189 protein-coding genes, 4 tRNA genes, 1 other RNA gene and 18 pseudogenes (2 of these 212 running past the window's edge) are annotated in these 230,686 nt (G+C 71.1%); 138 read left to right on the plus strand and 74 right to left on the minus strand.

Translation table 11 applies throughout. The features are described 5' to 3' along the window. Positions 1-663 (minus strand): annotated as a pseudogene (locus A0130_14090) (hypothetical protein); it reaches 1,934 nt to the left of the window's first position. Between the two features lie 211 nt (positions 664-874). Between A0130_14090 and A0130_14095 the strand changes: the two are divergent. Together A0130_14095 and A0130_14100 are read left to right on the plus strand one after the other, a co-directional pair. Continuing rightward, complete coding sequence (locus A0130_14095; protein ID ANF32645.1) at positions 875-2,062, plus strand: hypothetical protein; 1,188 nt, start codon at positions 875-877, stop codon at positions 2,060-2,062. Positions 2,063-2,081: 19 nt separating this feature from the next. Beyond that, on the plus strand, positions 2,082-2,795 hold the full coding sequence (locus A0130_14100) for a hypothetical protein (protein ANF32646.1): 714 nt from the start codon (positions 2,082-2,084) through the stop codon (positions 2,793-2,795). Between the two features lie 3 nt (positions 2,796-2,798). On the opposite strand, the gene A0130_14105 is transcribed toward A0130_14100, so the two are convergent. Continuing rightward, positions 2,799-4,115 carry a Putrescine importer PuuP gene (locus tag A0130_14105; GenBank protein ID ANF33463.1) on the minus strand — a complete coding sequence of 439 codons (1,317 nt, stop codon included), beginning with the start codon at positions 4,113-4,115 and terminating at the stop codon, positions 2,799-2,801. 240 nt (positions 4,116-4,355) lie between these two features. Between A0130_14105 and A0130_14110 the strand changes: the two genes are divergently transcribed. Next, complete coding sequence (locus A0130_14110; protein ID ANF32647.1) at positions 4,356-5,717, plus strand: putrescine oxidase; 1,362 nt, start codon at positions 4,356-4,358, stop codon at positions 5,715-5,717. A gap of 131 nt (positions 5,718-5,848) precedes the next feature. Next, entirely contained in the window at positions 5,849-6,172 is a 324-nt protein-coding gene (locus tag A0130_14115) for a hypothetical protein (protein ID ANF32648.1), read from the plus strand. Positions 6,173-6,175: 3 nt separating this feature from the next. Here A0130_14115 and A0130_14120 read toward each other — a convergent pair. The 5 genes and pseudogenes from A0130_14120 to A0130_14140 form a co-directional block, all read right to left on the minus strand. Beyond that, a pseudogene (locus tag A0130_14120) lies at positions 6,176-8,082 on the minus strand (potassium transporter Kup). A 92-nt stretch (positions 8,083-8,174) separates the two neighbouring features. After that, positions 8,175-8,378, minus strand: coding sequence for a cold-shock protein (locus A0130_14125; GenBank protein ANF32649.1), 204 nt, complete (start codon positions 8,376-8,378; stop codon positions 8,175-8,177). A 14-nt stretch (positions 8,379-8,392) separates the two neighbouring features. Beyond that, positions 8,393-9,319, minus strand: a complete 927-nt coding sequence (locus A0130_14130; GenBank protein ID ANF32650.1) for an alpha/beta hydrolase — start codon at positions 9,317-9,319, stop codon at positions 8,393-8,395. After that, positions 9,316-10,008, minus strand: a complete 693-nt coding sequence (locus A0130_14135; GenBank protein ANF32651.1) for a TetR family transcriptional regulator — start codon at positions 10,006-10,008, stop codon at positions 9,316-9,318. Before A0130_14135 ends, A0130_14130 begins: the two co-directional genes overlap by 4 nt. Before the next feature lie 79 nt (positions 10,009-10,087). Continuing rightward, positions 10,088-10,708: a TetR family transcriptional regulator gene (locus A0130_14140; GenBank protein ID ANF32652.1), complete on the minus strand. Its 621-nt coding sequence runs from the start codon at positions 10,706-10,708 to the stop codon at positions 10,088-10,090. 150 nt (positions 10,709-10,858) lie between these two features. Here A0130_14140 and A0130_14145 point away from each other — a divergent pair, with 150 nt between their 5' ends. Together A0130_14145 and A0130_14150 are read left to right on the plus strand one after the other, a co-directional pair. Further along, the gene (locus tag A0130_14145) at positions 10,859-12,223 is read left to right on the plus strand and encodes a nitrate reductase (GenBank protein ANF32653.1); all 1,365 of its coding nucleotides are present in this window, start codon (positions 10,859-10,861) and stop codon (positions 12,221-12,223) included. Further along, a pseudogene (locus A0130_14150) lies at positions 12,220-13,841 on the plus strand (amidohydrolase). Before A0130_14145 ends, A0130_14150 begins: the two are co-directional and overlap by 4 nt. A gap of 6 nt (positions 13,842-13,847) precedes the next feature. Here A0130_14150 and A0130_14155 read toward each other — a convergent pair. The 4 genes from A0130_14155 to A0130_14170 all read right to left on the minus strand — a co-directional run bounded on the left by A0130_14155 (position 13,848) and on the right by A0130_14170 (position 16,335). Then, a complete protein-coding gene (locus A0130_14155; GenBank protein ANF32654.1) occupies positions 13,848-14,120 on the minus strand; it encodes a hypothetical protein in 273 nt (90 codons plus the stop codon). Between the two features lie 66 nt (positions 14,121-14,186). After that, a complete protein-coding gene (locus tag A0130_14160) occupies positions 14,187-14,522 on the minus strand; it encodes a hypothetical protein (GenBank protein ANF32655.1) in 336 nt (111 codons plus the stop codon). Next, positions 14,519-15,253, minus strand: coding sequence for a hypothetical protein (locus A0130_14165; protein ID ANF32656.1), 735 nt, complete (start codon positions 15,251-15,253; stop codon positions 14,519-14,521). The genes A0130_14160 and A0130_14165 overlap by 4 nt, the downstream gene beginning before the upstream one ends. A gap of 50 nt (positions 15,254-15,303) precedes the next feature. Then, on the minus strand, positions 15,304-16,335 hold the full coding sequence (locus A0130_14170) for a LacI family transcriptional regulator (protein ID ANF32657.1): 1,032 nt from the start codon (positions 16,333-16,335) through the stop codon (positions 15,304-15,306). A 314-nt stretch (positions 16,336-16,649) separates the two neighbouring features. Here A0130_14170 and A0130_14175 point away from each other — a divergent pair, with 314 nt between their 5' ends. The 12 genes and pseudogenes from A0130_14175 (at position 16,650) to A0130_14230 (ending at position 32,272) form a co-directional block, all read left to right on the plus strand. Then, entirely contained in the window at positions 16,650-17,771 is a 1,122-nt protein-coding gene (locus tag A0130_14175) for a sugar ABC transporter substrate-binding protein (protein ANF32658.1), read from the plus strand. A 67-nt stretch (positions 17,772-17,838) separates the two neighbouring features. Then, positions 17,839-19,380 carry an ABC transporter ATP-binding protein gene (locus A0130_14180; GenBank protein ID ANF32659.1) on the plus strand — a complete coding sequence of 514 codons (1,542 nt, stop codon included), beginning with the start codon at positions 17,839-17,841 and terminating at the stop codon, positions 19,378-19,380. Continuing rightward, complete coding sequence (locus A0130_14185) at positions 19,377-20,552, plus strand: sugar ABC transporter permease (GenBank protein ANF32660.1); 1,176 nt, start codon at positions 19,377-19,379, stop codon at positions 20,550-20,552. The genes A0130_14180 and A0130_14185 overlap by 4 nt, the downstream gene beginning before the upstream one ends. 87 nt (positions 20,553-20,639) lie before the next feature. Next, positions 20,640-21,656 carry a transcriptional regulator gene (locus tag A0130_14190; protein ID ANF32661.1) on the plus strand — a complete coding sequence of 339 codons (1,017 nt, stop codon included), beginning with the start codon at positions 20,640-20,642 and terminating at the stop codon, positions 21,654-21,656. A 212-nt stretch (positions 21,657-21,868) separates the two neighbouring features. After that, the gene (locus A0130_14195; GenBank protein ANF32662.1) at positions 21,869-22,876 is read left to right on the plus strand and encodes a transcriptional regulator; all 1,008 of its coding nucleotides are present in this window, start codon (positions 21,869-21,871) and stop codon (positions 22,874-22,876) included. Between the two features lie 47 nt (positions 22,877-22,923). Further along, on the plus strand, positions 22,924-24,198 hold the full coding sequence (locus A0130_14200; GenBank protein ID ANF32663.1) for an ABC transporter substrate-binding protein: 1,275 nt from the start codon (positions 22,924-22,926) through the stop codon (positions 24,196-24,198). A 28-nt stretch (positions 24,199-24,226) separates the two neighbouring features. Beyond that, positions 24,227-25,198, plus strand: a complete 972-nt coding sequence (locus tag A0130_14205; protein ID ANF32664.1) for an ABC transporter permease — start codon at positions 24,227-24,229, stop codon at positions 25,196-25,198. After that, a pseudogene (locus A0130_14210) lies at positions 25,195-26,012 on the plus strand (ABC transporter permease). The gene A0130_14205 and the pseudogene A0130_14210 overlap by 4 nt, the downstream one beginning before the upstream one ends. A 2-nt stretch (positions 26,013-26,014) precedes the next feature. Next, positions 26,015-27,703, plus strand: a complete 1,689-nt coding sequence (locus tag A0130_14215) for a glycogen debranching protein (protein ANF32665.1) — start codon at positions 26,015-26,017, stop codon at positions 27,701-27,703. After that, positions 27,700-29,625, plus strand: coding sequence for a hypothetical protein (locus tag A0130_14220; GenBank protein ID ANF32666.1), 1,926 nt, complete (start codon positions 27,700-27,702; stop codon positions 29,623-29,625). Before A0130_14215 ends, A0130_14220 begins: the two co-directional genes overlap by 4 nt. A 100-nt stretch (positions 29,626-29,725) precedes the next feature. Then, complete coding sequence (locus A0130_14225; GenBank protein ID ANF32667.1) at positions 29,726-30,502, plus strand: hypothetical protein; 777 nt, start codon at positions 29,726-29,728, stop codon at positions 30,500-30,502. Positions 30,503-30,619: 117 nt separating this feature from the next. Continuing rightward, complete coding sequence (locus A0130_14230) at positions 30,620-32,272, plus strand: thiamine pyrophosphate-binding protein (protein ANF32668.1); 1,653 nt, start codon at positions 30,620-30,622, stop codon at positions 32,270-32,272. Between the two features lie 76 nt (positions 32,273-32,348). Here the strand turns inward: A0130_14230 and A0130_14235 are convergent, their stop codons facing one another. The 5 genes and pseudogenes from A0130_14235 to A0130_14255 all read right to left on the minus strand — a co-directional run bounded on the left by A0130_14235 (position 32,349) and on the right by A0130_14255 (position 37,993). Further along, the gene (locus A0130_14235) at positions 32,349-33,866 is read right to left on the minus strand and encodes an L-arabinose isomerase (GenBank protein ID ANF32669.1); all 1,518 of its coding nucleotides are present in this window, start codon (positions 33,864-33,866) and stop codon (positions 32,349-32,351) included. Continuing rightward, positions 33,866-34,564: an L-ribulose-5-phosphate 4-epimerase gene (locus A0130_14240; protein ID ANF32670.1), complete on the minus strand. Its 699-nt coding sequence runs from the start codon at positions 34,562-34,564 to the stop codon at positions 33,866-33,868. Before A0130_14240 ends, A0130_14235 begins: the two co-directional genes overlap by 1 nt. Continuing rightward, positions 34,561-36,176, minus strand: a pseudogene (locus A0130_14245) (ATPase). Before A0130_14245 ends, A0130_14240 begins: the two are co-directional and overlap by 4 nt. Before the next feature lie 73 nt (positions 36,177-36,249). Further along, positions 36,250-37,248 carry a LacI family transcriptional regulator gene (locus A0130_14250; protein ID ANF32671.1) on the minus strand — a complete coding sequence of 333 codons (999 nt, stop codon included), beginning with the start codon at positions 37,246-37,248 and terminating at the stop codon, positions 36,250-36,252. Positions 37,249-37,294: 46 nt separating this feature from the next. Further along, the gene (locus A0130_14255; protein ANF32672.1) at positions 37,295-37,993 is read right to left on the minus strand and encodes a hypothetical protein; all 699 of its coding nucleotides are present in this window, start codon (positions 37,991-37,993) and stop codon (positions 37,295-37,297) included. 49 nt (positions 37,994-38,042) lie between these two features. On the opposite strand from A0130_14255, the pseudogene A0130_14260 reads away from it, so the two are divergent. Next, positions 38,043-39,634 (plus strand): annotated as a pseudogene (locus A0130_14260) (hypothetical protein). A gap of 141 nt (positions 39,635-39,775) precedes the next feature. On the opposite strand, the gene A0130_14265 reads toward A0130_14260, so the two are convergent. Together A0130_14265 and A0130_14270 are read right to left on the minus strand one after the other, a co-directional pair. Continuing rightward, complete coding sequence (locus tag A0130_14265; protein ID ANF32673.1) at positions 39,776-40,699, minus strand: galactose mutarotase; 924 nt, start codon at positions 40,697-40,699, stop codon at positions 39,776-39,778. 113 nt (positions 40,700-40,812) lie between these two features. Continuing rightward, positions 40,813-42,269 (minus strand): annotated as a pseudogene (locus A0130_14270) (hypothetical protein). A 90-nt stretch (positions 42,270-42,359) separates the two neighbouring features. Here A0130_14270 and A0130_14275 point away from each other — a divergent pair. Together A0130_14275 and A0130_14280 are read left to right on the plus strand one after the other, a co-directional pair. Next, the gene (locus A0130_14275) at positions 42,360-43,721 is read left to right on the plus strand and encodes a 4-aminobutyrate--2-oxoglutarate transaminase (protein ID ANF32674.1); all 1,362 of its coding nucleotides are present in this window, start codon (positions 42,360-42,362) and stop codon (positions 43,719-43,721) included. Beyond that, complete coding sequence (locus A0130_14280; protein ANF32675.1) at positions 43,718-45,202, plus strand: NAD-dependent succinate-semialdehyde dehydrogenase; 1,485 nt, start codon at positions 43,718-43,720, stop codon at positions 45,200-45,202. Before A0130_14275 ends, A0130_14280 begins: the two co-directional genes overlap by 4 nt. A 30-nt stretch (positions 45,203-45,232) precedes the next feature. On the opposite strand, the gene A0130_14285 is transcribed toward A0130_14280, so the two are convergent. Then, on the minus strand, positions 45,233-45,454 hold the full coding sequence (locus A0130_14285; GenBank protein ID ANF32676.1) for a hypothetical protein: 222 nt from the start codon (positions 45,452-45,454) through the stop codon (positions 45,233-45,235). Between the two features lie 58 nt (positions 45,455-45,512). Here A0130_14285 and A0130_14290 point away from each other — a divergent pair, with 58 nt between their 5' ends. Then, on the plus strand, positions 45,513-46,211 hold the full coding sequence (locus tag A0130_14290) for a hypothetical protein (protein ANF32677.1): 699 nt from the start codon (positions 45,513-45,515) through the stop codon (positions 46,209-46,211). Between the two features lie 27 nt (positions 46,212-46,238). Here the strand turns inward: A0130_14290 and A0130_14295 are convergent, their stop codons facing one another. From A0130_14295 to A0130_14315, 5 genes are all read right to left on the minus strand, one after another. After that, positions 46,239-47,732, minus strand: coding sequence for a catalase (locus A0130_14295; protein ID ANF32678.1), 1,494 nt, complete (start codon positions 47,730-47,732; stop codon positions 46,239-46,241). Between the two features lie 40 nt (positions 47,733-47,772). Then, positions 47,773-48,216, minus strand: coding sequence for a transcriptional repressor (locus tag A0130_14300; protein ANF32679.1), 444 nt, complete (start codon positions 48,214-48,216; stop codon positions 47,773-47,775). 30 nt (positions 48,217-48,246) lie between these two features. Continuing rightward, complete coding sequence (locus A0130_14305; protein ANF33464.1) at positions 48,247-48,444, minus strand: hypothetical protein; 198 nt, start codon at positions 48,442-48,444, stop codon at positions 48,247-48,249. An 86-nt stretch (positions 48,445-48,530) separates the two neighbouring features. Next, positions 48,531-50,258 (minus strand): sodium:proton antiporter, encoded by a 1,728-nt coding sequence (locus A0130_14310; protein ANF32680.1) that lies wholly within the window; start codon positions 50,256-50,258, stop codon positions 48,531-48,533. Between the two features lie 38 nt (positions 50,259-50,296). Beyond that, on the minus strand, positions 50,297-50,857 hold the full coding sequence (locus A0130_14315) for a TetR family transcriptional regulator (GenBank protein ANF32681.1): 561 nt from the start codon (positions 50,855-50,857) through the stop codon (positions 50,297-50,299). A 156-nt stretch (positions 50,858-51,013) separates the two neighbouring features. Here A0130_14315 and A0130_14320 point away from each other — a divergent pair, with 156 nt between their 5' ends. Further along, positions 51,014-52,573, plus strand: coding sequence for an MFS transporter (locus A0130_14320; protein ANF32682.1), 1,560 nt, complete (start codon positions 51,014-51,016; stop codon positions 52,571-52,573). A 58-nt stretch (positions 52,574-52,631) separates the two neighbouring features. On the opposite strand, the gene A0130_14325 is transcribed toward A0130_14320, so the two are convergent. Together A0130_14325 and A0130_14330 are read right to left on the minus strand one after the other, a co-directional pair. After that, the gene (locus tag A0130_14325) at positions 52,632-53,174 is read right to left on the minus strand and encodes an ATPase (GenBank protein ID ANF32683.1); all 543 of its coding nucleotides are present in this window, start codon (positions 53,172-53,174) and stop codon (positions 52,632-52,634) included. 35 nt (positions 53,175-53,209) lie between these two features. Continuing rightward, positions 53,210-54,208 (minus strand): hypothetical protein, encoded by a 999-nt coding sequence (locus A0130_14330; GenBank protein ANF33465.1) that lies wholly within the window; start codon positions 54,206-54,208, stop codon positions 53,210-53,212. 71 nt (positions 54,209-54,279) lie between these two features. On the opposite strand from A0130_14330, the gene A0130_14335 reads away from it, so the two are divergent. From A0130_14335 to A0130_14380, 10 genes and pseudogenes are all read left to right on the plus strand, one after another. Further along, positions 54,280-57,324, plus strand: coding sequence for a hypothetical protein (locus A0130_14335; protein ID ANF32684.1), 3,045 nt, complete (start codon positions 54,280-54,282; stop codon positions 57,322-57,324). After that, positions 57,321-60,011: a hypothetical protein gene (locus A0130_14340; GenBank protein ANF32685.1), complete on the plus strand. Its 2,691-nt coding sequence runs from the start codon at positions 57,321-57,323 to the stop codon at positions 60,009-60,011. Before A0130_14335 ends, A0130_14340 begins: the two co-directional genes overlap by 4 nt. A gap of 5 nt (positions 60,012-60,016) precedes the next feature. Then, positions 60,017-60,958 carry an ABC transporter gene (locus A0130_14345; GenBank protein ANF33466.1) on the plus strand — a complete coding sequence of 314 codons (942 nt, stop codon included), beginning with the start codon at positions 60,017-60,019 and terminating at the stop codon, positions 60,956-60,958. Further along, positions 60,945-61,697 carry an ABC transporter gene (locus A0130_14350; GenBank protein ANF32686.1) on the plus strand — a complete coding sequence of 251 codons (753 nt, stop codon included), beginning with the start codon at positions 60,945-60,947 and terminating at the stop codon, positions 61,695-61,697. The genes A0130_14345 and A0130_14350 overlap by 14 nt, the downstream gene beginning before the upstream one ends. A gap of 354 nt (positions 61,698-62,051) precedes the next feature. Beyond that, positions 62,052-63,082: pseudogene (locus A0130_14355) on the plus strand (hypothetical protein). Between the two features lie 150 nt (positions 63,083-63,232). Continuing rightward, positions 63,233-63,316, plus strand: a complete 84-nt coding sequence (locus A0130_14360; GenBank protein ANF32687.1) for a ribonucleotide-diphosphate reductase subunit beta — start codon at positions 63,233-63,235, stop codon at positions 63,314-63,316. Between the two features lie 101 nt (positions 63,317-63,417). Beyond that, positions 63,418-63,858 carry a hypothetical protein gene (locus A0130_14365; protein ANF32688.1) on the plus strand — a complete coding sequence of 147 codons (441 nt, stop codon included), beginning with the start codon at positions 63,418-63,420 and terminating at the stop codon, positions 63,856-63,858. Then, positions 63,858-64,310, plus strand: a complete 453-nt coding sequence (locus A0130_14370; protein ANF32689.1) for an acyl dehydratase — start codon at positions 63,858-63,860, stop codon at positions 64,308-64,310. The genes A0130_14365 and A0130_14370 overlap by 1 nt, the downstream gene beginning before the upstream one ends. Further along, positions 64,307-65,446: a UDP-N-acetylenolpyruvoylglucosamine reductase gene (locus tag A0130_14375; GenBank protein ANF32690.1), complete on the plus strand. Its 1,140-nt coding sequence runs from the start codon at positions 64,307-64,309 to the stop codon at positions 65,444-65,446. The genes A0130_14370 and A0130_14375 overlap by 4 nt, the downstream gene beginning before the upstream one ends. Positions 65,447-65,569: 123 nt before the next feature. Next, positions 65,570-66,412 carry a hypothetical protein gene (locus A0130_14380; protein ANF32691.1) on the plus strand — a complete coding sequence of 281 codons (843 nt, stop codon included), beginning with the start codon at positions 65,570-65,572 and terminating at the stop codon, positions 66,410-66,412. 53 nt (positions 66,413-66,465) lie between these two features. Here the strand turns inward: A0130_14380 and A0130_14385 are convergent, their stop codons facing one another. From A0130_14385 to A0130_14395, 3 genes are all read right to left on the minus strand, one after another. Next, complete coding sequence (locus A0130_14385) at positions 66,466-68,556, minus strand: recombinase RecQ (GenBank protein ID ANF32692.1); 2,091 nt, start codon at positions 68,554-68,556, stop codon at positions 66,466-66,468. 93 nt (positions 68,557-68,649) lie between these two features. After that, entirely contained in the window at positions 68,650-68,943 is a 294-nt protein-coding gene (locus A0130_14390; GenBank protein ID ANF32693.1) for a hypothetical protein, read from the minus strand. A 26-nt stretch (positions 68,944-68,969) separates the two neighbouring features. Further along, positions 68,970-70,199: a hypothetical protein gene (locus A0130_14395; GenBank protein ANF32694.1), complete on the minus strand. Its 1,230-nt coding sequence runs from the start codon at positions 70,197-70,199 to the stop codon at positions 68,970-68,972. A gap of 114 nt (positions 70,200-70,313) precedes the next feature. Here A0130_14395 and A0130_14400 point away from each other — a divergent pair, with 114 nt between their 5' ends. From A0130_14400 to A0130_14440, 9 genes are all read left to right on the plus strand, one after another. Further along, on the plus strand, positions 70,314-71,519 hold the full coding sequence (locus A0130_14400) for a hypothetical protein (GenBank protein ID ANF32695.1): 1,206 nt from the start codon (positions 70,314-70,316) through the stop codon (positions 71,517-71,519). Further along, positions 71,516-72,187, plus strand: a complete 672-nt coding sequence (locus A0130_14405) for a DNA-binding response regulator (protein ID ANF32696.1) — start codon at positions 71,516-71,518, stop codon at positions 72,185-72,187. The genes A0130_14400 and A0130_14405 overlap by 4 nt, the downstream gene beginning before the upstream one ends. 126 nt (positions 72,188-72,313) lie before the next feature. Further along, positions 72,314-72,389 (plus strand) — tRNA-Trp (locus tag A0130_14410). 39 nt (positions 72,390-72,428) lie between these two features. Beyond that, positions 72,429-72,701, plus strand: coding sequence for a preprotein translocase subunit SecE (locus A0130_14415; GenBank protein ID ANF32697.1), 273 nt, complete (start codon positions 72,429-72,431; stop codon positions 72,699-72,701). 54 nt (positions 72,702-72,755) lie between these two features. Next, positions 72,756-73,679 (plus strand): transcription termination/antitermination factor NusG, encoded by a 924-nt coding sequence (locus tag A0130_14420; GenBank protein ANF32698.1) that lies wholly within the window; start codon positions 72,756-72,758, stop codon positions 73,677-73,679. Between the two features lie 120 nt (positions 73,680-73,799). Beyond that, entirely contained in the window at positions 73,800-74,231 is a 432-nt protein-coding gene (locus A0130_14425) for a 50S ribosomal protein L11 (GenBank protein ID ANF32699.1), read from the plus strand. A gap of 72 nt (positions 74,232-74,303) precedes the next feature. Continuing rightward, complete coding sequence (locus tag A0130_14430; protein ID ANF32700.1) at positions 74,304-74,993, plus strand: 50S ribosomal protein L1; 690 nt, start codon at positions 74,304-74,306, stop codon at positions 74,991-74,993. Between the two features lie 320 nt (positions 74,994-75,313). Next, complete coding sequence (locus tag A0130_14435; protein ID ANF32701.1) at positions 75,314-77,224, plus strand: hypothetical protein; 1,911 nt, start codon at positions 75,314-75,316, stop codon at positions 77,222-77,224. Between the two features lie 82 nt (positions 77,225-77,306). Then, positions 77,307-77,840 carry an acetyltransferase gene (locus A0130_14440; protein ID ANF32702.1) on the plus strand — a complete coding sequence of 178 codons (534 nt, stop codon included), beginning with the start codon at positions 77,307-77,309 and terminating at the stop codon, positions 77,838-77,840. Here the strand turns inward: A0130_14440 and A0130_14445 are convergent. The 6 genes from A0130_14445 to A0130_14470 all read right to left on the minus strand — a co-directional run bounded on the left by A0130_14445 (position 77,837) and on the right by A0130_14470 (position 84,686). Then, positions 77,837-78,805 (minus strand): NADPH:quinone reductase, encoded by a 969-nt coding sequence (locus A0130_14445; GenBank protein ID ANF32703.1) that lies wholly within the window; start codon positions 78,803-78,805, stop codon positions 77,837-77,839. The two genes, A0130_14440 and A0130_14445, sit on opposite strands and share 4 nt — an antisense overlap. A gap of 864 nt (positions 78,806-79,669) precedes the next feature. Then, positions 79,670-80,515: a recombinase gene (locus A0130_14450; protein ID ANF32704.1), complete on the minus strand. Its 846-nt coding sequence runs from the start codon at positions 80,513-80,515 to the stop codon at positions 79,670-79,672. Beyond that, the gene (locus A0130_14455) at positions 80,512-81,555 is read right to left on the minus strand and encodes an oxidoreductase (protein ID ANF32705.1); all 1,044 of its coding nucleotides are present in this window, start codon (positions 81,553-81,555) and stop codon (positions 80,512-80,514) included. The genes A0130_14450 and A0130_14455 overlap by 4 nt, the downstream gene beginning before the upstream one ends. A 27-nt stretch (positions 81,556-81,582) precedes the next feature. Beyond that, entirely contained in the window at positions 81,583-82,317 is a 735-nt protein-coding gene (locus A0130_14460; GenBank protein ANF32706.1) for a glutamine amidotransferase, read from the minus strand. Next, on the minus strand, positions 82,314-83,426 hold the full coding sequence (locus A0130_14465) for an oxidoreductase (GenBank protein ANF32707.1): 1,113 nt from the start codon (positions 83,424-83,426) through the stop codon (positions 82,314-82,316). The genes A0130_14460 and A0130_14465 overlap by 4 nt, the downstream gene beginning before the upstream one ends. Positions 83,427-83,495: 69 nt before the next feature. Then, positions 83,496-84,686: a sugar kinase gene (locus tag A0130_14470; protein ID ANF32708.1), complete on the minus strand. Its 1,191-nt coding sequence runs from the start codon at positions 84,684-84,686 to the stop codon at positions 83,496-83,498. A gap of 169 nt (positions 84,687-84,855) precedes the next feature. On the opposite strand from A0130_14470, the gene A0130_14475 reads away from it, so the two are divergent. From A0130_14475 to A0130_14490, 4 genes are read left to right on the plus strand one after another with little or no spacing between them, the layout of a single operon-like run. Continuing rightward, the gene (locus A0130_14475; GenBank protein ANF33467.1) at positions 84,856-85,578 is read left to right on the plus strand and encodes a xylose isomerase; all 723 of its coding nucleotides are present in this window, start codon (positions 84,856-84,858) and stop codon (positions 85,576-85,578) included. Then, positions 85,575-86,672, plus strand: coding sequence for an oxidoreductase (locus A0130_14480; GenBank protein ANF32709.1), 1,098 nt, complete (start codon positions 85,575-85,577; stop codon positions 86,670-86,672). The genes A0130_14475 and A0130_14480 overlap by 4 nt, the downstream gene beginning before the upstream one ends. Positions 86,673-86,681: 9 nt before the next feature. Beyond that, positions 86,682-87,833 (plus strand): oxidoreductase, encoded by a 1,152-nt coding sequence (locus A0130_14485; GenBank protein ANF32710.1) that lies wholly within the window; start codon positions 86,682-86,684, stop codon positions 87,831-87,833. Further along, complete coding sequence (locus A0130_14490) at positions 87,833-88,876, plus strand: AP endonuclease (GenBank protein ID ANF32711.1); 1,044 nt, start codon at positions 87,833-87,835, stop codon at positions 88,874-88,876. The genes A0130_14485 and A0130_14490 overlap by 1 nt, the downstream gene beginning before the upstream one ends. Positions 88,877-88,948: 72 nt before the next feature. Here A0130_14490 and A0130_14495 read toward each other — a convergent pair whose 3' ends face one another. Further along, on the minus strand, positions 88,949-89,395 hold the full coding sequence (locus A0130_14495) for a bleomycin resistance protein (protein ID ANF32712.1): 447 nt from the start codon (positions 89,393-89,395) through the stop codon (positions 88,949-88,951). 92 nt (positions 89,396-89,487) lie between these two features. Here A0130_14495 and A0130_14500 point away from each other — a divergent pair, with 92 nt between their 5' ends. Further along, positions 89,488-90,477 (plus strand): transcriptional regulator, encoded by a 990-nt coding sequence (locus tag A0130_14500; GenBank protein ID ANF32713.1) that lies wholly within the window; start codon positions 89,488-89,490, stop codon positions 90,475-90,477. Here A0130_14500 and A0130_14505 read toward each other — a convergent pair. Both A0130_14505 and A0130_14510 read right to left on the minus strand, forming a co-directional pair. Continuing rightward, on the minus strand, positions 90,377-91,027 hold the full coding sequence (locus A0130_14505; GenBank protein ID ANF32714.1) for a hypothetical protein: 651 nt from the start codon (positions 91,025-91,027) through the stop codon (positions 90,377-90,379). The two genes, A0130_14500 and A0130_14505, sit on opposite strands and share 101 nt — an antisense overlap. A gap of 33 nt (positions 91,028-91,060) precedes the next feature. Beyond that, positions 91,061-91,615 carry an isochorismatase gene (locus A0130_14510; protein ID ANF32715.1) on the minus strand — a complete coding sequence of 185 codons (555 nt, stop codon included), beginning with the start codon at positions 91,613-91,615 and terminating at the stop codon, positions 91,061-91,063. Between the two features lie 146 nt (positions 91,616-91,761). Between A0130_14510 and A0130_14515 the strand changes: the two genes are divergently transcribed. After that, positions 91,762-91,980 (plus strand): hypothetical protein, encoded by a 219-nt coding sequence (locus A0130_14515; protein ID ANF33468.1) that lies wholly within the window; start codon positions 91,762-91,764, stop codon positions 91,978-91,980. Positions 91,981-91,989: 9 nt separating this feature from the next. Next, positions 91,990-92,583 carry a hypothetical protein gene (locus A0130_14520; protein ID ANF32716.1) on the plus strand — a complete coding sequence of 198 codons (594 nt, stop codon included), beginning with the start codon at positions 91,990-91,992 and terminating at the stop codon, positions 92,581-92,583. Here A0130_14520 and A0130_14525 read toward each other — a convergent pair. Continuing rightward, complete coding sequence (locus A0130_14525; protein ANF33469.1) at positions 92,580-93,251, minus strand: peptide ABC transporter ATP-binding protein; 672 nt, start codon at positions 93,249-93,251, stop codon at positions 92,580-92,582. The two genes, A0130_14520 and A0130_14525, sit on opposite strands and share 4 nt — an antisense overlap. Before the next feature lie 35 nt (positions 93,252-93,286). Next, entirely contained in the window at positions 93,287-94,831 is a 1,545-nt protein-coding gene (locus A0130_14530) for a hypothetical protein (protein ID ANF32717.1), read from the minus strand. Positions 94,832-95,006: 175 nt separating this feature from the next. Between A0130_14530 and A0130_14535 the strand changes: the two genes are divergently transcribed. The 9 genes and pseudogenes from A0130_14535 (at position 95,007) to A0130_14575 (ending at position 103,558) form a co-directional block, all read left to right on the plus strand. Further along, on the plus strand, positions 95,007-96,209 hold the full coding sequence (locus A0130_14535) for a pyridine nucleotide-disulfide oxidoreductase (GenBank protein ID ANF33470.1): 1,203 nt from the start codon (positions 95,007-95,009) through the stop codon (positions 96,207-96,209). After that, entirely contained in the window at positions 96,206-97,102 is an 897-nt protein-coding gene (locus tag A0130_14540) for an RNA polymerase subunit sigma-24 (protein ID ANF32718.1), read from the plus strand. Before A0130_14535 ends, A0130_14540 begins: the two co-directional genes overlap by 4 nt. 69 nt (positions 97,103-97,171) lie before the next feature. Next, positions 97,172-97,933, plus strand: a complete 762-nt coding sequence (locus tag A0130_14545; GenBank protein ANF33471.1) for a DNA-binding response regulator — start codon at positions 97,172-97,174, stop codon at positions 97,931-97,933. Further along, on the plus strand, positions 97,930-99,507 hold the full coding sequence (locus tag A0130_14550; GenBank protein ANF32719.1) for a two-component sensor histidine kinase: 1,578 nt from the start codon (positions 97,930-97,932) through the stop codon (positions 99,505-99,507). Before A0130_14545 ends, A0130_14550 begins: the two co-directional genes overlap by 4 nt. 211 nt (positions 99,508-99,718) lie before the next feature. Beyond that, positions 99,719-100,234, plus strand: coding sequence for a 50S ribosomal protein L10 (locus A0130_14555; GenBank protein ID ANF32720.1), 516 nt, complete (start codon positions 99,719-99,721; stop codon positions 100,232-100,234). A 68-nt stretch (positions 100,235-100,302) separates the two neighbouring features. Then, positions 100,303-100,692: a 50S ribosomal protein L7/L12 gene (locus A0130_14560; GenBank protein ANF32721.1), complete on the plus strand. Its 390-nt coding sequence runs from the start codon at positions 100,303-100,305 to the stop codon at positions 100,690-100,692. 439 nt (positions 100,693-101,131) lie between these two features. Further along, positions 101,132-101,778, plus strand: a pseudogene (locus A0130_14565) (methyltransferase). 23 nt (positions 101,779-101,801) lie between these two features. Next, complete coding sequence (locus tag A0130_14570; protein ANF32722.1) at positions 101,802-102,266, plus strand: MarR family transcriptional regulator; 465 nt, start codon at positions 101,802-101,804, stop codon at positions 102,264-102,266. 53 nt (positions 102,267-102,319) lie between these two features. Continuing rightward, positions 102,320-103,558: an MFS transporter gene (locus A0130_14575; GenBank protein ANF32723.1), complete on the plus strand. Its 1,239-nt coding sequence runs from the start codon at positions 102,320-102,322 to the stop codon at positions 103,556-103,558. A 59-nt stretch (positions 103,559-103,617) separates the two neighbouring features. Here A0130_14575 and A0130_14580 read toward each other — a convergent pair whose 3' ends face one another. The 6 genes and pseudogenes from A0130_14580 to A0130_14605 form a co-directional block, all read right to left on the minus strand. After that, on the minus strand, positions 103,618-104,112 hold the full coding sequence (locus A0130_14580; GenBank protein ID ANF32724.1) for a hypothetical protein: 495 nt from the start codon (positions 104,110-104,112) through the stop codon (positions 103,618-103,620). 322 nt (positions 104,113-104,434) lie between these two features. Beyond that, entirely contained in the window at positions 104,435-105,451 is a 1,017-nt protein-coding gene (locus A0130_14585) for a LacI family transcriptional regulator (GenBank protein ANF32725.1), read from the minus strand. 13 nt (positions 105,452-105,464) lie between these two features. After that, a complete protein-coding gene (locus tag A0130_14590; protein ANF32726.1) occupies positions 105,465-105,704 on the minus strand; it encodes a hypothetical protein in 240 nt (79 codons plus the stop codon). A gap of 2 nt (positions 105,705-105,706) precedes the next feature. Beyond that, positions 105,707-106,542: pseudogene (locus tag A0130_14595) on the minus strand (sugar ABC transporter permease). A gap of 76 nt (positions 106,543-106,618) precedes the next feature. Then, positions 106,619-107,662 carry an ABC transporter permease gene (locus A0130_14600; protein ANF32727.1) on the minus strand — a complete coding sequence of 348 codons (1,044 nt, stop codon included), beginning with the start codon at positions 107,660-107,662 and terminating at the stop codon, positions 106,619-106,621. Positions 107,663-107,747: 85 nt separating this feature from the next. Further along, complete coding sequence (locus A0130_14605) at positions 107,748-109,028, minus strand: ABC transporter substrate-binding protein (GenBank protein ANF32728.1); 1,281 nt, start codon at positions 109,026-109,028, stop codon at positions 107,748-107,750. A gap of 198 nt (positions 109,029-109,226) precedes the next feature. Between A0130_14605 and A0130_14610 the strand changes: the two are divergent. The 3 genes and pseudogenes from A0130_14610 to A0130_14620 all read left to right on the plus strand — a co-directional run bounded on the left by A0130_14610 (position 109,227) and on the right by A0130_14620 (position 112,831). Next, positions 109,227-111,109: pseudogene (locus A0130_14610) on the plus strand (ABC transporter). A 55-nt stretch (positions 111,110-111,164) separates the two neighbouring features. Beyond that, positions 111,165-111,521, plus strand: a complete 357-nt coding sequence (locus tag A0130_14615) for a hypothetical protein (protein ID ANF32729.1) — start codon at positions 111,165-111,167, stop codon at positions 111,519-111,521. A gap of 65 nt (positions 111,522-111,586) precedes the next feature. After that, on the plus strand, positions 111,587-112,831 hold the full coding sequence (locus tag A0130_14620) for a divalent metal cation transporter (protein ID ANF32730.1): 1,245 nt from the start codon (positions 111,587-111,589) through the stop codon (positions 112,829-112,831). A gap of 89 nt (positions 112,832-112,920) precedes the next feature. On the opposite strand, the gene A0130_14625 is transcribed toward A0130_14620, so the two are convergent. Further along, positions 112,921-113,592: a DtxR family transcriptional regulator gene (locus tag A0130_14625; GenBank protein ANF32731.1), complete on the minus strand. Its 672-nt coding sequence runs from the start codon at positions 113,590-113,592 to the stop codon at positions 112,921-112,923. 64 nt (positions 113,593-113,656) lie between these two features. Here A0130_14625 and A0130_14630 point away from each other — a divergent pair, with 64 nt between their 5' ends. Genes A0130_14630 through A0130_14640 form a run of 3 tightly spaced genes read left to right on the plus strand, consistent with a single transcriptional unit; the run spans position 113,657 to position 116,626 of the window. Beyond that, a complete protein-coding gene (locus A0130_14630) occupies positions 113,657-115,021 on the plus strand; it encodes a cystathionine beta-synthase (GenBank protein ANF32732.1) in 1,365 nt (454 codons plus the stop codon). 19 nt (positions 115,022-115,040) lie between these two features. Continuing rightward, complete coding sequence (locus A0130_14635) at positions 115,041-116,186, plus strand: cystathionine gamma-synthase (protein ID ANF32733.1); 1,146 nt, start codon at positions 115,041-115,043, stop codon at positions 116,184-116,186. Positions 116,187-116,206: 20 nt separating this feature from the next. Beyond that, positions 116,207-116,626, plus strand: coding sequence for a glyoxalase (locus A0130_14640; GenBank protein ANF32734.1), 420 nt, complete (start codon positions 116,207-116,209; stop codon positions 116,624-116,626). Positions 116,627-116,642: 16 nt separating this feature from the next. On the opposite strand, the gene A0130_14645 is transcribed toward A0130_14640, so the two are convergent. Continuing rightward, positions 116,643-116,906 carry a hypothetical protein gene (locus A0130_14645; protein ID ANF32735.1) on the minus strand — a complete coding sequence of 88 codons (264 nt, stop codon included), beginning with the start codon at positions 116,904-116,906 and terminating at the stop codon, positions 116,643-116,645. Between the two features lie 235 nt (positions 116,907-117,141). Here A0130_14645 and A0130_14650 point away from each other — a divergent pair, with 235 nt between their 5' ends. Beyond that, positions 117,142-118,239, plus strand: a complete 1,098-nt coding sequence (locus A0130_14650) for a hypothetical protein (protein ID ANF32736.1) — start codon at positions 117,142-117,144, stop codon at positions 118,237-118,239. A gap of 61 nt (positions 118,240-118,300) precedes the next feature. After that, positions 118,301-118,570 carry a hypothetical protein gene (locus tag A0130_14655; GenBank protein ANF32737.1) on the plus strand — a complete coding sequence of 90 codons (270 nt, stop codon included), beginning with the start codon at positions 118,301-118,303 and terminating at the stop codon, positions 118,568-118,570. A 43-nt stretch (positions 118,571-118,613) separates the two neighbouring features. Here the strand turns inward: A0130_14655 and A0130_14660 are convergent, their stop codons facing one another. Together A0130_14660 and A0130_14665 are read right to left on the minus strand one after the other, a co-directional pair. After that, positions 118,614-118,820 carry a hypothetical protein gene (locus A0130_14660; protein ID ANF32738.1) on the minus strand — a complete coding sequence of 69 codons (207 nt, stop codon included), beginning with the start codon at positions 118,818-118,820 and terminating at the stop codon, positions 118,614-118,616. Positions 118,821-119,129: 309 nt separating this feature from the next. Continuing rightward, positions 119,130-120,716 (minus strand): Na+/H+ antiporter, encoded by a 1,587-nt coding sequence (locus A0130_14665; protein ID ANF32739.1) that lies wholly within the window; start codon positions 120,714-120,716, stop codon positions 119,130-119,132. A 154-nt stretch (positions 120,717-120,870) separates the two neighbouring features. Between A0130_14665 and A0130_14670 the strand changes: the two genes are divergently transcribed. Genes A0130_14670 through A0130_14690 form a run of 5 tightly spaced genes read left to right on the plus strand, consistent with a single transcriptional unit; the run spans position 120,871 to position 128,107 of the window. Continuing rightward, the gene (locus A0130_14670) at positions 120,871-122,142 is read left to right on the plus strand and encodes a sugar translocase (GenBank protein ANF32740.1); all 1,272 of its coding nucleotides are present in this window, start codon (positions 120,871-120,873) and stop codon (positions 122,140-122,142) included. A gap of 4 nt (positions 122,143-122,146) precedes the next feature. After that, positions 122,147-124,231, plus strand: coding sequence for a glycosyl transferase (locus A0130_14675; GenBank protein ID ANF32741.1), 2,085 nt, complete (start codon positions 122,147-122,149; stop codon positions 124,229-124,231). Between the two features lie 43 nt (positions 124,232-124,274). Beyond that, entirely contained in the window at positions 124,275-125,618 is a 1,344-nt protein-coding gene (locus tag A0130_14680; protein ID ANF32742.1) for an amino acid permease-associated protein, read from the plus strand. A gap of 45 nt (positions 125,619-125,663) precedes the next feature. Then, positions 125,664-126,674, plus strand: coding sequence for a LacI family transcriptional regulator (locus tag A0130_14685; protein ANF32743.1), 1,011 nt, complete (start codon positions 125,664-125,666; stop codon positions 126,672-126,674). A gap of 38 nt (positions 126,675-126,712) precedes the next feature. Continuing rightward, complete coding sequence (locus A0130_14690) at positions 126,713-128,107, plus strand: MFS transporter (GenBank protein ID ANF32744.1); 1,395 nt, start codon at positions 126,713-126,715, stop codon at positions 128,105-128,107. 15 nt (positions 128,108-128,122) lie between these two features. Here the strand turns inward: A0130_14690 and A0130_14695 are convergent, their stop codons facing one another. Then, entirely contained in the window at positions 128,123-128,815 is a 693-nt protein-coding gene (locus tag A0130_14695; protein ID ANF32745.1) for a GntR family transcriptional regulator, read from the minus strand. 115 nt (positions 128,816-128,930) lie between these two features. On the opposite strand from A0130_14695, the gene A0130_14700 reads away from it, so the two are divergent. Both A0130_14700 and A0130_14705 read left to right on the plus strand, forming a co-directional pair. Continuing rightward, positions 128,931-130,361: a gluconate transporter gene (locus A0130_14700; GenBank protein ID ANF32746.1), complete on the plus strand. Its 1,431-nt coding sequence runs from the start codon at positions 128,931-128,933 to the stop codon at positions 130,359-130,361. Next, on the plus strand, positions 130,358-130,843 hold the full coding sequence (locus A0130_14705) for a gluconokinase (protein ANF32747.1): 486 nt from the start codon (positions 130,358-130,360) through the stop codon (positions 130,841-130,843). The genes A0130_14700 and A0130_14705 overlap by 4 nt, the downstream gene beginning before the upstream one ends. Positions 130,844-130,936: 93 nt before the next feature. Here A0130_14705 and A0130_14710 read toward each other — a convergent pair. The 6 genes and pseudogenes from A0130_14710 to A0130_14735 all read right to left on the minus strand — a co-directional run bounded on the left by A0130_14710 (position 130,937) and on the right by A0130_14735 (position 139,311). After that, positions 130,937-132,366 (minus strand): annotated as a pseudogene (locus A0130_14710) (xylulose kinase). A gap of 105 nt (positions 132,367-132,471) precedes the next feature. Next, positions 132,472-133,662: a xylose isomerase gene (locus A0130_14715; protein ID ANF32748.1), complete on the minus strand. Its 1,191-nt coding sequence runs from the start codon at positions 133,660-133,662 to the stop codon at positions 132,472-132,474. Positions 133,663-133,744: 82 nt separating this feature from the next. Then, positions 133,745-136,051, minus strand: coding sequence for a glycosyl hydrolase (locus tag A0130_14720; protein ANF32749.1), 2,307 nt, complete (start codon positions 136,049-136,051; stop codon positions 133,745-133,747). A 32-nt stretch (positions 136,052-136,083) separates the two neighbouring features. Next, positions 136,084-136,965 carry a thiamine ABC transporter ATP-binding protein gene (locus A0130_14725; protein ANF32750.1) on the minus strand — a complete coding sequence of 294 codons (882 nt, stop codon included), beginning with the start codon at positions 136,963-136,965 and terminating at the stop codon, positions 136,084-136,086. Then, positions 136,962-138,008, minus strand: a pseudogene (locus A0130_14730) (sugar ABC transporter permease). Before A0130_14730 ends, A0130_14725 begins: the two are co-directional and overlap by 4 nt. Positions 138,009-138,021: 13 nt before the next feature. Next, complete coding sequence (locus tag A0130_14735) at positions 138,022-139,311, minus strand: sugar ABC transporter substrate-binding protein (protein ID ANF32751.1); 1,290 nt, start codon at positions 139,309-139,311, stop codon at positions 138,022-138,024. A 110-nt stretch (positions 139,312-139,421) separates the two neighbouring features. Here A0130_14735 and A0130_14740 point away from each other — a divergent pair, with 110 nt between their 5' ends. Continuing rightward, a complete protein-coding gene (locus A0130_14740) occupies positions 139,422-140,420 on the plus strand; it encodes a LacI family transcriptional regulator (protein ID ANF32752.1) in 999 nt (332 codons plus the stop codon). 110 nt (positions 140,421-140,530) lie between these two features. On the opposite strand, the gene A0130_14745 is transcribed toward A0130_14740, so the two are convergent. Then, positions 140,531-141,505, minus strand: a complete 975-nt coding sequence (locus A0130_14745; GenBank protein ID ANF32753.1) for an acetylxylan esterase — start codon at positions 141,503-141,505, stop codon at positions 140,531-140,533. A gap of 192 nt (positions 141,506-141,697) precedes the next feature. Here A0130_14745 and A0130_14750 point away from each other — a divergent pair, with 192 nt between their 5' ends. The 8 genes from A0130_14750 to A0130_14785 all read left to right on the plus strand — a co-directional run bounded on the left by A0130_14750 (position 141,698) and on the right by A0130_14785 (position 151,015). Then, a complete protein-coding gene (locus tag A0130_14750) occupies positions 141,698-142,657 on the plus strand; it encodes a LacI family transcriptional regulator (protein ANF33472.1) in 960 nt (319 codons plus the stop codon). A 90-nt stretch (positions 142,658-142,747) separates the two neighbouring features. Further along, a complete protein-coding gene (locus tag A0130_14755) occupies positions 142,748-143,935 on the plus strand; it encodes a dehydrogenase (GenBank protein ANF32754.1) in 1,188 nt (395 codons plus the stop codon). A 28-nt stretch (positions 143,936-143,963) separates the two neighbouring features. Further along, entirely contained in the window at positions 143,964-144,656 is a 693-nt protein-coding gene (locus tag A0130_14760; GenBank protein ANF32755.1) for a hypothetical protein, read from the plus strand. Then, entirely contained in the window at positions 144,641-145,738 is a 1,098-nt protein-coding gene (locus tag A0130_14765) for an oxidoreductase (GenBank protein ANF32756.1), read from the plus strand. Before A0130_14760 ends, A0130_14765 begins: the two co-directional genes overlap by 16 nt. Positions 145,739-145,780: 42 nt before the next feature. Next, entirely contained in the window at positions 145,781-146,962 is a 1,182-nt protein-coding gene (locus A0130_14770; GenBank protein ID ANF32757.1) for a transcriptional regulator, read from the plus strand. Positions 146,963-147,170: 208 nt separating this feature from the next. Continuing rightward, on the plus strand, positions 147,171-148,400 hold the full coding sequence (locus tag A0130_14775; protein ID ANF32758.1) for a Bcr/CflA family drug resistance efflux transporter: 1,230 nt from the start codon (positions 147,171-147,173) through the stop codon (positions 148,398-148,400). Between the two features lie 135 nt (positions 148,401-148,535). Then, positions 148,536-149,165, plus strand: a complete 630-nt coding sequence (locus tag A0130_14780) for a phosphoesterase PA-phosphatase (GenBank protein ID ANF33474.1) — start codon at positions 148,536-148,538, stop codon at positions 149,163-149,165. A gap of 5 nt (positions 149,166-149,170) precedes the next feature. Next, positions 149,171-151,015 (plus strand): ATPase, encoded by a 1,845-nt coding sequence (locus A0130_14785; protein ANF33473.1) that lies wholly within the window; start codon positions 149,171-149,173, stop codon positions 151,013-151,015. On the opposite strand, the gene A0130_14790 is transcribed toward A0130_14785, so the two are convergent. The 4 genes from A0130_14790 to A0130_14805 all read right to left on the minus strand — a co-directional run bounded on the left by A0130_14790 (position 151,012) and on the right by A0130_14805 (position 153,446). Then, on the minus strand, positions 151,012-151,836 hold the full coding sequence (locus A0130_14790; protein ID ANF32759.1) for a hypothetical protein: 825 nt from the start codon (positions 151,834-151,836) through the stop codon (positions 151,012-151,014). The two genes, A0130_14785 and A0130_14790, sit on opposite strands and share 4 nt — an antisense overlap. A 10-nt stretch (positions 151,837-151,846) precedes the next feature. Beyond that, on the minus strand, positions 151,847-152,368 hold the full coding sequence (locus tag A0130_14795) for a hypothetical protein (GenBank protein ANF33475.1): 522 nt from the start codon (positions 152,366-152,368) through the stop codon (positions 151,847-151,849). Positions 152,369-152,506: 138 nt separating this feature from the next. Then, the gene (locus A0130_14800; protein ID ANF32760.1) at positions 152,507-152,950 is read right to left on the minus strand and encodes a hypothetical protein; all 444 of its coding nucleotides are present in this window, start codon (positions 152,948-152,950) and stop codon (positions 152,507-152,509) included. 73 nt (positions 152,951-153,023) lie between these two features. After that, complete coding sequence (locus A0130_14805; protein ID ANF32761.1) at positions 153,024-153,446, minus strand: hypothetical protein; 423 nt, start codon at positions 153,444-153,446, stop codon at positions 153,024-153,026. Between the two features lie 46 nt (positions 153,447-153,492). Between A0130_14805 and A0130_14810 the strand changes: the two genes are divergently transcribed. Continuing rightward, the gene (locus A0130_14810; protein ANF32762.1) at positions 153,493-153,816 is read left to right on the plus strand and encodes a hypothetical protein; all 324 of its coding nucleotides are present in this window, start codon (positions 153,493-153,495) and stop codon (positions 153,814-153,816) included. Continuing rightward, a complete protein-coding gene (locus A0130_14815; GenBank protein ANF32763.1) occupies positions 153,813-154,229 on the plus strand; it encodes a hypothetical protein in 417 nt (138 codons plus the stop codon). The genes A0130_14810 and A0130_14815 overlap by 4 nt, the downstream gene beginning before the upstream one ends. 71 nt (positions 154,230-154,300) lie before the next feature. Here A0130_14815 and A0130_14820 read toward each other — a convergent pair whose 3' ends face one another. Continuing rightward, the gene (locus A0130_14820; protein ID ANF32764.1) at positions 154,301-154,498 is read right to left on the minus strand and encodes a hypothetical protein; all 198 of its coding nucleotides are present in this window, start codon (positions 154,496-154,498) and stop codon (positions 154,301-154,303) included. Between the two features lie 39 nt (positions 154,499-154,537). Between A0130_14820 and A0130_14825 the strand changes: the two genes are divergently transcribed. The 5 genes from A0130_14825 (at position 154,538) to A0130_14845 (ending at position 161,437) form a co-directional block, all read left to right on the plus strand. Further along, positions 154,538-157,000, plus strand: coding sequence for a hypothetical protein (locus A0130_14825; protein ANF32765.1), 2,463 nt, complete (start codon positions 154,538-154,540; stop codon positions 156,998-157,000). Between the two features lie 82 nt (positions 157,001-157,082). After that, the gene (locus A0130_14830) at positions 157,083-158,420 is read left to right on the plus strand and encodes a hypothetical protein (protein ID ANF32766.1); all 1,338 of its coding nucleotides are present in this window, start codon (positions 157,083-157,085) and stop codon (positions 158,418-158,420) included. 63 nt (positions 158,421-158,483) lie between these two features. Then, positions 158,484-159,077 (plus strand): hypothetical protein, encoded by a 594-nt coding sequence (locus tag A0130_14835; protein ID ANF32767.1) that lies wholly within the window; start codon positions 158,484-158,486, stop codon positions 159,075-159,077. Next, a complete protein-coding gene (locus A0130_14840; GenBank protein ID ANF32768.1) occupies positions 159,074-160,684 on the plus strand; it encodes a hypothetical protein in 1,611 nt (536 codons plus the stop codon). Before A0130_14835 ends, A0130_14840 begins: the two co-directional genes overlap by 4 nt. Before the next feature lie 528 nt (positions 160,685-161,212). Next, the gene (locus A0130_14845; protein ANF32769.1) at positions 161,213-161,437 is read left to right on the plus strand and encodes a hypothetical protein; all 225 of its coding nucleotides are present in this window, start codon (positions 161,213-161,215) and stop codon (positions 161,435-161,437) included. Between the two features lie 28 nt (positions 161,438-161,465). Here the strand turns inward: A0130_14845 and A0130_14850 are convergent. Beyond that, positions 161,466-161,553, minus strand: a tRNA-Ser gene (locus A0130_14850). 102 nt (positions 161,554-161,655) lie between these two features. On the opposite strand from A0130_14850, the gene ffs reads away from it, so the two are divergent. From ffs to A0130_14965, 23 genes and pseudogenes are all read left to right on the plus strand, one after another. Continuing rightward, an RNA gene (ffs, locus tag A0130_14855) (signal recognition particle sRNA small type) lies at positions 161,656-161,752 on the plus strand. A 115-nt stretch (positions 161,753-161,867) separates the two neighbouring features. After that, positions 161,868-163,193, plus strand: a complete 1,326-nt coding sequence (locus A0130_14860) for an ATP synthase subunit alpha (GenBank protein ID ANF32770.1) — start codon at positions 161,868-161,870, stop codon at positions 163,191-163,193. Between the two features lies 1 nt (position 163,194). Then, complete coding sequence (locus A0130_14865) at positions 163,195-165,330, plus strand: phosphate acetyltransferase (protein ID ANF32771.1); 2,136 nt, start codon at positions 163,195-163,197, stop codon at positions 165,328-165,330. After that, a complete protein-coding gene (locus A0130_14870) occupies positions 165,327-166,529 on the plus strand; it encodes an acetate kinase (protein ID ANF32772.1) in 1,203 nt (400 codons plus the stop codon). Before A0130_14865 ends, A0130_14870 begins: the two co-directional genes overlap by 4 nt. A gap of 14 nt (positions 166,530-166,543) precedes the next feature. Then, positions 166,544-167,892: pseudogene (locus tag A0130_14875) on the plus strand (hypothetical protein). Next, the gene (locus tag A0130_14880; GenBank protein ANF32773.1) at positions 167,889-169,187 is read left to right on the plus strand and encodes a hypothetical protein; all 1,299 of its coding nucleotides are present in this window, start codon (positions 167,889-167,891) and stop codon (positions 169,185-169,187) included. The pseudogene A0130_14875 and the gene A0130_14880 overlap by 4 nt, the downstream one beginning before the upstream one ends. Before the next feature lie 35 nt (positions 169,188-169,222). Then, entirely contained in the window at positions 169,223-170,431 is a 1,209-nt protein-coding gene (locus A0130_14885) for a hypothetical protein (GenBank protein ID ANF33476.1), read from the plus strand. Between the two features lie 48 nt (positions 170,432-170,479). After that, positions 170,480-172,939: a DNA polymerase III subunit gamma/tau gene (locus tag A0130_14890; protein ID ANF32774.1), complete on the plus strand. Its 2,460-nt coding sequence runs from the start codon at positions 170,480-170,482 to the stop codon at positions 172,937-172,939. A 3-nt stretch (positions 172,940-172,942) separates the two neighbouring features. Beyond that, positions 172,943-173,539, plus strand: coding sequence for a recombination protein RecR (locus tag A0130_14895; protein ID ANF32775.1), 597 nt, complete (start codon positions 172,943-172,945; stop codon positions 173,537-173,539). A 73-nt stretch (positions 173,540-173,612) separates the two neighbouring features. After that, positions 173,613-174,899: an aspartate kinase gene (locus A0130_14900; GenBank protein ANF32776.1), complete on the plus strand. Its 1,287-nt coding sequence runs from the start codon at positions 173,613-173,615 to the stop codon at positions 174,897-174,899. Positions 174,900-174,965: 66 nt separating this feature from the next. Continuing rightward, entirely contained in the window at positions 174,966-176,051 is a 1,086-nt protein-coding gene (locus tag A0130_14905) for an aspartate-semialdehyde dehydrogenase (GenBank protein ANF32777.1), read from the plus strand. Positions 176,052-176,121: 70 nt separating this feature from the next. Next, a complete protein-coding gene (locus A0130_14910) occupies positions 176,122-177,597 on the plus strand; it encodes a malate:quinone oxidoreductase (protein ANF32778.1) in 1,476 nt (491 codons plus the stop codon). A gap of 228 nt (positions 177,598-177,825) precedes the next feature. Then, the gene (locus A0130_14915; protein ANF32779.1) at positions 177,826-179,439 is read left to right on the plus strand and encodes an antibiotic ABC transporter ATP-binding protein; all 1,614 of its coding nucleotides are present in this window, start codon (positions 177,826-177,828) and stop codon (positions 179,437-179,439) included. 27 nt (positions 179,440-179,466) lie between these two features. Next, positions 179,467-180,600, plus strand: a complete 1,134-nt coding sequence (locus tag A0130_14920) for a DNA repair photolyase (GenBank protein ANF32780.1) — start codon at positions 179,467-179,469, stop codon at positions 180,598-180,600. Positions 180,601-180,735: 135 nt separating this feature from the next. Continuing rightward, positions 180,736-182,013: a hypothetical protein gene (locus tag A0130_14925; protein ID ANF33477.1), complete on the plus strand. Its 1,278-nt coding sequence runs from the start codon at positions 180,736-180,738 to the stop codon at positions 182,011-182,013. Further along, a complete protein-coding gene (locus tag A0130_14930) occupies positions 182,010-183,254 on the plus strand; it encodes a hypothetical protein (GenBank protein ID ANF32781.1) in 1,245 nt (414 codons plus the stop codon). Before A0130_14925 ends, A0130_14930 begins: the two co-directional genes overlap by 4 nt. Next, a complete protein-coding gene (locus A0130_14935) occupies positions 183,251-183,949 on the plus strand; it encodes a two-component system response regulator (protein ANF32782.1) in 699 nt (232 codons plus the stop codon). The genes A0130_14930 and A0130_14935 overlap by 4 nt, the downstream gene beginning before the upstream one ends. Positions 183,950-183,995: 46 nt before the next feature. Next, on the plus strand, positions 183,996-184,670 hold the full coding sequence (locus tag A0130_14940; GenBank protein ID ANF32783.1) for a thymidine kinase: 675 nt from the start codon (positions 183,996-183,998) through the stop codon (positions 184,668-184,670). Between the two features lie 30 nt (positions 184,671-184,700). Then, positions 184,701-186,008: a UDP-glucose 6-dehydrogenase gene (locus A0130_14945; GenBank protein ID ANF32784.1), complete on the plus strand. Its 1,308-nt coding sequence runs from the start codon at positions 184,701-184,703 to the stop codon at positions 186,006-186,008. A 60-nt stretch (positions 186,009-186,068) separates the two neighbouring features. Next, positions 186,069-187,945 (plus strand): annotated as a pseudogene (locus A0130_14950) (hypothetical protein). Positions 187,946-188,000: 55 nt separating this feature from the next. After that, positions 188,001-188,570, plus strand: coding sequence for a hypothetical protein (locus tag A0130_14955; protein ID ANF32785.1), 570 nt, complete (start codon positions 188,001-188,003; stop codon positions 188,568-188,570). Between the two features lie 89 nt (positions 188,571-188,659). Continuing rightward, a complete protein-coding gene (locus tag A0130_14960) occupies positions 188,660-189,673 on the plus strand; it encodes an alkanal monooxygenase (GenBank protein ANF32786.1) in 1,014 nt (337 codons plus the stop codon). 85 nt (positions 189,674-189,758) lie between these two features. Beyond that, positions 189,759-190,352, plus strand: coding sequence for an FMN reductase (locus tag A0130_14965; protein ANF32787.1), 594 nt, complete (start codon positions 189,759-189,761; stop codon positions 190,350-190,352). A gap of 49 nt (positions 190,353-190,401) precedes the next feature. Here the strand turns inward: A0130_14965 and A0130_14970 are convergent. The 3 genes and pseudogenes from A0130_14970 to A0130_14980 form a co-directional block, all read right to left on the minus strand. Then, a tRNA-Pro gene (locus A0130_14970) sits at positions 190,402-190,478 on the minus strand. 54 nt (positions 190,479-190,532) lie between these two features. Further along, the gene (locus tag A0130_14975) at positions 190,533-191,513 is read right to left on the minus strand and encodes a metallophosphatase (GenBank protein ID ANF32788.1); all 981 of its coding nucleotides are present in this window, start codon (positions 191,511-191,513) and stop codon (positions 190,533-190,535) included. Beyond that, a pseudogene (locus tag A0130_14980) lies at positions 191,513-194,034 on the minus strand (penicillin-binding protein). Before A0130_14980 ends, A0130_14975 begins: the two are co-directional and overlap by 1 nt. A 248-nt stretch (positions 194,035-194,282) precedes the next feature. Here A0130_14980 and A0130_14985 point away from each other — a divergent pair. Beyond that, positions 194,283-194,753, plus strand: a complete 471-nt coding sequence (locus A0130_14985; protein ID ANF32789.1) for a LysR family transcriptional regulator — start codon at positions 194,283-194,285, stop codon at positions 194,751-194,753. 63 nt (positions 194,754-194,816) lie between these two features. Here the strand turns inward: A0130_14985 and A0130_14990 are convergent, their stop codons facing one another. Continuing rightward, complete coding sequence (locus tag A0130_14990) at positions 194,817-196,766, minus strand: acetyl-coenzyme A synthetase (GenBank protein ID ANF32790.1); 1,950 nt, start codon at positions 196,764-196,766, stop codon at positions 194,817-194,819. A gap of 337 nt (positions 196,767-197,103) precedes the next feature. Here A0130_14990 and A0130_14995 point away from each other — a divergent pair. The 5 genes and pseudogenes from A0130_14995 (at position 197,104) to A0130_15015 (ending at position 199,942) form a co-directional block, all read left to right on the plus strand. Beyond that, positions 197,104-198,089: pseudogene (locus A0130_14995) on the plus strand (type II/type IV pathway secretion protein). A 59-nt stretch (positions 198,090-198,148) separates the two neighbouring features. Then, entirely contained in the window at positions 198,149-198,991 is an 843-nt protein-coding gene (locus A0130_15000) for a hypothetical protein (GenBank protein ID ANF33478.1), read from the plus strand. A 57-nt stretch (positions 198,992-199,048) separates the two neighbouring features. Next, on the plus strand, positions 199,049-199,279 hold the full coding sequence (locus A0130_15005; protein ID ANF32791.1) for a hypothetical protein: 231 nt from the start codon (positions 199,049-199,051) through the stop codon (positions 199,277-199,279). Beyond that, entirely contained in the window at positions 199,251-199,595 is a 345-nt protein-coding gene (locus tag A0130_15010) for a hypothetical protein (GenBank protein ID ANF32792.1), read from the plus strand. Before A0130_15005 ends, A0130_15010 begins: the two co-directional genes overlap by 29 nt. A 35-nt stretch (positions 199,596-199,630) precedes the next feature. Then, positions 199,631-199,942, plus strand: a complete 312-nt coding sequence (locus tag A0130_15015) for a hypothetical protein (GenBank protein ID ANF33479.1) — start codon at positions 199,631-199,633, stop codon at positions 199,940-199,942. A 14-nt stretch (positions 199,943-199,956) separates the two neighbouring features. On the opposite strand, the gene A0130_15020 is transcribed toward A0130_15015, so the two are convergent. Then, entirely contained in the window at positions 199,957-200,202 is a 246-nt protein-coding gene (locus A0130_15020) for a hypothetical protein (GenBank protein ANF32793.1), read from the minus strand. 272 nt (positions 200,203-200,474) lie between these two features. Between A0130_15020 and A0130_15025 the strand changes: the two genes are divergently transcribed. From A0130_15025 to A0130_15055, 7 genes are all read left to right on the plus strand, one after another. Next, positions 200,475-203,294 (plus strand): DNA topoisomerase I, encoded by a 2,820-nt coding sequence (locus A0130_15025; GenBank protein ID ANF32794.1) that lies wholly within the window; start codon positions 200,475-200,477, stop codon positions 203,292-203,294. Further along, positions 203,291-203,911, plus strand: coding sequence for a thymidylate kinase (locus A0130_15030; GenBank protein ID ANF32795.1), 621 nt, complete (start codon positions 203,291-203,293; stop codon positions 203,909-203,911). The genes A0130_15025 and A0130_15030 overlap by 4 nt, the downstream gene beginning before the upstream one ends. Before the next feature lie 61 nt (positions 203,912-203,972). After that, complete coding sequence (locus A0130_15035; protein ANF32796.1) at positions 203,973-205,163, plus strand: DNA polymerase III subunit delta'; 1,191 nt, start codon at positions 203,973-203,975, stop codon at positions 205,161-205,163. Further along, positions 205,160-206,695, plus strand: a complete 1,536-nt coding sequence (locus A0130_15040) for a peptidase (GenBank protein ID ANF32797.1) — start codon at positions 205,160-205,162, stop codon at positions 206,693-206,695. The genes A0130_15035 and A0130_15040 overlap by 4 nt, the downstream gene beginning before the upstream one ends. A 40-nt stretch (positions 206,696-206,735) precedes the next feature. Then, entirely contained in the window at positions 206,736-207,446 is a 711-nt protein-coding gene (locus tag A0130_15045) for a TetR family transcriptional regulator (protein ID ANF32798.1), read from the plus strand. Between the two features lie 81 nt (positions 207,447-207,527). After that, positions 207,528-207,603 (plus strand) — tRNA-Thr (locus A0130_15050). A gap of 103 nt (positions 207,604-207,706) precedes the next feature. Beyond that, positions 207,707-210,265 carry a PKD domain-containing protein gene (locus tag A0130_15055; GenBank protein ANF32799.1) on the plus strand — a complete coding sequence of 853 codons (2,559 nt, stop codon included), beginning with the start codon at positions 207,707-207,709 and terminating at the stop codon, positions 210,263-210,265. On the opposite strand, the gene A0130_15060 is transcribed toward A0130_15055, so the two are convergent. Next, positions 210,241-210,870 carry a hypothetical protein gene (locus A0130_15060; protein ANF32800.1) on the minus strand — a complete coding sequence of 210 codons (630 nt, stop codon included), beginning with the start codon at positions 210,868-210,870 and terminating at the stop codon, positions 210,241-210,243. The genes A0130_15055 and A0130_15060 overlap by 25 nt on opposite strands. Before the next feature lie 62 nt (positions 210,871-210,932). Here A0130_15060 and A0130_15065 point away from each other — a divergent pair, with 62 nt between their 5' ends. Beyond that, the gene (locus A0130_15065) at positions 210,933-211,148 is read left to right on the plus strand and encodes a hypothetical protein (GenBank protein ID ANF32801.1); all 216 of its coding nucleotides are present in this window, start codon (positions 210,933-210,935) and stop codon (positions 211,146-211,148) included. A 76-nt stretch (positions 211,149-211,224) separates the two neighbouring features. Here A0130_15065 and A0130_15070 read toward each other — a convergent pair whose 3' ends face one another. Both A0130_15070 and A0130_15075 read right to left on the minus strand, forming a co-directional pair. Next, complete coding sequence (locus A0130_15070) at positions 211,225-212,856, minus strand: hypothetical protein (protein ID ANF32802.1); 1,632 nt, start codon at positions 212,854-212,856, stop codon at positions 211,225-211,227. Next, positions 212,853-213,457: pseudogene (locus tag A0130_15075) on the minus strand (hypothetical protein). Before A0130_15075 ends, A0130_15070 begins: the two are co-directional and overlap by 4 nt. Positions 213,458-213,669: 212 nt before the next feature. Between A0130_15075 and A0130_15080 the strand changes: the two are divergent. The 8 genes from A0130_15080 to A0130_15115 all read left to right on the plus strand — a co-directional run bounded on the left by A0130_15080 (position 213,670) and on the right by A0130_15115 (position 222,742). Then, positions 213,670-215,067, plus strand: a complete 1,398-nt coding sequence (locus tag A0130_15080; GenBank protein ID ANF33480.1) for a D-alanyl-D-alanine carboxypeptidase — start codon at positions 213,670-213,672, stop codon at positions 215,065-215,067. A gap of 36 nt (positions 215,068-215,103) precedes the next feature. Further along, positions 215,104-215,679, plus strand: a complete 576-nt coding sequence (locus A0130_15085) for a nicotinamidase (GenBank protein ID ANF32803.1) — start codon at positions 215,104-215,106, stop codon at positions 215,677-215,679. 74 nt (positions 215,680-215,753) lie between these two features. Further along, entirely contained in the window at positions 215,754-218,000 is a 2,247-nt protein-coding gene (locus A0130_15090; protein ANF32804.1) for a hypothetical protein, read from the plus strand. Beyond that, the gene (locus tag A0130_15095) at positions 217,997-218,728 is read left to right on the plus strand and encodes a hypothetical protein (GenBank protein ID ANF32805.1); all 732 of its coding nucleotides are present in this window, start codon (positions 217,997-217,999) and stop codon (positions 218,726-218,728) included. The genes A0130_15090 and A0130_15095 overlap by 4 nt, the downstream gene beginning before the upstream one ends. A gap of 47 nt (positions 218,729-218,775) precedes the next feature. Next, positions 218,776-219,291, plus strand: coding sequence for an AsnC family transcriptional regulator (locus A0130_15100; protein ID ANF32806.1), 516 nt, complete (start codon positions 218,776-218,778; stop codon positions 219,289-219,291). After that, positions 219,284-220,747 (plus strand): NAD-dependent succinate-semialdehyde dehydrogenase, encoded by a 1,464-nt coding sequence (locus A0130_15105; protein ANF32807.1) that lies wholly within the window; start codon positions 219,284-219,286, stop codon positions 220,745-220,747. Before A0130_15100 ends, A0130_15105 begins: the two co-directional genes overlap by 8 nt. Before the next feature lies 1 nt (position 220,748). Then, positions 220,749-221,939, plus strand: coding sequence for an acetyl-CoA acetyltransferase (locus A0130_15110; protein ID ANF32808.1), 1,191 nt, complete (start codon positions 220,749-220,751; stop codon positions 221,937-221,939). 41 nt (positions 221,940-221,980) lie between these two features. Further along, positions 221,981-222,742: a 3-hydroxy-2-methylbutyryl-CoA dehydrogenase gene (locus A0130_15115; protein ID ANF32809.1), complete on the plus strand. Its 762-nt coding sequence runs from the start codon at positions 221,981-221,983 to the stop codon at positions 222,740-222,742. Between the two features lie 69 nt (positions 222,743-222,811). On the opposite strand, the gene A0130_15120 is transcribed toward A0130_15115, so the two are convergent. Next, positions 222,812-224,266 carry an XRE family transcriptional regulator gene (locus A0130_15120; protein ID ANF32810.1) on the minus strand — a complete coding sequence of 485 codons (1,455 nt, stop codon included), beginning with the start codon at positions 224,264-224,266 and terminating at the stop codon, positions 222,812-222,814. Between the two features lie 115 nt (positions 224,267-224,381). On the opposite strand from A0130_15120, the gene A0130_15125 reads away from it, so the two are divergent. Then, positions 224,382-226,214, plus strand: a complete 1,833-nt coding sequence (locus A0130_15125) for a phosphoenolpyruvate carboxykinase (protein ANF32811.1) — start codon at positions 224,382-224,384, stop codon at positions 226,212-226,214. Positions 226,215-226,305: 91 nt separating this feature from the next. On the opposite strand, the gene A0130_15130 is transcribed toward A0130_15125, so the two are convergent. Beyond that, the gene (locus A0130_15130; GenBank protein ANF32812.1) at positions 226,306-228,291 is read right to left on the minus strand and encodes an ABC transporter; all 1,986 of its coding nucleotides are present in this window, start codon (positions 228,289-228,291) and stop codon (positions 226,306-226,308) included. Positions 228,292-228,418: 127 nt separating this feature from the next. On the opposite strand from A0130_15130, the gene A0130_15135 reads away from it, so the two are divergent. The 3 genes in view from A0130_15135 to A0130_15145 are tightly spaced (each overlapping or abutting the next) and all read left to right on the plus strand, a layout consistent with a single transcriptional unit that may run on beyond the window. Beyond that, positions 228,419-229,345 carry an ABC transporter gene (locus tag A0130_15135; protein ID ANF32813.1) on the plus strand — a complete coding sequence of 309 codons (927 nt, stop codon included), beginning with the start codon at positions 228,419-228,421 and terminating at the stop codon, positions 229,343-229,345. Further along, a complete protein-coding gene (locus A0130_15140) occupies positions 229,342-230,187 on the plus strand; it encodes an ABC transporter (protein ANF32814.1) in 846 nt (281 codons plus the stop codon). Before A0130_15135 ends, A0130_15140 begins: the two co-directional genes overlap by 4 nt. After that, a protein-coding gene (locus tag A0130_15145; GenBank protein ANF32815.1) for an ABC transporter crosses the window boundary here: on the plus strand, positions 230,184-230,686 show its 5' portion. Its footprint extends 328 nt past the window's final position; only the first 503 of its 831 coding nucleotides appear in the window; it begins with the start codon at positions 230,184-230,186; the stop codon falls past the right edge of the window. The genes A0130_15140 and A0130_15145 overlap by 4 nt, the downstream gene beginning before the upstream one ends.

Here is a 230,686-nt window from a genome sequence, read left to right on the forward strand (position 1 = left end):
GGTGTTGTCGGACGACACCTCGTTGATGTGGATGCTCTTCCACGCGGGAGCCGGAGCGAACCGGCTGGTCCCGGGCGACCCGATGTCGCCGGAGACGGACGTCCACGACTGCTCGGCGTCACCCGCGGCGGACAGCTGCCACTGTGACGCGTCGTTCGCCCCGAGGGCGGTCGCGGTGATCGGGATGCCCGACTTCCTCTGGGTGCGTGGCCCCTTGGCGGCGCCGGTGCCCTGGTCGTTGTAGGTGAGCCGGTCGACGAGGTTCGCGACCGCGTCCGGTCCGTCGAACAGGTTGATCTCGTCCGCGCGCCCCAGTCCCGTCGTGTTGCCGGGGAGGATCTTCACCTGCGACCCGAGCCTCCACTCGGCCCGGAACGCGGCATCCGTCGACTCGGTGATGATCGCCGACTCGCCGGGCGCCAGCGTCCCGAGGCTGTCGAGCGGCACCGTCCCCGGCGTCTCGCTGTCGTCGTCGAACGACCAGCCGGTGAGGTCGACCGGGGTCGATCCGAGGTTGGTGAACTCGACGAACTCGCCGCCGGTGGTGCCGGGTCCGTACATCCACTCGGTGATGCGCACGTCGGGGGTCCCGGCGGCCTGGGCGGCCGTCGGGAGGGCGAACGCCAGGGTGCCGGCGGTCGCGGTGGCGGCGAGGACCGCCACGGCTCGGGTTCTGAGAAGTCGCATAGAAATCGAACGTAATGACGTGTGCGGTACGGCCGGCGACACGGAGGTGAACGGCCGGCGAACGCCGGACCTGAGAGGGCTCGCAGGAGCCGTTCACCGTGACGTCGTGCGCGGTTCACCGGGCCGTCGCCGTGCGCTTCCAGCCTGTCGCGGGGTGGTCGTTCCACCCCCGAACGAGGAGGATCGGATGCGCACTCGAACCCGCAGGCTCTCGCTGATCGCCGCCGCCGTCGTCGCGGCCTCGATCCTGGGAACGGCGGCCGCCGTGGCCGCGCCCGGCATCGGAGGCGACTGGCCGTACCAGAGCAAGGCCCACGGGCCCGACGCCAAGGACTTCACCCTGGCGGCGGTCGGCGACATCGCGTGCGAGCCGGACGACCCGGACAACGCCGCCACCCCGTCCTCGTTGAAGTGCGGCAGCCCGAGCCTCGGCGGCTACGACGCCGAGTTCGCGACGGCGAAGCAGGCGGACGCCATGAAGCCGGATGCGGTGGCCCTCCTCGGCGACGAGCAGTACGAGGTCGGGAAGCTAAGCGACTTCGAGGGCTCGTTCGAGCAGGCGTGGGGCGGACTGAAGTTCCTGGAGCACCCGGCGCCGGGCAACCACGAGTACTACGCCTACACGAAGAAGGGCGACAATGAGGCCGGCCAGAACGGTGCCGGCTACTTCGCCTACTTCAACGGCCACGACCAGTCCGGCACGCCGAACACCGCGGGCCAGGCCGGCGACGACACGGCGGCGAACCAGGGCTGGTACTCCTACGACCTCGGCAACTGGCACATCATCTCGTTGAACGTCGAGTGCAACTCCCCGGCCTTCGGCAACGACTGCTCCACCACCGACCAGGGCCTGCTCGCGCAGGAGACCCGCTGGCTGGCCCAGGACCTGAAGAGCAACCAGCAGCAGTGCACGCTCGCCTACTGGCACCAGCCGACGTTCAGCGCGACCACCGCGTCCACCGCCACGCTCCCGGCGTCCGCGCCCGGAGCCGGCGGCCAGGAGGGACAGGTCGCCGACGCCTGGTGGAAGCTGCTGTACGCGAACCACGCCACCCTCGTCCTCAACGGCCACGAGCACGCGTACGCGCGACTCAAGCCGCTCGACCCGAACGGCGTCCCGGACGCGAAGAACGGCATCCCGGAGTTCATCATCGGCACCGGGGGCGAGGCGCTCGACACCCTCGCGAAGAACGCCGACGGCACCTTCGCGAACCCGAACGTGGTCACCGGCTACGACCAGGGCTACGGCACGATGAAGTTCACGCTGAAGCCGAACGGGTATGCGTACTCGTACGCTCCCGCGCTGCAGGGCGCCGGGTTCCCGGCCTCGGCGCTGAACTACTCGGACGCGGGATCGGGCACCTGCCGGCGCTGACGCGTGCGAACCTGGAGGCATGACCTCCACCGCCACCGCCCGCCAGCAGGACCTCACCCTCGTCCTGATGCTCGCCCTCACCTTCTCGACCGGGATCGTCGACGCGGTCGGCTACCTCGGCCTCGACAAGGTGTTCGCGGGCAACATGACGGGCAACGTGGTCATCCTCGGCATGGCGCTGGTCGGCGCCGAGGGGCTGCCGTGGGTGGGGCCGCTGATCGCGCTGTTCGCGTTCATGGCCGGCGCCGTGATCGGCGGGCGGACGCTGCGCCGGGAGTCGACGGGGTGGAACACGCGGACGAGCTGGTCGTTCACCGCGACGGCCGTGGCGCTCGCCGTGCTGACGGCGACCCTCCTCCTCACCGGTGGCGTGCCGCCCAAGCCGTGGGAGCTCGCCATCACGACGCTGCTCGCGGCGACCATGGGTTTCCAGGCGGCGGTGGCGCGCCACCTCGCCGTGAAGGATGTGACGACGGTCGTCGTGACGTCGACCATCACCGGCCTGGCCGCCGACTCCCGGCTGGCCGGCGGGACGGGCCAGCCGTGGCGGCGGCGTGCGGCCGCGGTCGCGCTGATCGCCCTGGGCGCGCTGGTCGGAGCAGCGCTGCTGCGCGTCCACATCGCGGTGCCGCTCGGCCTCGCCGCCGTGATCAGCGGTGCGGCCGCCGTCTTGGGGCATCTCGCCGCGCACGAGGGCCGCGGCGAGCCCGCGCCCGCCGCGGCGAACGGCTGATCGTCAGCGCACCTCTGACGGCGCCCCCTCGCGCGTGATGATCGCGGCGTCCCCGTCCTCGTCCAGCTTCACCCGCAGCGGCTTGCGGAACGCCCGCGTCACGACCAGCAGCGTGATGATGCCGATCGTCAGCCACACCAGGCCGTAGGTGAGGGCGTCGAGGTGCAGGTTCGCCCACAGAACGCCGGTGAGCAGCATGCCGATCCCCGGCAGCACGATGTTGCGGACGATGTTCCTTCCGCCGCGGAACTCCTTCCGGCGCAGCGCGAAGTGGATGATGACCGTCGCGTTGACGACGGTGAAGGCGATGAGCGCTCCGAAGTTGATCATCGACGAGACGAACTCGAGCGTGAACGCTGCCGCAAGCAGCGACACCGCTCCGACCAGCAGCACGGCGGTCGCCGGCGTGCGGAAGCGCGGGTGGATGTACGAGAGGGTCCGCGAGACACGGCCGCTGCCGTTGCGCGCCATGACATAGATCATGCGCGAGACGCTCGCGTGCGAGGCCAGGCTGGACGCGACCGCTGCGGCGACGGCGGCCGAGACGAAGAGGATCTGGAACAGCATCCCGCCGGTCTTCATGGCGATCTCGGGCAGGGTGTCGTCAGTGAAGTGGAAGCCCGCCATCGTGGGGAAGCGCGACTGGGCGAACCAGGCGGCGACGACGAAGATGGCGCCGCCGATCATCAGCGCGAGAACGATCGCCCGTGGGACCGTCTTGGTGTCCTTCGCCTCCTCGGTGTACATCGTGATGGCGTCGAAGCCGATGAACGAGAAGCACACCACCGTCGCCCCGCCGATCACCGCGGCCAGGTGCACCCCGGAGTGGAACAGCGGCGCGAGACTGAAGGCGGTGCCGTTGCCCGCGCCCCCGCTCAGCGCCGTCCAGGTCAGAGCCACGAACACGGCGATCAGCACGATCTGGAACACGACCAGGATGCCGTTCACCCGCGACGTCGACGACATGCTGAACAGGTTCATCGCCGTGATCACCGCGACGTAGCCGACCACCCAGATCCACCCCGGAACCTGCGGGAAGAACGACTCCAGGTACAGCCGCACGATGAGCGCGTTCACCAGCGGCAGCAGCAGGTAGTCGAGCAGTGACGACCAGCCGACGAGGAAGCCGACGTTCGGGTGGATGGTCTCCGACGCGTACGTGTACGCCGACCCCGCAGAGGGGAAGACCCGCGTCATCCGTCCGTAGCTGATCGCGGTGAACACCATCGCCACGAGCGCGAAGAGGTAGGCGGACGGCACGACGCCGTTCGTCTCGCCGGTGACGATGCCGAAGGTGTCGAACACGGTCATGGGCGTCATGTAGCCGAGGCCGAGTCCGACGATCGCCCAGAGGCCGAGGGATCGCCGCAGTTTCGCGGGTGCGGATGCAGTGGTGGACACGCGAGCTCCTTCGCTCTTGTTCGGGGTCGGGCCATCGTAAACCCGTCCGCTACGAAATCCGAATCGAGAGCGGAGGATAACAGGGGTAAAAGCGACAAATCGCTATCGATTCAGTCGCCAAAATGGATTTTCACTGCCGATTCCGCTAATGTGCCCGGCATGACCACCATCGAACGGGACGTCGTCATCATCGGCGCCGGAGCCTCCGGCCTCACCGCCGCCACCGAACTCGTCAAGGCAGGACTCACGGTCGCCGTGCTCGAGGCGCGCGACCGCGTAGGCGGCCGGCTGTGGACCGACGACATCGACGGCGCGACCCTCGAGATCGGCGGCCAGTGGGTGTCGCCCGACCAGGACGCGCTGATCGGCACGCTCGAAGAGCTCGGGCTCGAGACGTACTCGCGCTACCGCGAGGGCATCAACATCTATCTGGGCGAGAACGGCGAGCGCCGCACCTTCGAGGGCGAGATCTTCCCGGTCGCCCCGGCCACCGAGAAGGAGATCGTCGGACTGATCGACCGGCTGGACGCCCTCGTCGCCGAGATCGACCCGGACCGTCCGTGGGCGCATCCCCGCGCCAAGGAGCTCGACGAGATCTCGTTCCGCCGCTGGTTGGAGACGCAGACGGACGACGAGGAGGCGCGGCGCAACATCGGCATGTTCATCGCCGGCGCCATGCTCACCAAGCCGGCCCACGCGTTCTCCGCGCTGCAGGCGCTGCTCATGGCGGCCAGCGCCGGGAGCTTCTCGAACCTGGTGGATGCGGACTTCATCCTCGACAAGCGCGTCAAGGGCGGCCTCCAGCAGGTCCCGCTGCTCCTCGCCGAGCGCCTCGGCGACGACGTGCACCTGAACGCGCCGGTGCGGACCCTTCGCTGGGACGAGACCGGCGTCACCGCCATCGCCGACGGCGTGGAGGTGCGCGCACGATTCGCGATCCTGGCCGTTCCGCCGGTCCTCATCAGCCGCATCTCGTACGACCCGCCGCTGCCGCGCCGCCAGCAGCAGCTGCACCAGCACCTGTCGATGGGCTTCGTCATCAAGGTGCACGCGGTCTACGAGACGCCGTTCTGGCGCGACCTCGGCTACAGCGGCACCGCGTTCAGCCCGTACGAGCTCGTCCACGAGGCGTACGACAACAGCTACGACGGCGACCCGCGCGGCACACTGGTCGGCTTCGTCTCCGATGAGGCGGCCGACGACGTGTTCCGGCTGACCCCGGAGGAGCGCAAGGCCCGCATCCTCGAGTCGCTGTCGCACTACTACGGCGAGCACGCGCTGAACCCGGTCGTCTACTACGAGAGCGACTGGGGCAGCGAGGAGTGGACGCGCGGCGCCTACGCCGCGAGCTTCGACATGGGCGGCCTGGCGCGCTACGGCGCCGACCTGCGCACGCCGGTCGGCCCCATCCACTTCTCCTGCAGCGACATGGCGGGCAAGGGCTACCAGCACGTCGATGGCGCGATCCGTGTCGGCCGCGAGACCGCCGCCGCGATCATCGGGGCGCTGCTGCCCGCGTAGCGGGCCGTCCGTCGTCGCATAATGCAGGAGATTCGGCGCGATCGCGTCCGAATCTCCTGCCCCACCGCTTCCCGTCGGAGATCCGAAGCGCTTTCTCCTGCGTTATCACGGGCGTAGCGGAGAATCGGGGCATGGAGCCTCGCTACTGTCCCAGCCGCCGCGGCGGGCGCCCGTGCACCAGGCCGCCGGGCCATCCCGGCCTGCACCGCTACCAGGGCGCGATGTGGTCGGACGCGGGAGCCGATCCCGCCCGCTGCCCCGGCTCGGGCGAGCCTGCCGAACCGGCCGTCGCCCTCGACGACGGCTGGCCCGACGGGCGCGCGGCGTGCCCGCACTGTCAGCACTTCATCCCGCTGGCCGACGGGCGCCTGGTGGAGCACGACACGACCGACCCCGACGAGGCCGACGACGAGATCGCCCACCGCCGCGCCTGGTTCAACGCGCACGGCTGGTAGCAATCAGATCTCGACGTCGCTGCCCATCGTCACCGTGCGCAGCGGAGGCAGGTTGAACCGCGCAGCGGGGTCCGCCGCGTTGTGCGCCAGGCCGACGAACAGCGATCGGCGCCAGCGCACCATCCCGTGCGCCCGGGTGGTGCGGATCGCGCCGCGGGAGATGAAGTACGACGCCGACATGAAGTCGCCCGCGTCGAGCGGGAGCACGCCCAGCCGGCAGGCCTGGCGGAGGGCCCGCGGGATGTCGGGCTCGTCCGAGAAGCCGAAGCGGATGCTGAGGTGCTCGATCCCGTCGTCCACGTAGCCGAGGTCGTCGTAGTCGAAGGCGTCGGCCGGCGGCACGTGCGGCACCTGCGCCGTCGCGATCGAGACGATGATGACGTGCTCGTGGAGGATGTGGTTGTGCTTGACGTTGGCCCGCAGCGCCAGGGGGGTAGTGTCCTTGTTCGGGTGCGGGAAGATGGCGATCCCGGGCACGCGCGGCAGGTTCTGGTCGCGGATCTCCTCGATGAACTCGACCAGCGACCCCTCCTTGCGCTTACGGTCCTCCTGCACCAGCTGCCGGCCGCGACGCCAGGTCGTCATGATGAGGATGACCGTGGCCGCGATGAGGAGGGGCACCCAGCCGCCGTTGACGATCTTCGAGAGGTTGCCCGCGAGGAAGGCCAGCTCGAGGCCGCCGAACGCGACCGCGGCCAGGATGATCTTCCACGGCGCCCAGTGCCACAGCGGCCGGGCGACGATGAGCAGCAGGACCGTGTCCACGACCAGCGCGCCGGTCACCGAGATGCCGTAGGCGGTCGACAGCCGATCGGATGACCCGAAGGCGAGCATCACGGCCATGACGCCGATGAACAGCAGGAGGTTGACCGCCGGCAGGTAGATCTGCCCGCCCTCGTGCTTCGAGGTCTGCCGGATGGTGAGCGGCGGCAGCAGCCCGAGCTGCACCGCCTGCCGTGACAGCGAGAACGCCCCCGAGATCACGGCCTGGCTGGCGATCACGGTCGCCGCGGTCGCCAGGATCACGACGGGGAGGCGGCCCCACTCCGGGATCAGCAGGAAGAACGGATTCGCCCTCGCCGCCGGGTCGTGCAGGATGAGCGACGCCTGCCCGAGGTAGTTGAGCGTCAGCGCCGGGAACACCAGGAAGAACCAGGCCCGGCGGATCGGCGAGCGCCCGAAGTGGCCCATGTCGGCGTAGAGCGCCTCGGCGCCGGTGATGACCAGCACGACCGCGCCGAGCGCGATGAACGAGATGGCCGGATGCGCGACGATGAACACGATCGCGTAGGTCGGCGACAGCCCGACGAGGACCGACGGATGCGGGATGACCTGCGCGAGCCCGGCGACGGCCAGCACGGTGAACCACAGCACCATGACGGGGCCGAAGAGCACGCCCACCTTCGCCGTCCCGAACCGCTGCACCGCGAACAGCACCACGAGGATGACCGCGGCGATCGGGATGACCATGGTCGAGATCGCCGGGAGGGTGACGTGCAGACCTTCGACGGCGGAGAGGACGCTGATGGCGGGGGTGATGATCGAGTCGCCGTAGAACAGCGAGACGCCGACGATGCCGACGACCAGGAGCATCCCGGCCTTCGACGCCTTGCCGGCGTAGAGGCGCTTCGCGAGCGCGGCCAGCGCCATGACGCCGCCCTCGCCGTCGTTGTCCGCGCGCATCAGGATCGTGACGTACTTGATTGACACGATGATCGTGATGCTCCAGAACATCAGCGATATCACGCCGTACACGTCGTCCTGATTGGGACGCACCGCCCGCCGTCGAGCAGGAAGACGGTCTTGAGCGCGTAGAGCGGACTCGTGCCGATGTCGCCGAAGACGACACCCAGCGCCGCCAGAGCGGCGCCGAGCATCAGCTTCCGGCCGGGACCACCGGCGCGGTTCATCCCGCTGCCGGCTCCCGTCGGGGCTTTCGCCCCGTGTATACGCAGATCACCCACGAGCGACACCGTACGCCGGTGTCGCCGTGGGCGGGCTGTCAGAGGGGGCGGATGTTCGCAGCCTGCGGACCCTTGGGGCCCTGGGCCAGGTCGTACTCGACCTTCTGGTTCTCTTCGAGGTTACGGAAACCCTGCGAAGCGATCTCGCTGTAGTGGGCGAAGACGTCGGCGCTGCCGTCATCCGGGGCGATGAAGCCGTAGCCCTTCTCCGAGTTGAACCACTTGACGGTACCTTGTGCCATCGTTTTTCTTCCTTTCACGCCCGATGCGAAACTTTTTCAGGCGCCGGACGGTCCCATCGTACACGCGCACGCGCCGAGAGCGCCCGGATGAACTGCGCGACGTCATCGGGCGTCTCCTCCGCCATGTAGTGCCCGGCGGTCGTCGGCTGGTAGGTGAGGTCGTCGGACCAGGCGCCCCAGATGGCCGTGGGGTCGAAGCCGAGCTGGGCTCCCCAGTCCTGCGAGAGGACGCCGAGCGGCATCTCCAGCTTGCGTCCGGCGTCCCGGTCGGCCCGGTCGAGCTCGAGGTCGACGCCGGAGCTGGCGCGGAAGTCGGCGACGATCGACGGGACGGCGGCGACCGAGCTCTCGATGTAGTGGCGGCGCAGTTCGGGCGTGAAGGTGTTGCCGTCCGAGTCCCACGCGTCGAGGAACGAGGCGAAGAAGTCCTCGGCGACCGCCGCGATCATCCGTTCGGGCAGGCCCTTCGGCTGGGCCATGAGGTAGAGATGCCAGGCGACCTTCGCGTCGGCACCGTGGAGCACGCCCCAGGTGTCGAGCGTCGGGAGCACGTCGAGGATGCCGAGGTACTGCACGGCGTCGGGGTGGTCGAGGGCGGCGCGCACGCCGACGAGGGCGCCGCGGTCGTGGCCGACGAGCCCGAAGCGGTCGTGGCCGAGCGCGGCCGTGACCGCCACGACGTCGTCGCCCATGGTGCGCTTGGAGTAGGTGTCGGGGCCGTCCTCCTCGGGCTTCCCGCTCTCGCCGTAGCCGCGGAGGTCGGGCACGATCACGGTGTGCTCGTCGGCGAGCCGCCGGGCCACCTCGCGCCACATCACGTGGGTCTGCGGGAAGCCGTGCAGCAGCACGACCGCGGGGCCGTGGCCGCCGAAGGCGACGTTGAGGGGCACGCCGCCGCTGCCGGGGATGATGCGGTAGTCGAAGTCGTCGATTGTGGTCATCGGGGGAGTCCTTCCGGTGCGGGGTCGGGGTCGGTGGGGTCGGCGGGGGCGGGATGCCCCGAGAAGATGCCGAGGGGGAGAGCGCCCGCACGACCGGCAGTGGCCCGGAGGGCGGGGATCAGGAGGGTGTCGACCAGCGCCTGCAGGTACCCGCGGCTGATCTCCAGGCCGTTGAGCCGGCGGAGCAGCAGGACGCTGCCGGTGATCTCCTCGAAGGGGAACGGGTCGGCGCCCTCCGGCAGCTCGCCGCGTGCGACTGCGGCGGCGATCACGGAGGCGGGGAGCCGTCCGCCGGTCGGCCCGATGCTGCGCTCGATGGCGTCGCCCAGCTCCGGATCCTCGAAGCCCGCCTGCAGCAGAGCGAGGGCGGTGTGCCCGTCGGTCGACTGCATGGTCGTCACGAGCCGGGTGCAGAGGGCGAGCAGGTCGCCGCGCAGCGAGCCGGTGTCGATCTCGTCCGGACCTTCGCGCCGGGCCGGGCCGGCCTTGAGCGCCGCGACCACCATGTCCCGCTTGGTCTTCCAGCGGCGGTACAGCGTCGGCTTGGAGGCGCCGGCACGCCGGGCCACCTCCTCGAACGTCACGCCGTCGTAGCCGCGCTCGGTGAGCAGAGCGTTGACGACCTCCAGGATCGCCGCCTCGCGCTCCGCGTCCCGAGGCCGCCCGGCGTTCCTCTGTGAATACGACACGTTCCGTATCGTAACACCATTCCGTCCATAGGTCGCAACACGCTGTTACGGGGTGGGCCGTAACGGCGTGTTGCGACCACTAGATCTGGGCGAGGGCCCCGGGCGCGAGGCCGAGCGTCCACTCGGCGACGTCGGAGACGAAGCGCACGTGCGCGGGGTGGGTGAGGTCGCCCGTGCTGTTGACGTACGAGCCGCCGCCGTCGACGGCCATCAGGATGCGGATGCTCGCGGCCTCCGCATCCACGTCGGCGAAGTCGCCGGAGCGGATGCCGTCCTCGATGATGGCGCGCAGGCGCGCGCGGTCGAGCTGGTCCTGCTCGGTGAGGGTCGCGTCCAGCGATGGGGTGAAGCGGGAGAGGTGGCGCGCGTTCAGCCACAGGCGGGCGAGCGGCAGCGAGGCGCCGGTCTCGATGTGGCCGATGAAGTGCGACAGCCGCTCGACCGGGGTGCCCTCGGTCGGGAAGAACCGCTCGCGCTCGATGGTCGCTGCACGCGCGAAGGCCTCGTCGACGAGGTCTTCCGCGGCGGGGAAGTAGTGCGAGATCAGGCCGGGCCGCACGCCGAGCCGGGTCGCCACCGCTCGCAGCGTGATCCGCTCGAGGCCCTCGTCGAGCGCGATGGATGCGGCGGCCGAGAGGATCTCCTCCCGGCGCTCCTCCGGCTGCTTGCGGATCCGGGGTGAAGGCGCTCTTGACTCCATGGGACCCCATGCTATTGAATAAGCGACCAACAACCTATTGGGCATATGACCAACAGCGATGGAGCTGCTGGCAGGAGAGGAACCCATGTCCGAAACCCGGACCGGCACTGAACGCTTCGTGGATGCCTCCACTCAGCCCGAGACCCGGGGATCGAGGTCATCGGCGACAGCGAGCGTCACGGCCGCGCGCGCGATCTGTTCTTCGTCTGGGCGGCACCCGGCGTGAGCATCCTGAACTTCACCATCGGCGCCACGCTGATCCTGCTCGGGCTCGAGATCTGGCAGGCGTTGCTGGTGATCCTCGCCGCGTCGCTGCTGTGGATCTTCCCCGGCCTGATCGCGGGAAGCGGGCCCGCCGCGGGCACCTCCGGGTCGGTCGTGACGCGGGCGATGTACGGGATCGTCGGCAACAAGCTCTTCGTGGCCTTCGTCGGCTGGTTCATCGGCGCGGTGTTCCTGTCGCTGACCTGGCTGGCGTCGAGCTTCATGGGCGCCGACCTGCTGCGGCGCATCGGCCTCGACGACCCGGTGTGGGTGCCGATCGGCGTCACCGTGGTCGTCTCGGCGGTCACCATCGCGGTCGCGATCTTCGGGCACGGCCTCATCCTGCGCATCTACCCGGTCATGGCGATCGTGCTGTTCGCGATCTTCCTTCTCGTGTCGGCGTTCATCCTGCCCACTGTCGACTGGGGCTACCGTGCGCCGGAGCCCCTGGGCGGCGTGCCGCTGTGGTCGGCGATCACGGTCGGCTTCACCATCCTCGCCTCGACGCCGCTGTCGTTCATCAACAGCCCGGACATCGCCCGGTACCTGCCACGATCGGCCAAGCCGTCGCACATCACGGCCGCCACGGCTCTCGGCGGAGCCGTGCCGTTCATCGTCTTCACGGCCATGGGCGTGCTGCTCGCCACCGGGCTGAAGGCGAGCGCGTTCGACGCCGGGATCGACGTGGCGCTGTTCGACCTGCTGCCCGGGTGGGTCGGACCCCTGCTGGTGATCGGCGTGATCGTCAACACGATCGCGCTGAACGCGATGACGGCGTACTCGTCGAGCATGTCGCTGCAGGCGATCGGCCTGCGGCTGAAGCGCATCCCGGCCGCGATCATCGTCGGACTGGTGGGCACCGCGCTCACGATCTACCTCGTGCTGTCGTCGAGCCTGCTGGAGGCGGCGAACCTGCTCCTGCAGTTCCTCGTCATCGTCTCGGGGCCGGCCATGGCGATCTACGTCGTCGACGTGCTGCGCCGCAAGTACGTCTACGACGGCGCCGACCTGTTCGACGACCGCCGCGGCGGCCGGTTCTGGTACACCGGCGGGTGGAGCATCCCGGGCATCTCGGCCCTGGTGGTCGGCGGCCTGGCGACCGCGCTCTGCCTGTCGACCGACGTCTGGACCGGCGCCATCGGCCAGGCGCTCGGTCACGTCGACCTCTCGGTGCCGGTCGGGATGATCGTCGCCGCCCTCGTCTACGCACTGCTGAGCCGCACCCGGCTCGGGAAGGAGGGACGGCTGTGACCGACCCCATCACCCTGTATCGCGGCGGCCGCGTCTTCACCGCCGACGCCGATCCCGAGCGCGCGTGGGCCACCGCGTTCGCCGTCTCGGGCGACCGGATCGTCTGGGTCGGCCGTGAGGGCGACCCGTCGCCCGCCGCCGATCACGTCGTCGACCTCGAGGGCCGGCTCGTGCTGCCCGGGTTCACGGACGCCCACACGCACCTGCTGATGATGGGCGCGGCTCTCGGGCAGGTGTACCTGACGGACGCGCGCAGCCTCCCCGACATCCAGCGGATGCTGCGGGAGGCGCGCGCGGACGATCCGTCGGCGACGGTGCTGCGGGGTCGCGGGTGGCTGTTCGACGCGGTTCCGGGAGGAGCGCCGACCGCAGCCATGATCGACGACGCGGTCGCGGACATCCCGGTGTATCTGGATGCGAACGACTACCACTCCTGCTGGGTCAACACGGCGGCGCTGGCCGAGCTCGGCATCACCCGCGACACCCCGGACCCGATCGGCGGCGAGATCGTGAAGGACGCCGACGGCGAGCCGACCGGGCTCCTGCTGGAGACCGCCGCGACCCAATACGCGTGGGCGCAGCGCGACGAGGCGACGACCGACGCGGACCGGGATGCGGACATCGAGCGCACGCTCGCGGCCTATGCGGCGACCGGCGTCACCGGTGCGGTCGACATGGCGTTCGACGAGTACGGGCTGGCGGCCCTCGAGCGGGCGCAGGAGCGCCGCGGGGAGAGCTGCCGATCCGCGTGGCCGCGCACTGGCTGATCACGAACACGGGCGACGACGAGGCGAACCTCGCCCAGGTGGCCGAGGCCGTGCGCCGCGCTGCGCAGCCGTCGAGCCGGTGGCTGCGGGTGGTCGGCGTCAAGCTCATCCTGGACGGCGTGATCGACGCCTGCACCGCGGCGATGCGCCAGCCGTACGCGAACGGCACGAACGCCGATCCGATCTGGCCGCTCGAGCGGCTCCGCCCCGTGGTCGCCGCGGCCGATGCCGCGGGCCTGCAGGTCGCCATGCACGCGATCGGCGACTACGCCAGCCAGCTCGCGCTCGACGCGATCGAGCACGCCGTCGCCGAGAACGGCGACCGCCCCCGCCGCCACCGCATCGAGCACCTGGAGTACGCCGCGCCGGGCACGGCCGAGCGGATGGCGCGCCTGGGCGTCACCGCGTCCATGCAGCCGGTCCATTCCGATCCCGCGATCTTCGACAACTGGGTCGCGATGCTCGGCGACGACCGGGTGGAGCGCGCGTTCCCGTGGCCCGAATACGAGGACGCGGGAGCGCTGCTCGCCTTCTCCACCGACTCGCCGACGGCGCCGCACCACGCCCTCGCGAACATGTACGTCGCGTCCACCCGCGCCTCCGCGCTCGACCCCTCGGTGCCCGCGGTGCAGCCCTGGTTCGCCCTGCCGCTCGACCGCGCCATCGGGCATGCGACCCGGGATGCGGCGGCCTCGGTGGGCGACGGGGACTGGCGGGGACGGATCGCGCCGGGCTTCGCAGCCGACGTGGCGGTGCTCGACGCGGACGTGTTCGCAGGGCAGCCGTCGCAGCTGCTGCGGGCGAAGGTCGTCGAGACGATCGTCGCGGGCCGGACGACCTACCGCGGCTGAGACAGATCAGCGCATGGCGAAGAACCAGCTGCCGCCGTATTCGCGGTCGACGGTCTGCTGGGACTCCACCACGACCCCGCTACTGGCCACGTCGATCGGGGAGAAGCCGACCTCCCTCAACACGTCACGGACGGCCTCAGGGAGGGCGGCGTCAGCTCGCAGGTCATCGCGTTCCGCGTCCGTGGTCGTGCACAGCCACACTCCCACACCGGGGAGGTCAGGAAACGCACCGACGAAACGGACGGCGGCCACGCCGCGCGATGCGAACCGGGCACTCACTGCCGGCTCGGCGTGATCGACGAGCTTCCATCGCGGGTCGCCTGCTACTGACAAGGACCGTCTCTCCTAGGCGGACGCCGGCCGGGCGGTCGCGGCGCCGGGCTGCGCGCCGGCCGGCGTGACGGTGCTCTGCGCGGCCGCCGCATCCATGTCGAGGGAGTACTCGGGCGGGATGTGGTCGCGCAGGTCGCCGACGATCGTCTGCGTGTAGGTGAACGTCGACGCGGCAGGCCACGGTTCGGAGTCGCTCAGCAGGTAGACGTCGAAGGCCGGCATGCCGGCCAGCGAGCTCGGCCGCCGGATGCTGGCCGGCGGGAACTCGCGCGGGTCGAAGTCGTGCTCGAAGTCGCGCCACGGGTGCTGGGGGTGTACGAACGCGGCGCGCCAGGGTGTGTCGCTCATCGGGTTCCTCGGGATAGGGCAGAGCGTTTCGGGTAGGCGATGACGGTTGTACCACGTGGCGCCGACGCCGTCCGGGAGGCGAGTGGCCTGTGGGTCTCGCGCCGTTCGCTCGGCGAAACGCGGACACGGCTAGACTGTCGATGTAACCACCCGGATGCTTCGGCTACCGGGCGCGGCCCCCGAGAGATCGGGGGCCTGCTTTTTTCAGCGCCATGTAGGCGGCTTCCTGCAGAGACGAGCGCCAGAGACCGCTTGCGCGCCGAGAGCAACTGCATCGGCGGAACCAGGTCCGAGTCGGTGACGACGGCGTACGAATCGGCTCGGTCCTCCATCGCGTCGACGATGAGATGCGAGGCGAGAGCGACGTCGCTGCCCTTCTCCTCCGGCCGCTTGACGCGCACCGTCACGACCCGGCCGGACGCGTCCAGCTGCTCCGGATGAACCGGTAGGTACTGCTTGTTGAACGAAAACGTCCCTTGCACGATCTCCACGCCGGTCGTCCGGAGAGCTCGCCAGTAGATCTGCTGCCGCTGGCCGATCCCGGGGTTGTTCGTCAGTGGCTTCAGGGCCGCCGTGAAGAACTTGACGCCGATGACATCCCGATGCGGGAAGAGCCGAGAACCGAGCGCCATCAGGTCGAGCCACTTGTATTCGGGATAGGTGCGCTGCAGCATCCCCTTGTAGAGCGCGAAGCCGTCAACGTAGAGGATGACGGATCGGCGCGAGCGCATCCGCCGATGCTAGCCGCGGCGAACTGCCCGCTCTGAATAGCGGCCACCGCTCACCCAGCTACCCGCGGCGGCCCCGTGCTCTTCCGCACCACGAGCTGCGGCACCGGGAACTCCGGCGGTGGCCCGTCCGCATCCCCTTCGATCTGCGCAAGCAGCACGTCGATCGCGCGCGCGCCGAGCCAGCTGAAGTCCTGGCGGATGGTGGTGAGCGGGGGGTCGTAGTGCTTGGCCTCCGGGATGTCGTCGAAGCCGACGATGCTGACGTCCTCCGGCACCGAGAGGCCCAGGTCGGCCGCCGCGTGGAGGAGGCCGAGCGCCATTTGGTCGTTGGAGGCGAAGACCGCCGTGAAGTCCGGGTGGTCGAGGATCTTGAGGCCGATCTCGTAGCCCAGGTCGGCCGTCCAGTCGCCCAGCATCGGCGCCGTCACCGGCAGGTCGTGCTCGTCGAGGGACGCCAGGAAGCCGCGCATGCGGTCCTCCGCCTCGCTCCAGTCCTGCGGGCCCGCAAGGTGCACGATCCGGGTGTGCCCGAGCCCGATCAGGTGCTGCATCGCCAGCCGCGCGCCCGCCTCCTGATCCAGGGCCGCCACCCGCCCGTCGCCGGGGTCCCTCCAGTGCAGGCTGACGAACGGGATGCGCACCGCCACACGCTGCAGCGCCTCGTGCGCGCGCTGTTGGGGGGCGATCACGACGACGCCTTCCACGCCCTGGGCGGCGAAGGAGTCCAGGGCCTCGGACATCGTCGCGTCGTCCTCGTGGGCCAGCGTCGCGGACAGGATGGCGTACCCGCGCGCCCGCGCCGCCTCGTCGATCGCCGCTGCGGCGCTGAACGGCCCGTAGTGAGAGCGGCCGGAGACGAGCACGCCGATGGTCTTCGACCGCGACGTCGCCAGAGCCCGTGCCGCGCTGTTCGGCCGCCACCCGTGCTCCTCGATGACCTTGCGGACCTGCGCCTCGGTGGACGGCTTGATGTAGCGCTCGCCGTTGAGCACGCGCGACACCGTCTGCCGGGACACCCCGGCCAGCCGGGCGATGTCCCGGATCGAGAGCGCGCGCTCTGCCTCGGGTCCGTGCTCGTCCATGGATCCTGTCTCGTCGGGCGGGAGCGGCTCCTCTGCCGCTCGCGAACGTGCTCATCATATTTTTTCGCGAATGACTTGACTGGCCACCGCTTCGGGTCATAGCGTCTAACCCGTTCTGGGACCGGTCACATATATCGCGTACGGACCAGCATACGACGAGGGAGTCGCCACATGACAACAGCCGGATCGCACGGTCGCGACGGCTGCTGCACTGTCCCGTCGCACGCTGATCGCGCAGCGCGTGCCAGTTCCGAGCCCGGCGAGTCCGTGCGCATCGGGCGCACCGGTCGCCTCACCGCTCGAAGGGAATCACAGTGAAGATCAGGAAAGTCGGACTCGCCGCCGTCGCACTCGGCGTCGCAGTCGCACTGGCCGCATGCTCGGGAGGCCGCGGAGGCGGTTCGGACTCGAGCTCCGACAACAAGGGCGCGCTCGTCGGCGTCGCCATGCCGACCAAGGTGTCCGAGCGCTGGATCGCGGACGGCAACGCCGTGAAGTCGGACCTGCAGAAGAACGGCTACAAGGTCGACCTGGAGTACGCGAACAACGACATCCCGACCCAGGTGCAGCAGGTCAACACGATGATCACCAAGGGCGCCAAGGTCCTGATCATCGCGTCGATCGACGGCGGGTCGCTCACCGACCAGCTCGACGCCGCGGCGAAGGCCGGCATCAAGGTCATCTCGTACGACCGCCTCCTCACCGGCGACAAGAACGTCGACTACTACGTCTCGTTCGACAACTACAAGGTCGGCGTCTACCAGGCGAACTCGCTGCTCACCGGCCTCGGCGTCCTCGACAAGGACGGCAAGAAGACAGGCAAGAAGGGTCCGTTCAACATCGAGGTGTTCGCCGGAAGCCCCGACGACAACAACGCGACGTTCTTCTACAACGGCGCGATGGACACGCTGAAGCCGTACATCTCCGACGGGACGCTGGTCGTCAAGAGCGGCCAGACCAACTTCAACCAGGTCGCCATCCTGCGCTGGGATCCCGCGACCGCGAAGGCCCGCATGCAGGACCTCGTCGCCAAGTCGTACTCGACTGGCGCGACCGTGCAGGGAGTCCTCTCGCCCTATGACGGCCTCTCCGACGGCATCCTGAGCGCGCTCGAGGGCGCCGGTTACGGCCAGGGCGGCAAGCAGCTCCCGATCATCACCGGTCAGGACGCCGAGGTCGCCAGCGTGAAGCAGATCATCGCGGGCACGCAGTACTCGACCATCTACAAGGACACCCGCAAGCTCGCGAACGAGGCCGCCAAGATGGCCAACGACGTGCTCTCCGGCAAGAAGCCCGAGGTGAACGACACCAAGAGCTACGACAACAAGGTCAAGGTCGTCCCGAGCTACCTGTTCCAGCCGGTGGTCGTGACCAAGGACAACTACAAAGAGGTCCTGGTCGACAGCGGCTACTACAAGGAATCCGACCTGCAGTAACGGCCGGGTGGAGGTCCGGGCGCGCGCCAGGCGTGCGCCCGGACCTCCCTTTCGAGCAAGGGAGACCATGTCCAACACGATTCTCGAGATGCGCAACATCTCGAAGTCCTTCCCCGGAGTCAAAGCGCTCCAAGATGTGTCGATCAGTGTCGAGGAGGGCTCCGTCCACGCGATCTGCGGGGAGAACGGCGCCGGCAAGTCCACGCTGATGAAGGTGCTGTCGGGGGTCTACCCGCACGGTACCTTCGAAGGCGAGATCGTCATGAACGGCGAGCCCGTCGAGTTCCGTTCGATCAACGACTCGGAAGCCGCCGGCATCGGCATCATCCACCAGGAGCTGGCGCTGTCGCCGTACCTGTCGATCGCCGAGAACATCTACCTCGGCAACGAGCGGCAGAAGCGCGGGTTCATCGACTGGAACGAGACCAACCTCGATGCGGCGAAGCTGCTCGCCCGCGTCGGTCTGAACGAGAACCCGATCACCAAGATCAAGGACATCGGAGTCGGCAAGCAGCAGCTCGTGGAGATCGCGAAGGCGCTGTCGAAGTCGGTGAAGATCCTCATCCTCGACGAGCCGACGGCGGCGCTCAACGACGACGACTCGGCGCACCTGCTGGAGCTGATCCGTCAGCTGCAGTCGCACGGCATGACGGCGATCATCATCAGCCACAAGCTCAACGAGATCAAGGCGATCGCCGACCGGGTGACCATCATCCGCGACGGCCGCACGATCGAGACACTCGAGATGGGGAAGGACGCCAGCGAGGAGCGCATCATCAAGGGGATGGTCGGCCGGGATGTGGCGAGCCGCTTCCCGGACCACGTGCCGCACATCGGCGAGGAGCTGCTCCGCGTCGAGAACTGGACGGTGCACCATCCCCTCGACCGCACCCGCAAGGTCGTCGACGACGTGAGCTTCACCGTGCGCGCGGGCGAGATCGTCGGCATCGCGGGCCTCATGGGCGCCGGCCGTACCGAGCTCGCGATGAGCATCTTCGGGCGCAGCTACGGCGTCGGGATCAGCGGCCAGGTCTACAAGCGCGGCAAGCCGATCTCGGTGAGCACGGTGTCGAAGGCGATCGAGAACGGCATCGCCTACTCGACCGAGGACCGCAAGCGCTTCGGCCTCAACCTGATCGACAACATCCAGCGCAACATCTCGATCGCGGCGCTCGACAAGCTCGTCAACTGGTTCAAGTTCGTCAACGAGCAGCGCGAGTCGCTGGTCGCGGAGGAGTACCGCCGCTCGATGAACATCAAGACGCCGAACGTGCTGGCGCTGACGGGGAAGCTCTCCGGCGGCAACCAGCAGAAGGTCGTGCTGTCGAAGTGGATGTACTCCGACCCCGAGGTGCTGATCCTCGACGAGCCCACCCGCGGCATCGATGTGGGGGCGAAGTACGAGATCTACACGATCATCGACCGGCTCGCCGACCAGGGGAAGGGCATCGTCGTCATCTCCTCCGAGCTGCCGGAGCTCCTCGGCATCTGCGATCGCATCTACACGCTCAGCGAGGGACGGATCACCGCCGACGTGCCGCGCGAGAAGGCGACGGCCGAATACCTCATGCAATTCATGACCAAGGAACGCGAGAAGAACAACGCATGAAACCGCTCACCAAAGCACTCAACTACCTGGCCGGGCAGCTGCGTCAGATCGGGCTGTTCATCACGCTGATCGCGATCGTGGTCTTCTTCCAGATCGCGACGAGCGGGATCACGCTGGCGCCGATCAACGTGTCGAACCTGATCGTGCAGAACAGCTACATCCTGATCCTGGCGATCGGCATGGTCATGGTGATCATCGCGGGCCACATCGACCTGTCGGTCGGCAGCGTGGTCGCGTTCATCGGCGCGATGGCCGGCGTGTTCATCTCGAACTGGCACTTGCCGTGGCCCCTGGCGGTGTTCTTCTGCCTGGTGCTCGGCGCCCTGGTCGGCGCCTGGCAGGGGTTCTGGATCGCGTACTTCGGCATCCCCGCGTTCATCGTGACGCTGGCCGGCATGCTGGCGTTCCGCGGCGCGGCGCAGATCGCGCTCGGCAACCAGCAGATCTCGTTCTTCCCGAAGGAGTTCCGGGCCATCGGCTCGGGCTTCCTGCCCGCCTTCGGGACGACCGGCTACGAACCGCTGACGATGGTCCTCGGCCTGTTGGCCAGCGCCGCGATCCTGTACACGTCGATCCGCCAGCGCGCTGTTCGCCGCAAGTACGACCTCGAGGACGAGCCGCTGTGGTGGTTCATCGTGAAGCTCGTCTTCCTGGTGGCGCTGGTGCTCGTGATGACGCTGCTGCTCGCGAGCTACAACGGCACCCCGATCGTGCTGATCATCCTCGCCGTGCTGGTGGTGGCCTACTCGGCGGTGATGAACAGGTCGGTGTTCGGCCGTCATATCTACGCCATCGGCGGCAACCTGCAGGCCGCAGCGCTGTCGGGCGTCAAGACCAAGCGCGTGACGTTCCTGCTGTTCGTCAACATGGGCGTGCTCTCGGCGGTCGCGGGTCTCGTCTTCACCGCCGGCCTCAACCTCGCCAGCCCCAGTGCGGGCAACGGGTTCGAGCTGGATGCGATCTCCGCGGTGTTCATCGGAGGCGCGGCGGTGACGGGCGGTATCGGCACGGTGACCGGCGCGATCATCGGTGGTCTGATCATCGGCGTGCTCAACAACGGCATGTCGATCCTCGGCATCGACAGCGACTACCAGCTGCTCATCAAGGGCCTGGTGCTGCTGGCGGCCGTGGCGTTCGACGTCTACAACAAGCGGCGGTCGGTGGGTCAGTAGCCCTCGAATCGCTTCGACGGAGGCGGGGTCGTGCGCGAGCGCGGCCCCGCCTGCGTGTGACAATGGTCACGGCTGAACGGAGGGGCGATGGCGGCGACGATCCGGGACGTGGCGCGCATCGCGGGCGTCACCCCGAGCACCGTCTCGTACGCGCTGTCCGGGAAGCGCGCGATCTCCGAGGAGACGCGGGAGCGCATCCAGAAGGCCATCGTCGAGCTCGACTTCACGCCCAACGCCGGGGCGCGAGCGCTGGCCCTCTCGCAGACGAACGTCTTGGGCCTCTTCCTGCAGTTCCAGGAGGACGAGTTCGCGCCGGCGATGCTGCAGTACGTGCTCCCCGTCTCCACCACGGCGCGCACCCACGGCTTCGATCTGCTGATGGTGACCGATCCGGATGTGGAGGCGGCCATCCGGCGCACGACATCGTCGGCCATGGTGGACGGCGTCGTGCTCCTCGACGTGACCTACGACGACCCGCGGCTCGAACCGCTGCGGCAGACGCGGCAGCCGGTCGCCTTGATCGGCTACGCCCGCGACGCCGAGGGCTTCGATGCGGTCGACCTCGATTTCGGCGAGGCCGCGCGGATCGCGCTGGACCACCTCGCCGAGCTGGGCCACCGCGAGATCCTGCTCGTCACCCCGCCGCGCCACGTCTCGGAGCGCGGCGGCTCGTACGCCTGGCGGTTCCGCGATTCCGCGGCCGAGCGCGCGGCGCGGCACGGCATCCAGCTCCACATCGTCGAGGGCGACTCGCGGCAGCCGGCGCTCGGCGAGGCGTTGACCTCGGCGCTCGACCGGTTCCCGCGCGCGACCGCGATCGTGGTGCACAACGACGCCACGATCGCCGCGCTGCCCTCGCTGTTGCGGGAGCGCGGGATCTCCGTGCCGGACGACCTCTCGGTGGTCGGCATGTTCTCGGCGGAGTTCGGCAACTCCTTCTCCCTGCCGTACACGGCGGTGGACACGCGGCCCGAGGTGCTGGGGGAGTGGGCGGTCTCGCGGCTGGTCGAGCGCATCGCCGACCCCGACGGCGCGGACGCGCCGCAGGTGCGCCTCATCGAGCCGGGCTTCGTCGACCGAGGCAGCACGCGCGCAGTCTCCTGACGCCGCCCTAGGGGTGTCGAAGCGGTTCGTCACGGCGTGTACCCGTGTGGAATCCGGAGCGTCGGACGCCCTGATGTCACCCCTTTCGCGGGCAGAATGCAACGATTCGGCATGAATCGAAGCGGTTCGACTTGTGCGACGCTTCTCGGTGCGCTACTTTCATCGAAGCGGTTCGACACGAACCGACTTTCCGACGATGTGGAGGAGGGACGATGGCCGTCACCATCACCGATGTGGCCCGCGCTGCCGGCGTCTCCACGAGCACCGTCTCCTACGCGCTCTCGGGCAAGCGGTCCATCTCCGACGACACCCGGCGCCGCATCGACGAGGCCATCACCTCCCTCGGCTTCATCGTCAACGCCGGCGCCCGCGCCCTGGCGACCTCGCAGACCATGGTGGTCGGCCTGTTCACGCAGTTCCACGCCGACGAGTTCGCCCCGGCGATGTTCGAGTACATCCTCCCGGTGTCCGACACGGCCCGCGAGCTCGGCTACGACATCCTGCTGGTCACCGAGCTCGACAGCGTCTCGGCGCTGCGCCGCGTGACCAGCTCCGGGATGGTGGACGGGGTCGTGCTCCTCGACGTCGTGCATGAGGACCCACGCCTGACGGCCCTCCGCGAGGCGCCGCAGCCCGGGGCCCTGGTCGGGCTGCCGAAGCACACCGAAGGCCTCGACGTGTTCGACCTCGATTTCGGGGAGTCGGCGCGCATGCTCGTCGACCACCTGCACGCTCGCGGCCACCGCGAGATCATCGTCGTGTCCCCGCCGCTGCACGTGTTCGAGCGCGGCGGCGCCTATGGCTGGCGCTTCCGCGACGCTGCGCTTGAGCGCGGCGCCCGCTACGGCCTCCAGATGCATGCCTATTACGGCGAGTCCCGCCAGCCGGAGATCGGCCGCAGCATCAACGCGATGCTCGACGCCCGGCCGAGCGCCACCGCGCTCATCGTCCACAACGACGCCACGATCGCGGCGCTCCCGTCGGTGCTGACCGCCCGCGGCGTCCGCGTCCCCGACGACCTCTCCGTCGTCAGCCTGTATGCCACCAACTTCGGCCGGGCCTTCTCGCTGCCCTACACGGCGGTCGAGAGCTCACCCGACGAGCTGGGCCGCTCCGCGGTCCGGCAGCTCGTCCGGCGGATCACCTCCCCCGATCTCGCCGGCCCGGCGGTGACGAGATTCGTCGCCCCGGAACTCACCGACCGCGGGAGCACCCGATGAACCGCTCCACGCAGCCCGCTCAGCGCCCAGCGACCGGTACCACCCGAATGCACGATTCAAGGAGGAATACTGTGATCACCAAGAAGACCTCGCGCCTCGTCGGCGCGGCGGTCGTCGCCGTCGCGGTCGTCGCCGGCGTCGCCGCCTGCTCCGGCTCCGGGTCCGGATCCGGCAGCAGTGCCGGCGGGACCTACACGTTCTGGGACCCGTACCCGCAGTTCGACGCGTCCGCCGACTGGACGAAGCTCGTCGAGCAGTGCGGCACGGACGCCGGCGTCACCATCAAGCGCACCGGCTACGACACCAGCGACCTGACCAACAAGGCGCTCCTCGCCGGTCAGCAGGGCAACTCGCCCGACCTGCTCCTGGTCGACAACCCCGTGGTGTCGACGCTCGCGGACGCGGGGATCCTGACCAGCACGGCCGAGAACAAGCTCGACACGTCCGAGATCCAGAAGAACATCCTGGCCGCCGGACAGTTGGACGGGAAGACCTACGGCGTCCCGATCGGCGCGAACACCCTGGCGCTGTACTACAACAAGGCCGTGCTGAACGCCGCCGGCGTCGACATCGCGACGGTGAAGGACTGGAGCTCGCTCACCGACGCCCTCGCGAAGGTCACGGCGGCGGGCAAGAAGGGCATCACCTTCTCGGCCATCGGCACCGAGGAGGGCAGCTTCCAGTTCCTCCCCTGGTTCTGGGGCTCCGGCGCGGACCTCAAGAAGCTCGACTCGGACGACGCCGTGAAGTCGCTCACGCTGTGGACCGACTGGCTGAAGAAGGGCTACGCGCCCAACTCGGTCATCAACAACACGCAGACGACCTCGTGGCAGGAGTTCGCCACCGGTGACTACGCCTTCGGCGAGAACGGCACCTGGCAGCTCGGGAACGTGAAGAAGGCCGGCATCGACTACGGCATCCTCACGATCCCCGGCGCGGACGGCAGCGCCGCCCCGGCCCCGACCGGCGGCGAGTTCATGACCATCCCGGTGCAGAAGGACACGGCGCGCTACGCCACCTCCAAGAAGATCGCCGAGTGCCTGACCAGCACCAAGAGCTTCGTGAAGACCGACACCACGCTCTCCTACATCGCCCCGACCGAGGCGGCGCAGAAGGAGCAGGTCGCGGCCAACCCGGAGCTGCAGCCCTGGGTGGACGCGGTGGCCGCAGCCAAGGGACGCACCAGCGACAACCTGGGCACGAACTACCCGAAGATCTCGAAGGAGCTGTGGACCGCCGTGCAGAACGCGCTCAGCGGGTCGCAGTCTCCGGAGGACGCGCTGAAGGCCGCGCAGACGGCCGCTGCAACCGCCACCAAGTAATCCCCGCTCACGCACTGAGGACCCCCCGATGACAACTACTCAGACAGCGTCGCGCAGCACCGCCGGGCGCGCGGGCGGGACGGCTCGGGCAGCCGTCTCGTCCGTGCCCCGGCGGCCCCGCCGCCGCGGCCAGTGGGCCGCCTGGGCGTTCCTGGCGCCCGTGGTGATCTACCTGGTCGTCTTCTACGCCTACCCGCTCTACCGCAACGTCGAGCTCAGCGTCCGCGACTACACCGTCCGCTCCTTCGTCATGGGGGATGCGCCCTTCGTCGGGCTCGACAACTACGTGAAGGTGCTGCAGGACCCGACCTTCGGGCCGGCGTTCTGGCACACCGCCGTCTTCACCCTCGTCTCGATCGCGTTCCAGTTCACGATCGGGCTGGCGCTGGCGGTCTTCTTCCACCAGAACTTCCGGCTATCGGGCACCCTTCGCGCGCTGTTCCTGGTGCCGTGGCTACTGCCGCTCATCGTGTCCGCGTCCACCTGGTCGTGGATGCTGAACAGCGACTCCGGCGTCGTCAACGCGGCGCTCGAGGCCTTCGGCCTGCCCGGCATCAACTGGCTGACCTCGCCGGACTGGGCGCTCACGAGCGTCATCATCGCCAACATCTGGATCGGCATCCCGTTCAACCTGGTGATCCTCTACTCGGGGCTCCAGAACATCCCGTCGGAGCTGTACGAAGCGGCCGCCATCGACGGCGCGAACGGGTGGCAGCGCTTCTGGCGGGTCACGTTCCCGCTGCTGCGGCCGGTGTCGGCGATCACCCTCCTGCTCGGGCTCGTCTACACGCTCAAGGTGTTCGACATCATCTGGATCATGACCCGCGGAGGGCCCGGAACCGCCTCGACGACCTTCGCCACCTGGTCGTACCAGCTGGGCTTCGCGTCCACGCTCCCGGACTTCAGCCCGGCGGCCGCGGTGGGCAACCTGCTCATCATCCTGGCGCTCGTCTTCGGCTTCGTCTACATCTACACACAGAGGAAGCAGGACATCGCATGAACGGCCGCCGGCCCTGGTGGAAGACCGTCGTGGGCGTCGCGCTCACGCTGATCATGCTCTTCCCCGTCTACTGGATGATCAACGTCTCGCTCACGCCGACCAGCCTGATGCGCAAGAGCCCGCCGGACCTGTTCCCGATCCACGCGACGTTCGAGGGCTACCAGGCGGTGCTCGACCAGCAGCTGCCCTATCTCGCCACCAGCCTGCTCGTCGGGCTGGGGACCGTCGTGCTGACCGTCGCGATCTCGGCGCCCGCCGCCTACTCGCTGGCGAAGCTGCGCCCGCGCGGGCGAGGCGCGCTCAACTTCGTGCTGCTGATCGCACAGATGATCCCCGGGATCATCATGGCGATGGGTTCTACGCGATCTATCTGAACCTCGGCATCCTGAACACGGTCTGGGGCCTGATCATCGCGGACTCCACGATCGCGGTGCCGTTCGGCGTGCTGATCTTCAGCGCGTTCATGGCCGGCATCCCCGACGAGCTGATGAACGCCGCGAAGATCGACGGCGCGAGCACCTGGCGCACTTTCCGCTCGATCGTGCTGCCGGTCAGCCGCAACTCGATCGTCACCGTCTCGCTCTTCGCGTTCCTGTGGGCGTGGTCGGACTTCGTCTTCGCGTCGACGCTCAACAGCGGCGGCTCGATGCAGACCATCACCCTCGGCATCTACCGGTACATCGGCAACAACAACCAGGAGTGGAACGCGATCATGGCGACGGCGGTCGTGGCGTCCATCCCCGCCGCTGTGCTGCTCGTACTCGCCCAGCGCTACGTCGCCGCCGGTGTCACGGCCGGCGCGGTGAAGGACTGACGATGGCGGCGACCGATATCGCCCTCGACCTGCGCGAACTGCCGTTCTCGCTGCGCGGATCGTGGCTCGACCTCTCGCCGGTGATCGGGACGCATCAGACGGCTGCCGACGTGCACCTCGTGTCGCACGTGACGGGGATGCACCCGGTGCTGCGGCTGGTGCCGGAGGCCGGTGACGACGTGCGCGTCACCGCGTCGGCATCCCGCGTCGCCTGGACCGGGGGAAACGGCCGGGTGGAGGCGGTCTTCGAGAGCACGAGCGCGTTGCGCTTCCGCGGCAGCGGGCTCGGGATGCGGTTCGCCGCCTCCGACGAACTGACACCGTTCACGGGCGGCTACCTCTTCACGGACCCTGTCGACGGCGCGATCGTGCTGACCAGCTACGAGACGGGACGCCGCTACCGGTTCACCGTGCTGAGCGGGCGGGCGGAGGTCGTCGGCGACGGGGAGCTCGGAGCGGCGGACCGTGAGGTGGTCTTCACGGCGTCCGACTGGGAGGTGCGGGTCTCCGAGACGGAGACCGCGCAGGCGACCCCGGTGCCCGCGCTGGGGTTCGACGACCTCGTCGAGCTCCGCCGCGGCGAGTTCGCCCGCTACGCCGAGGCCGTCGCCGGACCCGGTGCGGCGCCCACGGCGGTCAAGGCCGCCTATGTGCTGTGGTCGGCGACCGTCGAGCCTGCGGGCTTCGTCGGCCGCGAGGCGGTGCTGATGTCGAAGCACTGGATGGACAAGGTGTGGTCGTGGGACCACTGCTTCAACGCCCTCGCGCTCGCCCCGCTGGACACGGGGGCCGCGCTCGACCAGTTCCTGCTGCCGTTCGACCACCAGGACGCGTCGGGCGCGCTCCCGGATTCGATGACGCATTCGGAAGTGCTCTACAACTTCGTCAAGCCGCCGATCCACGGGTGGGCGTTCGCCCGGCTGCGGGAGCGGCTTGCATCCCCGCTCGATCCGGACGCCCTGCGAACGGTCTACGCACGGCTGGCCGTGTGGACGCGGTTCTGGCTGGACAGCCGCCGCGCTCCCGGTCACGCGCTCCCGTACTACCAGCACGGCAACGACAGCGGGTGGGACAACGCCACGCTGTTCGACCGCGCGCGGGTCGTCGAGTCGCCGGATCTCGCGGCGTTCCTCATCCTTCAGCTGGACGCGCTCGCCGCTCTCGCCCGGGAACTCGGCGAGTCGCCGGACGAGTGGGACGACGACCGGATCGTGGTCGAGCGGGCTCTGTACGACCAGCTCTGGACCGTCGACGGCTTCGTCGCCCGCGGGGTCTCGGACGGCGAGCCGTCGACCGCCACGAGCCTGCTCGCCTCCCTCCCGATCGTGCTCGGGGAATGGCTGCCCGCCGACATCGCAGACCGCCTCGCCACGTCGATCGAGCACCGGCTGACGGAGTGGGGTCCCGCCACCGAGCCCCCGGACTCCCCGCTGTACGAGCCCGACGGCTACTGGCGCGGACCGGTGTGGGCGCCCTCCACCTACCTGATCGTGGACGGGCTGCGCCGGGCGGGACGCTCGGCACTGGCCGATCGCGTCGCGCGGGCGTTCCTCGCGGCCTGCGAGCGCTCCGGCTTCGCCGAGAACTTCGACGCGCTCACCGGAGAGGGCCTGCGCGACCGCGCGTACACCTGGACGGCGGCCGTCTACCTGCTCCTCGCCTCCGGCGACCGACCCTCGGGAGAGAGATGACCGACACCATCCGAAGCACAGCCGCCGGTGGACCGGTCGTGCCGTCCCGTTCGCTGCTGCGCCCGCTCGGCGCGCAGGAGCTGCGCGTCGTCGGCGGCTTCTGGGGCCGCATCCAGGCGCTGAACGCGTCCACGATCATCGCGCACTGCGAGCGCTGGATGGAGCGGATCGGGTGGATCGGCAACTTCGACCGCGCCGCCGACGGCACGATCGCCGACCACCACGACGGCATCGAGTTCGTCGATTCTGAGGTCTACAAGCTGCTCGAGGCGATGGCGTGGGAGCTCGGCCGCAGCGCCGATCCCGCGCTCGAGGGCCGGTATCGCTCCCTTGTGGATCGGGTGGCGGCCGCTCAGGAGCCCGACGGCTACCTCCACACCGCCTTCGGGCGGCCCGGCCAGCGCCCGCGTTACAGCGATCTGGAGTGGGGGCACGAGCTGTACTGCTTCGGGCATCTCTTTCAGGCGGCCGTCGCGCGAGCCCGGAGCGGGCATCAGGACGACATGCTTGTCACGGTCGCGCGCCGCCTGGCGGACCACGTCGTCCGGGAGTTCGGCTCGGACGGCCGGGACGCGATCTGCGGCCATCCGGAGATCGAGACCGCGCTCGTGGAGCTCGGCCGAACGCTGGGAGATGCGCGATACGTCGAGCAGGCGCGGCTGTTCGTCGAGCGCCGCGGACGACGGACGCTCGCGACGACCCTGTTCCAGGGCAGCGATTACTTCCTCGACGACGTGCCGGTGCGCGAGGCGAGGGTTCTCCGCGGCCACGCGGTTCGCGCAGCGTACTTCGCGTCCGGCGCGCTGGATGTGGCGGTCGAGACCGGGGACGACGCCCTGCTCGCCGCAGTGGCGGAGCAGTGGCGCGCCACGGTCGCCCACCGGACCTACCTCACCGGAGGCATCGGCGCACACCACCAGAACGAGGAGTTCGGGGCGGACGACGAGCTCCCGCCCGACCGCGCGTACGCCGAGACGTGCGCGGCCATCGGCTCCGTGATGGTGGGGTGGAGGCTGCTGCTGCAGACCGGCCGCGCCCACCACGCGGATCTGATCGAGCGGACGCTGCTCAACGCCGTGCTCGTCTCGCCGCGGGAGGACGGCGAGGCCTTCTTCTACGCCAACACGTTGCACCAGCGGCAGCTCGCCTCCGAGACGGACGACGACGAGCTGAGCGAGCGCGCCGAGGCGAGCCTCCGCGCGGCCTGGTTCGAGGTCTCGTGCTGCCCCACGAACGTGGCGCGGACGCTGGCCGGGGTGGCCTCGTACTTCGCGACCGCGGACGACGACGGGGTGCAGCTCCACCAGTACGGCGACGTCGACCTCGACACCGGGCTGCCGGACGGACGGTCGATTTCCCTCCGTGTCCGCTCCGGATATCCGTACGACGGCCGCGTCGTGGTGACCGTCGACCGTGACGCCGAGTTCACCCTGTCGCTGCGCATCCCGGCCTGGTCCACAGGTCGCGCGCGTCTCACGGTGGCGGGCGCGGAGGTGCCCGTCGTCGGCGACACGGCCCGCGTGCACCGCGCCTTCACGAGCGGCGACGAGATCGTGCTCGAGCTCGACGTCGCGCCCCGCTTCACGGTGGCGGCGGCAGGGATCGACGCGGTGCGCGGGACGGTCGCGGTCGAGCGCGGTCCGCTCGTGCTGTGCCTGGAGTCGCCCGATCTCCCTGAGGACGTCCGCTTCGAGGACGTCCGTCTCGATCCGTCCCGTGCGCCCGCGCCGACCGAGCGGGGTGCGCGCGTCGACCTGGTCGTCGCGGACCCGGTCCCGGATGCGGACTGGCCGTATCGGCGGCTGGACGCGGACGCTCCGGCATCCGCCCGACGGAGCGTGAGCGCAGAGTTGGTCCCGTACGCCTCCTGGGCGAACCGCGGACCCGGCCTGATGCGGGTGTGGATCCCCGCCGCGGGCTGACGACGCTCGGCTGCCGGCGAGTCATCGGGGCCGGCAGCCGAGTCCTCGGGGTGGCCCCGGCGCTCCCGCCGGGGCTACCCTCCCCTCGGAAGGGAGCGCCATGACGTTCCGTGAGCTGCACGACGCCGACGAGCCGCTGCTGCTGCCCAACGCCTGGGACGTCGGGTCGGCGCTCGCCTTCGACGCCGCCGGCTTCCCCGCGATCGGGACGACGAGCTTCGGCGTGAACGCGTCCGCTGGGCGCCCGGACGCCGAAGGCTCGAGCCGGGACGCGACGGTCGCTCTGGTCCGGGCGATCATCGCGCTGCCGGCGTACATCACCGCCGACATCGAGGACGGCTTCAGCGACGACCCGGCCGAGGTCGCCGATCTCGTCGCGGGGCTGGGGGCCGACGGCGTCAACCTCGAGGACTCGGCGGACGGGCGGCTGGTCGACCCCGCCATCCCCGCGGCCAAGATCGCCGCCATCCGGGAGGCCGCGCCGGACGTCTTCGTCAACGCGCGCGTCGACTCCTACTGGTTCCACGAGGACGACACCGTGGAGGCGGTGGTCGAGCGTGCGAAACGCTACGCCGATGCAGGCGCCGACGGTGTCTTCGTGCCCGGAGTCACCGATCCCGCTGCGATCGCCGAGCTCGCGGCCGCCATCCCGCTGCCCCTGAACGTGCTCGTCGTGCCGGGTCTGACCCTCGACGACCTCCAGAGCCTGGGCGTGCGCCGGGTGAGCACGGGGTCGCTGCCGTATCGCGTCGCGATCGACGCGGCGGTGGATGTGGCCGAAGCACTGCGTGAGCGGCGCGAGGTGCCGTCGGCGACATCCTATGCGGTGGCCCAGCAGCGGCTCGTGGACTTCGCCCGGTCGACCCAGCGCGGATAATATGGTCGCGTCCGGCGCCTGACCGCCGGTGCTCGGAAAAGGGGCACGAAGCGCCGCAGGGATGCGGTGGCGAGACACATACGGAATCGTCCCTCCGTCGTCTCGAAAGGCTTTGCCATGCCCTCCGTCTCCTCCCACGTCGCCGCCACCCTCGCCCGCCACGTCGATCACGTCTTCGGGGTGATGGGCAACGGCAACGCCCACTTCCTGGATGCGCTCGAGCGGCAGCGCGGCGGCGAGTACTGCGCCATGCGCCACGAGGCCGGCGCGGTCGTCGCAGCGGACGCGTACTTCCGCGCCTCCGGCCGCCTCGCCGCGGCCACCGCGACCTACGGCGCCGGCTTCACCAACACGCTGACGGCGCTCGCCGAGGCGGTGCAGGCGCACATCCCGCTCATCCTCGTCGTCGGCGACGAGCCCACCTCCGGGCCGCGGCCGTGGGACGTCGACCAGATCGCCCTCGCGGCCGCGGTCGGCGCGCGCACGTACACCGTCGGGCGTGCGGACGCCGCGGCGACGACCGCCATCGCCGTCGAGCACGCGCTGACCTACCGGGTGCCGACCGTGCTGGCGATCCCGTACGATGTCGCGACCCGGGATGCCGGACCTATCCCCGAGGCGCCGGAGCCCGTGCTGCCCGCGCCGAGCGCGCCCGGCGACGCCTTCGCCCAGGCCGCCGTCGCGGACGCCGCGGCCGCGCTCGCCCGGGCGTCCCGTCCGCTGCTCCTCGCGGGTCGCGGGGCGTGGCTCGCGGGCGCCGGCCCCGCGCTCGGCGCGCTCGCCGATGCGACCGGCGCGCTCACCGCGTCCACCGCACTCGGACGCGGCGTGTTCCCCGACGAGCGGTACGACCTGGGCGTGACCGGAGGCTTCGGGGCCGAGGGCGCGATGGAGCTGATCCGGTCCGCCGACGTGGCGGTCGTCTTCGGGGCGTCGCTCAACCAGTTCACGATGCGGTTCGGCGAGCTGTTCGCGCCGGGCACACGCATCATCCAGGTCGACACCCGTCCGGCGGCGACCCACCCGCACGTCGGCTCCTACCTGCGCGGGGATGCGCGGCTCATCGCCGAGGCGCTGGTCTCCTCACTCGCCGAGGCCGGAGCGGCGCCATCGGGATGGCGGGAGTCGGTGGATGCGGCACGTGCGCGACAGCATCCCGTCGGCGACGGCCTCGCCGCGGACGGCCGCCTCGACCCCCGCACGGCGGCGGCCCGGATCGGCGAGCTGCTGCCCGCGGACCGCGTCGTCGTCTCCGACGGCGGCCACTTCATCGGCTGGGCGAACATGTACTGGCCGGTCACGACTCCGGACCGCATGATCATGGTCGGCACGGCCTATCAGTCGATCGGGCTCGGCTGGCCGAGCGTCCCGGGCGCCGCGCTCGCGCATCCCGAGTCGACCATCGTGCTGACGACCGGCGACGGCGGCGGCCTCATGGCGCTCGCCGACCTGGAGTCGGCGGTGCGGGTCGCGGGCGGACGCGGACTCGCGGTCGTCTGGAACGACGCGGCCTACGGCGCGGAGGTCAACCTGTACGGGCTGAAGGGGCTCGCGCAGGGCCCGATGCGGATCCCCGAGGTCGACTTCGCGGCGCTCGGGCGGGCGGTCGGCGCGGAGGGCGTCGTCGTCCGCACCCCCGAGGACCTCGAAGCGCTGGCCGACTGGGCCGCGCGCCCGGCGAGCGAGCGCCCCTTCCTCGTCCTCGACCTCCGCATCTCCGGCGACGTGATCGCCCCGTACCAGCACGAGATCATCCGCGTGAACTCCTGACCCGCAGCCGCCGAGCACAGGAAAAACGTCGCCGATTCGCCCGAAGCGGAGCGTTTTTCCTGTGCTCGCGGGCTGGTCAGAGGCCGCGGGCGAGGCGGTAGTAGGCGGCGTTCCAGTCGAGCTCGCGGCCGAAGTCGCGGAGCGTGGTGGAGTCGTCGATGACCAACAGCTCAGTGCGGGCGAGGCGGGCGAAGTCCGCGAACGCCGCTACGCCGACCGCCGTGCTCATCACCGTGTGGTGCGCCGCGCCGGCCTCCAGCCACGCGGTCGCGGACGTCGTGAAGTCGGGCGCCGGCTTCCAGACCGCGCGACCGACGGGCAGCTTCGGCAGCGGAGCGGTCGGCTCGACCACCTCCACGACGTTGGCCACCAGCCGGAACCGGTCGCGCATGTCCGACAGCGCGACGACGACCGCCGGACCCGGGTCCGCGGTGAACACCAGGCGCACGGGGTCGTCCTTGCCGCCGATCCCGAGCGGGTGCACCTCCAGCGTCGGCCGGGCGCTCGTGAGCGACGGCGACACCTCCAGCATGTGGGCGCCCAGGATGCGCTCGTCGCCGGGCGTGAGGTCGTAGGTGTAGTCCTCCATCAGCGAGGCGCCGCCCGGCAGTCCCGCACCCATGACGTTGGCGGCGCGCACCAGGATCGCGGTCTTCCAGTCGCCCTCGGCGCCGAAGCCGTAGCCCTCCGCCATGAGGCGCTGCACCGCGAGGCCCGGCAGCTGCTTCAGCGCGCCGAGGTCCTCGAAGCTGGTCGTGAAGGCGCCGAAGCCGCCCTCCTCGAGGAACGACCGCAGGCCCAGCTCGATCGCGGCGCCATCGCGGAGCGACTGGTGGCGGTCCCCGTCGCGGCGCAGCTCCGGCGTCACGTCGTACAGCTCCTCGTACTCGGCGACCAGCGCGTCCACCTCCGCCTCGGAGGCGGCGGCCACGGCGTCGGCGAGGTCGTTGACGCCCCAGGTGTTCACCTGCACGCCGAAGACATGCTCCGCCTCGGTCTTGTCGCCCTCGGTCACCGCGACGAAGCGCATGTTGTCGCCGAAGCGCGCCAGCTTCAGGGACCGGGTGGCCGCCCATCCTGCCGCTGCGCGCATCCACGTGCCGATGCGGGCGGTGACGGCCGGGTTCGACACGTGGCCGACGACGGTCGTGCGCGGGACGGCGAGCCGGGTCTGGATGTAGCCGAACTCGCGGTCGCCGTGCGCCGCCTGGTTCAGGTTCATGAAGTCGAAGTCGATCTCGCCCCACGGCAGCTCGACGTTCGCCTGGGTGTGGAGGTGCAGCAGCGGCTTCTGCAGCGCGTCGAGGCCGGCGATCCACATCTTCGCGGGGCTGAAGGTGTGCATCCACGCGATCAGGCCGATCACGGCGTCGTTGGCGTTGGCGTCCAGCATCGTGCGGCGGATCGCGTCGGAGTCGGTCAGCACCGGCTTCCAGACCACGCGCACGGGGACGTCGGCGGCGGCGCCGAGCTGGTCGGCGATGGCACGCGACTGGTCGGCGACCTGGGCGAGCGTCTCGGGCCCGTACAGGTGCTGGCTGCCGGTGAGGAACCAGACCTCGTAACCGTCGAGGGAGGTGGTGAGCTTCGGCATCAGGAGAGGGATCCTTCCGGGGACTGTCCGTAGACGTTCTGGTAGCGGTCGAAGAGTCGGTCGATCGACTCCTGCGGGATGGGGACGAGGGGACCGCCCTGACGGGCGAGGTGGACGGTGCGGGCGACGTCCTCGGCCATGACGGCGGCCTTGACGGCGTCGCGCGCATCCCGGCCGATGGTGAAGACGCCGTGGTTCTGCATCAGCACCGCGCGGCTGCGGTGGCCGGTCAGCGTCTGCACGATGCCGCGGCCGATGGAGTCGTCGCCGATGATCGCGAAGGGTCCGACAGGGATGTCTCCGCCGAACTCGTCCGCCATCGCGGTGATCACGCACGGGATGGGCTCCGCCCGCGCCGCCCAGGCCGTCGCGTAGGTGGAGTGCGTGTGGACGACGCCGCCGACCTCCGGCATGTTGCGGTAGACGTAGGCGTGCGCCGCCGTGTCCGACGAGGGCGACCGATCGCTGCCGAGCGAGCCGGGGACCACCTCGCCGTCGAGGGTGCAGAGGATCATGTTCTCGGGCGTCAGGTCGTCGTAGTCGACCCCGCTCGGCTTGATGACGAACAGGTCCTCACCGGGGACGCGTCCGGACACGTTGCCGCCCGTCCACACGACGAGGCCGTAGCGGACGAGTTCGGCGTGCAGCGCGGCCACCTGCTCGCGAGTGGTGCGGACGGCGGTGTCGAAGGCGGTCATGCGGAGGCTCCTTCCACGGGCAGAGCGTCGATCGCGGTGCGCTCGACGGCGAGGCCCGCCTGGTAGCGGTCGAGGTACCGGGCGAACCCGGAGACGTCGTCGGGATGCGGGTTGGTCGTCTCGAAGGCGAAGCCGCCGAAGACGCGGTGCTGGAGGTACGCGTCCAGCGCGGTCCCGTCGGCGGCGGCGGGAGGTAGGCGGCGAGCACCGCGATGCCCCAGGCGCCGCCCTCCGAGGCGGTGTCGGCGACGGACACGGGCGCGTCGAGCGCGCCGGCGAGGAACCGCTGCGCGACACCGGCGGTGCGGAACATGCCGCCGTGGGCGAACATCCGGTCGAGCGCCACGCCCTCGTCGTGGAGGACGCGCATCCCGAGCGCCAGCGTGCCGAACACGCTGTAGAGCTGGACGCGCACGAAGTTCGCGAGGGTGAGGCGGCTGTCCGGGGTGCGGACGACCAGCGGACGCCCCTCCGCGAGTCCGGCGATCGGCTCGCCCGCGAGGTGGTTGTAGGCGAGCAGGCCGCCGCCGTCGGCGTCACCGCCCAGCGCCTCCCGGAACAGCGTCTCGTAGACGGCGTCCGTCGAGACCGGGGCGCCGGAGGCCTCGGCGAAGCGGCCGAAGAGCCCCGCCCATCCCGCCAGCTCGCTCGCGCCGTTGTTGCAGTGCACCATCGCGACGAGGTCGCCGGCGGGCGTGGTGACGAGGTCGAGCTCGTGGTGCACGGCGGCGAGCGGCTGCTCGAGCACAACCATCGCGAAGATGCTGGTACCGGCCGAGACGTTGCCGGTGCGCTTCGCGACCGACGCGGTCGCGACCATCCCCGTGCCCGCGTCGCCCTCGGGCGGGCAGAAGGGGATGCCGGGCTGCAACGCGCCGGACGGGTCGAGTAGGGAGGCGCCCTCTGCCGTGAGCTCGCCCGCCGGCTGCCCGGCGACGAGCACCTCGGGAAGCAGTGCGGGCAGGTCGAGGCCGGTGCCGAGGTCGGCGTAGCGGCGCAGCAGCTCGGTGTCGTACGTGTGCGTGGCCGGGTCGATCGGGAACATCCCCGATGCGTCGCCGACGCCGAGCACACGACGCCCGGTCAGCCTCCAGTGCACGTAACCGGCGAGGGTGGTGAACGATGCGAGCTGCGGGATGTGCGGCTCGGCATCCCGCACGGCCTGGTGCAGGTGGGCGATCGACCAGCGCAGCGGGATGTTGACCCCGAACGCCTCGGTCAGCTCCGCCGCCGCCGGCCCGGTGTTCGTGTTGCGCCAGGTGCGGAACGGGACGAGCAGGTCGCCCGCCTCATCGAAGGCGAGGTAGCCGTGCATCATCGCCGAGACGCCGATGGCGCCGATGGTCGCGGGGCGCACACCGTGGCGGCGCTCGGCGTCGGCGACAAGGTCGGCGTACGCGGTCTGGAGGCCGGACCAGACCTCGTCGAGGTCGTAGGTCCAGAGGCGGTCGCGGTAGGTGTTCTCCCACTCGTGGGAGCCGACGGCGAGCACGGACGCGGGGTCGTCGGCGTCGACCAGGCAGGCCTTGATGCGGGTCGAGCCGAACTCGATGCCGAGGGCGGTGCGCCCGGCGGCGATGGCGTCGCGCTGGCGCGGATCCGGCGTGGTCATGGTGCTCCTCACGTCATTGTGACCGGTCACATTGGATCATACGCGACCGCGGCGGCAGGCTGTCAAGCCGGGATCAGGCGGAGGCCCGGCGCACGAGCGAGGGCGCGACGGGCGCGTCGAAGTCGAGCGTCCGGCCTTCGATCTCGGCGACCAGCCGGGCGACGGCGCGGCGGCCGAGCTCCGCGAAGTCCTGCCGCACGGTCGTCAGCGGCGGCGCGAGGAACGCCGCCTCCGGGATGTCGTCGAAGCCGACCACCGCGAGGTCGTCGGGAATCGACCGCCCGGCCACCCGCGCGGCGTGCATCGCGCCGATCGCCATCTGGTCGTTGGAGGAGAACACCGCCGTGATCGCCGCATCCGCGAGCAGCTCCGCGCCGATCTCGGCCCCGGAGGCCGCCGTCCAGTCGCCCTCGCGCGAGACGACCGGATCCGCGCCCGCCGCCTCCATCTCGAGCAGGAAGCCCTCGCGCCGCGCCCGGGCCTCCGACCAGTCGCCTGGCCCGCTCAGGTGCGCGATGCGCGTGTGCCCGAGGTCGAGCAGGTGGCGGGTCGCCAACCTCGCGCCCTCCAGCTGGTCGACGAAGACGCCGTGGTCGCCGGCCGTCCCCGCGCCGTGCAGGGTGATCGACGGGACGCGCAGGGCCACCGCATCCATCGCGTCCTGGATGCGCTGTTGGGGCGCGACGACGACCACGCCCTCCACCGCCTGCGCGCTCAGCTGCTCCAGCGCCGCCTCCACGGCCGCGGCGTCGAGCGAAACGGCGTGCGCCACCGTGACGAAGTAGCCGGCGTCGCGAGCGGCCCTCTCGATCGCGTCGATGCTGGACGCCGGGCCGAACAGCGACGACGGCGACGCGACCAGCACGCCGAGCGCCTGCGACCGGGCCGTGGTCAGCATCCGCGCCGCGCGGTTCGGCCGGAAGCTGAGCTGCTCCATGGCGGCGAGCACCCGCTCCCGGGTCTCCGGGCGGATGCTCGGGTGGTCGTTGAGGACGCGCGACACGGTCTGCCGTGAGACACCCGCAGCGGCGGCCACCTCGCGCACCCCCGGCGCCCGACCCTGCTCGTCCACATCCACACCCTAGGGGATGCGCCCAGGTGGCCTCAGCACAGCCGGCCTACCGAGCGCGGCCCTCCACCTGGGCGCGGAACCGCTGGTACTTCGGCGCCCCGACCCAGCGCCACATCAGCTGCACCGGTCCGGGGAGGTTCTTCTTCATCCACGCGCCGCCGCCGTCGGGCTGCGAGGCCAGGATGGCGCCCAGCATGTACCAGGTCTGGCCCTTCGGGGTCGACTTCCGGCCGTGCTCGGCGAACCACTCGACCTCCCGCTCCGTGATGGTGTGCTCCATCAGCGGGACGATGTTCGCCTCCTCGTCGGGCAGGTGCTCGGTGAGCGCGGCGCGGATGCCGACGAGCGCCGACTGCACCGGCGCGGCCGTCACCGCGGACGGATGCTCCCGCCACTCGGGCAGGGCGGCGTCGAGCGCGTTCAGCTGCACGAGCATCGCGGCGTGCTGCTGCCGCATCCGCTCGACGTGGAGCGCGCACGAGGGCGCCCGCTCGTCGAGCACCGGCCAGAGCCGCGCGTCCTCGCCCTCGTGGTGGCCGTGCAGCGCCGTGGACAGCATGGTGAGCTGGGAGGCGACGGCCGCGGCGTGCGCGGCGTCACCTTCGGCCACGCCGTCGACCAGCCCGGGAGCCTCGTCGAAGGAGTGGCGGAACAGGCGGTGGATCTCGATCATGCCGCTGGCGTCGCAGATCTTCGGTCCGTCGAGCGGCGACCGGCCGGAGGAGGGGAGAGGGGTCGCAGACATGGCGGCACCCTACTGCCGTGGGGCCTGCCGCGGGGAGTACAAGTGGAGCGTGACGGAAACGACGACCACCCGTGACGCCTGGGAGAACGGCTGGGCCGGGGACCCCGGCGAGCTCGTGTACGGACTGGACCTGTCGCGCTTCGCGGACGGCGACGGTGACGGATTCGGCGACTTCGCCGGTGCGCTGCGGCACCTCGACTACGTCGCCTCGCTCGGGGTGACGTGGATCTGGCTGCTCCCGTTCTACCCGAGCGAGCGGCGCGACAACGGCTACGACGTGGACGACCACCTCGCCATCGACCCGCGCTTCGGCGATCTGGATGGGTTCCGCGGCTTCCTCGACCGTGCGCACGAACTCGGGATGCGCGTCCTCGTCGACGCCGTGCTGCACCACACCTCCGACCGCCACCCCTGGTTCCTCGCGGCGCGTGAGGACCCGGACGGCGAGGCCGGGCGGTTCTTCGTCTGGAGCGAGGACGACTCCATCGAGCCGGGCGACCATCCCATGTTCCCCGGCGAGGACGACGAGGTCTGGCGGTACGACGAGCGCGCCGGCCGCTACTACCACCACCAGTTCTACGCGTTCCAGCCCGACCTCAACGCCACCGATCCCGGCGTCTTCGAGGAGATCGTCCGGGTGCTCTCCTACTGGCTCGGCGTGGGCGTCGACGGGTTCCGAATCGACGCGGCGCTCCTGATCGTGCAGGGCAAGGGGAGGCCCGACACCGATGTGGATGACGGCACCTTCTTCGACGAGCTCCGGTCGCGGCTGCGGGAGGTGAGGCACGACGTCGCGCTGATCGCCGAGGCCGACGAGTCGCCGGAGCTGATGGCCTCCCTCGTCGAGCGCGGCCGCTTCGAGGCCGTCATCGACTTCTCGCTCAACAACTCGGTGATCCTGGCCCTGACCCGCGGAGACGCGGCGCCGATCCTGGATGCGCTCCGCCGGCTCGACGCGACCATCCCGCCCACGGCGCGGCTGAACTTCCTGCACAACGCCGACGAGATCGACCTCCAGCAGCTGACCGACGAGGAGCGGCGGGAGGCGTTCGAGCATTTCGCGCCCGAGGAGTCGATGCTCATCTACGGGAGGGGATCCGACGCGGATGGGCGCCGATGATGCACCCCGCGGAACGCGTCCGCATGACGCTCAGCCTGCTCTACGCGCTGCCCGGCGTCCCCTTGCTGCTAGCGGGGCAGGAGCTCGGCGTCGGCGACGACCTCACCGTGGAGGGCCGCGGAGCCGCCCGCACCACCATGCAATGGGACGCCTCGGCATGGGGCGGCTTCACGACGGCGGAGTCGTCACCCCTCACGCTCCCCGCCCAGTGCGACGGTCCGTACGACTTCGGCGCGGTCAACGTCCGTGCTCAGGAGGACGACCCCGCCTCGAATCTGGCGCTGGTGCGACGCATCTCGGACATCCGGCGCGAGAAGAACGCGGACGCGGGCGGCTGGACGCCCGTGGACGTCGGCAGCTCCGCCGTGCTCGCTCTGCGGCGGGATGGGCTGATCACCCTCCACAACCTGTCCGGCGAGCCCGTGGAGGTGCGCCTCGACGACTCGTTCGAGTGGGCGCTGGCCGAGGGCTGGGACGGCCGAACGCTCGCGCCGTACGGCTTCGCCTGGCTGCACGCCTGAGCGCAACGACGGCGCGTCGACCGCGAGGTCGGTTCTTCGACAGGCTGTACAGGATGCGCGGTGCAGACGTCCCCGTAGCATCGGCATGCGCGCGGCCCGTCGTGGAAGGCCGCGCGCATCTTCTTTTCTGCGGCGGACTCGCTAGACGGCCCGGATGGTCCAGGATGCCGACGCCGACTCCCCGGGCTCGAGCACGATGAGGTCGGTGCCCGAGTTGTAGGCGTCGGGCGGGCAGGTCATCGGCTCGACGGCGAGGCCGAGGCGGTCGAGCTCCGCGACCGGCTGGTCGGCCGTGTGGACCTGCACCCACGGGCACTCCTCGCCCCAGACCAGCTCGACGCCGGTGCCCTCCGGGGCGGTGACGCGCACGGTCGCGAGGCCGTCGGCGGTGCGCGACAGGCCGGTGAAGGCGTGGTCGATGAAGGTGTCGCCGATGCGGCGCGCGGTGCGGAAGTCCCAGCTGCCGTCCTCGGCTGTCGCGACATCCGCCAGACCGGTGGGGATGAGGCGGTCCTCGGTCACTTCGAGCACCTCGTCCGCCGGGAGGGTCAGCGTCCAGTCGTCGACGCGGCCCTCGCCGGCGACGAGGTACGGGTGCGGGCCGGTGCCCCACGGCGCACGGCTCGTGCCGGTGTTGGTGCCGGTCACGGTCGTGTGGAGGCCCTCCTCGTCGAGCGAGAACGTGACGCTCACCTCGACGCGGTGCGGGTAGCCGGCCTGCGCCTGGATGGTCGCGGCGAAGGTGACGCTGTCGGCGGCGCGGTCCACGGGCTCGAAGTCGAGCCAGGCCGCGAGGCCGTGGAGCGCGTGGCCGCGCTTCGGCTCGGTCAGCGCCAGCTGCTGCTCCTCGCCGTCGAAGGTGTAGCGGCCGTCGACGACGCGGTTCGGCCAGGGGGCGAGCGTCGCGCCGCGGAAGGCGGGCCGCACCTCGTCGGCGTCGAACGGGACGATCAGCGGGCGCCCGTCGAACTCCAGCGTGCGCAGCGACGCCCCGACCGACGCGATGGTCGCGTGGTAGTCGCCCGCGCTCAGCCCGAAATGTGTCCCCGAAATCGGTGTGCTCATCCGCCCATTCTTCCCAACTGACCCCTCACCGTCGACCGCCCCCGTCGAGTCCGCGAAGAGTGCACGCGACACGCCGTGCGAGCGTGCACTCTTCGCGGACTCGATGGAGGGGGTCAGGTGGTGGCGCGGAGGGCGGCGTAGAGGTCGGCCCGGGCGGCGAAGGAGTTCAGGTCGCGGCCGAGGAGGCGCTCGGCGTCGGCGACGCGGGCACGCAGGGTGTGGCGGTGCATCCCGAGCCGGCGCGCGGCCACGTCGTAGACGCCGTCCGCGTCGAGCCAGGTGCGCAGCACGCGGGGAGGGACGGGTCGGCCGCGGCCAGCGGACGCAGTGCGGTCTCGGCAACGGCGCGCGCGTCGGGCGTGTGCAGCAGGGCGAGCATCCCCGCCGCTGCCACGTCGTCGAACGACGCCACAGGGTCGTCCGCGGTGGACCGGGCGCCCGCCGTCTGCGCCTGGGTGACGGCTGCGGGCAGCGCATCCAGCCCCGTCGCCGACGACAGGCCGCCGCGCAGATCGAACCGGGCGGCGAGGGTCGCGGCCGTCTCGTCGTCTGCGTCGCCCACGAGCACGAGCTCCTGCCCGTCCCGGGCGAAGAAGCCCTCGGCGTTCGTCTCCAGCCAGTCCGCCGCGCCCGCGATCCCGGACCCGTGCAGCACGGCCACCCGGACGGGAGGCTCCGGCAGCGGCCCGAGCACCGGTTCCGCGATGGAGGCGGCCACCGCGGATTCGCCGGCCAGCAGCGCCCGCCACACCGCGGTCCGCAGTCGGGCGCGGGCCGCATCGGCCGCCCGCGACTGCTCGAGCGCGAGCCCGGCGAGGGCGACCACGCCCGTGACGACCTGCTGGGCCGGCGCGTCGAGGCCCTCCGAGCCGACGGCGAGCACGCCGCGGAGGCGCCCGGCGGCGCCCAGGGTCTGCAACGCGAACGCTCCGGCCTCCGTGTCGACCGTCCCGGCCGCACGGCGCCCGCTGCGCAGCAACGGCTCGGCCGCGTCGGCGAGGCCCCGCCGGGCCTGCGCGTCGAGCGCGCCTGACGGGTGGCTGCGGGCCACCGCGCCGTCTGCGCCGACCAGGGCGACCGGCCGCTCGATCTGGCGCGACAGCTCGGAGAGCACCGCGCCGAGCGCATCGGGGCGCAGTGCCGCGAGCGAGATCGCCCGCGAGGCGCGCAGCGCCCAGGTGCTGCGGGCATAAGCGTCGGCCGCGACGCGGTCGGCGACGAAGCGCGCGACGGCGATGAACGGCGTCCGGTACGGCACCTCGAACAGCGGCAGCCCGTGCGCGGCGCACGCCTCGATGAGCGCCGCAGGCGTCCCATCCCGCACCACCTCGGTGCCGAATCCCACCGCCGCGATGCCGCGCTCGACGAGGCGCGTCACGTACGGGTCGGCGTCCTCGGGAGGCTGGGTGACGAGCAGCACCTGGCCTGCGGCGAGGAACGGGGTGGGGTCGGCCAGGTCGGAGCTGTGCGCCCAGGCGAGGGGCGCGTCAAGATCGCCGACCGTCGGCGGGGTCAGCAGGTGCAGCCCCAGCTCGGGACGGGCCAGGAGCTGGGTCAGGGTGGCGGGCATGTCACTCCATCCGCCAGGGTGTCGATCCCCGGCGGAGCGATTGTACGTGCTGTCTACTCCCGCTGTCTCATCCCGACCTACGCTACGAGCATGACCATCCTCGACACCGCCATCGACACGCCCGTCGGCGGACCCTCGCTCCCGCAGGAGCGCCGGCTCGTCACCCCGATCCCCGGCCCCGAGTCGCGCAAGCGCCAGGAGCGCAAGTCCCAGGCCGTCGCCGCCGGCGTCGGCACCACCATCCCCGTGTACACGGTCGCGGCGGGCGGCGGTGTCCTGGTGGATGTGGACGGCAACTCCCTCATCGACTTCGGCTCCGGCATCGCCGTCACCGGCGTCGGCAACGCGGCGCCGCGCGTCGTGGACGCCGTGACCGCGCAGGTCGCCGCCTTCACCCACACCTGCTTCACCGTCGCGCCGTACGACTCCTACGTCGACGTCGCCGAGGCGCTGAACCGCCTCACCCCCGGCGACTTCGCCAAGCGCAGCGCCCTGTTCAACTCCGGCGCCGAGGCCGTGGAGAACGCGGTCAAGATCGCCCGTCACTACACCGGCAAGCAGGCCGTCGTCGCGTTCGACCACGCCTACCACGGCCGCACGAACCTCACGATGGGCCTCACCGCCAAGAACCAGCCGTACAAGAACGGCTTCGGCCCGTTCGCCCCCGAGATCTACCGCGCGCCGCTCAGCTACCCGCTGCGCGACGGCGGCCTCTCCGGAGCCGAGGCGGCCAAGCGCGCGATCACCATGATCGAGAAGCAGATCGGCGCGGCCAACCTCGCGGCCCTCATCATCGAGCCCATCCAGGGCGAGGGCGGCTTCATCGTCCCCGCCGACGGCTTCCTCCCCGCCCTGCAGGCCTGGGCGAACGCCAACGGCGTCGTCTTCATCGCCGACGAGGTGCAGACCGGCTTCGCCCGCACCGGCACCATGTTCGCCTCCGAGCAGTTCGGCATCACGCCGGACCTCATCGTCACCGCCAAGGGCATCGCCGGCGGCCTCCCGCTCTCCGCGGTCACGGGCCGCGCCGAGATCATGGACGCCCCGCAGGTCGGCGGCCTCGGCGGAACCTACGGCGGCAACCCGCTCGCCTGCGTCGCCGCACTCGCCGCGATCGAGACCTACGAGACCGAGGACCTCGCCGCGCGCGCCCGCCAGATCGGCGACATCCTGTTCGAGAAGCTCGGCGCCCTGCGTGACGCCGACCCGCGCGTTGCCGAGGTGCGCGGACGCGGCGCGATGGTCGCGATCGAGCTCGTCGACCCGGAGACCGGGGAGCCGGACGCCGCGCTGACCGCGAAGGTCGCCGCCGCGTCGCACGCCGCCGGCGTCGTTCTGCTCACCTGCGGCACCTACGGGAACGTGATCCGCTTCCTCCCGCCGCTCAGCATCCCGGACCACCTGCTCATCGAGGGGCTGGACGTCGTCGTGGAGGCGGTGGCAGGCGCATGACGATCGTCGACACCACCACCGAGCTCGCCCCGAATGAGGCGGACCTGCTCGCCCGCGTCCCCGACGGGCTGTTCATCGGCGGACGCTGGGAGGCCGGCACCCGCGAGCAGATCGAGGTGCAGGACCCGGCCACCGGCCGCGTGATCAAGCGCATCGCCAACGCGACGCCGGAGGACGGCATCCGGGCCCTGGATGCGGCGGTCGCCGCCGCGGACGCCTGGGCGGCCACCGCTCCTCGCGTCCGCGCCGAGATCCTCCGCCGCGCGTTCGACCTGCTGCAGGAGCGCCGCGCGGACTTCGCGCTGCTCATGACGCTCGAGATGGGCAAGCCGCTCGCCGAGGCTAACGGCGAGGTCACCTACGGCGGCGAGTTCCTCCGCTGGTTCTCGGAGGAGGCGGTCCGCATCTCCGGCCGCTTCGGCCAGAACCCGGAGGGGACCGGCACCATGGTCGTCTCCCAGCGTCCGGTCGGCCCGTGCTACCTCATCACGCCGTGGAACTTCCCGCTCGCGATGGCCACCCGCAAGATCGCCCCGGCGCTCGCCGCGGGCTGCACGGTCGTCGTGAAGCCGGCCGAGCTCACGCCGCTCACGACGCTGTTCTTCGCACAGCTTCTCGCGGACGCCGGCGTGCCGGACGGCGTGGTCAACATCATCCCGACCAGCACCGCTCGCACCGTGTCGGAGCCGATCATCGCCGACCCGCGCCTCCGCAAGCTGTCGTTCACCGGGTCGACCCCGGTCGGCCGCTCGCTGCTCGCCCAGGCCGGCCAGAACGTGCTGCGCACCTCCATGGAGCTTGGCGGCAACGCCCCCTTCGTCGTGTTCGACGACGCCGACCTCGACAAGGCGGTGGAGGGCGCCATGCTCGCCAAGTTCCGCAACATCGGGCAGGCGTGCACCGCGGCCAACCGGTTCATCGTGCACGAGTCGGTGGCCGAGGAGTTCGCTCGCCGCGTCACCGAGAAGGTCGAGGCGTTCCGCGTCGGCCGCGGCACCGACGACGGCGTGACCATCGGCCCGCTGATCGACGATCGCGCCGTCGCATCCATGAAGCAGCTCGTCGAGGACGCCGTGACGCGCGGCGCCCGCGTGCTCACCGGCGGCAGCGCCCCCGACGGGGACGGCTTCTTCTTCGAGCCGACCGTGATCGTGGATGTGCAGCCCGGCAGCGAGCTGCTCCGCGAGGAGATCTTCGGCCCGATCCTGGCCATCACCACGTTCTCGACCGAGGACGAGGCGGTCGCGGCCGCGAACTCGACCGAGTACGGGCTGGTCGGCTACGTCTTCACGCAGGACCTCGCCCGCGGTCAGCGGATGATCGACCGCGTCGACACCGGCATGATGGGCCTCAACACCGGCCTCGTGTCCAACGCGGCCGCGCCGTTCGGTGGAGTCAAGCAGTCGGGCCTCGGCCGCGAGGGAGGCCTCGAGGGCATCCACGAGTACCTGAGCACGAAGTACACGCTCATCCCGGCCTGACCGGGAGGGACGAGAAGAGCGCGCCGACGGTCAGTCGGCGCGCCCTTCCGCGTTCAGCTCCTGCTTCACGTCGTGCTCGATCAGCACCGGCACGAAGTCGCGAACCGGAGCGCCCTCGAACTCCTCGTGGTGCTTCTCGACGAGCTCGTCGATGCGCTCGCGCGGGACCTGCGGGTACCGGTCGGCCAGCCTCTCGGCGGCGTGCTCCACGGCGATGTCCTCGTCGGTGGCGTTCTTGGTGTCGTCCGTCATGGCGCGATTATGCACCCCGAGGGTTAACGGCGGCGATGCCGTCTGCCAGGCTGAGGGCATGGACGAGACCATCGAAGTAGTCGTCGTGCGCGTGTTCACGAACGAGAGCGGCCGGAACGGGAACGAGCTCGGCATCGTGCGGAGCTCCGACGTCACCACCCACCGCGAGCAGGACATCGCCGCGGCGCTCGGGTTCAGCGAGACCGTGTTCGTGGATGCGATCGACGAGGCGGCACGCACCGCGAACATTCGGATCTTCACCCCGGCGAAGGAGCTGCCGTTCGCGGGGCACCCGAGCGTCGGGACCGCGTGGTGGCTGGCCGACCGCCGCACGCCGGTCGACGTGCTCCGGGAGCCGGCGGGCGACGTGGAGGTGTCGGTGGACCTGGACGACGACAGCTCCTGGATCACCGCTCGTCCGGAGTGGGCCCCCGAGTTCGAGTGGCTGCAGCTCCAGTCGCCGGAGGACGTGGAGGCGCTCGACCCGTTCGCCTTCCCCTCGGGCCAGCACTACGCGTACGCGTGGATCGACGAGGAGGCCGGCAGCATCCGCGCACGGATGTTCGCCCCCGAGATGGGCATCATCGAGGACGAGGCGACCGGCGCCGCCGCGGTGGCCCTCACCGCGCGTCTCGGCCGCCCGCTCGCCATCCTCCAGGGCGAAGGCTCGGACCTGCTGACCGAGCCGCTCGGCGACGGCCGCATCCGCGTCGGCGGCACCACGGTCTACGACCGCACGATCGAGGCGACGCTGTAGGAGCGCCGCCTCGATCGAACGCCGGGGCTACTCCGCGACGCCGACGTACTCGGCGGACTCGTTCGGGGTCTCGCCGCCCGAGGATAGGCGGTCGCGCAGCAGGCGGCCGAGCGTCGCGTCGACGTTCGTCCAGTACTGGATGGCGCGCTCGCGGATGTCCTCCCGCTTCACGCCGCTGATCGCGCCCGAGATCGTGTCGAGGAAGCGCTCCTTGGCGGCGTCGTCGTACACCTCGCGGTAGAGGGTGCCCGCCTGGCCGAAGTCGTCGTCCTCGGCGTGCAGGGTCGCGGCCGAGCGCACGAGCGCGCCGTCCGACTCCCACGAGCCCTCGCCCGCGCGCTCCGGCTGGGCCGCCGGGCCGCCGAACGAGTTCGGGGCGTAGACCGGGGCGTCGGCCGGCTTGAAGCCGTGACGCAGGGAGCCGTCCTGCGAGTAGTTGTGCACCGGCGCGACCGGGCGGTTGACCGGCAGCTCGTTGTAGTTGGTGCCGACGCGGTAGCGCTGGGCGTCCGGGTACGAGAACACGCGCGCCATGAGCATCTTGTCGGGGCTGATGTCGATGCCCGGGACCGTGTTCGCGGGCGAGAACGCGGCCTGCTCGATCTCGGCGAAGAAGTTCTGCGGGTTCTCGTTCAGCGTGTGAATGCCGACCTCGATCAGCGGGTAATCGCTGTGCGGCCACACCTTGGTCAGGTCGAACGGGTTGAAGCGGTAGGTCTTGGCGTCCTCGTACGGCATGATCTGCACCGAGACGCGCCAGGCCGGGAAGTCGCCGCGCTCGATCGCCTCGTAGAGGTCGCGGCGGTAGTAGTCGGCGTCGGCCCCGGCGAGCTGCTCGGCCTCGACGCCCGTGATCTCCTCGTTGCCCTGCAGCGAGTGGAAGTGATACTTGACCCAGAAGCGCTCGCCGGCGGCGTTGATCCACTGGTAGGTGTGCGAGCCGTAGCCCGGCATCGTGCGCCACGATCGCGGCAGGCCGCGGTCGCCCATGAGGTAGGTGACCTGGTGGGCGGACTCGGGGGAGAGGGTCCAGAAGTCCCACTGCATGTCGGCGTCGCGCAGTCCCGACCCCGGGAGGCGCTTCTGCGAGTGGATGAAGTCGGGGAACTTGATCCCGTCGCGGATGAAGAAGACGGGGGTGTTGTTGCCGACGATGTCGTAGTTGCCCTCGGACGTGTAGAACTTCACCGAGAAGCCGCGCACGTCGCGCCACGTGTCGGGGGAGCCCTGCTCGCCGGCGACGGACGAGAAGCGGTGCAGGGTGCGCGTGCTCGTGCCGGGCTGGAAGACGGCGGCCTTCGTGTACGCCGTGACGTCGCCGGTGACGACGAACTCGCCGAACGCCCCTCCGCCCTTCGCGTGGACGATCCGCTCCGGGATGCGCTCGCGGTTGAACTGCGCGAGCTTCTCGACGAGGTAGCGGTCGTGCAGCGCGGTGACGCCGTCGCGCCCCGCCGTCAGCGAGTGCGCGTCGCTGGCGACCGGCGAGCCGGTCTGGGTGGTGGTGTAGTCGTCCGACATGGTTCTCCCTCTGTGGTGACGTACGCTCGCGGACGAGCGCCTAGTGGTGCGGAGCGGGCGCTGCGGCACGCTCCTGGCAGGACGGGCACACTCCCCAGAACGTGACCTCGGCCATGTCGATCGCATAGCCGCCCGCTTCGGACGGGTGGAGGCACGGCGCGTGCCCCACGACGCAGTCGACGTCGGCGACGGCTCCGCACGAGGTGCAGACCACGTGATGGTGGTTGTCGCCGATCCGTCGCTCGTACCTCGCGGCCGAGCCGGCCGGTTCGATCCGCCGGAGCAGTCCGGCCTTGGTCAGGTCGCCGAGCACGTTGTGCACGTTCTGGATGGACGTGCCGGGCAGGCTGGGCAGCACCGCACCGAAGACGGTCTCGGCGTCGGCATGTGGCCGCTGGGCCAGTGCTTCGAGCACCGCCAGCCGACCACGCGTCACCTTGAGACCGGCCCCGCGCAACGCCTGCTCGAGCCCCGCCGTGTCCATGGTTCGACCCTAGCGGGATGTTTTGAACAACTAAAAATAGGGCGAATGCCGGGCGTGGCGCTCTGCCGCGAGGACGCTCCGCTTGCCGCGGGTCACCAGCTGTTCCCGCGCCAGCGACACCGGGCCGATCGCGTTCTGGATGGTTCGCAGCGCGTCGCCCTCGCTGCTGGCCTCGACGGCCACGACCATCCGTCGCTGGTCGCCCTCGCGGATCACTGTGAGCTCCATGGTTGCCTCGTCTCCGGCACTCCCTAGCGTGCCTTCACTCTTCAAGACGATGAAGGGGCTGCGTCCATGACGGTAGAACGCGAAGTTCACCGCGCGCGGGAGCGCAGGCGCGTCTCCTCGATGTCGAGCAGCGACTGCGCCTCCGTCAGCACCCGCGACGGGTACGACCCGCGGGCCCGCTCCAGCAGCAGGCGCGTGCGCTCCGCATCCACGACCGCCAGCCGCAGCGTCCGGTACACATGGTGCGGCCGGTTCTCCGGCGTCGGGTCGCTGACCAGCGTGCGCTCCCACGCCGACTCGGCGCGCAGGTACGAGGACTGCCGCACCCGCTCCACCACCTCCGGATCGATGGGCGCGGTCGCCCCGGCGGCGGTCTCCGGGTCGTCGAGCACCGCCAGCCCGGCCTCGCTCAGGTCGTCGAGCAGCTGGGCGAGCAGCCGACGGTCCTCGCCGACGTCGGCACCCTGCAGACCGAGCGCGCGGATCAGCCAGGGGAGCGTCCCGCCCTGCAGCACGAGGCTGACGAAGGCCACCGTGAACGCGATCAGGATGAGCTGCGGACGGTAGGGGATGCTGCTCGGCAGCGACTGCGCCGCGGCGAGCGTCACGACGCCGCGCATCCCGGCCCAGCCGAGCACGACGCCGCCGCGCCAGTCGATCGCCTCCTGCCGGTACTCCTCCAGGTCGCTGCGGTGCCGCTCGTAGCGCTGCTCGGCCCGCTGCTTGCGCAGCGCCTGCCACCGGTAGCGCACCGGATGGTCGCGGAAGTAGCTGATCATCAGCCATTCCCTGAGCACGGAGCGCTCGGCGCGCTCCGCCCGTCTTCGGAGGCTGAGGATGAGCGGGACGATCAGGATGAAGCGGATCACGATCAGCGACAGCAGGGCGATGAGTCCGAGCCCGACGGCATCCCAGACGCTCAGCACCTCGGGGTTCTCGACGTCGGCGATGAGGGTCCGGAGCTCGAGGCCGATCAGGAGGAAGACGCCGTTCTCGAGCAGGAACTGGATGGTCCGCCAGTTGATCGCGTCGCTGATCCGCGCCTGCGCGCTGAACTGCTGCGGCGCCGCGTGACCGGTGTAGAGCCCGGTGATGACCACCGCCAGCACACCGGAACCGTGAAGCGCCTCGGTCGGCGCGAAGGCGGCGAACGGCACGACGACCGACAGGGCCGTGTCGAGCACCGGGTCGCTGAGCTTCGATCGCACCCAGACCGAGACGAATCCGACGACGAGGCCGATGACCGCCGCGATGACGACCGCGGAGAGGAAATCGGCCACCCCGGCCCACGGCGTCGTCAGGCCGCCGAGCGCCGCGGCCAGCGCCGTCCGCAGCAGCACCAGGGCGGTCGCGTCGTTGACGAGCCCCTCGCCTTCGAGGACGGTCAGGAGGCGCGGCGGGAGGCCGAGCTTGCGTCCGATGGAGGTCGCGGCCACCGCGTCCGGCGGGCTGATGATCGCGCCCAGGGCGACGGCGGCCGCGAGGCTGAGGTCCGGCAGCATCGTGAAGAGGACGAAGCCGGACGCGAACGCCGTGATGATGACCAGCACGATCGACAGACCCGCGATCGGCGCCAGGTTGCGCCGGAAGTCGGTGAGCGGGACGCTGATCGCCGCCGCGTAGAGGATCGGCGGGAGGAGCCCGTCCAGGATGATCTCCGGCGGCACCTCGATCTCGGGAACGCCCGGGAGGAACGACAGCACGACGCCGACGACGACGAGGATGATGGGCGCCGCGACGCCCAGCTTGCGGGCGAAGGCGGCCACGCCGACGATGACCGCGACGGCGATCACCGCATAGACGCCCAGCTCCATCTACTCAGCGTACGGGAGCGGGGTACTGCGCGGCGGGGTCAGCGGGCGCGGAGCCCGTCGACCGCCATGGCGATCACGCGGTCGCGCTGCGCGTCGTCCTCGAAGGCGACGCCGGCGATCCCGGACACCATGCGGATGACGTCGCCGATCGTGGCGTCGTCGCGCAGCTCGCCGGACTCCTGCGCCCGGCGGACCAGCGGCTCCCCCGCGTCGTAGAGGGAGGTGCGGCAGCTCATCAGCACTTCGCTGTCCTTGTTGAGGCCCTCGATGAGCGCGCGCTTGGTGCCGACGTACGTGACGAAGCGGCGCAGCCACGCCTCGACCGCCTCCCACGGCTCCAGCGAGCCGGCCTCCTCGGCCGCGCGGACGACCGCGGCGACCTCGTCGATGTAGACCGCCTCCACGAGCGCGTCGCGCGTCGGGAAGTTGCGGTACAGCGTGCCGATGCCGACGCCCGCGCGCCGGGCGATGTCCTCCAGCGGGGCACCCGGTCCCTGCGCCGCGAACGCCTCGCGCGCCGCCGTGAGCAGCGCGTCGAAGTTGCGCCGGGCGTCGGCCCGCTGCGGGCGGGCGACGGTGGGGGTCTCGGTGCCGGTCACGGCGGGGTCCTCTCGGGTCGACGAAAACGGGGGCTTGCAAACCGGAGGCCGCCTCCGGTACTGTGGAACCCGTAACCGGAGGAACCCTCCGAACGGAGCCTCCCTCCAATTGTACGCCTCCTCGGCATCTCCTCGAGAAACGGAAACCACCGGATAATGTCTCGATCCCACCCGGGCCTGACCTTCGCCATCCTGGCGCTCAGCGTCGGCTCCTTCGCGACGCTCCAGTCGCTCGTCGTCCCCGTCCTCCCCGTCATCCAGTCCGACCTGCACACCACCACCGCGGGCGTCACCTGGACCATGACCGCGTGGCTCATCGCCGCCGCGGTCGCCACCCCGCTGCTCGGCCGGGTCGGCGACCTGGTCGGCAAGCGCCGCATCCTCGTCCTCGCGCTCCTCGCCGTCGCCCTCGGCAGCGTGGTCGCCGCCGTCGCGCCCACCATCGGCGTCGTGATCGCGGGCCGCGTCATCCAGGGCCTCGGCGGCGCCATGTTCCCGCTCGCCTTCGGAATCATCCGCGACGAGTTCCCCGCCCGGCGCCTGCCCTCGGCCATCGGCGCGATCGCCTCCATCATCGCCATCGGCAGCGGTCTCGGAACGGTGCTCGCGGGTCCGCTCGCCGCCGCGCTCAGCTGGCGCGGGCTTTTCCTGCTCCCGGTCGCTCTGACGGTGACCGCGGCCGTGCTCGCCCTCATCTTCATCCCCGAGTCGCCGACCCGCGCAACCGGAGGCGTGAACCCGTGGGCGGCCGTGCTGCTCTCCGGCTGGCTCGTCGCGCTGCTGCTTCCGCTCAGCACGGGCGCGCAGTGGGGATGGTCCTCGCCGGGCGTCATCGCCCTGTTCGCCAGCGCGGCCGTACTCCTCGCGGCCTGGATCGTGGTCGAGCTGCGCTCGCGCCACCCGCTGGTCGACATGCGGCTCATGCGGGAGCCGGGCGTCTGGTCAATGAACGCCGCCGCGATCTTCATCGGAGCCTCGATGTTCGCCGTGTTCGCCTTCTTCCCGCGTTTCGTGCAGACCCCGGTCTCGACCGGCTACGGCCTCGGAGCGTCGGTCGCGGAGTCCGGGATGCTGATGCTCCCGATGCTCGTGACCATGGCCGTGACCGGCTTCCTCAGCGGACCGCTCGCCCGCTTCGTCGGCTTCCGCTCGCAGATCGTGCTGTCGGCCGTCGTCATGGGCGCTGCGAGCCTGTCGCTGGCGTTCCTGCACGGATCGCTCCTCGCGGTCGCCGCCGCCTCCGGCCTGTTCGGCGTCGGTCTCGGACTCATCTACGCGGCCATCACGAGCGTCGTGGTGCAGAGCGTCCCGCCGACGCAGACCGGCATCGCCAGCGGGATGAACGCCAATCTCCGCACGGTCGGCTCGGCCGTTGGCGCCGCCGTGATGACCGCGCTGGTCACCGGCGCGATCGCCCCGGACGGGCTGCCCGCCGAGAGCGGCTACACGGAGGGCTTCGCGACGGCCGGCGTGCTGGCGCTCGCCGCGGGCGCGGTGACCGTCGTCGCCGCGTTCATCATGCGGGCCCGCAGCGCCGCCGCCGCGACGACCGTGTCCGTCGATCCGGCGACCGCGGACGTCGAGGCCGCCGGGGAGCTGGCGCTGCTCGCCGACCCGTCGCTCGCCGAGGCGGCCGACATGGCCCGCCTCGCCGCCAAGGTCGAGGCCGACTCCGGCCGCGCCGACACCCGCCGGGAGACTCTCGAGCTCGCCTGACGCCGATCGTTCGAGAGGGCCGCGGATCCGCTCCGCGGCCCTCTCGCGCGTCCGTGGGTCAGCCGTGGAGCGCGGCCGCCTCGCTGCGCCAGCGCACCAGAAGCGCCCACGGGTCGGGCGCTCCCTCCCTCAGTCGCGCCACGTGGGCCAGCAGCGCCGCATCCGTCTCGAACCACTCGGTGCCCGGGATGCGCAGCGGCGCGAACTCCGCGTGCCTGCGCTGTTCGAGCATCCGGTCGCCGCGCTCGAACGCCAGCACCTCGTCGTGGGGGAGGGCGGAGAACCGCTGGGCGGGGTTGGCGGTGGTGCCGATCTTGATCCGGTCGCGGTAGCGGAGGTAGTAGACGACGTCGATCCGGGATGCGACGGCCGAGTCGGGCGGCGGCTCGCCCACCCGCCACTCGCACACGGCGCACAGCCAGCCGGACGGGTAGCGGACGCCGAGCCGCGACCCGCAGAACGCGCAGGGCGACGGGAGGACGTCCGTCACGCCGAGGTCGGCATCCACCCAGTCGTGCGCTTCGAGCAGGTGCGTGAGGCACAGCGCCAGCGGCGCGCCGGGATGCGCGGGCCGGCCGCAGAGCGCGCAGGGCGTGTCCATGCCGCGAGGCTAGCCCCGGCCGCCGACAGCGCCGGTCAGCGCGGCGGCAGGCAGCGGATGAGGTCGAGCTCGCCGCTGAGCGACACCGGCCCGTCGCCGTGCGCGGTGAGCACGGTCGCCCCGCGTCGCAGCGGGATAGAGACCTCTGCCGTCTCGAGTGTTCCGGCGCCGTCGAGCACGACCAGTACGGAGAAGGACGCGTCGAGCTCGCGGTGCCCGGCGACGCGGACGCGCTCCGCAGCGAAGAACGGGTCGGCGTCGGCGGGGAAGAGCGTCTCGGCGCCCCGCCCCTGCCGGAGGTCGTGGATGCGTTCGGCCGGCGTGATGTCGCGGACCAGGCCGTCGATCGCGGTATCCAGGTCGAGTCCGAGCAGGGCCTCCCTCTCGGACAGCGTGCGCCGTTCGAGCAGCACCGAGAGATCGGTCGGCTGCTGCAGCTCCACGAGGGTGACGCCCGGGCCGATCGCGTGGGCGAGACCGGCGGGCACCAGCAGCGTGTCACCGGCGGCCAGGGGGACGCGGTTCATCGCATCCACCATGGCGTCCGCATCCTGTCCATGCCACCAGCCGCGTACCTCGGCGTCGCTCACCGCGCGCCGGAAGCCGAGGGCGGCGTAGGCGTCGTCGGCCGCCTCGATGACGGCCCACGCCTCGGTCTTGCCCAGCGGGCTGTCGAGGTGCGCGGCGGCGAACGCGTCGTCCGGGTGGTAGTGCACGAACAGGCGCTCGGCGGTGTCCAGCAGCTTCACGAGCAGCATCGTCCGCGGTCCGTGGCGGTGCACGTGCTCCTCGCCGAGGAAGCGCACCGGATCGGCGGCGACGGCGTCCCGAAGCGTGGTTCCGTCCGGAAGCACGGTCAGTCCGACTCCGCCGCCGGCGAAGACCTCCGTGGTCGAGCCGACGAAGTCCTCCGGCGTGAACGGGCTCGGTTGCTCGGTGCCGCGGAACCGCGCTATGCCGGCTCCGCCGCGGTAGGGACGATCGAGCGGCTGGTTCGGGCCGAGGAGGAGGGGGGTCGCGGTGCTCACCGTCAGCAATCTAGTCCTCCGCCGGACACGGGGCCCGCACACGCATCCCGGGCGCGGAGGCACGCTACGTTGAGGGAATGCGTGCGGGGGACGGTCGATCGGGTCGCGCCCGGTCCTTCTGGCCCCAGCGCAGCCGAGCACAGTCGGGTGCGCTCGCCGCCACGGGCCTCGTGGTGGTCGTCGTCGCCTTCCTCGCCTCGGTCATGACCGGCCTGGCGCTGCGCTCGCCCGACGCCGCTGTGCGCGCCACGATCGCCGAGGAGCCCGCCGCGGTCACCTCCCTCGCGGTGCAGGCGTCGCGGTCGACGGATGCGGCGACGCAGGATGAGGCCGTGCGGCGGGTGCTCCGCGAGCAGTTCCGCGGCGCGTCCGTGCGCGTCGCGTCGAGCTCCTTCGTCCCGTCCGCCGCGGTGACCGGGGGAGGGTCGGCGTTGCTGCTGGTCACGTCCGACGACCTGCGGAAACGGGTGCAGCCGACCGAGGGCCGGTGGCCGTCCACGGAGGCGGAGGTCGCCGTCGACACCGCCTTCGCCCGCGCCCACCGCGTCTCCGTGGGCGACACGCTGGTGTTCGCGGGCCAGGATGCGGCGGTCCCGGTCACCGTGACCGCGCTGTGGCGCCCCGCCGACCCCGGCGCGCCGGCGTGGCTGGGGTTGACCGACGGCGCGGGAGGGACGGACGGCCGCGTGATCGTGCCGGACGCGGTCGCTCACGCCGCCGGCGACGGTATCGCCGCCCAGTGGGTGCTCACCCCGGACGCGACGGACGCCACCGCCGCACAGCTGCTACGCCTGCGCTCCGGCTTCGACGGCATCGCCGACGCGCTGAGCGAGGAGCCGTCGGCCGCGGCCAGCCCGTTCTCGTCGACCGGACAGGGCGCGGCGACCGTCGCCGCAATGCAGCGGTCGGTGGTCGCGCTGCAGGCCGTCATCCCGGTGCCGCTGACGGTGCTCGCCGTGTGCTCGGTCATCGCGCTCGTGCTGCTCGGACAGCTCCTCGCAGGTGCGCGCCGGGTCGAGACGCGCCTGCTGCGCTCGCGGGGAATGACGGTCCGCGCGCTCGCCGTCGCGTCCGCGCTGGAAGCCGCGGTCGTCGCCGTGGCCGGGGTCGCGGTGGGCGCCGTCGCTGCCCAGCTCGTCCTGCTGCGGCTGGTCGGCGGCCCGGGGGCAGGCGCATCCGGAGTCCTGGATGTGGCCCTGCCGGCCGTCGCCGCTCTGCTGGCCGCCGTGCTCGCAGCGGTCGTCACCATGGTCGTCTCGGTGCGGTCTCTGACGGACGCACCAGGCGCGGTGGAGGCGGGCCGCTCGCGCACCGCGGTCTCCGCCGGCCTCGCCGTGCTCGCGGTGATCGCCGCCGCGGTGACCCTCTGGCGGTTCCTCGTGTTCAGCTCGTCCGGGTCGCTCGCCGACGGCACAGCGGGGGTCGACCCCGCGGGCGTCGTGGCCCCGGCGGCGGTGCTGTGCGCGATCGCCCTGGTCGGTCTCTCGCTGTTCGGGCCCGCCGCCGCAGCCGTCGAGCGGCTCGCCGGACGGGGACGCGGCGTCGCCCGCGTGCTCCCGGCTCGGCAGGTGGGGCGCGGCATCGCGCTGTTCGCCGGACCTGTGGCGCTCATCGTGCTGGCGGTGGGCTCGCTGAGCTTCGCCGCCGGGTACGCGGGGACCTTCGCAGGCTTCCTCCGCGACTCGACGGTGCTGGTCCAGGGCGCACCCGTCCGCGCCGATCTGGGAGCGAGCGGGACGCCGCGATCCGCCTCCGACCTCTCGCCGGCGGCCGCGTTGCACCGACCGGGCGTCACGGTCTCGCCGGCCATCGTGGACGACGCCACCGTGGGCGACACTGACGCTGCGCTCGTCGTGGCAGACACGCGTCTGCTCCCCGCGCTCACCCCGGTCGGGTCGTACCTGTTCGACGGGAGCGCGGCGGCCGCGGATCTGCATGCCGCGAACGGCATACCGGGCGCCGACCTGTCGTCGAGCGGCCGCACCCTCCGGTTGCGCGCGGTCGCAGCGGCGGGATCCGGGTCGGCGACGGCGACCGCGGTCACGGGGTGGTTCGCTACGGACGCCGGAGAGGCGGTCCCCGTCACGGCGTCGGTCGCCGCCGACGGGACGGCCTCCCTCGCGGTGCCGTCGAACGGCGCGGCCCGCCTTGTCGCCGTGGACTTCGCCGTGGCGCCGGTCGGCGCGGTGGACGTGAAGGTCGCCGTGACCGGGCTGCCGCGGGCCGCCGACGCGTGGACCCTCGCCGCAGGCGCCTTCGGGTCGTCGACGCCGTTCCGCGCGGCGGGCGCAGCGGCCGCCTCCGCCGCCGCGCTCGACGCGCCCGCCTCCGTCCGGTTCGTGCCGGGCGATCCGCCGCCCCTCCGCTTCGCGGTGACCTCGGCGCTGGCGGCCGACGACGACCTGGCCGTTGGCCGTCGGATCGAGGTCCGCTCGCCGACCGGGGACCTCACCGGCACCGTGGCCCGCGTCGTCGCCGCCGTCCCCGGCACGCCTTCCGAACGGGCCGTCCTGGCCGACTACGCAGCCGTGGCGGCGCAGCTCCTGCGCACCACCCCGTCCGTCGCTCGCGCCTCCTCGGTGTGGGCGTCGGGCGGCGACACGGCGGCGACGGCGGCCGCCCTGTCCGGTGCGGCGGATGGCCAGGCGGTCGTCACCACCGCAGACGGCGGGTTCGTGTCGCGCTTCCTCGGCGGCGCCGTCCTCAGCACGTGGCTGGGAGCAGCGGGATGCGCGGCGCTCGCTCTCGCCGCCGTGGCCGCGGCCGTCTCCTCGGCTCTCCGGCGCCGCCGCGGAGAGGTGGTGGTGCTGCGCGCTGTCGGGCTCTCCGGTCGCCAGCAGGCGTGGACGCGGCGCCTCGAGGTCATCGGGGTGACCGTCGCCGCCGGCGTGTTCGGCCTGCTCGGCGGCGTCGCCGTCGTGCTCCTGGTGGGCAACACCCTCGCCCGGCTCTCGGTGGTGACCGCGCCATCCACCCTCTCCGTGCAGGGACGTGTGGATCCGCTCGGGCTCGGCCTGGGGCTCCTGGTCCTGGCGGCCGCTCTCGCCGCCGCGGTCTGGGCGTACGGATCCGCGGTGCGGCGCCAGGCCGCCGACACCGGATACCGGGAGGAGACCCGATGAGCCGGCCGGTGACCGACGCGCGGCTGTTCCTGCGCTCGCTGCGCGCCTACGCCGGCGGACTGGCACTTCTGGCGGTCGTCGCCCTCGTCGCCGCAGCGGCGCTGGCCGCGTGGCCGCGCGCGGTGAGCGGCATTCTCGGCGGCGAACTGCGCCACGACCTGCAGCAGGCGGGAGCGGGTGGCCGGGACCTCAGCGCACCCGTCCGCACCGGCTTCCTGTCGGCGGGGCCGATGGTCGACCCGGCGCGCCTCTGGGATCAGCTCCCGGCGATCGGCGCGTCCGTGCACAGCGCGATGAGCCCGGCGCTCCGCGCGGTCACCGCGGCCGGCGACTCGTCGGCTCGCAGCGACGACCTGGCGACCACGTCGCCCGCCGGCGCACGACCCCTCGACCACTACGGCGTCTCCCTCGAGGCCTACCGGGGCCTGCGGCAGCAGGCGCGGCTCGCGCAGGGGGAGTGGCCGACGGCGGCCGCAGGCGGCTCCGTCCCCGTCGTGGTCACCACCGCGACCGCGAAGCTGCTCGGCTGGAAGGTCGGCGAGACCCGGGAGTCCGGGGCCGGTCAGGGCGGATCGCTGATCCTGCGCCTCGCCGGCACCATCGCGCCGAAGGACACCGCCGCCTCCTTCTGGGACCTCGACCCCGTCCGCGACCTCGGCCACGTCTCCGGAGGCGGCGACAGCCCCAAGAGCTTCGTCGGCATCGCCTGGGTCGACCCCGCATCCTGGCCGGACCTCGCCCCGCGCTTGGACGCCACCTCTGCCGAGATCTGGTACCCCGTCGAGCCCGACCGCTTCACGGCCGAGACCCTTCCCGCCGTGCGGAGCGCGCTGGGCGGCTTCCTGGCCGCGCCTCCCGTCGTCTCCGCCGGCGGAGCGAGCGTGCGGCTGCCGTTCGCGACGGCGGTGCAGCAGACCCTCGACGACTTCATGGCGCGCGCACAGCCGGCGCAGACGCTCTTCGCCATCCTCCTCAGCGGGCCGCTCGTGGTCGCACTGGCCGTGCTCGCGCAGGGCGCACGTCTCGTCGCCGAGCGCCGCAGACCCGCCCTGGCTCTCGCTGCCGCGCGCGGCGCGTCGCCGGGTCGGCTGCGCACGGAACTCGCCGCTCAGGGCGCGCTCGTCTCCATCCCGGCGGCGGCGCTCGGCTTCGCGATCGCGCTGCTCGTCACGCCCGGCGCGCAACCGCTCGCGACGCCGCTGGCGCTCGCCGCCGTCTGCGCACTCCTTCCTCCGCTCGCCCTGGTCGTCGCGGCCGGCTCGCTCGACCCGGCCGCGCGGGCCTCGCGGCGCCGTTCCCGCTGGGCGTGGGTCGCCGAGGTCGTCGCCGTCGGCCTCGCGGTCCTCAGCGTCGTGCTCGTGTCGCGCCGCGGACTGTCCTCGACCGGGGCCGGCCTGGCCGTCGACCCGCTCGCCGCACTGACCCCGGTGCTGGTGGCGATCGCCGCTTGCGTGCTCGTCGTGCGGCTCACCCGCCTCCCGCTCGATGGGCTGGCGCGCGGCCTGCACCGCGGCCGTGGCCCGGTCGCCTTCGTCGGAGCCTCCGGGACGCGCGGAGCGGGCTCCGGCGTGCTCTGGCCCGTGTTCACCCTGGTCGCGGGCGTCAGCATCGCGCTGTTCTCGGTGAGCATGCTGGCGACCTCGACCGCCGGGCTCGCCGAGGGCGCGCGCATCCGGGTCGGCTCCGACCTGTCGCTCACCGCCGCGACGACGCTCAGCGACGCCCAAGTGGATGCGGTGAAGCGCCTCGACGGCGTCGAACGGACGGCGACGGTCGACTGGGCGGGAGGCGTCCGACTCTTCGCCGGCGGGGTGACGTCGGACGTCTCCGGCTACCTCGTCGACCCCCGGGAGCTCGACGCGGTGCAGTCCGGCCTGCCCGCCGACGCACGGCTCTCGGACGCGCTCACCGGCGGCATCCGGGGCCGGACGGGCGCCGCGCTCGGGGGCTGGTCAAGCCAGCTCCCGATCACCAGCGCCCTCATCGTCACCGGCGGCACCAACGTCCACCTCGGTGTGACGGAGCTCGACCACCTGCCGGGCGTGTACGTGCGCGACGGCGAGTGGGTGTTCCTCGATCGCACGACCCTGCCTGCGACGAGCGGTGTCACCGGCGAACCGCAGACCGTCCTCGTCAAGCTCGGCGCGGGAGCCGATGCCGCTCGCGTGCACGCCGAGCTGCAGCGGATCGGCGGGTCCGGCGCGCTGGTGGGGGATGCGATCGCGGAACGCGACGGGCTCCGGAGCGCGCCGCTCGTCTCCGGCACCGAGCAGGTCGCGCTGCTGTCGATCGCGCTCACGGTGCTGCTGTGCATCGCGGCTCTGCTGCTGACCCTCGTGCTGAACACCTCCGCGCGCATCCGGCTGGTCGCCACGCTGAGGACCATCGGCTACAGCTCGCGGCAGACCGCCGGGGTGCTCGCCTGGGAGTTGGGCCCCGTGCTGGTGATCGGCCTCGCAGCCGGGGCGGTCGTCGGGCTTCTGCTGCCCGCCGTCGTGCTCGACCCGCTCGACCTGCGCGGTTTCACCGGGAGCCCGGTCCAGCCGCCGGTCGTGCAGGACCCGCTGCTCGTCGCCGCTGCGCTCGCCGGCTTCGCCGTCGTGGCAGCCGTGGCGACCGTCGTCGTCCTCGCCGGAGCGCGCCGCCGCTCGCCGGCGACCGTGCTGAGGAACGCAGGAGGAGAATGACCACCGTGACCCCCGACCGGGCCGACTCGGCCACCCGCGCCGATGCGGCCGTCCGCGTCGACGCGTCGATCCGCTGCGCCGACCTGGTCCGCATCTTCACCGCCGACGGCGTCGAGGTGCAGGCGTTGCAGGGCCTCACCCTGCGCGTCGACAGCGGCGAACTCGTCGCCATCGTCGGCGCCTCCGGCTCGGGCAAGTCGACGCTGCTCGGCATCCTGTCCGGACTCGACAAGCCGACGGCCGGCTCGGTCAGCGTCGCCGGGCGCGACCTGCTGGCGCTCAGTAATAAGGAGCGCGTCGATTACCGGCGCCGGACCGTCGGCTTCGTCTGGCAGCAGACCTCGCGCAACCTGCTCGGTTATCTCACCGCCCGCGAGAACCTGGCACTGGCGATGTCCGTCGCGCGCACCCCGGACCGCGAGCGCCGCGCGACCGCGCTGCTCGATCTGCTGGAGGTGTCGCACTGCGCCGACCGCCGCCCCACCGAGATGTCCGGCGGCGAGCAGCAGCGCGTGGCCATCGCGGTGGGCCTCGCAAACGAGCCCGCCGTCCTGCTCGCCGACGAGCCGACGGGCGAGCTCGACGAGGCCACGAGCGTCGAGGTGCTGGAGGCGATGCGCGGCGCGAACCGCGAGCTCGGCGTCACGACCCTGATCGTCACCCACGATCCGACCGTCTCCGACCACGTCGCGCGGACCGTCCAGATCCGCGACGGCCGCACGGCGACCGAGGTGCTGCGCCGCACCGGCGTCAACGAGCACGGCGACGAGCACACCGTGGCGGAGGAGTTCGCGGTGCTCGACCGCGTCGGCCGCCTGCAGCTGCCGCAAGAATATCTGACGACGCTCGGGATGCGCGACCGCGTCCGTCTCGCGTTGGAACAGGACCACGTGGGCGTCTGGCCACACGCCGACGGGTCCGGAGAGGACGACGATGACCGACACTGACGACCGCGAACCGCTCCTCGTCGCCGAGGGCGTCTCCCGCAGCTTCGAGACGGCGGCCGGCACCGTCACCGCTCTCGTGGATGCGAGCGTGGTCGTGCGTCCGGGCGAGCTCGTCGTCGTGAAGGGGCCGTCCGGCTCGGGCAAGACCACGCTGCTCAACGTGCTCAGCGGACTCGACCGGCCGACCGGCGGCACCGTCCGCCTGGACGGCGTGGAGCTCACCACCGCGTCCGAGGCGCAGCTGGTGGAGCTGCGGCGCCGGAGCACGGGCTTCGTGTTCCAGTCGTTCGGCCTCGTGCCGGTGCTGTCTGCGGCGGAGAACGTCGAGCTGCCGCTCCGGCTGCTGGGGGTGGCCGCCGAGGAGCGGGACGCCCGGGTCGCCGCGCTCCTCGACAGCGTCGGCCTCGCACAGCACGCGCGACAGCGCCCGACCGAGCTCTCCGGCGGCCAGCAGCAGCGCGTCGGCATCGCGCGGGCTCTTGCGGCGGACCCGCGCATCATCTTCGCCGACGAGCCGACCGGCCAGCTCGACAGCATGACCGGCAGCGCCGTGATGGACCTCCTGGTCGACCTCGTCCACGGCCAGGGGATCGCCGCGGTGGTGACCACGCACGACCCGTTGCTGATGGCCCGCGCCGACCGCGTGCTCGAGCTGCACGACGGACGGCTCGGCGGGGAGGCCCGGCGCCGCGGCCGGCATGCGCTGGAGGCGGATGACGTGGCGGTCGTCAGCGGTTAACATCGCGGCAGGGCTACACGTGAGGGGACACGACATGCGTCACGAACGACGGGAACGCGAGGCGGCCGCAGCGGCCGAGGCCGAGGCCGAGCAGGCGATCGCCGCCACCGAGAGCGACGACTCCTTCGTGGATGCGGACGAGTCGCTCGAGGAGGACGAGGAGCGCCCCTGAGCGCTGACCGCGGTCCCCGACCGCATTCTGGCGGACCCCTGTCCCCATCAGTGGGGTACAAACCTGTCCGCAAAAAGGAGGACAAACCCAGATCCCCGACGTACTCTGCGAATAGATGAGCATTGCTCATTCAGTCGCTCAGACGAGGCGTCCCCGGCCGGACGCGGAAGGGGGCGGGGAACATGGTCTCCTTCGCCGATCATCACCGAGGCGCCCCGCATGCCTCCCACCACCGCCACCCCGGTGGTTCGTCGCGCTGACCGTCTTCGTCATCCTGCTCGCGGCCGTCGTGGTCACCGCCGTGGGTGGCGGGACCCTCTACGCGGGCTCGGTGGCGTCGACCTTCGACTCCCACGTGTCGCATCTCCAGAAGGCGTTCCCCGCCGAGACGACCCGGCCCGCCGCGTCGCCCACGGGCGCGGTGAACATCCTGTTGCTCGGCTCGGACTCGCGCGGCGCGCCGACCGGCATCGGGGCGGAGGGTGTGACGAACCAGCGGGCGGACACGATGATGCTCGTCCACATCGACGCCGACCGGCGGAACGTCTACATCATGTCGATCATGCGCGACCTCTGGGTCCCCATCCCGGGGAACGGCACCGCGAAGATCAACGCCGCGCTCGCGTGGGGCGGCACCCCGCTCGTGGTTCAGACCGTCGAGCAACTGCTCGGCGCACGCATCGACCACGTCGCCATCGTCGACTTCGGTGGCTTGAAGGCGATGACGAACGCTCTCGGGGGAGTCGACGTGGACAGTCCCGTCGGCTTCACCACCGTTCGGGCGCCCCACTACACGTTCGTGAAGGGGATGAATCACCTCGACGGCGCCCAAGCCCTCGCCTTCGCGCGCGAGCGCTACGCCTTCGCGACCGCCGACTACCAGCGCGTGGCCGACCAGCAGGCGCTGATGCGCGCCTTCGGGACCAAGGTGCTGAGCCTCTCGGTGCTCGCCGATCCCGGCAAGCTCACCTCGTTCGCCGCCGCCGTGGGCTCGTGCGTCAAGGTGGACCAGGGCTTCACCCTGCAGGCCATGATCGCCCTGGCGGCCAGCATGAAGATCTCCGGCATGTCGAGCATCCACACCTTCACCATCCCGACCGCCGGCACCGGCACGTCGGCCGACGGACAGTCCATCGTGAACGTCGACCCGGCAGCGATGGCGCGGCTGCGGACGGCGCTCGCGCAGGACGCACTGGCGGGGTTCGTGGGGTAGCGATGTCGGTGGTTGACCCTAGTCTTGGGGACACGGAGAAAAAATCTCGAAAACACTACATGTAGTGGAATGACAATCGTGTCATTCGGGTTATATAGTGGGTAAACACCGCGGGAACCGCGGATCACCGACTTCTCAGGGGAGGCCATCATGGACTACGAAAACGACAGCGTTGGCGGCTACTCGGTTCCCGTCGACCCCATGGACCTGCTGCAGTGCGACAGCTGCCAGTAAGGCGCTAGCACCGAGCACGAAGACCCCGGAGGCCACTGGCCTCCGGGGTCTTCCGTTTTCCGCGGCGGTTGCCGGGCGGTCGGTAGAATCGTCCGGTGCCAGTGAATCCAGAGCTGCAGGGGCGGGAGTTCCCGCCGACCCGGCCGTACCTCGTGGGGCGCGAGAAGGTGCGCGAGTTCGCACGCGCGGTCTTCGCCACCGACCCGATCAGCTACGACCTCGACGCCGCACAGGCCGCCGGACACCGCGACCTCGTCGCGCCGCCGACCTTCCCGGTGGTGGTGCAGGAGTCGACGCTCGCCCAGCTGCTCGCGGAGCCGGACGCCGGCATCGACTTCAGCCGCGTCGTCCACGGCGACCAGCGGTTCTCCTTCACCCGCCCCGTGTTCGCGGGCGACGAGCTGACCGCCACGCTGCGCGTCACGTCGGTCAAGTCGCTCGGCGCGCACTCGATGGTGACCGCCGAGTCCACCATCGTCGACGCGGACGGCGCGCACGTCGTGACCGCGATCTCGACCCTGGTCGTGCGAGGAGACGAGTGATGGCGTACTTCGAGGCCCCTGGTGCTCCCGAGACCCCCGACTTCGACGCGCTGAGCGTCGGCGACATCGTCGCCGAGCGCACGTTCGAGGTGACCCGCGACTCCCTCGTCCGCTATGCGGGGGCGTCCGGAGACTTCAACCCGATCCACTACCGCGACGACATCGCGACTTCTGTCGGCCTTCCCGGTGTGATTGCCCACGGGATGCTCACCATGGGTCTCGCGGTGCAGCCGGTCGTCGAATGGGCGGGCGACCCGGCGCTCATCGTCGACTACCAGGTGCGCTTCACGCGTCCCGTCGTCGTCGACCCGTCCGAGGGCGCGACCGTCACGGTCTCGGCGAAGGTCGGACAGCTGGATGCGGAGGCCCGCATCGCGCGCGTCGACCTGACCACCACGTTCGGCGGCGAGACCGTGCTGGGCAAGGCGCAGGTCCGCGTCCGTTTCGCATGACCGACGCCATCCCCGCTCTCGCCGACCTGACGACCATCCGCGTCGGAGGCGTGCCGGACGACTACGTCGCCGCCGACGATCGCGACGCGCTGATCTCGGCGGTCCTCGATGCGCGCGCTTCGGGTGAGGACTGGCTCCTGCTCGGCGGCGGCTCCAACACCGTGGCCAGCGACGACGGCTTCGAGGGGACGGTCATCCACATCCGCACCCGCGGCGTCGAGCGTCTCCCTGCGCCCGAGGGACGCGTCCGGATCCGCGTCCAGGCGGGGGAGCCGTGGGACGAGCTCGTCGCGCTGACCGTCGGCAACGGCTGGTCGGGCATCGAGGCGCTCTCCGGCATCCCGGGGTCGACGGGCGCCGCGCCCGTGCAGAACATCGGCGCGTACGGGCAGGAGATCGAGTCCTCGCTGGTGGGCGTCGAGTTCCTCGACGACGAGAGCGGCGAGGTCGTCTCGCTGACCCGCGCAGAACTCGGCCTCGGCTACCGTACGTCCGTGTTGAAGCGGGGACGGCGCGGGGTCGTGCTGTCGGTGGATCTCGAGCTTGCGAACAACAGCGTGGCCGAGGGGGCCGGCGCTCCTTTGAGCGCTCCTGTGGCGTACGCGCAGCTGGCCGACGCACTCGGCGTCCCGCTCGGGTCGCGGGTGCCCGTCGCCGAGCTGCGACGGGCGGTGCTGGGCCTGCGGTCGTCGAAGGGCATGGTCCTCGACCCGGGCGACCCGGATTCGGTGAGCTGCGGTTCCTTCTTCACCAACCCGATCGTCTCGGAGGGCTTCGCGCGGTCGCTCCCCGCGGACGCGCCGCGCTGGCCTCAGCAGCCGGCCGAACCGGACGCCGTGATCGCGCTCCCGCCGGGCGGCGTGCACCCGCTCGACGTCCCCGGCCTGGCCGGCGGCGAGTACACGGTCAAGCTCAGCGCCGCGTGGCTCATCGAGCACGCCGGGATCCGCCGCGGGTTCGCCCTGCCCGGATCGGGCGCCGGCATCTCGTCCAAGCACACGCTCGCCATCGTCAACCGCGGAGGCGGCACGGCGGCGGACGTGGTGCAGCTGGCCGATTTCATCCAGGCGCGGGTGCAGGCGGAGTTCGGCGTCGTGCTGCAGCCGGAGCCGGTCCTGGTCGGTCTTTCGCTCTGACGGCATCCTCGCGGCAGCTACAGGGCCGATGCCCGTCGAACTCTGAGAGTATTCTCACGCCGGACTCCCTAGGCTGGGTCCACCGCGGCGCGCTTCGCGCCGGACCGGATCGAAGGGGAAGACATGGGATTCCTGGACCGCCTGCTCGGACGCGAGGAACCGCGCCCGAAGGGATCGCAGCAGCAGTACGCCGGCTATCCGGCACCGGGCGGTCAGCCCCAGGCCGGCGGTGGGTCGCGGCCGGCGGCGGGAGCTCCCACCGGGCAGCCCCGCAGCGAGGACGAGATCGCGGTGGAGCGCTACCGCTACCTCCTCCGGACCGCGCCTCCGGAGACGATCGAGCAGGTCCACGAGGAGGCGTTCGCCAAGCTGACGCCCGAGCAGCGCCGCCTGCTGTTCCAGCAGCTCAGCGAGAACGCGCCCGCCGGCGAGCAGCCGCGCGGCGACGACCCCCGCTCGCTGGCCCAGTCGGCGACCCGCTCCGAGCTGCGCCAGCCGGGCACGCTCGAGCGGGCGCTCGGCGGCGGTCCCCGGGGCGGTGGGTACGGCGGCGGGATGGGCTTCGGCGGCATGTTCGCCAGCTCGCTCCTCGGAAGCGTGGCGGGCTACGTCATCGGCTCCGCGCTCGTCAGCGCCTTCCTGCCCTCCCCCTTCGACAACCAGGCCGACCAGGGAGCCGACGGCCAGAACGGCGATAACCAGAACGGCGACAACCAGAACGCCGGCGACAACAACAACGACGGTCAAGGCGGCGACACTTCGGGCGGCGACGGCTCCGGCGGCGATGGTTCGGGGGGCGATGGCGGCTCGGCCGACGCCGGCTCGACCGAGGCGGCCGGCTGGGACGGCGGTGGCGGCGACGCCGGCGGCTGGGGTGGTGACTCCGGCGGCTGGGGAGGCGACTCCGGTGGTGGGGACTGGGGCGGCTTCGGCGGCGGCGATTTCGGCGGCGGCGACTTCATCTGATTCGGCGGCGCCCCCGACTCGGCCCCTCTGACTTACCCGGCGGCCGCCCCTCCTCAGCTGCGCATTGCCGCCGCGAACGGGAGCACGGCTGACGCGCCCGCGCGCAGCAGCTCCTGGCCGGCGACCGTGATCGTCCAGCGGCTGTCGACCAGGTCGTCCACCAGCAGCACGGGAGCGCCGGGCGGCAGTTGCAGTCCGTCGGCCGAGAAGTGGTCCCAGACCGCGGCCAGGCGGAAGGCGCTGTTGCCGCCCGGGGCGCCGGAGGGCGGCCCTCCGCGCCAGGTGAGCGTTCCGGCGAACGGGAGGCGACCCACGGTCGCCAGGCCGCGCGCCAGGGACTCGACGAACTGCGGCCGGCGGCGCGACGGCATCGCGGCGATCGCGGCGGGCCGCGCTTCCCAGTCCCAGTCGGCCAGCACTCGGACGCAGGCATCGAGGAGGGGCTGCGGGACGGGCTGATCGGGGGCGTCGTCGGCGAGGAGTTCGCGGAGGCGGCCGCCCCAGCCGAGGTCGGTGAGACGCGCGAGCGCCCGGCCGGGCTGGAGCTGCTGCTCGGGGCCGAGCTTGCCCTTGACCGGTACGCCGAGGCGGTCGGCGCCGGTCGGCCAGAGCTTGCGGGGTTCGATCTCGACCCCCACCTTGTCGAGCAGGGAGCCCACCTGACTGGCGGCGCCGGCGTCGACGTCGGCAGGGAACCAGACACCGGCGCAGTTGTCGCATCGGCCGCAGGGACCGGCCGCCGGGTCGTCGAGCGCGCGCTGCAGGAACTCCATCCGGCAGGCCGAGGTCGCCTCGTACTCGAGCATCGATCGCTGCTCGGCCTCGCGTGCGGCGGCGATGCGTTCATAGCGCTCCTCGTCGTACTCCCACGGCGCACCCGTGGCGACCCAGCCGCCGCTCACCCTGCGGACCGCACCATCCACGTCGAGCACCTTCAGCAGCAGTTCGAGCGTGGACGCGCGCAGGTCGACCCTGCTCTCGAGCACGCGTGTGGACTGCGGCTGGGCGCCGAGCGCGTCGAGCACCGCTGCCGCCTTCTCGCGCGACGGCATGGACGCCGTGGCGAAGTACTGCCAGATCGCGCGATCCTCCGGGCCGGGCAGCAGCAGCACGTCGGCGTTGTCGGTCGCGCGGCCGGCGCGCCCGACCTGCTGGTAATACGCCACGGGCGAGGACGGCGCGCCAAGGTGCACGACGAACCCGAGGTCGGGCTTGTCGAACCCCATGCCGAGCGCGCTGGTGGCGACGAGGGCCTTCACCTCGTTGCGCTTCAGCCGGCCCTCGAGCTCCTCCCGCTCGGCGGTGTCCGTCTGCCCGGTGTAGGCGTGCGCCTCGTGCCCGGCACGACGGAGCACCCGCGCGGTGTCCTCCGCGGCCGAGACCGTGAGCGTGTAGACGATGCCGCTGCCGGGCAGGTCGGCCAGATGAGACGCGAGCCACGCCAGCCGCTCCGTCGCATCCGGCAGCGGGAGGACGCCGAGGCGCAGCGAGCGCCGTGCGAGCGGGCCGCGGATGGTCAGCACCTCGGACTCCCGCCCCGCGCCCAACTGCTCGACCACGTCGGCCACGACGCGCTCGTTGGCGGTCGCCGTCGTCGCGAGCACCGGCACGCCATCGGGGAGGAGCGCGATCAGATCGCGCAGCCGTCGGTAATCCGGCCGGAAGTCATGGCCCCAGTCGGAGATGCAGTGCGCCTCGTCGACGACCAGCAGCCCGCAGCGTTCCACGAGGGCAGGAAGCTGGGTGTCGCGGAACTCGGGGTTGTTGAGCCGCTCCGGAGACACGAGCAGCACGTCGACCGTGTCGTCTCGCAGGCGGGCGGCCACATCGTCCCACTCATGCCGGTTGGCAGAGTTGATGGTGACGGCGCGGACGCCGGCCCGCTCGGCCGCCGCCACTTGATCGCGCATGAGAGCGAGAAGCGGCGAGACCAGGATGGTCGGCCCGGCTCCGCGCGCCCGCAGGAGCATCGTGGCGACGAAGTAGACCGCCGACTTGCCCCAGCCCGTGCGCTGCACGACCAGCGTGCGCCGATGATCGTCGACGAGCGCGGAGGTCGCCTCGTACTGCCCGTCGTGGAACTCGGCCTCCGGTCGTCCGACGAGGGTGCGGAGACGGAGGAGGGCATCGGTCGCTGTGGTCATGAAGCCATCGTCGCAGGCACGCCCGACGCCGACGCCCGGCGGCCGGGAATCTGTGGAGAACGATTCCCGGCCGCGGTTGTGGACAGCTTCGGCCTACGGACGCACCCGCCGTCGCTGCGCCGCCCGGATGCCGCCCAGCAGCGCCGAGACGACGATGACGAGGCCCAGAAGGGCGGCGGCCAGCGCCCAGGCGGACCCCGGGGTCAGCGATCCCACCCAGAAGCCCACGCGGTCGGCGCGCTCGGCGGACGACACGACGTACAGCGTCGCGACCCCGAAGGCGGTGAGCAGGATCCCCCACACCACCCCGCCCCAGCGGATCGGGGCGGGGGCCGCCGCGGCCGACGGAGGAGTGGGAACGGGTGCAGTGATGTTCGTCTCGGTCATGTCCGTTGCTCCTTCTGGATGGGCGTTCACTGCTGGAGGAGGACGGGGAGGCCCTCGGTGGTGAGGCGGAGGCCGGCGAGGCCGTCCCCCGCGAGGAACAGCGCGGCGCCGGTCAGCACCGCGAGCAGGATCCCGAGGAAGATGAGGAAGCCGCTGCGTCGTCGGGCGAGACCGGCGATCAGCACGACGACGCCGACGACCAGGGTCGCGGCGGCGAGCCCGGCCGCGGTGGTGTAGCGCGCGACATCGGCGAGCTGCGGCCACACGATGGCCACGAGCGAGCCGGCGACGAGCGCGAGTCCGACCGTCAGCCAGCCGATCGCGGCGCCGACACGCGGGTTCGCGGCGCGGAACGCCTCGCGCCGGGCTGCGGCCTCGGCGGTCGCGACCGCGACCTGGGCCCGGAGCTCGGCCGAGCGCTGGGTCTTCACGGCACGCATGTCGGCGGCGAGGCGCGCCTTCCACGCCGCGTGATCGGCCCGCCACTGCGCCTGCCGCTGCTGCCAGTCGGCGACCTCCTCGGTCGTCGCGCCCTGCTGCAGAGCGGGCGGTGGGGTCGGCTCCGTGGCGATGTCGAGCTGCACGGCATCCGGCTCGACCGCGGTGGACGGCGGCGCCGCCGCGGGCGCGCTGGTGGCGGCCGGCGCGGCCGGCGCGGCGGATGCGGTGGCCGCGTCCGCCGGAGCCGCCGGCGACGCCGTCGCAGGCGACGCATACGACGAGTAGGCCCCCGCCGACCGCGCATCCGCCCGCCGCACCCCCACGACGATCAACGCGATCACCGCACCGACCACCACCAGCGTCCAGACGACGCGCCCGACCACGTCGCCCCAGGCCGAGACGTCCCAGAAGGCGCCGTGCGTCCACCACAGCCCGCTCGTCCACGGCAGGAGCGACAGCAGCACCATGACGCCGATGGCCACGATCGGCGGCTCGAAGTCGCCCTCGAAGAGGCTCTGCAGATGGATGCGGCCGTCGCGGTCGGGCAGGAGCGCCCACGCCGCCGCGTAGAGCAGCAGCACCGGCGCGCCGAGGATGCCCGCGACCACCACGATGCCGCGCACGATGAGCGGGTCGATGCCGAGCCGGTAGGCGATCCCGGCGCACACGCCGCCCAGCCAGCCGTCGGCGCGCACGACACCGAGCCCGCGCATCCAGTCGAAGAAGCGCGTGCCGCGGCCGGCGAACCCGGATTGCGGGCCGCCGTACGGGTTGCCGGGCGTCCCCACCGGCCGGGTCTGATCGTTCTCTGACATGCTCCTCATCCTGGCGGCGCGCCGGTCGCGCCGGTATCGGGGGAAGCCCTGACCGCACCCTGATCCCCGCCGGTCGCCCGTGCGGGGCGGGGAAGGGTCTGCTTGGATACCGGCATGTCCACCAGCGCATCCGCCGACCCCCAGGCGCCCCTCCGGCGTCCGGCGCTGGAGCGTCCGCGCTCGTGCGTGATCGGCGGCGTCTCGGTCGCACTGGCGGACCACCTGGGCTGGCCCGTGGCGGCCGTACGCTGGGTGTTCGTCGGGCTGACCCTGCTCGGCGGGGGCGGCGTGCTCCTCTACCTCTGGTTCTGGGCGCTGACGCCGCTGCGCGCGCCGTCCGGCGACGACCCGGCCGAGGGCGTGCGCCGTCGCGTCAACGTGCCGTGGGTGCTGGCGGGAGCGGGCGCCGTCTCGGGGATCGCGGCGGTCGTGCTCGCGGGCGGCGGAGCGCTCGGTCCGGGATTCGGGGCGCTCGTGGCATCGGCCGCCCTCCTGGTCGTCGCGGTGGCCTGGGAGCAGCTGACCGATGAGGAGCCGGCCGCCTTCTCGCCGCTGACGCCGACCGTCTTCCGCATCGCGTGCGGCGCGTTCCTCGTCGTGGTCGCCCTCGCGCTCGCCCTGACGCAGGACGCGGGCGGTCCGGGCGTGCTGTGGCTGGGCATCCTGATCACCACGCTCGCCGGCGTGGCCGTGCTCGTCGCGCCGTGGGGGCTGCGGCTCTGGCGCGAGCTGATCGCGGAGCGCACCGCGCGCATCAAGGAGGAGCAGCGCGCGGAGATGGCCGCCCACCTGCACGACTCGGTGCTGCAGACGCTGGCCCTCATCCAGAACCGGGCGGGTGCCTCCAGCGAGGTCGGGCGCATCGCGCGGGCGCAGGAGCGCGAGCTGCGCGACTGGCTGTACGCCGACGCGGCGGCGGCCGAGGGCGAGGAGCGCGACCTGGCCGGCGAGCTCCGGGATGTCGCGGCGGCCCTGGAGGTCGACCACGCCGTGCACTTCGACGTGGTCTCGGTGGGCGAGCCCGTGCGCCGCGCGCCGTCCGAGCTGGGAGCGGCGGCCCGCGAGGCGATGCTCAACGCGGCGCGGCACGCGGGCGGCGACGTCTCGGTCTACATCGAGCACACCGCCGACCGCGCCGATGTGTTCGTCCGCGACCGCGGGCCCGGATTCGACGTGAGCGCCCTTCCCGAGGGGCGCCTCGGCGTCCGAGAATCGATCATCGGCCGGATGCGTCGTGCCGGCGGCCACGCCACGGTCACCGCCCGCGAGACCGGCACCGAGATCCATCTGAGCATCGACATCCCCAGCGAGACCCCATGAGCGAGACCGACACTCCGAACCCCGTGACCGTGGTGGTCGTCGACGACCACTCCATCTTCCGCTCCGGCCTGCGCGCCGACCTCGACGAACGGCTGGAGGTGGTGGGGGAGGCGGCCGATGTGGATGCGGCGGTCGCCACCATCCTCGAGACCCGGCCCGTCGTGGTGCTGCTCGACGTGCACCTGCCAGGAGGGGCGGGTGGCGGGGGAGCCGAGGTCATCCGCCGGGTGGCTCACGAGGCGCCGTCGGTCCGCTTCCTGGCCTTGAGCGTGTCCGACGCCGCCGAGGACGTGGTGGGCGTCATCCGCGCCGGCGCCCGCGGCTACCTGACCAAGGGCAGCTCCGGACGTCAGGTGAGCGACGCCGTACTCGCTGTCGCGGGCGGGGATGCGGTGTTCTCGCCGAAACTGGCCGGATTCGTCCTCGACGCGTTCGGCGCCGCTGCGGGCGAGCAGGCGGAGTCGACGGACGAGCTCGACCGGCTGTCCGCCCGCGAGCGGGAGGTGATGCGGCTCATCGCACGCGGGTACGCTTACAAGGAGGTGGCCGCCGAGCTGTTCATCTCGATCAAGACGGTCGAGAGCCACGTCTCGGCGGTGCTGCGCAAGCTCCAGCTCTCGTCCCGGCATGAGCTGACGGCGTGGGCGCTGGAGCGCAAGCTCCTTTAGGCCGACCGCTTTGCGGGCGGGCATCGGCGTCACGTACACTTGACGCGGTGGTTGAATCTGCCAAGCTTTTCTGCGCCCTTTTTTGTGACGAATGAGTGCGACGTGAGGTTCGGCGATTCGCTTCTTAGGGCGGTAGCTCAATTGGCAGAGCAGCGGTCTCCAAAACCGCAGGTTGCAGGTTCGATTCCTGTCCGCCCTGCAAGTCGGCACTCTGGTGCCGATCCACGAAAGGTGTAACGAGGTGGCCCGAAAGGTAATCGACGAGCCGAGCGAGGAGATCGTCGCCAACGCGAAGAAGGATCGCGCTGCGCGGCGCAACCCCTTCGCCCGGATCGCCCTGTTCATCCGGCAGGTCATCGGCGAGCTCAGGAAGGTCGTCACCCCGACCCGCAAGGAGCTCTTCAGCTACACCGGCGTGGTGCTGGTGTTCGTGGTGATCATGATGGCTCTCGTGTCACTCCTTGACTGGGTGTTCGGCATGGGTGTCGTCTGGGTCTTCGGAAACCCGAAGTAGACGACGTCGAACGGAGCGCATCCGCTCCCCCCGACAAGAAATGGAATGAATTCAGTGTCTGAGACGAATCGCGACGACGTGGACTGGGCCCCTGCTGCGGAGCAGTCCTCCGAAGACGACGAGGCGCAGACCGGCAACGTCCTCGCGAGCGAGGACGAGGCGTCCGACGCGGCCGAGCACGAGGCGCTGCACGTCGTCGCCGACGACGGCACCGAGATCGACCTCGACGCGGTGCTGGACGCGATGGCGGAGGCTGTCGACCCCGAGGCCGACCGTGCCGTCGACGAGGCCCTCGAGGTCGACGACGAGGAGGAGGCCGCGGCCGCCCAGCTCGCCGTCGAGGACGAGGAGGAGGAGGCCGTCGCCGACCCCTACGAAGCCTTCCGCACCGAGCTGCGCTCCAAGATCGGCAAGTGGTACGTCATCCACTCGTACGCGGGCTTCGAGCGCCGCGTGAAGTCCAACATCGAGAACCGCATGGTCTCGATGAACATGGAGGACTACATCTTCGAGGTGCAGGTCCCCATGGAGGACGTGGTCGAGATCAAGAACGGCCAGCGCAAGATGGTCAACCGCGTGCGCATCCCGGGCTACGTGCTCGTGCGCATGGACCTCAACGAGGACAGCTGGTCGGTCGTCCGTCACACCCCGGGTGTGACCGGCTTCGTGGGCAACGCCCACAACCCGACGCCGCTGCGCTTCGAGGAGGCCTTCTCGATGCTGAAGAGCCTGGTGCAGGTCGAGGCCGCTCCGGCCAAGGGCGCTGCAAAGGGCCAGAAGGCCGCCGCGCGCGTCATCCCCGCCGAGGTCGACTTCGAGATCGGCGAGACCATCACCATCAAGGAGGGCTCGTTCGCGGGCCTGCCGGGCTCGATCAGCGAGATCAAGCCGGAGAGCGGCAAGCTCACCGTGCTCGTGTCGCTCTTCGAGCGCGAGACGCCGGTCGAGCTCAGCTTCGACCAGGTCACGAAGCTCTAGGGAACATCCGGAGCCTCCCCACTGTTTTAGAGAACACCGGGTCTCGGAAGGGCCGAGAAACCGGGAGAGCGTGCAGGGCTGCGGCCTGAAGGCGCTCGAATACACAAAGAAGGAAGAGACATGGCACCGAAGAAGAAGGTCACCGGTCTGATCAAGCTTCAGATCAACGCCGGCGCCGCCAACCCGGCCCCGCCGATCGGCCCGGCCCTGGGTCAGCACGGCGTGAACATCATGGAGTTCTGCAAGGCGTACAACGCGGCCACCGAGTCGCAGCGCGGCAACGTCATCCCGGTCGAGATCACCGTGTACGAGGACCGCTCGTTCACGTTCGTCCTGAAGACGCCGCCCGCGGCCGAGCTGATCAAGAAGGCGGCCGGCGTCGCCAAGGGCTCCGGCGTCCCGCACACCACCAAGGTCGGCAAGCTGACCCAGGAGCAGGTGCGCCAGATCGCCGAGCAGAAGATGGTCGACCTCAACGCCAACGACATCGACGCGGCGTCGAAGATCATCGCCGGAACCGCCCGTTCGATGGGCATCACGGTCGAGGCGTAAGCCCGACCCCCTCAAGACATCTCGTGGAAGAGCCGGCCAGGCTCGCACCACATTCTCGTTAGGAGAAATCACATGGCACAGAAGTCCAAGGCCTACCGGGCCGCGGCCGAGAAGATCGAGGCCGGAAAGTTCTACACCCCCAGCGAGGCCGTCGCCCTCGCGAAGGAGACCGGCTCCGCGAAGTTCAACTCGACCGTCGAGGTCGCGCTGAAGCTCGGCGTCGACCCCCGCAAGGCGGACCAGATGGTCCGCGGTACCGTCATTCTTCCTCACGGTACGGGCAAGACCGCCCGCGTCATCGTGTTCGCCACCGGCCCCGCGGCCGAGGCGGCCATCGCGGCGGGTGCGGACGAGGTCGGCGGCGCCGACCTGATCGAGAAGGTCGCCGGCGGTTACACCGACTTCGACTCGGCCGTCTCCACCCCGGAGCTCATGGGCCAGGTCGGCCGTCTCGGCAAGGTGCTCGGCCCGCGTGGCCTGATGCCGAACCCGAAGACCGGCACCGTCACCCCTGATGTGGCCAAGGCCGTCTCCGACATCAAGGGCGGAAAGATCGAGTTCCGCGTCGACAAGCACGCCAACGTGCACTTCGTCGTGGGCAAGGCCGGCTTCACCGCCGAGCAGCTGAACGACAACATCAAGACCGCTCTCGAGGAGGTCGTGCGTCTCAAGCCGTCCGCCGCGAAGGGCCGCTACATCCAGAAGGGCGCCGTGTCGACCACGTTCGGCCCGGGCATCCCGCTGGACGTCAACGCCATCTGAGTTCGCTCCGCGAACTTCACCGACAGGGTCGGGACCGCGTGCCGGTCCCGGCCCTTTCGGCGTTTTCCGGCTCCCGTCAGGATATTTGCCGAAGGTTGAAGGTTTACTCAGCTCAACCATCGCAACAGAACTGTCTACCCCCTCTTGTGGCGGCAGAACGAGCGGGTTTAGGGTCGCTCCTGTCGCGCGTCGCGCGGCGGCTCACAGCAGAGCCGGTCCCGATACGAAGGATGACATTCATGGCACTTCGCACGACCCGATCCCTCCACAAGAGGGCTCTTGGGATCATCGCCACCACGTCCGCCGTGGTGGCTTTGTCATTGGCGGGGGCATCCGCGGCCGGCGCAGCCGACCGGGTTCCCTATGCCGGCTCCGTCCCGTCCTGGGCTACCGCCGCGAACGACACGGGCGCGGCCCCGGCGGACACCACAGTGCAGGGTGAGATCTACCTGCCGCTGCGCGACCAGAAGGGCGCCGAAGCGCTCGCCAAGGCCGTCTCCAACCCGCTCGACCACGGCTACCGCAAGGCGCTGTCGCCGCAGCAGTGGATCAACCGCTTCTCGCCGACCAAGCCCGACTTCGACGCGGTCGTCAACTTCATCAAGGCGGCGGGCCTGACCATCCAGGGCGTCCCGGACAGCCGGCAGTACGTCGTCTTCCGCGGCACCCCCGAGCAGCTCGGCTCCGTCTTCGGCACTTCGCTGCACACGTTCAAGCACCAGGGCAAGCAGCTGATCGCTCCGGCGTCGGCCCCGTCGGTCCCGGCGGCCCTCGCGAACAAGGTGTCGGCGATCAGCGTCGAGCAGTCGCGCACGACGACGCGCCCCGACTCGATCAAGCAGGGCGACCTCGGCACCACGGCCACGCCCTTCGCGCAGCGCAAGGCCGCGGCCGCTCCGGTCGTCAACGCACCCTGCTCGCACTACATCGGCGAGCACACCGCGACGATGCCGGCCGCGTACGGGCAGACGCAGTTCAACACGAACATCTGCGGCTACACGCCCAAGCAGCTGCGCAGCGCCTACGGCCTCGACGCCCTCGGCGCCAAGGGTGTCAACGGCACCGGCCAGACCGTCGCGATCATCGACGCGTACGCCAGCCCGAGCATCCTGAAGGACGTCAACACCTACTCGCAGCAGAACGGCGAGCCGGGGCTGACGAACTCCAGCTATCAGCAGCTCGTCCCCAGCCCCAGCCAGTTCACCGACCAGGACCTGTGCCAGCAGCCGAGCGGATGGCAGGGTGAGCAGACGCTCGACGTCGAGTCGGTCCACGCCATCGCACCGGGTGCGCGCATCCTGTACGTCGGCGGCACGGACTGCTCCGGCGGCCTCGACATCGCCATGTCGAAGATCCTCGACAACAAGCTCGCGAACATCGTCAGCAACAGCTACGGCAACGTGGGCGAGGCCGTCCCGGCCGACGTGATCCAGGGCGAAGTGAACCTGCAGCTCCAGGCGGCGGGCGAAGGCATCGGCCTGTACTTCTCCAGCGGTGACAACGGCGACGAGACCATCAATCTGGGCTACGCCTCGCCCGACTTCCCGGCGTCCTCGCCGTGGGTGACGTCGGTCGGCGGCACCAGCACCGCGATCGGCAAGAACGGCAAGATCGCGTGGGAGACCGGTTGGGGCAACATCCTCGACAAGGTGCAGAAGGCGTCGGACGGCACGCTGAGCTACACGGCTCCGCTGCCCGGCAGCTACTACGGCGGCGGCGCCGGCGGCGGCGTCAGCGCGATCTTCGCGCAGCCCGACTACCAGCGCGGGATCGTCCCTGCGGGCCTCGCGAACGGCAAGCGCGTCTCGCCGGATGTGGCGGCCCTGGCCGACCCGTACACCGGGTTCCTGATCGGGATCAGCCCGATCGTGGACGACTCCACGCTCACGACCGGCGACTACGAGAACGAGACCTACGGCGGAACGTCGCTGGCCTCGCCGATCGTGGCCGCGCAGATCGCGATCGTGCAGCAGGCCACCCGCACCACCATCGGGTTCGCGAACCCGACGCTGTACGGCGTGAAGCGCATCCTGCCGAACGCGTACCGCGACGTGGTGCCGCAGCCGACGCAGCAGGCGCTCGCCTACACCAGCGCCACCAGCGGGAACAGCTACCTCGTGTCGCTCGACCTCGACAGCTCGCTGAAGACGGCGAAGGGCTACGACGACGTCACCGGCCTCGGCGGCGTCTCCTTCGACCTGCTGAGCTGGGTCGCGCAGGGTCGGCACTAGCCGCATCCCGTCCCATCGCGGGCCGGCCGTCTCCCTCGCGGAGGCGGCCGGTCCGCTGTGTGGGGCTGGTTAGGCTGGGGAGGTGACCGTCACCATCCGCCCCGCCGCCGCGGGCGACGAAGCGGCCCTCGCGGCCGTCGCCGCCGCGACCTTCCCGCTCGCCTGCCCGCCGCACACGACGGAGGAGGCGAAGGCGGCCTTCATCCGGGGGGTGTTGTCGGAGGAGCGGTTCGCCGAGTACCTCGCCGACCGCACCCGGCGACTGCTGATCGCCGAGAATGCGGACGGCGCGGCCGTCGGTTACACGATGGTCAACCTGGGGGAGCCTTCGGACGAGGATGTGCGCGCCGCCATCCACGTGCGTCCGACCGCCGAGCTCAGCAAGTGCTACGTGCTGCCCGGCCATCACGGCGAGGGCGTCGCCGCGCGCCTCATGGCGGGGAGTATGGATGCAGCCGTGACGGCCGGAGCCGACGGGATGTGGCTCGGCGTCAACCAGGAGAACGCGCGGGCCCAGCGCTTCTACGGCAAGCACGGCTTCGAACGCGTCGGGACGAAGCGGTTCCTCGTCGGCGACCGCTACGAGGACGACTTCGTGATGGAGCGGGCGCTCTAGCCCTCGGCGATCTTCACGGCGATCTTGCCGCGGGTGTGGCCGCCCTCGATCGCCGCGTGTGCGTCGGCGATCCGGTCGAGCGGGAAGATCTCGTCGACGTGGACGCGGACGTTCCCGGCCTCGAGCAGGCGTGCGATGACCGCGAGGGTGTTGCCGTCGGGCGCCACCTTGTAGTCGGTGCCCCGCACCCCCGCATTCGCCGCGTCCTCGGCGAAGCCGGGCCAGCTGCCGGTCGGCGCGTTGACGATGAGGCCGCCCGGCCGCAGCGCGGCGAGCGAGCGCGTCCCGGTGTCGTCGTGCACGTTGCCGACCAGGTCGATGACGACGTCGGCGTCGTGCACCACGTCCTCGAAGCGAGTGGTGCGGTAGTCGATGACCTCCGCGGCGCCGAGCGACCGCAGCCATGACGCCTTGGAGCCGGAGGCCGTCGCGATCACGTGCGCGCCGAAGTACGACGCGAACTGCACCGCGAAGTGGCCGACCCCGCCGCTGCCCGCGTGGATCAGCATCCGCTGGCCCTCGTGCGCCTTGGCGACCTCGACGACCATGCCCCAGGCGGTGAGCGCGGCGAGCGGCACCGCGGCCGCCTCGATGTGAGACAGCGTCGCGGGCTTCTTCACCACGCTGAGCGCGGGCACCGACACGTACTCGGCGTAGCTGCCTCCCGAGCGCGGCACGGCCACCATCCCGAACACCTCGTCGCCCGGACGGATGGGATGGGCGCTGTACGGCGACTCCACCACGACCCCGCTGAAGTCGTGCCCGAGCACCGCGGGGAAGGAGTGGATGGCGCCGAACACCCCGCGCCCGGCCCGCGTCTTCGCGTCGATCGGGTTGACGCTCGCCGCGACGACCTTGACCAGGAACTCTGCGTTCACCCTGTCCGGGTAGGCCGTCTCGCCGAGCCGGAGGGCGTCCGGCCCGCCCGCGTCGTCCAGGAGCGCGGCCCGCATCGTCTTCGGCATCAGTCATCCCCTCGTCGAGATCCGTTCCCCGGTCGGTTCCGCCAGTCAATCCTGCTCGTGGGTCGGGGGTGTTACGTTCGGGTCACCACATGTGAACAATCTGTTTCGGATACCCCCAGGACGTTCCCAGGGGCGCGGCCGTTAGGATGCTGCGACCCGGTTCCGCCTGTCCGAAGGCCCGGGGACAACGCCGGCTCGACCCGAGGAGCAACCCGTGCGACGACTGCTGCGGATCGCCCGCGAGCCCTTCGCCGTCCCCGTGCTCGCGCGCGGCTGGCAGCGCGCCGTCCCCATCCTCCTGGGGATCGGGACGCTGTGCGTGCTGGGCGGTCTGGCCATCATCTGGGCCGCCCGGCTCACTGTGCCGTACCCCGTCTACGTGAGCGAGCTGGGCGCGCAGGGCGCACCGACCGCCGCGCCGTTCGCGGTAGCCCTGCTGCTCATCGCCGTCGGCGGGTTCGCGATCGCGGTCGCGAGCGGTCACATCCGTTCATCGGCGCGCTGGCTCGACCGGTGGGCGCCGGCGGTCACGCTCGGCTTCGCGGCGCTGTGCTTCGTGCTCGCCTCGCAGATCACCTGCTCGGCGAACTGCCCGGTGCCGCTCGTCGACCCGCGGTCGACGCCGCAGGACCTCATCCACACGGTTTCCGCGGTGATCGGGTTCGCGGCGGCGTGCTTCGCGATGCTGCAGGTCGGCTTCAGCCGCCGGCTGCCGCGGGTGTCGTGGATGTCGCGGATGAGCTGCGCCGCGGTCGCGGTCATAACGATCGTCGGCGGCCTGCTCGCGATCGTGCGCGTCGGCGCGGACGTGGGCGCGTGGCTCGAGCTGATCGGGACGACGGTCGCAGTGGGCTGGATCGCGGTCTACGCGCTGGCGCTGACACGCATCCCGGTCGGGGTCACCGAGAAGAGCGTGGGCTCGGGCTCCGGTGCGGTCTCCGCCGGTGCCGGCGTCGTGCTCGCGCGTGAGGCGGGCGTCGGCGCGGACGTCGCCTGACGCAGCAGCTCGATCAGGTCGGCCGCGAGGGCGACCAGCTTCTCGATCTCCGCTTCGTCCCGGTCGACCCAGCGGCACTCCGGCTCGTCGCGCAGCGGCACGAAGCCGTCGTGCTGCTCCCAGACGAAGAGGGTGCGCTCGGCGCCCAGCACGTACTGCTGCCACCAGATCTGACGCAGGTAGTGGCGCGGGATGCTGCGCAGCGGCTTGTTCGTGGTCTTGATCTCGCAGAGCTCGATCCGGTCGTCCGTGCGGACGGCCAGGCCGTCGGGGGTCGCGAGGTGGCGGCGGTCGCGCTCGGCGTGGAACAGCAGCTCCGACGGCTGGATGCCGTGCGTGGCGGCGACCCAGGCCGCGATCTCGGGCTCGCGCGAGCGGCCGTGCTGCGTGAAGACGTTGCCGCTGAAGCCGTTGCCGTGGAGCTTGTCGTACATCGCGGCGCGCACGGCACGCGGTGACGACAGCTTCGCCACGTCCGTCGCCGTAATCCCGCGGCTGCGGGCGCGCAGCCAGCCCACGCGATCCGACGACCGGGCGACGACGCGAGCCAGGTGGCCGGTGGCGCCGGGCACCGCGGGGACGACCGGGACGGGGGCCGGGCGGGCCGGGCTCAGATCCGCGAGGACGCCCGGCCGGTAGAGGTCGGCCGAACGGTACGGAGCGGAGTCGAGCACCTGTCCATTGTGCCTCGTCCGGCCGACGCTTGCCGTCACTTCACGCGCGTCGCGCCGACCTGCCTGCGTGCTTCGTCGATGGTCGCCAGCGTCTCGACCGCCTCGGCCAGGGGATGCAGCGGCGACTCCGTGCGCCCCTCGGCCACATAGCGGGCGAGCGCTGCCGCCTCGTACGACATCCCGTCGCGGTGCGGGCGACCATACGGGTCGCGCCAGTGGGCTGCCAGCGTGCCGTCCGGACGGAAGACCTTCAGGCCGCTCGGCCCCCAGAACGGGCTGTCGGTCTCGATACGGCCGTCGCTGCCGTTGATGGTGCCGAGCGAGGGCGTCCCCGCCAGCAGGCTCGTGCTGAGCAGCGCCTGGGCGCCGTGCGCGGACGACAGCACCAGGGCGACCTGCTCGTCCACGCCGCTCTCGGCGAGCGTGCCGGTCGCGATGATCCCCGCCGGGGCCCCGAGGGCGAACGAGGCCCAGGACACCGTGTATACACCCAGGTCGAGCAGGGCGCCGCCGGCGAGGGCCGGGTCCCAGAGCCGGCTGCTGGGGTCGTACCGTACGCGGCCGCCGAAGTCAGCGGTCACGACGCGCACGTCGCCCAGCGCGCCCTGCTCGAGGAGCTGGCGGACGATGTCGGTCTGCGGCAGATACCGCGTCCACATCGCCTCCATGGCGAAGACGCCCGCCTCTCTCGCCGCGGCCACGATCTCCCGCGCCTGCCCGGCGGTCACGGCCATCGGCTTTTCGATGAGGACGTGCTTGCCCGCCGCGATCGCGAGCAGTGCGTGCGCGCGGTGCTCGCTGTGCGGGGTCGCGACGTAGACCACATCCACGTCGGGGTCGCCGACCAGGGCCTCGTACGAGCCGTAGGACCGCTCGACGCCGTGCGCCGCGGCGAAGGCGGCCGAGCGCTCCGCGGAGCGCGAACCGGCGGCGACGACGCGCTGCCGGGTGTGCCGGTGCAGGGCGTCGGTGAAGTCGGCCGCGATCCCGCCGGGCCCGAGGACGCCCCAGCGCAAGGCGGGGGCGTCGTGCGGGTCCGGATGGCGTGGTTCGGGCAGTGCGGCAAGCAGGTCGGTCACGGGTTCCTCCAGGTCCTGGGGTCGGTGTCAGACGGGCTGGGGGTTGGAGACCTCGGGCGCCTGGCGCGCGCCCTCCACCGGAGCCGCCCAGCGCACGCCGTTGGCGAGCACGCGGCGCACCTGCGGGTGGAAGTACACGGGGTATTCCTGGTCGCCGGGGCTGAAGTAGAAGATCTTGCCGCGTCCGCGCGTGAACGTCACGCCGGAGCGGAACACCTCCCCGCCGGTGAACGAGCTGATGAACACGAGGTCGTCCGGCGTCGGGATGTCGAAGAACTCGCCGTACATCTCCTGCGCGTCGATCACGATCGGCTGGTCGACGCCCGCGGCGATGGGATGGGTCGGGTTCACGTTCCACACGAGCTCGCGCTCGCCGCCCTCCGGGTTGCGCCAGCGCAGCGAGCATGTGGTGCCGAGCATCCGGATGAAGATCTTCGAGAAGTGGCCCGAGTGCAGGACGATGAGCCCCATGCCGCCGAGCACATGTCGGCGCACCCGCTCGACCACCTCGTCGGAGACCCGGTCGTGCGCGATGTGCCCCCACCAGAGCAGCACGTCGGTGCCCGCGAGGGCCTCCTCGCTCAGGCCGTGCTCGGGGTCGTCGAGGGTCGCCGTGCGCACGGCGACCTCGTCGCCGAGCAGGTCGCTCAGCCCCTCGGCGATCGCGCCGTGGATGCCGTGCGGATAGATCGCAGCGATCTCGGGCTGGGTCGCCTCGTGGACGCCCTCGTTCCAGACGGTGACGCGCAGGGTCATGGTCATGCTCCTTCGGTGACGGGCGCGAGGCGGACCTCGGCGCCGATGCGTGCGGATTCGTAGGCCGCGTCGATGATGCGGGCGCGTTCGAGTGCGAGGCGGCCGTCCCAGGCGGACCACGCGCTCTCGTCGGCGACGTGCTCGAGGAAGGTCTCCACCACCGCCAGGTGGCCGCGGCCGGGGTCGGCGGTGACCGAGATGTCCTCGCTCTGCTCGCCCTCGCCCGTGAAGATGGTCAGCTCGCCGGAGGGCGCGTAGTCGACCACGCGCAGATCGGCGCCGCCCTCGGTGCCGTAGAGCGTGATGCCGAACTCGTCGCCGGCCGGGCGGTACGCCGCCCAGCTCGTCTCGATCACGATCGACCCGCCGCCTTCGAGGCGCAGCAGGAGGCTGGCGAGGTCTTCCACCTCGTAGGCCGACCCCACCTGCTGCTTGCCCGCGGTCGCGCCGCCGCGCCCGCGGACGCCCAGCTCGGAGTGCGTCACGGCCGACACGGCCGCCACCTGCGGCTCGCCGAAGAGGTGGAGCGCGTAGTCGAGCACGTGCACGCCGATGTCGATCAGCGGGCCGCCGCCCGCCATCTCGCGGTTGGTGAACCAGCTGCCGAGGGCCGGGATGCCCGCCCGGCGCAGCCAGATGGCGCGCGCATGGTACGGGCGGCCGATCTGGCCGGCGTCCACCGCGGCCTTGAGCGCCTCGATGTCGCCACGGCGGCGGTGGTTGAAGGCGACCTCCAGCACGCGGCCGGAGCGGTGGGCCGCATCCACCATCGTCTGCGCCTCGGCGGCCGTGCGCGCGATCGGCTTCTCGCTGAGCACGTGCAGGCCGGCGTCGAGGGCGCCGACGGCGATGGGCGCGTGCAGGAAGGTCGGGACGGCGACGCTGACGACGTCGAGGTCGCCCTCGGCGACGAGGTCCTTCCAGTCGCGGTGCAACCGGGTGAGGCCGTACTTCTCGCCGAGCTCGGCGCGCGGGACGTCCTCCATGCCGGCGATGGCGACCAGCTCGACGCCGGGCAGAGCGTCGTACGCCGCCATGTGCTGCTGGCCGGCCCAGCCGAGGCCGACGACGCCGGCGCGCAGGGGGCGGCCGGAGGAGGTGCTGTTCGTGGTCATGTGCCTTCTTTCGGATTTCGAATCGATTCGATCGTGGTCACGGAGGGGTTGATGGGCAAGGGGCGAACCTCAGCGGAAGAGCGAGCGCGGCGTCCCGGCATCGGGATCCAGGGCCCGCTGCACGACCATGACGGCCGCGCCGATGACGCCCCCGGTCTCGCCGGAGCGGGATTGGGTGATGGTGAGGTGCTGCGTCGCCAGGGGCGTCGAGCGCTGGTAGACGACCTCCCGCATCCCGGCGAGGAGCTGCTCGCCGACGCGGGAGAGGCTGCCGCCGACGACGATCACCGACGGATTGAGGAGGTTGACGCAGGTGGCGACCACCGCGCCGAGGTCGCGGCCCGCCTGGCGGATCGCCTCGAGCACGCGCGGATTGCCTGTGCGCGCCAGCTCCACCACATCGTCGCTGGTGGAGGCGGGGAAGCCCAGCGCGGTCAGCGTGCGCGCGATCGCCGGACCGCTCACCAGCGCCTCCAGGTCGGCATCCTGCTCGCCGTGCCTGGGTGTGTCGGTGCCGAACGGGACGCGCACGTGCCCGAGGTCGCCGGCCGAGCCGAGTGCCCCGCGCTGCAGCCGGCCGCCGCTGATGATCCCCGCGCCGACGCCTGTCGCCACCTTGACGAACAGCAGGTCGGTCTCCTCGGGCCACATCAGCGTCTGCTCGCCCAGTGCGAGGAGGTTCACGTCGTTGTCGACCAGGACCGGCACGTCGAACACCCGCCGGATGTAGCGCGGGATGTCGAACCGGTCCCACCCCGGCATGATCGGCGGATTGACCGGCAGGCCGGTCGAGTGCTCCACGGGACCCGGGACGCCGACGCCCACGCCGATCAGGTCCTCTGGGCGGCGACCGGAGTCGGAGTAGAGCTCGCAGGCGATCTCGAGCGCCCAATCCAGGATGTCCGCGGGCCCGTCGGCGATCGCGAGGCGCTCCGACCGGCTCGCCATGATGTTCCCGGACAGGTCGGCGAGGGCGACCACGCCGTGCGTCGCGCCGAGGTCGATCGCGAGGACGACCCGCGACTCCGAGTTGAAGCGGATCCGCGCCGGAGGCCGGCCGCCGGAAGAGGGGTCGTCCCCGGCAGGGATCACGAGGCCAGCGGCGGTGAGCAGGTCGATGCGGGACGCGATGGTCGAGCGGGCCATGCCCGTCAACTCGGCTAGTTGCGCGCGCGTCCGAGGGATGCCGTCGCGCAGGATCGTCAGCAACTCGGCGGCGTCTGCGGCGACGAGCGCAGAATCGCGCGCGCTGTCGGTCATGACGGTATTGAACCACAGTGTCGTCCCACAGCCCAAAGATATGCATGCATCAGTCGACTTTTGATTGACACCCGGCAGAAGTCCGGCTTGAATGGATCTCGCGCCCTTTCGAGCGCATCCACACCGCAACGAACTCGACGAGGAGAACATGTCGACGTCCCCAGTCTCCGTGCAGCTCTACACGGTCCGTGAACTCCTGACCGAGGACACGGTCGGAACCCTCAGGCGGATCGCCGACATCGGGTTCACCCAGGTCGAGCCGTTCGCCTTCCTCAGCTTCGGCGACGCGCTGCGCCAGGGTCTCGGCGAGGCCGGCCTCAGCGCCCCCACCACCCACCAGGGCTTCCTCGGCGGCGACCTCGACGAGGTCTTCGGCGCCGCGAAGGAGCTCGGCATCCAGACGGTGATCGACCCGTTCGTCGCGCCCGAGAAGTGGCAGACCGCGGAGGACGTCGCGCAGACCGCCGACCAGCTCAACGCCGCGGCCGAGGTGGCCGCCCGCCACGGCATCCGCGTCGGCTACCACAACCACGACCACGAGATCTCCAGCACGATCGAGGGCGTCACGGCGCTCGAGTTCTTCGCCGGCCGGCTCGCGCCCGAGGTCGTCCTCGAGGTCGACACCTACTGGGTGGCCGTCGGCGGCGTCGACCCCGTCGCCTACCTGCCCAAGCTCGGCGACCGCGTCGTCGCGCTCCACATCAAGGACGGCCCCGGCACCCACGACAACAAGGATCAGGTCGCGGTCGGCCAGGGCTCGCTCCCCATCGAGCAGATCATCGCCGCGGCGCCGAACGCGCTGCGCGTCATCGAGCTCGACGACTCGCGCGGCGACCGCTTCCAGGCCGTGGCCGACAGCTTCGCCTTCCTCTCCGCCAAGGGCCTCGCATGAGCCGCGGCGTCGTCGGCGTCGGCGTCATCGGTGCGGGCGTCATCAGCAACGAGTACCTCGGCAACCTCACCAGCTTCCCCGACCTCGACGTCCGGTTCGTCGCCGACATCGACGTCGAGCGGGCGCGGGCGCAGGCGGAGAAGTTCGGCGTTCCCGGCTCGGGCACCGTCGAGGAGCTCCTCGCCGACGACGCCATCGAGATCGTCGTCAACCTGACCATCCCCAAGGTTCACGTCGAGGTGGCGCTCCAGGCGCTCGCCGCAGGCAAGAACGTGTGGAGCGAGAAGCCGTTCGCGCTCGATCGTGCCAGCGGCCGAGAGCTGCTCGAGGCGGGGCACGCCGCGGGGCTCCGCGTCGCGACCGCTCCGGACACGTTCCTCGGGTCGGGCATCCAGTCGGCCCGCCGCCTGGTCGAGAACGGCGACATCGGAGCGCCGCTCACCGCCCTCACCCTGCTGCAGAGCCCGGGTCCGGAGTCATGGCATCCCAACCCCGACTTCCTGTTCCAGGAGGGCGCCGGCCCGCTGTTCGACATCGGCCCGTACTACCTCACCGCTCTGGTGCAGCTGTTCGGTCCCGTGGCCCGGGTGAGTGCGACGGCCTCGAAGGCCCGCGAGACCCGCGTCATCGGCTCCGGCCCCCGCGCCGGCGAGTCGTTCGCCGTCACCGTCCCGACGCACGTGAGCGCGCTCTACGAGTTCGAGAGCGGCCAGACCGCGCAGTCGGTCTTCAGCTTCGACTCCAAGCTCGGCCGGACGCAGTTCGAGGTGGCCGGACTCGACGGCACTCTCGTCGTGCCTGACCCGAACACCTTCGAAGGCGAGCTCATCGTGCACGGGGCGAAGGGCATCGAGACGTTCCCGTCGACCGGCACCACCGCCACACGCGGCATCGGGGTGGTCGAACTGGCCCGCGCCATCCGCGCCGGTGTGCCGGAGCGCGCTTCGGGGGAGCAGGCGTACCACGTGCTCGACATCATGGTCTCGACGATCGAGGCGGGGGAGTCCCGCACGCCCGTCGAGGTCCAGAGCACGGTCGAGGTCGCGCCGGCGCTGCCGGAGGACTGGGACCCGCGCGCGGCGACCCTGGCCTAGGGCGGCGAGATGACGGACGGAACGCATCCGAACATCGCCGCGACGAGCGGCGGACTGACGCGGCGCGAAGAGAGCGCAGCCGGGGCGCGGCTCCGGGTGGCGATCGTGGGTGGCGGCTTCATGGCCGAGGTGCACTCGCGCGCGGCGCGGGCCGCGCGCGCCGAGCTCGCCGGCATCGCGTCGTCGTCGCCGGAGCGCTCGGCGGCCGCGGCGGAGCGCCTCGGCATCGCGCGCGCCTACGGCTCGCTCGACGAGCTGCTCGCCGATGACGCGATCGACGTCGTGCACGTGACCACGCCGAACGCGCTCCATGCCGAGCAGGCGTCGGCGGTGTTGGCGTCCGGCAAGGACGTCATCTGCGAGAAGCCGCTGGCGACCACCGTCGCCGATGCCGAGGCGCTGGTCGCGGCGGCGGAAGGCCGGACGGCGACCGTTCCGTTCGTCTACCGCTTTCACCCGCTGGTCCGGGAGGCCCGCTTCAGGTTCGCCTCGGGGCAGGCCGGCCGGGTGCTCAGCATCAACGCGTCGTACCTGCAGGACTGGCTGCTCGGCGCGGGCGACGACAACTGGCGGGTCGACTCCGAGAAGGGCGGCCGGTCCCGCGCCTTCGCCGACATCGGCTCTCACCTGGTCGACCTCGTGGAGTTCGTCAGCGGCGACCGGGTCAGCCGGGTCTCCGCCACCAAGCGCACGGTGTTCACCGAGCGCGCCTCGCACGCGAACATCACCACCGAGGACGCCGTGGCGGTCGTCGTCGAGACGCACTCGGGCGCGCTCGGCACCCTTCTGGTCTCGCAGGTCGCTCCCGGCCGCAAGAACCGGCTGTGGCTCGAGATCGCCGGCAGCGAGGAGAGCGTCGCGTTCGACCAGGAGCAGCCGGAGACGCTGTGGGTGGGCCGCCGCAAGGGCAGCCTGATCATCCCGCGCGACGCCGACCAGCTCAGCGACGATGCGGCACGGCTGTCAATCGTGCCTTCCGGGCACCCGCAGGGCTACCAGGACGCGTTCAACGCGTTCGTCGCCGACAGCTACGCGGCGGTCGCCGGCGAAAGCCCGGACGGCCTGCCGCGCTTCACCGACGGCCTTCGGGCCGTGCGGATCACGGACGCAGTGATCGACTCGGCCGAGTCGGGCACCTGGATCGAGATGGGAACGGATTGATGACGGACGCCCTCGCAACGGACAACACCTCGGGTCGGACGCACCCGGTCACCCTGTTCACCGGCCAGTGGGCCGACCTCACCCTCGAGGAGGTCGCGAAGCACGCCTCCGAGTGGGGCTATGACGGACTCGAGATCGCCTGCTCGGGCGAGCACCTGGATGTCTGGCGCGCGGCGGAGGACGACGACTACCTGCAGGGCCGCCTCGATCTCCTCGACCGCTACGGGCTGAAGGTCTGGGCCGTCTCCAACCACCTCAAGGGTCAGGCGGTCTGCGACGACCCGATCGACTTCCGCCACCAGGCGATCGTCGGCTCGAAGGTCTGGGGCGACGGCGACCCCGAGGGTGTCCGCCAGCGCGCAGCCGAGGAGCTCAAGCTCACCGCGAAGGTCGCCCGCAAGCTCGGCGTGGACACCGTGGTCGGCTTCACCGGTTCGAGCATCTGGCCGTACGTGGCGCAGTTCCCGCCGGTGCCCGCGTCCGTCATCGACGCCGGCTACCAGGACTTCGCCGACCGCTGGAACCCGATCCTCGACGTGTTCGACGGCGAAGGTGTGCGGTTCGCGCACGAGGTGCACCCGTCCGAGATCGCGTACGACTACTGGACCAGCGTCCGCACCCTCGAGGCGATCGACCACCGCGAGGCCTTCGGCTTCAACTGGGATCCGTCGCACATGATGTGGCAGGACATCGACCCGGTCGGCTTCATCGTCGACTTCCAGGACCGCATCTACCACGTCGACTGCAAGGACACGCGCCTGCGCCCGAAGAACGGCCGTGCCGGCGTGCTCGGCTCCCACCTGCCGTGGGGCGAGCCCCGCCGCGGCTGGGACTTCGTGTCCACCGGTCACGGCGACGTGCCGTGGGAGGACGCCTTCCGGGCGCTCGAGTCCATCGGCTACGCCGGCCCCATCTCGATCGAGTGGGAGGACGCCGGCATGGACCGCCTGCACGGTGCGAAGGAGGCGGTCGGCTACATCCGCTCTCTGCTGTGGAAGCAGCCGACGGCGTCGTTCGACGCCGCGTTCAGCAACCAGGACTGACGCTCAGCCGCCGACCCGGAACTCCGAGAGCACCGGGTCGGCGGAGTGGCGCGCCCTGCCCGCCCGCGCGTCTCATGCGACGTCGAGCACCCACGTCACCCCGAAGCGGTCGGTCAGCATCCCGAAACCCGCCGACCAGGCGGATGCCGCCAACGGCTCGACGACGGTAGCGCCGTCGGCCAGGCGGTCCCAGTAGTCGCGGACCTCATCCAGACTGGACCCGCGGACGGAGACGAAGAACGACTGACCCGTGAGCGTCAGGCCGTTCTCGCGGCGGGTGGCCTCGCTCGCGGCCGGGCCGTTCGCTCCCGGAACGTCGTAGGCCATGAGCCGCAGTCCCGCGGGCGAGTCGACACGGCCGAAGATGACACGGGTCGCATCCGGAGCGTCGGCGGGCATCCCGAGCTCGCCATAGGTGGTCGTGGTGGCGGTGCCGCCGAACGCAGCGGCGTAGAAGTCGAGAGCCTCGCGGGCGCGGCCGTCGCGGAAGTTGAGGTGGGTGGTGGTCTCGATGGTCATGATGTCCTCTCGGTGCCGGGTCCGTCCCGGCTCCGCCAGCCTCACAGCAGAAGAGGACGCGATCGGTCCTCTTCTGGGGTGAGAATCGGATCATGACCGCCACTTCGTCCCGCATGCTCGAGATGCTGTCGCTCCTGCAGGCGCGCCGAGACTGGCCCGGCGCGGAGCTCGCCGAGCGGCTGGCGGTGACCACCCGCACGGTGCGTCGCGACGTCGAACGGCTCCGCGGGCTCGGTTACCGGATCGAGACGCTGAAAGGGCCGGCCGGCGGCTACCGGCTCGGCGCGGGCTCCGAACTTCCGCCCCTGCTCTTCGACGAGGAGCAGGCGGTGGCGGTCGCGGTCGCGCTGCAGAACGCCGGCGCGTCGGGCGCGGCCATCGAGGAGGCGGCGGCGCGCGCCCTCGCCACCGTACGGCAGGTCATGCCCTCGCGCTTACGCCACCGCATCGACGGCCTCCGCTTCGACCGGCCCGCGGGCCCCCAGGAGTCCGTAGCGCCGGACGTGCTCACGGCCGTCAGCGACGCCGTCCGCGCGCGGAGGGTGCTGCGGTTCGACTACGCCGACGCCGACGGTCCCGCCCGGCGCACGGAGCCGCGCGGCCTGGTCGCCCGTGATGGGCGCTGGTACCTCGTCGCGTGGGACCTCGACCGCGACGACTGGCGGATCTTCCGCCTCGACCGTCTCCGCCCGCGCGTCCCTGCCGGCGGCCCGTTCCGCGAGCGCCCCCTCCCGAACGGAGACGCGGTCCGCTTCGTGGATGCGCGGTTCCGCGGCTCGGACGGCGACGGCTGGCCCTGCACCGGCGAGGCGATCCTGCACGTGCCTGCGGCCGAAGCGGCGCTCTGGCTGCCGGACGCGGTCGTGGAACCCCGAGGCGACGCCGCCTGCCGCGTGATCGCCGGATCCTGGTCGTGGATGGGCTTGGTGGCGTCGCTCGCACGCTTCGACGCCGCGTTCGACATCGTCGGACCTCCGGAGTTCAGGGAAGCCGCTGCGGTTCTTGCTCGTCGCTCGGCTGCCGCCGCGACCGTCGGTCCAGCACCCACGCCCGCGCACCCGCGACGATCGACGCCAGGATGACGACCCCGGCGACGATGTAGGCGACCGGCCGCACGCTCGGGTTCACCGCGGCGAAGTAGCCGATCACGGTGATGAGAACGCTCCAGCTGAGCGCCCCGACGACGTTCGCCGTGAAGAACCGCCAGTACTTCATGGCGCTGATCCCGGCGATCGGCGGGATGAACACGCGGCCCCACGGGATGTACCGGCTGATGACCACCGACCACCAGCCGAACAGCTCGTAGAACCGCTCCGCCCGGCGCACCCCGGCCTGCACCCACCGTCCGCCACGGGCGGCGAGGTACGGGCGACCCAGCCGCCGCCCCAGCCAGAAGCCGACCTGGTCGCCGAGCACCGCGGCGATGCCGACGCCGATGGCGAGCACCCAGATCGACAGCTCGGGGTGCGTCCCGGTCAGAATGCCGGCGCCGAACAGCAGCGAGTCTCCGGTGATGAACGGGATGAAGACGCCGACGAACAGCGCGGTACCGGCGAAGACCAGTCCCCAGACCGCGAGGTAGAACACGATCGGGCCCACGTCGCCGAGGAAGTTCGCGAGGTCGTGGGCCATGATCCGAGCGTATCGGGCGGCCGCGGCGGCGCGTCAGCCGAAGTCGACGTCCGCCGCGTCCACGACCTCGGCCGTGCGTCCCGGTGCCCGGTGGTTCGCCCAGTAGAGGTTGGTGTGGGCGATCACGAGGTCGGGCGTCGGCGCGCCCCACTCCGACAGGTCTTCGGTCGTGTGCGAGTCCCCGACCAGGGTCACGTCGTACCCGCGCACGAGCCCGCCGTGGATGGTGGACCGGATGCACTCGTCGGTCTGCGCGCCCGCCACCACGAGCCGCCCGACGCGGGCCTCGGCGAGCACCGACTCCAGGTCGGTGTCCTCGAACGAGTCCGCGTACGTCTTGTGGACGACGGCCTCGGCCTCCTCCTGCGTCAGCTCGGGCACGAACTGCCAGCCGTCACTGCCGATCGGCATGTTCTCGGCGTCGGAGTGCTGGATCCACACCACCGGCACGTCCTGTTCGCGCGCCCTATCGACCAGGCCCGAGATGTTGGCCACCACCTCGTCACGGCGGTGGGCGCCGCCCACCACCCCGTTCTGCACGTCGATCACCAGCAGCGCCGTCGCGGGCCGTTCTTCGAGAGTCGTCATCGCATCCCCCTTCGTCGAGTGGAACGCTACCCCTCGCCTCCGACATCGTGCGCCCGCCTGTCTTTTCCCGCGGGCGGGGCGGTCGTAGGGTGTCCCGCATGGGCAGGAGCGCGACCACCGCGCACGGGCTCGGCTTCCGCGCGGTCCTGGTGAGACCGGGCGAGCCGGACACCGTCGTCTCGGCGAGCGCCGACCACGGCACCGCTCCCGCCGCCCTCCGTGCCCGCGCGCTGTTCGACGGTCGTGAGGTCTGGGAGATCTTCGTGCTCGACGACGACACCGAGTGGCCCCGCGGAGCGACCTACCGGCTGATCGACCTCATGGACGACGCCGGCAACCCGATCGGTCCGTGGCTGGGCGACTAGGCTCGCCTCGTGACGAGCGGCACCGACAGGATCGCGGGTGAGGACTGGTACGGGCGCGACCTCGACGGCGTCGAGTACGAGGGCGTGGTCTTCGACGACGTGGACATGACCGAGCTGCGCAGTTCGGGCGCGACGTTCACCGACTGCGTGTTCCGCAAGGTGCGCTTCAACGTCAGCGAGCACAGCGACTCCGCGTTCGTCAACTGCCGGTTCGAGTCGTGCAACTTCTTCGACGCGACGTTCCGCCGCTGCAAGCTGACCGGCAGCACCTTCCGGACCTGCGAGTTCGCCCTGCTGAAGGTCGAGGGCGGCAACTGGTCGTTCGCGGGGCTGCTCCGTGCCGAGCTGCGTGGCGCCTCCTTCGACGGCGTGCGCCTGCGCGAGGCCGACCTCACCCAGGCGCACGCCCAGGAGGCCCGGTTCGAGGCATGCGACCTGAGCGCCGCGCTGCTCACCGGCGCCGATCTCACCGCGGCGACCCTCGCGGGCAGCGACCTGACCGGCGTCGATCTGGAGGGCGTCATCCTTCGCGGCACGATCATCGACGCCCGCCAGGCCGTCGTCCTCGCCGAGGCCCAGGGCATGGTCGTCGTCCCCGGTTAGGCGACCTCGGTCACCTGGCCGTGCTTGATGTGCAGGCGGCGCTGGGCGCGCTTGGCGACGGCGGTGTCGTGGGTGACGATCACCACCGTGAGGCCGCGGTCGCGCCAGAGGCCCTCCAGCAGGTCCATGATCTCGTCGCGGGTCTCCTCGTCGAGGTTGCCGGTCGGCTCATCCGCGAGCAGCACCTCCGGATTCTTCACCAGCGCACGGGCGATCGCGACGCGCTGCTGCTGACCGCCGGAGAGCTCCGACGGCAGGTGGTTGCCGCGGTCGGCGAGCCCGACCGACGCGAGGGCCTCGGCCGCCCTGCGCTTGCGATCGGCCGCGCTCACGCCGAGCGGCGCCAGTGCGGTCTCCACGTTCTCCTGGGCGGTCAGCGTCGGGATGAGATTGAAGCCCTGGAAGACGAAGCCGATCTCCTTGGCGCGGATCTTCGCGAGCTTGCTGTCGCGCTGCTTCGAGAGGCTGTCCGCGCCGAGCTCGACCGACCCGGTGGTGGGGCGGTCCAGCGCGCCGAGCATCTGCAGCAGGGTGGACTTGCCGCCGCCGGTCGGACCCTGGATGGCGACCAGCTGGCCGTCGGGGATGGTCAGGCTGACGTCGTTCAGGGCGACGACCTGGCGCTTGGACTGGCTGTACTTCTTGGTGACGTCCGTGAGGGTGTACATCGTGACTCCAATGAGGTCGAAGGGATCGGGCCGGTTCAGGCGACCGAGCGGAGGGCCGCGGCCGGACGCAGCCGGGAGGCGCGCCATCCGCCGATCGCGCCGGCGATGAGGCCGCCGAGCACCGCGAGCGCGACCGCGCCGACGACGATCCACAGCGTGACCGGGGCGTGCAGCGCGATGTTCGCGGAGGTGGTCGCGGCTTCGCGGGCGGCCCCGAAGGCTCCGCCGCCGCCGAACCCGCTGCCGGCGAAGCGGTTCGCCCCGCCGGTGGCGGCGCCCGCAGCACCCGTTCCGGTACGACCGGCAGCGTCAGCGAAGCCATGACTGACGCTGCCGGTCAGGGTGGGCGAGATCATGTTCACGACGAGCACCCCCAGGAGCCCGACCGCGACACCGATCACGCCGCCGATGACACCCTGGACCACGGACTCGCCCGCGACCTGACCGACGATGCGGCGGTTCGACCAGCCGATCGCCTTCAGGGTGCCGAACTCGCGGGTGCGGCGGGTGACACCGGAGATGGTGAAGAGGATGGCGATGAGGAACGCCGCCGCCAGCACGATGACCGACAGCCAGGTGCCGAGGTTGGCGATCAGCTCCCCGGCGCTGCCGAGCGAGCCGGAGACCGTGGAGGCGAGATCCGCCTGCGTGCTGACCGTTGCGCCCGAGACGGCCTTGGTCAGGTCGGTCTTGATCTGGCCGATGTCGTCCGACGACGCCGCCTTGACGTACACCGACGAGATCTTGCCGGTCTGGCCGGACAAGGTCTGTGCCACATCCAGCGGGATGTAGGCGTTCGCGGCCGTGGTCGAGTCCGACCCGGTCGCCGCGACGATGCCGATCACCGAGAAGTCGGTGCCGCCGATCGTGATGGTGTCGCCGACCGCCTTGCTCGCGGTCTTGGCATAGCTGGCGTCGAGGACCACGACGTCCTTGCCCTGGTCGGCCGAGGTGAAGCTGCGGCCGCCGGTGAGGGTGACCGAGGCGAGCGGTCCGACCGACGTGCCGGCCGGGTCCAGACCCAGCACCGAGAACGAGTCGACCGTGAACGAGCTGCCCCCCGCGCCGTCGGCGCCGCCGGTCGGGGGAGCGGTGGGCGCGGCCGCCTGGCCGCTCTGACGCTCCTGCCGGAGCTGCTGGAAGTTCGGGAGGGTGCCGCTGAAGTGGGTGTTGGTGAGCGACAGCACGGCGGCGGCCGAGGCGACGTTGTCCACCTTCTTCACGGTGGTCAGGGTGGATGCGTCCATCACCGTGGCCCCGCGCGTCGGCTCGAGGCGGGAGGTGTTGACCGTGCGACCCGTGCCGGTGTCGGTCCCGGCGTTCGCGCCGAAGTCGAACCGCGGCCCGCCGCCCTGGCCCTGCTGCGTGGTCGCGTTCTGCGCGGTCGCCGGCTGGCTGACGGTGATATCGGTGCCGACGCCGTAGACGGACTGCAGGACGCTCTCCTGCGCCTGGCGGACGCCGGCGGAGACGGCGTTGACGATGATGACGAGGGCGATCGCGAGGGCCATGCCGATCGCGATGATGATCGTCTGCTTGCGGCGGCCGCTCAATTCGCGCCGCAGATAGGTCCCGAACATCGGCTTCCAAACTCTCGGGGACGGATGACTACTTGCGGGAGGTTAAGGACCGGCGTTTTCGGGCCGCTATGGCGAACCTATGGATCTGCCGTGGGCGTCGACGGGGAGCAGATGTCACACTCAGGCAGCCTGTGGTGTCTCCATGTTCGGAAGGCCCATCGACAAGGAGGACATCATGCAGGAGCGGACACGGGTGCTGGTCGTCGGCGGAGGCTACGCCGGGATCACGGCGGCCAACCGGGTGGCGGGCGGAGACGCCGTCGACGTCACGCTGGTCAACGCACGGCCCGTCTTCGTGGAGCGCATCCGGCTGCACCAGCTGGCCGCCGGATCCGACGACGCCGTGGTCGAGTACGAGGACGTTCTCGGGCCGTCGGTGCGCCTCGTCGTCGACACCGTCACCCGCATCGACGCGGCAGGACGCCAGGTGAGGCTGGCATCCGGCGGCGCGCTGGGCTACGACTACCTCGTCTACGCGGTGGGCAGCGGCAGCCCGCTCTCCGTCGTTCCGGGAGCGGCGGAGCACGCGCTGCCGGTCGCCGAGCTGACCGACGCCGAGCGCCTGCGGACGGCGCTCGCCGCTGCCGGCCCGGACGCGGCGGTGACGGTGGTCGGCGGGGGCCCGGCAGGCATCGAGACCGCCGCAGAGCTGGCCGAGAGCGGGCATGCGGTCACCCTGCTGTGCGGCGGAGACCTCGGGCCGTCGCTGCATCCCCGTGCCCGCCGGTCGGTCGCCCGCAGCCTGGATTCGCTGGGCGTGCACGTCGAGGACGGCCCGGGCTCGCGCGTGGTCGCGGTCGCGGAGGATGCGGTGACGCTCGCCGACAGCCGCGTCGTCCCGAGCGCGATCACCGTCTGGACGACCGGCTTCTCCCTCCCCGCTCTCGCGCGCGACAGCGGGCTCAGCACCGACGCCGACGGCCGGCTCCTCACCGACGAGACCCTCACCAGCGTCGACGACGAGCGCATCGTCGCCGCGGGCGACGCAGCGGCGCCGTCCGGCGTCCCGCTCCGGATGAGCTGCCAGGCGGCCGGGCCGCTCGGCGGAGGAGCGGCGGACACCATCCTGGCCCGGCTCCGCGGCGAGCAGCCGAAGCCGTTCACGATGGGGTTCGTGGGGCTCTGCCTCAGCCTCGGTCGCCGGCAGGGCGTCGTACAGTTCGAGCACCGCGACGACACGGCGACCCGCGTGTCGGTCGCCGGGCGGTCCGGCGCGCGGATCAAGGAGCTGATCTGCCGTGGCACGGTCTTCTCGCTGCGTCTGGAGGCACGGCGCCCCGGGGCGACCCGGCTGCCTGCTGCAATCGGCGACCCGCAGCGGCGTCGTAGTCTGTCATCCGCGGCCGCACAGCCGGTCGCGGGCGGGGGACGAGGATGACCGAGCGGCCGGCCGATGAGGCGACGGAGGCGTTCGTCGCCGTCCGCAACCTCCTGTTCACCGTCGCCTACGAGCTGCTGGGGTCCGCCGCGGATGCCGAGGACGTTCTCCAGGAGACCTGGCTGCGCTGGTCGGCCGTCGACCTGGCGGAGGTGCGGGATGCACGTCCCTACCTGGTGCGGATCACCACGCGGCTCGCGCTCAACCGGCTCCGGAGCGCCCAGCGCCGGCGCGAGACCTACGTCGGGCCGTGGTTGCCGGAGCCGTTGCTCACGGCCCCGGACGTGTCCGAGGATGCGGAGCTCGCCGAGAGCGTCTCGATGGCGCTCATGGTGGTGCTCGAAACGCTGGGGCCGACCGAGCGCGCCGTCTTCGTGCTGCACGAGGTGTTCGGTTTCGAGTTCGACGAGATCGCCCGTGCCGTGGACAAGTCCCCGGCGGCTGTCCGCCAGATCGCGCACCGAGCACGTGCCCACGTCGAGGCGCGGCGACCGCGCGTGACCGTCTCACCCGGCGAGATGCGCGCCGCCCTCGACACGTTCCGGATCGCCGTCATGACCGGCGATCCGCAGGCCATGCTCGATGTGCTGGCACCCGACGTCGTCCTCCTCAGCGATGGTGGCGGGGTCAAGCAGGCGGCCCTGCGCCCGATCGTCGGCGCCGAGAAGGTGACCCGGTTCGCCGGGGGCGCCATGGGCAAGGCGCCCGGGGTGGTCACGGCGGAGACCGTCGTCGTCAACGGCGCACCGGCGCTCGCGCTGTCGGTCGACGGCGAGCTCGACGCGGTGGTGTCGGTGCAGGTGAAGGACGGGCTCATCACCGGCATCTACATCGTCCGCAACCCAGCCAAGCTGACCCGCATCGCGGAGGAGACCGAGCTGGCTCTGCGCTGACCCCGATCGCTCAGACAGTTCATAGGTTCCGCAAAGTCAGCATCCAATCGCCTCCTCATAATGGGAAAGGTGACCATCAACACGCGCGCCGCCTCCGGCCCCTCCAGCCAGCCTCGCTCCGTCCTGCGCCGCGCGGATGGCAGCTCCATCCGGGTGCTCGTCGTGGACGACGAGTCGACCCTGACCGATCTGCTCGCGATGGCCCTCCACTACGAGGACTGGGACGTCAAGACGGCGTCGACCGGGCAGCAGGCGCTGCAGCTCTCGCGCGAGTTCAAGCCCGACGTCGTGGTGCTCGACATCATGCTCCCCGACATCGATGGACTGCAGGTGCTGTCCCGGATGCGCGCCGACGGCAACGAGGCGCCGGTCCTCTTCCTCACCGCGAAGGACTCGCTGGACGACCGGATCGCGGGCCTCACCGCCGGCGGCGACGACTACGTCACCAAGCCGTTCAGCCTGGAGGAGCTGGTCGCGCGCCTGCGCGGGCTGCTCCGTCGGTCGCGCGCAGCGGTCGCCGACCAGGACGACCCGGTGCTCATCGTCGGCGACCTCGTGCTCGACGAGGACAGCTACGAGGTGCACCGCGACGGCGAGCCCATCCAGCTCACCGCGACGGAGTTCGAGCTCCTGCGCTTCCTGATGCGCAACCCGCGCCGCGTGCTCAGCAAGGCGCAGATCCTCGACCGCGTGTGGAGCTACGACTTCGGCGGCTCCTCCAGCGTGGTCGAGCTGTACATCTCTTATCTGCGCAAGAAGATCGACGCCGGGCGCGCGCCCATGATCCACACGGTCCGCGGCGCCGGGTACATGGTGAAGGCCGCCCAATGACCTCGGCCCGCGAGGCGGGCGCCCCGACCGATCGTGCGGGCCGACGGCTCCCGCGACTTCGTCCGTTCCGCTCCTGGACGCTGCGCAGCCGCGTCGTGCTCGTCGTCGTGGCGATGCTCGCCGTGCTCGGCGCCGTGATCGGGACGGTCAGCGTGTTCGCTCTGCAGAACTACCTGATGCAGCGGCTCGACGGGCAGCTGACCTCGGCGCTCGAGCGCGGCCAGCACGCGGCCGACCGCATCTACGGCGACCAGCCGACCGGGCCTGACGTCATCGGCATCGTGCAGACGCCCGGCCAGCAGACGGGCACGTTCGGTGTGATCCGCAGCGGGGAGATGCTGCTGTACCCGGTCATCCTCTCGCAGCGCCCGCAGACCTCGTCGCCGGACCAGCCGGTCGCACCGCAGCGCGTGCCGATCGCGACGACCGCCCTGCTCTCCCTGCCGTCCGACGGCCACCCGCGCACCATCGACCTGGGCCCGACGCTCGGCGAGTACCGGGTCGCCGCCGTCGACCTGACCAACGGCGACAGCGTCATCATCGGCCTGCCCCTGAGCGATGTGAACGCCACCGTCGGCCGACTCACCCTCGTCATCGTCCTGGTGACCCTGGCGGGACTCGTCTTCGCCTTCCTCCTCGCGAGCGTCGTGGTCCGCCTGGCGATGCGACCGCTGGAGCGCGTCGCCGGCACCGCCGAGCAGGTCTCGAAGCTGCCGCTCGACCGCGGCGACGTCGCGCTCGCGGTGCGGGTTCCCGAGGCCGACACGGACGAGCACACCGAGGTCGGCCGAGTGGGGTCGGCGTTCAACCGGATGCTCGGACACGTCGCGTCAGCGCTGACCGCCCGCCAGGCGAGTGAGCAGAAAGTGCGCCAGTTCGTCGCGGATGCCAGCCACGAGCTGCGCACGCCGCTGGCCTCCATCCGCGGCTACGCCGAGCTGACCCGACGCGCGCCGCACGAGCTCCCGCCCGACGTCACGCGCTCGCTCGGGCGCATCGAGTCCGAGGCGACACGCATGACCTCACTAGTCGAGGACCTCCTGCTCCTCGCCCGCCTCGACGAAGGCCGTGAGCTCGATCGCGACCCCGTCGATCTCACGCTGCTCCTGGTGGATGCGGTCAGCGACGCGCACGCGGCGGGCCCGGGCCACGAGTGGGTGCTCGACCTGCCGGAGGAGCCGGTGGAGGTGCTCGGGGACGCTCCGCGCCTGCACCAGGTGCTGATGAACCTGCTCGCGAACGCCCGCGTCCACACGCCGGAGGGGACGAAGGTGACCGCCGGGCTGCGGGCCGAGGGTGACCGTGCGGTGGTGACGGTCGCCGACGACGGTCCCGGCATCCCCGAGGGGCTGCAGGCGACCCTGTTCGAGCGGTTCGCCCGCGGCGACAGCTCGCGCAATCGGGCCACCGGATCCACCGGGCTCGGCCTCGCCATCGTGCAGGCCGTCGCGCAGGCTCACGGGGGAGAGGTGACCGTTGTGAGCCAGCCCGGCAGTACCGTGTTCACCGTCACGCTGCCCCTCGCGCCGGCCGACAAGCCCGCCGATTTGCCAACGGCGGCGCCCATCCCGTAGCCTGTACGGAGCCAAAGACCGCTGGTCGTCGTGCATGCACGACCGAAGATCCACTCAAGTGGGCGCCCGCGCAGGTGTGTGAAGCAAACTCCGCAAGTCTCTTGCGTGTCCAGCTCCGTGCGTCTGCGCCGGAGCTTTTTTCTTTGCCCAGGGGCCTCTGGTCGGCACACCGCTCCCGCGGTGTGCGACGAAGAAGATTGAGGAGTAGGCCATGGCGAACAAGGAAGCCACGGTTGCCGAGCTCGAAGGACTGTTCGAGAGCTCGACCGCCGTTCTGCTGACCGAGTACCGCGGTCTCACTGTTGCTCAGCTCAAGACGCTGCGCAAGTCCATCAGTGAGCACGCGACGTACGCCGTGGTGAAGAACACGCTGACCAAGATCGCGGCCAACAACAAGGGCATCTCGTCGTTCGACGAGGAGCTCGCTGGTCCGTCCGCGATCGCCTTCGTGCACGGTGACCCTGTCGCCGTCGCGAAGTCGCTGCGTGACTTCGCCAAGGCAAACCCTCTGCTGGTGGTCAAGGGCGGTTACTTCGACGGTAACCCGCTGACCGCAGAAGAGGTAGGCAAGCTCGCCGACCTCGAGTCCCGTGAGGTTCTGCTGGCCAAGCTGGCCGGCGCCTTCAAGGCCTCGCTGTTCGGAGCCGCATATCTGTTCAACGCACCGCTGTCGAAGGCCGTTCGCACGGTCGACGCGCTGCGTGAGAAGCAGGAGTCCGCTGCGTAATGTTCTCGGGGGTTTTGGCCCTCGGGATCCGCAAGCGGTGAGTAACCACACACACTAAGGAGAAAATCATGGCAAAGCTGTCGACTGACGAGCTGCTCGACGCGTTCAAGGAGCTCACGCTCATTGAGCTGAGCGAGTTCGTGAAGAAGTTCGAGGAGACCTTCGAGGTCACCGCCGCCGCCCCCGTCGCCGTGGCCGCCCCGGCCGCCGGTGGTGCGGGCGCCGCTGCCGAAGAGGTCGAGGAGAAGGACTCCTTCGACGTCGTCCTCGAGGCCGCCGGTGACAAGAAGATCCAGGTCATCAAGGAGGTGCGCGCCCTCACCAGCCTCGGCCTCGGTGAGGCGAAGGCCCTCGTCGATGGCGCGCCGAGCACCGTGCTCGAGGGCGCCAACAAGGAGACCGCCGACAAGGCGAAGGCCCAGCTCGAAGAGGCTGGCGCCACCGTCACCCTCAAGTAATTCGCGCCCCTCGGGGCTCTTCTTACTGGGCTGACAGGCTCGCTACGCGACGCGGACTCCTCCTCATAGAGAGTGTCCGCGTTGTGGAGGGCGTCGCCCCCGACAACGGGGCGCCGCCCTCCGTGCGTTAACCGACGTGCGGACGCGGATGCTCATCCATCCATCGCGTCCGATCGCGCCTGCCAGCGTGCATCGGTGTGCAAGGACGCACAACCGGAAGAAGAACCACCGAATGAATACGAGTTCCTGGCGTACCTACGCCGTCCATCTGCGCGACTTCGGTCACGCGCTGCTCCACGGGGACCACCGCGACAGCGGCTGCCACCCGCCGGATCTTTACCGCAGGACCCTCCTCTGGGATCGGTACCTGCGGTGACACCCTGAAGCGCCCTCGGCTCACGGCCGGGGGCGCTTCGTCACGTCTGGCTAGGATGAGCCCGTGACCGACCCCGACGATGTGACCGAGACCCGTACCGCATACGACATCGTCGCGGAGGACTACGCCGAGCTGCTGCGCGACGACCTCGCGCGCAGCGAGTACGACCGGGCGATGCTCGGAGTGTTCGCCGAGCGGGTCGCGGGCAGCGGTGGCGGACTCGTCGGCGACCTGGGGTGCGGCCCCGGGCGGATCGCCGGGTACCTGGCGCGCCTCGGGCTCGACATCGTCGGGATCGACCTGTCGCCGCGGATGGTGGAAGTGGCGCGGCGCGACCATCCGGAGCTGCGATTCGAGGTCGGATCCATGGCCGCGCTGCCCTTCCCGGACGGCGCTCTGGCAGGCGCGCTCGCCTGGTACTCGATCATCCACACGCCCGAGGAGCGACAGGATGCGCTGTTCGCGGAGTTCGCGCGGGTGACACGGCCGGGCGGGGCGCTGCTGCTCGCGTTCCAGGCGGGGAGGACGTGGTGCACCTGACTCACGCGTACGGCCACGACATCGACCTGCGCACGCGACGCCAGGATCCTGAGCGCGTGAGGCAGCGGCTCGCCGACGCCGGCTTCGCCGAGGCCGCCGAACTCATCACGCAGCCCGTCCCGCCGCAGAAATCGCCGCAGGCGTACATCCTCGCCATTCGACAAACATAGGCAAGCTATATATAATTGTCTCCATGCCCGAGACACCCGAACTCCACCAGATCCTCGGCGACCTCGTCGTCGCCGCCCACCGTCTCACCCGGCTCGCCGCCCGCGTCACCGGCAGCACCGAGTCTCCCGCCACCTGGCGCACCATCAGCGTCCTGCAGACGACCGGGCCCATGCGGCTCGGCGAGCTCGCCACGCAGAGCCGGGTCTCGCAGCCCACGATGACCAAGATCGTTCGCAACCTCGTCGAGGCCGAGTGGGTGAAGCGCATCGCCGACACCGACGACGCGCGCGCCTGGCAGATCGCCGTCACCGAGAAGGGCGCAGCGGCGTTCCAGGCGTGGCGCGACGAGCTGTCCGCCGCGCTCGTCCCGATGTTCGCCGACCTCAGCGAGGACGAGCTGGCCGCCATGCGCTCCACCGTCGAGATCATCGCGTCGCGCGTCGACCTCTCCAACGCCACCAGCGCCGCGCTCGCGGGCACGCGCTGAGCGCGCCCGCCGCACCGAAACCTCACCAGTCAGCTAGGAGCCGATACCCCTCCATGTCCCATGAACGCCCCACCAGCATCCTGAAGCAGCCGACCGCCGTCTGGGCCGTCGCCTTCGCCTCCGTCATCGCCTTCATGGGCATCGGGCTCGTCGACCCGATCCTCCCGGCCATCGCGAAGAGCCTCCAGGCCACGCCCACTCAGACCGAGATGCTCTTCACGAGCTACCTGCTCATCACCGGCGCCGCCATGTTCTTCACGAGCTGGATCTCCAGCCGCATCGGCGCCAAGAAGACGCTGCTCATCGGCCTCGCGCTGATCGTGGTGTTCGCGCTGGCCGCCGGCCTGTCGCAGAACGTGGAGTCGATCATCGGGTTCCGTGCCGGGTGGGGACTCGGCAACGCGCTGTTCATCTCCACCGCGCTCGCGACCATCGTCGGCGCGGCGTCGGGCGGCACGTCGTCCGCGATCATCCTGTACGAGGCGGCGCTCGGGCTCGGCATCGCCATCGGCCCGCTGCTCGGCGGACTGCTGGGTAGCTGGAGCTGGCGCGGACCGTTCTTCGGCACCGCGACCCTCATGGCGATCGGCTTCATCGCGATCGTGTCGCTGCTCAAGAACAACGGCGAGAAGCCGCAGCCGACGAAGCTCTCCGCGCCGTTCCGCGCGCTCGGCCGACCGGCGCTCGGCTTCCTCGCCGGCGCCGCCCTGTTCTACAACATCGGCTTCTTCGTGCTCCTGGCCTATACGCCGTTCGCGCTCGTGCCGCTGGGCGTCGAGGACGCGATCAGCCTCGGCCTGATCTTCTTCGGGTGGGGCGTGGCGCTGGCCGTCACCTCCGTCTGGGTCGCTCCGCTCCTCACCGCGCGGATGCCGCGGACGCGCGTCCTCTGGCTGGTCATGCCGCTCCTCGCGCTCGACCTGCTCGCCGCCGGGCTGCTCGTCGGCTCGCTCGTCGCGCTCATCGTCTGCGTGATCGTCGGCGGCCTGCTGCTCGGCATCCTGAACACGGTGCTCACGGAGTGCGTGATGGAGGCCACGGACCTGCCCCGCGCGGTCGCGTCGAGCGCCTACTCCGGCGTGCGCTTCCTCGGCGGCGCGGTGGCCCCGCCCGCGGCGACGCTGCTCGCCGACACGGTCAGCCGCTCGATGCCGTTCTACGCGGGCGCCATCTCGGTGCTCATCGCGGCCGCGCTCATCGTGATCGGCCACAAGCACCTGAAGCGCGTGGATGCTCCGCACGAGACGGCGCAGCAGGAGGCCGAGGTGCTGTCGCTCGCCGACGCCGACTGACGCGCGTAGAACGGAGGAGGTCACCCGCGCGCGGCCTTGCGTAGCGCGAATAGGAGGAATCACGGCCCGTCAGGGGGCGGTGGCTCCTCCTTTTTGCGCGCCGGGCCGCGGTCGAGGAAACGGGACTCGCGCGAGCCACTCCGACGCGGGCTGTCATGGGAGGGGGAGGACCCGGAAGTGCTCAGCACGATGGTGGTGTCGTCGGTGATGTCGGGCCATTCCCTGTGGTGGCTCACCCGCCACTGCGCCGCGGTCGTGTCCCCTTCGCCCTTGTCCCGAGCATGCTGATCGTCCACCTGGTCGAAGCGGGAGGTCGCGACGCCGATGATCTCGAGGATCGCGATCGTGTCGCCTTCGGAATCGACGAGCTGGTACATGCTGCCGATCCGGGGAAGTGGCTCGGCTTCACTGATCCACTCCGAGAGCAGGGAACTGGTGGCCGTCTTGGTGCCCGCCAGAACGAGCTTGGTGAGTCTGTCGCGCTGGGGGCCAGCGGTCCCGATCAGTGCGACCGGGAGAAGCGTGTGGCTGGCGGGTTCGAGGTTCGTGCTCATGTCGTGATTCCTGGTTTCGAAGGTAGAGCTCATGTGCCCCAGGGGCCCACCGGCTCGCCGTCGTCGTTCATCCGGTCGATGGGCCGATAGCTCGCGCTGCGAGGGTTGACGCGAATCGCGAATGCACGCGGGATCGTTCCCACCTGCGCGAAGAGCCGCCCTGTTCGAAGCAGAGCGGCTCTTCCCGTCATACGGGCCCCGAAAGCCCGACGGGCGACCCCATCAGCACACCGTGCCTACCCGAAAGGCGCGCTGTGTCGGATGATCGCGCATATATTCTCTCAGACGCTGGGAGCGTTTCCGGCCAGAGCGGGGATTCCGCTCATTCGAGCGCATTGGGCGGGGCGGTGGAGGCGCGCACGACGAGGCTGACGGGGGAACGGACCGACGACGTCCGGGGCTCCGCCCCGGCGAGCTCGTCGAGCAGGATGCGCGCCGCGGTAGCGCCCTGCTCGAACGGATCCTGCGCCATGGTGGTCAGCCCGAAGCCGGCCGCGTAATCGTGGTCGTCGATGCCGATCACCGACAGATCCTCCGGCACGCGGAGCCCGTGGTCGCCGGCGGCGAGGATGGCGCCGAACGCCATCTCGTCCGACCCCGCGAACACCGCGGTCGGCCGGGGGCCCGGCCGGTCCAGCAGGCTGTTCATGGCCGCCCGGCTCTCCGGCAGCGAGAAGCCTCCCGGGATGATCCACTCCGGTCGCACCGGCAGGCCTGCGTCCTGCATCGCGCTCCGGAACCCCTGGAGGCGGCCGATCGGCACCTGGCTGTTGAGGCCCTCCTCGTCCTCGCCGCCCAGGTGGGCGATGGCGGTGTGGCCGAGCGAGATGAGGTGCGAGGTCGCCGTGTAGGCGGTCGACGGCTCGTCGATGCCCACGCTGCGCAGGCCCTTCACCGGGCCGCCGACCACGATGGTCGGGTGCCCGAGCGTCGCCAGCTGCTCGCGTTCCTCCGTGGTGAAGTCGAGGCAGAGCGCCAGCAGCGCGTCCGTGCGCTTGCGCAGGATGCTCCGGTGGAACACCCGCTCGCGGTCGCCGCGGTGCCCGCCCAGGTTGAACAGGATCATGTCGTAGCTCGCCGACCGGAGCTCCGCATCCACGCCCTCGAGCACCTGCGTGTAGAACCAGCGGCTCACGGACGGCACGACGACGCCCATGGCCAGCGTGCGTCCGCTCGCGAGGCCGGATGCGCTCGACGACGCGACGTAGCCGAGCTCGTCCGCGGCGCGTCGCACGGCGGCCCGCGTCTTGTCCGAGACGTTGGGGAGGCCGCGCAGCGCCCGCGAGACGGTGGCCGTCGAGACGCCGGTCGCGCGCGCGACCTCCTCGATCCCCGCCATCGTGGACATCCGATCAGGAGTTCTGGTGCGCGCGCTGCCGTTCCTCGGCCTCCTGCCGCCGCGCGATGATGCGACGGCGCAGCTGCAGGAGGCCGATGAAGGCGAGCACGAGCACCAGCAGGGTGATCGCCCAGCCCAGCGCGGGCTGACCGGTCAGCTCGCACCAGACGGTGATCCCGAGGAAGACGACCCCGAAGAACCCGACGAAGCCGAGTCCGACGTCGACCGTCTCACGGGAGTCGTTCCAGCGCATGATCAGCCCTTCACGCCGCCGGCCGTCAGACCCGCGACGATGCGGCGCTGGAAGATCAGCACCAGGATGATCAGCGGCACGACCACGATGGTGCCCGCCGCCATGATGGCGGTGTAGGGCTCCTGGTGCGGCTGCGTGCCGGTGAAGGAGGCGATGGCCACCGTGACGGGCTGCGTGCGGTCGCTCGACAGCTGGCTGGAGATCAGGAACTCGTTCCACGACGAGATGAACGCCAGGATCGCGGTCGTGAACACGGCCGGGGCGGCCAGCGGCAGGATGACCTTGCGGAACGCCTGCGCCTGCGTGCAGCCGTCGATGCGGGCCGCCTCCTCGAGGTCCCACGGCATCTCGCGGAAGAACGACGTCAGCGTGTACACCGTCAGCGGCAGCGCGAACGAGATCTCCGGGATGATCAGCGCCTGGTAGGTGCCCATCCACCCGATGTTCGTGAACAGCTGGAACAGCGGGTGATGAGCGCGACGCCCGGGAACATCGACGCCGCCAGGATCACGCCGAGCACGATGCCCTTGAACTTGAAGTCCAGGCGGGCGAGCGCGTACGAGGCGAAGATGCCGACGATCAGCGAGATGACGGTGACGCAGATGCCGATGAACAGCGAGTTCAGCAGCGCACCCGGCAGGTTGTTGCCGAGCTGCGTCGACAAGGCGGTCGCGTAGTTGTCCCAGGTGAAGTGGGTGAACCACGGGGTGTTGTCGAAGGTATAGCCCACGTCGCGGAACGACGTGACGACCATCCAGTAGAACGGCAGCAGACACCAGAGGACGATGACGATCGCCTGGATCCCGGTGCGGGCGCTCTGGTTGCGGCGGCGGCGCACCGCGGTGCGGCGCTTCGTCCCGGTGCGGGGAGGCTGTTCGCCTCGGTCGTGGCCGCGGCGGGCCCGGCGACGGCGGTCATCCCTTCGCTCCCTTCTGCTGGTCCTCCTGCGTTCGGACGACGTTCGTGCCCAATATCCGCACGAAGATGAACGCGATCAGGAAGATGATGATGAACGTGATGGTCGACAGGGCCGCTGCGCTGTTGAACCCTTGTCTGATCTGGTCGACCACGAGGATCGACAGCGTGGTCGTCGCATGGCCCGTGCCGCCGCCGCCGCCCGTCAGGATCTGCGGCAGGTCGTAGATGCGGAGCGCGTCGAGCACGCGGAACAGGATGGCGACCATCAGCGCCGGCTTCAGCAGCGGCATGGTCACGCGCCAGAAGCGCTGCCAAGTGCTCGCGCCGTCCATCTTTGCCGCCTCGTAGACGTCCTCCGGGATGAGCTGGAGGCCCGCCAGGATGAGCAGCGCCATGAACGGCGTCGTCTTCCAGGTGTCGGCGATGATGACCGCCCAGCGGGAGGCCCACTCGTCACTGGTCCACAGGATGCGGGCGCCGATCAGGGCGTTGGCGACGCCGGCGACTGAGAAGATGAAGAACCACAGCTTCGCGGTGACGGCGGTCGGGATGGCCCACGGGATGAGGATCGCGGCACGGACGAAGCCGCGGCCCCGGAAGGCGCGGTTCATGATGAGCGCGAACCAGAGGCCGAGCAGGGTCTCGAGGATCACCGTGGTCACCGTGAAGAAAAAGGTGACGAAGACCGAGCTCCAGAAGGCGGAGCCGAGGTTGCCGGGCGGGCAGGAGATGGTGGTCCCGTTCGGGCCGGCGCACTGCTGGAACAGCCAGTGGGCGTAGTTGTCGAAGCCCGCGAAGCCGCCCTGCACGAAGAGGCCGGTCGCCGGGTCGAGGCCGGCGTCCTTCTGGAAGGACATGACGATCGCCTGGACGACCGGGTAGCCGATGACGACGGCCAGGAGGATCAAAGTCGGGAGGATCAGATAAAGGGCCCAGCGGCTCTGCTGACGGCGGTTGTGCTTCACGCCGGCGCGGACGGGCTTCTTACCGCCGGTGCCGGTCTGGGTGGATGAGGGGGCGACGACGTTCGACGTTGACATGTGTGCCTCCGGAGGGAGTCTCTAGTGGGTGTGGAGCCGGGCGGCGGGAGAGTTCCCGCCGCCCGGCGACCGATTCAGTCCGGGATCAACCGGCGCTGGCGGTCTGGATGGCGGCCTCCATGTCCTTCAGCGCCTGGTCGACCGTCTTGTCGCCCTTCAGTGCCGCGTACGCGTTGTCCTGAACGGCCTTGGTGATGGCCGGGTAGAACGGCGAGACGGGACGCGGGACCGCGTTCTCGATCGACGTCTTCAGGGTCGACAGGTACGGCAGCTGGCTGTTCAGCGCCGCGTCGTCGTACAGCGACGATACGACCGGAGCGAGCGAGCCCTGGGTCACGAAGAACTTCTGGGTCTCTTCGCTCTGCAGGAACTTCAGGAACTCGAAGGCGGTGGCCTTGTGCTTGGAGTACACGCTGATCGCCGCGTTGTGACCGCCCAGGCTGGAGACGCCCGGCTTGCCCGACTCGACGCCCGGCAGCGGTGCGATCCCGAAGGTGTCCTTCACGGTCGACGAGCCGTCGGTCTTGGCCAGGTTGTACACGTACGGCCAGTTGCGCAGGAACATGAGCTTGCCGGCCTCGAACGCCTGGCGGCCCTGCTCCTCCTGGTAGGTGATGGCCTCGGCCGGGATCTGCCCGTTCTTGAAGCCGTCCACCAGCCGGGTCAGGCCGGCCTTGGCCTCGGGGCTGTTGACCGTGACCTTCTTGCCGTCCTCGCCGACGATGGTGCCGCCGTTGGTGTTGATCGCCTCGGCGACGTTCACCGTGAGGCCCTCGTACTGGGCGAACTGACCGGCGTAGCAGCCGATGCCCTTCGCCTTGGCGATGTCGCAGTCCTTGAGCATCTCATCCCACGTCTTCGGCGGGGTGGGGACCAGGTCCTTGCGGTAGTACAGGATGCCGCCGTCCGAGGTCTGCGGCGCCGCGTACTGCGTGCCGTTGTAGGTGCCCGACTTGACGGTCGGCTCCAGGAGGGACGAGTTGTCCATCTTGAACTTGCCGGTCAGCGGCTGGAGCCAGCCCTTCGCGGCGAACTCGCCGGTCCACACCACGTCGACGTCGACGACGTCGTAGTTGGCGTCCTTGGCCTGGAAGTGCTGCACGAGGTCGTCGTGCTGCTGGTCGGCCTGGTCGGTCTGCTCCTTGAAGGTGACCTTCTCGTCCGGGTGGGCCTTGTTCCACTTCTCGATCAGCGGGCGGACGACGTTCGAGTTGTCCTTGCCCTGCACGTAGGTGATCGGGCCCTTGCTGTCAGTACCGGAGTTGGCGTCGCCGCCCCCGCTTCCCGAACCGCCACCGGTGCATCCGGCCAGTGTCAGACCCACCAGGGCCACACCGGCGATCACGGAGAGACGTGCTGCTTTCATTTCACTCCTCGTTGAGCTCTTGGTGCGAGCGCGGGTGCGCCCGGCCCAGAGCGTACCCCGCCGCTCGCTCGTCATGCAAGCGTTTACGTCAAGCGCTTGCATCACGGTTCCGTCACGGGCCGCTCGGCCCTCCCTACGCCCTCGGCGTAAGAGCCGGGCCGACAGCCGCCCCGACGTTACGCTGATCCCATGAGCGTGATGGGCCAGATTGCTGCCGGGGGCGGCGGCGGTGGCGGCCGTCGGCGGGTGAGCGGCGGGGATGCGGATGCGCAGCGCGCGCTGAACGCGGAGGCGCCCAAGATCCCGCACCTGTTCCGCCGGATCGTCGAGCTGTTCTCGTCGCACAAGGCGGCGATCATCCTCACCATGGTGCTGGTGCTTGCGGGTGCCGCGCTGACGGTGATCCCGCCGCTGCTGACCGAGCGTGCGTTCGACGAGGGGCTGTTCCCGAAGTCCGGTCAGCCGAACATCCCGGTGCTGGTCGAGATCGTCGTGCTGATGCTCGTCGTCTACGTGGTCTCCGCGCTGCTCGGCGTGTGGCAGACGTACCTGACCTCCTCGGTCGGCAACAAGGTGATGGGCGCGCTGCGGGTGCGGCTGTTCTCGCACCTGCAGTCGATGGAGCTCAGCTTCTTCACCCACACCAAGACCGGCATCATCCAGTCGCGGCTCCAGAACGACGTCGGCGGGGTCGCCAACGTCCTCACCAACACGATGTCGAGCATCCTGGGCAACACGGTCACGGTCATCGCGGCGCTGGTCGCGATGCTGCTGCTGAACTGGCAGCTGACCATCGTCGCGGTGGTGCTCATGCCCATCCTCGTCATCGCGCAGCGGCGGGTCGGCCAGGTGCGGGCCCGGATCGCGACGAAGACGCAGGAGTCGCTGTCGGACATGACCGCGATCACGCAGGAGACGCTCAGCGTGTCCGGCATCCTCCTCTCGAAGAGCTTCAACCGTCAGCAGACGGAGGAGGAGCGCTACGCGGACGAGAACCGCAACCAGATCCGCCTGCAGGTGTCGCAGGCGATGAGCGGCCAGTGGTTCTTCGCGATGGTGAACATCTTCCTGTCCTCGATCCCGGCGATCGTCTACCTCGTCTCGGGGTGGCTGATCGCGGGAGGGACGGCCGACATCACGGCCGGAACGATCGTCGCCTTCACGACGGTGCAGGCTCGACTGCTCTTCCCGCTGCTCGCGCTGATGCGGGTCGCGCTCGACCTGCAGACCTCCGGCGCGCTGTTCGCCCGCATCTTCGAGTACCTCGACCTGAAGCCCGCGATCGCCGACCGCCCGGACGCGGCGCCGGTCGACCCCGCGCGCGACCTGGGACGGATCGAGTTCGACCACGTCGTCTTCCGCTACCCGGATTCCCGCGAGGGCGAGCGCAACACCCTCGACGACGTGTCGTTCGTCATCCGGCCGGGGAGTTCGCCGCGTTCGTCGGGCCGAGCGGCGCCGGCAAGACGACGGTGTCGTACCTGATCCCGCGGTTCTACGACGCGACCAGCGGCCGCGTCTGCTTCGGCGACACGGACGTGCGCGACCTGCAGCAGGAGTCGCTCGTCTCCCACATCGGCGTGGTGAGCCAGGAGACGTACCTGTTCCACGCGACCATCGCGGACAACCTCCGCTACGCACGGCCCGGCGCGAGCCAGGAGGAGATCGAGGATGCGGCCAAGCGGGCGAACATCCACGAGACGATCGTGGGCTTCCCGGACGGCTACGCCACGGTGGTTGGCGAACGCGGCTACCGGCTGTCCGGCGGCGAGAAGCAGCGGATCGCGATCGCACGCGTGCTGCTCAAGGACCCGGAGGTCCTCATCCTGGATGAGGCCACTAGTGCGCTCGACACCATCTCGGAGCGCGTGGTGCAGCAGGCGTTGGACACCGCATCCAGCGGCCGCACGACCATCGCGATCGCGCACCGGCTGTCGACCATCGTGTCGGCCGACGTGATCTTCGTGATCGACCACGGCCGGGTCGTCGAGCAGGGCACGCACCGCGAGCTGCTCGAGCTCGGCGGCGTGTACTCCCGGCTGTACCGCGAGCAGACCGAGGGCGCGCTGCTCGAGGAGTAGTTCACTGCACCATTCGCACCACCCGCGCCACCCGACATCGACGAGAGGACGGCCCGTGCCGACGATCACCGAACTGCTCACCGCCCAGCTCCGCGACGTCTTCGACAACCGGGATGCCGCGTCCCGCCGTGAGGCGATCGAGCGCATCTACGCCGAGGACGTTGTGTTCACCGACCCGGAGGAGCAGGTGCGCGGGTGGGATGCGCTGGAGGCGAAGGCCGCCGGCCTCCTCGACGGCGCGCCCGCCGAGTTCGCGTTCGCCGAGGTCGGGCCGGTGTACGTCGGCACCGGCTCCGGCGCGCTGGCATGGACGTTCGGCCCCGCGGGTGCGCCCGTCGCACGGGGAGTGGATGTGATCGAGGTGCGCGACGGCCGGATCGTCTCGCTTCTGACCCTCCTCGCGCAGGGCTGACAGGCTCCTTCCGCCCGTCCCGCCGCAGAGTTAGACTGGGCTAACTTTTCGCGGAAGGAGCCGGGATGAGCGTCGACGTCGCCGAGCGGCCCTCCCGTGCCGCTCCCGCGCGTCTGCTCCTCCTACTCGGTCCGGCCTTCGTCGCTGCGATCGCGTACGTCGACCCCGGCAACGTGGCCGCGAACCTGACCGCCGGTGCGCGCTACGGCTACCTGCTGGTCTGGGTGCTGGTCGCGGCGAACGCGATCGCCGTGTTCGTGCAGTACCAGTCGGCGAAGCTCGGCATCGTCACCGGCCGCAGCCTCCCCGAGTTGCTGGGCGCGCGGCTCGGCACCACCGGCCGTCGGGCCTACTGGGTCCAGGCGGAGCTCGTCGCCGCCGCGACCGACATCGCCGAGGTGATCGGCGGCGCGATCGCGCTGAACCTGCTGTTCGGGCTGCCGCTGCCGCTGGGCGGCCTCATCGTCGGCGTGGTGGCGCTCGGCATCCTCTCCATCCAATCCCGCCGAGGGCAGCGTCCGTTCGAGGCCGTCATCATGGGGCTGCTGGCCGTGATCGCGGTCGGTTTCCTGGCCGGGCTCTTCGTCAGCCCGGTCGACTGGGGTGCGGCCGCAGCGGGGCTCGTGCCCCGGTTCGACGGCGCCGAGACGGTGCTGCTGGCGGCGAGCATGCTCGGGGCGACCGTCATGCCGCACGCGATCTACCTCCACTCGGCGCTCGCGCGGGACCGGCACGGGGCGCCCGGCGACGCGCGACGCATCCGGACCCTCCTGCGGGCGACCCGGGTGGATGTGGTGCTCGCGCTGGTCATCGCAGGCGCGGTCAACATCGCGATGCTGCTCGTGGCCGCGTCGTCGCTGCGCGGGGTGGCCGGGACGGACACCATCCAGGGCGCCTACTCAGCCATCTCCTCGGCGCTGGGGCCGGCGATCGGCGTGATCTTCGCGGTCGGCCTGCTCGCCTCCGGCCTCGCCTCCGCGTCGGTGGGCAGCTACGCGGGTGCGACGATCATGGGCGGCCTGCTGCGGCTGCGCGTGCCGCTGCTCACGCGACGGGTGGTGACGCTGGTGCCGGCGCTGATCATCCTCGCGGCGGGCGTCGACCCGACCTGGGCGCTGGTGCTGTCGCAGGTCTTCCTGAGCCTCGGCATCCCGTTCGCGATGATCCCGCTGCTGCGGCTGACGGGATCGCGGGCGGTCATGGGGGACGCGGTGGACCGGGTCTGGGTGCGGATGCTCGGGGGCGCCGTCGCAGGGGCGGTGGTGGTGCTGAACCTGGTGCTGGTGGTGCTGACGGTCACCCGGGCGTAGCCGGAGACCGGCCGGCGCGACGCCTGCGGTGGTTCGTCACGACTGCTGCGGGGCGCGCAGCCGCAGATGTGACGAGCCGCCGCAGTCGCTCAGGGGAGGGAAGCGACCCAGAGGGCGGACGCTGCGGCCACGTCGAGTACCAGGGACCCCTCCGTCGTACGGACGGCGAGGTCGCCGTCCGACCCGGCGGCCGTCTCGACCGTCAGCACCGTGTCCAACCCGATGCCCGCCTCCGCCAGGTAGCGCAGGACCGCGGGGTCGGCATCCGAGATCCGCACCACCGCAACGGGCACCCCGGCCGGGGCCGAGAGCAGCGGCACCGCGTCGGGGCGGCGCGGTGTCCCGTCCGCGGTCGGGATGGGGTCGCCGTGCGGGTCGCGGGCCGGAAAGCCGAGGCGGCGGTCCAGGCGCTCGATCAGCTCGTCGGAGACCGCGTGCTCCAGCACCTCCGCCTCGTCGTGCACCTCGTCCCAGCCGTAGCCGAGCTCCTCGACCAGGAACGTCTCGATCAGGCGGTGGCGGCGGACCATCGCGACCGCGTGGCGGCGGCCCGTGTCGGTCAGCTCCACGCCGCCGTAGCGTTCGTGCGCCACCAGGCCCTGCTCGCTCAGGCGGCGGACGCCGTCCGACACCGTCGCCGCGCGCACGCCCATCCGCTCCGAGAGCTGCTTCACCGTGACCGGCTGGTCCGACCACTCCGTCGCCGACCAGATGATCTTCAGGTAGTCCTGGGCGACGGACGACAGGTCGGACACGGGCATGCACCGATGATAGGGCGGCGTCACGCGCTCGTCCCGCACGCGGCCCGCTGTTAAGGTGGGTCGGGTGAAGTACGCAGAGACCATTACAGACTTGGTCGGCGACACCCCGCTCGTGAAGCTCAACCGGCTGACCGACGGGATCGCGGCGACGGTGCTCGTCAAACTCGAGTACCTGAACCCCGGAGGTTCGTCGAAGGACCGCATCGCCTCCCGCATCATCGACGCTGCGGAGAAGGACGGGCTCTTGAAGCCCGGCGGGACCATCGTGGAGCCGACGAGCGGCAACACCGGCGTCGGACTCGCCCTCGTCGCGCAGCAGCGCGGCTACCGGTGCGTGTTCGTCTGCCCCGACAAGGTCGGCGAGGACAAGATCAACGTCCTCACCGCCTACGGCGCGGAGGTGGTGGTGACGCCGACGTCGGTGCCGCCGGACCATCCCGATTCCTATTACTCGGTGTCCGACCGCCTCGCCGCCGAGATCCCGGGCGCGTTCAAGCCCAACCAGTACTTCAACCCCAACGGGCCGCGCAGCCACTACGAGACCACTGGTCCGGAGATCTGGCGCGACACCGACGGACGCATCACGCACCTGGTGGCGGGCGTCGGCACCGGCGGCACGATCACGGGCACCGGACGCTTCCTCAAGGAGGTCTCCGAGGGTCGCGTCCGCATCATCGGCGCCGACCCCGAGGGCTCCGTCTACTCGGGCGGGACGGGCCGTCCGTATCTCGTCGAGGGTGTCGGCGAGGACTTCTGGCCGGGCGCCTACGACCCCAGCGTCGTCGACGAGGTGATCGCCGTGAGCGACGCCGAGGCGTTCCGGATGACCCGGCGGCTCGCCCGCGAGGAGGGCATGCTCGTCGGCGGCTCCAGCGGAATGGCCGTCGTCGCCGCGCTGGAGGCCGCGAAGAAGCTCGGCCCGGACGACGTGGTCGTCGTGATCCTGCCCGACGGTGGCCGCGGCTACCTGGCGAAGATCTTCAACGACCGGTGGATGCAGTCCTACGGCTTCAGCGAGGTGCCCGACGAGTCCACGGTGCACGACATCGTCAAGACGAAGCGCGGCGACCTGCCCGACCTGGTGCACACGCACCCGTCCGAGACGGTGCGCGACGCCATCCAGACGATGAACACCTACGGCGTCTCGCAGCTCGTCGTCCTCACCGCCGAGCCGCCCGTCGTGATGGGCGAGGTCGCCGGCGCGCTCGACGAGCGCTCGTTGGTGGACGCGGTGTTCAGCGGGCACGCCGAGATGAGCGATTCGGTCGGCACGCACCTCGGTGAGCCGCTGCCGCTGATCGGCGTCAACGAGTCCGTCACGGCCGCCCGCGCGGCCCTGGCGCAGTCGAGCGCGCTGCTGGTGACCGACGGCGGCAAGCCGGTCGCGGTGCTCACGCGCCAGGACCTCCTCAACTACTTCAGCGACTGAACCACGAGAGATGCGAGACATGACTGACGGCTTCGCCACGCGCGCCATCCACGAGGGTCAGGAGTTCGACCCGACCACCGGCGCGATCATCCCGCCCATCTACCAGACGTCGACCTACGTGCAGGACGGCATCGGCGGCCTCCGCAACGGCTACGAGTACAGCCGCGGCGGCAACCCGACGCGCACCTCGCTCGAGACGCTGCTCGCCTCGCTCGAGGGCGGTGTCCGCGCGCTGTCCTTCGCGTCCGGCCTCGCCGCCGAGGACGCGCTGATCCGCGCCGCGCTTCGCCCGGGCGACCACATCGTCCTGGGCAACGACGCGTACGGCGGCACCCACCGTCTGATCGACCGCATCCACAGCGCCTGGGGCATCCGCAACACCACGGTCGACCTCACCGACCTCGACGCGGTGCGCACGGCCCTCGGAACCGACGGCACCCGGATGCTGTGGATCGAGACCCCGAGCAACCCGCTGATGAAGATCAGCGACATCGCCGCCCTGGCCGAGCTCGGTCACGCGGTCGGCGCGGTCGTCGTCGTGGACAACACGTTCGCCTCCCCGGCGCTGCAGCAGCCGCTGTCGTTCGGCTCGGACGTCGTGGTGCACTCGACCACCAAGTACCTCGGCGGCCACTCGGACGTGGTCGGCGGCGCGCTGGTCTTCGCCGACGAGGAGCTGGCGGAGAAGACCCAGTTCATCCAGTTCGCGGCGGGTGCCGTCTCCGGCCCGATGGACGCGTGGCTCACCACCCGCGGCATCAAGACGCTGGACGTTCGCGTCCGTCAGCACAGCACGAACGCGCAGGCGATCGCGGAGGCGCTGGTCGGCCACGCGGGCGTCGAGGCGGTCTACTACCCGGGTCTGCCGGACCACCCCGGCCACGACCTGGCGCAGCGCCAGATGAGCGGCTTCGGCGGAATGCTGTCGGTGGCGCTGAGCGGGGGAGCGGCGGCGGCGCGGCGGTTCGCGGAGTCGACGCGGATCTTCCAGCTGGCGGAATCCCTCGGCGGCGTCGAGTCGCTGATCGGCTACCCCTCGGAGATGACGCACGCGTCGGTCCGCGGCACGGCTCTCGAGGTTCCCGACAACATCGTCCGCCTGTCGGTCGGCATCGAGGACGTCGACGACCTGCTCGCGGACGTGGAGCAAGCGCTCAGTCGGTAGTCGGCGCTAGCCTCGGGCGCATGGACCAGCGCATCAGCCTCATCACGCTCGGCGTCGCCGACCTGGATCGTTCCCGCGCCTTCTACGAGGACGGCCTGGGCTGGCGGCCGGCCGATGCGCCCGAGGGCGTCGTCTTCTACCAGCTGCCGGGCATGGCCGTCGCGCTGTTCGGCCGCGACGACCTGGCCGAGGACGCGCGCCTGGCGGTCGACGGCACGTTCAGCGGCATCACGCTCGCGTGCAACCAGCGCACCGAGGCGGAGGTGGATGCGGTGCTCGCGCAGGCCGCCGCGGCCGGGGCGCGCATCCTGAAACCCGCCGAGCGCGTCTTCTGGGGCGGGTACTCCGGGTACTTCGCCGACCCGGACGGCCACGTCTGGGAGGTCGCGTTCAACCCGGGATGGACGCTGGCCGAGGACGGCACGCTCACGATCGGGTGAGCGGGAGGCGCAACGATCAGCCCGCGTCGACCGCCGTCGCCCAGACGCGCGTTGCGCGCTCGAAGAAGCGCGGCGGCTCGGTGCTCGCCGAGATCAGCCCCTCGCGGTAGAGAGCGCGCAAGTTCGCGAAGAGGCCGGGCAGGCCGAGGGCGTGCAGTTCGTCGACCGTGATGCCGGGCACGTCGGCGATCAGGGTGCGCAGACGGTCCCGTGCCGAGGCGTCGCCGCGGCCGTCCAGCAGGGAGGCGTCGAAGGGGATCCTGACGGCGGTGTCCCACATGGCGGCTCCTCGTGGTCGGTGCGAGCGGTGACGCCATTTTGTTGCGGCGCCGGATCAGTTATAGACGAGCATCCGCCGTGGTCCAAATGGTATACGAGGCGATTCTGCGCTTCGGGCGTAGAAACCGCAGAATGCGTGCGCGGCCACGACGCCGTCCACACGGCTGCCTCACAGCGTTAAGGGTATTGTCCGTGCGCAGCCCGGCACCGATAGTGGGAGGGTGAGGACTTTCGGGGTGGAGGAGGAGCTCCTCCTGGTCGACGCGCGCGGGGTGGCCTCTCCGGTGGCGCCCATGCTGCTCGCCGAGGCCCCTGCGGTCCTCGATGGGCCCTCGGTCAGCGCCGAGATCCAGCAGGAGATGATCGAGACGCAGACGCGTCCGCAGCTCCTCACGAGCGAGCTGCTGCTCGACATCGTTGCCGGTCGCGAGCTCGCGGACGGCCTCGCGCAGCGTCACGGCGCGCGTGCGGTGGCCGTGGCGATGTCGCCGATGCGGCTGCGTCCCCACGTCACCGACGACCCGCGGTACGCGACGATGATCGAGCGCTATGGGCTGACCGCGCGCGGCACGCTGGTGTGCGGCTTCCATGTGCACGTCGGCATCGACTCCCGCGAGGAGGGCGTGGCGGTGCTCGACCGCATCCGCACCTGGCTGCCGACGCTCCTCGCCCTCAGCGCCAACTCGCCGTTCTTCGGCGGCGCGGACACGGGCCACGCCAGTTACCGCTTCGTCGCGTGGCACCAGTGGCAGAGCGCCGGCCCGACGGACGTCTTCGGGTCCGTCGAGGCGTACGACCGGTTCGAGCGGTTCTTGGTCGACACGGGCGTCATCCTCGACACGGGGATGCTGTACCTCGACGCGCGCGTCTCACGGAAGCACCCGACCGTCGAGGTCCGGGTCGCGGATGTCTGCCTCGACGCACGGGACGCGACCGTGATCGCGGCCATCGTCCGCGCGCTCGTCGACACCGCGATCGCCGAGTGGCGCGCGGGCATCCCACCAGCCGCGGTGCCATCGGCGGCCCTGCGGCTGGCCGAGTGGCAGGCGGCGCTCACCGGCGTGACCGGCTCGCTGCCGCATCCCGTGACGTGGCGTGAGGTGTCGGCCGTGGAGGCGGTGGAGGCGCTGCTCGCTCACACCTCCGAAGCCCTGGAGGCGAACGGCGATTTGGCACTGGTCCGGCGAGGCGTGGCCCGCATCCACGCGACCGGAGGAGGGGCCGGGCGGCAGCGCGCCGCCTTCGCCCGGAGAGGCCGGATGCGCGACGTCGTCGGGCTCGCCGTCGCGGCCACGCACGAGCAGGCGGAGGATGACGACCAGGACGTCGCGTGACCCCTGTAACGGGGCGTGGCCGTCCCTTCCGTGCGCGGGGGATCGCGCATAGTCTGCGGTCATGACGGAGAGGGACCTCGCCCACCAGCACGCCGTCTACACCTACGGCTCGCTGCCGCTCACCCTCATGTACAGCCCGACCGCCACCGCCGCGTGGGAGGTCTACTACGGCGGCGAGTACCTCGGGCTGATCGAGGAGGTGCACAGCACCGGCGAGCTCTGGCCGGGGTTCGTGGCGCGGCTCCCCGGCGAGGAGGAGGCAGGCGAAGGCATCCCGGCGCGGGACTGGCGCGTGGCCGTCGATATCCTCGCCGGACGCGCCGGGCTCTGAGCGCTGGCAGCCGACGGCCTGCGGAGTCGTTGCCCCTCCGGGATCAGAACGCGAACTGGGACCATTCGTCCCGCGCGAGCGCCATGCGCTGGCCACGCGAGTCGACGATCCACGCGTCGGGCGTGCACGCCACGTAGGTGCACAGCACCGTCTCGCTCGTCCAGCCGTCCGCCGAGCGGATCCAGCGGACGAGGTGCACGTCCTGACCCGGTTTCGGAACGTTCCCGATCGGTGTGTCGAATGTGGTCACGCTGCACCCCTCCCCTTGTGCGGCCTGTCTACGACAGACCCTAGCGGGGTACAGGACCGGGGGACAAGAGGTGCGGGTCAGTTGCCGCTGTCGTCCTCCAGCGGGTCGAACTCGTCGTGCTCCGGTTCGAAGACGCCGTCGGCGTCGTACGGTCCCTCGTCCCCGGTGCCCTCCGCGATGGCGTCCACGTCGATCGGTTCGCCCGATGGCGTCTCCGGCCAGTTCTCCTTGGCGTCGGTCATGGCGCACACCCCTTCCTGGATGCTCTGACCGCGATGGTAGACGGGCTTCGTCGGGAGCAGAAGGCCGTCATTCGCCCGGCTCCCGTCCGGTCAGCCGCACCTCCTCGACGTCCAGGCGGCGCTGCACGTCGCGGAGCACGATGTCGTCGATCTCGCCCTCGTCGCGGAGGCGGACGACCTCCTCGCGCTTGCAGTGCAGGAGGGCGAGGCGCAGGTCGGTGTCCTGGCGGCTGCGCTCGATCGCCTCCTCGCCGTCGCGGGACTCGTCCTCGGCCTCCAGCAGGTGGAGGTGCTCCTCGAACTCGTTCTGGACGCGCTCCGCGATCTCCTGGTCGACGCCGAGCCGGCGGACCAGTTCCGGCAGCTCGTCGAGCGCCGCCCGGGTCGCGTTGGTCTCGGCGAGCCGCAGCTCGTGGCCGACGGACTCGTCCTCGGGGAGTTGCGCCCAGCGGACCACCGCCGGGAGGACGAGGCCCTGCACGACCAGGGTCACGATGATGACGCCGGTGGTCACGAACACGATGAAGTCGCGGTGCGGGAACGGAGTGCCCGACCCGATGGTCGCCGGGATGGCCAGCGCGGCGGCGAGGGAGACGGCGCCGCGGAACCCGGACAGCCCGCTGACGATCCGCCAGCCGTTGCTGAGCCGCCGAGCCCGCTGCTGCGGCCGCCGGTCGATCGCGCGGATCGTGTACGCGCTGACGAACTGGAAGGCGATGCGCACCCCGACGATCACTACCGTGACCAAGGCGATGGCGGCCAGTCCGATCCCGAGGTCGCTGGTCGCGAGCTCGCCGATCGAGCGCGGCAGCTCGATCCCGACCAGGACGAACAGGCTCGCGTTGAGCAGGAACGTCGAGAACGACCAGAACGCGTCGGACTGACGGCGTCCCTCCGCCACTCCGACGCGCGGGCCGGCCTGGCTGAGGATGAGGCCGGCGACGACGACCGCGAGCACCCCGGAGGCGTGCACCAGCTCGGCCAGCAGATAGGCGATGAACGGCGTGAGGAGCATCGCGATGTTCTGGGTGATCGCATCCTGGAGGCGACGGCGCACCAGGATGGCGAGCCACGCGACGAGCGCGCCGATGGCCGCCGCGGCGAGGTAGGCGAAGAGGAACGTGACGGTCACGGCGCCGAAGCTGACGTCGGCGTCGCCCACGGTGAAGCCGACGGCGAGCGACCACAGGACGAGGGCGGTCCCGTCGTTGACCAGGCTCTCCGCGCGCAGGATGGTGACGTTGCGTCGGGGGAGCGCGTGCGTGAACGAGGTCATCGCCGTCGCGTCGGTCGGGGCGACGGCCGCGCCCAGCACCCACGCCGGTCCCCAGCCGAGACCCATGGAGTGCGCGAGAACGGCGACAGCGCCCGCGGTGGCGACCACCAGCAGGGTGCTCATCAGCGCGATGCTGCGCAGGTTCGACCGGATCTCGCGCAGCGAGGTGGTCAGGCTCTCCCAGTACAGGATCGCCGGGAGGAAGAGGAACAGCACGACCTCCGGCGCCAGCTCGATGTCGCGGAACAGCGGCACCAGGCCGATCAGCACGCCGAAGGCGACGAGCAGCAGGGGCTGGGCGACGCCGATGCGGCGCGAGAGCACCTTGCTCACGAGCGTGATCACTCCGATCACGACGAGCAGTTCCAGTCCGAGCACGCGGCCTCCTCCGTCCCACATGCTCCCGCGAGTCGGGGCCGGGCGGAACCTGCGGCGGCCTGAGAGTGCGCCCATAGGGAGTCCGCAGAAGACGCATGAACCGGTCATAGGGTCGCGAAAGGTCACGGGAATGTAACGACGCGAGGGTGTCGGCATGACGCTCGAAACCTCCACCCCCGCAACGCCCGTCCTGGCGCTCGATGTCGTCGTGCCCGTCTTCAACGAGCAGGCGACGCTCGAGTCCTCCGTCCAGCGCCTTCACGACTACCTGACCCGGTCGGTGGGCTGGAGCTGGCGCATCACCATCGCCGACAACGCCAGCACCGACGCGACGCCCGAGCTGGCGGACGCGCTCGCCGAAGCGCTGCCCGGCGTCGTCGCCGTCCACCTCCCGCTCAAGGGGCGGGGACGCGCGCTCAAGCACGTCTGGCTGACCTCGCCCGCGCAGGTGCTCGTCTACCTCGACGAGGACCTGTCGACCGACCTGGCCGCGCTGCCGCCACTGGTGGCGCCGCTGCTCTCCGGTCACTCCGATCTCGCGATCGGCACCCGGCTGGGGAGGAGCGCGCGCGTGACCCGCGGCGGCAAGCGCGAGTTCATCTCCCGCAGCTACAACCTGCTGCTGCGGCGGACGATGTCCGTCGGGTTCAGCGACGCGCAGTGCGGGTTCAAGGCGATCCGCCGCGAGGTCGCACAACGGCTCGTCCCGCTGGTCGAGGACGACGGCTGGTTCTTCGACACCGAGCTGCTCATCCTCGCCGAGCGGGCCGGCCTGCGCATCCACGAGATCCCGGTGGACTGGGTGGACGACCCGGACAGCTCGGTCGACGTGGTGCGTACCGCGCGCGACGACCTCAGGGGGATGCTGCGGGTCGGCACCAACCTGGCGCGGGGGCGCATCCCGCTCGAGGCCGTGTACGCGGAGCTCGGGAGGCGGCCGTTCGCGCCGCCGTCGCCGCCGGGCTTCTTCGGGCAGGTGCTCCGCTTCGGGGCGGTCGGCGTGCTGTCGACCGCCGCCTACGCGGTGCTCTACCTGCTGCTGCAATCGGTGCTCACCGCGCAGGTCGCCAACTTCGCGGCGCTGCTCCTCACCGCCATCGCGAACACGTGGGCGAACCGGCGCTTCACCTTCGGCGTGAACGGCCCCGGGATGGTGAAGCACCAGTTCCAGGGGCTCATCGTGTTCGGGATCGCGTGGGGCCTCACCAGCGGCTCGCTCGTGCTGCTGCACGCGGCGGCGCCGGCCGCGTCCGCCCAGCTGCAGCTCGTCGTGCTGACGGTCGCGAACCTCGTGGCGACCCTCCTGCGTTTCGTGCTGCTGCGGCTGTGGGTGTTCCGGCCGGCGCGTCCGCGACCGGCCGTGGAGCCCGCCTCGATGCCCGCTCCCGTCCCCGCCCCCGTTCCCGTTTCCGCTGAAAGCGAGTGAAGCCATGACCATCACCACGAACCCCACGACCGCCGCCTCTCCGCACGCTGCGGCGCCTCCCGGCCGGGTCTCCCGCGCCGCGCGATGGCTCGTCCGCGGGCGCGCCGACGCGGCCGCCTGGGAGCGTCCCGCACTGCTCGGGCTGCTCGCCGTGACGGCGCTCCTCTACCTCTGGGACCTCGCGGCCAGCGGCTGGGCCAACTCCTTCTATTCGGCCGCCGTGCAGGCGGGCAGCGTGAACTGGGAGGCCTTCTTCTACGGCTCCAGCGACGCCGCCAACTCGATCACCGTCGACAAGCCGCCCGCGAGCCTGTGGATCATGGCGCTCTCGGTGCGGCTGTTCGGCCTGAGCTCGTGGAGCATCCTCATGCCGGAGGCGCTGATGGGCGTCGCTACCGTCGGGATCGTCTACGCGATCGTCCGCCGCCGGTTCTCGGCGCAGACCGCGCTGCTCGCCGGCGGCGTGCTCGCGATCACGCCGGTGGCTGCGTTGATGTTCCGGTTCGACAACCCGGACGCGCTGCTCGTGCTGCTGCTGACCCTGTCGGCGTACCTCACGCTGCGCGGGATCGAGAGCGGTCGGATCCGCTGGGTGATCTGGGCGGGCGTCGCGGTCGGCTTCGGGTTCCTCACCAAGCAGCTGCAGGCCTTCCTCATCCTCCCGGTGCTCGCCGGGGTGTATCTGGCGGCGGCGCCGCTGTCGTGGCGCAAGCGGTTCGGGCACCTCTTCGCCGCGCTCGGCGCCGTCGTCGTGTCCGCCGGATGGTGGGTCGCGATCGTCGAGCTGGTCCCGACCTCGTGGCGCCCGTACATCGGCGGGTCGCAGACGAACAGCTTCCTCGAGCTGACCTTCGGCTACAACGGGCTCGGGCGCCTCACCGGAGCCGAGACGGGGTCGGTGACCGGCGGCGGTGGCGGGAACACGGGTGGTGCGATGTGGGGCCAGACCGGCATCCTGCGCCTGTTCGAGAACGAGATCGGCGGTCAGATCGCGTGGCTGCTGCCCGCGGCGCTGGCGCTGTTCGCGCTCGCGCTGGTGCTCGGCCGCAGGATGGTGCGGACGGACGCGCGTCGCGCGACGCTGCTCGTCTTCGGCGGCTGGCTGGTGGTGACGGCCCTCGCGTTCAGCTTCATGGCGGGCATCTTCCACGCGTATTACACGGTCGCCCTCGCTCCTGCACTCGCGGGGACGGTCGCGATCGGAGCATCGGCAGCCTGGCAGGCGAGGGACCGGCTGTGGGTGCGCATCCTGTCGGCGGTCGTCGTGCTGGGCACGGGCGTCTGGGCGTGGGTGCTGCTCGACCGGGCGTCGGACTGGCTGCCGTGGCTGAAGGTCGTGGTGCTGGTCGCCTCGATCGCGGCCGCCGTGCTGCTGCTCCTGCCGCCGCGGCGGGTGCTCGCCGCAGCGACCATCGCGGTGACGCTGGGCGCCGGGCTGCTCGCGCCGCTCGCGTACACGATCGAGACAGTCACGACGGCCCACACCGGGTCGATCGTGACCGCGGGCCCGACGGTCGCCGGAGGGATGGGCGGCCCGGGGGGCGGACGCGGGTTCGGCGGCGCGCCAGGTGGCGCGGGCGCCGGGCAGGCCGGCGGCGCACCGGGCGGGTTCGGTGGCGGGACGCCTCCCGGCGGCACGGCTCAGGGCGGGACGGCTCAGGGCGGGACGGCTCCGGGCGGGACGACCGGCGGCACCGGCACTGCGCCGGGCGGCGCGGGCGGCGGGATGGGCTCCCTCCTCGGCTCCGGCACCGTCGGCTCGAAGCTCGCGGCCCTCCTGAAGGCGGACGCGTCCCAGTACACCTGGGTCGCCGCGGCCGTCGGCTCCAACTCCGCCGCGGGCTACCAGCTGGCGATGCAGCAGGCGGTGATGCCGATCGGCGGCTTCAACGGCTCCGACCCGTCGCCCACCCTCGCCCAGTTCAAGGCCTACGTCGCCGAAGGACGCATCCACTACTTCATCGCCGGGGGCGTCGGCGGGCAGTCGAACGGTGGGAGCAGCGCCTCGAGCGAGATCGCATCGTGGGTGTCGGAGAACTTCACCGCGCAGACCGTGGACGGCGTGACCGTGTACGACCTCACGCAGTAGCTCCGGTTCGCCCGGTGTCGGGGGTCCGCGCCATCATGGGGACATGACGGAACGCGGGCCCTCGACCACGCGCGCCCGCGGTCCGGAGCTTCCCGACCCGCGGGTGCCCGGCGCAGGTGTGCCCGATGCGCCGCACGGCAGGCTCGGCGTCGCGGGCGGCACGGCCCTCTACATCGCGGCGGTGCTGGGCACCGGCATCCTGGTGCTCCCGGCGCTCGCCGCGGCGGCGGCCGGGCCCGGAGCGATCCTCGCCGTCGCGGCCCTGGCGCTCATCTCCGTCCCGCTCGCCGCCACGTTCGCCGCGCTGGCGCGCCGCCATCCGGACGCCGGCGGTGTCGCGACGTTCGCGCGCCGCGCCTTCGGCCCGGACGCGGCCCGGATCATCGGCTACTGGTTCTTCTTCGGCACGCCGATCGGCGCCCCGATCGCGGCGCTGATGACGGCGCGCTACGTGGTCGCGGTGATCGGCGGCGATGCCGTGGCGACGACGCTGATCGCGGTCGGCCTCATGGTGATCCCGGTCGCCGTCACCGCCTTCGGCGTCCGGTTCGCCGCGTCCGTGCAGCTCGTCCTGTCCGGCGCGCTGGTCGCCGTGCTGGTGTTCGTGCTGGCGGCCGCGGCCCCGCACGGCCAGGCCGCGCACCTGCAGCCGCTGCTGCCGCACGGCTGGGCCGGGGTCGGGCTCGCCATGTCCCTCTACATCTGGGCGTTCGCCGGGTGGGAGGCCGTGGCCGGCATCGGCGGCGAGTTCCGGAACCCGCGGCGCGACATCCCGCGGGCGACCGCGCTGGCGCTGATCATCGTGTCCGTCGCGTACCTGGCCATCCAGACCGTGACCGTCACGGTCCTGGGGTCGCGGGCGGCGACGAGTGCCGTCCCGCTGCTCGACCTGGTCGAGGTGTCGACCGGATCGGGCGGCGCGATCGTGGTCGCCGTCATCGCCGCGATCGTCGTCACCGGGGTGTTCAACGCCTACCTCGCGGCGTTCAGCAAGCTCGGCGCGGCGATGGGCCGCGACGGCGACCTGCCCGCGTGGTTCGGGCGCGGCGCCGAGAACGGCGCGGTCGCCCGCCGCGGGCTGCTGCTCTCGGCCGTCGTCATGGCGCTGTACTCCGTCGTCGTGCTGTCGAGCGGCGACCTGCAGCCGTTCATCCTCGTGCACACGAGCATCGCGGCGGCGGTCTACGGTCTCGGCGTCGCCTCGGCGCTCCGGCTGCTTCCCGCGCGCTCGCTCGGCTGGTGGATGGCGCTGCTCTCGTGCGTGCTCGCCGCCGGGCTGCTGATCCTCGCGGGCTGGCATCTGGTGTTCCCGGCGGGCGTCGCCGTCGTCGCGCTCGCGGTCGGTCTCGTCGCTCGGCGGACGCGCCGGAGCGCCGATCGCGCATAATAGGGGCACCCGCGGACCCGACCGCGGCCGGCGGAGGGGGACGGTGTGACCGAGCACCAGCGCGCCGCGAGCATGCGCGACGTCGCCGCGCTCGCCGGGGTGTCCCACCAGACCGTGTCCCGCGTGATCAACGGCCACCCCAGCATCCGCGAGTCCACACGGCAGCGTGTGCAGGACGCGATGCTCCAGCTGCACTACCGGCCCAACCGGGCGGCGCGGGCGCTCGTCACGGCCCGATCCCGCACCATCGGCGTGCTCTCGACCTCTGCCGCCGCGCTCTACGGTCCGGTGTCGAGCATCAACGCGATCCAGGATGCGGGACGCGCCGCCGGGTACTCGGTGGCCGTCGCACAGCTCCCCGACCTGACCGGCGAGTCCATCGCCGCCGGCCTCGACCATCTGCTCGCACAGTCCGTCGAGGGCATCGTCGTGATCGCCCCGCAGGAGGTGGTGATCGAACAGCTCCAGTCGGCCCGCCTCAACGTCCCGTACGTGACCCTGCAGGGCGGTCCGTCGTCGCTGCAGCGCGAACTCACCGTGGACCAGGTGGCGGGCGCCCGCGCGGCCACGCGGCATCTGGTGTCGCTCGGGCACCGGCGGATCGTGCACCTCTCCGGTCCTCTCGCCTGGTTCGAGGCGCAGGCGCGCGTCCACGGCTACCGCCAGGAGCTCGCCGATGCCGGGCTGTATCCCGAGCCGGCGCCGGAGGGTGACTGGACCGCCGAATCGGGCTACCGGCTGGGGCTCGAGGTGCTGCGCGATCCCGGGGTCACGGCCGTGTTCGCATCCAACGACCAGATGGCGCTCGGGGTCTACCACGCGGCGTACCAGCTCGGTCGGCGCCTCCCGGAGGACCTCAGCGTCGTCGGCTTCGACGACATCCCGGAGGCCGCCCACTTCTGGCCGCCGCTCACGACCGTCCTGCAGGACTTCACCGACCTCGGCCGCCGCAGCGTCGAGAGCCTGGTGGCCGAGATCGAGGGCGGGGAGGAGCTGACCGCGGTCAGCCTGCTGCCCGACCTGATCGTCCGATCGTCCACGGCCGTGGCCCGCTGACCCTCGCCGCGTCGGAGGCCCGGCCTAGGCTGGAGTCCATGAGCTCGCGCGACCTGGACTCCGTGTCGACCGGCTCCGCAGCCTCCCGACCCGCGGTGCCCGGCGGCGTGTTGAGCCCGCCGTTCCGCTGGACCAGCATCGGGATGTGCCTGCTCATCATGTTGGCCGCGTTCGAGGCGCTGGCGGTCACGACGATCATGCCCGCGGTCAGCCGGGAGCTCGACGGAGCGGCGCTCTACGCCTTCGCGTTCGCCGGTCCGCTCGCGGTGAGCGTGGTCGGGATGGTCGCAGCGGGTGCGTGGGCCGACCGCGGCAATCCGCGCAGCGCGCTCATCGCGTCGGTGGTGCTGTTCGCCACGGGCCTCCTGCTGGCGGGCACGGCGCCGACGATGGGACAGTTCGTGGCGGGCCGGCTCGTCCACGGGCTCGGCGGAGGGGCGCTCACCGTCGTGCTGTACGTGATCGTGGCGCGCGTGTACCCGGCGCGGCTGCATCCCCGCATCTTCGCGGGGTTCGCGGCGGCCTGGGTGATCCCGTCGCTGATCGGGCCGTTCATCGCCGGCCTGCTCGCCGAGACGGTCGGCTGGCGCTGGGTGTTCCTCGGGGTCGTGGCGCTGACCGCGCTCGCCATGCTGATGGTCGTGCCGGTGATGCACGGCGTGCTCGAGCCTCCGGCCGATCCGGCGCCGTTCCGTCCGGCGCGGCTGCTCTGGGCGGTCCTGCTGGCGGTCGCGGTGCTCGCGCTGACCCTCGCCGCGGAGGCGACGGGGCCGGTGCAATGGATCGTGCCGGTGGTCGCCGCTGTGCTGGCCGGATTCGCGCTGCGGCCGTTGGTTCCGCGGGGAGTGCTGCTCGGCCGGCGCGGGCTGCCGAGCGTCATCCTGATGCGCGCGATCGTGGCCGGGACGTTCTTCGCGTCCGAGGTCTACGTGCCGCTCCTGCTCGTCACCGACTACGGCCAGTCGGCGGCGGTCGCCGGTCTCGCGCTGACCGCGGCCGGGCTGACCTGGTCGGGTGCGTCGTGGGTGCAGGGGCACTTCCCGCGCATCGGCCACCGGCTGGCCGCGCGCCTCGGCGCGCTCGGGCTGACGATCGCGCTCGCGGCGCTGATCGCCACGGCGGTGTGGCACCTGAGTCCGGTGGTGGCCGTGATCGCATGGGCGTTCGCGGGCGCCGGGATGGGCATCCTCTACCCACGACTCGGCGTGCTGACCCTCGAATACTCGACCGGCGACGACCAGGGCTTCAACAGCTCGGCGCTGTCGATCTCCGACGCGACCGGGTCCGCCGTGGCACTGGCCGCGACGGCGATCGTCTTCGCGGCGCTCCGGGATGCCGGGGGCGCCTGGCCGTTCGTGGGGGCGTTCGCCGTGTCCGCGGTGCTGTGCCTGCTCGCCTGGCTGGTCGGCCCGCGCATCCTCCGTCGCTCCTGACGCGCCTCGGCTGGGCTAGCGCGTGAGGCGCTGGACGGCGCCGTCCGCCTCCTCGACGATCGCGCGGGTGGCCGTCTCGGCCGCTGTGCCGTCGCCCCGGCGGACCGCGGCCGCGACCTCCTCGTGCAGGCGGATCGCCTCCGGGTTCGCCGTGCCCGGCATGAGAGCGTGCTCCGTCCGCCCGATGAGCGCCTCGGCGACGGCGTCGCTCAGCGCCGCGAACACCGGGTTGCCGGATGCCTCCAGCAGCACGCGGTGGAAGTCCCGGTCGTGCGCCAGGTACTCCTCACGGTTCGCGGATCGCTGCGTCGCCGCCATCCCGACGATGGCCGCGGTGAGGTCCCCGCACTGCGCGGGCGTGGCGCGTTCCGCGGCGAGCCGTGCCGCGACCGGTTCGACCGCGCGCCGCAGCTCGCTGAGGTCGCCCAGCGCGCGCATCCGGTCCGGCCCGGCGAGGCGCCAGCTCAGGATGCGCGGGTCGAGCGCCTGCCACGCCCCCTCCGGCAGGACGACCGTGCCGCGGCGCCGACGCGCCTGCACGAGGCCGAGCGACTCGAGCACCCGCAGGCATTCGCGCAGCACGGTGCGGGAGATCCCGAGACCCTCGGGCGTCAGCACTGTCCCGACCGGGATCTCGCCGGCGACGATCCGCGCACCGAGCGAGGCGATGGCCTGCTCGTGCAGGGAACCGGGTGGCGGCTGCGTCACCCCTCCATTATCGGGCGTGAGTAATTCGTACGCAATTATGAGCGCGGATTCGACACAAATCTGATTTATTTCTAGAGTGATCCCTGCACCATCGGATCCACGACCAAGGACGTTCATGACCACAGCATTTCTCGGGCGCCTCGCTGCCGCCGCGCCCGCCCCCACCCCGGCCCCTGAGCCGTCCGGCCCCGAGGGCCAGCTGATCTTCGCGGCCCTCGTCGGCATCGCGGTGATCGTCATCCTGATCACCTGGCTCAAGCTCCACCCGTTCCTCTCGCTGCTGCTCGGCTCGCTCGTCGCAGGCCTCGCGGCGGGCATGGCGGCCGACAAGGCCATCGCCAGCTTCATCACCGGCTTCGGCAGCACCATGGGCAGCGTCGGCGTACTCATCGGCCTCGGCGCGATGTACGGCAAGCTGCTCGCCGACTCCGGCGGCGCCGACCGGATCGTCGACACCCTCGTGTCCCGCACCAGCGCCCGCCTGCTCCCGTGGACCATGGGCGCGGTCGGCGCGATCATCGGCCTGCCGATGTTCTTCGAGGTCGGCCTCGTGCTGCTGATGCCCGTCATCATCCTGGTGACCCGCCGCTCCGGCCTGCCGCTCATGCGCATCGCACTGCCGACGCTGGCGGGTCTCTCGGCGATGCACGGCCTCGTCCCGCCGCACCCGGGTCCGCTGGTCGCCATCGGCGCGCTCGGCGCCAACCTCGGACTGACCCTGGCGTTCGGCGTGATCGTCGCCATCCCGGCCATCGCGATCGCCGGCCCGCTGTTCAGTCGTGTCGCGGCGAAGTGGGTGCCGGCCGGCGTTCCCGCGCTGTTCGTCGCCGACGAGGCGGGGACGGCGGGCGCTCGCCGCCGGCCGTCGTTCGCCGCCGCGCTCATCAGCATCCTGCTGCCGGTCGTCCTCATGCTGGGCAAGGCGGTCGCCGACATCGTGACACCGGCGGACGCCGCACCCGTGTGGAAGGTCGTGCTCGACTTCCTCGGCACCCCCGTCATCGCGCTGACCGTCGCCGTGCTGGCCGGTCTGCTCCTGCTCGGCGTGGGCGGCGGGATGGACCGCAAGGCGATGCAGACCAGCCTGAGCGCGTCCCTCCCTCCCATCGCCGGCATCCTGCTCATCGTCGGCGCGGGCGGCGGCTTCAAGCAGGTGCTGGTCGACACCGGCATCGGTCAGGTCATCGCCGGATGGGCGACGGGCGCGAGCGGGATCGTGGTGCTGCTCCTCGCCTGGACGGTCGCGGCCCTCATCCGCGTCGCCACCGGCTCGGCGACCGTCGCGACGGTGACCGCGGCCGGCATCCTCCTGCCGCTCACCGCGCACCTGTCGACTCCGATGGTCTCGCTCATGGTGCTGGCGATCGGCGCGGGCTCGGTCTTCCTCTCGCACGTCAACGACGCCGGCTTCTGGCTGGTGAAGGAGTACCTGGGCCTCAGCATCCCGCAGACGCTGAAGAGCTGGACGGTGCTGGAGTGTCTGATCTCGGTCGTCGGCCTGGCCGGCGTCCTCATCGTGAGCCTGTTCGTCGGCGGACTCGGATGACCCCGGTGCGCGCGGTCGTCGTAATGGGCGTCGCGGGGTGCGGCAAGTCGACGGTCGCCGCCCTGCTCGCCGCACGTCTGGGATGGGAGTTGCTGGAGGGCGACGCCCTGCACCCGGCGGCGAACATCGAGCGGATGGGCGCGGGGATCCCGCTCACCGACGAGGACCGCGCGCCCTGGCTCGCCGCCATCGCCTCCTGGATGGGCGAGCGGCGGCCGGTCGTCGTCGCCTGCTCGGCGCTCACCCGCCGCTACCGCGACGTGCTCCGGGCGGACGACGTGCTGTTCGTGCACCTCACCGGCTCGCCGGAGCTGCTCGGGGATCGGCTGGCCGCGCGCGAGCACCACTTCATGAAGGCGGGCATGCTGCAGAGCCAGCTGGCCCTGCTGGAGCCGCCGGCGCACGACGAACGCCACCTGACGCTCGACATCGACGCGCCGCCGGCTGAGCTGGCCGACCGGGTGGCGGCGGCGCTGGCCTGATCCGCGCCGACCGCGCCGCCCGCCGTCGAGTACACGAAGAGTGCACGCGACGGCGGCGTGTCGCGTGCACTCTTCGTGTACTCGGCAGGGGAATCAGGGGCGGGCTGCGGCGTACTGCTCGCGGATGACCGGGCGCGTGTCGACAGGCAGCGTCGCGGCGGTATCGACCGTCCAGGACGGGCGGGTGCCGGTCAGCGCCCAGGCGGCCTGCACCGCTCCGCCGTCGGCGACGTACTCGCCGGGGGACGGCACCTCGACCGGCGCATCGAAGACCTGCGCGGCGACCTGGGCGACAGCCGGGTTCTGCGCGGCGCCGCCGATCAGCAGGATGCGGCGCTCGCGCACCCCGACGGACCGCACGGCGTCGAGGCCATCGGCGAGGCCGCACAGCATCCCCTCGATCGCGGCGCGGGCCAGGTTCGCGGGGTGGTCGACGCCAGGGTGAGGCCGTGGACGCTCGCTTTCGCGTCCGGCAGGTTCGGCGTGCGCTCGCCCTCGAAATACGGCACGAGCACGACGCCGCCGGAGCCGGGCTCCGCGGTCAGCGCCAGCTCGGCGAGCCGGTCGAAGTCGACGGACAGGAGGCCGGCGATCGAGCCGAGCACGCGCGCGGCGTTGAGGGTCGCGATCAGCGGGAGGGACACTCCGGAGGCGTCGGCGAAGCCGGCGACGGTGCCAGAGGGGTCGGCGACCGGCTGCTCGGTCACGGCGAAGACGGTGCCGGAGGTGCCGATCGAGACGACCACGTCGCCTTCCGCCGCGCCGAGTCCGAGGGCGGCGCCCGCGTTGTCACCGGCGCCGGGGCCGACGAGCGCACCCGACGGCGTACGGCCGGCGGACTCCGACGGTCCCAGCACGCGGGGGAGCACCACGGCGTCTCCGTCACCCGACCCGGCCTCGCGGCCCGGCCGCCCGAGCGCCCGCTCGAACAGGTCGAGGTCGTACGTCCCGGTCGCCGCGCCCCAGTACGCCGTGCCGCTCGCGTCCGAGCGGTCGGTGGTCAGCGCCTCCAGGTCCGGACCGAGCTCGCTCTCGCCCGCCGGACCGTAGCCGCGCAGGCGCCAGGTCAGCCAGTCGTGCGGGAGCGCGACCGCGGCGACCCGCGCCGCGTTCTCGGGCTCCGCATCCCGCAGCCAGCGCAGCTTGGTCGCGGTGAAGGAGGCGACCGGCACGACGCCGACCCGGCGCGCGTACTCGTCCGCGCCGACCTCGTCGATCAGGTCGCGGGCGGCCTGCGCCGAGCGGGTGTCGTTCCAGAGCAGGGCGTCGCGGATGACGCGGCCCTCCGCATCCAGGGCGACCATGCCGTGCTGCTGGCCGGCGATCGAGATCGCGTCCACGTCGTCCATGCCGGCCGCCGCGGCGAGGGCCTCCTGGAGCGCCGACCACCACGCGGCCGGGTCGACCTCGGTGCCGTCGGGATGCGCCGCGCGCCCCGAGCGCACGAGCGCGCCCGTCTCGAGGTCGCGCACGACCACCTTGCAGCTCTGGGTCGACGAGTCGACTCCCGCAACCAGCGTCATTCGCTGTCTCTTCCTTCCACGGGTCGAACAAGTGAAGTGCACGTCGTTGCGGCCGACACGCCGGTCGGATGCGCAACGACGTGCACTTCGAGGGGGTTCAGCGGGTCAGCGCGCGCCGAGGAGGTGCTCGAGGGCCAGCTGCTGCAGGCGGACGAAGCCGAAGCCCTTGCCGCCGAAGTAGGCGCTCGGGTCGAAGTCCTCGTAGGCGCTGCGGTCGGAGAGCAGGTCGTCGTACGACTCGCCGTCGCCGAGGGTCGGACGCGACAACTCGATCACGCGCGACGCCTCCAGCTGCTCCTGCACCTCGGGGTCGGCGCGGAACGCCTGCGCGCGCTCCTTGAGCAGCAGGTAGGTGCGCATGTTCGCGGCCGCCGAGTCCCAGACGCCGGTGATGTCCTCGGTGCGGGACGGCTTGTAGTCGAAGTGGCGCGGGCCGTCGTAGGCCGGGCCGCCATCCGGGCCGCCGTTCTCGAGCAGGTCGACCAGGGCGAAGGCGTTCTGCAGGTCGCCGTGACCGAAGACGAGGTCCTGGTCGTACTTGATGCCGCGCTGCCCGTTGAGGTCGATGTGGTAGAGCTTGCCGTGGTACAGGGCCTGGGCGATGCCGGCGGCGAAGTTGAGGCCCGCCATCTGCTCGTGGCCGACCTCGGGGTTGAGGCCGACGAGCTCGGGGCGCTCCAGCGAGTTGATGAACGCCAGCGCGTGGCCCACGGTCGGGAGCAGGATGTCGCCGCGCGGCTCGTTCGGCTTCGGCTCGATGGCGAAGCGGATGTCATAGCCCTTGTCGGTGACGTAGTCGCCGAGCAGGTTGACGGCCTCGCGGTAGCGCTCGAGCGCGGCGCGGATGTCCTTCGCCGCGTCGTACTCGGCGCCCTCGCGGCCGCCCCACATGACGAACGTCTTGGCGCCGAGCTCGGCCGCCAGGTCGAGGTTGCGCAGCACCTTGCGGAGCGCGAAGCGGCGCACGGCGCGGTCGTTGGAGGTGAAGCCGCCGTCCTTGAAGACCGGGGCCGAGAACAGGTTGGTGGTCACCATCGGCACGATGATGCCGGTGTCGGCGAGGGCCTGCTTGAGGCGGTCGATCTGCTTCTGGCGCTCGGCGTCGGTCGAGCCGAAGGCGAAGAGGTCGTCGTCGTGGAAGGTGAGGCCGTAGGCGCCGAGCTCGTCGAGCTTGTGCACCGCCTCGACCACGTCGAGCTGGGGGCGGGTGGGCCCGCCGAACGGGTCGGTGCCGTTGTAGCCGATGGTCCACAGACCGAACGAGAACTTGTCGGCGCGGGTGGGGGTGAGGCTCATGGATGTTCCTTCAGCGTCGTCGGTGATTTGTTGTTTCAATAAACTTATACCGCACCGAGGCGCTCGGCGCGAGGGGAAACGCTCAGACGGCACCCACGGTAGCCGTCTCGGCCTCCGACGTCACCAGGCGGGCGTCCGCGGCGGTGACCTCGTGCACCGGGCCGGCGATCGTCAGTGCGGCCGCGGTCTCGCGGACGTCGCACGACGGTCCGACCCACAGTTCCACAGCGCCCGGCTCGACGATGCGGCGGAACGACGGGTCCGAGAACGCGAGACGTCTCGTCGGCACGGCGAACCGCACCACCGCCTCCTCGCCCGGCTGGAGCTCGATGCGGTGGTAGCCGAGCAGCTGCGCCACCGGACGCGTCACGCTCGCGTGCACATCGCGGGCGTACAGCTGGACGAGGTCGGTCGCGGCGCGGTCTCCGGTGTTCCGGACGCGCACGCTCGCGGTGAACGTGCCGCCGGCGGCGACCTCCGCGTCCACGGTCAGCTCGGACCGCTCGAACGTCGTGTACGACAGCCCGTGCCCGAACGGCAGCACCGGGGTGCTGTCGGCGCTCGTGATCTCGTTCGGTCCGCCCAGGATCGGGTGGAGGTACGAGTACGGCTGCGCGCCCGCCGAGCGGGGGAGCGAGACCGGCAGGTGTCCGGAGGGTGCGACCCGGCCGGAGAGCACCGCGGCGATCGCCCGCCCGCCCTCCTCGCCCGGGAAAAATGCCTGCATTACGGCTGCAGGGGCCGTCACGCCCTCGATCGCCCAGCCGATCGCGTACGGACGGCCGGAGAGCACGACCAGCACGACCGGGGTGCCGGTCGCGACGACCCGCTCCACGAGCTCGCGCTGGATGCCCGGGAGCTCCAGGCTCTCGACGTCATTGCCCTCGCCGACCGTCCCGCGACCGAAGAGTCCCGCACGGTCGCCGACGACCACGACGGCGACCTCCGCTGCGCTCGCCGCGGCCACGGCGGCCGGGATGCCCGAGCGATCGTCCCCCTCCACGTCGCAGCCGCGCTCGTGCACGACGTCAGCTCCGTCGAACTCGCCGCGCAGCGCCTCCAGCACCGACGGCAGCTCGAAGCCGAGCGGCACCTCCGGGTGGTGCGCGAGCACGTGGTTCGCGAACGAGTAGCACCCCATCAGGGCCTCGGGTGCGTCGGCGTTCGGGCCGAGCACCGCGATCCGGCGGGGAGACGACGCCGGTGGCAACGTGCCGTCGTTGGTGAGCAGCACCAGCGACTCCTCGGCCAGGCGGAGCGCCACCTCGCGGTGCGCGGGCGTGTCCAGGTCGATCGCGGTCGGCGGCGTGTCGAAGGTCTCGTCGAGCAGCCCGAGCTCCTCCTTCTGGGCCAGCACGCGCAGCACGGCGCGGTCGACGAGCGCCTCGTCGGTCTTCCCCGAGCGGATGCGCTCCAGCAGCGGCCCGAGGAACGCGTCGCCGGTCGGCAGCTCAACGTCGATCCCGGCGGCGAGGGCCAGCGCGGCCGCCTCGCCGAGGTCGGCGGCGACGCCGTGCATGGTGTGCAAGAAGGCGACCGAGAAGTAGTCGGAGACCACCGTCCCGTCGAAGCCCCACTCATCGCGGAGGATCCGCGTGAGGTACTCGGGCGAGGCGCCGACGGGGACCCCGTCGATCTCGGCGTACGAGTTCATGACCGATCGCACCCCGCCATCCCGCACCGCCATCTCGAACGGCTGCAGGAGCGTGTCGCGCACCTCGCGGGGACCGGCGTGCACCGGCGCGTGGTTGCGCCCGGCCTGCGACGCCGAGTAGCCGACGAAGTGCTTCAGCGTCGCGTGGACGCCCGCGCCCTGCAGGCCGCGCACATAGGCGGTGCCGAGCGTTCCGACGACGTACGGATCCTCGGCGATGCACTCGTCCACCCGGCCCCAGCGCGGGTCGCGGATGACATCGAGCACGGGCGCGAGGCCCTGGTGGATGCCGAGCTCGCGCATCGACAGGCCGATCAGCCCGGCCATCTCCTCCACCAGCTCGGGGTCGAAGGACGCACCCCACGCCAGCGGCGTCGGGAACGTCGCCGCCTTCCATGCCGCGAGCCCGGTGAGGCACTCCTCGTGCACCAGCGCGGGGATGCCCAGCCGGGTCTCCTCCTTCAGCCGGCGCTGCTCCGACCACAGCCAGGCGGCGCGCTCGGCAGGGTCGACCGGTCGGGTGCCGTAGACGCGGGTGAGCTGGCCGAGGCCGTGCTCGGTGGCGTCCGCGTAGGCGCCGGGGTTGCCCATCTCGCCGGCCATCGGCGCGACCAGCTCGTCGCCCTTGTCGACCCAGTACCCGACGAGCTGCGCGAGCTTCTCCTCGAGGGTCATCTCGGCGAGCAGCGCGCGCACCCGCTCGGAGGGCGCAGAGGGATGGAGGGATTCGGTCATGTCGGATCTCACTTCTTGAGCAGAGCGGGCGATCAGCCCTTGACGGCGCCGGTCAGACCGCCGACGATGCGGCGTTCGAACAGGCTGAAGAACACCAGCGCCGGAATCATGGACAGCGACGTGAAGGCGAGGACCTTCGCCGTGTCCTGCGAGTACTGCGACGAGAACGCCTGCACTCCCAGCGGCAGGGTGAACGTCGCTTCGTTGTTGAGGAGGAAGAGCGGCAGCAGGTAGCTGTTCCAGCTCGCGATGAACGCCAGGATGCCGACGGTGATCACGCCCGGCAGGGAGAGCCGGAGCACCATCCGCCAGAAGAAGCCGAGCCTGCTGCAGCCGTCGATGAACGCGGCCTCCTCGATCTCGTCCGGGATGGCCCGCAGGAACGGCACCAGGATGATGATCGTCGTCGGCAGGGCGAACGCGATCTGCGGCAGGATGACGCCGCCGAGCGAGTTCATCAGGCCGATGTTGCGCACCACGATGTAGAGCGGGGTGATCGCGACCGTGATGGGGAACATCAGGCCCGCGGCGAACAGGGCGTAGAGGAACCCGCGCCCGCGGAACTTGTAGCGCGCCAGCACGTAGCTCGCCGCCAGGCCGAGCACGATCACGCCGAAGGTGGTCGCCAGCGCGACGATCGTCGAGTTGCCGACCTCCTGCCAGAACGTGCTGCCGCTGAGGACGCTCAGGTAGTTCTGGACGTTCCAGGGGTTCGGGAACCCGGCGGGGTCGACCGTGATCTGCGAGTTGGTGCGGAAGCCGCCGAGCACGATGTACGCGATCGGCACGAGCATCAGGGCGATGACGACGAGCGCCACGAAGTAGATGATCGGCGAGCCCCAGGGGAGGCCCTTCTCCTTGCGCCGGGTCGTGCCCGGGAGCGTGGGCTCGGGAGTGGCGGTGAGGGTCGTCATCGTCCCTTCCTTTCTGCGCGCTGCGCCTTCCGGCTGTCGCCGGTGAGGGCGCCCGCGGTGTCGCGCCGGAGCACGAACCGCTGGTAGACGAGTGCGACGATGAGCGAGATCAGGAAGATCACGACGGCGACGGCGTTGCCGTAGCCGAAGTTGCCCGCATTGCGGCCGTTCGCGACCATGTACGTCGCCATAGTGGAGGTGCCGGCCGTCGATGCGACGTACTGGCCCCAGATGATTTAGACGAGGTCGAACAGCTGCAGCGCCCCGATGATCGACAGGAACGCCCAGATGCGGAGCGTCGGGCCGAGCAGCGGCAGCGTGATGCGCCGCTGGATCTGCCAGTACGACGCGCCGTCCAGCGCAGCCGCCTCGTACAGCTCCTCCGGGATGCCCTGGAGGCCGGCGAGGAAGAGGATGACGGCGAAGCCGACGTACTTCCAGGTCAGGATGCCCATCAGGGTCCAGATCGCGAGGCTCGGGTCGGAGAGCCAGTCGTGGACGAGGGCGTCGAGGCCGAGGTTCTTGAGCATGCCGTTGAGCGCGCCGTTGGTGGCGAGCATCAGGCTCCAGCCCGTGCCGACCACGACCTCGGCGATCACGTAGGGCACGAAGATCAGGACGCGGATGATCGACTGGCCGCGCATCTTGCGGTTGAGCAGCAGCGCCAGCAGGATCGCGATCGGACCCTGCAGCACGATCGACATCACGACGATGAATGCGTTGTGCGCCAGCGCCTGCTGGAACGCCGAGTCGGTGAGGATCGTGATGTAGTTCTGAAGGCCGACGAAGTCGGTCGGGGTCCCGTAGCCCGCCCAGCGGAAGAAGCCGTAGTAGGCCGCCATCACGACCGGGGCGATCACGAAGCCCAGGAAGACGATGACCGCGGGTCCGGCCAGGAGAGCGATCTCCAGGCGTCCGGACCAGCGGCCCTTGCGGGGGCGGCGCCGGCGCGACGGGGGCGACGCGATCGCGTCGCCCCCGCCGTGCTGCGCGAGACCCGCGGCCGGCTCGAGGCCGGTGGTGTTCTCGCGGATGTCAGTCACGAGCTAACCTGCCTCAGCCCTTCTTCGCCGCGTCGTTGGCCGCCTGGATGAGCTGCTTCGGGTCGCTCTTACCGGCGAGCATGTCCACGACCGCGACGTTCAGCGCGTTGCCGACGTTCTGGCCGAGGACGGTGTCGAGCCACTGCGAGACGTAGGGCGCCTTGTTGTAGGCGGCCAGCACATCCTTCAGGTAGGGCTCGGTGACGACCTTCTGGGCCTCCGAGTTCACCGGCGGGGCGTTGAAGGCCTTGTAGTAGGCCTCCTGCTGGTCCGTGGTGGCAACGAAGTTGAGGAAGTCGGCGCACTCCTTGGGGGCCTTGACCGAGCACGAGTACCCGTCGACGCCGCCCATGATCGAGCCCGGCTCGCCCTTGCCGCCCGGAACCTCCGGGAACGGGTAGAAGCCGAGGTCCGGAAGAGGCTTCTGGTCGGGGGTGAGGGACGCGATCACGCCCGGGTCCCAGGCGCCCATGAGCTCCATGGCCGCCTTGTGGTTGGCGACGAGGCCGGCCGAGCTGCCCGCGCCCTGCTGGGCGGAGGTGGTGAGGAAGCCGTCGTTGAAGGGCTTGGTGTCGGAGAACTTCTGCAGGTCCTCCGCGGCCTTCAGCCAGCAGCCGTCCGAGAAGGACTTCGAGTCGGCGGTCTTCTCCATGGTGGAGCCGGCGCACTCGCGCAGCGCGAACCAGTAGAACCAGTGTGCGGCGGGCCAGGCGTCCTTCGCGCCGAGCGCGATGGGGGCGACGCCGGTGCTCTTGAGCTTGGTCACGTCGTCGTTGAGGTCGCTGATCGTCTTCGGCGCGTCGGTGATGCCCGCGGCCTTGAACAGATCCTGGCTGTAGAACAGGCCGCCCGGGAGCACGGCGATGGGCATGGCCCACACCTTGTCCTGGTAGGTCTCGGCCTTGAACGAGCCCTCGGAGATGTTCTTCTTCGTGTCGGACGACACCTTGTCGGTGATGTCCATGAGCTGACCGGCGTTGACCATCGCCGCCATCTTGCCGCCGCCTCGCTGCAGGAAGATGTCGGGGGCGTCGCCGGAGTTCAGCGCGGTCTGGAGCTTGCCGTCGAGGTCTTCGTTCTGGATCGACTGGACCTTGATGGTGACGTTCGGGTTCTTCTTCTCGAAGGCCGCGACGGCGTTCTTCCAGAACTCCTGGCCGGGGCCGGTGGTGGAGTTCTGCCAGAGGGTCATGTTGACCTTGCCGTTGCTGCTCGAGCTGTCGGAGCCTCCGCTGCACCCGGTGAGGGCGAGCGCGCCGGCCATCACGACGGCCGCTCCGGTGAGGAGCTTGGTGCCTTTCATGTGATTCCAACCTGTTCTCTTCGTTGAGGTGGGGACGACAGGAGTGTCGCAAGCGCTGAGCACGGTGTCAAACGTTTTCGAAAACCTTTTCTACGCTATGCTCAACGGCCATGGGACGACGTCCGACCATCAATGACGTGGCGGAGGCAGCCGGTGTTTCGGTTGCCACCGTCTCGAAGGCTGTGAACGGCCGCTACGGTGTGGCGGTCGAGACGGTCGAGCGTGTGCTCCAGGTCGTGCAGGAGCTAGGGTACGAATCCAGCCTGGTCGCGAGCAGTATGCGGTCACGCCGCACGGGGGTCATCGGCGTGCTGGTCGCAGACTTCGAGCCGTTCTCGGCGGAGATCCTCAAGGGCGTCGGCGCCGCCCTCCACGACTCCCGCTACGACCTGCTGGCGTACAGCGGCTCGCGGCAGCCGTCGAGCGAGGGATGGGAGCGCCGCTCGTTGAGCCGGCTGAGCGGAACGCTCATCGACGGCGTGATCATGGTGACGCCGACCGTGGTGAGCGCCAACGCGGACGTGCCCATGGTCGCCATCGACCCGCACACCGGCCGGGCGGACGTGCCGACGGTGGAGTCGGACAGCTTCGGCGGCGCGCGCAACGCGATCGCCTTCCTGATCGGGCTGGGCCACCGGCGGATCGCCTTCGTCGCCGGACGTCCGGACCTGCGCTCGTCGAGCCTCCGCGACGCGGGCTACCGTCGCGCGCTGGGTGAGGCGGGCATCCCGTTCGACCCTTCGCTCGTGGCGGTGGGCCGTTACGAGCACGACACCGTGAAGGAGGTCGCGCTGCCGCTGCTGGCGCGCCCCGACCGGCCGACAGCGGTCTTCGCGGCCAACGACATCTCGGCGATCGCGGTGATAGAGGTGGCGGCGGAGCTCGGCCTGGATGTGCCGCGCGACCTCTCCGTCGTCGGCTTCGACGACATCCCGGAGGCGTCGCAGTACAGCCCGCCGCTGACCACCGTGCGTCAGCCGATGCAGAGCCTGGGCGCCGCGGCGGCCGACCTGCTGATCGCCCTCATGAACGGCGAGACGCCCGAGCGCACGCACCTGCGTCTCCCGACGCGCCTCGTCCGCCGCGCCACCACCGCCCCGCCCGCCTGACGCACCCACTCGCGCCGCCGGCTCCGCGATTCGTGACGAATGGTCGCGATTCGTGACGAATGGCGACCATTCGTGACGAATCGATGCGGGGTGCGGCGCCGTGGCGAGGGTCAGACGGTGAAGCGGGCGGCCAGCCACGCGGCTTGCGTGCGCCACTGGAGGTGGCCGCCGCCCTCGTGGTCGTTGAACGGGTAGACCTCGATCGCGCGGTCCTCCGCGGCGAGGTGGTTGTACGCGGCGAACGTCGTCGACGGCGGCACCACCGTGTCCATCAGCGCAACCGAGAACAGCGACGGCACGTGGATGCGGCGGGCGAAGTTCACTCCGTCGAAGTACGAGACCGTCCGGAACACGTCCTCGATCTCGTCGCGGTGCACGGACAGGTAGGTCGCGATCTCCTGGTACGGACCGCCGACCGCGACCTCGACGCCGCGGCGGAAGGCGCAGAGGAACGCGACGTCCGGCATCGCCGCGGCCACGTCGTTTGAGAGCGCCGCCGCCGCGAGCGCGATGCCGCCGCCCTGGCTGCCGCCGGTCACGGCGATCCGCGACGCGTCGACGAACGGCAGCTCCCGCACGGCGTCGACCGCGCGCACCGCGTCGGTGAACACCCGGCGGTAGTAGTACGTCTCGGGCGAGTGGATGCCGCGGGTCATCACGCCGGGGGTGGCCGGCCCCGAGCCGTGCGGGTCGGGGGTGTCGCCGCCGCTGCCCCATCCACTGCCCTGGCCGCGGGTGTCCACGAACACGTGCACGTAGCCGGCGAGCGCCCACGACACGTTCTCGCCGGCGAGGCCGCGGCCGCCGCCGTAGCCCTGGAACTGCACCACCGCGGGCAGCGGGCCGTCCGCCTCCAGGGGCCGCGACACCCACGCGCGCACCGGCTCGCCGCCGAAACCCGGGAACACCAGGTCGTCGACGAGGAGCTGGGTCACCGGCGTCTCGGCCGGCGTCAGCTCGGGCACTCCGCCCGCCGCGCGCGCCTCGGAGAGGGTGCGCGCCCAGAACGCGTCGAAGTCGGCCGGCTCCTGCACGTCCGGGCGGAAGGTCAGCAGGTCGGCGTGGGACAGGTCGGTGAGCGGCATCGGTCTCGCTTTCGGCGCGGTTTTCCGGGGAGTGCCGACGGCGGCGGGGTACACCCGGCGCAGGTCGGCGTGGCCGACATTGTGGCACACCGCGACGACCGCGCCGCGAAGGGGCCCGAGTGGATGTGCGACAGTGGCACCATGCCCGAGCCCACCCGACCGACGTTGGAGGCGATCGCCCGCGAGGCGTCCGTGTCGCTGTCCACCGTGTCCAAGGTGCTCAACGGGCGGCCCGGCGTCGCGGCCGCGACGAGGCGGCTGGTCGAGGACCTGCTGCACGACTCCGGCTACGCCCGCCGCGGTGTGGATGCGGAGCGCGGCGAGACGGTCGAGCTCGTGCTCGAGAACCTGGCGAGCGAGTGGTCGGTGGAGGTGATCCGCGGCGTGGAACGGGTGGCCCGGGAGGCCGGGCTCGCCATGACCCTGTCGACGATCGGCGACTATCACGCGGCCGGCGACGACCTCATCACCGGGGTGCTGCGGCGCAAGCCGGTCGCGGTCGTGCTGCAGTTCTCGAATCTCACGGCTGACCACCGGCGGCAGTTGCGGGCGCGCAACATCCCCTTCGTCGTCGTGGACCCGGCGGGCGACCCGCCGCCGGACGTCCCCGCGATCGGCGCCACGAACTGGGCGGGCGGGCTGGCCGCGACGCGTCACCTCGCCGCGCTCGGGCACGAGCGCATCGCGGCGATCGGCGGCCCGGCCGACCTGCTGTGCTCGCGGGCCCGAGTCGCCGGGTACCAGGCGGCGCTGCAGGAAGCCGGCCTCCCGGCCGCTGCGCCGGTCGAGTCTGCGGGCTTCTCGCGCGCGGACGGCGAGCGGGAGGGGCGCCGCCTGCTCGGCGCCGCGCCGGCGGAACGCCCGACCGCGATCGTCTGCGCCAACGACATGCAGGCGCTCGGGGTGTACGACGCGGCGTTCGCGCTCGGCCTCGACGTGCCGGGCGACGTCTCCGTCGTCGGCTTCGACGACGCCCCGTCCGCGTCCTGGGCCCGCCCGCCGCTCACGACCGTCCGGCAGCCGCTCCAGGAGATGGCGGAGGAGGCCGCGCGGCTGGCGCTGCGCCTGCGCGCCGGGGCGGCTGAGAGCACCCGCCTGGAGCTCGCCACCAGCCTGATCGAGCGCGGGTCGACGGCGCCGCCGCGCTCCTGAACGAAAGTTTTCCAACCTCGCGCCGAAACTTGCTCCCGCTCCCGAGGCCGTCCTAGCGTCGCTGAGGGATCCACGGGAGGAAGGCCGACGATGACCGACGACACACCCAGGCTCCGCGTCGCCATGATCGGCTACGGCTTCATGGGCGCCGCGCACTCGCAGGGCTGGCGGACCGCTCCGCGTTTCTTCGACCTCCCCGCCGAGCCGGTGATGGATGTGATCGTCGGGCGCGACGCCGCCCGCGTCGAGGACGCCCGCCGCCGCTTCGGCTGGCAGCGCGCCGCGACCGACTGGCGCGAGGTCGTCGCCGACCCGGACATCGACATCGTCGACATCTGCACGCCGGGCGACAGTCACGCCGAGATCGCGATCGCGGCGCTCGCGGCGGGCAAGCACGTGCTGTGCGAGAAGCCGCTCGCCAACACGGTCGCGGAGGCCGAGGCGATGACGGAGGCGGCCGAGGCCGCCGCCGCGCGCGGCATCCGGTCGATGGTCGGCTTCAGCTACCGCCGCGTGCCCGCGATCGGCGTGGCCCGTCGGCTGGTGCAGGACGGACGGCTCGGCGAGATCCGCCAGGTGCGGGCGCTCTACCTCCAGGACTGGCTGCGCGACGAGGACGGTCCGATGACCTGGCGCCTCGACAAGGCGGCGGCCGGGTCGGGCTCGCTCGGCGACATCGGCGCGCATGCCGTCGACCTGGTCGAACACCTCACCGGCTCGCGGCTGAGCGGTGTGTCCGGCACCCTCGCGACCTTCGTCGAGGAGCGCCCCCTGCTCGGCGAGACCGTCGGGCTGTCCGGCACCGCCTCCGAGGAGCGCGGCCGGGTGACCGTGGACGACGCCGCATGGTTCACTGCGCGCCTGACCGGCGGAGCGGCGGCGGGCGCGATCGGCGCCTTCGAGGCCACCCGCTACGCGACCGGGCGCAAGAACGCGCTGCGGATCGAGCTGAGCGGCTCGCGCGGGGCCATCGCCTTCGACCTGGAGTCGATGAACGAGCTGGAGTTCTACGACGCGACCGCGCCGGCCGGCGAGCAGGGGTTCGTGCGGATCATCGCGACCGAGCCCGAGCATCCCTACATGGCGAACTGGTGGCCGACCGGACACGCGATCGGCTACGAGCACGCCTTCAGTCACGAGGTGGTCGACTTCGTCACCGCCATCGCGGCCGGAGAGGACCCCGAGCCCTCATTCGCCGACGGCCTCCATATCCAGCGCGTCCTCGACGCCGTCGAACGCAGCGCTGCCGCCGGCAGCGCCTGGACCCCGATCCCCTGATCCACGAACCCCGACCCACGAAGGAAGCATGAGCAAGCACGCACTGATCGTCCGCGGGGGCTGGGACGGACACATGCCCGTCGAGACCACCGACCTCTTCATCCCCTTCCTCCGCGACAACGGCTTCGACGTCCGGGTCGAGGAGGGCACGGCCGTCTACGCCGACGAGGAGTACCTGACCGATGTCGACCTGATCGTCCAGGTCAACACCATGAACACCATCGAGGACGTGGAGTTCCGCGGCCTGCAGAACGCGGTCCTCAACGGGACGGGCATGGCGGGCTGGCACGGCGGCATCGCCGACTCGTACCGGAACAACGCCGACTACCTGCACATGATCGGCGGGCAGTTCGCCCACCACGCGGGCAAGGACCCGGCCGAGCGCGTGGGCGAGCAGAGCGACAACTACATCCCGTACACCGTGCACATCACCGACTATGGGAAGACGCATCCGATCACCGAGGGGATCGAGGACTTCGACCTTGTCACCGAGCAGTACTGGGTGCTGAGCGACGAGTACGACGACGTACTCGCCACGACCACGCAGGAGGTCCGGCCCTGGGACGCCTGGAACCGCCCGGTGACCTCGCCCGCGATCTGGACCCGCCAGTGGGGGAAGGGGCGCATCTTCGTCTCCGCCCCCGGCCACCGGCTCGAGATCGTGGAGAGCCGTCCCGTCCGCACCATCATCGAGAGGGGGCTGCTGTGGGCCGCCCGTTGAACGTCGGCGTCATCGGCGTCGGAGTGATCAGCAAGCAGTACTTCGAGCACTTCCCGCAGCTGCCGAACCTGCGTCTGACGGCCGTCGCCGACCTCGACCTCGACCGCGCCTCCGTCGTCGCCGCCGAGCAGGGCGTCGAGGCGCTCTCGGTCGATGCCCTGCTCGCCGACCCGCGGGTGGATGCGGTGCTCAACCTGACCATCCCGGCCGCGCACGCCGACGTCGCCCTCCGTGCGCTCGACGCGGGGAAGCACGTGTACGGCGAGAAACCGCTCGCGCTGTCCACCGCCGAGGCCGCGCCCATCCTGGCGCGCGCGGCGGCGAAGGGGCTGCGCGTCGGCAGCGCCCCGGACACCGTGCTCGGCACCGGCATCCAGACGTCGCGGGCGCTGCTCGACGAGGGCGCGATCGGCGACCCGGTCGCCGCCGCGGTCTCCTGGACCGCTCCCGGGCACGAGCTCTGGCATCCCGCGCCCGCGTTCTACTACCAGCCGGGCGGCGGTCCGCTGTTCGACATGGGCCCGTACTACCTGACCAGTCTGGTCACCTTCTTCGGCCCGGTCGTCCGGGTCTCGGGGGCCACCGGACGGTCGACGCGGGAGCGCCGGGTCGCGACGGGTCCGCTCGCCGGTTCCGTCGTCCCGGTGGAGGTGGACACCCACGTCACCGCGATCCTGGAGCACGCGTCCGGCGTCATCTCGACGGTGACCGTCTCGTTCGAGGTCTGGGCGTCGCGCTCGCCGAAGTTCGAGGTCTACGGAACGGCCGGCACCCTGGCCGTGCCGGATCCCAACATGTTCTCGGACACCGTGCAGCTCGCCACGGCCCAGGACCGCGAGTTCCGCGACGTGGAGCCCGTCGCCGGGTACGCCGACGCCGGACGCGGGTACGGCCTGGCCGACCTGGCGCGGGCGATCGAGACGGATCGTCCCGCACGGGCATCCGGCGAGCTCGCCTTCCACGTGCTCGAGATCATGGAGTCGGTGCTCCGCGCCGGCGCGACGCACGAGGTCGTGGAGCTGTCGTCGACCGTCGAGCGGCCGGCGCCCGTTCCGCACGGCGCCCGCCCCGAGACGTGGTGAGGGACCTGCGCCTCGCGCCACGCCGGTAGGGTTGCCTGCGACATGGACGGCAGGACGAGCCCGGGGACGAACCTCGACACGGTGCGGCGGCACAACCTCGCCGCCGTGCTCGGGCTGGTCCACCGGGAGGGCCCGCTCGCCCGGTCGGCGCTGACCCAGGCGACGGGGCTCAACCGGTCGACGGTCGGCGCGCTGGTCGGCGAGCTGACCGCGCTCGGGCTGGTCCGCGAGCGCGAGCCCGCCTCCAGCAACCGCGTGGGACGGCCGTCGCCGGTCGTCGAGGCCGATGGTCGCGTGGTCGCCCTCGCGATCAATCCCGAGATCGACGCGGTGACGGTCGGCGTCGTCGGACTGGATGCGACGGTGCGCCGCCGCCTCCGGTGCCCGACCGGACGCATCCCGACCGCCGCGGAGGCCGTCGAGGTCGTCGTCGCGGCGATCGCACAGCTGCGCCCGGAGCTGACCGCCGCCGGCCGGCTGGTCGGCATCGGCGTGGCCGTCCCCGGTCTCGTCCGCGAGGACGACGGGATGGTGCGGCTCGCCCCGCACCTGGGCTGGGTGGACGAGCCGTTCGCCGCGGAGCTGTCCGCCGCGACCGGCCTGCCGGTCCATGCCGCCAACGACGCCAACCTCGGCGCGGACGCCGAGCGGCTGTTCGGCGCGGGCCGCGGCGCGAGCGACCTGGTCTACCTCAACGGCGGCGCGTCCGGCATCGGCGCCGGTGTCATCGCGGGCGGCCGTCCGCTGACCGGCATCAGCGGTTACGCCGGTGAGCTCGGGCACACGCTGGTCAACTCCGCAGGCGTCCGCTGCCACTGCGGGGCGACGGGCTGCCTGGAGACCGAGGTGAGCCAGCGCGCCCTGCTGCGCGTGCTCGGCCTGGAGGCGGCCGACGCCGACGAACTCGAGCGAGCGCTGGATGCCGCGCTCGCCGCGGGCGATCCGGCTGTGCGGGCCGAGGTCGACCGTCAGATCGGGTTCCTCGCCGTCGCGCTGCGGAACGCCACCAACATCTTCGCGCCGCAGCTGATCGTGCTGGGCGGGTTCCTCGGCGCCCTCCACGCGCTCGACCCCGAGCGTCTGCCGCGGCTGGTGGGGGAGCAGGCGCTCGCCGCGAGCGCCGAACGGCTGTCGATCGTGCGAGCCGCCCTGGGCTCCGACATCCTCATGATCGGCGCCGCGGAGCGCGCGTTCGGCCCGCTGCTCGCGTCGCCCGCCTCCTGAGCTGTTCGCCGCGACGAACGTGAGCGAGTGCACTGCATGCGCACGTTCACATTCCGTGGCCGCCTCGGTATAACATAGAACCTATCCGATGGCTCGAATCGATTCGACGCTCGGCTCCCGCACCGCGTCCCCGACGCGGTGTTCTCTTCTCCTGCGTCCGATGGCGGGCGCGCGCCTTTCCGCCCCCAGACTCGCCAAGGACTTTCTCGTGACCACCGTCGTGCATCCCGGAGACTCGCTCTCCGGCCGCCAGCGCCTCGCCTACATCCTGATCCTGGGCGCCCTGACCGCACTCGGACCGTTCACCATCGACACCTACCTGCCGGCGCTGCCGACGCTCCAGAACGACTTCCAGGTGTCGACCGCGGCGATCCAGCTCACGCTGACGGCCACGACGATCGGCTTCGGCGTCGGGCAGCTGCTCGTCGGTCCGTGGTCGGACAAGATCGGCCGCCGCACGCCGCTCATGGTCGCGACCGCCGTGCACATCATCGCGTGTCTCGCGGCGGCGATCGCCCCGAACGTCGAGCTGCTCGGTGTTGCCCGCGCCCTGCAGGGGATCGGCGCGGCGGCCGGCGGCGTCGTGGCCATGGCGATGGTCCGAGACCTGTTCGGCGGCCGTCCACTGGTCCGGATGCTCAGCCGCCTTGCGCTGGTGAACGGCCTGGCTCCGGTGCTCGCCCCGGTGATCGGGTCGTGGCTGCTGCTCGTCATGCCGTGGCGCGGCATCTTCGTCGTGCTCGCCGTCTACGGCGCGTTCGTCGTGACCTGCGTCGCCCTGTGGATCGTCGAGACCCTCCCGAAGGCGCGCCGACACGACGCCGGCCACTCGACCGTCGGCCAGCGCTACAAGAACGTGCTGAGCGACCGCCTCTTCGTCGGCATCGCCATCGTCGGCGCCGCCAACTTCACCGGTCTGTTCTCGTACCTGTCGTCGAGCTCGTTCATCTTCCAGGAGATCTACAAGTTCAACGCGCAGGAGTACGGCCTGCTGTTCGCGGTCAACTCGATCGGCATCATCATCGGCGTGCAGTCCGCGTCGCGCCTCACCAAGTACGTCGGTCCGCAGTGGATCCTCGCCTGCTCGACGATCGTCATGTTCGTGGCCTCCGTCACCATCGTGGTGCTCGACCAGGCGCACGTCGGCCTGTGGGGCATCGCGATCCCGCTGTGGTTCTTCATCGCGGCATGCGGATTCGGCTTCCCCTGCGTCCAGGTGCTGGCGCTGAACGGCCACGGCGCGGAGGCCGGGACGGCGGCGAGCCTGCTCGGTGCGCTCAACTTCGGGACCGCCGGCATCATCTCGCCGATCGTCGGCATCCTCGGTGTCGGCAGCGCCGTGCCGATGGCCACGGTCATGGCGATCTGCGCCCTGATCTCGATCGCCTCCCTGTGGCTCGTGGTCCGGCCGCGTACGGTCCCCGAACTCGCGCACTGAGCCGTCCCTAGGCCGCGCATGCCGCGGCGGGTACGTTGTGGTGGCATGAGCGCTGCCGAACCCTCACCCGCGAAACCGGACGCAGAAGGCCACGATGTCGCCGGAGCGCGGCGGGTCACCAACCGGTGGCCGGTCATCGCGGCGTCCGTGGCCGTTGCGCTGGTGGTCGGGCTCGGCATCATCATCGCGCTGCGGCCCAAGCTGCCGTTCGGCATCGACACCGAGTGGATGGGCGAGATCGTCGAGCACCGCTCCCCGCTCTGGCTCGGCCCGGCGTTGTTCTTCAACTACGCGGGAGGCGGGATCGTCGGCTCGTTCGTCGTCCCGCTGGTGATCTTCCTGCTGCTGCTCGCCTTCCGAAGGCCGTGGGGCGCCGCGTTCTTCGCCATCGCGAGCATCGTGTCGGTCGTCTGCGTGCAGCTCCTCAAGCACACCGTCGGGCGCGCGCGGCCGACAGAGATCCTGGTCCACGCCGACACCGGTTCATTCCCGTCCGGGCATACGGCCAACGCCGCGACGATGGTGGTCGTGCTCGGCATCCTCTTCCCGCGCGTGTGGGTGTGGATCCTCGGCGTCGTGTGGGCCGTGCTGATGGCGATCAGCCGCACCTACCTCGGTGCGCATTGGATCAGCGACACGATCGGCGGCCTGCTGCTCGGCGCCGGTGTCGCCGTCATCGTGTGGACGCCGCTGGCGCACCGACTCGCGTTGGAGGCGACGCAGCCGCATCCCTTCTTCCTCTCGCGACGGCGCCCAGTAGAGTGACCGGCATGAGCGACGGGGACGCGCTGGCGAAGGCGCAGGCCGAGGCCCAGGCGGCCGCGGAGGAGGCGGAGCGGCTGCAGGCCGAGGCGGCGGAGGCCGTGCGCAAGGCGCAGGAAGCGTCCGCGGCGGCGGAGGCGCGGGCGACGTCGCTGCGGGAGGCAGCGGCTGCGGCCGCAGCTGCAGCGCCGTCCGCAGAACCGCCCGCGGAGGCACCCGCCGGTCCGCTCGACGCCGCGGAGGTGGAGGCGGTCCGCGCCGGCTACGCCTTCGACACGGCCGTCCTCGAACTCGGCGCCCTCGTGAACGGCGCCCCGCAGCCCGCGGTGCCGGTCCGCATCCCGATCGCGATGACGAACCGGCACGGCCTGGTCGCCGGCGCGACCGGCACCGGCAAGACCAAGACCCTGCAGGTGCTCGCCGAGCAGCTGTCCGCGGCGGGCGTCCCCGTGTTCGCGGCCGACATCAAGGGCGACCTCTCGGGCATCGCGACGCCGGGCGAACCGAACGACAAGCTCCTGGAGCGCACCCGCGGCATCGGCCAGGACTGGACACCCCGGGCCGCGACCACCGAGTTCTTCTCTCTCGGCGGCATCGGCGCGGGCGTCCCGATCCGCGCGACCGTCGCGGGTTTCGGCCCGCTGCTGCTGTCCAAGGTGCTCGGCCTCAATGCCACGCAGGAGTCGAGCCTGGGCCTGGTCTTCCATTACGCCGAGCAGGCCGGGCTCCCGCTGCTCGACCTCGCCGATCTGCGCGCCGTGCTCACCTACCTGACGAGCGACGACGGCAAGGAGGAGCTGACCGGGCTCGGCGGCCTCTCCGCGGCGACCGTGGGCGTCATCCTGCGCGAGCTGATCGTGTTCGCCGACCAGGGCGCTGACGCGTTCTTCGGCGAGCCTGAGATCGACACGGCGGAGTTCCTCCGCCTCGCTCCCGACGGCACCGGTGTCGTCAGCCTGCTCGAGGTGCCGGGAGTGCAGGACAAGCCCGCGCTGTTCTCGACCTTCCTGATGTGGCTGCTCGCCGACCTCTTCAACGACCTGCCCGAGGTCGGAGACCTCGACAAGCCCAAGCTGGTGTTCTTCTTCGACGAGGCGCACCTGCTGTTCCGGGACGCGTCGAAGGACTTCCTGGCCTCGATCACCCAGACCGTGCGGCTCATCCGGTCGAAGGGCGTCGGCATCTTCTTCGTAACGCAGACGCCGAAGGATGTGCCGTCGGAGGTGCTCGCTCAGCTCGGCTCGCGCGTACAGCACCAGCTCCGGGCCTTCACCCCGGACGACGCCAAGGCGCTCAAGCAGACCGTGTCGACGTATCCGACGTCGGGCTACGACCTCGCCCAGGTGCTGCAGTCGCTCGGCACCGGCGAGGCCGTCGTGACGGTCATGAACGAGAAGGGCGCGCCGACGCCGGTCGCCTGGACGCGCCTCCGCGCCCCGCAGGGGTCGATGTCGCCCGCACCCGCCGCGCAGGTCCAGGCGACGATCGCCGCGTCGCCGCTTCAGGCGAAGTACGGAACCCCTCTCGACCGCGACTCGGCGCGCGAGATGCTCGGCCGCAAGCTGGATGCGGCGGCCGCCGCCGCGACCCGGGCCCAGGCCCAGGCCGACGCGGCGAAGGCCGCCGCCGAGGCGCAGAAGCAGGCCGACGCGCAGACGAAGGCCGACGCCAAGGCGCAGGCGGCGGCGCAGAAGGAGTACGAGCGCATCCTGCGCCAGACCGCGCCGCGGTCGACCTCGCGGCGCAGCTCATCTCAGAAGACCGTGCTGGAGCAGGTGCTCGGCTCGAAGGCCACCCGTGACATCCTGGGCAGCGTCGTCGAGGGGATCTTCGGCACCCGGCGGCGACGCTAGGGCGCCAGCAGCGCGCGGGCCCGGAGCGCGATCTCGCGCGCGATCGTGCCGTCGCCGCCGTCTTGCGCGGACCACATGCCGGACAGCGCGCCCCACGCGAGCGCCCAGGAGAGCACGCGCCGCGGCGGCATACCCGTCTCCGCCGCGATGATCCCGACCGCACGCTCCAGGCGTCCCGGCGCGAGGGCGACCGCCGCATCCGGGTTGCAGAGGATGTTCGCCACGTCGAACCCCGGGTCGCCGTGCAGCGGCTTCGGGTCGATCGCCAGCCAGCCGCGCTCGCCGAAGCGCAGCACGTTCCCGTGGTGCAGGTCGCCGTGCAGCACGACGTCGGCGACGGGATGGGCGAGCAGCGACTCCGTGGTGTCTGCGGCGGTGTCGAGCACTCCGTCGGGGTCCGCGCCGTCGCGGTTCAAAAGGTCCCGGAACCAGCGCCGGAGGTCGAACAGCCCCTCGGGCCGCGGCTCGCGCCCGGCCGCATGGAGCCGCAACCCGGTCCGGCAGAGGATGCGCGTCGCCTCGTCGTCGCCGTCAGGACCCGTCCGCGCCAGGCCCGCGAGCCCGTCGTTGTCGTCCGCACGCTCGAGGAGAACCGCATCCCCGTCCGCCGCGAGCACCCGAGCGGCGCCGTCGCCGTCCCACCAGCGGAGGACGGCGTTCCCGGCCCGCTCCTCGCCCGAGGTCGCCAGCTTGAGGAACGCGCGCTCGCCGCCGCGGCGCACCGGCTGCAGCACGCTCGACGCGGTCGCGAACGCCGGGCCGTCCGGTCTCACGCCAAGCGCCTTCCGGACCGCGGCCAGCGCGTCCTCCGGCACCCTCATCCGGCGGCCGTCAGGGACGCAGGCGCAGGCGCTCGAACCAGTACAGGAGGCGTGGCCACGTGCGCCGCAGCTGGTTGAGCGTCATCGGCTCGGCGGGACGCGTGACCGGCACATCGAGCTCTTCCGCCACCCGCTCCATGTCGCCCTGCGACCAGAACTGGCCCCGCATCCGGATCAGCAGGCGCCCCTGCGAGGACGCGACGAAGAGCTGGGGGAGGACGTCGAGCGTGCTGCCCTCGTACACCTGCACGAGGATCACCGCTCCCGCTTCGCCCGGCCCCACGTGGACCGTGCGCCCGAAGAACCCGCGTTCCCGCACGCCGTCCCGGCTGATGCTGATGGTCGTGTTCAGGAACGAGGCCACACCCACCACCGTCGCCCCGATGACGACGAGGTGCGCGAGCAGCACGTACGGCCAGCCCGGTCCCGGGATCGTGAGCCAGTAGACCACCGCGAACACCGGCGTCGTCAGCGCGAGCACCGCGATGATGCCGCGCAGGAACAGGTGCCGGTGCGGGCGCAGGACGGTCATGCGGGTCGACCCCGCATCCCGGTCCACGTCGGTCTGCTCACTCACCCGATGAGCTTGACTGATTCGCCCGAAGCCCGGTAGCGGCATTTTGGGGGACACCCGTTCAGGGGTACGTCCCCCCGTGGCCTCGGATCGCGGTCATCCCACGGCGCGGATCACGAGCTCCCGGATGCGCTCCTCGTCGGCCGGGGTGAGGTCCAGGACGGCGAACGCCGTGGGCCACATCGTCCCGTCGTCGAGGTGCGCGGGGTCGTTGAAACCGAGCGTGGAGTAACGGTATTTGAACTTGGAGGCCGGCTGGAAGAAGCAGAACGTCTTCCCGTCGAGGGCGTACGCGGGCATCCCGTACCAGAGCTTCGGCCACACGTCCGGCACGGCGTCGGTCACGATCTCGTGGACGCGCTCCGCCAGCCGGCGGTCGTGCTCCGGCAGCTCGGCGATCTTCTCCAGCAGGTCCCGGGTGTCATCCTCCCTGCTGGCCTTACCGCGGCGCTGGCGCTTCACCTCCGTCGAGCGCTCTTTCATGGCGGCGCGCTCCTCGTCGGTGAACGCGGGGGCTGTGGTCTCTGTCGTCTTCGTCATGCCCCGACGATAAGGCGGAAGGGCGGTGTACGGCTTCTCCGAAACTGCTCGGTCGGCGGATCGCCCGTCGCCGCTACGACGCTTCGGTCCTGACCCGCTCGCGGATCATCCGGATCGACGTGTTGAGCACGGACGCGACGAGCAGCACCAGGTAGATCGCCCAGAACGCGGCGTCACCGGCGTGCAGGTACCGAGTGAGCTCCCACGTCTCCTGCGTCGCCAGCAGCGCGCCGCCAGCCGAGACCGCGAACCACCCGGTTCCCGAGGCGCGGAACAGACGCGCCCGCGCCCCGACCGACGGATCGGCCGCGATGAGGCGGCGCGTCAGGAAGTACATCACCGGCGGGAGCAGCCACCAGTACCGCGAGGGCAGCGCCGTGTCCTCCTTCGCGATCGACGACTCGATGCGGTGCAGCTCCACCGAGCCCTGGAACAGGGGACCGGCGACGAGGAACCACGCCCCGATGAAACTCGCCCAGACGACCAACGCCTCCACGGACTCAGTCTAGACAGGTGACCCTAGAGTCACCTATCATGTCCGCATGAGCACCGACGACGTCATCCAGGCGATCGCGGATCCCACGCGCCGCCGGCTGCTCGACGCCCTCCGCGAGCAGGACGGGCAGCCCATCGCGGCCCTCACCGAGAAGGTCGCGCCACTCGGGCGCCACGTCGTGCTCAAGCACATCCACGTGCTCGAAGCAGCCGACCTCGTCCTCACCCGCAAGGTGGGGCGGCAGCGGCTGTGCTATCTCAACGCGGTGCCCATCGTGCAGCTCGCCGAACGCTGGATCGACGACTTCGGCGCCCGCACGGCGTCCGGGCTCACCGCACTGAAGAGGGATCTGGAAGGACAGAGACCATGACCGAGGACCGCGTCTACCGCGTCCGCATCGACGCCACGCCCGAGGCGGCGTGGGCGGCGATCACCGACCCCGCCCGCACCGTCGCCTGGTACTACGGTTCGGAGGTGCGCACGACCTGGACGGTCGGCGAGCCCCTGGAGTACTACGCCGGCGACGAGCTGCAGATCACGGGCACCTTGCTCGCCTACGACCCGCCCCGGTCGTACAGCCACGAGTTCATCGCCGCCTGGTCGGGCGAACGCGAGGAGCAGGGCACACTCACCTGGACCGTCGAGCCCGACGGTGACGGATGCGTCGTGACGCTCGTTCATGCGGGAGGCCATGGGCAGGAGACCGTGGACGGCTCCCGCTACATCGTCGACGCGCTGAAGGCCTACCTGGAGGGGGCGGTGATGCCACGGCCCGCGGGGTGAGCGTCGCGGCCCGCGGTCCGCCGGGTCTGGCGCGCCCCGGGGTGCACGGACGATACTGCCCGCATGCTGGGTCACACCGTCCGCCGGGGTCTCGCCGGGCTCGCCGCGCTGACGACCGCCGTGCTCCTGGCCGTGGGGGCGACCGCCGCCCCCGCTTCCGCGACGTTCGCCACCCAATGCAGCGCGCCCACGCGCACGCTGGACGCCTCCGCCTCCTCGGTCAGCATCGCGCCGGGGGAGACGGTGCTGCTCGCGTCCGGGACGTTCACCGGCGGCGTGGATGCGCTGCCCCGGGCGCGACGCTCTGCGTGGCCTCGGGTGCGAACCTCCAGCCGGCGTACCTCAACAACGGCGCGGGCGCAGTGGTGGTCGCGGAGGGCGGGACGGCGACGTTCCCCTTCATCTCCGTCGGCACCGGGTTCTCGCTCGGGGCGGAGGGCGCCGTGACCTTCGCGGGGCTGAACGTGAACGGAGCGGGCCGCTTCGACGTCCCGACCGGCGGCTCGCTGACCGTGTCCAACACGTTCTCGCCGTCGGCGGGCGTCTTCAATGTCGACGGCAGCATGACCGTCGCCGGCAGCCTCAACCTGAACACCGGCGCGTCCATCGAGAACGCCGGCCGGTTGACCGTGAACGGTGACGCCATCCTGAACGGCCGCTTCGACAACACCGGCCAGGTGCAGATCGCCGGCATCCTCGCCCTGAACGGCAGTGCCGTCTTCGCGAACGCCTGCCGTGTGGAGGCCACGGGCGCGCTCACGAACGACGCGGCGGGATCCACGAACGCGGGCATCGTGGTGGCGGGCGGAACGTTCCGGAACAACGGCACCTGGCGGCAGTCGGTGGAGGGGCTGCTTGCGTCGACGGGGCTGACCGACGACGGCACCGTCAGCGGGTTCGGCGGCTACCAGTTCGCCGGGCCCACCAGTGTGCAGGGCCGATTCACGGGCGACTCGGCCGGCAACCCCATCCAGGTGCAGACGCAGGCTCCGGCCGGCAGCATCTTCGACGTCCAGACGGGCACGATCACGAACGTGATCCGTGTGCTCGCCTCCCGGTCCACGGCGCCGGATGCCCCGCTCTCGGGATGCAGCTCCAACGTCCTGCCGTTCGCCGACCTGGCCGTGTCGAAGGTCGGCCCGGCGACGGTTCTCCCGAACGGCGATGTCGGCTACACCATCACCGTGACGAATCACGGACCGGACGACGCGACCGGCGTGGTGGTGCGGGACGTCCTCCCGCCCGAGGCGACGGGGGTCGTGGATGCCGCCGGCGGCACGGTCGCGGGCGGCGCCATCACCTGGACGGTCGGCACCCTCGCGGTCGGAGCGTCCGTATCCTTCGACATCACCATCTCGCAGGCCTCTCCTGTGGGCACCGTGTTGCGGGACGCTGCGGACGCCGTCACGGACACCGCCGACCCGAACCCCTCGAACAACGACGGCACGAGCGCGGACAGCCAGGCGGACACGGAGGTCGTCAACACGACCCCGGCCGCCAACAACCCGCCCGTCGCCGACCCCCTCGTGCGGCCGGGCTTCACCGACGAGCTGCTGTTCGGACGCGTGACCGCGACAGACCCGGACGCGGGGCAGGAGCTGACGTTCACGATCACCACGCCGCCCGCCCACGGCCGGGCCGTGATGGTCGCCGGCGGCGGATTCGCCTACCGCTCCGACGCCGACTTCACCGGAGACGACGCGTTCACCTACACGGTGTGCGACGATGGCGACCCGGTGCTGTGCGACTCGGCGGTCGTGTCCCTCCCGATCAGCCCGACGGCGGTGGACGACAGCGCGGTGACGGGCGAGGGGACGCCCGTGAGCATCCCGGTGACCGCCAACGACTCGCTCGGGTCGACTCTGCAGGCCGCGCTGGCGTCCGCGCCGTCGAACGGGACCGCCGTGGTGGATGCCGCGACCGGCTCGATCACGTACACGCCCGCGGCCGGTTTCCTCGGGCAGGACACCTTCCGCTACGTGACCTGCTCGCCGACGAACGCGACGCTCTGCGCGACCGCCACGGTCACCGTCGACGTGCGTCCGCTCAACCACCCGCCGGTCGTCGCCGCGCTGCACCTCGTCACGACCGTGGGCGTCCCCGTGACCGGCCCGATCGGCGCGAGCGACCCCGACCCCGGCCAGACGCTGACCTTCGCCCGGGGCATCCCGCCGCGCACGGGGACCGCATCCGTCGCCGGTGCCCGGACCACCTACTCGCCGCGGCAGAGCTTCGCGGGCACCGACGCCTACTCCATCATCGCCTGCGACGACGGGGACCCGGTGCTGTGCGACACCGGCGACGTCACGGTCGACGTCTATCCGGTCGCGAACCCGGACACCGCCTCCACCACCGAGGGGACGCCGGTGAGCGTCCCCGTCACCGGCAACGACCTGGGTGCGGTCGCCGCGCCCACCGTCACGGCGGGCCCGACCCACGGCACCGTGCGCGTGGACGGGACGTCGGTCGTCTACACCCCGGACGCGGGATTCGTCGGCACGGACACCTTCGAGTACACCGTCTGCGCGGCCGCAGCTCCGACGCTCTGCGCGACGACGACGGTCACCGTCGATGTCGCCGCGTCGGCGGTCGTGCCGCCGGTCACTCCGGGCGGAGGGGGAGGGACGGACGCGACCGACGTCACCGGCGAAGCGGGCGACCTGCCCGACACGGGAACCTCGACTCCCGTCGGCGGGACGGCCGGGGCCGCGCTGCTGGCGGTGGCGCTAGGGTCGGGGCTGCTGCTGCGACGGCGGCGGACCGCGTCGTGACGCGCGTCGCTTCGTAGGTCAGCGAGAACCGGTCCGCTCTGCGCCCGGGCAGCCCCATCGGCGGCGATGGTAGGTTCCGCCTATGGAAGCTGGCCCGTCCGAGCAGGCGTCGTCCCTCCTCTTGGCCGCGCGTGCGTGGCTGGGCGAGCGCGTGCCGGGCGGTTGGTCCCGCCAGGACGGCGTCCATGTCGCCTCGGTGACGGGGATGGCGGCGGCGACGATGAACGGCGTGTGGTCTGCTCGTCCCGACGCGAATCGGTTCCCGCAGTGGCTGTCGTCGGTCCGGGATGCGGGTGTGCCGCACTGCGCGCAGTTCCCCTCCGGCTCGACGACCGGACGGAACGCCGTGGAAGCCGCTGGGCTGACCCGAGGAGAGGAAGCGCCCCTCATGTACGCCGGCGCGGGTACGGCGGCGGCCGTGGTCCCGGGCCTCGTCGTGCGGCGGCTTGCCACCGACGAGCTCGCGGTGCATGCCGAGGTCGCCGCGGCGGGCTTCGGCGCGCCGGCCGAACTGTTCGCCCCGCTGGTCGCGCTCGGCCTCGCGGAGCGCTCGGCCCTTCACTTCTACGTCGCCGAGGTCGGGGGAGAGCAGGTCGCGACCGGCCTCCGCCTGCACCTCGCGGATCACGTCGGCGTCTTCAACATCGCGACACCGCCCGAGCACCGGCGGAGAGGGTACGGAGCGGCGATCACGTCGCGGATCGTCGGCGACGCCCTGGCCGCAGGGGCGCGCGGGGCCTGGCTGCAGTCGAGCGCGGAGGGCCACTCCGTGTACGCGCGACTGGGATTCGTCGATGTCGGCGCGTCTGGGAGTGCTGGCTCAGTGAATGAAGGGGAGAGCGAGGTCGACCGGCGCGTGCCGGTGGGAACTCCGCTTCGTGCGTGGGAGTGGATCGTTCCCCCGTTCCTGCTCGTCGCGTACGCCGCCCTGGAAGCGGTCCTGGCGACCACAGCCGGGTCGCGGGTGCCCGAGGCGTTCGCGGTCGCCGCCATGTCGCTCCTGGTCGCGGCCGCCGTGGCGCTCTGGGTCGGCGGCTACCTCGCGTACCGCGATGTCGATGACCGGTCTGCAGAGCGCTACCTCGCCATCGAGGCGGGTGCCTTGTTCGTGACGGGTGTGCTCTTGTCGTTCGGTCGATTCGCGCTCGAGCTGCCGTTGCTCTTGGTGGCTGGGCACGTGCTCGCCAACCGGAGAAACCGTCCTGTGAGGCTCCTGCGGAGCGTGATGTCCATTCGCCGGTGGCGGCGCGTCGCGATCCTCGCTGCGATCGCCGGTGTCGTCTGTCTTCTGCTCGAACCGCTCGCGTTCGACCTCGCACTGACGCCCGTGATCGTCCTCGTCATGGTGGGCCGAATCCTGGCGCCCGTCGTGTTCGGCCTCGCTCTGGGCTTCCGCCGGGGCGCAGCCGGTCTCTTCTGATGAGCTGTGCGCGGGGGACCGGTTGACGATGGAACCTTCCCGCCCGATCGGACACTAGGGGATATGAACAACGTTGGATCGGACGAGGCGGACGCCTGGTCCCGGGCGCGAGACGGGGATCCTGACGCGTTCACGTCGCTGTTCGACAAGCATCGCGACCGCGTCTTCGGTCACGCGCTGCGACTGGTCCGTCAGCCGCACGACGCAGAGGACGTCACTGCCGTGGTCTTCCTGGAGGCCTGGCGGCGCCGCGACGCCGTCCGCGTCGTCGACGGCTCGATCATCGCGTGGCTGCTGGTCACCACGAACAACACCGTGCACAACCTCGAACGCGGTCGCCGCCGTCACCGCGCGGCCCTCGCCCGCATGTCCGAACCCGGCCATGAGCCCGACCACGCCGACGGCGTCGCCGACGACCTCGACAACAAGGAACGGGACCGACGCGTCCGGGATGCGTTCGCCAGCCTGTCGACCGCCGATCAGAACGTGATCACGCTCTGCGTGCTGGAGGAGCTTCCGCTCGCCGAAGCGGCACGTACCCTCGGCGTCCCCGTCGGGACGATCAAGTCCCGGCTCTCCCGCGCCAAGCGCCGCCTCGGCGATCTCACGCTCGCCTCCGAACCTGTCCAGCCCGCCTTCGAAGGAGGTGCAGAATGACCGCCACCGGGCCTGTCTTCGATCCGGCGCGCAGCGCCATCCTCCGCGACATCCTCCACGAGACCGTCGCCACAGCGCCGGCGCGACCGTCGCGCACCCGATTCGCTCTCCTCGGCGGTCTCGTCGCGGCGGCCGTCCTCCTCGCTGGGGGAACCGCCGCGCTGGCGCTCAGCGGCGCTCTGCACTTCGGGCCGTCGGAGCCCGCGCCCGCGCCGGCCCCGACACCGAGCATCACCCCCACGCCCGCCCCGACGTCAACGCCCACGTCCACACCGTCCAGTCGGCCGATCGCCGTCCAGACCACACCGATCCACCGGCATGACGTCAACGAACTGGGAGCGGCGCCGTGGTCGCTGGATCTCCCGGGTACGGGACGGTCCTGCGAGCAGCGCCACGTCTACGACATCGCCGACGGCCTCGCTCTTGTTCAGCTCGGGGCCCATGTCGTCGGCGACGGCAGCCCGGATTGCGACGATGACCTGCAGCACGTCTCCGTGTCTCTCGTCGACACTCGACACGGCACGGCCATCTGGACCCGCGAATGGAGCTGGCACGCTGCGCCGCTGTACGACGTCGGCGTCTTGGTCCTCGGCACGTCAGGACGGATCCTCGTCGTCGATCAAGCGCTGGGAGGCGGGCCGCATGACGTCATCGACCTCGCCACCGGTCGGACTCTGGCGGACTTCGCCGGCGAGAAAGCCGACATCCTGCTCAACGCGCAGGCCGTCCCGGGTGATTCGGGCGACATCGTCATGAGCACTCCCACGTCGATCGTCCGGGTCGACCCCCGCGATGCGCACAGTCCTCGGTGGTCGACGGACATCCCCGGCAAGTCCGCCTCGGTCTTCCCGATGGTGGGCGACACCGACTTCCTCCCTGTCAGCATCCTGTTGAACGGGCCCGGTCCCGACGGGGGTCCCTACGAGTCCGCGCGCATCGACCTGCAGACCGGACGGCTGGACCCTGCGCCGAGCGCCATTGCGCTCATCCAGACCGACTCCCATCCAGCGGCGATCTCCCAGTGGGCCGCGGGACAGCCCACCGAGCTTACCGGTCTCGATCGGTCGGGTCAGGCGACCTGGACTCGGCGGCTCCCACCGGGTTCCGATGTCCGGGCCGTCAGCACATCGACCGGTGTCCCCGGTACCGAGGTGAACCGTTCGGGCGCGTCCGACCTCATCGCCGTCGTATCCACATCCGACATGACCATTGTGGACTCCGCCTCCGGAGGGGAACTCTGGTCCGCATCCGTGGCACGATGCGGGATGACGAACCGTGTCGCCGGGTCCTCTCCTCTCGTCAGCGTCTTCCTCGATCCCGAGCACGACACCCTGACGGTCGTCCACGACGGCACCGGCACCTGTACCTTCACAGCGTCGACGGGAGAACCTCGGCCGCTGCCGGATCTGCCGAGCGGGTCATCGGTTTTCTTCGGCCCCGACAATGCCTATGTGTTCCCGAACGAACCGAGTGGCGACCTCACGGCAGCCGACCGACAGACGGGGACCACACTGTGGACCTCGACGGCCAGAGATTCGAGCTCATGGTTCTTCGCAGGCGGCTATCTCGTGCGCTTGAACGGCGACCGATTGACAGCGGTAGGTTGACATGCTGGCGGAGAATGGGGGATTCGAACCCCCATCGGCCCATGCCACCTTGGAGACGGCCGGAAAAGCCCGAGATTCCGCGGTCTCTGGCTCGTTTGCAATCACAGAGATTTCGTGGCATACGGCTCCTTCGGGCGGCCTCGACGGACCCGCCATCAGTGACACTGATGCAGAGAAGATTCTTGGATCCTCACCGGCGAAGCAAGCAGAAGGACCCCGCGATTGCGGGGCGAGGCGGACGCTCCAACCCGCATATCCTGAGTGCTCAGACGTTTGGGGGGGAACGTGCAAGGACTCCGTAGGACTGCCGGGTTCTTCATCGGCTGCGCGTTCGCATCTATTCTTGCCGGGTGCTCCATCGGATCACAGATCGAGCACGAACGGCGGGCCAATCTCGATCATGCGGTTGCCCAGTTCGACCCTCGATCCATTGCGCCCCTGTCATGCGAAGTCCGCGGCGGCTCTATCGCCAATCAGCGCGGCTTCACGCGCCTGATCGTTTTCGACGGTGCAGGAGCATGGGACGCGGTGGCTGAGCGGTTCCAGTCGCTGGGGTACAGCGGCACGTCCACGCCGCCCTACCTCTCGATGGCCCGCAAGGACGGCATCCTCGCCTTTGGCCGGCTCATCACCGATCCCCAGAACCAACCGGACCTGGTCCCGACGCTCCAAAAACGCGGGTGCGCGATTCCTGCAGACGGTGCCGTGATGGTGCAATTCGAAGAACGCGCCGTGCCCGCCGAGGGCAACTGATCTCGGCGGCCTGGCGAAGGGACGGGACTGGCGGAGAATGGGGGATTCGAACCCCCGAGGGCTTGCACCCAACACGCTTTCCAAGCGTGCGCCATAGGCCACTAGGCGAATTCTCCTGGGGCTGCCTTCCGCTGTCGCGGCCGGCGGCTCACAATATCGTAGCCGATCGGCGGCGGGCCCGACGCACACGGCTCCCAGCCGCACCCGCTACACTGGTCTCCGGCTCCCCACGTGGCGCCATCCAGGCCAACTCCCCCAGGGCGGAAACGCAGCAAGGGTAACCGGGCTCTGGCGGGTGCGTGGGGGGTCTTTTTTCTTGTCCAGCCCGTGGTCACGGCCGCCGCGTATATTGAGCGCAGCAGGGCCGATCTTCTACGCTCTGTAGAATGATCGTGTCTTCCGTTGACCAGTGGATGGACGGGGTGCCGCAGTGACCGAGCAGCTGACCGAGCTGGCGACAGAGGCGTACGTCGTGGGGTTCCCGCTCGTGTTCGATCTGGAGCAGGTCGTGCGGTTCACCGAGGAGGGGGTCGGCGGCGTTCCGGCCACCCCGTTCAACGCGTTCGGGCACGCACGGAGGCTGGCGGGCCCGGAGGACACCTTCGTGTCCATCAACAACGACACCCTGTACTCCATCGCCCAGATCGACCTCTCGGTGGGTCCCCTCCGGCTGACCGTGCCGGAGGCGGGTGACCGCTATTACGTCCTCCAATTCGTCGACGCGTGGACGAACAACTTCGCGTACGTCGGCACGCGCGCGACCGGGGGAGGGGCGGGCGAGTTCCTGCTGCTCCCGCCGGACGAAGAAGTGCCGGATGGCAGCATCCCGGCCATCCGCTTCCCGACCCGCGTCGGCACCATCGTGGGCCGCTGGGCCGTGGCGGGCGAGGAGGACGTGCCGACCGTGCACGTCCTCCAAGACGGGCTGGCGCTCACCCAGGTGCGCGAGTCGCTCGCGCCGGCGCAGGGCGTCCCGGAGGTCGCGACCGGCAACGGCGAGGCGCTCGACTTCTTCGAGAAACTGCGGGTGTGGTCGCAGGCGTTCCCGCCCGCCGAGCGCGACCGTCCCGCCCTCGACTCCTACGCTCCCCTCGGACTGGTCAGCCCGTACACGGTTGCCGAGCAGCCGGACGGTGTGCGCGAGGCCCTGGAGAAGGGATACGCGCTGGGCAAGGAGGCGCTGGAGTCCGCGCTGCACACCTCCGTCGCGCTGATCGACCACTGGTCGGTCAACCTCCACGTCTTCGACTACAACCTCGACTTCTTCGAGCTCGGCGCGATCGACGCCCCGGAGTGGAAGCTGCTCGACCCGCGCACCCGCTACGCCCACCGCGCCGCCGCGGCCCTCGGCGGCCTGTGGGGGAACCATGCCTACGAGGCGGCCTACCTGATGACCTACGAGGATGCGGACGGCGAGCCCCTCTCGGGCGAGCACGTCTACCGCTTCCGGCTCGACCCGACCCCGCCGGTGGGCGCGTTCTGGTCGATCACCATGTACGACCTGCCGCACTACTACCTGGTCCGCAACCCCGTCGAGCGCTACTCGGTGGGGGACCGGACGCCGGGGCTCGTGTACGACGACGACGGAGGACTGACCATCACGATGAGCGCCGCCCGCCCGACCGATCCGACGGCCGCCGCCAATTGGCTGCCGACGCCCGCCGGAGGCTTCCGGCCGATCCTGCGGTTGTACCAACCGGGAGAGGACGTCCTCGACGGCACGTGGACGCCGCCCGCGATCGAGCGGATCGGCTGACGTGGCGCGCTCCATCTACATCACCTCCGCGGAGGGGCACACGGGAAAGTCGACCGTCGCCCTCGGAGTGCTCGAAGCGCTGCGGCACTCGGTCGGGCGCGTCGGCGTCTTCCGGCCGATCGCGCGGTCGACCGAGGAGCGGGACTACGTGCTCGAGCTCCTGCTGCAGCGAACCACCGCCGAGCTGACGTACGACGAGGCGCTGGGCGTCTCCTACGAGGACGTCCACACCGACGCGGACGAGGCGCTCGCCGTCATCGTCCAGCGCTTCCGGGCGGTGGAGGCGCGGTGCGACACGGTCGTCATCCTCGGCTCCGACTACACCGACGTCGGCAGCCCCACCGAGCTCGCCTACAACGCCCGCATCGCCGCGAACCTCGGCGCCCCCGTCCTGCTCGTGCTGGGCGGACGCATCGGCCAGGGCTTCGGCGAGCGCCTCGGCCAGGCCGACCCGCGCTCGCCCGAGGAGCTGCGCCAGCTGGCGGAGCTGGCCGTCGCCGAGCTGCGCGCCGAGCACGCCGGCCTGCTCGCCGTCGTCGCCAACCGGGCGGACGCCGAGAAGCTGGATGCGATCATCGCCGCCGTCGGCTCGGCCGTCGGCGCCGCTGCTGTGGCGGCGGGCACCAGCGACCGTCCGCCGGTGTGGGCGATCCCGGAGGACCCGTTCCTGGTCGCCCCGAGCATCCGCTCGATCATGGAGCAGACCGGTGCAACCCTGCTGGCGGGCGAGGAGGCTCTGCTCGCCCGGGAGGCGCTCGGCGTCGTGGTCGCGGGCATGTCGATGAACAACGTCCTCCCGCGGCTGGTCGATGGCGCCGTCGTGGTTGTGCCGGGCGATCGCACCGAGGTGCTGCTGGCGGTGCTGATGGCCAACGCGTCCGGCACATTCCCGTCGATCGCCGGCATCGTCCTGAACGGCGGCTTCGACCTCCCGGAGCCGATCGAGCGCCTGCTCGCCGGCCTCCGGTCGCCGCTGCCCATCGTGCGCACCGGCCTCGACACGTACGAGACGGTCGTCCGCATCACGCACGCCCGCGGCCGGCTCGCCGCCGACTCGCAGCGCAAGTACGACACCGCCCTCGCCCTGTTCGAGCGGCACGTGGATGCGGGGGCCCTCCTCGCCCGTCTGGACGTCACCCGCCACGACGTCGTCACGCCGCTCATGTTCGAGTACGACCTCATCGAGCGGGCCCGGGCGGCGAAGAAGCACATCGTGCTGCCGGAGGGGGAGGACGACCGCATCCTGCGCGCCGCCCACACTCTGCTGGCGCGGGGTGTCGCCCGGCTGACGATCCTGGGTGAGCCGTTCGAGGTGCGCTCGCGGGCGATCGAGCTCGGCCTCGACCTGTCGCAGGCCGAGGTGCTCAGCCCGTTCGACGACGTGCTCCGTCTCCGGTTCGCGGACGAGTACGCGCGCCTGCGGGCGCACAAGGGCATCACGGTCGACCAGGCCGCCGACACGGTCACCGACGCCTCTTACTTCGGCACGATGATGGTGCACCTCGGGCTCGCCGACGGGATGGTGTCGGGTGCCGCGCACACGACGGCGCACACCATCCGGCCGGCCTTCGAGATCATCAAGACCACCCCGGGCGTCTCGGTCGTCTCCAGCGTGTTCCTGATGGCGCTCGCCGACCGCGTGCTGGTCTACGGGGACTGCGCCGTCATCCCGGACCCGACCTCCGAGCAGCTGGCCGACATCGCGATCTCGTCGGCGACGACGGCCGAGCAGTTCGGCATCCAGCCGCGGGTGGCGATGCTCTCGTACTCGACCGGCGACTCCGGTGCGGGGGAGGACGTGGAGAAGGTGCGCACCGCGACCGAGCTGGTCCGGGAGCGCGCGCCGCAACTCGCCGTGGCCGGCCCCATCCAGTACGACGCAGCGGCGGATGCGGCGGTCGGCGCGGCCAAGATGCCCGGGTCGGAGGTGGCCGGACGGGCGACGGTGTTCATCTTCCCCGACCTCAACACCGGCAACAACACGTACAAGGCGGTCCAGCGCAGCGCCGGCGCCGTCGCGATCGGACCGGTGCTGCAGGGCCTGCGCAAGCCGATCAACGACCTCTCGCGAGGCGCGACGGTCGACGACATCGTGAACACGGTGGCCATCACGGCGATCCAGGCGGCGCTGACATGAGCGCGGTCCTCGTCGTCAACAGCGGCTCGTCGTCGTTCAAGTACCAGCTGATCGACAGCGAGACGGAGCAGTCGCTCGCCTCGGGCCTCGTCGAGCGTATCGGCGAGCCGAATGGACGCATGACGCACCGCGGCCCGGACGGCACCACCGAGCGCGAGCTCGAGATCCCGGATCATACGGCCGGCTTCCGCGCGATGCTCGACGCCTTCGCGTCCGAGGGGCCGAGCCTCGACGACAACCCGCTCGACGCGGTCGGCCACCGGGTCGTGCACGGTGGGAAGCGGTTCTTCGAGCCGACGATCGTGACCCCGTTGGTCGAGATCAACATCGAGGACCTCTCCGACCTCGCGCCGCTGCACAACCCGGCCAACCTGCAGGGCATCCGCGCGGCGAAGAAGGCGTTCCCCGATGTGCCGCACGTCGCAGTCTTCGACACCGCCTTCCACCAGACGCTGCAGCCGTCGGCGTACACCTACGCGATCGACGCCGACCTCGCCGAACGGCACCGCGTGCGCCGCTACGGGTTCCACGGCACCTCGCACAAGTACGTGTCGGAGACGGCGGCGGCCTTCCTCGGCCGACCGCTCGGCGAGCTGAAGCAGATCGTGCTGCATCTCGGCAACGGCGCGTCCGCGTGCGCGATCGACGGCGGCCGGTCCGTCGAGACGTCGATGGGGATGACGCCCCTGGAGGGCCTGGTGATGGGAACCCGGTCGGGCGACCTCGACCCGGCGGTCCTCATCCATCTCTCCCGGCGCGCGAACCTGTCGACCGACGACCTCGACGAGCTGCTCAACCGGCGCAGCGGCCTGCTCGGGCTCTCCGGCCGCGGGGACATGCGGGACGTGCGCCAGGCCGCGAACGGCGGCGACGAGCAGGCGCGGCTCGCCCTCGACGTGACGGTGCACCGGCTGAAGCACTACCTCGGTGCGTACACCGCCCTCCTCGGCGGGCTCGACGTGCTCACCTTCACCGCGGGGGTCGGCGAGAACGACGCGGCGCTGCGGGCGGAGGTGCTCGCCGGTCTGGAAGTGCTCGGCATCCGCCTCGACCCGGAGCGCAACGCGGCGCCGTCGCGCGAGGCCCGGGTGATCTCGGCCGACGACTCCGCCGTGACGGTGCTCGTCGTCCCGACCGACGAGGAGCTGGAGATCTCGCGGCAGTCGCTGCAGGCTGTCCGGGAGACCACCGGGGGCTGACGGGAGAGACGGCCATGCGGCGACGACGCGGCGAGGGCGGACGGCACGGGATGCCGCTCCTGCGCGTGCGCGGAGTCCGTCGCCGGGCGATCGCCGCCGCCGTCGCCCTGCTGGTCGGATCCACGGTGCTCGCCGGCTGCGCACCGGTCGAAGGCGGTGCCGGACCGCGTTTCGTGACGCCGCCGCTGGTCCGCTACAGCGCGGTGCTCTGGCCGGTCCCGCTGGAGCTGGTCGGGGCCGAGCCCGGGGCCCGACTGCGGTTGACCGCGCAGCTGACGACGTCCCACGGCTCCTGGACGTCGTCCGCCACCTACACCGTGCCCGCCTCCGGGACGCTCGACCTCGCGAGCGCCCGCCCGCAGTTCGCCCCGTTCACCGACCCGGACTCCGCCGGGCTGTTCTGGTCGCTCCGCGGACCGCACCTCGGGGACGACGCGGCCGTCCGGCAGTGGATGCGCGACACGACCCACGTGACCGTGCGCGCCGCGAACGGCGACCGGGTGGTCGCCTCGCGGCAGTTCGAGCTGTCCGGCCTCGCCGCGGGCCTCCCCAAGCGGACCCTGTACACCCGTGACCTGCGCGCGGCGATCGACGCGAGGGTGCCCCGCGAGACCCACGAGGATGTGCCGCTCGGCACCTTCTTCAGCGCAGCCACCCTGGAGCACCCGCGCGCTCCGGCCGTGGTGATGTTCGACGACCCCACCCCGGGGCCTCGGCAGAGTACACCGCGCCGCTGATCGCGCAGTTCGGGGCGTCGGTGCTGAGCATCCCGGTCTCGGGCGCGTCGGACGGCATCCGGTCGACCGGCATCGTCTCGGACACCACGGTCCAGGCCGTGCTCGACTGGTTGGCGCAGCGTCCCGACATCGTTCACGATCAGGTGTTCGTCTACGGCACGGGCGCGTCGGAGCAACTCGCCGTCTGGGCCGCCACGCGTTTCCCCGGCCGGGTGCGCGGGCTGTTCGTCGCGGGCGGCACTCCCGCGCTGCTGTGCCTGTCCCCGGCGCAGGTCGCTCCGGCATTCGACGACTCCACCGGGCTTCCGTGCCTGGACTCGGCGGCGACCGTCGTGGCCACGGCGATCCCGCCCATCGGCAACATCAACGGCCCGATCGTGGTCGGGTGCGGGACGCAGGATCCCGTCCTCCCCAATGCCTGCGACTGGCAGCGAGCGCTCGTGGCGACCCGGCTCTCCACGTTCGGCGTGCAGACCGTGTACGCGGACGGCGCGGAGCACTCCGTCTCCGTGCCGCCGGGCCTGCCGATCGGCCTCCCCGCGGCGGGAGGCCAGCCGACCGAGAAGGCCCGCGTCGCCTTTTGGAACGCGGTCGGCCGCGCCCTGCTCCGGGCGGTGCTCGGATGACCCGCTCACGCCTCCTGCGCCGGCTGGCCGCCGCGATCGTGGTCAGCGCCATCGCCGTCGTCGCCTCGGCGTGCAGCGCCGGAACCCAGGGCGGCCCGCGGATCGTGTTCAGCAGCTTCGGCGACGCGGTCACCCAGCCGGTCGGGGTGCAGCTCGCGGGCCTCGAGCCCGGGCATCCGGCCGTCGTCGACGTGCGGGCGAGCACGAGCGGCGGCGCGTTCACGTCGCGGGCGGTGTACTCGGTCCCACCAGACGGTCGCGTGCGGCTGTGGTCGCAGGAGCCGCTGACCGCGGCGTACCCGCGGGCGGACGGCTCCGGGCTGCTCTGGAGCCTGACCGGACCGTCGTTCAGCCAGCAGCAGTTGGAGGCCCAGTGGGTCTACCACGGGCTGGACGCGCGGTACACGGTCGAGCAGGACGGCCGTCCCGTCGCCTCCCGGGTGCTCCACCGCGCTGCGCTCGCCGCGGGGACCAGCGACCGCGACGTCCTCGGCAGTGACCTCATCGGCACCGGGGACCCGGACGCGTCGGGCTTCGCGCCGACCGCCCGCGTGGGCGCCCTGGTCGAAGCGGTCCCGACGCCGGTCGACCTGCGGCCGGGCGTCATCCTGGTGGACGGCGACGACGGCGGCGCATCCGGCGCCTTCGCCGCGCGGCTGATGGCGGCGTCCGGTTTCGCGGTCTTCGTGCTTCCCGCGTTCGTGCCGGAGGGCCGGATCGCCGGCTCCGCCGCACTGTCGGTCGAGACGTTCGGCGCCGCGCTCAGCTGGTTCTCCGAGCTGCCGATCGTGGACGAGGACCGCATCTTCGTCTACGGCACGGGACGAGCGTCCTCGCTGGCGCTGTGGTTCGCCTCCCATGAGCCGGGCCGTATCCACGGGGCGTTCGCCGCGAGTGGGGCGACGGCGCTGCAGTGCACCTCCGAGGCCGGCAGCCCGCTCCTCATCGAGCACGGGCTCCCGCTCCCGTGCGCCAACCCCGAGCGGACCATCGCCGGCACCGACATCCTGCCGCTGCAGCGCATCCCCGGTCCGCTCGTGCTGGCCTGCGGCACGGCCGACCGGCTGCTGCCCACCGCGTGCGACTGGCAGCGGGCCGGGGAGCAGGCGCGCGGGCAGAAGGACGGCGACGCCTTCCTCTATCTGGACGGGGCCGGGCACGACATCACGACCCCGCCCGTGCTGCCCATCGGCCTGAGCGACCTGCCACCGGCGACCGCGCAGGCGACCGAGGACGCTCGCACGTCGTTCTGGGCCCTCGTGCTCGCCAAGCTGGCCGGGTCGGTGCGGCCGTGAGCACATCCAGGGCGCGTGCCCGGGTCGCCGCCGCCCTGACCGTACTGGCGCTGGCCCTCGCAGGGCTGACCGGCTGCGCGCCGACGCCCGGAGACGTCGGTCCCCGATTCGAGGTGAGCGAGGATCCCAGCGGCGTCTGGGAGCCGATCCACCTGCGCGTGACGGCACTCCAACCGGGGGTCCGTGTGACGGTGAGCGCCACCGTGGAGGCGGGCGCTCGCTGGACGTCCCGCGCGGTCTACGTCGTGCCCTCCTCCGGAGTGGTCGACCTGGACCGGGACGCGCCCGTCGAGGCGCCGTTCGCCGGACCGGACGGGATGGGGCTGCTGTGGTCGCTGGGCACGGCCTCCGGCGCCGCGGCGACGTCGACCGAGCAGTGGGGCGCCGCGAGCCGGCTGGTCGACCTGGAGGCGGTGGTCGACGGCCGGCGGGTGGCGGCGCGGCGCCTCTACCGGGTGGGCCTGCAGTCGGTGGCGCCGTCGCGCGCCGTCTTCGACGACGGGATCGAGGGCGACTTCTTCGCGCCGACCAACTCGTCGCAGGCGGCACGGCCGGCGGTGCTCGTCCTCGACGGAACCGATCCCGGCGCCCCGAGCGGCGTGCTGACCGCCTCGACGCTCTCGGCCATGGGATACCCGGCGCTGGCCTTCTCCACGTACGGTTCGGCCGGCGAGGTGAACATGATCCGCACCCTGGCGGCCGAGCGGGTCGTCGCCGCGCTCAACTGGCTGCGGTCGCAGCCCGGAGTGGATGCGCGCCGCGTCTTCGTGATGGGCACCTCCCGGGGTGCGCAGCTCGCACTGTGGACCGCCGTGGCGCATCCCGAGCTCGTCTACGGCGCGATCGCGCCGGCGGGCACCACCGGACTGGTCTGCCCGTCCCCGGTGCCCGGACCGGCGGTGACCGTCGGCGGTTCGTGGGTGCCGTGCCTGAGCGGGACGCACCAGGTGACGCGCGCCGCCGTCCTGAGCCTCGACCGCATCCCGGGCCCGGTCGTCCTCGGCTGCGCCGGGCAGGACGAACAGCTCGACAACGCATGCCGGTGGATGGACGTGGCCGCTCAGGTGCGACCCGCGCGCGGAGGCGACGCGTACGTCCGCGCGCCCGAGGCGACGCACCTCTTCTACGTGCCGCCGTACACCCCGCTGTACCTGCCTCCTCCGCCGGCCGCGCAGGCGACGGAGGACGCCAGGGTCGCTCTCTGGTCGGCGATCGCGCGCGCTCTGAATGTCCGCGGGCAGTGAAGACCCGGTTCCCACCGGAATGTCGGCGGCGGTGAGTACCATGTTCAAGTGGTAACCGCCCTGTATCGCCGCTATCGGCCCGACACCTTCGCCGAGATGATCGGCCAGTCCCAGGTGACCGATCCGCTGATGACGGCGCTGCGCACCAACCGGGTGAACCACGCCTACCTCTTCTCCGGTCCTCGTGGCTGCGGCAAGACCACGTCGGCCCGCATCCTGGCGCGCTGCCTCAACTGCGCCGAGGGCCCCACCGACACCCCGTGCGGAAAGTGCGCGAGCTGCGTCGAGCTGAGCCGCGACGGCGGAGGCTCGCTCGACGTCGTCGAGATCGACGCGGCCAGCCACAACGGCGTCGACGACGCGCGCGACATCCGCGAGCGCGCCATCTTCGCCCCGGCCCGCGACCGCTACAAGATCTTCATCCTCGACGAGGCGCACATGGTGACGCCGCAGGGCTTCAACGCGCTGCTCAAGATCGTGGAGGAGCCGCCGGAGCACGTGAAGTTCATCTTCGCGACGACCGAGCCCGAGAAGGTCATCGGCACCATCCGGTCCCGTACCCACCATTACCCGTTCCGGCTCGTCCCGCCGGCGCAGATGCTCGAGTACGTGCAGAGCCTGTGCGACAGCGAGGGCATGACGGTCGCGCCGGGCGTGCTTCCTCTCGTCGTCCGTGCGGGCGGGGGCTCGCCGCGAGACACCCTGTCCCTGCTCGACCAGCTGATGGCCGGATCGGAGGGCAGCACGATCGAGTACGAGCGCGCAGTCGCCCTGCTCGGCTACACGCACGCGGCGCTCCTCGACGACGTCATCGACGCGATCGCTGCGCGGGACGCGGCGGGCGCCTTCGCCGCGGTCGACCGTGTCGTCCAGACGGGTCAGGATCCGCGCCGGTTCGTCGAAGACCTGCTGGAACGCCTGCGCGACCTCATCGTCGTCGCGGCGACCAGCGTCGAAGGCGCGGCCGCCGTGCTGCGCGGTGTGCCGCAGGACGAGCTCGACCGCATGGGCGTGCAGGCGATGAAGTTCGGCGCCGCGGAGCTCAGCCGCTCGGCCGACATCGTCAACGCCGCGCTCACCGAGATGACGGGTGCGACCTCGCCGCGCCTCCACCTCGAACTGATGATCGCCCGCGTGCTCGTGCCGTCGAGCGACGAGAGCGAGCGCGGGGCGCTGGCGCGCGTCGAGCGGCTGGAGCGCCGGGTCGGCGTGAGTGACGCCGTGTCGGCGGATGCGGCGGGGCGGGCTGCGGAGCCCGCCGGCGCGGTGACCGCGCGTGGTGCTGCCCCTGCGTCCGCGCCTGCTGCTGCCCCTGCCGCTGCGCCCGTTTCGCGTGCGGCTGCGCCCGTCACCGAGGCGCCCGCCGCTCCCGCGACGCCGGCCGCTTCGGCGCCTGCGGAGGCCGCAGCGCCCGAGCCCGCGCCCACCGACGTCGCCGCCGCTCCCGCCGCGGCCGAGCCGCAGCCGGCCACCGTCGGCCCGGTCACCACGCAGCAGGTCAAGGACTCCTGGCCGCAGATCCTCGACGCGGTCCAGCGCGCCAAGCGCAGCGCGTGGATGGTCGTCTTCACCGCGCAGGTCCGAGCCCTCAGCGGGGATGTCCTGACGCTGTCCTTCCCGAGCGACAACGACGTGCAGAGCTTCCGCCAGCCCGACGCCGCCGGCGGTACGGGTGTCAGCGAGTACCTGCGCCAGGCGATCGTCGAGGTGCTCGGCATCCGCGTCAAGTTCATCGCCCGCGCCGACTCGGCGTCCGGTTCGGGAGGCTCGCCGCGCCCATCATCGGGTGCGCCGTCCGCTCCTGCGGCCGAGACGTGGCCCGGATCCGATCCGGTCGACGCGCCGGCGGCTCCCGCAGCCGGCGCTCCTCGCGCGGCCGAAGCGGCTCCCGCACGCCCGGCTTCCCGGTCCGAGGCCGCCCCCTCGTCAGCGTCCGCCCCCGGCGCCGCCGCTTCCGGGGCGCGCACCGACGTGCCCGCCGCCACGTCGACCGCTCCGGCCGGGCAGGCGCAGGCCGCCATGGTCACCGAGTGGGCGACGGTCGCGATCCCGTCCGCCTCCCCGGCCGCCGACGGCGCAACGGCGACCGTCGCGACGACCGCCGCCGTGGTGACCCTCGAGCGCCCCGCCGCCGCGCCGGCCGCTCCCGTCGCGCGCCCGGTGGCCGAGCCCGCGCCGGACGAACCGCCGTACGACGACGTGCCCCCGCCCGAGACCGAGCCTCCGTTCGAGCCCCCGGTCCCCGAGGAGCCCACCGGCGACTGGTCGGCCGCACCCTCCGCCACCGCGACGCCGGGCGCCGCGCCCGCCGTCCCGCCCACCGCTTCTCCGGCGGCCGCGGCTCCCGAGCCCGCCCGCAGCGCCCGGCCGTCCGCCGCCCCCGCGACCGGAGCCCGCACGCCGACCTTCCAGCAGCCGCAGCGCTACGGGGAGGCCGTGGTCCGCGAGATCCTCGGCGCCACGTTCATCGAGGAGCAGCCCGCGCCTCCGACCCCGGGGATGAGGTAACCGGTGTACGAAGGCATCGTCCAGGAGCTGATCGACGAGCTCGGGCGGCTGCCGGGCATCGGCCCGAAGTCCGCGCAGCGTATCGCGTTCCACATCCTGCAGACCGAGACGTTCGACGTGACCCGGCTGGCCGAGGTGCTGCTCGAGGTCCGTGACAAGGTCCGCTTCTGCGAGATCTGCGGCAACGTGTCCGAACAGGCCACCTGTTCCATCTGCCGCGACCCGCGCCGCACCCCGACGCTGATCTGCGTCGTCGAGGAGGCGAAGGACGTCGTGGCGATCGAGCGCACGCGCGAGTTCCGCGGCCTGTACCACGTGCTCGGCGGCGCGATCAGCCCGATCGACGGCGTCGGCCCTGACGACCTGCGCATCCGGCAGCTCATGCAGCGCCTCGCCGACGGCACGGTCCAGGAGGTCATCATCGCGACCGACCCCAACCTCGAGGGCGAGGCGACCGCGACCTACCTGAGCCGCCTGCTCACGACGCTCGACATCCGGGTCACCCGGCTCGCCTCCGGCCTGCCCGTCGGCGGCGACCTGGAATACGCCGATGAGGTCACCCTCGGCCGCGCGTTCGAGGGCCGCCGCCAGGTCTCCTGACCGGTCCGTCACATGAAGGAACGGCCATATCCCGGCCGGTAGGATGGGAAGCCCGTGAAGTTCAGGAGAGTCCGTGGCCCTCATCGTCCAGAAGTTCGGCGGTTCGTCCGTCGCGACAGCTGAGAGCATCAAGCGCGTCGCGAAGCGCATCGTCGAGACGCGCAAGGCGGGCAACGAGGTCGTCGTCGCCGTCTCCGCCATGGGCGACACCACCGACGAGCTGATCGACCTGGCGCACGAGGTCACCCCCATCCCCGAGCCCCGCGAGCTCGACATGCTGCTCACCGCGGGCGAGCGCATCTCGATGGCGCTGCTCGCGATGGCGATCAAGAGCATGGGCTACGACGCCCGCTCCTTCACCGGCAGCCAGGCGGGCATGATCACCGACGCCCAGCACGGCTCGGCCCGCATCGTGGATGTGACCCCCGGCCGCATCCAGGACGCCCTCAACGAGGGCGCCATCGCCATCGTCGCCGGGTTCCAGGGCTTCAGCCGCGAGTCGCGCGACATCACGACCCTCGGCCGCGGCGGCTCCGACACCACCGCCGTCGCCCTCGCCGCCGCGCTCGGCGCCGAGGTCTGCGAGATCTACACCGACGTGGACGGCGTCTTCACGTCCGACCCGCGCCAGGTACCGCTCGCCCGCAAGATCGACCGCATCACGAGCGAGGAGATGCTGGAGCTCGCCGCCGCCGGCGCGAAGGTCCTGCACATCCGCGCCGTCGAGTACGCCCGCCGTCACAACGTGACGCTGCACGTGCGCTCGTCGTTCTCGAACAAGGAGGGCACCTACGTCCTCAACGAAGCAGCGGCGGCCGAGGCCGCCAAGAAGGATGGAACCGTGGAAGAGCCCATCATCTCCGGCGTCGCCACCGACCTGAGCGAGGCCAAGATCACCGTCGTCGGCGTGCCGGACGTGCCGGGCAAGGCCGCGCAGATCTTCAAGATCGTCGCGAAGGCCAACGCCAACGTCGACATGATCGTGCAGAACGTGTCGGCCGCGGCCACGAGCCTCACCGACATCTCCTTCACGCTGCCGAAGTCCGAGGGCCAGCGCGTGCTCACCGCCCTGACCGCCGAGAAGGACGAGGTCGGCTACCAGTCGCTGCAGTACGACGACCAGATCGGCAAGCTCGCCCTCGTCGGCGCCGGCATGCGCACCAACTCGGGCGTCTCCGCCAAGCTCTTCGAGGCGCTGTTCGACGCAGGCATCAACATCGAGATGATCTCCACCAGCGAGATCCGCATCTCGGTCGTCACCCGCGCCGACACCGTCGCCGAGGCCGCCCGCGTCGTCCACTCGGCCTTCGGCCTCGACGGCGACGAGAAGGCGATCGTCTACGCCGGCACCGGCCGCTAGTCCTCACTCCGGGAATGCGGCGGCGATGACCGCGGTTCCCCTCCACAACGACCCGAAGGGGCTGACATGAGCGAGACCACCGATTTCGACAGCAACGGATTCGACGTCGCCGTCGTCGGCGCGACCGGCCAGGTGGGTGCCGTCATGCGCCGCCTGCTGGAGGAGCGCGACTTCCCGGTGAAAAGCATCCGCTTCTTCGCGTCCTCGCGGTCCGCCGGCACGACGCTGCCGTTCAAGGGCCGGGAGATCACCGTGGAGGACGTCGCGACCGCCGACGTCTCCGGCATCGACATCGCCCTGTTCTCGGCCGGGGCCACCGGCTCGAAGGCGCACGCTCCGCGATTCGCGGAGGCCGGTGCGATCGTGATCGACAACTCGAGCGGCTGGCGCATGGACCCGGACGTCCCGCTGGTCGTCTCCGAGGTCAATCCCGACGCCATCGCCGAGGCACGCAAGGGCATCATCGCCAACCCGAACTGCACCACGATGGCCGCTATGCCGGTCCTCAAGCCGCTGGACGCGGAGGCGGGGCTGACCCGACTCGTCGTCAGCACCTACCAGGCGGTGTCCGGCTCCGGCCTCGCCGGCGCGGAGGAGCTCGCCGAGCAGGCCCGCGCCGCGGTCGCCGACGAGCACCTGCTCGACCTCGTGCACGACGGCTCGGCCGTGACGCTTCCCGAGCCGGTCAAGTACGTCCGCCCGATCGCGTTCGACGTCATCCCGCTGGCCGGGTCGATCGTCAACGACGGCTTCAACGAGACCGACGAGGAGAAGAAGCTCCGCAACGAGTCCCGCAAGATCCTCGGTCTTCCGGAGCTGCTCGTGAGCGGCACCTGCGTGCGCGTCCCCGTCTTCACCGGCCACTCGCTCTCGATCAACGCCGAGTTCGCGAACCCGATCAGCCCCGAGCGCGTCGCCGAGCTCCTCGCGGACGCCCCCGGCGTGCAGCTGACCGACGTCCCGACGCCGCTCCAGGCCGCCGGCGCCGACCCGAGCTTCGTCGGTCGCATCCGCGCCGACGAGGGCGCCCCGCAGGGCCGGGGCATCGCACTGTTCGTCAGCAACGACAACCTGCGCAAGGGCGCCGCCCTCAACGCGGTGCAGATCGCCGAGCTGGTCGCCGAGCGTCTGGCGCATCCCGTCACCGCCTGATATCTCGATATCGAGAGATCCACCGGTCGTCACGGCGGGGTCCCCGGCGCGCCCGGCATAGGATTGTCGGGTGAGCAATTCTCCCATCGACGTCGTCCTGATCGGCGGCGGCATCATGAGTGCCACGCTGGGGGCCATGATCCAGCGCGTGCAGCCCGACTGGAGCATCCGGATCTACGAGCGCCTGGGCGAAGTGGCCCAGGAGTCGTCGAACCCGTGGAACAACGCCGGCACCGGCCACGCGGCCCTCTGCGAGCTGAACTACATGCCCGAGGCGTCCGACGGCACCGTCGACCCGGCCAAGGCCATCAGCATCAACGAGCAGTTCCAGCTCAGCCGCCAGTTCTGGGCGAGCCTGGTCGCGGCGGGTGACCTCCCCGAGCCGAACACGTTCATCAACTCCACCCCGCACATGACGTTCGTGAAGGGTCGCGACAACGTCCGCTACCTCCGCAAGCGCTATGAGGCGCTGAAGGACGAGCCGCTGTTCGCCGGCATGGAGTACTCCGAAGACCCCGCCGTCATCGGCGAATGGACGCCGCTGCTCACGAAGAAGCGCAACGCGAAGCAGCGCATCGCCGCCACGCGGCAGACCTCGGGCACCGACGTCGACTTCGGTGCCCTCACCCGCGCCCTCATCGACAATCTGGTCGAGAACGGCGCCACCCTCGCCCTCAACCACAGCGTCCGCAGCATCAAGCGCACGAAGGACGGGCTCTGGCGGCTGAAGGTCCGCCACGAGGTGGGACACACGACCCACGTCACCGACGCGCGCTTCGTCTTCGTCGGCGCGGGCGGCGGCGCCCTGCACCTGCTGCAGAAGTCCGGCATCCCCGAGATCAAGGGCTTCGGCGGCTTCCCGATCTCCGGCCAGTTCCTCCGCACCACCGACCCGAAGATCGTCGCCCAGCACCAGGCGAAGGTGTACGGCAAGGCGGCCGTCGGCGCCCCGCCGATGTCGGTCCCGCACCTCGACACGCGCGTCGTCGACGGGCAGGCGTCGCTGCTGTTCGGCCCGTACGCGGGCTTCAGCCCCAAGTTCCTCAAGACCGGCTCGTGGTTCGACCTGCCCGGCTCCGTCCGCGCGGGCAACCTCGGCCCCATGCTCGCCGTCGCGCGCGACAACTTCGACCTCATCAAGTACCTGGTCGGCGAGGTGCTCGCCAGCCGTGCCAAGAAGGTCAAGGCGCTCCAGGAGTTCATGCCGACCGCGAAGTCGGAGGACTGGGAGCTCATCACCGCCGGCCAGCGCGTCCAGGTGATGAAGAAGGACCCGAAGAAGGGCGGCGTGCTGCAGTTCGGCACCGAGGTCGTGGCGGCGGAGGACGGCTCGATCGCCGGCCTGCTCGGCGCGTCCCCGGGCGCCTCCACCGCCGTCCCGATCATGGTCGACCTGCTGAAGCACTGCTTCCCGGACCACTTCGCCCAGTGGCTGCCGACGATCAAGGAGCTCATCCCGACGGTCGGCACGACGCTGAACGACAAGCCGGAGGAGGCGCAGCGCGTGCTGGCCGCCACCGCCGAGACGCTGCACCTCCAGCAGTAGGTGTTGGTCAGGGGCAGGGCTGGACAGCGGCGTGGACGACCTGTTATGGTCGTCCACGCTATGAAGTGAGAACCTCCTGACGTCCCGCGCCTGAGGCGCCGTCGATGTGAGTGAGGACCCTTTCGGTCGCTGCGCTGCCCCAGGCACCTGGGCGCTCCGGCGCCGCTCACGACGGAGATCGCCCGGCGGGAACCCGCTCCCTGTGGAGCGCCCGGAAGGACGGTTCCCATGCCAACACTCACCCTCGCACCCCTCCGCGCCGACGGCGTCTCGGTCGTCTACGGCGATCGCCGCGTCCTCACCGACGTCTCTCTCACGGTCGCGCCCGGCCAGCGGCTCGGCCTCATCGGGGAGAACGGCGCAGGCAAGTCAACGCTCCTGCGTGTCCTGTCCGGGCACGAGGCGCCGGACTCCGGAGTCGTCTCCCGGCCTCCGCGCACCGCCCTGCTCTGGCAGGAGGTGCGGTTCCGGCCCGGCGAGACGCTTGCGGCGCTGATCGAGCACGCCCTCGCCGACGTGCGGGCCATCGAGCGGGAGCTGGAGGCGGCCGCCGAGGCGCTCGGGTCCGACGATCCGGCGGCCGCCGCGCGGTACGACGACGCGTTGGCGGCGGCCGAGCGCGCCGAGCTCTGGAGCGTCGACGCGCGCCGTGACGAGCTCCTCGCCGGACTCGGTGTCGGCGACATCCCGCTGGGCCGGCGCGTGAGCGAGGTCTCGGGAGGGCAACGGTCGCGGTTCGCCCTGGCGGCGCTCCTGCTCGGACGGCCCGACGTGCTGCTGCTCGACGAGCCCACCAACCACCTGGACGACGAGGCGGCGGCGTTCCTCGAGCGGCAACTCGGCGGATGGCACGGCCCTGTCGTGTTCGCGAGCCACGATCGCGCCTTCCTGGACGCGGTGGCGACCAGTCTGCTCGACCTCGACCCGTCCCGCTCCGGCACGACGGTGTTCGGCGGCGGCTATAGCGCGTACCTGACGGAGAAGGCGGCCGAGCGTGCCCGGTGGGAGAAGCAGTTCTCCGACGAGCAGCACGAGCTGAAGGAGCTGAAGCACGCGGTCGATGTGACGGCGCGCTCCATCGCCTGGTCGGGCAAGGTCCGCGACAACGACAAGTTCGTGAAGTCGGTGAAGGGGAACGCGCTCGACCGCCAGATCAGCCGCCGTATCCGGAATGCGGAGGGGCGGCTCGAAACGCTGCAGGAGTCCCAGGTGCGCAAGCCGCCGGCCCCGCTCAGCTTCGCCGGGATCCCGACCGGGTTCCAGGCGCTGGGCGAGGACGCGGGCGTGCTCGTGCGGGTCCGCGACGTGCGGGTCGCCGGCCGGTTGCATCTCGACGAGTTCGTGGTCCCCGGGAATGCGCGCATCCTGGTGACCGGGCCGAACGGCGCGGGCAAGTCGACGCTGCTCTCCCTGTTGGCCGGGCGGCTCGAGCCGTCGGCGGGCGACGTCAGCCGGCGTCGCGGGCTCCGCGTCGGGCTCCTGGAGCAGGATGTGCGGTTCGCCGATCCGACGACCTCGCCGCGGCGGCTCTACGACGCGGTGGTGGGGGAGCGTCGGGCGGAGTCGGTGCCGCTGAGCTCGCTCGGGCTGATCGCTCCGCGCGACCTCGACCGGCCGGTCGGCGCGCTGTCCGTCGGGCAGCAGCGACGGCTCGCGCTGGCGCTGATCGTCGCGCGACCGCCTCACCTGTTCCTGCTGGACGAGCCGACGAACCACCTCTCGCTGGCGCTCGCGACCGAGCTGGAGGAGGCGCTGGGCGCCTACCCTGGAGCGGTCGTGGTGGCCAGCCACGACCGGTGGCTGCGCTCCGGCTGGACCGGGAGGACGGTGAACCTTGCTTAACCTTCGAGCGTATGTTCGAATAGAGCCATGCGTTGGAGTGGTCAGGAGCTGTCGGTCGACGAGCCGTCGGCGCTGCCCGGGCTCGCCCGGTTGAACAATCTCGTGCGCTCCGTGTCCACTCCCGACTTCGCCGGCATCACGTTCCACGAGGTGCTGGCGAAGTCGGCGCTCAACCGCATCCCTGGCGGGGGAGGGCCGATGCCGTTCGGCTGGACCATCAACCCGTACCGGGGCTGCTCGCACGCCTGCGTCTACTGCTTCGCGCGGCCGACGCACACCTACCTCGACCTCGACTCGGGCAAGGACTTCGACAACGAGATCATCGTCAAGGTCAACGTCGCCGAGGTGCTGCGCAAAGAGCTCGCGAAGCCGAGCTGGGGGCACCACCCGGTGGCTCTCGGCACGAACACCGATCCGTACCAGCGCGCAGAGGGGCGCTATTCGCTCATGCCGGGCATCATCGACGCGCTGGCCGATTCGGGCACGCCGTTCAGCATCCTGACCAAGGGTTCGCTGCTGCGCCGCGACCTCGACCGGCTGGCCGACGCCGCCAAACATGTTCCCGTCGACCTCGCGATGTCGATCGCGGTCTACGACGACGAGCTGCAGCAGTCGATCGAGCCGGGCACGCCGACGACCAAGGCGCGGCTGGCGACCGTGACCGCGGTGCGCGAGCACGGACTCGACTGCTCGGTGTTCCTCATGCCGATCATCCCGTACCTGACCGACACCCGCGCGCACCTCGACGATGCCCTGCGGCAGGCGAAAGAGGCGGGGGCGACGTCCGTGCTCTACTCGGCGCTGCACCTGAAGCCGGGCGTCAAGGAGTGGTTCTACCTCTGGCTCGGCGAGCAGCATCCCGAACTCCTGCCGCGCTACCGGCAGATGTATGGCCGAGGCACGTATGCGCCCCAGGAGTACCGGCGCTGGCTGGCGGCCCGTATCAAGCCGCTCATCCGGTCCCACGGGCTGCAGCGCGGCGAGGAAGACCCGGTGACCGGCGGGGTGCGGTCGACGGCGCTCGGGATGCTGCGTGACGACGAGGGGGAGCGCCGCACGGTGGGGTCGGCCGTGCGGGCGGCAGCGGGGGAGGCGCCGGATGCGGCCGCGGTCGTGAGCGCGTCGCTGACAGGATTGGGGGTGCAGCCGACGCTGTTCTGACGCACGAGAGGGGTGGGCGAGCGCTGAGCGAGCGGATCCGACCGTTGCGGGGTTCGTGTGGGGTACATCGCCCCCGTATCGGGGGACGTGCCGGGGTACACACTCGTCGGAGGTGATGCCATAATCCGGGAGGGACTGAGAACGGCTCGGCCCGGAAGGGACGGGACGAAGGTGTCGCTCGGTCTGCCCAGCCATCTGGCGCGGCCCGCGAACTCCCGTGCCCTCGCAACCGGCGCCCGCTGGGCCGGCCTGGTGTGCCTGGCCGCAGCGGGAGTCAACGTCGCGATGTCGACGGCGGGCGGGGACTCGGCGATCTCGTGGATCAGCGTGACCGTGCTCGTGCCGATGGTGGCCCTGCTCATCGTTCTCGCACGAGGCAGGACGGTCGCGCTCACGGTCGCCTACCTTCTGGTCGGCGCGGTGTGCACCTACTTCTACGTGGTCGCCCTCTTCACCGGCACCCCCTCCTACCGCGACACCAATCTCTTCGTCATCGCCCTGCCCGTCGTCGCCATGACCCTTGTCGGCGGCACCGGCACCGGCGCGCTCGCGGGCATCCTCTGGGCGACGCTCGGATTCGCGCTCGCCGAGGCGGCGGTCATCCTCGGCGCGGCGACCACCGGGCGCACCTACGTGCCCGACGCCATCTCCCTGGGCGCCTACCTGCTGCTGGTCGGCGTCCTCGCGTACGACGGCCTCACCCGCGGAACGCGCTCGGGCGCGCAATCGGCGCTGCACAGGGCGGTACGCGACGCGAGACTCGTCGACCACCGCCGCGACCTCATGGTGGCTGCCACCGCCGAGGTGCACGACACCGTGCTGAGCGAGCTGGTGGCCGTGGCCGCATCCACTCCCGGTCCGCTGGACCCGCGGCTCGCTCGCCGGATCGAGGACGATCTCCATGGACTCGGCGACCACGTGCCGGGCGGTCAGCAGCCCGGCACCGCCCGGGCGCACCACCCGGCGGGGGAGGCGACGGACCTGCCCGACCCCTGGTACGACAGCGAACTGCACCGCGCCATCGAGGCCGCCCGCGACGAGGGCCTCACGGTCGACATCTCCGGCGAGCGTTCCCCGTTCATCGCCCTCGACGAGCACGTCCGGCGCGCGGTCGGCCTCGCGGTGCGCCAGTGCCTGGTCAACGTCATCCGCCACTCCGGGAGCCCGAGCGCCGAGGTCGCGCTGAGTGCCGGCGCGGACTCCCTCTCGGTGATGGTGGTGGACGCCGGGAGCGGCTTCCCCGCCAGCGGCCCAGCGGCCGACCGGCTCGGCCTGCGGCAGTCCGTGGAGGAGCGCATCGCCCGGATCGGGGGCAGCGTCGACATCTATTCGACCCCGGATGTCGGCACGACCGTCATCCTGACCGTGCCGACCGGCGCGGGCTCCGTCTCGAGCAGAGACCGCACCGCATGACCGCTCTCAGCACGCGCAGCATCGTCGGCGCGCGATCGGTCGCCGTCGAGCGCACGCCCCAGCGCCTCGATCCCCTCGGCGCGCAGTCGGCTTGGCTGCTGGTCCCCCTGCTCGGGACGGTCGCGGTCGGGTACGCGGTGTTCTCGTCGATCCGGCACGCGGGGCAGTTCCGCGACGTCGGCCTGGACATCCTCGCCATCGGCGTCCTGCTGATCGCCGTGGTCGTCGCCTCCATCCGGTCCCACCCCGGATTCGCTCCGTTCGGCCGCTGGTCGCACTTCTCGATCATCGCGGTCGCCGTGACCGCCGCGTGCCTGTCCACTGCGTCGATGTGGGGCCGCAACGAGCGCATCCAGGACGACTGGGGCCAGATCGCCGTCGCGCTGCTGCTCATTGTGATGCCGCTCTACCGACCGATCGGCGAGGTCGCGGGCTCGGCGGTCGTCTCGGCGGTGGTCCTCGGCGGGCTGGCGGCCGCGCAGCATTCGCTCGTGATCGCCAACTCGCCGGTCGTCTACGCCATGGTGGCGGCGACGCCCATCCTGGCGCTGGCAGCGGGCGGCGCCGGTTACGCGTGGACGATGACCGGCGAGACCCTGCGCTGGCGCGAGCTGGCGCGCGAAGGGCAGGCCCGGCTCGACGGCGAGCTCCGTCAGGCCGCGGAGCGGATGATCGCCCAGGAGCGCATGACGGCGCTGAACGCCGAGGCCGTCCCCTTCCTCACCGACCTGCTCCGCCGCCAGGAGATCGCGCCGGGCGACGTCGAGCGAGCCCGCGTCCTCGCCGACCGCCTGCGCGGGATGTCCGTACGCGCGGTCGGCCGCACCTGGCTGGCCGACACGCTCAGCCTCGCGCTCGGTCCGCGGCTCGCCGCGACCGGCCGCGCACGCGACGAGCACCCGACCGCGTCCGACCGCGTCGACGACCCGGACCGCCTCGAGCGCGTCCTCACCACCGACCAGCGCGCCATCGTCGGTGCCCTGATCGCTACGGTCTCGGCCCTGCCCGGTCTCGACCCGGACAGCGTGCGCGTCTCGGCGCGCACGCCCGATCGGCCGTCCTTCCTGCTCCACGCGCAGATCGACGCGCCGCGCGGGGAGCTGCGCCGCGAACTCCTCCCGTTCGTCAGCGCACTCAACGCCACCGCCATGGATGCGACGATGAGGATCCGCGGAACCGAACTGAGGGTGCGCTTCGCCTCGCCCGCTCCGTTCGCCTACTCTGGAGGGAGACGACGATGACACATCTCCATCCCGATTCCCGCGCTACCGGCGCCGCGCGCGACGTGGAGCCGCCCATCCGGCTCGCCATCCTCGACGATCACGAGCTCCTGCTCGACAGCCTGGCCACGTGGATCGAGAAGAACGCGCCCGAATTCGACCTCGTCGTCCGTGCGAGCAGCTGGCTGGAGCTCGTGCACAGCGACGCGTTCCCCACCGACCTGGTCATCATGGACCTGCAGCTGAAGGAGTCCGTCTCGATCGGGGCCCGCGTCCGCACGTGCCGCGCCGCCGGGGCGAAGGTCATCGTGCTCAGCGCGGTCGACACACCGGAGGACCGGGACGCTGCGCTCGCCGCGGGCGCGGTCGCGTACGTCACCAAGTCGCAGCCGATGACGGAACTGCTGGCCGTTGCGCTCTCGGCGGCCGGCCGGGGCGTCGGCAGAGCGGCCTCGACGCAGCAGCCGGCGTGGCGGCCCAAGCCGCTCATCCCGGAGTCCGCGCGCCCGCGGCTCAGCGACGGCGAGCGGCAGGCGCTCGTGCTCTACGCGGACGGCCGCACCACCTCCGAAGTCGCTCGCGCCATGAACGTGCAATACGAGACGGCGAAGACCTACCTGCGCCGGGTGCGGGAGAAGTACGGCAAGGCGGGCCGGCCGACGAGTTCGCGGGCCGACCTCATCCGACGCGCGGCGGAGGACGGCTACCTCACCTGATCGGTCTGTGACCGGTTCTCCAGCCGGTCACGCATAGGATCGGTGCGTGGCAAAACTGTATTTCCGCTATGGCGCGATGAACAGCGGCAAGAGCACGGCCATGCTTCAGGCCGCTTACAACTACGAGGAGCGCGGCCACCGCGTGCTGCTCGCCAAGCCGTCCATCGACACCAAAGGAGACCTCGGCATCCTGTCTCGCCTCGGCGTGACGCGCGAGGTGGACTTCCTCATCACCCCCGACACCGACGCGTACGGCGCCTTCCAGCGGCACCGCGAGCGCACGATCAAGCGCTTCGACACCGATGTCAGCGCGCTGCTCGTGGACGAGGCGCAGTTCCTGACCGAGGCGCAGGTCGACGACCTCCTGCGCATCGCGCTTCTCGACGGGATCCCGGTGCTGGCCTACGGCATCCGCACCGACTTCCAGACGGTCGCGTTCCCCGGCAGCCGCCGCCTGCTCGAGGTCGCGCACAGCCTCGAGGAGCTGAAGACGATCTGCCGCTGCGGACGGAAGGCGATCTTCAACGCGCGCAAGATCGACGGCGTCTTCGTCTTCGACGGGGACCAGGTCGCGATCGACGGCGCGTCCGTCTCCTACGAGTCGTTGTGCGGGAACTGTTACCTTCAGGAGAGCCGCGGCGTGCTCAACAACGGCCGCCGGCACTGGCCCGTGGATGCGGTGCCTGCGTACGTCGACGAGCCGGACCCGGACTTCACCTGAGCCGGTCCTCCACCCGAAGGAACTTGCACGATGAGAATCTCCGTGATCGGCTGCGGCTACCTGGGCGCTGTGCACGCCGCATCGATGGCGCACCTGGGCCACGACGTGGTCGGCATCGACGTGGATGAGGCGAAGATCGCCTCCCTGTCGGCCGGTCGCGCGCCGTTCTTCGAGCCCGGGCTTCCCGAGGTGCTGGAGTCGGCCGGCGCGTCCGGCCGGTTGCGGTTCACCACCGACTTCGCCGCCGCGGCGGACGCCGACGTGCACTTCGTGGCCGTCGGCACCCCGCAGGTCGCCGACGGCGACGCCGCGGACATGCGCTTCGTCGACGCCGCCTTCGCCTCGATTCTCGACCATGTGAAGGACGGCGACCTGATCGTCGGCAAGAGCACGGTCCCGGTCGGCACGGCCGCCCGGCTGGCCGCCCTCGTGGCCGAGCGGCAGCCCGGCGCGACCCTCGCGTGGAACCCCGAGTTCCTCCGGGAGGGCTTCGCCGTGAAGGACACGGTGAGCCCCGACCGCCTGGTCTACGGCGTCCCTGACGGCGAGGCCGGCGAGCGGGCCGCGGGCCTGCTGGACGAGGTCTACGCGTCCGCCGTCGCCGCGGGCACGCCGGTCATCGTCACCGACTATGCGACCGCCGAGCTGGTCAAGGTCTCCGCCAACGCCTTCCTCGCGACCAAGATCTCCTTCATCAACGCCATGGCCGAGATCGCGGAGGTGACCGGCGCGGACGTGACCAAGCTCGCGGATGCGATCGGTCACGACGCCCGCATCGGCCGCCGCTTCCTCAACGCCGGCGTCGGCTTCGGCGGCGGCTGCCTCCCGAAGGACATCCGCGCCTTCAGTGCGCGGGCTCGCGAGCTCGGCCGCGGCGAGGCCGTGCAGTTCCTGGACGAGGTCGACAAGATCAATCTGCGGCGCCGCACCCGCGTCGTCGAGATGGTCCGTGAGGAGGCGGGCGGCCTGGCCGGTGTGCGGGTCGGCGTCCTCGGGCTGGCCTTCAAGCCCCACTCCGACGACATCCGCGACTCGCCGGCGCTCGAGATCGCCATGCGGCTCGCCGACGCCGGTGCGATCGTCACCGCGACCGACCCGCAGGCCGTCGGGAACGCGAAGCGCCGGGCGCCGCAGCTGCGGTTCGCCGACTCCGCCGAGGAGGCGGTCCGGGATGCGGACGTCGTGCTGCTCATCACCGAGTGGCCCGAGTTCACCGGGCTCGACCCGGCGGCGCTCGGCGAGCTCGTCGCCCACCGGACGGTCATCGACGGCCGCAACGCGCTCGACCCGGCGTCGTGGCGCGCCGCAGGCTGGGCATATCGGGGGCTGGGCCGCTGATCCGGCGGCTCGTCCGATTTGGGGGCCGCGAAAAAAGTGAGGATTTGTTAGATTTGTCGTATGGCGACAGGTCTGACCGAGCCGGACGCGCCCCGCGTCCCACCGCTGAAGCGCCCACGAGCGCGAGGCGACCCCGCCGACTGCGCCATCCCGTCATCGTCTGGACCCTCGTGGGCATCGCGGCGCTGCTCCTCTTCGCAGTCGTGTGGATCGCCGTCCGCGGGTTCCTCGCGCAGCAGGCCCTCAATGCAGCGGTTCCCGCAGCCGACCGGGTCAAGGCGGCGGTCAGCGCCGGAGACCTCCCCGGCGCGGGTCGCGCGGCCGACGAGCTGCGGCGGAAGACCGGCGAGGCGGCCGCGCTCACCTCCGACCCGATCTGGGCGGCGGCGGAGGGCATCCCGTGGATCGGTCCCAACCTCGCGGCCGTTCAGACGGCAGCGACCGCATCCGACACCGTGGCGGCTCACGTCGTGAAGCCGCTCGTCAGCGCCGGCTCCTCCATCGACCTGCGCGCGCTCGCCATGCGGAACGGCCGGATGGACCTCGGCCCGATCATGGCGGCGCAGCCCGCGGTCGCCGAAGCCCAGGCCGCCTGGGCCTCCGCCCGCACCAGCGTCGCGAGCATCGACACCGGCGGCCTCGCCAACCCGGTCGCCGACGGCATCAACCGGCTCCACGGCGTGCTGGACCGCGCGACGCCGGACGTCGACGCCCTCGGGAACGCGGTGCAGCTCCTGCCCGGGATGCTCGGGGCGAGCGGCCCCCGCAACTACCTCCTCGTGGCGCAGAACCCCGCGGAACTCCGCTCGACCGGGGGCTTGATCGGCGCCGTCGCGCTCGTGCACGCCGACAACGGCGCGGTCACTCTCGAGCAACAGGTCGCCGGCACCTCCATCGGCCCCTGGGATCAGGACGTCGCGAACATCCCTCTCAACACGACCGGCCTGTTCGGGCCGCTCGTCGGCCGCTTCCTGCAGGACGCCAACCTCACGCCCGACTTCCCCCAGGCCGCGGGGACCGTCTCCAAGATGTGGACCACCTCGCACGGCGGGACCGTGGACGGCGTCCTCGCGGTCGATCCGGTGGTCCTCAGCGGCATCCTGAAGGCGACCGGACCGGTGAAGCTCCCGACGGGCGACACGCTCACATCGTCGAACGCGGTGAAGCTGCTGCTCAGCGACGTGTACGCGCGGTACGAGCAGCCCAGCGAGCAGGATCAGTTCTTCGCGACCGCCGCCAGCGCCGTGTTCAACCGCCTGTCGGCGGGCAGCGTCGACGGCAAGAAGCTGCTGAGCGCTCTCGCCGCCGCGGGTGACGCGCACCGCATCCTGATCTGGAGCGCCCACAGCTCCGACCAGCGGGTGCTGCTCACCACCACTCTCGCGGGCGCACTGCCTACGTCCGACCTCGCCACAGCAGGTATCGGCGTCTACTTCAACGACGCCACCGGATCGAAGATGGACTACTACCTCGGGACCAAGATCGCCGCCGGCTCCGCGGTCTGCCGGGCCGACGGCAAGCCGTCGACCGTCGTGGACGTCACACTGACCAACCGGGCGCCGAAGGATGCCGGGTCGTCGCTCCCCAAGTTCGTGACCGGGGGAGGGACGTACGGCGTCACCCCGGGGCACATCAAGACGCGGGTGGCCGTCTACGGTCCCCTCCAGGGGTTCCTCGCCGCGACCCAGAGCGACGGCGGCAACTATCCGACCGTCGCAGGTGTGGACGGCGGAAGGCCGGTGAGTCTGTTCACGGTCGAGTTGGCCCCAGGGGAGTCGAAGACCGTGCAGGTGCAGTTCCTCGCCGCCGGCCAGACGGCGGCACAGCTGAGCGTCGTGAGCACTCCGACGCTTCCGGGAGACGGGACGACCCCCGATGTGGGGGCACAAAACGCCGTCTCGACCATTGATGTGCAGTGCTCCCGGGTCGTAAAGTGAGAATAACTCAACTAAACCCGACGTGAGCCGGGCCCCGAAACTGAAAGGCGGGCCGATGTTCAAGAAGATCGTGGCGGCTATCGCTGTGACCGCGGGGCTGCTGCTTGCGGCGCCTGCGGCGGCGAATGCCGTCCCCTACACCAAAGGCGCGGAATGCGCGTTCGATGCGAGCGTCGCGACCGCCGGTGGCACAGCCACCCTCATCTGCGTCCCGGGCACGTGGACGCCCGGCGAGGCCATCACCTGGACGGTGACCGGAGAGTCCGGCTCGGCGTTCAAGCTGGCCTCGTTCAGCACGGCGAAGAGCAGCCTCGCCTTCGTCAAGCACTCCAACGCGGACGGCAGCGACGTGCTGACGGTGAGCGTCCCGGCCTCGGCCACGGGCACCTACAGCTTCGTCGGCGTCGGCCAGACCAGCGGACACGAGTGCCCCGCGACCCTGACCATCCTGCCGGCCGACAGCGCCAGCACGGTCGTCGACCCGGGCAGCAGCAGCGGAGGACTCGCCCACACCGGGTCCGTCGTCGCCTCCTGGGCGGCTTGGATGGGCGGCTCGCTCGTCATCCTCGGCCTGATCGCCCTGGCGATCGTGGCCTGGGTGCGCAAGGTCAAGACCACGTCCTGACACCCCCAAGCACCACCCGAGACGATTCCCGGCCGGACCATCGAGGTCCGGCCGGGAATCGCCGTCTACGGACCTGCGTTGGGGATGGGGTGAGTACCAGCATCCCCCTCAACGTCCTCGACCTCGCCAGCCGTCCCGCCGGAGGCACCAACGCCGACGCCGTCGCCGGCACCGTCCGGCTCGCGCAGGAGGCGGAGCGCCTCGGCTACGGCCGGTTCTGGGTCGCCGAGCACCACGGGATGCCGGCCATCGCATCCAGCGCCCCCGCCGTCCTCATCGCCGGCGTCGCCGCCGCCACGGAGCGCATCCGCGTCGGCAGCGGCGGCGTCATGCTGCCCAACCACGCTCCGCTCGTGGTCGCCGAGCAGTTCGGCACCCTCCACGCCCTCTACGGCGACCGCATCGACCTCGGGATCGGCCGCGCGCCGGGCACCGACGGCGCCACGGCCATGGCCCTCCGCCGCAGCACCGAGGGCCTCGGCGTCGAGGACTTTCCGCAGCAGCTGCTCGACCTGTTCGGCTTCTTCTACGGCGGGATGAGCGACGCCAACCCCCTGCACGGCATCACCGCCGTCCCCGGACTCGGCGACGCGCCCCAGGTGTGGCTGCTCGGCTCCAGCGGCTACAGCGCTCAGGTCGCGGCCGCCCTCGGGCTGCCGTTCGCCTTCGCCCACCATTTCGCGGGCGAGAACACCGAGGCGGCCCTCGACCTGTACCGTTCGAAGTTCGAGCCCAGCGACATCCTCAGCGAGCCGCACACGATGATCGCCGTGAACGTCGTCTCCGACGAGGACCCGGAGATCGTGCGGGCGCAGTCGCTGCCCGGACAGCTGTCGTTCCTGCGCATGCGCCGCGGCCTCAAGCCCGAGCCGGTCAGCATCGAGGAGGCCCTGGCGTACGAGTTCACCCCGCTCGAGGAGGAGTTCATCGCGTCCCGCAACGCCCGCCAGGCGATCGGCACGCCGGACGAGGTGAAGGCCCGTCTGGACGCGCTGCTCGCGTCGACGCAGGCCGACGAGCTGATGATCTCGTCCGGCGCCGCGAGCGTGGAGGGCCGCATCCGCTCGCTCGAGATCGTCCGGGAGCTGTACCCCGCCGCATGACGGACCGTGACGGCGACCAGTGCGGTCGCCGTTACGCCCGGGTACCGTGGGCGCACATCCCGGAACCAACGCGAAGGCGGTACCCATGTCGCATCCACTGACCGTGGTCGGAGTGAGCGGAAGCCCCACCCACCCGTCCCGAACCACCGTGCTGGTGGACGAGGTCGCCCGCGCGTACGCGGAGGCGGCGGGCGGCGTCCACCGCACCATCCAGCTCGCGCCGCTCCTGCCGGAGCTCGGCGCCGGCCCGTTCCGCAACAGCCTCAGCCCCATCGTCACGGAGGCGCTGGAGGCCGTCGAGAACGCGGACATCCTCGTCGTCGGCTCCCCGGCCTACCGCGCCACGTACACGGGACTGTTCAAGCTGTTCTTCGACCACATCGGCCAGTACGCGCTCATCGACAAGCCGGTGGTGCTGACGGCGACCGGCGGCAGCGACCGGCACGCGCTGCTCGTGGAGCACCAGATGCGCCCGCTGTTCGGGTTCTTCCAGTCGCTCACGGTGCCGCTCGGCATCTACGCCAGCGAGAGCGACTTCGCCGACTATGCGATCCGCTCGGAGGACCTGCGCGAGCGCATCGACACCGCGGTGTCGCGGACCCTGCCGCTCATCCGGGCGAACATCGACCCGCAGGCGACCATCGCGCAGCGGGAGTTCGCGCGGCCGGACGCGTTCTGAGCGAAGCAAACAAGAAGGGCCGGAGCACGAGTGCTCCGGCCCTTCTCAGTGGTCGGGGTGACAGGATTTGAACCTGCGGCCTCTTCGTCCCGAACGAAGCGCGCTACCAAGCTGCGCCACACCCCGAAGGCCTCATCCAGGATACACGAGCGCGGGAGTGCTCATGACCACGGGCCGGGCTCAGACGGCGGCGGTCAGCGTGACCAAGGTCGCCTCCGGGCGGCACGCGAAGCGCACCGGCGCGTAGATCGACGTGCCGAGACCGGCGGACACGTTCAGGTAGGCCGAGCGGAACGCGTGCCGCCAGACGCTCAGGCCCTTCGCCTGGGCGCGCGGGATGTCGCAGTTCGTGACCAGCGCGCCGAAGCCCGGGACGCAGACCTGGCCGCCGTGCGTGTGCCCGGCGAAGATCATCGAGGCGCCATACGTGACGAACGCGTCCAGGACCCGGCGGTACGGGGCGTGCACGACGCCGATGGTGACCGCCTGGCGTTCCTTCCGCGGCCCGCCGTCCGGCCAGGTGTCGTCGTCGGAGAACGGGTCGTCCTCGCGCAGCTCGTCCAGCGCGCCCGGGATCGACTCGACCCGGTCGAACCGGATGTGCGGGTCGTCCACACCGAAGAACTCCAGGTGCGTCCCCCGGACCTCGAGCCCGGCCGCCCGGTTGTCGAGGTCGGTCCAGCCGAGGTCGGTGAAGAACGCGGTCAGCGCGGCCGTGTCGAGGCGCGGGGCGCTCGAGCCCTTCTTCTTCGACGGGCCGACCAGATACTTCAAGGGGTTCTTGAGCTGCGGGCCGAAGTAGTCGTTCGAGCCGTGGACGAAGACGCCCGGGATGCCGCGGAAGTCCTGGTACGCCGCACGCACGCCGTCGATCCCGCGCGCGTGGCCCAGCACATCCCCGGTCTCGACGATCAGGTCGGGCCGGAAGCGCGCCAGCGAGCGCACCCACTCCTGCTTGTCCCGCTGCCACGGCGCCATGTGCATGTCGGACAGGTGCAGGACGCGGATCGGTTCGGCGCCGGCCGGAAGCACCGGGACGCTGACCTCGCGCAGCGTAAAGGCCTTGCGCTCCACCAGCGAACCGTAGGCGAACGCCGCGGCGCCCGCGCCGGCCAGGAGGCCGAGCGCGGACGCCGCCGAACGCAGAGCTCTGCGCGCCACTAGCCGTTGGAGCCCGGTGTCGGCGGGGCGGAGGCCGCCGCGAGCGCGACGGTCACCTGCGTCCCCGGCTTGGCGGGAGCTCCACCGGCGGGATCCTGAGCCTGCACGATCGCGTCCGGGTTGTTGCCGCCCTGGGCTTTCACCTTGAAGCCCGCCGCGGTCAGCGCCGCCTGCGCCTCGGAGAACTTCTTCCCGACCACGTTCGGCACGGCGACGAGCGCGCCGTTGCTCGTGAAGATCGTGATCGCCGTCCCCTTGGGCACCTGGGTGCCGGCGGGCGGATCCGTCGAGGCGACCGTGCCGGCCGGTGCGACCGAGTCCTGCGGACCGCCGTCAGCCGAGTCGAGGCCGAGACCCGTGAGGATCGACTTCGCCTCATCCGGAGTCTTGCCGGTCAGGTCCGGCACGGCGACCTGGACACCGCGCGTCAGCTTGCTCGGCGGCTCCGGGAAGTCGTCGCCGCCGTACTTGCCGACCGCGGCGCTCATCATGGTGCGCATGACGGCGACACGGGCGCTGGCGGGGGAGGTGCCGTGCGTCGGGTAGACCTTGCGGAAGTCGACGTGGCCCTGCACGTTGCCCACCCAGTACGCGCCGGCGACCTTGGTCGTGGCAGCGACGAGCCAGAGCTGGTCGTTGTACTCGGTGGTGCCCGTCTTGCCGAGCATGTCCTTGCCGGTCCGGTTCATGCCGGCGGCGGTGCCGCCCTGCAGCGGTCCCATCAGCGCCTTGGCCATGGTGTTCGCCACTGCCGGGTCGACCGACTGGGTGCAGGCGCTCGCGGGCGGCTTCACGTCCTTGCCGTTGGCGTCCACGATCTTGTCGATCGCGATCGGGGTGCAGGTGAGGCCGTTGTTGGCGATGCCGGCGAACGCGGTCGCCATCGTCAGCGGCGCGATGTAGTTGGTGCCGAGGACGGCCGACGGGTTGGTCGACAGGTCCTCGCCCTTGGCGGTGTGCACACCGAACGCCTCGGCGTCCTTCTTGATCTCGCACAGGTCGAGCTGGCTCGCCATGCTGATGAACGCGGTGTTGATGGACAGCGTGGTCGCGCTCTGCGCGTTACGGATGCCCGTCTCACCGGAGGAGTCGTTCTGCGGCGTGTAGGTGCCGCCCCAGCCTCCCGTGCAGGAGTCCTTGAACGACCGGTAGGTGCGGATGTTCGCGTTCACCGGCTCGCTGAGGGAGTGTCCCTGCTTGAGCCACTCGGCGAGGGTGAACACCTTGTAGGTCGAACCCACCTGGAAGCCGCCGGACCCGCCGTACTTCTGATCGGTGGAGTAGTTGATCGAGGTGTACCGCGGGTCCGCGTTGAGGACGTCCGGATCCTGGCTGTACAGCTTGTTCTGCGCCATGTACAGCACGCGGCCCGTGCCGGGCTGCACACCGGTCAGCACGCCGCCGATGTCGGCGCGATCGTAGGTCGCCGGCACGTACGACTGGATGGTCTCCTCGGCCACCTGCTGCAGCTGCAGGTCGAGGGTGGTGTAGATCTTGTAGCCGCCGCGGTTCAGGTTGGACGCGCGGGTGTCCTCGTCGGCGCCGAAGGCGGGGTCGTTGAGGATGGTCTTCTGGACGTAGTCGCAGAAGTACGCCGAGCCGCCCGCGGTCTGGCAGCCGCGCTCCGACCGGGTGATCACCGGCTGGATCGGCGTCTTCACCGCCTCCTCGTACTGCGCCTTGGTGAGCTTCTTGTACTGGTACATCTTCTGCAGGATGTAGTCGCGGCGCTCTTTGTTCTTCGCGTAACCGTTGGCCGCGCCGTTGGTCTTCGACTCGGGGTCGTCGATCTTCAGGCTGGTCGGCTCGTTCACGATCGCGATCAGGCTGGCCGCCTGCGCCGGCGTCAGCGCGGCCGCGCTCGTGTTGTAGTAGTACTTCGCCGCCGCCTCGATGCCGTACACCGACCCGCCGAACCCGGCGATGTTGAGGTACCCGACCAGGATCTGGTCCTTGGTGTACTTCTTCTCCACACCGATCGCGTACTTCATCTCCTTGACCTTGCGGTCGGGGGAGACGCCGGTGGAGTCGGTGACGCACTGCTCGTACTTGGTCTTCTGCTCCTTGGTCTTCACCGGGAGCGCTTCGCACTTCTGCAGCAGCACGTTCTTCACGTACTGCTGGGTGATCGAGGAACCGCCCTGCACCCCGCCGCCGGCGACCGTCGAGAGCACACCGCGGACGGTGCCCTGGATGTCGACACCGCCGTGGCTGTAGAAGCGCGGATCCTCACCCGCGATCGCCGCATCCTTCGCGGCCTGGGAGATCTGGGCGAACGACACCGGGAGGCGGTTCTGGGAGTAGAACGTCGCCAGGGGCACATCCTGGTCGCCGTTCTTCGCGTAGATGGTGGTCGGCTGGGCAAGCTGGTCGACGTTCAGGTACTCCGGGAGGCCCTCGAACACGCCGATCGAGTTGTTGGCGGCCAAGCCGGTGACCGCGATCGCGGGGTGACGGCGGCGGTGACCAGAAGACCGGCCACGACGCTCATGCCGATGAAGGCACCGGCGGCACCGAGCACACCTCTAGCCTGTGGTTTTTGCGCAGACATAGGATCAGAGTAGGTGATCAACCTGTTAAAGACCCTCTACCTAGGAGCACGATGACGCGCTGGGAGTACCTGACCACGCCCCTGATGATCCACAACACCGCCGCCATCCTGAACAACTGGGGGTCGGAGGGATGGGAGCTCGTGCAGGTCGTGACCGGCCCGGAGGGTGGCCTCGTCGCCTACCTCAAGCGCCCGCTGACCGCTGAGGAGCAGGACTGATGGCCGACGTCGAAGCCCGCCTCGCCCAGCTCGGCATCACGCTGCCCGAGGTCGTCCCGCCGGTCGCGGCGTACACGCCCGCCGTGCTCGACGGCCACCACGTCTACACCTCCGGCCAGCTGCCGATGGTGTCCGGCGCACTGCCCGCGACCGGGAAGGTCGGCGAGGGCGACGGGCTCGTGTCCGCCTCGGACGCCAAGGAGTACGCCCGCATCTGCGCGCTCAACGCGCTGGCCGCGGCGAAGAGCGTCCTGGGCTCCCTGGACCGCGTCCGCCGGATCGTGAAGGTCGTCGGCTTCGTCGCGTCGGACCCTGCGTTCACCGGCCAGCCGGGCGTGATCAACGGCGCCTCCGAGGTGCTCGGCGAGATCTTCGGCGACGCCGGCGTGCACGCCCGTTCGGCTGTCGGGGTCGCGGTGCTGCCGCTGGACTCGCCGGTCGAGGTGGAGCTCATCCTCGCCGTCGACTGACGGCGGATGCGCGGAGGGGCGGTGCCGACCGGCACCGCCCCTCCGTCGTCTCAGGAGAGCCCCTCAGGAGAGCTTCGCCTGGATCGAGCTCATCACCGCCGTGTCCGCGAGCGTCGTCGTGTCGCCGACCTCGCGTCCCTCGGCCACATCCCGCAGCAGGCGCCGCATGATCTTGCCGGAGCGCGTCTTCGGCAGCTCGGTCACGATGAAGATGTCGCGCGGACGGGCGATCGCGCCGATCTGCTGGGCGACGTGCTTGCGCAGCTCCGCCGCCACATCCAGCGCGTCCGCCTTCTCGAGCTGGTTCTGCTTGATGATGACGAAGGCGACCACGGCCTGCCCGGTGGTCTCGTCGTTCGCACCCACGACGGCGGCCTCGGCCGTGAAGGGATGCGCGACCAGCGCCGACTCGATCTCCGCCGTCGAGAGGCGGTGGCCCGAGACGTTCATCACATCGTCCACGCGGCCCAGGAGCCAGATGTCGCCGTCGCTGTCGTAGCGCGCGCCGTCGCCGGCGAAGTACTTGTCGCCGAACTTCGACCAGTACGTCTCCTTGAAGCGCTCGGGATCGCCCCAGATGCCGCGCAGCATGCTCGGCCACGGCTCCGTGACGACCAGCAGGCCGCCCTGGTCCTTGCCGACCGGCGTGCCCGCCTCGTCGAGGATGTCGACCGAGATGCCCGGCAGCGGCACCTGCGCGCTCCCCGGCTTGAGCGTCGTGACGCCCGGGAGCGCCGAGATCATGATCGCGCCGGTCTCCGTCTGCCACCAGGTGTCGACGATCGGCGTGCTGTCGCCGCCGATGACCTCGCGGTACCACATCCACGCCTCGGGGTTGATGGGCTCTCCCACCGAGCCGAGCACGCGCAGGCTCGAGAGATCGAACTGCTGCGGGTGCTGGCGTCCGATCTTCATGAACGAGCGGATGGCCGTGGGCGCCGTGTAGAAGATCGACACCTTGTACTTCTCGATCAGCTCCCACCAGCGGCCCGGGTGCGGCGTCTCCGGCGTGCCCTCGTAGAGGACCTGCGTCGCGCCGTTGGCGAGCGGGCCGTAGACGACGTAGGTGTGGCCGGTGATCCAGCCGACGTCGGCGCTGCACCAGTAGACGTCGGACTCGGGGTGCAGGTCGAACACGTTCTTGTGCGTGAACGCCGCCTGCGTGAGGTAGCCGCCGGAGGTGTGCAGGATGCCCTTGGGCTTGCCCGTGGTGCCCGACGTGTAGAGGATGAACAGCGGTTGCTCGGCGGGGAACGCCTTCGCGGTGTGGTCGGCGTCCACGAGCGCGATCTCGTCGTGCCACCACAGGTCGCGGCCCTCGGTCCAGGCCACCTCGTTCTCGCCGCGCTTGACGACGAGCACGTGCTCGACCGTGCTCGCCTCGCCGGTGAGCGCCGCATCCACGGCGTCCTTGAGCGGGAAGACGCGGCCCTTGCGCCAGCCGCCGTCGGCCGTGATGACGAGCTTCGCCTCGGCGTCGTCGATGCGCGAACGCAGGCTCTCGGCGCTGAAGCCGCCGAAGACGACGGAGTGGATGGCGCCGAGGCGCGCCACCGCGAGCATCGCGATGACGGCCTCCGGGATCATCGGCAGGTAGATCGCGACGCGGTCGCCGGCGCGGATGCCGAGGCTGGTGAGCAGGTTGGCCGCCTTCTTGACCTCAGCCGTGAGCTCGGCATAGGTGAGCGTGCGGGTGTCTCCGGGCTCACCCTCCCAATGGATCGCGACCCGGTCGCCGTTGCCCGCCAGGACGTGCCGGTCGAGGCAGTTGTAGGCCACGTTGAGCTCTCCGTCGTCGAACCACTTCGCGAAGGGAGGCTCGCTCCAGTCGAGCGTGCGCGTGAACGGCGTGTGCCAGTGGAGCAGGTCGCGCGACTGGTCCGCCCAGAAACCCAGGCGGTCGGCGGCGGCGCGCTCGTACAGCTCGGCGTTCGCGACAGCGTTCGCGACGAAGTCGTCGCTCGGCGGGAACCGGCGTGCCTCGTGGAGCAGGTTGTCGATTGTGTTGCTCATGGGGAGTCTTTTCGCTCCTTTGCGATGCGGTCGATACGGGTCGTGGCGCGACAATGCCTGACTCTACAACCTGCCGGGGAGGCGGCCCCAGGAGACTTGCGTTTGCATCGAATCTGCGTAAACTGGTCCCCGGCCGAATGTAAATTCGTGCGTGCGGCGCAATCGATTCCCCCCAATCCTGCGCCGCAGTGGCCGCACCTGTTCCCCCCAATAGGTGCGGCCCCCCTTTTTTAACCGGCTGACGCCTGAGTTGTGCACAGCGGGGGCGCTTCTCGCGTTATCCACGGATCTCGATGCACGTGCTCATCTGAGCGGTCGCGCTTTCTAGCGTCGTCCTATGACCGATGCACCAGCGACCTCTGCCCCCTCCGACGAGCCCGGGCTCTGGCGGACTTTCGGGCGGCTCACGCCGTACCTCCTGAGACCAGGCGTCACCGATCTGTTCGTGACGGGAACCGGTGAGCTGTGGTCGGACGGTCCTCCGCACGGGCTCCGGCGCGAGGACGGCTGGTGCGCCGACGCCGGTGAGGCCCGATCGCTCGCGATCCGCCTGATCGCCGCGGGCGGGCGTCACATCGACGAGGCGACTCCGTTCGTCGATGTCCGCCTGCGCGGGGAGTGCGCGTCCATGCCGTCCTCCCGCCGATCTCGACCGGCGGAGCCCTGCTGTCCATCCGGGTGCCACCGCGCGCTCAACCGACCCTCGACGAACTCGTCGCCGCCGGAGGGATGCGCCCACCCGACGGCGACCGGCTGCTGCGCGCGGTCCGTGCCCGGACCAACCTGCTGATCACCGGCGCGGGCGGGGCCGGGAAGACCACCCTGCTGGCCGCCCTCCTCGCGACCGCGCCGGCGCACGAGCGGATCGTCGTGATCGAGGATGTCGCGGAGCTCCGCATCCCGCACCCGCACGTGGTCGGGCTCGAGACGCGGCAGCCCAACCTGGAAGGCGCCGGCGGCGTCGACCTGCGCCGTCTGGTGCGCGAGGCGCTCCGGATGCGTCCCGACCGGCTGGTCCTCGGTGAGTGCCGTGGCGAGGAGGTGCGCGACCTGCTCGGCGCCCTCAACACCGGGCACGACGGGGGCGCGGGAACCCTGCACGCCAATTCGCTCGACGACGTCCCGGCCCGGCTGGAGGCGCTCGGCGCGCTCGCCGGTCTCGACGACCGCGCGCTCGCGCGGCAGGCGGTGAGCGCGATCGGGCTGGTGGTGCACCTCGAGCGCGACGGCCCCGTGCGGCGGGTGGGCGGGTTCGGGAGGTTGCGCGTCGCTCCGGATGGACGGCTGGCGATCGGGCGCGTGGAGCACGGGGATACGTCGTGAGCCGGCCGAAGGCGGGTGAGGCCGCCGACGGCACCGCCGCTCTGACCGAGTCGTTGGCGGTGCTGCTGGATGCGGGGCTGAGTCCGCGATCGGCGTGGGGCGCCGTGGCCTCCCAGGGCGAAGACCGGATCGCGCGCGGAGTTGTGGGCGCTCTGGCGTCGCGGACCTCCTGCGCCCAGGCGGTGCGCGAGGTGGCGACGACCGACGACCTCCGGGCCGTCGCCGCGGCCTGGCTGGTCGCGGAGCGGGCGGGCTCACCCCTCGGGCAGAGCCTGCGTGCGATCGCGGAGACGGTCCGGGACGTGGCCGAAGCGGATCGGGAGGCCGAGGTGGCGCTCAGCGGCCCGCGCGCCACTGCGCGGCTGGTGTCCTGGCTGCCCGCTGTCGGCGCCCTGCTGTCCCTCGCGCTCGGAGCGGACATCGTCGGTGCAGTGACCTCGACCGCCGGCGCCGTGGCCGTCGCGCTCGGACTGGCGCTCATGCTCGCCGGCCGATGGTGGATGCGGGCCCTGTTGCGCCGCAACCGCGCGCGGCGGGCCATTCCCGGTCTCGCCGAGGAGCTGGTCGCTGTCTCGCTCGCGGGCGGTTCGTCCGCCGCGTCGGCGCTCGAGGCCGCTCACCGAGCGGCCGGCGAGTCCGGGCTGCCGGCGCTCGACGACGGTTCGGTCCGCGGCATCCTCGACCTCGCTGCGTCGGCCGGCGCGCCCGCCGCCGAGCTCCTCACCGCGTCGGCGCGCCAGCAGCGCCGGGCGGCGCGTGCCGAGGCGCGGCAGTCCGCCGCGACGCTCGGCGTGCAGCTCATGGTGCCGCTCGGTGTCTGTGTGCTGCCGAGCTTCCTCCTGCTCGCGGTGGCGCCCCTGGTGCTGTCGCTGTTGTCGTCCACAACCGCGGGCCTTGCATGAGTTCTCCACAGATTCCAGCTTCGACCTCCGGCCGCGGAAGCCGTTGCGAAGGATGGAATCACACGACGGAAAGGAATCGACATGGAACACACGACCGCATGCTTGCGACGCTCAGGGCGGCGGATGGCGGCCCGGCTGAGGGGAGACCGCGGGGCGGCCACGGCCGAGTACGCCATCACGATCCTGGCGGCTGTCGGCTTCGCCGGCGTCCTCGTCGCGCTCCTGAAAGGCGACGAGGTCAAGGCGATCCTCTCCGACCTTGTGCACCGTGCACTGGCCGGAGGGTGACCGTGGAAGCGTCAGCGCGGAGTTCGCCGTCGCGCTTCCAGCCGTGCTGGGGTGCCTCGCGGTGTGCGTCGGCGGCATCTGCGGGGCGGCTCAGTACGGCGCACTCGCCGGAAGCGCGGCGGTCGCCGCCCGACAGGCGGGGCGGGGAGATGTCGTGGGAGGAGCCGGAGCGCCGGCCGGTGCCGATTTCGGAATCGAACGCGAAGGAGGAGTCGTATGCGTCAGGTCGACGGCGTCGGACGACGCGGCGCTGAGCCGGCTCGGGATCCGGCTGAGCGCCCGGGCGTGCGCGCTCGACGAGAGCGTTACACCGTGAGGCCCAGCTGGCGGGACGACACCGGCTCCGGCTCGGTGCTCGCGCTGGGGATGGTCTGTGCCATGGTGACGGTTGCCGGCGGGGCCCTGACCGTGGTCGGCGCGAGCGCCGCACAGGCACGCGCGGCGGCTGCGGCCGATCTCGCCGCCCTGGGCGCAGCGGATGCCGCCTCGGGGCGCGTCAGCGGGGTACCGTGCGACGCGGCTGGACGAGTGGCAGAGGCCAACGGCGCCGCGCTGTCGTCGTGCGATCAAGCGGAGACGGTCGTCAGTGTCACTGCGACGACCCCGTACCTGGTGTGGCGCGCCACGGCATCCGCGCGCGCCGGACCGCCGGACGCGCGGTGACCGCGGCGGGCGGGTCAGTCGAAGACGGTCTCCAGATAGCGGTACGAGACCGCGGTCGGCTGGCGGCCGTGGCCGTCGTCAGACGCGTACTCCAGCTCGGTGCCGGAGGCGCGGACGTAGAGGTAGTGCTTCGAGCCGGCAGGCGCCGAGATCTCCAGACGGGGGCGGGCATCTCCGGAGTCCAGGAAGCCGGTCGAGATGGTCTTGCCCTCGAGGGGGCCATCGATCAGTTTGGCGGTGTACGTCATTGTCGTTGCCATGCTGACATCATCCTCCCCGGACCGGGCGTCGGAAAGGGGTCCGGGCGTCTCCGGGCGGCCGCCCGTCGGTGAAGGAAGAACTGCGCCCACGGCGAACGACGTGGGCTCGATTAGGCGGATGAGCGGCGAAGGTGTGTATGGTTTGCCTGTCGGACGACGGATCACGCTTGACGCGGACCGACGCCGCCGGGGGAGCGCGCCACACCCGTCCAGTCGTGGACGTCGCCGTCAGCTGTGGACGACACAGCGAGTGCATATATAAGAGGAGTCACGTGCCCGACACGAAGAAGCTCGTCATCGTCGAGTCGCCGAACAAGGTGAAGTCCATCGCCCAGTACCTGGGCGACGGCTACGAGGTCATGGCCTCGGTCGGGCACATCCGCGACCTCATCGAGCCGAAGAACCTGCCCCCGGAGCTCAAGAAGGGCTCGCTCGGCAAGTTCTCCGTCGACGTCGAGAACGAGTTCGAGCCCTACTACGTCGTCTCCGATCAGAAGAAGAAGACGGTCGCCGACCTCAAGCGCGCCCTCAAGAACGCCGACGAGCTCCTCCTCGCGACGGATGAGGACCGCGAAGGAGAGGCGATCGCCTGGCACCTGGTCGAGGTGCTGAAGCCCAAGGTGCCTGTCAAGCGGATGGTGTTCCACGAGATCACCCGCGAGGCCATCGAGAAGGCCCGCGACAACACCCGCGAGATCGACACCGCGCTCGTCGACGCCCAGGAGACGCGCCGCATCCTCGACCGCCTCTACGGCTACGAGGTGTCGCCGGTGCTCTGGCGCAAGGTCGGTCCCGGCCTCTCCGCCGGGCGCGTGCAGTCCGCCGCCACCCGGCTGGTGGTCGACCGGGAGCGCGAGCGCCTCGCGTTCGTCCCGGCCTCCTACTGGGGGCTCACCGCTCGCCTCGCGCCCGAGGACGCCAACGCCTTCGAGGCCCGGCTGGCCCGGCTCGACGGCACCCGCGTGGCCACCGGACGCGACTTCGACGACCACGGACGTCTGACCTCCGACGCCCGGACCCTCGACGAGGCCGCGGCGACGACGCTCGCCGAGGCGGTCCGCGCCCCCAGCACGGTCGTCGCCGTGTCCAAGGTCGACTCCAAGCCGTACTCGCGGCGCCCCGCGGCGCCGTTCACCACCTCGACGTTGCAGCAGGAGGCGGCGCGCAAGCTCCGCTTCTCCGCGCGGCAGACGATGAGCGTCGCGCAGTCGCTGTACGAGAACGGCTACATCACCTATATGCGAACCGACTCCGCGTCGCTGTCGCAGCAGGCGACGAACGCAGCGCGTGCGCAGGCCGCCAAGCTCTACGGTCCCGAGACGGTGCCGGACAAGCCCCGCACCTATGCGTCGAAGAGCAAGAACGCCCAGGAGGCGCACGAGGCGATCCGGCCGTCCGGCGAGACGTTCCGCACGCCGGCCGAACTCGAGCGATCGCTCCGTGGGCCGGAGCTGCGGCTCTACGACCTCATCTGGAAGCGGACCGTCGCCTCGCAGATGGCCGACGCCAAGGGGCAGACCGCATCCGTCACCGTCGAGGCGCGGATCACCGAGGGACCGCTCGACGGCACAGTCGCCGAGTTCACCGCGAGCGGCACGGTCATCACGTTCCGCGGCTTCCTCAACGCGTACGAGGAAGGCAAGGACGAGGAGCGCAACGCGTCCGAGTCCGCCGAGGCCAAGCTGCCGCCGCTCTCCGAGAAGCAGCCCCTGAGCGTGCAGGACGTCGCGGCCGACGGGCACGAGACCACCCCGCCGCCTCGCTACACCGAGGCCAGCCTGGTGAAGTCGCTCGAGGAGCTGGGGATCGGCCGTCCGTCGACATTCGCGAGCATCATCTCGACCATCATCGACCGCGGCTACGTCACGCAGCGGGGTCAGGCGCTGGTCCCGAGCTGGGTGGCGTTCTCGGTCGTCCGGCTGCTGGAGGACTACTTCGGCGACCTGGTGCAGTACGACTTCACCGCCGAGATGGAGGACGACCTCGACCGCATCGCCGACGGCGAGGCCGAGCGCGTCGACTGGCTGAACAGCTTCTACTTCGGCAGCGGCAAGCACAAGGGGCTCCGTCGCGTCATCGACAACCTCGGTGAGATCGACGCCCGCAGCATCAACTCGATCACCATCGACGACGGGGTGACGCTCCGCATCGGCAAGTACGGGCCGTACCTCGAGGTCGCCGAGCCCGACGCTGCTCCGGACGCGACCCCGCGGCGGGTCAACATCCCGCCGGAGCTGGCGCCCGACGAGCTCACGCCCGCGAAGGCGCGCGAGCTGATCGACGCGCCGGTGCAGACCGACCGCGTCCTCGGGACCAACCCCGAGAACGGCAAGCTGGTCCTCGCCAAGGACGGGCGATTCGGTCCGTACGTGACCGAGGCCGATCCCGAGGACGAAGGTACCGTCGACTCCGCGACGGGCGAGGTGAGCGAGCCGGCCAAGAAGCCGAAGAAGTCCGCCGAGAAGCCGCGCACCGCGTCGCTGTTCAAGTCCATGGATCTCGCGACCCTCGACCTCGACACGGCACTCAAGCTGCTCGGTCTTCCGCGCGTCGTGGGCGCCGACCCCGAGAGCGGGGACGAGATCCAGGCGCAGAACGGCCGTTACGGGCCCTACCTGAAGAAGGGCACGGACACGCGGTCGCTGCCGAGCGAGGACGACATCTTCGATGTCGACCTGGCAGGCGCGCTCGAGCTGTTCGCTCAGCCGAAGTACGGCAACCGCCGGGCGTCCAGCGCGCTCAAGGAGTTCGACGCCGACCCGGTCAGCGGCAAGCCGATCCGGATCAAGGACGGCCGCTTCGGAGCCTACGTGACGGACGGCGAGACCAACGCGACGATCCCGCGCGGCGAGACGGTGGACGAGGTCGACTTCGATCGGGCGGTCCAGCTGCTCGCCGACAAGCGCGCCAAGGGCCCGGCCAAGAAGCCGGCCCGGAAGACGGCCGCCAAGACGACTACAGCGAAGGCGAGCACGGCCAAGGCGAAGACGGCGACGAAGACGACCGTGGCCAAGACCACCGCGGCCAAGAAGCCGGCGGCCGCGAAGTCGGCGACGACCCGATCGGCGGCCGCGAAGAAGTCCGCCGAGTGACCGGCGGCCTCTTCATCACCCTCGAGGGCGGGGACGGCACGGGCAAGTCGACCCAGGCCGCCCTGCTCGAGGAGTGGCTCACGGGCCTCGGGCGGACCGTCGTGCGCACCCGCGAGCCGGGAGGCACCGACGCGGGCGTCGAGATCCGCGAGATCGTCCTGCACCACCGCGGCGACATCGCTCCGCGCGCCGAAGCGCTGCTCTACGCGGCCGACCGAGCGCACCACGTCGCCACCGTCGTCCGCCCGGCGCTCGCGCGCGGCGAGGTCGTCCTGCAGGACCGCTACCTCGACTCGTCCGTCGCGTACCAGGGTGCCGGTCGGGTGCTGGATGCCGACCAGATCCGCGAGCTCTCGCTCTGGGCGGCTGAGGGTCTGCTGCCGGATCTCACCATCCTGCTCGACCTCGACGAGGACGCCGCCCGCGCCCGACTCGACGCCTCGCGCACGCGTTACGACCGGCTCGAGGCGGAGCGGTCCGACTTCCACGCACGGGTCCGCGCGGCCTACCTCCGCCTCGCCGAGGCCGAGCCCGAGCGGTTCCTGGTCGTCGACGCCGGCCGTCCAGTGGACGAGATCGCCGCCGACATCCGCGACCGTCTCGCGGGCCGGGTCTGACTTATCCACCGAAGGCCAACGCGGGCACGAGGTGTCCGCGGTGCCAGCTAGCCTGGAGAGCATGACGGTCTGGGACGAGCTCACGGGGCAGGACGACGCGATCGCGATCGTCCGCGCCGCCGCAGAGGGCTCGGAGACCGCTGCGAACGGCGCGAGCACCTCGCGCAGCATGACGCACTCGTGGCTGATCACCGGGCCGCCCGGCTCTGGGCGCTCCAACCTCGCCTACGCCTTCGCCACGGCGCTGCTCAGCCCGGGGACACCCGAGGGCGACCTCGCCACTCGCCGCCAGGTCGAGGCGCGCACACACCCTGATCTCGCGGTCCTCAGCACGGAGCGCGTCATCATCTCCATCGACGAGGTCCGCTCGCTGGTCGCGAGCTCGCAGTTCTCACCCTCGGTCGGCCGCTACCGCGTCATGGTCATCGAAGACGCCGACCGGATGACGGAACGCACCTCCAACGTCCTGCTCAAGGCGCTGGAGGAACCGCCGGAGCGAACGGTGTGGATCCTGTGCGCGCCGAGCGATGCAGACCTGCTGCCCACGATCCGGTCCCGCGTCCGGACCGTCCGCCTTCGGGTCCCGAGCGTGGCTGACGTCGCGGAGCTCATCCAGCGCCGCGACGGCGTCGACGCCGACACCGCGGAACGCGCCGCCCGGCACGCGCAGAGTCACATCGGCATGGCGCACCGCCTGGCAACCCACGAGGAGGCACGCCGCCGCCGGGAGCAGACGCTGGAGCTGGCGCTGGGCATCCGGTCGGTGTCCGACGCGGTGCTCGCGGCCGCCACGCTGCTCGAGATCGCCGGGGCCGACGCGAAGGCGATCACCGAGGAGCGGGATGCGGAGGAGCGGGAGCACGCGCTCCGCTCGCTCGGCATCGAGCCGGGTGGAACCATTCCGCCCGCTCTGCGCGGACAGCTGCGCCAGCTCGAGGAGGACCAGAAGCGGCGCGCGACGCGCAGCCTTCGCGACGGCATCGACCGCATCCTCGTCGACCTCCTCTCCCTGTACCGCGATGTGATGATGCTGCAGCTCGGCAGCGACAGCGAGCTCGTCAACCGCGAGCTGCGGCGCGAGCTCGACGCTCTCAGCACCCACACGACTCCGGCCACTACGCTCGCCGCGATGGACGCCGTCACCACGGCGCGTGAGCGCATCGACGGCAACGTCGCCCCGGCCTTGGCGCTCGAGGCCATGCTGACCACGATCCTGCGCGGAGCGAACGCGCGGAAAGGGACCGACCTGTGACCTCCCGGAGCGCCGCCCGCACCGCCGTGATCGCCATCGCCGCCGTCCTTGCACTGACGTTGACGGGATGCGTCACCTGGTTCCTGCCGTCGAAGGCGTCGACGAGCTCCACCCCGGCACCGGAGAAGGTCTCCGCGGCGCTCGCGCCGTTCTACGACCAGATCCTGACCTGGAAGTCGTGCGACGGCGGAAAGCAGTGCGCGATGGCGAAGGCGCCGCTCGACTGGAAGGACCCCGGCAAGGGGCAGATCGAGCTCGCGCTCATCCGCCAGCCGGCGAAGGGCACCAAGCAGGGGTCGCTGCTGACCAACCCCGGAGGTCCTGGCGCGTCCGGATTCGACTTCGTCAAGGACTCGGTCGACTTCGTCGCCGACGCCACCCTGCAGGACCACTTCGACATCGTCGGGTTCGACCCGCGCGGGGTCGGCCGCTCGACCGCGGTGAAGTGCTACGACGCGAAGCAGATGGACCAGTACCTCTACGGCATCACGCCGGGTGAGCGCGGGTCCGACCAGTGGATCGCCGAGAACACCACGGTGGCGAAGGACTTCGGAACGGCCTGCCAGAAGAACACCGGCGCGCCGCTCCCCGAAGTCGACACCGTCAGCGCTGCACGCGACCTCGACCTCTTGCGCGCGACCCTCGGCGACAAGAAGCTCAACTACCTCGGCTACTCCTACGGCACCTACCTGGGCGCGGTGTACGCGGGTCTCTACCCGGGAAAGACCGGCCGGCTCGTCCTCGACGGCGCGCTCGACCCGGCGGCCAGCAACTTCGAGGTCACCCAGGTGCAGGCGAAGGGCTTCGAGAGCGCGCTGCGCGCCTATCTCAAGAGCTGCCTGACGCAGAAGGACTGCCCGTTCGACGGCACGGTCGACGACGCCATGAACACGATCGCGCAGCTGCTCGCGTCGGTCGACAAGAGTCCGATCCGCAACTCCGACGGCCGCGAGCTCGGCGCGAACACCCTGGTCACCGCGATCATCACGCCGCTCTACGATGCGACCGCGTGGTCGTACCTCGACAAGCTGTTCGAGTCGGTCATGCAGGGGAGCGCCTCGGTCGCGTTCACGCTCGCCGACACGTACAACGACCGCAATGCCGACGGCACCTACTCCGACAACTCGACGGAGGCCTTCGTCGCGATCAACTGCCTCGACTACAGCTACGACGCCGACCCGGCGACCATGCGGGCACAGGCGGCTCAACTCGCGAAGGCCGCGCCGGTCATCGGCCCGTACATGGCGTACGGCGACATCGGCTGCGCGAACTGGCCGTACAAGACCAGCGTGCAGCGCGGACCGATCTCCGCGGACGGCTCGGCGCCCATCCTCGTCGTCGGCACGACCAACGACCCGGCGACCCCCTACGTGTGGGCGAAGAACCTTGCGTCCGAGCTGCAGAACGGCCACCTTCTGACCTATAAGGGCGAGGGACACACCGCCTACAACAAGTCGAACTCGTGCGTGAACGGCGCTGTCGACGACTATCTCGTCCACGGGACGGTCCCGGCCGACGGCACCACCTGCTGACGAGTGGTGCAATTTTGCAGACAATGAAATAATCGGTTCCGTGTCTTCTCCGGCCACCGAATCCACACTCAACGAGTTGGGCCTCCGCGAGCGCAAGCGCATCGCCACCAAGCGCGCGATCCAGCTCGCCGCGGTCGAGCTCGCGAGCGAGCGCGGCTTCGATCGCGTCACCATCGACGAGATCAGCCACGTCGCCAACGTGTCGCCGCGGACGTTCTTCAACTACTTCCCGTCGAAGGAATCCGCGATCATCGGCGAGCTCCCCGAACTGCCGGACGAGCAGAGCATCGACCGCTTCGTGACCGCTGGGCCGGAGGAGCCGATCCTCGACGGGATCAGCACGCTGCTGGTCGCCGCCATCGACCTCGGGGACACGAGCGGGGACACGCGCGGCGAGACCGGCGCGGAGCCGGACGGCGCCGACCCCGCGAGCATGCAGCGCCTGCATACGATGCGGCGCGCGCTGCTGAAGGACAACCCCGAGCTCTTCGCCCTGCGCATGGCCAGCATGCACAAGTTCGAGGACGCGCTCAGCGGCATCGTGCAGCGCCGGCTGGCCCATGACGATCCCGAGCTCGTGGACGACCCCGAGACGCTGCACCAGCGCGCACGCCTCGTCACCTACGTCGCCTTCGCGGGAATGCGGCACGCCTGGTCGTGCTGGGCCGATCACGGCGGCGTCGAGCCGCTGTCCGACCGGCTGCGCAGCTCCTTCCAGCAGCTCTCCGCGCTCGGCACGCAGGTTCGCTGAGACCGGACCCCAGCTGGTCGTCACCAGGCCGCCGGATCGGGTAAGCTATCTGACTGTGCGTCGAGCGGAAGCCCGGCCCACGCCGCCCTAGCTCAGTCGGCAGAGCATCTCACTCGTAATGAGAAGGTCAAGGGTTCGATTCCCTTGGGCGGCTCCATCAGCCCCGATCGGTCCCGATCGGGGTTTTTTCTTCGCCGTGGCCGCGAAAACGGCGTAGCCTGAGCAAAAGATGAGATTCTATCAAATCTGTTGAGGCTGCTATGGACCCGAACCAGACGCCACGCCGAACCCGGAAGATCGGCACCATCGCGGCCGCGCTCAGCGCGCTGCTGCTCGTCGCGGGGGGCTTGGCCGCCGCGACCCCCGCCGGGGCGGACACGATGCCCCCCGACCCGACCAATCCCGCTTCGCCGCCGACCGTCGGCGCGTCCGCGCTGCCGACGGTGCAGATCGACGGTGTGGCGTGGGCGCAGAAGGTCGTGGGCAATACCGTCTGGGTGGCGGGCAAGTTCACCACGGCACGTCCTTCGGGGTCTCCCGCGGGATCGAATACGACGCCGCGCAACAACCTCCTCGCGTACGACATCACCACTGGCGCGCTGCTGACCTCGGTCAACATCCCCCTCAATGCTCAGGCGCTGGCCGTCGCGGCCTCCCCGGACGGTTCGCGCGTCTACGTCGGCGGCGACTTCACCACCGCGGGCGGCGGCAACTACTACCGGATCGTCGCGGTCAGCACCGCCACCGGCCAGATCATCAGCTCCTTCCGCCCGATCATGCAGAGTCAAGTGCGCGCGCTCGCCGCCACCAACACGGCCGTCTACACCGGGGGGACGTTCACCAGCGTGAACGGGACGGCCCGCGGCTACATCGCGAAGATCGACGCGTCGAACGGCGCGCTCATCAGCTCCTGGAACGCCTCCGCCGACGCGACGGTGTGGGCCATGGCGGTCAGCCCGGACGGGAGCCGGGTCTACGCCGGCGGCGCCTTCAAGAACGTGAACGGCGCGTCCCACTACGGGCTCGCCATGCTCGACGGATCGACGGGAGCGGCGCTGCCGTTCCCCGCGAACTCCATCGTCCGCGACGCCGGCAACAACGCGGCGATCATGTCACTGGTCGCCACCTCCGACCGAGTGTACGGCTCCGGATACGTCTTCGGACCGGGCGGCAACCTCGAGGGCAGCTTCTCCGCGGACGCGGTCACGGGCGCCCTCATCTGGATCGAGGACTGCCACGGCGACACCTACTCGGTCGCGGCGATCGGGAGCGTGCTCTACGCGACCGGCCACCCGCACTTCTGCGGGAACGTCGGAGGCTTCCCGGAGACCAATCCACGCTCGTACCACCACACGCTGGCCTTCTCGAAGGCGAGGACCGGGACGCTGACGAACGACGGCAACACGTCCTATTACAACTTCCGCGGCCAGCCCGCACCGACGCTGCTCAACTGGTACCCCGACTTCACCTCCGGCACCTTCACCGGACAGGGGCAGGCGACCTGGACGATCGCCGGCGACACCCGGTACGTGGTCGTCGGCGGCGAGTTCCCGACGGTCAACGGCGTCGCCCAGTACGGTCTGACCCGCTTCGCAACGGACGCCGTCCAGCGCAGCACGATGGGGCCGAACAACAACACCGCGCTGACCCCGAGCCCGACGTCGACGGTCGCCGGGCAGGCGAAGGTGTCGTGGACGTCGACCTACGATCTCGACAACGTCAATCTGACCTACGCGCTCGCGAGGGACGGCGACACCGCGCATCCGATCTCCACCGTCAGCAAGTCGACCGTGTTCTGGAACCGGCCGGGAATGAGCTTCACCGACACGGGTCTGGTCCCCGGGAGCAGGCACACCTACACGCTCACGGTGACGGACCCGGACGGCAACCAGATCTCCCGGACCGGCCCGAGCGTGACGATCCTGGGCAGCGGGCCGAACCAGCCCCCGACCGCCTCGTTCACCGCGGGGACCAATGGGCTGACGGTAGCCGTGGACGGCACGGCCTCCTCCGATCCGGACGGGTCGATCGCGTCGTACGCGTGGACGTTCGGTGACGGCGGGACGGCGAGCGGAGCGACGGCCGGACACGCCTACGCGGCCGCCGGGACCTACACGGTGACGCTGAAGGTGACCGACAACCAGGGCGCGACGGCCTCGACGTCGAAGCAGGTGACGGTCTCGTCGACGTCGGGCACCACCCTCGCCAAGGACACGTTCCAGAGGACCGTGTCGAGCGGGTGGGGGACGGCGGACACCGGCGGCAGCTGGACGGGGTCCGGCTCGGGCGCGTCGTACAACGTCGGATCCGGGTTCGGGCAGATGATCGATCCTGCAGGGGCGTCCAAGACGCAGACCCTCGGCTCGGTCTCGACCTCGCGCAGCGATTCGACGGTGACCTTCACCACCGACGTCGCCCCGACCGGCGGAGGGGTCTACGTGTCGACGATCGGCCGTCAGGTGGGCTCCGCCTCCTACGAAGGCCGGGCGTGGATCAACTCGGCGGGAGCGGTCCAGGTGCAGCTGCTGCAGAGCGGCACGACGGTGAAGTCCGCGGCGATCGGCGGCGTCACCTTCAGCCCGGGACAGCAGCTGACTCTCCGTATGCAGGTGGTCGGCACGTCGCCCACCACGCTTCAGGCGAAGGTGTGGCCGGCGACCCAGGCCGAGCCCGCGGCCTGGCAGGTGAGCGTCACCGACTCCACAGCGGGCCTCCAGTCCGCCGGCCTCGTGGGCCTGCGCGCGTACCTCTCGGCGACGGCGACGGCGACGCCGATCACCGTCCGTTTCGACAACTACCTGGTCTCCGCCGTGCCGTGAGCCCCCGGCGCCGGGCGGATGGTCGTGACCAGGATGAAGTAGAGCGGCACCAGGAGGAAGATCAGCAGCGAGACCAGCGGCGCGAACGGTGAGACCGCCGCCGCGACCAGCGACGGGACTGCCGCGAGCGCCGCCTGGTAGCCCGTGACGCGCATCCATCGCGCGTCGTCGGGATGCAGCAGCCACTCCGGATGACGGGAGAGCGAGAAGCCGATACCGGCCCAGGCGATGCTGACCAGCACCGAGGTGATCGTGTAGACGGCGATGGCGGCGACCTCGTCGGAGCGCGAGCCGTCCCGGATGGCCGCGGCGATGAGCGAGGTCGGCCACGGCACCAGCGAGACGCCGAGCAGGAGCAGCAGGTTGAACAGCAGGACCGCCGGCCCGACGCGTGCGATGTGCTGGAACACCGAGTGGTGGTGCAGCCAGATGCTGGCGATCGTCAGGAACGCCGCGAGGTAGGCGAGATAGCTCGTCCAGTCGGCGAGCAGGGTCTCGGCGAAGCGGCCGGGGGAGGGGACGCCGAGGTCGAGCACGAGCAGGGTGATCGCGATGGCGAACACGCCGTCGCTGAACGCCTCGATGCGGCCGGTCTCCTTCTTCATCGTGCCTCCCTCCTGCACCCTACGGCCTGGCGCGGGCGGCGCGGCGGTGGTTGGCTGCGGGCATGGCGGATGAGTTGAAGCGCGGCGACCACGTCGAGTGGTCCTCCCACGGGGTGGATGTGCCGGGCGAGGTCGAGAAGAAGATCACCGAGGACACCGAGGCGGCCGGCCGCACGGTGAAGGCGTCGAAGGACGATCCGCAGTACCTCGTGAAGAGCGACAAGAGCGGCAAGGAGGCCGTCCACAAGCCGGAGGCGCTGCACAAGAAGAGGAAATGACGAACGGCCCGCGGTTCCCCCGATCCGCGGGCCGTTCGCCGTCCCCCTGTTTCCCCCTGTTTCCCCCCGGTTTGTGTCAGCCGATCGACTCGATGTGGTTGCCCGACTGGCTGACGAGGTAGCCGCCGTCGAACGACCAGCTCTCCCAGTCGTGGCGCTCGCGCGTCCAGATCCGCTCGCCTGTCGCCAAGTCGTGGGCCGATCCCGGATCGGCCTCGCCCTTGTACCCGCCGTACCACGTGGTCTGGCCGAAGATGACGAGATACGGATCCCACGGAATGGCCGGGGAATTCACCAGCTCACCGCTGCCGTGGGTGAGCGCGCAGTCGGCGTGGGTGGACCGGAAGAGGAAGACATCCCGCTGGAGGTCGAGGATAGGGGCGAACGGTTGGTGGCCGTCCGCCACACATATCGGGGTCGGGATCGACCACCGGACGGTGCCGGTCAGCTGATCGATGAGGGTGAGGGTCTTCGTATCGGCGACGAAGAGTTCACCCGTGTCGGTGTCCTCTGATCCGAATACGACCGATGGCACCGTTCCGGGCGTCACGGCCGGGAACACCATCATCGAGGAGGACACCTCCCGCGACCACAGCTTCGTCCCGTCGCCGTCGTAGGCCGTGATCGCGTTCGGTGAGCCGTTCTGGCCGTACGTCCTCGCCAGCAGGACCTGACTCAGCTTCTGGATTTCGATGGCGTCGAGCGGTGTCGTGGTGCCGGTCTCCAAATCCAGCATGCGATCCACCGCACGGGGACCGCGTGTCTGCACATGCTGACCGTTCTCGAGCGACATCGCGGTTCCACCCGGCAGCTGGTAGCCGAGGTTGGCCTCGCTCACATCCAGGGTCTGAGTCCAGCGGGGATGCGCGAGGTCTCTCGGATCCGCCCGCGTGATGACGTCGCCGCCGATCGAGCGACCATCGGCGTCACGCCGATGTTCGATCAGGACGACATCCCCCGAGTCGTCCCCTAGCGCTCGCATGTCGCGGTTCGCTTCGAAGTCCGTCCAGCCGGGCCGGTCGAAGGTGGCGATCGTCGCGCCGGTCGCGAGATCGAGCACATCGTGCGGCCCATCGTCGGGCTGGCCGGTGAGGAACACCGCTCGTCCCGTCGTCCCCAGCACCTGGAAGGTGGTGCCGAAGTCGACCGTGTCCGAGGCGTACTTCCATTCCCGCTGCCACAGCACCGTCCCGTCGGAGGTGTCGACGAGGGTGACGCCGAAGTCCTCACCGAGGTGGTTGATGCAGTCAGAGCCCTCGTACTCCTTGGGCCGGAGGCCGGAGACGTAGACGACGCGGCCTTCGCTCAGCGTGTATCCGGTGGTTCCGGTGCAGTCCGAGTCGCCGGGCAGGTCGAGGGACCAGCGTGTCGTCGGCCGGAGGCTGCTCACGTCGTGGGGCAGCACCGGCGCCGTCTGGACGATCGGTCGCTGTGTGGGCGTCGGCGTCGGGGTGGGTGTCGGCGTCGGCGTGACCGTCTGCGTCGGCGTCGGCGCGGGCGCGGGCGGCGTGTCGCCCCCGCCGAGGTGGATGACCCCCGACAGCGCGAGCGCGGCCGTCCCGCCGGCGAGCACGATCGCGACGCCCGAGAGGATGCTGGTGAGCAGGATCTGGAGGCGCTTGCGGCGGCGCGGCTCGTCGGCGACGGTGTCGATCAGCAGCTGCCGGATGGCGGCGCTGCGCTCGGGGGTGAAGTCCGTGGTGCTCATCGTGCACCTCCTTCGAGGATCGTGGTGTCGGTACCGGGTTCGCCCGCCAGCGGCGACGCGAGCGTTGCGAGGCGGGTGCGGGCCCGGGACAGGCGGGATTTGACGGTCCCCTCCGGCACCCCGAGCGCCTCCGCGGCCTGTGCGGTGGTGAGCTCTTCGAGCACGCAGAGGGTGATGACGTCCTGGTCGCGCTTGCTGAGCTTCGCGAACGCCTCCCGTACCTGGCGGTCCCGCCCGGCGCCGTCGAGGGACTCGTCCACGTCGGGTGCGTGGTCCTCTTGCGGCGCCGGGCGGGGAGCTTGGCGAGCGCGCTGCGGTAGCGGCGGAGGCCGCGCGCGTGGTTGCGTGCGACGTAGTTGGTGGTGACGAGCAGCCAGCCGACGATGGATCCGTCGACCAGCCGCACCGACTCGCGCTTGCGCCACGCCTCCAGGAAGACGGCGGCGGTCACGTCCTCGGCGTCGTGCGGCTGGCGCGTCAACCGCAGCGCGTGACCGAAGACGCGGTCGCGGTGACGGTCGAACAGCGACGCGAAAGCGGGGCCGTCCCCGCCGCGTGCCGCCGACCAGGCCGCGGCCTCGTCGAACTCTTCCGTGCTCATACCCTCTACTGTCCGGACGGGCCCGGATGGTTCCAGATCCGGCGCAAAGCGAAATAGCAGCATTCAGAAAGCCCAGGTAGCATACCCGGATGCACGAATCGGAGCCCCCCACCACCACGGGTTCGGGACGCCGAGCCGCCGCGCGACCCGCCGGTGCCGCCGGCGTCGCCGCCGGTGCGATGGCCGCGATCCGCAAGCACCCCAAGACCTGGATGGCCGCCGGAGCGGCCGTCGCGTTCCTCCTCCTCGGCACGGGCAGCGTCGCGCTGGGCGCCACCGTCGGTGCCCCCGCGGCCGCGGCCGGTGCTCCGGAGACGGCGACCGCGAAGCCCACGCCGACCCGCTCGGCCACGCCGACGCCCACCCCGACCGTGGACCCCGCTCGTCCCGTCCCCGCCAACCAGGCGGCGGCGACGCGCATCCGCACCTGCTCGGTCGGCGGGCTGGCCGCGGACGGGCGTCTCGGCACGCTTGAGGCGCAGGTCGTCAACGCCAAGACCGGCCAGACCCTGTTCGACCGCAACGGCGTCAAGCCCGCGCCCACGGCGTCCGTGCTGAAGACGCTGACATCGGCGGCCGCCCTCGCCACCCTCGGCCCCGACTACCGCGTCTCGACCACGGTGGTCGCAGGCAGCACGCCGGGCCAGGTCGTCATCGTCGGCGGCGGGGATGTGACGCTCTCGCGTCTCCCGGACGGCCAGGCGTCGTTCTACACCGGAGCACCGAAGATCCAGGACCTCGCCAATCAGGTGAAGCAGGCCATGGGCGGCCAGCCGATCACCTCGATCGTCGTGGACGCGTCCCTCTTCGGCGCGCCGTTCTGGCAGCCGAGCTGGGACGAGCGCGAGGAGCGTGTCGTCGAGGGCTCGACCCCGTACATGACGTCGCTGATGGTCGACGGCGACCGGGACGACCCGACCGCGGTGGAGTCTCCGCGCAGCACGGACCCGGTGTCGCGCGCCGTGCAGTACTTCCAGCAGTACCTCGGCACGAGCGTCGGCGTCAGCCAGGGCGTCGCTCCGGCCGGCGCCCGTCAGCTCGGCGTGGTGCAGTCGCAGCCGGTGACCACGCTGATCGACCAGGCCATGCGCGTCTCCGACAACACGATCATGGAGGAGCTCGCCCGTCTGGTCGCCATCAAGAACGGCGCGGGCAACACCTTCGACGCCCTCAACGCGGGGGTGCTCGCCGGGCTCAAAGGCTACGGGATCGACACCTCGGGCATCCACATCGCCGACGGTTCCGGACTGAGCAACGACAACGCGGTGCCGCCGTCGTACCTCACCCAGCTCTTCATCAAGGTGCTGAACCGCCAGAACGGGCTCGGCGTCGTCTACGACGGCCTCCCGGTCGCGGGGAAGTCGGGCACGCTCGGCCCGGGCTACAACCGCTTCACCGGGTCGAGCTCGGTCGCCCGCGGGTCGGTCTTCGCCAAGACCGGGTGGATCGACCACGGCTACACGCTGTCGGGGATCGTGAACGCCGCCGACGGAACACCGCTGACGTTCGCCGTGTTCGCCTTGGGGAACGTCGGCGACAACGCCAAGCAGGCGATCGACAGCCTCGTCGCCGGCTTCTACAAATGCGGAGACAATCTCTCCAACGGCTGAGCCGCGCGCGGCCGGTCACCGACCCCGGGAGGACGGATGGGCAAGGCGCTCTTCATCGTGGATGTGCAGAACGACTTCACCGAGGGCGGCGCCCTGGGCGTCGACGGGGGAGCGGCGGTGGCGCGGGGCGTGACCGACCACCTCCGCGCGCACGCCGACGAGTACGACATCATCGTCGCCAGCCGAGACTGGCACGACGGCGACAACGACAACGGCGGCCACTTCGCGGGCGACGGCGAGCCGGACTTCGTGAGCAGCTGGCCGGTCCACTGCGTCGCCGGGACGCCGGGCGCGGAGTACCACCCCGCGTTCGACACGGCCCGGGTGACCCATCACGTGCACAAGGGCCAGGGCGTGCCGGCGTACTCGCTGTTCGAGGGACGGACCGACTCGGGCGCGACCGTGCGCGAGCTGCTGGAGGAGCACGGCATCCATTCGGTGGATGTGGCCGGGATCGCGACCGACTACTGCGTGCGCGCGTCGGCGCTCGACGCCCTGGAAGACGGTCGCTCGGTGCGCGTGCTGACCTCGCTGATCGCGGGAGTCGCGCCGGCGACGTCGGAGGCCGCACTCGCCGAGCTGGCCCACGCCGGGGCCGAACTCGTCGCCTGACCGCCGCGGGCATGGACGCTCGCGGGACTTCCGGCTATCCTGATTGCTAGCTCATCTAGTAATCAGGAGGCTAAGTGTCGACCGAGACGGCGGAGACCGCCCAGAAGCGCCCTATCCGCGAGCCCGCCCGCTGGCTGCGCATCGTCGTTCCCGCCGCCCTCATCCTGATCTGGCTGACGCTCGCCGGGATCGGCGGCCCGACGTTCGGCAAGCTCTCCGGCGTCTCGAGCAACGACCAGGCGGCCTTCCTCCCGGCGAGTGCCGAGTCGACCGAGGTGCAGGACTGGCAGAAGCGGTTCACCGACTCGGGCGCCATCCCGGCGATCGTCGTCGTGGAGGCCGACCAGACGATCCCGAAGAGCGAGCTCGGCACCTCGTATGCCGACCTCGCCGCCGCGCTCGGGAAGGTGGAGGGCGTCCAGGCGCCGCCCGAGGGCGAGACGACGAGCGTCGCCGGCCCCATCCCGTCGCAAGACGGCCGGGCGGTGGAGTACATCGTGCCGGTCTCCGACTCGAACGAGGTCAAGACGGTGGTCTCCGACCTGCGGGCCGCCGCGGCGGACAACGTCCCCTCCGGAGCGAAGGTCTGGGTGACCGGCCCCGCCGGCCTCACCGCTGACCTGGTGAACGCCTTCGGCGGCATCGACGGCATCCTGCTGCTCGTCGCCGTCGCGGCGGTGTTCGTCATCCTGCTGCTGGTCTACCGCGCGCTGCTGCTGCCGTTCCTCGTGCTGTTCACGTCGGTGTTCGCGCTGTGCGCCGCCATCGTGTTCGTGTACCTGTTCGCGCTGTGGGGCTGGATCAAGCTCTCAGGGCAGAGCCAGGGCATCCTCTCGATCCTGGTGATCGGCGCTGCGACCGACTACTCCCTGCTGCTCGTCGCCCGCTACCGCGAGGCGCTGGAGCAGGAGCCGTCGCGCTGGGTGGCCATCCTGCGCGCCTGGCGGGCGTCGTTCGAGCCGATCCTCGCGAGTGGCGCGACCGTCATCCTCGCCCTGCTGTGCCTGCTGTTCTCCGACCTCAACTCGAACAAGAGCCTCGGCCCGATCGCCGCGATCGGCATCGTGTTCTCGCTCCTCTCGGCGCTGACGCTCCTTCCGGCGCTGCTGGCGGTCTTCGGGCGCGCGTCGTTCTGGCCGTTCCGCCCGGTCGTCGGGGGCCGGCCCCGAAAGCGCGCGGAGGGCGTCACGCTCACCGGGCTGGAGGGCGTCCACGGGCTGTGGCGCCGCGTCGGCGGCCTGATCGCCCGCCGCCCGCGGGTCACCTGGATCGTCTCCTTCGTGCTGCTCGCCGCGTGCGCCCTCGGCCTGACGCAGCTGAAGGCGAACGGCGTGCAGCAGACCGACGTCATCCTTTCGCAGTCCGATGCGGTCGACGGCCAGGCCATCGTGGCGAAGCACTTCGACGCCGGCTCCGGTTCGCCCGTGCTCATCGTCGCGCCCGAAGCCGACAAGGATGCCGTGCTGGCGGCGACCGAGAAGACCGACGGGATCGCATCGGCCGCGTTCTACACCGGCGGCGGGCGTCCCGGCGCGAACGCGCAGCCGGTCGTCAAGGACGGCCACGTGCTCATCCAGGCGACCCTCTCCTCCGAACCGGACTCGGCGAAGGCTGAGTCGGTCGTCAGGGACCTGCGCGGCACGCTGTCCACGGACGGCTCGGTGCTGGTCGGCGGCGTCACGGCGATCGCGCTGGACACGAACGAGACCGCACAAAGCGACCTGACGAAGATCATCCCGATCGTGCTCGCGGTGATCCTCGTGATCCTCATGCTGCTGCTGCGGTCGATCCTGGCGCCGGTGCTCCTGATCGGCAGCGTGGTGCTCTCGTACGCCGCGGCGCTCGGCGTCTCGGCGCTGGTCTTCAACGACGTCTTCCGGTTCCCGGGGGCGGATGCGTCGGTGCCGCTGTTCGGGTTCGTCTTCCTGGTGGCGCTGGGGGTGGACTACAACATCTTCCTCATGACACGGGTGCGGGAGGAGTCCCTGCACATCGGCACGCGGCCCGGCATCCTGCGCGGCCTCGGCCTGACCGGCAGCGTGATCACGTCGGCCGGGATCGTGCTGGCGGCGACCTTCGCGGCGCTCGCGGTCATCCCGATCCTGTTCCTCGTGCAGATCGCGTTCATCGTCGCGTTCGGGGTGCTGCTCGACACGGTCGTGGTGCGCTCGCTGCTCGTCCCGGCGGCGTCGTACGACATCGGGCGCGCCATCTGGTGGCCGTCGAAGCTGTGGCACGACCGGACCAACATCGAGCGCGCGAAGGTCGGCGACGCGCCCCGCTTGCCCGCCGAGGAGGCGTCGGCGAGAGTGGGAGGATGACGCACCTCCACGTCGACCGGCATCCCGGTGCCGATCCCGTCCTGCTCGTGCACGGCTTCGCCTCCAACGGCGCGCAGACCTGGGAGGCGACGGGATGGGTGCAGGCGCTCGCCGACGCCGGTCGCGGCGCGATCGTGCCCGACCTGCGCGGCCACGGCGGCAGCGACGCCCCGCACGCCCCGGAGGCGTACTCGCCCGACCTCCTCGCGCAGGATCTCGTCGCGGTGCTGGACGAACAGGACGTCGACCGCGTGGATGTGATCGGCTACTCCATGGGCAGCTGGGTGTCGCTCGCGCTGGTCGGAATGGCCCCGCAGCGCGTCCGTCGCGCCGTGGTGGGCGGCGTCGGAACCGTCGAGCAGTTCGGCCGCTGGGGCGTGTCCGCGGTGCAGGCGGCGCTGCGCGACGACGCGTCGATGCTGGACGCCTCCAATCCCCTGGCGCCGCTCCTGGCCTCCCTGCGCACGGCCCCCGGCATCGACCGCGAGGCGCTGGCGGCCTGCGCGGCGGGCATGGCGCAGCATCCGCTGCCGCTGGCGAGCACCGTGCCGACGATGCTCGTGGTCGGGGATGCGGATCCCGTGGCCGAGGGCGCGGACGAGGCGGCGCGGCTGCTCGGGGCGGAGCTGGTGACACTGCCCAAGCGCAACCACGTGACGACGCTGAGCGCGCGCGGGTTCAAGCAGGCTGCGCTGCCGTTCCTGGGAGCTTCGGTCAGACCGTCCTGAGCGCGTACCCTGCGTCGTACGATGTGCGAGGACCGAAGGAGGGCCGCATGGTCGACAGGCTCGACGCCGAGCTGATCGCTCTGCTGACGGCTGAGCCGCGGCTGGGTGTGTTCGAGGCGTCGCGTCGGCTGGGGGTCGCGCGCGGGACCGTGCAGGCCCGGCTCGATCGGTTGCAGCGCACAGGGGTGGTGCGCGACTTCGCGCCCACGGTCGACACCGGGCGGCTGGGTTTCCCCGTGACGGCGTTCGTGACGGCGGACCTGCAGGGCGAAGGCGGGCCGAGCCGGGAGCTCGTCGAGCACCTGAGCGGCATCCCCGAGGTGCTGGAAGTGCACACGATCACGGGGCCCGGCGACCTGATGATCCGCGCGGTGGCCCGCTCGAACGTCGACCTGCAGCGGGTGATCGGCCGCATCGCGAGCGCGCCGGCGATCGTGCGCACGTCGACCGTCATCGCGCTGACCACCGCCATCGACCACCGCTCGGCGCCTCTCGTTCAGGCGGCCGTGGCGAGCGACGACGCGACGAACGATACGAAACAGGAGGATGCGACGGATGGATGAGAAGGCTCTGCTGGAGCGCGTGCCCGACGGGCTGTACATCGGGGGAGAGTGGACGTCCGGCTCGGCCGGTACGTTCCCCGTGTTCGACCCCGCGACCGGCGACCGCATCAAGGAGATCGCCGACGCGTCCCCGGAGGACGGCATCCGGGCCCTGGATGCGGCGGTCGCCGCCGCGGACGACTGGGCGGCCACGCCCGCCCGTCAACGGGGGGAGATCCTCCGTCGCGCGTTCGACCTGCTGCAGGAACGGCGGGACGAGTTCGCGCTGCTGATGACGCTCGAGATGGGCAAGCCGCTCGCCGAGGCGAGCGGCGAGGTCACCTACGGCGGCGAGTTCCTGCGCTGGTTCTCGGAGGAGGCGGTGCGCATCCAGGGCCGCTACGGCGCCAACCCGGAGGGTACCGGCCGGATGATCGTGAGTCAGCATCCCGTCGGCCCCTGCTTCCTCATCACCCCGTGGAACTTCCCGCTCGCGATGGCCACCCGCAAGATCGCCCCGGCGCTCGCCGCGGGCTGCACCGTGGTCATCAAGCCGGCCGAGCTCACCCCGCTCACCACGCTCTACTTCGCGAAGCTGCTGGAGGATGCCGGTCTCCCGGGCGGCGTGCTCAACGTCGTCACCACGACCACGTCCGGCAAGGTCTCGGCGCCGATCATCGCGGACTCCCGCCTCCGCAAGCTGTCGTTCACCGGCTCGACCGAGGTCGGCCGCAAGCTGCTGCAGCAGGCGTCGGAGAACGTGCTGCGCACCTCCATGGAGCTCGGCGGCAACGCTCCGTTCGTCGTGTTCGACGACGCCGACCTCGACAAGGCCGTCGACGGCGCGATGCTCGCCAAGTTCCGCAACATCGGCGAGGCCTGCACGGCGGCCAACCGGTTCATCGTGCACGAGGACGTCGCCGACGAGTTCGCGCGGCGCGTCACCGAGCGGGTGAACGGGCTCCGCGTCGGACGTGGCACGGAGGAGGGCGTGACGATCGGTCCGCTGATCAACGAGGACGCGATCGACAAGGCCGCTTCGCTCCTGCAGGACGCGGTCACGCGCGGCGCGTCCGTCCTCACCGGCGGCGGCCGCGTCGAGGGGACGGGGACGTTCTTCGAGCCGACGGTGGTGACGGATGTGCGGCCGGGCAGCGAGATCCTGCGGCAGGAGATCTTCGGACCGGTGCTCTCGATCATCCGGTTCTCCGACGAGGACGAGGCCGTGCGGCTCGCGAACGACACCGAGTACGGGTTGGTCTCCTACGTGTTCACGAAGGACCTCGCCCGCGGTCAGCGGATGATCGAGCGGCTGGAGACGGGGATGATGGGCCTCAACGTCGGTGTCGTGTCCAATGCGGCGGCTCCGTTCGGCGGCGTGAAACAGTCGGGGCTCGGCCGCGAGGGCGGGTTCGAGGGCATCCATGAATACCTCAACACGAAGTACACGCTGACGCCGAACCCGTTCGGAGCCTGAGATGGCGCGCACCGAAGCGGTCATCGTCGACGCGATCCGCACCCCGTCGGGGCGCGGCAAGCCGGACGGCGAGCTGTCCGACATCCACCCGGCCGACCTGCTGGCCGGTGTGCTGATCGAGCTGGTGACCCGCACGGGCATCGACCCGGCGGTCGTCGACGACGTGATCGGTGGATGCGTCACCCAGTCGGGCGAGCAGGCCGGCAACATCACACGCACGGCGGTGCTGAGCGCGGGCTTCCCGGAGAGCGTGCCGGCGGTCACCATCGACCGGCAGTGCGGGTCGAGTCAGCAGGCGGCGGCGTTCGCCGCGCAGGGCGTGCTGTCCGGCGCGTACGACGTGGTCATCGCGTGCGGGGTGGAGTCCATGAGCCGTGCGCCGATGGGATCCAACGTGCAGGGCGCATCCCTCGGTGGCGAGCTGCTGAAGGCGCGCTACCCGCAGGGCCTGGTGAACCAGGGCGTCGCGGCGGAGCTGATCGCCGACCGCTGGGGCTTCAGCCGCGCGCAGCTCGACGACTACGCCGCCGAGTCGCATGGCCGCGCGGCGTGGGCGGCGGCCAACGGCGCCTTCGACGGCGAGCTCGTGGGCGTCCCGACGCCCGACTCGGGCAGCGTCGTCGCGGACGAGACCATCCGGCCGGGGACGACGGCCGAGAAGCTCGCGCAGCTGCAGCCGGTGTTCCGCACCGACCGGCTGGCGGCGCGCTTCCCCGAGCTCGAGTGGAAGATCACCCCCGGCAACTCGTCGCCGCTCACCGACGGCGCGTCAGCGACGCTGATCATGAGCGCGGACGCCGCGAAGCGGCTGGGCCTGCGGCCACGCGCCCGGTTCCACTCGTTCGCGGTCGCCGGGAGCGACCCCCTGCTCATGCTCACGGGCATCCTGCCCGCGACCCGCAAGCTCCTCGACCGCAGCGGCGTGGGGCTGGACGAGATCGACGCGTACGAGGTCAACGAGGCCTTCGCTCCCGTGCCGCTGCTGTGGCGGCAGGAGTTCGGCGCGGATCCGTCCAAGCTCAACCCGCGCGGCGGCGCCATCGCGCTCGGGCACGCGCTCGGCTCGTCCGGCACGCGGCTGCTCGCCAGCCTCCTGAACGAGGTGGAGGCGCGCGGTGGCCGCTACGGACTGCAGACCATGTGCGAGGGCGGAGGCACCGCCAACGCCACCCTCATCGAAGTGCTGCGCTGACCGGCGCTCACCACCTCCACTCACCGATTCGAAGGAGAACCATGCAGTTGGACGGATGCTCCGCCCTCGTCACCGGCGGGGCCAGCGGCCTCGGGAACGCCACCGCGCACGCGCTCGCCGAGGCGGGCGCGCACGTCGTCATCCTCGACCTCCCACGCTCGGAAGGCGAGAAGGCGGCGGTCGCGCTCGGCCCGACGGCGCGGTTCGTGCCCGCGGATGTGACCGACGAGGAGCAGGTGCAGGCGGCGGTGGACACCGCGTCCGGGCTGGCGCCGCTGCGGGTCGTCGTCAACTGCGCCGGCATCGCGACGGCGGAGAAGGTCCTCGGTCGCGAGGGGCTGATCCCGCTGGAGCATTTCGAGCGGGTGATCCGGGTGAACCTGGTCGGCACGTTCAACGTCGTGCGGCTCGCGGCGGCGGCGATCGCGCAGACGGAGCCGGTCGGGGAGGAGCGCGGCGTGATCGTCAACACCGCGTCCGTCGCGGCGTTCGACGGGCAGATCGGGCAGCCGGCCTACTCGGCGTCCAAGGGCGGGGTGGCGGCCATGACGCTGCCGCTGGCGCGCGAGTTCGCGCGCAGCCTCATCCGGGTCATGACGATCGCGCCGGGCATCTTCGAGACGCCAATGATGGCGGGGCTGCCGCAGGCGGCGCAGGATTCGCTGGCCGCGCAGGTGCCGCATCCCTCCCGCCTGGGCCACCCCGCCGAGTACGCGCAGCTGGTGCGGGCCATCGTCGAGAACCCCATGCTCAACGGCGAGACGATCCGCCTCGACGGCGCGATCCGCATGCAGCCCAAGTAACCGGCCCGCGAGCACAGGAAAAACGTCACCGATCCGCGCGGATGGCCACGTTTTTCCTGTGCTCGGCGGCTAGGCGCCGGAGTGGGCCTCGAGGAAGGCGTACACGTCCGAGTCGTCGACGCCGGGGAACGACCCCTGGGGGAGCGGCGAGAGGATGTGCGCGTGCAACCGGGCGCTCGGCCACGCCTTGCCCGCCCAGCGGCCGGACAGGTCCGTCGGCGGCCGCTTGCAGCAGGACTCGTCCGGGCACCGCGATTCGGCGCGGACCGTCGTCTCGCGGCCGCGGAACCACTTCGCCTCGTCGAACGGCACGCCGATGCTGATCGAGAACCCGCCCTCGGAGGTCGTCCCGGTCTGGGTGGCGCACCAGTACGTCCCCGCGGGGGTGTCGGTGTACTGGTACAGCTCCGTGGTGCGGTTCGTGTGCGTGAACGCGCTGCGGGCTCCCCATTTGCGGCAGACGACCTGGCCCTCGATGGAGCCCGTCACATCCGTCGGCAGCGGCAGCCCGTCGTTCTCGTACCCCTTGTACAGCGCGCCGTCGTCGCCGACCCGGAGGAAGTGCAGCGTCATGTCGAGGTGGCTGGTCGCGAGGTTCGTCAGCCGCAGCGCCGCCGCCTCGTGCGTCACCCCGAACGCGTCGCGGAAGTCCTCGACCGCGAGGTCCTTCTCCTTCTTCGCCTGGCGGAGGAACGCCACCGCGGCCTCGCGCGGCATCAGGCAGCACGCCGCGAAGTAGTTGATCTCGAGCCGCTGCCGCAGGAAGTCCGCGTACGACGCCGGCCGCGTGTGTCCGAGCAGTCGGTGGGCCATCGCCTGCAGCGCCATCGACCGGAGCCCGTGACCGCCGGGGATGGAGGCCGGCGGCAGGTAGATGCGCCCGTTCTCCAGGTCCGTGATCGACCGGGCCGACCGGGGCAGGTCGTTGACGTAGATCAGCTCGAACCCGAGTCGCTCGGCCATGACGCTCACCTCGCGGTGGGTGAGCGCGCCGCGGACATGGCCGGACGCGCGCACCTGCTGCTCGGCCAGCTCCTCGATCTCGGGCATGTAGTTGTCCTGGGCGCGCATCCGCTCGCGCAGCTCGGTGTTCGCGCGGCGAGCCTCCTCCGGGGTCGCGATGGCCTCACTGGCGCGGCGACTCAGCTCGCGGTGCAGACCGACCAGGGCGCGCAGGGTCTCGGTCGGCGTGCCCTTCGTCGGCTTGACGGCCGGAAGGCCGAGGGAGGCGTAGAGCGATCCGCGCTGCGCTCTGCCCAGCTCGATCTCGAGGGCGGCGCGCTCGTCCGGGGGTTCGGCGGAGAGGAGATCACCCGGCTGCACGCCCAGGGCAGCGGCGAGCGAGGCGAGCAGCGAGATGCGCGGTTCGCGCTTGCCGTTCTCGATCAGCGACAGCTGGCTCGCTGCGACGCCGGCCGCGGCGCCGAGGTCGTCGAGGGTCATGCCACGCCGGGTCCGGAAGTGCCGGATGCGGTGGCCGAGCGTGGCGACGTCGATGTCGCCCACATCCACAGGGGTGCTCATGGCTTCACGATAGCGAAAGAACCGCGATTCTTACAGCAGAATTCTGGGGTTAGGCGCGTGGAACATCCCGGATGCTGGATGCATCACCCCTTCTTACGACGGAAAAGGACGCCTCATGAGCATCGCCGAGCTGGACCTGACCGACACCGCGCCGACCGGCGGGCTGGACGCCGTGCGCGCCTGGGTCGACGACATCGCCGCCCTGACGCAGCCCGACGAGGTCGTCTGGTGCGACGGCTCGCTCGCGGAGGCCGACCGGCTGACCAAGCAGCTCGTCGCCGAGGGCAAGCTCATCCGCCTCAACCCGGAGTGGCGGCCGAACAGCTTCCTGGCGCGCACCGATCCCGGCGACGTGGCCCGCGTCGAGGACCGCACCTTCATCTGCTCCCGCGACGAGGCCGACGCCGGCCCGACCAACAACTGGCGCGAGCCCGAGGGGATGCGCGCCGAGCTGCGGCAGGTCTTCGCCGGGAGCATGCGCGGGCGGACGATGTACGTCGTCCCGTTCTCGATGGGACCGGTCGGCGGCCCGATCTCGCAGGTCGGCATCCAGCTCACCGACTCCGCGTACGTCGTCGTGAGCCTCGGGATGATGACCCGCGTGACCTCGACCGTCCTCGACCTCATCGATGCCGGTCAGCCGTGGGTGCCGACCGTGCACAGCGTCGGCGCGCCGCTGATCGACGATGCCGGGGTCCGCCGCGAGGACGTGGCCTGGCCGTGCAACGAGACGAAGTACATCGTCCAGTTCCCGGAGACGCGGGAGGTCTGGTCGTACGGGTCCGGCTACGGCGGCAACGCCATCCTCGCCAAGAAGTGCTTCGCGCTGCGGATCGCCTCGGCGATGGCGCGCGACGAGGGCTGGCTGGCGGAGCACATGCTGATCATCAAGGTCACCTCGCCGGAGGGGCGCGTCTTCCACTTCGCGGCCGCGTTCCCGTCCGCGTGCGGCAAGACCAACCTGGCGATGCTCGAGCCGAGCATCCCGGGCTGGACGGTCGAGACGATCGGCGACGACATCGCCTGGCTGCGTCCGGGGCCGGACGGGCGGCTGCGTGCGATCAACCCGGAGGCCGGCTTCTTCGGCGTCGCTCCGGGCACCGGGGAGAGCACGAACCGCACCGCGGTGAACACGCTGTGGGGCAACACGATCTTCACCAACGTGGCACTGCGCGACGACGGCGACGTCTGGTGGGAGGGCCTGACCGACGAGCCGCCCGCGCACCTGATCGACTGGGAGGGGAAGGACTGGACGCCCGACAGCGGTCGCCCGGCCGCGCATCCGAACTCCCGCTTCACCGTGAGCGCCGCGCAGTGCCCGTCCATCGCCGACGACTGGGACGCGTTCGACGGGGTGCCGATCGACGCGATCCTGTTCGGTGGTCGTCGTGCGACGAACGTCCCGCTCGTCGCGCAGGCGCGGGACTGGCGGCACGGTGTCTTCATCGGTGCGACCGTCTCGTCCGAGAAGACCGCCGCGGCGGAAGGCGTCGTCGGCGAGCTGCGCCGCGACCCGTTCGCCATGCTTCCGTTCTGCGGCTACAACATGGCCGACCACTGGGCCCATTGGCTGGAGATGGGGGAGGCGCTGGGGGAGAACGCGCCGAAGGTGTTCCAGGTGAACTGGTTCCGCAAGGGGGCGGATGGACGGTTCCTCTGGCCCGGGTTCAGTGAGAACGCGCGGGTGATCGAGTGGATCGCGCGCCGCGTCGAAGGCAGCGCCGGCAGCGTCGGCACGCCGATCGGCCGGCTCCCGATCGTGGAGGAGCTCGACCTCGACGGGCTGGACCTGCCGGCCGCCGACGTGGACGCGCTGTTCGAGGTGGATGCGGACAGCTGGCTCGCCGAGTGCGACCTCACCGAAGAGTTCTTCGCGCAGTTCGGCTCCCGCGTCCCCGCCGCCCTGCGCGCCGAGCTCGCGTCCCTCCGCTACCACCTCCGCGCCTAGCCCGCCCGCGAGCACAGGAAACGAGCACAGGAAAAACGTCGCCCATCCCTCGGATCGGCGACGTTTTTCCTGCGCTCGGCGGCTGGGCGGCTCAGACGAGGAGCTGGTGCTTGGCGAGGTCGCGGTAGAGGGGGGTCGTCTCGACGAGCTCGGAGTGGGTTCCGGTGCCGATCACGCGGCCGTGGTCGAGGACCACGATCTGGTCGGAGTCGACGACCGTGGACAAGCGGTGCGCGATCACCAGGAGGGTGCGGTCCTCCGCGACGGCGTCGATCGCCTCGCGCATCAGCTGCTCGTTGCGGCCGTCCAGGCTCGACGTGGACTCGTCCAGCAGCAGCACGGGCGGCGCGGCGAGCAGCGCACGGGCGATCGCGAGACGCTGGCGCTCGCCGCCGGAGAGCATGATGCCGTCCTCTCCGACGGGCGCGCTGAGCCCGAGCTCGCTGCGCTCCAGCACCTCGGTCAGGTTGACCGCGTGGAGCACGTCGATGCACTCCTCATCGGTCGCGGCCGGCGCCGCGAGCGTCAGGTTGTCGCGCAGGGATCCGGCCAGCACCGGGGCGTCCTGCTCCACGTAGCCGATCTGCGACCGCAGCGCCTCGCGGTCGAGGGCGCGCACATCCATCCCGCCGAAGCGCACCTCGCCGGCCTGCGGGTCGTAGAACCGCTCCACCAGTGCCAGGATGGTCGACTTGCCCGCGCCGGACGGCCCGACCAGCGCCGTGCGCTTGCCGCGCGGGACGCGGAAGCTCACGCCGTGCAGCACGCCGCCGTGCCGCAGCGCGCCCTCGCCGCCGCCCACGCCGGCCGCAGCCTCCGCCTCCGCGACGACGTCCGCGCCGGTGAGCGCTTCGAACGCGAGGCGCTCCGGCGACGGTTCGGCGGTCGCCGCGGACGCCGCGGCCGACGCACCCGACGCCTCGACCGGGGTCTCGCCCGCACCCTCCGGGTACGCGAACACGACGCCGTCGAACTCGATCGCCGGGGCCTCCGGTGCGAGCCCCTCGTTCGCCGCGCCGACGGTCATCGCCAGCGGCGCGATCTCGCGGTCGTGCTGGTCCTCGGTCGGCAGGTCGAGGATCTCCTGGATGCGGCCCAGCGCCCCGAGCGCCGAGTTGACCGCCGCGATCGCGCCGAACGCCTGGCCGAGCGGCAGGATCATCATGAACAGGAACAGGATGAACGCCACCAGGCTCGCGATCGTGATCGCGCCGCTGGCGACCCGGAAACCGCCGACGCCGAGCACGACCAGGAACGACACCTGCATCGCGATCCCCGCGACCGGCACCACCAGCGCCGAGATCTTCGCGACCTGGATTCCCATCTTCCAGGCACCGGTCGCGTCGGCGTCGACCGCCGCGATCTCGCGCTCGGTCGCGTTGGCGGCGCGGATGGTGCGCACCGAGCTGATCGCCCGCTCCACGGCGGCGGCGAGGTCGCCCACCTTGTTCTGCGCCTTCTGGCTGGCGATCCGGATACGTCCCGACAGCAGCACGACCGTCACCACCGAGATCGCGACGACGAGCACGGTCAGCCCGAGCAGCACCGGGTCGATGATGAGCATGGCGATGAGCGCGCCGATGAACGTGAGCGCGCCGCCGATCGCCTCCACGAGACCCTGCGTCAGCACCGCGCGCAGGAGCGTCGTGTCCGACCCGACCCGCGACACCAGGTCGCCGGTGCGGCGGGTGTCGAACTCGCTGATCGGCAGCCGCAGCAGCCGTCCGACGAGCTTCCGCCGCGACGACAGCACGACGCCCTCGCCCGTGCGCTGCAGGAGGTAGTGCTGGTAGCCCGAGATGATGCCCGAGAGCACGACCAGCGCGACCAGCGCCCAGACGAGTCCGTTGAGCGGCTGGCCCTTTCCGACCAGGTCGATCACCTGGCTGACGAGCAGCGGCTGCGCGAGACTGGCGGCGGCGCCCAGGATGCTGAGCACCACGACGAAGGCGAGCACGCGCTTGTGCTCGAACAGGTAGGGGAGCAGCTGCGAGAAGCGGGCGCGGGGGCCCGCGTCGTCGGCGGGCCGGCCGAAGCCCCGACGGCGGCGCGGGGCGGCTGCGGACGTGGATGACATGACGGTGATCCGTTTCGGGGGTGGAGGGTTCGTCGGGCGGCGGAACCGCTACTCCGACCGTACTTCTTGTGGACTGCCTGTTTGCTGACACCTCGCGATGTCGGAGGCGCGGGCTACAGTGCTGACTATGCCGACGCCCGTCATCGCCGCTCGCGACCTCGTCAAGAAGCACAAGGACTTCCCGGCCGTGGACGGCATCAGCTTCGAGGTCGAGCCGGGGGAGTCCTTCGGGCTGCTCGGCCCCAACGGCGCTGGCAAGTCCACGACGATGCGGATGATCGGCGCCGTCTCGACGCGCACGGGCGGCGACCTCAGCATCCTGGGCCTCGACCCCGACCGCTACGGTCCCGAGATCCGCAGTCAGCTCGGCGTCGTCCCGCAGGCCGACAACCTCGACGCCGAGCTGCGCGTCCGTGACAACCTCATCGTCTACGGCCGCTACTTCGGCCTGCCGTCGGCGCGCGTGCGCGCGCGGGCGGACGAACTGCTGGCCTTCGCGCAGCTCGAGGACAAGGCGAAGGCGAAGGTCGACGACCTCTCCGGCGGCATGAAGCGCCGGCTCACGATCGCCCGGGCGCTGATCAACGACCCGCGCATCCTGCTGCTCGACGAGCCGACAACCGGCCTCGACCCGCAGGCGCGCCACATCCTCTGGGACCGCCTGTTCCGGCTCAAGGAGCAGGGCACCACTCTGGTGTTGACGACCCATTACATGGATGAGGCCGAGCAGCTCTGCGACCGCCTGGTCGTCGTCGACAAGGGCACGATCATGGCGGAGGGGTCGCCGGCGGCCCTCATCCGCGAGTACTCGACGCGCGAGGTGCTGGAGGTGCGGTTCGGCTCGGAGCGCAACGCGGAGGTGGCCGAGCGGCTCGACGGCGTCGGCGAACGGATCGAGGTGCTCCCCGACCGCATCCTGGTCTACAGCGAGGACGGCGAGGCGGAGCTGGTGCGGATCGCCGAGCGCGGGCTGCATCCCCTGACGAGCCTGGTACGGCGGTCCAGCCTGGAGGACGTCTTCCTGCGTCTGACCGGACGGAGCCTGATCGAATGAGCGCGATCGAGACCGAGCAGGCGGCGGCGCGCACGGCGCTCGCCGCCGCCACGCGCCCACGGCGCTTCGGCGCCTGGTACGTGGCCGAGCACCGCTTCCGCGTGATGCGGTCGTACCTGCAGACGGTGCTGGTCACCGGATTCGGCAACCCGTTGCTCTACCTGCTGGCGATGGGCCTCGGCCTCGGCAGCCTGGTCAGCGCGAATCTCGGGCCGAATGCGGTGGACGGGGTCAGCTACCTGGCCTTCGTGGCGCCCGCCCTGCTGTGCACCGCGGCCGTGACGGTCGCGAGCGAGGAGTTCACCTACCCGGTGCTGCTCGGGTTCAAGTGGAACCCGACTTTCTTCGGCATCAACGCGTCGCCTATCGCCCCCGGTCAGATCATCGACGGGATCGTGATCTCGGTGATCGCGCGGCTGCTCGGCACGAGTGTGATCTACTTCGCGTTCACCGTGCTGTTCGGCGCCATCCTCAGCCCGTGGGGATGGGTCAGCATCCTGGTCGGGACGCTCGGCGGCCTCGCCTTCGGCACGCCGATCATGGCGTACGTCGCCACGATCGAGCAGGACTCCGGGCAGGTGGCCATGCTGATGCGCTTCGTGCTGCTGCCGATGTCGCTGTTCTCCGGCACATTCTTCCCGCTGTCGAGCATGCCGCCCTTCCTGCAGTGGGTCGGATGGATCTCACCGCTCTGGCACTCCACGGAGTTGTCGCGCGTGTTCACCTACGGGATGGATGAGCCGCTCTGGCTCTCCGTCGTCCACGTCGTCTACTTGGTGGCGCTGGCCGTCCCGTTCTGGCTCTGGTCGCGCCGGATCGCCGCGAAGAGGTTGAACAAGTGACCACGACTGACGAACGACTCGCCCCCACGGCCATCCGGTCGCGGCCGTTGCGCGCGCTGTACGCGGGCAACGCCCGCTCGGTGATGCAGCGCGGCTGGTCCGCGACGCGCAGCACGAACTGGCTGGTCATCGTCTCGGGCTTCTTCGAGCCGATCTTCTACCTGCTGTCGCTCGGCATCGGCTTCGGGGCGCTGGTCGGCACCATCCAGACCTCGTCCGGTCAGGAGGTGCCGTACGCCGCGTTCATCGCGCCCGCACTGCTCGCGACCGCGGCGATGAACGGCGCCGTGTACGACTCGACGTGGAACGTGTTCTTCAAGATGCACTTCGCCAAGCTGTACGAGGGGATGCTCGCCACCTCGCTCGGGCCGCTCGACGTCGCGCTCGGCGAGATCCTGCTCGCGCTGCTGCGCGGCGCGCTCTACGCGACCGGATTCATGCTCGTGATGCAGGCGCTCGGGCTGAACCTCTCGTGGTGGGCGATCCTCGCCCTGCCTGC

Source organism: Leifsonia xyli (genome assembly GCA_001647635.1).
Taxonomy (GTDB): domain Bacteria; phylum Actinomycetota; class Actinomycetes; order Actinomycetales; family Microbacteriaceae; genus Leifsonia; species Leifsonia xyli_A.

Coding starts and splice junctions, on each gene's coding strand:
- A0130_14095 (ANF32645.1), top strand. CDS start 875: ATGCGCACTCGAACCCGCAGGCTCTCGCTGATCGCCGCCGCCGTCGTC.
- A0130_14100 (ANF32646.1), top strand. CDS start 2,082: ATGACCTCCACCGCCACCGCCCGCCAGCAGGACCTCACCCTCGTCCTG.
- A0130_14105 (ANF33463.1), bottom strand. CDS start 4,115: ATGACGCCCATGACCGTGTTCGACACCTTCGGCATCGTCACCGGCGAG.
- A0130_14110 (ANF32647.1), top strand. CDS start 4,356: ATGACCACCATCGAACGGGACGTCGTCATCATCGGCGCCGGAGCCTCC.
- A0130_14115 (ANF32648.1), top strand. CDS start 5,849: ATGGAGCCTCGCTACTGTCCCAGCCGCCGCGGCGGGCGCCCGTGCACC.
- A0130_14125 (ANF32649.1), bottom strand. CDS start 8,378: ATGGCACAAGGTACCGTCAAGTGGTTCAACTCGGAGAAGGGCTACGGC.
- A0130_14130 (ANF32650.1), bottom strand. CDS start 9,319: ATGACCACAATCGACGACTTCGACTACCGCATCATCCCCGGCAGCGGC.
- A0130_14140 (ANF32652.1), bottom strand. CDS start 10,708: ATGGAGTCAAGAGCGCCTTCACCCCGGATCCGCAAGCAGCCGGAGGAG.
- A0130_14160 (ANF32655.1), bottom strand. CDS start 14,522: ATGAGCGACACACCCTGGCGCGCCGCGTTCGTACACCCCCAGCACCCG.
- A0130_14165 (ANF32656.1), bottom strand. CDS start 15,253: ATGCGCTCGCGCCGATCCGTCATCCTCTACGTTGACGGCTTCGCGCTC.
- A0130_14170 (ANF32657.1), bottom strand. CDS start 16,335: ATGGACGAGCACGGACCCGAGGCAGAGCGCGCGCTCTCGATCCGGGAC.
- A0130_14180 (ANF32659.1), top strand. CDS start 17,839: ATGTCCAACACGATTCTCGAGATGCGCAACATCTCGAAGTCCTTCCCC.
- A0130_14185 (ANF32660.1), top strand. CDS start 19,377: ATGAAACCGCTCACCAAAGCACTCAACTACCTGGCCGGGCAGCTGCGT.
- A0130_14190 (ANF32661.1), top strand. CDS start 20,640: ATGGCGGCGACGATCCGGGACGTGGCGCGCATCGCGGGCGTCACCCCG.
- A0130_14195 (ANF32662.1), top strand. CDS start 21,869: ATGGCCGTCACCATCACCGATGTGGCCCGCGCTGCCGGCGTCTCCACG.
- A0130_14200 (ANF32663.1), top strand. CDS start 22,924: ATGCACGATTCAAGGAGGAATACTGTGATCACCAAGAAGACCTCGCGC.
- A0130_14205 (ANF32664.1), top strand. CDS start 24,227: ATGACAACTACTCAGACAGCGTCGCGCAGCACCGCCGGGCGCGCGGGC.
- A0130_14215 (ANF32665.1), top strand. CDS start 26,015: ATGGCGGCGACCGATATCGCCCTCGACCTGCGCGAACTGCCGTTCTCG.
- A0130_14220 (ANF32666.1), top strand. CDS start 27,700: ATGACCGACACCATCCGAAGCACAGCCGCCGGTGGACCGGTCGTGCCG.
- A0130_14225 (ANF32667.1), top strand. CDS start 29,726: ATGACGTTCCGTGAGCTGCACGACGCCGACGAGCCGCTGCTGCTGCCC.
- A0130_14230 (ANF32668.1), top strand. CDS start 30,620: ATGCCCTCCGTCTCCTCCCACGTCGCCGCCACCCTCGCCCGCCACGTC.
- A0130_14235 (ANF32669.1), bottom strand. CDS start 33,866: ATGCCGAAGCTCACCACCTCCCTCGACGGTTACGAGGTCTGGTTCCTC.
- A0130_14240 (ANF32670.1), bottom strand. CDS start 34,564: ATGACCGCCTTCGACACCGCCGTCCGCACCACTCGCGAGCAGGTGGCC.
- A0130_14255 (ANF32672.1), bottom strand. CDS start 37,993: ATGTCTGCGACCCCTCTCCCCTCCTCCGGCCGGTCGCCGCTCGACGGA.
- A0130_14265 (ANF32673.1), bottom strand. CDS start 40,699: ATGAGCACACCGATTTCGGGGACACATTTCGGGCTGAGCGCGGGCGAC.
- A0130_14275 (ANF32674.1), top strand. CDS start 42,360: ATGACCATCCTCGACACCGCCATCGACACGCCCGTCGGCGGACCCTCG.
- A0130_14280 (ANF32675.1), top strand. CDS start 43,718: ATGACGATCGTCGACACCACCACCGAGCTCGCCCCGAATGAGGCGGAC.
- A0130_14285 (ANF32676.1), bottom strand. CDS start 45,454: ATGACGGACGACACCAAGAACGCCACCGACGAGGACATCGCCGTGGAG.
- A0130_14290 (ANF32677.1), top strand. CDS start 45,513: ATGGACGAGACCATCGAAGTAGTCGTCGTGCGCGTGTTCACGAACGAG.
- A0130_14295 (ANF32678.1), bottom strand. CDS start 47,732: ATGTCGGACGACTACACCACCACCCAGACCGGCTCGCCGGTCGCCAGC.
- A0130_14300 (ANF32679.1), bottom strand. CDS start 48,216: ATGGACACGGCGGGGCTCGAGCAGGCGTTGCGCGGGGCCGGTCTCAAG.
- A0130_14305 (ANF33464.1), bottom strand. CDS start 48,444: ATGGAGCTCACAGTGATCCGCGAGGGCGACCAGCGACGGATGGTCGTG.
- A0130_14310 (ANF32680.1), bottom strand. CDS start 50,258: ATGGAGCTGGGCGTCTATGCGGTGATCGCCGTCGCGGTCATCGTCGGC.
- A0130_14320 (ANF32682.1), top strand. CDS start 51,014: ATGTCTCGATCCCACCCGGGCCTGACCTTCGCCATCCTGGCGCTCAGC.
- A0130_14325 (ANF32683.1), bottom strand. CDS start 53,174: ATGGACACGCCCTGCGCGCTCTGCGGCCGGCCCGCGCATCCCGGCGCG.
- A0130_14335 (ANF32684.1), top strand. CDS start 54,280: ATGCGTGCGGGGGACGGTCGATCGGGTCGCGCCCGGTCCTTCTGGCCC.
- A0130_14340 (ANF32685.1), top strand. CDS start 57,321: ATGAGCCGGCCGGTGACCGACGCGCGGCTGTTCCTGCGCTCGCTGCGC.
- A0130_14350 (ANF32686.1), top strand. CDS start 60,945: ATGACCGACACTGACGACCGCGAACCGCTCCTCGTCGCCGAGGGCGTC.
- A0130_14360 (ANF32687.1), top strand. CDS start 63,233: ATGGACTACGAAAACGACAGCGTTGGCGGCTACTCGGTTCCCGTCGAC.
- A0130_14370 (ANF32689.1), top strand. CDS start 63,858: ATGGCGTACTTCGAGGCCCCTGGTGCTCCCGAGACCCCCGACTTCGAC.
- A0130_14375 (ANF32690.1), top strand. CDS start 64,307: ATGACCGACGCCATCCCCGCTCTCGCCGACCTGACGACCATCCGCGTC.
- A0130_14380 (ANF32691.1), top strand. CDS start 65,570: ATGGGATTCCTGGACCGCCTGCTCGGACGCGAGGAACCGCGCCCGAAG.
- A0130_14385 (ANF32692.1), bottom strand. CDS start 68,556: ATGACCACAGCGACCGATGCCCTCCTCCGTCTCCGCACCCTCGTCGGA.
- A0130_14390 (ANF32693.1), bottom strand. CDS start 68,943: ATGACCGAGACGAACATCACTGCACCCGTTCCCACTCCTCCGTCGGCC.
- A0130_14395 (ANF32694.1), bottom strand. CDS start 70,199: ATGTCAGAGAACGATCAGACCCGGCCGGTGGGGACGCCCGGCAACCCG.
- A0130_14400 (ANF32695.1), top strand. CDS start 70,314: ATGTCCACCAGCGCATCCGCCGACCCCCAGGCGCCCCTCCGGCGTCCG.
- A0130_14405 (ANF32696.1), top strand. CDS start 71,516: ATGAGCGAGACCGACACTCCGAACCCCGTGACCGTGGTGGTCGTCGAC.
- A0130_14425 (ANF32699.1), top strand. CDS start 73,800: ATGGCACCGAAGAAGAAGGTCACCGGTCTGATCAAGCTTCAGATCAAC.
- A0130_14430 (ANF32700.1), top strand. CDS start 74,304: ATGGCACAGAAGTCCAAGGCCTACCGGGCCGCGGCCGAGAAGATCGAG.
- A0130_14445 (ANF32703.1), bottom strand. CDS start 78,805: ATGCCGAAGACGATGCGGGCCGCGCTCCTGGACGACGCGGGCGGGCCG.
- A0130_14460 (ANF32706.1), bottom strand. CDS start 82,317: ATGACCATGACCCTGCGCGTCACCGTCTGGAACGAGGGCGTCCACGAG.
- A0130_14465 (ANF32707.1), bottom strand. CDS start 83,426: ATGACCACGAACAGCACCTCCTCCGGCCGCCCCCTGCGCGCCGGCGTC.
- A0130_14470 (ANF32708.1), bottom strand. CDS start 84,686: ATGACCGACAGCGCGCGCGATTCTGCGCTCGTCGCCGCAGACGCCGCC.
- A0130_14480 (ANF32709.1), top strand. CDS start 85,575: ATGAGCCGCGGCGTCGTCGGCGTCGGCGTCATCGGTGCGGGCGTCATC.
- A0130_14485 (ANF32710.1), top strand. CDS start 86,682: ATGACGGACGGAACGCATCCGAACATCGCCGCGACGAGCGGCGGACTG.
- A0130_14490 (ANF32711.1), top strand. CDS start 87,833: ATGACGGACGCCCTCGCAACGGACAACACCTCGGGTCGGACGCACCCG.
- A0130_14495 (ANF32712.1), bottom strand. CDS start 89,395: ATGACCATCGAGACCACCACCCACCTCAACTTCCGCGACGGCCGCGCC.
- A0130_14500 (ANF32713.1), top strand. CDS start 89,488: ATGACCGCCACTTCGTCCCGCATGCTCGAGATGCTGTCGCTCCTGCAG.
- A0130_14505 (ANF32714.1), bottom strand. CDS start 91,027: ATGGCCCACGACCTCGCGAACTTCCTCGGCGACGTGGGCCCGATCGTG.
- A0130_14510 (ANF32715.1), bottom strand. CDS start 91,615: ATGACGACTCTCGAAGAACGGCCCGCGACGGCGCTGCTGGTGATCGAC.
- A0130_14525 (ANF33469.1), bottom strand. CDS start 93,251: ATGTACACCCTCACGGACGTCACCAAGAAGTACAGCCAGTCCAAGCGC.
- A0130_14530 (ANF32717.1), bottom strand. CDS start 94,831: ATGTTCGGGACCTATCTGCGGCGCGAATTGAGCGGCCGCCGCAAGCAG.
- A0130_14535 (ANF33470.1), top strand. CDS start 95,007: ATGCAGGAGCGGACACGGGTGCTGGTCGTCGGCGGAGGCTACGCCGGG.
- A0130_14540 (ANF32718.1), top strand. CDS start 96,206: ATGACCGAGCGGCCGGCCGATGAGGCGACGGAGGCGTTCGTCGCCGTC.
- A0130_14550 (ANF32719.1), top strand. CDS start 97,930: ATGACCTCGGCCCGCGAGGCGGGCGCCCCGACCGATCGTGCGGGCCGA.
- A0130_14555 (ANF32720.1), top strand. CDS start 99,719: ATGGCGAACAAGGAAGCCACGGTTGCCGAGCTCGAAGGACTGTTCGAG.
- A0130_14560 (ANF32721.1), top strand. CDS start 100,303: ATGGCAAAGCTGTCGACTGACGAGCTGCTCGACGCGTTCAAGGAGCTC.
- A0130_14570 (ANF32722.1), top strand. CDS start 101,802: ATGCCCGAGACACCCGAACTCCACCAGATCCTCGGCGACCTCGTCGTC.
- A0130_14575 (ANF32723.1), top strand. CDS start 102,320: ATGTCCCATGAACGCCCCACCAGCATCCTGAAGCAGCCGACCGCCGTC.
- A0130_14580 (ANF32724.1), bottom strand. CDS start 104,112: ATGAGCACGAACCTCGAACCCGCCAGCCACACGCTTCTCCCGGTCGCA.
- A0130_14585 (ANF32725.1), bottom strand. CDS start 105,451: ATGGCGGGGATCGAGGAGGTCGCGCGCGCGACCGGCGTCTCGACGGCC.
- A0130_14590 (ANF32726.1), bottom strand. CDS start 105,704: ATGCGCTGGAACGACTCCCGTGAGACGGTCGACGTCGGACTCGGCTTC.
- A0130_14600 (ANF32727.1), bottom strand. CDS start 107,662: ATGTCAACGTCGAACGTCGTCGCCCCCTCATCCACCCAGACCGGCACC.
- A0130_14605 (ANF32728.1), bottom strand. CDS start 109,028: ATGAAAGCAGCACGTCTCTCCGTGATCGCCGGTGTGGCCCTGGTGGGT.
- A0130_14620 (ANF32730.1), top strand. CDS start 111,587: ATGAGCGTCGACGTCGCCGAGCGGCCCTCCCGTGCCGCTCCCGCGCGT.
- A0130_14625 (ANF32731.1), bottom strand. CDS start 113,592: ATGCCCGTGTCCGACCTGTCGTCCGTCGCCCAGGACTACCTGAAGATC.
- A0130_14635 (ANF32733.1), top strand. CDS start 115,041: ATGACTGACGGCTTCGCCACGCGCGCCATCCACGAGGGTCAGGAGTTC.
- A0130_14640 (ANF32734.1), top strand. CDS start 116,207: ATGGACCAGCGCATCAGCCTCATCACGCTCGGCGTCGCCGACCTGGAT.
- A0130_14645 (ANF32735.1), bottom strand. CDS start 116,906: ATGTGGGACACCGCCGTCAGGATCCCCTTCGACGCCTCCCTGCTGGAC.
- A0130_14655 (ANF32737.1), top strand. CDS start 118,301: ATGACGGAGAGGGACCTCGCCCACCAGCACGCCGTCTACACCTACGGC.
- A0130_14670 (ANF32740.1), top strand. CDS start 120,871: ATGACGCTCGAAACCTCCACCCCCGCAACGCCCGTCCTGGCGCTCGAT.
- A0130_14675 (ANF32741.1), top strand. CDS start 122,147: ATGACCATCACCACGAACCCCACGACCGCCGCCTCTCCGCACGCTGCG.
- A0130_14680 (ANF32742.1), top strand. CDS start 124,275: ATGACGGAACGCGGGCCCTCGACCACGCGCGCCCGCGGTCCGGAGCTT.
- A0130_14690 (ANF32744.1), top strand. CDS start 126,713: ATGAGCTCGCGCGACCTGGACTCCGTGTCGACCGGCTCCGCAGCCTCC.
- A0130_14700 (ANF32746.1), top strand. CDS start 128,931: ATGACCACAGCATTTCTCGGGCGCCTCGCTGCCGCCGCGCCCGCCCCC.
- A0130_14705 (ANF32747.1), top strand. CDS start 130,358: ATGACCCCGGTGCGCGCGGTCGTCGTAATGGGCGTCGCGGGGTGCGGC.
- A0130_14715 (ANF32748.1), bottom strand. CDS start 133,662: ATGAGCCTCACCCCCACCCGCGCCGACAAGTTCTCGTTCGGTCTGTGG.
- A0130_14720 (ANF32749.1), bottom strand. CDS start 136,051: ATGACCGAATCCCTCCATCCCTCTGCGCCCTCCGAGCGGGTGCGCGCG.
- A0130_14725 (ANF32750.1), bottom strand. CDS start 136,965: ATGACGACCCTCACCGCCACTCCCGAGCCCACGCTCCCGGGCACGACC.
- A0130_14735 (ANF32751.1), bottom strand. CDS start 139,311: ATGAAAGGCACCAAGCTCCTCACCGGAGCGGCCGTCGTGATGGCCGGC.
- A0130_14740 (ANF32752.1), top strand. CDS start 139,422: ATGGGACGACGTCCGACCATCAATGACGTGGCGGAGGCAGCCGGTGTT.
- A0130_14745 (ANF32753.1), bottom strand. CDS start 141,505: ATGCCGCTCACCGACCTGTCCCACGCCGACCTGCTGACCTTCCGCCCG.
- A0130_14755 (ANF32754.1), top strand. CDS start 142,748: ATGACCGACGACACACCCAGGCTCCGCGTCGCCATGATCGGCTACGGC.
- A0130_14760 (ANF32755.1), top strand. CDS start 143,964: ATGAGCAAGCACGCACTGATCGTCCGCGGGGGCTGGGACGGACACATG.
- A0130_14770 (ANF32757.1), top strand. CDS start 145,781: ATGGACGGCAGGACGAGCCCGGGGACGAACCTCGACACGGTGCGGCGG.
- A0130_14785 (ANF33473.1), top strand. CDS start 149,171: ATGAGCGACGGGGACGCGCTGGCGAAGGCGCAGGCCGAGGCCCAGGCG.
- A0130_14790 (ANF32759.1), bottom strand. CDS start 151,836: ATGAGGGTGCCGGAGGACGCGCTGGCCGCGGTCCGGAAGGCGCTTGGC.
- A0130_14795 (ANF33475.1), bottom strand. CDS start 152,368: ATGACCGTCCTGCGCCCGCACCGGCACCTGTTCCTGCGCGGCATCATC.
- A0130_14800 (ANF32760.1), bottom strand. CDS start 152,950: ATGACGAAGACGACAGAGACCACAGCCCCCGCGTTCACCGACGAGGAG.
- A0130_14810 (ANF32762.1), top strand. CDS start 153,493: ATGAGCACCGACGACGTCATCCAGGCGATCGCGGATCCCACGCGCCGC.
- A0130_14815 (ANF32763.1), top strand. CDS start 153,813: ATGACCGAGGACCGCGTCTACCGCGTCCGCATCGACGCCACGCCCGAG.
- A0130_14830 (ANF32766.1), top strand. CDS start 157,083: ATGGAAGCTGGCCCGTCCGAGCAGGCGTCGTCCCTCCTCTTGGCCGCG.
- A0130_14835 (ANF32767.1), top strand. CDS start 158,484: ATGAACAACGTTGGATCGGACGAGGCGGACGCCTGGTCCCGGGCGCGA.
- A0130_14840 (ANF32768.1), top strand. CDS start 159,074: ATGACCGCCACCGGGCCTGTCTTCGATCCGGCGCGCAGCGCCATCCTC.
- A0130_14870 (ANF32772.1), top strand. CDS start 165,327: ATGAGCGCGGTCCTCGTCGTCAACAGCGGCTCGTCGTCGTTCAAGTAC.
- A0130_14880 (ANF32773.1), top strand. CDS start 167,889: ATGACCCGCTCACGCCTCCTGCGCCGGCTGGCCGCCGCGATCGTGGTC.
- A0130_14905 (ANF32777.1), top strand. CDS start 174,966: ATGAGCGAGACCACCGATTTCGACAGCAACGGATTCGACGTCGCCGTC.
- A0130_14915 (ANF32779.1), top strand. CDS start 177,826: ATGCCAACACTCACCCTCGCACCCCTCCGCGCCGACGGCGTCTCGGTC.
- A0130_14920 (ANF32780.1), top strand. CDS start 179,467: ATGCGTTGGAGTGGTCAGGAGCTGTCGGTCGACGAGCCGTCGGCGCTG.
- A0130_14930 (ANF32781.1), top strand. CDS start 182,010: ATGACCGCTCTCAGCACGCGCAGCATCGTCGGCGCGCGATCGGTCGCC.
- A0130_14935 (ANF32782.1), top strand. CDS start 183,251: ATGACACATCTCCATCCCGATTCCCGCGCTACCGGCGCCGCGCGCGAC.
- A0130_14945 (ANF32784.1), top strand. CDS start 184,701: ATGAGAATCTCCGTGATCGGCTGCGGCTACCTGGGCGCTGTGCACGCC.
- A0130_14955 (ANF32785.1), top strand. CDS start 188,001: ATGTTCAAGAAGATCGTGGCGGCTATCGCTGTGACCGCGGGGCTGCTG.
- A0130_14965 (ANF32787.1), top strand. CDS start 189,759: ATGTCGCATCCACTGACCGTGGTCGGAGTGAGCGGAAGCCCCACCCAC.
- A0130_14985 (ANF32789.1), top strand. CDS start 194,283: ATGGCCGACGTCGAAGCCCGCCTCGCCCAGCTCGGCATCACGCTGCCC.
- A0130_14990 (ANF32790.1), bottom strand. CDS start 196,766: ATGAGCAACACAATCGACAACCTGCTCCACGAGGCACGCCGGTTCCCG.
- A0130_15020 (ANF32793.1), bottom strand. CDS start 200,202: ATGGCAACGACAATGACGTACACCGCCAAACTGATCGATGGCCCCCTC.
- A0130_15035 (ANF32796.1), top strand. CDS start 203,973: ATGACGGTCTGGGACGAGCTCACGGGGCAGGACGACGCGATCGCGATC.
- A0130_15055 (ANF32799.1), top strand. CDS start 207,707: ATGGACCCGAACCAGACGCCACGCCGAACCCGGAAGATCGGCACCATC.
- A0130_15060 (ANF32800.1), bottom strand. CDS start 210,870: ATGAAGAAGGAGACCGGCCGCATCGAGGCGTTCAGCGACGGCGTGTTC.
- A0130_15065 (ANF32801.1), top strand. CDS start 210,933: ATGGCGGATGAGTTGAAGCGCGGCGACCACGTCGAGTGGTCCTCCCAC.
- A0130_15070 (ANF32802.1), bottom strand. CDS start 212,856: ATGAGCACCACGGACTTCACCCCCGAGCGCAGCGCCGCCATCCGGCAG.
- A0130_15080 (ANF33480.1), top strand. CDS start 213,670: ATGGCCGCCGGAGCGGCCGTCGCGTTCCTCCTCCTCGGCACGGGCAGC.
- A0130_15085 (ANF32803.1), top strand. CDS start 215,104: ATGGGCAAGGCGCTCTTCATCGTGGATGTGCAGAACGACTTCACCGAG.
- A0130_15095 (ANF32805.1), top strand. CDS start 217,997: ATGACGCACCTCCACGTCGACCGGCATCCCGGTGCCGATCCCGTCCTG.
- A0130_15100 (ANF32806.1), top strand. CDS start 218,776: ATGGTCGACAGGCTCGACGCCGAGCTGATCGCTCTGCTGACGGCTGAG.
- A0130_15105 (ANF32807.1), top strand. CDS start 219,284: ATGGATGAGAAGGCTCTGCTGGAGCGCGTGCCCGACGGGCTGTACATC.
- A0130_15110 (ANF32808.1), top strand. CDS start 220,749: ATGGCGCGCACCGAAGCGGTCATCGTCGACGCGATCCGCACCCCGTCG.
- A0130_15115 (ANF32809.1), top strand. CDS start 221,981: ATGCAGTTGGACGGATGCTCCGCCCTCGTCACCGGCGGGGCCAGCGGC.
- A0130_15120 (ANF32810.1), bottom strand. CDS start 224,266: ATGAGCACCCCTGTGGATGTGGGCGACATCGACGTCGCCACGCTCGGC.
- A0130_15125 (ANF32811.1), top strand. CDS start 224,382: ATGAGCATCGCCGAGCTGGACCTGACCGACACCGCGCCGACCGGCGGG.
- A0130_15130 (ANF32812.1), bottom strand. CDS start 228,291: ATGTCATCCACGTCCGCAGCCGCCCCGCGCCGCCGTCGGGGCTTCGGC.
- A0130_15135 (ANF32813.1), top strand. CDS start 228,419: ATGCCGACGCCCGTCATCGCCGCTCGCGACCTCGTCAAGAAGCACAAG.
- A0130_15140 (ANF32814.1), top strand. CDS start 229,342: ATGAGCGCGATCGAGACCGAGCAGGCGGCGGCGCGCACGGCGCTCGCC.